Here is a 225209-nt window from a genome sequence, read left to right on the forward strand (position 1 = left end):
AAGGCGGAGCGCATCAGCATCACGCACTGCCCCACCAGCGCACTGCGGCTGATGCCGTCGTCGGTGGTGGCCAGTTCCCAGTCGCGCAGCGAGCGGATGGCCAGCACCAGTTCGCCGACCTGGTTGTCGATGAGGGCCACGCGTTCTTCGCAGGCGGCAGCATCGACGGTGGGCGCGGCAACTTGCCGCTTGAGCATCAGCAGTGCCATGCGAATCACCGAGACCGGCGCCGCCATGTCGTGCCTCAGGGCGGGCAGGGCCCGGGTCAGGAGTTCGTGGCGCACGCCGGCGGCGATCCAGCTGCGCGCGCTGGGTGAGGACTTCATCGCGCGTCGGCCACGGTGGTCGGGTTCATCGGCACGGTCACGGTGGGTACTTCCTGAAACAAGGGGGAAATACAAGTATCGTGCCCGCCCTCGGCAATAGGCGTAGGAGCGCGCCTACTAAGGCCGCTGAACCCCAAACCTTTGGCGTTGGCAGCCGAGGCTCAGGGCTTGCCGAGGTAGGTGCGCACGTCCTTCACCTCCACGCCGGCCGCGGCAATGGCCGAGCGCAGCTGGGCCTCAGTCACGCCCAGCGTCTGGGTCCAGTAGCGCACTTCGTGCAGCTCGTTCACGTTGATGCGGGAGGCATCCTGCGGCCCGCGCTTGCTCAGGTCATCGGCCATGGTGTTTTCCTTTTGTAGAAGGCACCACAGTGCGGCCTGCGCGCGGCACTGACTGGAGGACGCTGGCGCGCCTGCTTGCAGGAGAAGACCGAGCGGCGCCCTCCTCTTCATCCCACCATGTCACCTAGACACGTCACTCGCCAAGCGACAGCGTTCCTGCAGCACGCGCTTCAGCAGCTTGCCGTTGGCCGTGGTCGGCATCGCGTCGATCACCTCGATGCGCGCCGGGCGCTTGTAAGGCGACAGGTGCTCCACCATGTGCGCACGCAGCGCCGCCTCGTCGAGCACGGCGCCCGGGTTCAGCTCGACGAAGGCGACGATCTGCTCGTTGCCGTCGGCCTCCGGCACGCCGACCACCGCGCACTGGTGCACGCCGTCGAAGCGGCCGATCACCGCCTCGATCTCCGCCGGGTACACGTTGAAGCCGGAGCGAATGATCATTTCCTTCAGCCGCCCGACCACGAACAGCGCGCCGTCGGCCTCGATCCGGCCCAGGTCGCCGGTGGCATACCAGCCGCCGGGGCGCATCACCAGCGCGGTGGCGGCGGGGTCGCGAAAGTAGCCCAGCATCAGGCCGGGGCCGCGCAGCCATATCTCGCCGGTGTCGCCCGTGTCGCCGGCTGCCACGTCGCTGCCTTCGAGCGACACGATGCGCGCCTCCCCGCCCGCCACCGCGTAGCCGGCCGAGGTGTCGGCGCGCGGCGCCTCTGTGCGCGTGAGGAACACCGAGCCCGCGTACTCCGACAGCCCGTAGCCGTAGTGCAGCGGCTGGCCGAAGAGTTGCTCCACACGCTGCTTGAGGCCAGGGTCGAGCGGCGCGGAGCCGGTGTACACGTAGCGCAGGTGCGCAAAGCGCGGCACGGCGTTCTCGGCCTCGATGTGCGCCAGCAAGCGCGCGTACATGGTCGGCGGGCCCAGCAGGTTCGACACCTGTTCGTGCGCCAGCGCGTGCAGCATGTCGGCCGGCGAAAAGCTCGCGCGCAGCACCAGCGCCGCACCGCCGGTGAGCGCGGCCATCAGCACGGTGCCGATGCCGAAGATGTGCGTCATCGGCAGGAAGGCGTAGGCACGGTCGCGCTCGCTCAGCGCGCGCACCTGCGCCGACACGCGACCGAAGTGCAGCAGCCCGCGGTGCGACACCATCACGCCCTTGGGTGTGCCCGACGTGCCGGAGGTGAAGATGATGGCGGCGGTGTCGGCCAGTGCGGCGTCGGGCTCGGTGCGCGCGTCGGCACGCACGGCCGAGTGCATCACGCCCGGCAGCGCAGCGGGTTGGGCATTGGCACGTTGCGCATGCTTTGCGGCGGCGTCGGACGCAGCTGTCGTGAAGCAGCACAGCCGCGCATCGGCCCGCTCGGCAATCGCGGCGACCTCGCCCGGCGACATGCGCGCGTTCACGCCGCACGACCACGCGCCCACGCGGCTGCAGGCCATCAGCAGCGCGATGTGCGCGGCGCAGTTCTCGGCCACCAGCACCACGCGGTCGGTAGTGCGCACGCCGGCGTCCAGCAGGTCTTGCGTGGCGGTATCGACCATGGCCTGCAGCGCGGCGTAGGTGGTCGTGCCCTCGGGCTGGAAAAGAAAAACGGTGTCGGCCGTGCGCGCGGCGCGGGCCTCCAGCAGGTGGTGAATCCGTTGCATTGCGGGTGCGCCCTATTCGGCCTCGATGCCCTTGGACGCCGTGGCCCACAGCTTGCGGTCCGACTGCCCCTTGCTCGCCAGCAGGTCGGCCGCGCCCGACCACACGTCATAGCCCTGCTCGCGCAGCCGGTGCGCGATGTCTTCGCGCGCCAGCATCTTCTGCGCCGCGGCGTTGATGCGCGCGGCCAGCGCCGGGTCCATGCGCGCCGGGCCGTACAGGCCGAACCAGCCGCCCACGTCGTAGCCGGGCACGCCCGACTCGATCATGGTCGGCACGTCGGGCAGCATGCGGTTGCGCTGGCGCGAGGTAACGGCCAGCGCGAGCACCTTGCCGGTCTGAATGAAGGGCTTGGACGTGGCGATGATGTCGAACATCATGGTCACGGTGCCGCCCATCACGTCGGCCAGCGCCGGGGCGCTGCCCTTGTAGGGCACGTGCGTCATTTGCACGCCGGTCATCTTCTCCAGCAGCGCGCCGCTCAGGTGGTTGGACGCGCCCACGCCCGCCGAGCCGTAGAACACCTTGCCCGGCCGCGCCTTCGCATAGGCCAGCAGCTCGGCCACGCTGTGCACCGGCACGTCGTTGTTGACGACCAGCACGTTGGTGTAGTCCACCAGCGGCGCAATGGGCGTGAGGTCTTTCATGGGGTCGAAGGCCATCTTGCGTTGCACGTTCGGGTTGATGGTGATGGTCGGGCTGGCGCCGAAGAACAGCATGGCGCCGTCGGGCGAGGCCTTGGCCACCGCGTCGCCACCCAGCGAGCCGCTGGCGCCGGGGCGGTTGTCCACGATCACCTGCGTGCCCAGCTCCTGGCTCAGCGCGGGTGCCAGCAGGCGCGCGGCACCGTCCACCGGGCCGCCCGCCGAATAGCCGACCACCAGCTTGATGAGCGGCGGCAAGGGCTGCTGCGCGAAGGCGCGGTGCGGCAAGGCGGTCAGCGCCGCGCCGCCCGCGAGCGCGGCCATCAGCTGGCGGCGCGAGAGGTCGAGGGAAGTCATGAGGGTTGTCTCCTGTTATGAATTTTTTGGCGTCTCTGATCGCTCAGGCCGGCAGGTCCAAAACCTGCCGCGCGAGGATGTTTCGCTGTATCTCGTTGGTGCCGCCGTAGATCATTGCGGCCGTGGAACCGATGAGCGGGGAGAGCACGTTGAAGGTCTGCCCGTCGAGCACCTGGTCGCCCGCCACCGCGCCCTGCTCTTCGCTGGCCTCGACCAGCAGCGCGCCAATGCGGTGAAAGGTTTCGCTGGCCCAGATCTTCAGCAGCGACACCGACGCCGGCAGTGGCTTGCCGGCCCGCACGATGTTGGCAAAGCCGGTGTAGGCGGCCGACAGGTCGAGTACATCGAGCCGCAACGCCGCAAAGCGCTGCGCGAACACCGGGTCCGCAAACAGGCGCCGCGCCTGCGCCAGCCGCGCGAGCTGGCCCAGCGCGTACTGCGACTGCTTGGGGCTGCCCAGGAAGATGCGCTCGAAGCCCAGCAGCGCCTTCGCAATGGTCCAGCCGCCGTGCAGCTGGCCCACCAGGTTGTCGGCCGGCACGCGCACGTTGTCGAAGAACACCTCGCAGAACTCGGGCTCGCCCGCCAGCGTGTGGATCGGGCGAATGGTGATGCCCGGCGTGCGCAGGTCGCACAGCAGAAAGCTGATGCCCTCCTGCTTGCGCGCGCTCTTGTCGGTTCGCACGAGCAGGAAGATGTGGTCGGCATCCTGCGCCAGCGTGGTCCAGATCTTCTGGCCGTTCACCACGAAGTGATCGCCCTGCGCATCGCGCCCCGGCAGCGCCTCGGTGCGCAGGCCCGCGAGGTCGGAGCCGGCGTTGGGCTCGGAGTAGCCCTGGCACCACACGTTCTCGCCACTGAGAATGCGCGGCAGAAAGCGCTGCTGCTGCGCTGGCGTGCCGTGCTGAATGAGCAGCGGGCCGATCATCACGATGCCCTGGTCGGGCGCGCGCGCCACGCCATACTGCTCCAGCTCTTCGATCCATGCGATGAGCTTGTCGGCCGGCAGCCCCATGCCGCCATGCGCCTGCGGCCAGGCGGGCGCGATCCAGCCCTGCGCCGACAGCGTGAGATACCACTCGCGCATTTCGCTCCAGCGCGCGCGGTGCGACAGGTAGCGCAGCGGCTGCGGATAGCGCTGCTGCAGAAAGGCGCGCACCATGCGGCGGAAATCGGCCTCGGGCATGGCGGCCCAGTCGGCGGTGCGCGGGAACTCGCCTTGCCAAGTGACCACTGCCGTGGTGGTCTCGGCCCCGCCGGTCAGCACGGCATGGCGGCGCTGGTGCGTGCTGACGTTGCCCAGCCAGGCCGACAGGCACAGCACGCGCTTGTAGAACAGGCTCAGGTCGCACTCCTGCGTGTAGCCGATGGCGCCGTGCAGCTGCACCGCCGTGCGCGAGGCCTGCAGTGCGGCGGCGGTGCAGCGCGCGTTCACGCGGCTGGCCTCGGCGTCGAGCCGTTCCGCCGACAGCCCCTGCGCGGCCAGCGCGAGCACCTCGTTGAGCGTGGCCTGCGCCACCTCGAGGTGAATGAACATGTCGACGCAGCGGTGCTGCAGCGCCTGGAAGCTCCCGATGGGCTTGCCGAACTGCGTGCGCGTGCGCAGGTAGGCCAGCGTTTGCGCCAGCATGGCCTGCCCCGCGCCCAGCAGCTCGGCGGACTGAAGGATCTGGCCGGCAGCGAGCGCGTGGCGCAGCGCGTCCTGCGCGGCCGGGCCTTCGGCCAGTACCGCGCCGGCCGGCAGTGCGACCTGCTCGAAGCGAAGGTTCGAGGCCTGGCTGCCATCGACCAGCGGCACGAGTGTTTCGCTCACGCCGCCGGTGCCGCGCGGCACCCACAGCAGCACCGCATCGTCTTGCCCGCGCGCCGACACCAGCCAGCCGCTGGCCGCAGCGCCGGGCAGCACCATGAGCTTTTCGCCCTGCAGCAGCACGCCGCCGACCTCGCCCGGTCGCCCGTTCCATGGCTCGCAGCCGCAGGCCAGCGGCACCGCGCTCAGGTCGCCCGCGCTTTCCTGCCACGCCAGCGCGGGCAGGCTGCGCCCTGCCACCAGCTCGGCCAGCAGGTCGCGTGCGGCCGGTGTGTCCAGCTTGGCGAGAAGCAAAGCGCTGAGGCCGGCCACGGCCAGCAGCGGCTCGGGTGCCACATGCTCGCCCGCGGCGCGCAGGATTTCGGCGGCGCCGTCCAGGCCCAGCGCCAGGCCGCCTGCCGCTTCAGGGGTCAGCATGCCGGGCCAGCCGAGCTCGGCGATGCGGCGCCACCCTTCGGGCTCGTCGACTGCTTCGGTGACCTGGTGTTCCATGCGGCTGCGCCGCCGGGCGATGGCGCGGCTGCGCGTGAAGTAATCGAGCGCTGCTTCGCGCATTGCCGCGAGTGAATCGGAGTCCATCTGTAGGGTTGCCTCGTTGCGTTGCAAAGACGAACCGCAGCGTGCCCCAAGACCCCGCAAGCGGGCATTTGCATTTGCCGAAGGGAGGGTTTCGCAATCAGAGAACCTGCCCGCGCAAGGCAGGGCTAGATTCGCTGCCATGACCAAGATCAAGAAATCGCTGCATACCGAGCTGGGCCACAGCACGCCCGACAAGATCACCGTGCGCGGGCGCGACCTGCCCTCGGAAATTCTCGGCCACCTGAACCTGGGCGACATGGCCTTCCTGGAGCTCACCGGGCGCATCCCGACGCCGCAGGAATCTGTCACCTTCAACGCCATCGTCGTCACGCTGGTGGAGCATGGCGTCACGCCCAGCGCACTGGCCGCGCGCCTTACCTATGCCGGCGCGCCCGAGGCGCTGCAAGCCGCTGTGGCAGCTGGTCTTTGCGGGTTGGGCTCGGTGTTCGTCGGCAGCACCGAAGGCGCGGCCAAGATGCTCTACGAGGCCATTCCCTTCGGCGAGAAGCCCGTGCGCCCGCTGGCCGACATGGCCACGGACATCGTGGCCGACCACCGCGCGCGCAAGCAGATCGTGCCGGGGCTGGGCCATCCGCTGCACAAACCGATCGACCCGCGCACGCCGCGCCTGTTCCAGATTGCGGCGGAGAACGGCCTGTCTGGCCACTACGTCGCGCTGATGCAGGCGGTGCAGGCCGAGGCCGAGCGCGTGTCGGGCAAGTCGCTGCCAATCAACGCGACGGGTGCCATCGGCGCCATTGCGGCGGAGTTCGGTTTTCCGTGGAAGATCATTCGCGGCTTTGGCGTGATGGCGCGCGCCATCGGGCTGGTGGGCCACATCCTGGAGGAGATCGACGACCCGATGGCCATCGAGATCTGGCAGCGCGTGGAAAAAGAGGCCGGCGGCCCGCGCCAGGACTGAACGACAGGCCCCCATGAACAACGCCAACGACAAGAACTTTCCCGACATCCGCGACGCGGTGCGCGACCTTTGCGCGCAGTTTCCCGATGCCTACTTCCGCAAGATCGACGAGGCGCGCGGCTACCCCGCCGAGTTTGTCGACGCCCTCACCAAAGCCGGCTGGATGGCCGCGCTGATTCCGCAGGAATACGGTGGCTCCGGCCTGGGCCTGTCCGAGGCCTCGGTGATCATGGAAGAAATCAACCGCTGCGGCGGCAACTCCGGCGCCTGCCACGGCCAGATGTACAACATGGGCACGCTGCTGCGCCATGGCAGCGAGGCACAGAAGCTCGCCTACCTGCCGAAGATCGCCAAGGGCGAACTGCGCCTGCAGTCGATGGGCGTCACCGAGCCCACCACCGGCACCGACACCACAAAGATCAAGACCACGGCGGTGAAGAAGGGCGACCGCTACGTCATCAACGGGCAGAAGGTGTGGATCTCGCGCATCCAGCATTCGGACCTGATGATCTTGCTGGCGCGCACCACGCCGCTGGCGGACGTGAAGAAGAAGACCGAAGGCATGTCGATCTTCATCGTCGACCTGCGCGAGGCCATAGGCCACGGCATGACGGTGCGGCCCATTCTGAACATGGTGAACCACGAGACCAACGAGCTGTTCTTCGAGAACCTCGAAATTCCGGTGGAGAACCTCATCGGCGAGGAAGGCCAGGGCTTCAAGTACATCCTGGACGGGCTCAACGCGGAGCGCACCTTGATTGCCGCCGAATGCATCGGCGACGGCTACTGGTTCATCGACCGCGTGACGGCCTACACCAAGGAGCGTGTGGTGTTCGGGCGTCCCATCGGGCAGAACCAGGGCGTGCAGTTTCCGATTGCCGAGGCGTTCATCGAGACAGAGGCGGCCAACCTGATGCGCTACGAGGCCTGCCGTCTGTTCGACGCGCGCCAGCCCTGCGGCGCGCAGGCCAACATGGCCAAGTACCTTGCGGCCAAGGCAAGCTGGGAGGCGGCCAATGCATGCCTGCAGTTCCATGGCGGCTTCGGCTTTGCGTGCGAATACGACATCGAGCGCAAGTTCCGCGAAACGCGCCTCTACCAGGTGGCGCCGATTTCGACCAACCTCATCCTGAGCTACGTGGCCGAACACATGCTGGGCCTGCCAAGGTCGTTCTGAAAGCGAACCACACCATGAACGAATCCAGAACCCTCGCAGACTTTGCCGCCGGGCTGCAGTTCGAACACATTCCCGCCCCCGTGCTGCGCCGCGCCGAAGACCTGATGCTCGACTGGCTGGGCTCGGTGCTGGCGGCCCGCACGGCGCGGCCCATTCGCAGCATCGAGCGCTTCGCGCAGACGATGGGGCCGGCCGAAGGGCCGAGCGAAATACTCACCTCGCGCCGCACCAGCTCGCCGCTGTTCGCGGCCATGGTCAATGCAGCGGCCTCGCACTTCGTGGAGCAGGACGACGTGCACAACGGCTCGGTGTTCCACCCCGCGGCCGTGGTCATCGCGCCCGCGCTGGCCGTGGCGCAAAGCATCGGCGCGAGCGGTGCGCAGTTGCTGACGGCGGTGGTCGCGGGCTACGAGGTGGGCATTCGCGTGGGCGAGTTTCTGGGCCGCTCGCACTACAAGACCTTTCACACGACCGCGACGGCGGGCACGCTCGCAGCCGCTGCGGCAGTCGGCCGCCTGCTGAACCTCACGCCGCAGCAGATGCTGCATGCCTTCGGTTCGGCCGGCACGCAGTCGGCCGGTGTGTGGGAGTTCTTGCGCGATGCGGCGGACTCCAAGCAGCTGCATTGCGCGCATGCGGCCACCAGCGGTTTGATGTCGGCGTACCTCGCGCAGGACGGCTTCACGGGCGCGCAGCAGATCCTGGAAGGCGCGCAGGGTCTGGGGGTGGGCATGTCGAGTGACGCTGACCCGGCGAAGCTCACCGACGGCCTGGGCACGCGCTGGACGCTGGCCGAAACTTCGTTCAAATACCACGCGTCGTGTCGCCATACCCACCCCGCCGCAGATGCGCTGCTGCAGGTGATGACGCAGCACAAGCTCAAGCCCGCCGACGTGTCGCGCGTGACCACGCATGTGCACCAGGGCGCCATCGATGTGCTGGGGCGTGTGAACGTGCCGGCCACGGTGCACCAGGGCAAGTTTTCGATGGGCACGGTGCTGGGCCTGATGGCCGTGCACGGCCGCGCGGGGCTGGGCGAATTCGACCGCGACTTTCTGGCGCCGGAGGTCTCGGCCTTTCGGGAGAAGGTGTCGATGGCGCTCGACGAAGAGGTCGACACGGCCTACCCCGCGCGCTGGATCGGCAAGGTCAGCGTGCACACCGCCGACGGCCGCACGCTGCAGGGCCGTGTGGACGAGCCCAAGGGTGATCCGGGCAACAGCCTGAGCCGGGCGGAGATCGAGGACAAGATGCAGCGCCTGGCGCACTACGGCGAAGGCGTGACAAGCGACGAGGCCAAGGCTCTGTGCGAACGCGTGTGGCAACTTGAAGCCACGCCGCGTGTGGGGCGCTGGTTGGGCTGAAGGGCTTCAGGCGAAGAGCCGGCCCTGATGGGGCGAACGCGCATCGAGCCCCGCGGTGCACACCAGGTCCCAGAAGCCGGCCGGCGAGCTGGACACCACCGGCACCTGCAGCCGCGCTTCCACTTCGCGCACCGCATCGAGCGTGACCAGCCCGCCGCAGGAGATCAGCACGCCTTGCGCGCCGGGTTGCGCGTCGAACACTTTCACGCACAGGTCGACCAGCACCTGCGTCGGCACCTCGCCGACGGCCTGTACGTTGCTGATCGACAGGCCTTCGAGTGCCAGCGGCTCGATGTCGTTCTGCTCCAGGTACTTGCGCAGATGCACGTTGACCTCGTCGATGTAGGCCGTGGCCACCGCGACGCGCCGTACCTTCAGATGGCCCAGCCCTCCGACGATGGCGTTGCTCATGGTCGTGCAGGGCAGGCCGGTGGCCTGCGCCATTTCCACCTCGAGCTGCCGGTTGAACGCAGTGCCGCGAAAGAAACTCAGCGAGGTGCCCATGAGGGAGATGGCGCTCACGCCCTCGTTCTTGAGCGCGACGGCTTTCTCGACGACCGTGTCAATCACATCGAGGTAGCCGCGCGTGGAGATTTCGCCCAGGGCGAGGCCCCGCGCGCTGAAGCGGATGCGTTCGCCGTAGAGCAATGGGCCGTCCACCGGCACCGCTCCGGCGGCGGGTGGAACGATCAGGCCCAGATGGGGGGTTGGCATTCAACTCCCCTCCACCACGATGCGCTGCTCGGTGATGATGCGTTTCCATCGCGTCGTTTCGTCGGCCATGTCCTTGCCCAGTTGGGCCGGCGTGGCGTACGCGCGCAGCGTGCCCTGCGCGGTCGCCGCGGCACCGGTCTCGGGGGTGTCGAGCACGGTCTTCACCGCGGCCGAGAGCCTGGCGACGATGTCGTCGGGCGTGCCCGCCGGCGCCAGCACGAAGATGCGCGGCGCCACATCGAAGCCCGGCAGCGCGTCGGCCAGCGGCGGCACGTTGTCCACGCCCTCCAGCTTGGCGGTGTTCATCAACGCCAGCGCGCGCAGCTTGCCCGCCTTGGCCTGCGCCATGCCGGCCGTGGCACTCACCACGCCGATGGGAATCTGCCCGCCGATGACGTCGGGCACGATCTGCGCGGCGCCACGGTACGGCACGTGCACCACGGTGCTGCCCGTGCCCTGCTTGAGCATCTCGAAGCCCAGGTGCTGCACCGTGCCCACGCCGGAGGTGGCGTACGAATAGCGCGACGGATGCGCCTGGATTTCCTTGACCAGCTCGGCCGGCGTCCTGGCGGGAAAGTCGTTGCCCGTGACGATCATCAGCGGCGAGACGAAGGCGCCCGCCACCGGCCGGAAGCTGGTGAGCGGGTCGATGCCGATCTTGGGCTGCAGCAGCTTGGCGATGAGCAAGGCGCTGTCGCCCATCATCAGCGTGTAGCCGTCGGGCACCGACTTGGCGACGAACTCGGCCGCAATGAGGCCGGTGGCGCCGGTGCGGTTTTCCACCAGCACCTGCTGACCCAGCACGGCCGACAGGCGCACGCCAAGCAGCCGCGCCACCGCGTCGACCCCGCCGCCGGCGGAATAGCCGACCACCAGGCGAATGGGCTTGTCGGGGTACTTCTGGGCCCAGGCCATGGGCGCGGCGAGCAGGCCCACTGCCACTGCCACGGCCACGGCGGCGCGCAATGCATGCCGGCGCGCCGGGCGAAGGAGTTGTGTGGTTGTCATCGTGTCTCCGTTGTCTTTTTTCGGGTGTCGCCGGCCGTCTGCGCGGCCTGGTCGTGAAGGAAAGTCTTGCCGATTCAGGCGGACCGTGACCAGGGCCTCAGGCCTTGCCCTTGCCGTGCGAGGTCGGCAGCCTGGCAAGCTCGCGCACGCGCTCGGCATTGGGCGCGAAGCCCAGGCCCGGCGTCTCGGGCAGCGTGAGCCAGCCCTGGTCGGGCACCGGCAGGCCGTCGAAGATCTGCTTGAGCATCTGCACCGCCACGTAGTGGTACTCCACCAGCCCGCCGTTCGATACGCCGGCGTGCAGGTGCATGTTGTGGAACGGCCAGGCACCGCCGTTGTCGATGGGCACGTTGAAGGCCTGCGCCATGCCGGCGATCTTCAGGCACTGCGAGTAGCCGCCCGAGATGGTCACGTTGGGCTGCAGCACATCGGCCGCCTGGTTCACCAGCAGGTCGCGAAAGCGGAAGGCCAGGCCTTCGTTCTGGCCGCAGGCCAGCGGAATGCGCGTGCGCGCGCGCAGCTGGGCCATCTGGCGCACGTCGTTCTGCGTGAGCGGCTCCTCGAAGAAACTGATGCCGTAGGGCTCGATGCGCTGCGCGAGCTCGGTGGCGTGGAACAGGTCGAGGCCGCAGTTGGCGTCGACGTAGAGCTTCACGTCGGGCCCGACCGCCTCGCGCACGGCGGCCACGCGGCGCACGTCTTCGGCAATGACCTCGTCGAGCGGGCGCGGTTCGTCGCGGCGCGCGAGCGCGTGGTTGCCCACCGTCATCTTCAGGCGCTGGAAGCCCTGCGACACCCACAGCTTTGCCGCGGCGGCGAGCTGGTCGCGCTCGAAGAAGCCGAAGCCGAAGGTGGCGTACACCGGCACCTTGCTGCGCGCGCCGCCCAGCAGGCGCCACAGCGGCTGTCCCAGCGCCTTGGCTTTCAGGTCCCACAGCGCGATGTCGAGCGCGGCGATGGTGTGGCTCGCGTAGCCGGTCTGGCCGCGCGGTGAGAGCAGCCAATAGAGCTTGTCCCACAGGCGCTCGGTGGCCATCGGGTCCTCGCCGATGAGCGCGGGGCCGGCCACCTCGCGCACGGCGGCGGCAATGATCTCTTCTTCGGTGATGGCCGTCATGCCGTGGCCCACGAGGCCGGTGTCGGTCTCGATCTCGGTGAGGCACAGCGACAGCGAGGTCTGCTTGTTGAGGCCGACCACGTCGATGGTGACGGGAATGTTCAGCGGCGTGGCGCTGACGCGAACAATCTTCAAGGCTGTCTCCTTTGGTTTGCACGGATCTTTGCGCGCGGGCCGCGGGAGAACAATTCGTTTTTTGCGAGTTCGAGCCTTCGTGAGCCGCGAAGCCTCGAAGCCTGCGCGCTCAGTCGGGCCGGCCCAGGTGCTCCAGCACCGAGCGCGCGGCCACGGTCAGCTCCTGCTGCCGGCGCACGCACAGCAAGTGGCGGCGCAGCGCCCAGGGCGCGTCCAGCTTCAGACAGCGCAGCTTCAGTATCTGCAGCTGCGGCAGGATGGCCGCGTAAGGCAGCACGCCGATGCCGATGCCCTGCTCCACCATGCGGCACACCATGTCGAAGCTGCCCACCTGCATGCGCACCTTCAGCGGCACCTGCGCCTCCAGCGCGGCGGCCAGCAGCACGCGATGCAGCGCAGTGCCTTCGCGCACCACGATGTGGTCGTAGCGCAGCACCTCTTCCACGCCGATGCGCTTGCGCCGCGCCAGCGGGTGGTCGCGCGCAATGACCACGGCCAGCTCGTCGGTGCGGTAGGGCAGGCATTCGAGGCCTTCGGCGGGCGTCTGGCCCTCGATGACGCCGATGTCGGCCAGGCCCGCCTGCACGGCCTTCACCACCTCGGTGCTGGCGCGCTCCTGCAGGTCGATCTTCAGCACCGGATGCATGCGCAGGAAGGAGCCGATCTGCGCGGGCAGAAACTGCGCGATGGTCGACGCGTTGGCCGTGATGCTCACCACGCCGGCCACGCCGTTCTGAAAATCGTCGAGCTCCGCGCCCAGCCGGTCCATGGCCGAGAGCACGGAGCGCGCATGCAGCAGCAGCCCGTGGCCGGCCGAGGTGAGCGTGACGCCGCGCGCATGGCGCACCAGCAGCGGCAAGCGCGCGCGGGCTTCGAGGTCGGACATGCGCTTGCTGGCCGCGGCCAGCGCAATGTGGCAGCGCTTGGCACCCTCGCTGATGCTGCCGTGGTCGGCCACGGCGACGAACAGGCGCAGCGACTTCAGGTCGGCGGACATGGCGTGCGCGCCCTCAGGGCGCAACCAGGTGGTCGAACAGCTCCCGCGCCGAAGCAGGCAACTGCTCGCGGTTGCGCGCAATGAGCTTGAGTTCGCGCTCCGCCCAGGGGTCGCTGAGCGCCACGGTCGAGATGCGCATCGCCATCGACAAACGCTGCGCCGACGACGCCGGCAACACACCCACCCCCACGCCCGCCTCGATCATCAGACAGATGGCCTCGAAACTGCTGACCTGAATGCGCGGGTTGAAGCCCCGGCCCGCCAGCTCCGCGCGGCGCTGCAAAAAGCGATGGATGGCGCTGCCATGGTGCAGGCCCACGTGCTGTTCGTCGAGCGTGTCGGCAAAGGCCACGGCCGGTGCGCCCGCCAGGTGGTGCGCCATGGGCACCACTAAAACCAGTTGGTTGCTGCCGAAGGCCCGCGCATCGAAGTCACCGGTGTGCACATCGCCGGCCAGGATGCCGATGTCGGCCTCGCCGTCGGCCACCGCGCGCACGATTTCTTCGCTCAGGTATTCGCGCAGGTCCACCTGCACGGCGGGGTGCTGCGTGAGAAAGCCCGCGAGCTTCTGCGGCAGGTACTCGGTGATCGACGTGGTGTTGGCGAACACCCGCACATGGCCCTTGATGCCCTTGCCGAAGTCCTGCATGTCGCAGCGCAGATGCTCCATCTGCTGCATCACGCGCTTTGCGTGATACAGCACCGCCTGCCCCGCGGCCGTGAGGGTCACGCCCTGGGCACTGCGGTGCAGCAGCTTGCCGCCCACGGCTTCTTCCATCTGCTTGATGCGGGTGGACGCGGCGGCCAGCGAAATGCAGGCCTTCTCGGCGCCGCGCGTGAGGCTGCGCGCATCCGCCACGTAGACGAACAGTTTCAGGTCGAACAGGTCGAAATGCAGGTTCACCGGGCGTGGGCGCAAGGAAGCGAGGGAACGCGCATTGTCCGGCCAACGGCGGCCGAAACGCCCCTGTTGGGGTTAGTCCCCGGGGGCTGGCTCAGACCGGGTCCCAGCTGAACACGTCCGCCGAGCGGTCGAGCGAGAAGAAGCTGGCACGCATCGCGGGCATGGCGTGCTCGGCAATGCTCTGCGGCGTCCAGCCCTCGGCGCGATGCACGGAACGCACCGGACGCGGCTGGCTGATGAGCGAAATTTCGTTGTTGCGCACCGAGAAGATCTGCCCGTTCACCGCGCCCGCCGCATCGCTGGCAAGGTACACCGCCAGCGGCGCGACCTTGGCGGGCGTCATCTGCTTGATCTTGTCGACGCGGGCGCGCTGCTCGTCGGTATCGGTGGGAATGGCGCCGATCATGCGGCTCCAGGCAAAGGGCGCAATGCAGTTGGAGCGCACGCTGAATTTCTGCATGTCCAGCGCAATGGACTTCGACAGCGCCACGATGCCCAGCTTGGCCGCCGCGTAGTTGGCCTGGCCGAAGTTGCCGATGAGCCCCGAGGTCGAGGTCATGTGCACCAGCGCACCGGAGTTCTGTTCCTTGAAGTGCGTGGCGGCCGCGCGGCTCACGTAGTAGGAGCCGTACAGGTGCACCTTGAGCACCGAGTCCCACTCGTCGACCGACATCTTGTGGAAGAAGCGGTCGCGCAGGATGCCCGCGTTGTTGACCACCGCGTCGATGCGCCCGAAGCTGTCGAGCGCGCACTGCACGATGTGCGCGGCGCTGGCCGCATCGGCCACGTTGTCGGTGTTGGGCACGGCCTGCCCGCCGGCCGCGCGAATCTCTTCGACCACCTGCTGCGCGGGGCCGGCGCTGCCGCCACCGCCGCCGTCGAGCGCCGCGCCGATGTCGTTGACCACCACCTTCGCGCCATGGGCCGCCATCGCCAATGCGATGTCCCGCCCGATGCCGCCGCCCGCGCCCGTGACGACGACCACTTTTCCTTCAACCATGTCTGTGCTCCGAATGTTCATTCGGCCGCGGGTTCGCGGGTGAAATTCAGAATGCCACAGGGCGGGTGGGAGCGGGTTTGGGGTTTCCGAAGAGGGGCTTAAGGCAGGCGGCCTTACGGCCTCACACGCGCCAAAATTTCTCGCCAGAGCACCAATGGATTGGCGGCGGCATACCCCGACTCCTGTGCATCGTTGCACGCGATGATGATCCAGCGCCCGTCCTGGGCCTTGGCGAAATCCACTACAAGGAACGGTACTTTCAGGCGCGAAGCAGCCTCTTGCGCCAAGGCCAGTCCTGCGCGGGCATCCGCCAATTCGTAGGAAGCAACTTGATGCCAATAGCGGCCCCACCCGACGCAGTCGCCGTTCCACCAGAACGATCGGTACTCCACGGAAGGTTGTACCTTGCCCGGCACATACCCGGCGACCGGCACCAGAGGAATGAACTCCCTGATCACTGGTTTCTGCCAATGAAGAATCGCGTCGTCGCGATACTTGCTCGCTGCAACTTCGTAGTGCGCCCGGCTTTGGATGACGGCAAGATCGGGGTTGTGCTTGCTGGTCTGCCTTGCGCCCTTCATGAAGACCGGCCATGCGAACGATGCTTCTATCTCCGAGGCATCAGGCAACGCGTCGAAGACAACCGTTCGCGGCGTGAACTCCTCGATAACGGGATACCACTTGTCGAGCTCGCTGGCGAGCGCGTGCTCCTGGGGTGCATTCACCGGCCGCAGTCCCATAGCGACGTTCTCGGCAAACACAGTGGGGTAGTCGTCGATTGGACCGATGCGAAGAACGCACGGCTCTTCGGCGTCCAGCCGATACGGGTGTTCGCAGGCGAAATTCAGCTCGAAATTAAAGTCATAGCTGGCAACGCCAACGGGCTGGCTGACGACCAGTAGTTTCCGTTCGAGCCGAGCAATATTCATGGCATCCGCTACCCAAAGTTCGCCGGCTCAGCCCAGCCTACTGCCGCGCCGTGCGAATGTTCCCCGGCAGCGTCTGCGGCCAGCTCGTGCGGAACGGGTTGATGTCCAGCCCGCCGCGCCGCGTGTAGCGCGCGTACACCGCCAGCTTCACCGGTTTGCACAGGCGCCAGATGTCCGTGAACATGCGCTCGGCGCACGGCTCGTGGAACTCGTTGTGGTTGCGAAAGCTCACGATGTACGCCAGCAGCCCGGCCTGGTCGATGGGCGGGCCGCTGTAGCGGATCTGCACGCTGCCCCAGTCGGGCTGGCCGGTGACGAGGCAGTTGCTCTTCAGCAGCCGGCTGGTGAGGGTTTCGTTCACATGCACCTGCGTGGTGTCGCTGCTCAGCAGCTGCGGCGCGGGCTGGTAGTGGGTGCACTCGATGTCCAGGCGGTCGAGGTCGAGGCCGTCGAGTTCGTGCACCGGCTCGCGGTCGAACATGTCGGGCGCCAGCAGCGTCACGCCGATGCCGCCCGAGCGGTCGCTGCCGCGCCAGGCGGCTTCGGCCAGGTCGGTGCGCAGGCGCTCGCGCACCTCTTCCACGCTTGCGAAGGGGCTGTTGTTGAAGCTGTTGAGGTAGAGCTTGAAGCTCTTGCTCTCGATGATGTTGGGCGTCTCGCACGGAATGGTGAAGTGCGCAATGGCCAGTTGCGGCTTGCCGCGCAGGTTGAGCCAGCTGACCTCGAAGGCGGTCCAGAGGTCGGCGCCGAAGAAGGGCAAGGCGTCGGGTTTGATGCCCATGGCCTCGCGCTGCGTGGCGCGCGCAATGGGGAACAGCAGCGTGGGGTCGTAGCGGTCGGCGTAGGCCGAGGCGCGGCCCAGTTGCGACTGCGCGGGCGTGTTCGGGTTGCTGGGGCTGCTGTTGTCGTGGGGGTTTGTGCTCATGGCTTGGCGTGTGTGGCGTCCGCCGCGTGCGCGAACGGAGCAATGTGTTGGGCGAGGATGGTGCACACCTCGGGTGGCAGGTCGTGCCCCATGCCGGGCACGGCGACGAAGCGCGCGCCCGGAATGCGCCGGGCCGTGTCCTCGCCGCAGGCCATGGGCACCAGCGCATCGGCGTCGCCGTGCAGCACCAGCGTGGGCGACTGGATGCGCGGCAGCACCTCGGGGCGATCGGCGTCGGCGCCAATGGCCAGCATCTGGCGCATCAGGCCGGCCGGGTGGTAGGCGCGCCGCATGCTGAAGGTGAGGCGCTCGGCCAGTTCCTGGTCGGTCTGCGGGTAGGCCGGGCTCTGGATGAGCCGCAGCAGCCGAATGCTGTGCGCGACCAGTTCGGCCTCGCCGCGGCCCAGCGGGCGGCGCATGAGCATGGTGGCCACTTGGCGGCGCGGGCCGGGCAGGCCGCGCGCGCCGCTGGAACTCATGATGCTCACGAGGCTGGCGGTGCGTTGCGGCGCGGTGGCCGCCAGGCGCTGGGCGATCATGCCGCCCATGGAGGCTCCGACGATGTGGGCCTTCTGTATGCCCAGCGCGTCGAGCACGCCGAGCGAATCGAGCGTCATGTCCTGCAGCGTGTAGGCCGATCGCACCTTCAGGCCCAGGCGGTGGCGAATGGTCTGCCACACCACGTTGCCGGTGCCGGCGTGGTCGAAGCCCTGGCTCAGGCCGATGTCGCGGTTGTCGTGGCGCACCACCCGAAAGCCCGCCTCCACCAGCTGCTGCACGAAGCCCGCGGGCCACGCCACCAGCTGCATGCCCAGGCCCATGATGAGCAGGATGACCGGGCGGCCTTGCCCGCCGGTGTCGTCGACTTCGATCTGCAGCCCGTTGGCGGTGACTTTCATTGCTGCCCTATTTGAATTCGCGCTCGCGCAGCCACTTGGTTGCCACCCATTTTTCGCCCGCCAGCACCGGCGCGCCGCCGTGCAGCGTGCGGGTGGCGGGGTCGGGCCGGTCGTAGCTGAAGAACACGCCGGTGCCGCGCACCGGTGCCACCTCCAGCCCCACGTCGGGGAAGGTGGTGGCGCCGCCGCCCTCGGGCTCCTGCAGGTACATGACCAGCGTGGCGACGCGCTGGCCGCCGCGCTTCAAGATGGTGGGCGTGCCGGGCTCGCCGGGGTCGAAGTAGTCGTAGTGCGGGCGGTACTGCGCGCCGGGGGCGTAGCGCAGGATCTGCAGGCCTTCGCCGAATTCGAGCGGCCAGCGCAGCAGCTTGGCAATGCGCTGCTCCAGGCGCGCGACGATCTCGTTCTCTCCGCGCTCGAAGAACATGCCGTCGCTGGTGCGGTCGACATTGAGCACCTCTCCGCCGGTGCGGGTCTCCACGGTGAGCGAGCGGGCCAGGCGAACGCGCGCGGCGGCAATCAGGCTTTCGCATTCCTCGCCCGAGAGCAGGTTGCCGAACACGATGACGCGCGGGTGCCGCATGGTGTGCAGCACCTGCACGCGGCGGTCGCCGGCGTCCAGATAGAGCGGCGCGCCGTCGAGGTCAGGGCCGGGCATCTCGGTGCGGGCCGGCGCCAGCACTGCTTCGACATCGGGAAAGCCGGCTTCCAGCTGGGCCAGGGCCACGTCGGCGGCAGCATCGTGCCAGCCGGCTGCGCGCATCGACACGCGCAGCGCTGGCACCGAGTGCCCGGCCGCGAGCTGGGCCACCAGCCATTCGCGAAGTTCCGGACTGATCGGTTGGGACATCAGACTTTTCTCCTGAATACCAACCTCTCGGGGGTCGACACCTGCGCGTCGAAACCATAACCCTCGAGGTCGAATTTTTCCAGTGCCTTGGGGGTGGCCGCCTTGTGCAGCACCGCCCAGCGGGCCAGCAGGCCGCGGGCCCGCTTGGCGTAGAAGCTGACGATCTTGTACCTGTCGCCCTTCCACTCTTCGAACACGCATTCGACCACACGGGCTTTCAGCACCTTCTTGTCGACCGACTTGAAGTACTCCTGCGAGGCCACGTTGACCACCACCGGCGTGCGGTCGGCCGCCAGGCGCTCGTTCAGATGCTCCGCAATGCGTGCGCCCCAGAAGGCGTACAGGTCCTTGCCGTGGCGGTTGGCCAGCTGCGTGCCCATTTCCAGGCGGTAGGGCTGCAGCAGGTCGAGCGGGCGCAGCAGACCGTACAGGCCGCTGAGGATGCACACATGGTCTTGTGCCCAGGCCAGTTGCGCCTTGGTGAGGGTGCGGGCGTCGAGGCCGCCGTAGACGTCGCCGTCGAAGGCGAAGGCAGCCTGGCGGGCGTTCTTGTCGGTGCTCTTGCTCGACCAGGCCTCGTAGCGGGCCACGTTCAGGGCCGAGAGCTTGTCCGAGAGGTGCATGAGCTCGGCGATCTGCTGTGGCGACTTCTCGCGCAGCAGCTTGATGAGCTCGACCGAGGGGCCGCGCGGGGACTCGAAATGCGGCTGGGTGGCGGGAGTGTCGGCGGGGAGCGGGGTGTCGTAGTCGAGCGACTTCGCAGGGGAGAGCAGGAACAGCATGCCGGAATTATGAGTGGCCGCCGTGACGCACAGCGACGCCGGTAAAATGCCCGCCAATCCCACCCTGTCACCAACGGCACCCGAGGGTGCCGTTTTGCATTCCCCATGAGCGAACCCATCACCCCCCCAGCCCAACCCGGCCTCGACAGCCTGTCGAAATCGTTCGAACCCGCCGCCATCGAGGCGCATTGGGGCCCGGAATGGGAAAAGCGCGGCTATGCCAAGGCGGGCTTTCGCGGCACGCAGCAACCCAGGGACGGCGCCGAGTCGTTCGCCATTCAGCTGCCGCCGCCCAATGTGACGGGCACGCTGCACATGGGCCATGCGTTCAACCACACGATCATGGACAGCTTCACGCGCTACCACCGCATGAAGGGCGACAACACGCTGTGGCTGCCGGGCACCGACCATGCCGGCATCGCCACGCAGATCGTGGTGGAGCGCCAGCTGCAGGAGCAGAAGGTCAGCCGCCACGACCTGGGCCGCAAGAACTTCGTGGCACGCGTGTGGGAATGGAAGGAGAAGTCGGGCAACACCATCACCGAGCAGATGCGCCGCATGGGCGACACGGTGGACTGGAGCCGCGAATATTTCACGATGGACGAGGACCTGTCGGCGGTCGTCACGCAGACCTTCGTGACGCTGTACGAAGAAGGCCTGATCTACCGTGGCAAGCGCCTGGGCAACTGGGACCCGGTGCTCAAGACCTCGGTGAGCGACCTCGAAGTGGAAAGCGAAGAGGAAGACGGCTCGCTCTGGCACATCGCTTACCCGCTGGAAGACGGCAGCGGCACGCTGACCGTGGCCACCACCCGGCCTGAAACCATGCTCGGCGACACGGCCGTGATGGTTCACCCGGAAGACGAACGCTACAAGCACCTGATCGGCCAGCGCGTGCGCCTGCCGCTGGTGGACAAGCTGATTCCGATCATTGCGGACGACTACGTCGACAAGGAGTTCGGCACCGGCGTGGTGAAGGTCACGCCGGCCCACGACTACAACGACTACGCGGTCGGCCAGCGCCACAAGCTCGAAGTGATCGGCATCCTCACGCTGGACGCCACCATCAACGACAACGCCCCTGAAAAATACCGCGGCATGGACCGCTTCGTGGCGCGCAAGGCCATCGTGGCCGACCTGGACGCGCTGGGCCTGCTGGTCGAGGTGAAGAAGCACAAGCTGATGGTGCCGCGCTGCGCACGCTCGGGCGCCATCGTGGAGCCCATGCTCACCGACCAGTGGTACGTGGCCATGACGCGCCCCGGCGCCGACGGCCAGTCGATCGCGCAGAAGGCCATCGACGTGGTGAAGTCGGGCGAGGTGCGCTTCGTGCCCGAGAACTGGGTCAACACCTACAACCACTGGATGGAAAACATCCAGGACTGGACCATCTCGCGCCAGCTCTGGTGGGGCCACCAGATTCCGGCCTGGTACGACGAAGACGGCAAGGTGTACGTGGCCGAGAACGAGGCCGACGCACAAGCCAAGGCGCCGGGCAAGACGCTGCGGCGCGACGAGGACGTGCTCGACACCTGGTACTCCGCCGCGCTGGTGCCCTTCTCTTCGCTGGGCTGGCCCGAGAAGACCAAGGACCTGGAGCTGTACCTGCCCTCCAGCGTGCTGGTGACCGGCTACGACATCATCTTCTTCTGGGTCGCCCGGATGATCATGATGACCAAGCACTTCACAGGCAAGGTGCCGTTCAAGGACGTGTACATCCATGGCGTGGTGCGCGATGCGCAGGGCAAGAAGATGAGCAAGTCCGAAGGCAACGTGCTCGACCCGGTCGATCTGATCGACGGTATCGCGCTGCCCGAACTGCTCGACAAGCGCAGCCAGGGCCTGCGCAAGCCCGAGACGGCGCCCGCGGTTCGCAAGAACACGCAGAAGGAGTTTCCGGACGGCATTCCGGCCTTCGGTGCCGATGCGCTGCGCTTCACCTTTGCGTCGCTGGCGTCGCTGGGCCGCAGCATCAACTTCGACAGCAAGCGCTGCGAGGGCTACCGCAACTTCTGCAACAAGCTGTGGAACGCCACGCGCTTCGTGCTGATGAACTGCGAAGGCCAGGACTGCGGCCTGCTGGAACACACCAAGGAAGACTGCAAGGTCGGCGGCCCGGCGCACGGCTACCTGAAGTTCAGCCGCGCCGACTACTGGATCGTGTCGCAGCTGCAGCGCGTGGAAGCCGAAGTGGTCAAGGGCTTCGATGAATACCGCCTGGACAACGTGGCCAACGCCATCTACCAGTTCGCCTGGGACGAGTTCTGCGACTGGTACCTGGAAATTGCCAAGGTGCAGATCCAGACCGGCGACGAATCGCAAAAGCGCGCCACGCGCCGCACGCTGATTCGCACGCTCGAAACGCTGCTGCGCCTGGCGCATCCGGTGATTCCGTTCATCACGGAAGCGCTGTGGCAGAACGTGTCGAAGGTGGCGGGCCGCGAAGGCGCGTCGATCATGGTGGCCGCCTATCCGCAGAGCCAACCCGAGAAGATCGACGAGAAGGCCGAAGCGCACGTGGCGCGGCTCAAGAGCCTGGTCGACGCCTGCCGCACGCTGCGCGGCGAGATGAACGTGTCGCCCGCGATGCGCCTGCCGCTGTATGCGGTGGCCGACGACGCCGAAGGCGCGGCCTTTCTGCGCGAGTCGGCGCCGGTGCTGCAGGCGCTGGCCAAGCTCAAGGAAGTGAAGGTCTTCGACGACGAGGCCTCGTGGCAGGCCGCGGCCGAAGCGGCACCCGTGGCGGTGGTGGGCGCAACGCGCCTGTGCCTGCACATGGAAATCGACAAGGCCGCAGAGAAGCTGCGCATCGGCAAGGAAATTGCCCGCATCGAGGGCGAAGTTGCCAAGGTGCACGGCAAGCTGGGCAACGAGGCCTTCGTGGCCAAGGCCCCGCCGGCGGTGATTGACCAGGAGCGCAAGCGCCTGGCCGACTTCAGCGCCACGCTGGAACGACTGCGCGACCAGCTTGTGCGCCTTGGCTGACAGACGCCCGAAATCGCAGGCGTTTAGGATGCTGGTTCGGCAATTGCTTGCCGTTTCAGCACCGTGATTTTCCTTCTTCCAACCAACTGAAGCCGAACCTGCCCATGTCCACACCATCGACGCGTATCCGCAAGGCTGTATTTCCCGTGGCGGGCTTTGGCACCCGCTTTCTGCCGGCCACCAAGGCACAGCCCAAGGAAATGCTGCCGGTGGTCGACAAGCCGCTGATTCAGTACGCCGTGGAAGAGGCCTACGCCGCGGGCATCCGCGACATGATCTTCGTGACCGGCCGCAACAAGCGCGCCATCGAAGACCACTACGACACCGCCTACGAGCTGGAAAGCCAGCTCGAGGCCAGCGGCAAGACCGCCCTGCTGAACATCGCGCGCTCGGTCATGCCCGACGACATGACCTGCTCCTACGTGCGCCAGCCGCGCATGCTGGGCCTGGGCCACGCCGTGCTGTGCGCCGAACACCTGGTGGGCAACGAGCCCTTCGCCGTGCTGCTGGCGGACGACCTGATGGTCGGCCCCAAGGGTGGTGAGCCGGTGCTGGCGCAAATGACCGCCGCCTTCGGCCGCCTCGGCGCGTCGTTGCTGGCGGTGCAGGAAGTGCCGCTGGAACACGTGAAGCGCTACGGCATCGTGGCCGGCGACACCATCGAAGAGGGCCTGGTGAAGGTCAGCCACATGGTCGAGAAGCCCAAGCCCGAAGACGCACCCTCGCGCCTGGGCGTGGCGGGCCGCTACATCCTCACGCCGGGCGTGTTCGCCGAAATTCGCAACCAGCCCAAGGGCGCGGGCGGCGAGATCCAGCTGACCGACGGCATCGCGGCGCTGATGAAGAAGGAGTCGGTCTACGCGTATGCGTACAAGGGCATCCGCTACGACTGCGGCAGCAAGGAAGGCTTCTTGCAGGCGTCGGTGGAACTGGCGCTGGCGCACCCCGAGGTGGGCGCGGAATTCCGTGAATACCTCAAGAGCCTGAAGCTGTAATTGCTTCGCGAGGACACCTCCAACGACAAGGGCCGCAACAGCGGCCCTTTTTCTTTGTCGGCTTGTGGGTTGCCTCGGTTGTCAGCGGCGCTTCAGCACGTGAATGAAGTCGCTGCCCACGGTTTCCTGGCCCATCAGCTCGTTGCCGGTCTGGCGGGCGAAAGCCTGAAAGTCGCGGACCGACCCCGGGTCGGTCGACACCACCTTCAGCAACTGGCCGCTCACCATTTCGTTGAGCGATTTCTTCGCCTTCAGGATCGGCAGCGGGCAGTTCAGGCCGCGCGTGTCGAGCTCGCGGTCAACTTGCACGCGACGGCTCCTCGGGCGGCAGCGAGAGGCCGCGGCGGCGCTCTTCGTTCTCCGACGCCGTGAAGAACACGGGCTCATGCCCGCGCGTGCGCAGCCAGTCGGCCAGCGCGTAGCCCGTGCCGGCAGGCCAGCACTTCAGGTCGGGCAGGTCGTACAGGCGGTAGTCGACCAGCTCGGGCGAGAGCTTCACCTCGCCATCGGCCACCACGTGGTACGCGATGATGATCTGGTTCATGCGCTGGAAGTCATAAGCGCCCACCAGCTTGGTGGCGCTCACGTCGAGGTTGGTTTCTTCCTTCACCTCGCGCGTGATGCCCTCCTCGGGCGTCTCGCCGGCTTCCATGAAGCCGGTGATCAGCGCATACATGCGGGGACCCCAGGCGGCATTGCGCGCCAGCAGCACCTGCCCTCGGTATTCGACGATGCCCGCGAGCACCGGCGTGGGGTTGTTCCAATGGGTGTGGCCGCAGTTGGGGCAACGCAGGCGCTCCTTGAGGCCGCCGTCTTCCATCAACGCGATCCATTCGAGCGGGGTGGCGCAGACCTGGCAGAACTTGGGATGGGGCATGGGGGTCTCTCTCTTCTTTTTGTTGGTCGCCTGCGCGCCACTCTTGCGGGGCGCGGCGGCGTCTTGTTGTCTGTTTATGCGGGGAACACGCCGGTCGACAGGTAGCGGTCGCCGCGGTCGCACACCACGAACACGATGGTGGCGTTCTCCACCGTCTTGGCCACTTCCAGCGCGGCCCACAAAGCACCGGCCGCCGAGATGCCGCCGAAGATGCCTTCTTCGCGCGCCAGGCGCCGGCACATTTCCTCGGCGTCGTCCTGGGTGACGCTGATTTCCTGGTCGACGCGGCTAGGGTCGAAGATCTTCGGCATGTACTCGGCGGGCCATTTGCGTATGCCCGGAATGCGCGAGCCCTCGGCCGGCTGCGCACCGATGATGCGCACGGCGGGGTTCTTCTCCTTCAGGAAGCGCGACACGCCGGTGATGGTGCCGGTGGTGCCCATGGCGCTCACGAAGTGCGTGATCTTGCCCTTGGTGTCGGCCCAGATCTCGGGGCCGGTGGTCTCGTAGTGAATGCGCGGGTTGTCGGGGTTGGCGAACTGGTCGAGCACGCGGCCCTTGCCCTGCGTGACCATCTGCTCGGCCAGGTCGCGCGCGTATTCCATGCCGCCACTCTTGGGCGTGAGCACCAGTTCGGCGCCGAAAGCCTTCATGGTCTGGGCGCGTTCCACGGAGAGGTCCTCCGGCATGATGAGCACCATGCGGTAGCCCTTGATGGCTGCGGCCATGGCGAGGGCGATGCCGGTGTTGCCGGAGGTGGCTTCGATGAGCGTGTCGCCGGGCTTGATCTCGCCGCGCTCTTCGGCGCGCTTGATCATCGAGAGGGCCGGCCGGTCTTTCACCGAACCTGCCGGATTGTTGCCTTCGAGCTTGCCGAGAATCACGTTGCCGCGCTTGGCGTTTTCTGCGGCATGGATGCGTTGCAGGGCGACCAGAGGGGTCTTGCCGATGGCATCTTCAATCGTCGGATAATTCATGCAGCCACTGTGCCATAATTTTGGGCTTGCTTCAGAACCCTGCCCGGGTGGTGAAATTGGTAGACGCAGGGGACTCAAAATCCCCCACCGAAAGGTGTGCCGGTTCGATTCCGGCCCCGGGCACCACATGCCAGTCTCATGGCGTATCGCCAAGACTCAGAACCCGCTCGCTTCATAGGCGCAGCGGGTTTTTCTTTGTCTCAAGCGGCATCAAGTCATACCATCCCATATCGGCACTTTGTCGGCACTTCTGTCGGTACTGGCAGAAATGCCGGCATCGAAGTACCGACACATCAAAGGGACTGGAATGGCGTTGACAGACACGTTTGTGAAGCAGGTGAAGCACAAAGGCTCCGCGGCCGGCGAGCGCTACGCGGACGGCGGCGGGATGTATCTCCGAGTGAAAGAGTCGGGTAAGTACTGGCGCCTCGACTACCGCATCAACGGCACGCCCCAGACGCTGGCCCTCGGTGTCTATCCCGAGGTGTCGCTGGCAAAAGCCCGGCAACGGCGCGAGAAGGCACGTGAACAACTGGCCGACGGCCTCAATCCCGGCGTGGCCAAGCGTGAGGAGAAGGCAGCCAAGATCACCGCCGCGGGCAACACGTTCGAAGCGGTCGCGCGCGACTGGCTGGTTAAGACAGCCAGCAAGCGTGGCCCCAGCACCCACGGCAAGATCGAAACCTGGCTCACCAAAGACGTGTTCCCCTTCATTGGACGCGACCCCGTGGCGGACCTCAAGGCCAAGGACATACTGGACAAGGTGGCGAGGCGTATGGAGGCCCGCGGCGCCAACGAAAGCGCCCATCGCGTCGTGCAGGTTTGCTCGCAGGTGCTGCGCTTCGCCGTGGCCACAGGGCTCGTCGACCGCGACGTGACGGTCGACCTCCGCGGCGCCCTGGCGTCGGTCGAGAAGACCCACTACGCCGCCATCACCGAAACCAAGGGCGTGGGACAGCTCATGCGTGCAATCCGCAGCTACACCGGGCACCCGGCCACCATCGCCGCACTGAAGCTCTCGCCGCTGGTGTTTCTGCGGCCCGGCGAGTTGCGGACAGCCGAGTGGGCAGAGATAGACCTCGACGCCGCCGAGTGGCGTATCCCGGCTTCCAAGATGAAGATGAAGGTGGAGCACCTGGTGCCGCTTTCCGTCCAAGCGATCGCGGTCTTCAGGGAGATGCATCCGCTCACTGGGCACGGCCGCTATGTATTGCCCAGCATCCGCACCGGCGAGCGCCCGATGAGCGAGAACACGGTCAACGCCGCGCTGCGCGGCATGGGCTATGGCTCGGAGGTGATGACTGGTCACGGGTTCCGCGCGACGGCGCGCACGATCATGGATGAGGTGCTGGGCGAACGGCCCGACCTGATCGAGCACCAACTGGCGCACACCGTGAAAGATCCGAACGGCCGGGCCTACAACCGCACCGCTCACCTACCGGCGCGCCGCGAAATGATGCAGCGCTGGGCCGACTACCTGGACAAGCTGGCCGCGGGCGCCGAGATCCTGCAGTTCAAGGCGGCGTGAGTGTCTTCAGCCTGCTGGCCGCTGCTCATTCGTCAGGTCATTCTCGGCACGGCATCGCTGATCGGCTCGCTTCAATTCCGCCGGCGCGGCCGCCAAGCCACGTAGCGTCGGTTCACTGATGCCCCAGCGGTTGATGACGAGCGGGACCTCGTAGCGATCGTGCCACCGCTGGCCCACGACGCGCTCTATGCAGAACTGGGTTCGCAAGTACTTTGATCGCATGATGTCTTCGCGGGTCGCACCAGGAGCCGCTACAGATGCACACAACAGACAAAGACCCACGAAAGAGGATTGCATCGCAGCAGCGTACCTGATGGGCGCAGAAGTGAGCCGGTCTCCGTCGACGTTGTTCCGTTTGAAACGCGGAAACCTCGGCCGCCTGGCGCTGGGGGTCTGTGAAAGGTACCGGTCCAACCGGCAGGGGGTGAACGAATGCTTCACCCTGGCGCATCCGGTATCGTCCTTCCATGCCACTTCAGACCCTCAAGCGAGCAATGCTGCAGGAAGACCGCGACCTGTTCGACACGCTGCGGGCGAAGCACTGGCCAACGGTCTGCGCCCAGATGCTCGCTGAGCCGCCCGCGGGGGATTTGCCGCGTCTCTTCCGAAGTCGCTGGGTTGAATTTGGGGAGCGCATCCGCGTATGCACTGCCGATGACAAACTGCTGACGAAAGCGCTCAGGGCCTGGCTGCCGATATACGACGGCCATGGGCTGACGCTGTACCGAGGCGAGAGCGCAGCACGCTACGAGGCCGGCCGGCTGGGCTTTAACTGGACGACAAAGCGGGCAACAGCCGAGATTTTCGGGAGTGGCTGGAATGCGTTGCATCCAGGGGGCGGATGCCTCCTTTGTTGCGACGTGCCAGCCGGCGCCATCATCTCAGCGCCCGACAGCCACAGTCGATGGCTCGGCGAGGACGAATACGTCGTGGAACCGGCGATGCTGGAGGGTGTGGTGGTCATCGCCGAGTACCCAAGATCTGGGCAGCAGTAGCGCGCAGCCCACACTGAACAGAGCACAGGCCTTTGGCCGCGGCGACCACCACGACGACTCCAGCATCCATGCGGGTCTGCGGGCCATCAAGATGGGTTCGACCACCAGGTGGCGCCCGAACCGGGCAGCACCCCACGCCGACATCCACCATTGGCGGATGTTGATTTTCTCGACCCCGAATGTAGGCGGCCCAACACCATGCTCCAGCATCGGTAAGGTCAGCAGTACGCACGAGGCATACTGCGGGCCGCTGGAGGGCGACGACATGAAAAACGAACTGGGTACGGCGGGCGCGACCGTGGGTGCGATTGCGCTCGTGCTTTTGTTTGGCGGGCTGGCGCTGGCGATCTACCCAGGGTGGGCAGCGATCGGATGCTGGGCAGCGAAAGTTGAAGCGCCTGCGTGGATTCAGGCCGTGGGCTCCATTCTTGCGATCATGTTCGCAGTCGCCATAGCAGCATGGCAAACGGCGCAATCCAGGTCGCTCATCGCAGCCGAGCACCAACGAAAGGCGCTCGTGATGCTTGAGGCGATCCGAACTTTCGTCGATCTTTATGCTCGCGAAATTCAGGCGATAGCCGCAATGATCGACGGAAATCTGGCAGTTCAATCGGCATACCTGCTCCGCATCGACCCTGATGCGCAGTTCATGACCACCGAGCGTTCTGCACAATCAATCCCGCTACACGATCTCCCCGATGTCAAAGCGGTACGCCTCGTTGTCGAGCTGATGAACCATATCCGGACCGATCGCAACGCCATCGCCAACTTGAAGCTCGCGCTCGAAGCCGGCGATCTTGCCAGAGCGCCCGGTCTGTATTCGCTCAAGGGGCACGTCGACGCAGCGATGCGCCTATTGCAAAAGACAGACGCGGCAATTGAGCGTGTCACGGCGGGCTAAGTCGCGCCCGCCGACGCTCAATGATCAAACCGGGATTTTCCCGGTTTCACTGCGTACCGTGCTGCGTACCGGCGCCTTGCGTACCGAGCCCCGGCTCAAGTCACTCTCTTCGGCGTGATTTAGGAGCGCCGACCTCCGAGCCTTTAAGACCAAGACCCGCCGTCACCGATCCTCGGGAGCGGCAATCTGCTGGAGTCGTTGATTCGGTGAATGTCACCCGTTCCTAACAGGGCTACTTGCACCGTCGATTGTTCGGAAGCTGTTTGGACGGTGATGAACAAGGCACAGCGTGGCAGCTGGGTCAGCGATGAGGACTACTCCGAGGCAGATGGTTTTTGCTTCTGCGCCGCAACGAACCGCACTTCAAAGTCGTTGAGCATGGCTTGGAGCTGTGTTGATTCTGTTGCCCCGGGGTCGATGCCTCCACCATCCAATATGCCCTTGATCAGGTAGCACTCCGTCTCCGAGCGGATCACGCCGCGCTTGAGAATCTGCAGGTACTTCTTCGAATAGCGCCGCCTGACCTCGCTCAAGCTGAACGTGCCAGCGGCGGTGAACTTGGCATCAGCAGCGGCTACCTGTTCGGGCGTCCATTCAGCGGTTGCTTCAACCGTGTCATTAACGGCCATCTGCAAGCCCTTCTTGGCATTGGCAAGAGAGGTTTGTTCGACCCTACGAAGAAAGGCCAAAGGTTGGTCATCTGGATTTTTGCTTCTATGTGTTTCTGGAATAAACCAGTCAACGTAGCACACAAAAAATGTCTTCAATCGTTCGTAGTCTTCAGTTGTAAGCTTGTTGGCCTGCATGATGGCGCCTCCTATTGGCATGTGCATTTGCCAGCAGGCACTGGCACGCCAAAATCGGCTATTGCAGAGGGAATGTAAATTAAAGGCCCAGCAAGGTTGGCGGGTGAAATTCCATTAATCATGTTTCTCGAGTCTCCTCCAGAGCTTTTAGCGCCACCGTTAACCTCGATCATCTGCTGCTCGCGGCCACGAATGCTGTTGTAACTGGAGGAAGACTTATCCAACACAGGCGCTTGAAATCCCTCGGCATTCAGTAACGGCTGCCCATAGCCGCGATTCTTCACATTGTTCGTCGGCGTGTCTGTGCCCGAAGTTCGTCCCGAGTAACACTGGCCCGTCAGAGGGTTCCATCGAGTGTATGTCTGGTACGTCTTTTCAGAGTCTTCCTTAAGTGCCTTGGTCGCGCGGTTGGCCAAATCTCTCTGCGCGTCCGCAGTTGGATTTGGAAGCCCGATAAGTGGTCCACCGGGTTGATCCCAGACCTCCGACTGCAATCCAAGCGAGTCTGTGAACATCAGCGGATTGCCATCTGCATAAATGCGCCTGTTGAGACCTCCGGCTAATCCGATCTTGTCGTTCTGCGTGTAGAAACCACCCGTTGGGGAGTATGTTCTGAAGCCGTTATAGAACAGGCCCGATTCTTCATCCGCATACTGCCCCGGATACCTCAGATTGAACTTCACCGCTGCGATGTCCGTGGTCCCTGGGTATGGTGTCACTTCCAAGTTCGCAAACCGATTCTTCGCCAGCGTTGGCTTGTCTTCCCCGAAAGCGCTGTAGCCCCATTGCCAGACAGCTTGCGCATTCGCGTTCGTCAGTCTCCTCGGCGTGTTCAGGTGGTCGCTGTGCATCGCATACGTGGCGCCGTCGATCACAGCCACGATCGGCATCGGCCCATTGGCCGTGGGCAGATAGATGTACTGCGCTTGGCCTACGCTCTGAGTGCCGCCGCTGCCCACTTCCGTGATCAACGTGCCCTGCTCGTCGTAGATATACGCATAGCCAAGTTGCTCGGCCTGCGTCGTGGCCGGACTCCACAGCTTTGTAAAGAACGCGATCAAACTCTGCATGAAGCCCGGGTTGCTCTCGTCCCCCTGTACTGGCGGGTACAACGGCTCTGTCTTAAACACCCGCTGCCCCAGCGCGTTGTGCGCATACCTCGTTGTCGGGCTGACATCGGTCGCGCCGGTCGTTGCCGTGGCGAGTCGACCCTCTGCGTCGTAGGTATAGCTGCGCAGGCCGTCAGTCAGCAGATCCCCGTTGGCGTTATAGCCGAAGGTGACGCTGGTGTTGTTAATGCCGTTGATGTTTTGGGTGAAACCAGCGAGCAGGTTGCTCCCAGCGCCCACCGAGTAATTGCGGCTGGTGCTCCGGCCGCCAAGCACACGCGTGGTGCTCAAGCGATTGCCGTTGGCGTCGTAGCTGAAGCCAGCGGTGGAGTCCGTGGCGTTGAAGCTTGCAATGCGACCTGCTGGGTTGTAGCCGACGGTCCATGTAACGTTGCCGTTGCCGATGGAGCCTTGCGTGGGGCCGGGCTGGTAAAGGTTCTGCGTGAGGCTCGTGATACGGCCGGCGGAGTCATAGACGTAGCTGCTGAAGTCTGTCGCCGTCATGCGACCTGCGGCGTCGTACACGCGGCTGGCTGCGATGGCAGGACTGGAGAACGCCCAAGTCCACGCCGTCGGCTGGCCCAGGGGATTCCAGGCAATCCCGGTGACGATCGGGTTGCCGTTCAGGCTCAATCCTGCTAAGCGGCCGGTGTTGTCGTAGGTGTGTGTGAGCACGCCACCGCCGTTGGGATAGCCGATGCCCGCCAGCGTGCCGTTGGGGTTGTAGCTGTAGCTCACCTGCTGCACGCTGCCGTTGGCCAGGGTCTGCCTTTTGAGGGTCACGCGGCCGAAGGCGTCGCGCGTGTACTCAGTGGTGCCGCTGCGGTCGATGACCTCCGACAGATAGCCCTTGCTGTTGGTAGTAAGGTCATAGCGCAGCGTGGTGGTCTTGCCGTCAGCGAAGACCAGGCTGATCGGCCGTCCGAGCAGGTCTCGGGTGATGGTCGTGGCGTGGCCGAGGGCGTCTGTGATCAGGCTGGGCAGGCCCAGGGCGTCGTACTGGGTGCTGGCGCCACCCATGTCGGCACTTGCCTCGATCGTCGCGTTGCCCTGGGCGTCGCGGGCGTAGGTGGTGGCCACGCCCTTGAAGTCTTTTGCTTCAGTGACGGCATCGAGAGCGTTGTACTTGAGGGTGGCGGTCGCGTTGAGGGCATTGGTCACAGCCTTGACGCGGCGCAGGCCGTCGAGGCCGTACTGGGTGCTTTGGTTCAAGCCGTTGGTCTGGGTGATCAGTTCGCCGTTGGCGTCGTAGCCGAAGGAGCTTGTCTGATTCGGGCCTTCGGTCTTGGCGACGAGACGGTTGTCGTTGTTGATGGTGCGCGCCGTGTTCCAAGCAACGTTGCCGGCGCTGTCCTTGATCTGCTCCGCGGTGCGGTTTCCCATGCCGTCGAGGGTGTAGGTGCCGGACTCGCCGCGGTTATTGCTCCAGCCTGTGAGGCGATGGGCGGCGTCGTAGTCATAGGTCAGGCCGAGGCCGTTGGGCTGGGTGATGGTCTCGACTGCGCCGAAGGGCTTATAGGTGAGTGTGGTGGTCTGGCCCCCGACGGTCTGGGTCAGCAGGCGATCGCGTGGGTCATACGTATAGGTGGTGACCATGCCATTGGGGGCGGTGGTGCTGACCACGCGGTTGGCGTTGTCGTAGGTGTGGCCGGTGACATGGCCCAGGGCATTGGTCGATGTGAGGACGTTGCCTCGCGGGTCGTAGGTGTAGCTGGTGACTGCGCCGTTGGGTTCGGTTGCGGTTGCCACCAACTGCGACGTGTTGTAGGTCCACTGCCAGAGCTGGGCTTTTCCGGTCGTGGTGTCATTAACAGTCTTGGTCAGGACATTGCCGACAGCGTTATAGGTGTAGGCGGTGGTGCGGTCAGCTTCGGTGACCAGTGCCGGCAACGCGAAGGTCGAGTGCCATTGAGTCGTGACTGTCTTGGCTTCGGGCGCGCCTGCGGCGTAGATCACGGTGGTCGGCAAGCGACGGGCAACGTCCCAGGTGGTGGTGGTTACCGCACCCTTGAAGTCGGTCTCCGACGTGATCAGGCCGTTGGCGTCTTGCGCACGGCTGGCAGCGTCGCTCTCGCCCTGGGCCGAGGGTAGTGAGCTTCCAGTGACAGCGAGTTTGCCCAGCGTCATGCCGTAGTTGTACTTGCGAATCCTGCCCAGCGGATCGATCACCGTGGCAGAGCCCGCCGAGGGATAGCTGACTTGGTAGCTGTCGACCGAGCCTGCCAATTGCGTGCTGATCGCGCGGCCCGTGCTGTCGTAGGCAAACGTGCCCCAGCGAACACCAGCCTCGTCGAAAATGCCAGTAAGTGCTTGAGGGAAGGAGGTGTTCTCGTATACGAAGCTGCGGCCCTTGCCGTCGGGATAAAGGACTGAGACCAGACGGCCCGTGCTGTCGTACCCATAGGCGATGATGCGCGAATCGGGAGTCTTGACGGTGTTCAGCTGGCCTGCGCCGTTGTACCCGAAGGCGAGAGCGCGGCCGAAGTTGTTCGTAACACTAGCAAGCTGACCAGCGCCGTTGTAGGTGTAGGTAGTGATCCAGCCATTGCGATCCTTCTGCGTCAGCAACTTGCCAGATTCGTCGAAGCTGAGCGTGATGTTGTCGTCTGCGCGGTAGTAAGTCCAGCCTCCCGAGGAAAGTTGGGTCAGCGTGTCAGCGCTGTTGCTGGCGCTCCAGACGCTTGCGCCTGAAGCCCTACCGAAGGTTCGCTCATAGCCTTCACCTGTGGTGATGGCTGCAGTGACGGGAGACGTGCTGGGTGTGGCGACCAGTTTGGCGCTAAAGCTGTGAGACCAAACTTTGCCCAACGAATTGCCAATCCGGGTCGAATCGCTTGCCCAAGTACTGCGATAGGTACGCGTGAAGGACAAGGCACCGGGGCCAGAATCAGACCAGTCAGTTTCGGACCGATATTTTTCTGCCCTCGCGGGAAGAATTGGAGCGCCTACTTGTGCGCCGTCAGCCCCCCGCTTGCATGAAGGCGGTTCTGGCGGCGTTGGGTACGTAACTGCCACACAAGCGGTTCCAGCCTGATTTGTTCCAAACCCATCGTTGCATCTGCATCCGACGTAGTTGTTAACCATCTCGTCAACCGGGTGGCTATTTGGTATGCATTGGTTGATTAATGCTTCATTATAGAAGTCAAGGGGCGTGGGATTAGGCCCTGGAGATGTTTGTCTTATTGAGCAAACCGCGCCAACGGGAGGCAAATCGGTCACGGAAAGTAGAGCAAAGGCGCTTGGCGCTAGCTGGCTGTTGAGGTACGCAACCATTTCGTCGCAAACAGCAGGGGCACTTGAAAAAAAGGCCCAGGGGCGAGGCAGTGAAACGTTGTAGTAGTGATTTACGTACTCGAGCGCGCGAGCGCCGACTGTTGAAAAAACCAAGGAAGCCGCAAAAGCAACCTTCAATATCGTTTGACCGCCGCACTGCAATAGATTTTTGAATCCCAGCATTTCGCCTCCTCGTTTTTTTCACATGCGTGAATATTTGCGACTCACGCTCCATGACTTGTCACGCCTTGAATTTCTTGAACGGTCAACCCCTCAGTTGAACCGGCCTGCCATGCAGCGCACTCAATGCAAGTTGTTTCAGGTTAGCCGCGCGGGTACGCGCATTCAAGGACAATTTGACCAGCGGAGGCAACCGAGGAAATGTTGAACATGAAAGTACGCACCAGTCGCGCTTTTGCGTTGTTACTCCACGACAAGGGCGCTCCTTGCAAAAACGAGTTTTTGCTCGTGGCCTGATCGTGGCGCTCACCGAAGCCGTTATCCCTCTGCATTCGGCGTCACATCCGACGAATGGCACTGGCACCAAATTAAAACGATGGCGGCTTTGGCTTGCAAGCACCCGACTGACAACCCCATGCGCAGCAGCGTCGAAGGAAGCCCAGTCGGGTATTGAATGTCCTGGCGACAGAGATGCGCGCCGGCTCGGGATTTGGTCGCGCGGCCGGCGACCTGAACACCCGCGCCCTCGACGATCTCAGCGGGCGCGGCTGTGGTGGGCGCGCTGGCTGAGCTGATGGCCTAGCCTCCTCGTCCGAACTGCAACACCACCCCTGCGGTGGCCAAGCCGACCATGCGCAGCTCGCGCAGCGTGAGGTCCAGGCAGGTATCGCCAACCTCGAGCTTGCCTCCGCCCCCGGGCACGAACGTCATCGAGACGGCGCGATCCTCGGCCGCGGGCGGCACCGCCTCAAAAACACCAGCGACCACCCGTCTGACCCGGCCGTCCTCGATCATCCGCTTCACGTGGTCGTCGACGATGGCATAGGTCAGGCCCAGCGTCTCCATGAGCACCTGACGCGTGGCGACCTTGTTGCTCTCGCCCAAATCAACAATGGTCTGGTAGATCAACGGTCCGACGCCGCGGCGCACCGGAGGCTTGGCGGCGGTGGGCGTTGGGCCGGACTTCGCGCCCAGTTCGGAGCCGGTGGGCAATGTGCTGCCGAGCCAGCCAGCAGCGACCGTGATTTGCTCGGGTGCGTCGACTTTCATGGGGTGCTCCATCAATGCTGGGTTTTGCAGGGCGTCAACTACAGGTGATTGCAGGTTTTCTTGCATTGCAGATTCAGGCTTTCCTGGGTTTTTCCGGTGCGCCGTCGCGACCGCTTCCGGCGTAACCAACGCTGTAACCATGGCTGCTGTAACCAGCGTTGCACGCCGGCGTGCATCGTTTTGCGACCGGAAATTTTCCGGTCGCAAAGCACCTTGGCCAACCATCGCGACGGGCAGCGTCTGGGGGGGTGCATTGAAGCGTTGCATTCGGATTGCATTCCGGCCTGTGAGCCCCGTTGGCGTGTTAAGGCCCCGTTAACCAGCGCCTTGTTAACCATTCACTTTGGTGGATACCGCTTGGATACCGCCGCTTTGGATACCGGCAGGCCGACCCCACCGAGCCCTCGGCCTGCGGAGGCGCTCAGGAAGGGCTGCACACCTTCGATGTCTCTGCGCGAATCTCAGCGAGGATCGCGGCCACCTCGTTGTCGTGCGCCCGGAAGCCGACGTATGCGGTCATGCCTTGGAGCGCCTGCGCAGCAGCATCTGGAGACGCGAACCTCAGCGAGGGCTCCAACTTTCGCGGGTCTTCGATCTCACCGCCATCCGCGTAGCCCACGACGCTTTGCCCAGGGCGCGCGGCAAGAGCCGCAGCGTAGGACCCGGGCGCCGGCGCGGCCGACAGGTTTGAGCGGCGCACGCCGGGCAGCGACATCATTGCGGTGCACGCATCGGCGCCCGCGTTGAACGCCGCGTTCCGGTTGGCGTAGTCCGGCGGCGCCGGTGAGGGCGGCGCCACGGCTGGCGCAGGAGCGGGCGTTGCAACAGCCGCGGCACCAGGCACGGCCGGCTTTTGAAATAGCGGCGTGCTGGAGGCAGCCGCGCCGAGGGCCGGCGGCTGCGCCGGTGGAGGCGGCGCCTTGAACGATTCGACCGTGCCCACCGTGCCGGCGGGGGCTTGGCCGCTGATCGCGATGCCGCCCGACACGTTGCCGACCGAGTACGAATTGCCCACACGGGTGACTGCGCCCGGCTGGTCATCGATCAAGCCACCATCGGCGCGCGCGATGCGGCCAATATTCTCGCGCGCCTGGTTCGTGGGGGCGTGCGTGGCATCGACCAGCGCCTGCAGGTTGTGTTTGCCGACGGCCGCCGCAGTGTCGGCCGGCAGCATAAATTCGTCCTTGGATGCCCGAATCGGCACTGAGTCGCTGGTGGGCGTGCCGGACCCACGGATCGCACCGCCGTGCTCAATGTCCTTCGCCTTGGCGTGCGATCGCGGCATGGTGCCTAGGATCAGGGCGGCGCCGGCGCGCGGCGCGCGCGGGGCCGGCGGCTGCGCAGGATGGCGAACAGCCCCTCCATCAGCAAGCTGTTGAATCTCGGCCGCTTGGTGCGCGCGAGAACGCCGGGGAAAGGGTCGCCAGCATTTGCGCGGCGGGGCATCGAGTGGCGTTCAGCCTCTGTTGGTTGAAAAATCAGGCTTGGCCGATGGCCGGGCGGTGTTGGGAAAGGACCTCGGCTTCGATGGCGAACATCACGCAGGTGAGGTGGAGCAGCGCCTCGACTGCCTGAGGGCGGCGCGGACGCAATCGCTCGCCGCCGGGCGCGGTGCTGAGCGCGGTCATACCGGCAACTTCTCTCGCTGGTCACCGGCCAGCGCGCTGGTCTTCTTCGACGCCTTGCCCACAACCCGCTGGGTTTCCGCTGGGTTATCCGAAGTCAGTGCGGCACCGGTGCCTGAGGCTTGTCCCGCGGGACAGACAGGGGACGCCACAGGAACAGCAGCACGTAGTACCGGCGACACATCCACGTCGTTGCTGGCGACGCTCACCAGGTCATCGAGGTCCGCGCAAAACTCCTCGCAGATGACGGCGGTCGCGGTCGCGTAGTCCATCTCGTAGCTCAGGTCCGCGTGCTCGCTGTCGGACTGCGTGCACAGCCACTCACCGAGGTGGTTGATACGCCGCCCCAAGGCCAGGATGCGCCGCTTGAGCGTCAGCACCACGCGCACTGCATCGGTGTGCTGCCGCCGCATCGCGGCCAGCGTGTCCGCATCGGATGCGGACATCTCGCGGACAAGCCCCAGGCCCTCGGCGATGTGTCGCACCTGCAGCGGGTGCACGTCGAGCGTGTAGCCGCCCAGAGAACTGGAGTCCTCGAGGCGGACCAGGCCGCTCTCCAGACGCTCGATCTTCAGTTGGGGAAATTCGGTGTTCATGCCGAAACTCCTGCGCGCCGAATGGCTGTAGCGAAGCGGCGAGGGGAGTTGTAGACGACAGCCTTGGCCGCCACCAGGTCGCAGTACTCGGTCACGCAAGCGGCTTCCATCTCCGGCCAGGCGGGAGACTGCTTCTCGATGAAGCCAAGGCCCCTCTCGTGCGAGTGATCGCGGTAGGCCGTGCGGAGATCTTCTAGGCGCGCACGGGGGGCGCTCTCGGCCTCGTGGTGCTCGACAGCCTTCAAGCCGATCTGAGCCAGCGCAGTCATTGCGGCAGTCGATTCAATGATTCGCTTGTTGGCCATGTTCTTCTTTCTTCTATGGGTTGGTACTACTGCAGTGGTGTGCAGAAACTGCAGTTGGTCTGGTGCATTTGCCTGGTCGCTCATGCATGCTCTAAGGCCTTGTCACGATTGGTGATTCGAGCTTTCGGCGGCCCGGTGATCGGTGCAGTTTCTGCAGTGGGCACAAGACCCCTGACTGCAGAAACGGCAGCGTCAAAACTGGCTATCGATGCAGTTTCTGCAGCGTCACGGTGCAGTTTCTGCAGCGCCCTTTTTTTTCTTGCTTCCAGCTTTTCCGGTGCCATCGGCGCAGGAGCCGACGCCTGTTCAATAACGCGCCCGGCATCGCGAACGGTGGTGAAGGCCTCCCAATCTCGGGATGCCTTCTCCGCTGCGATGTGCTTCTTTGGCTGGTCGAAAACTTGCACGTCAGTGAACCGGTACAAGTTGCAGACCTTCGAGCCATGCTCTACGCCAACGGTGCGGCGTGTGGCTCGGAGGAAGCCTGCGGCCTCTAGCTGGCGCAAGGCCTTCGCGAGCGTCGTAGAACTCGTCCAGCCCCGATGTTTGAGCTGGGAGAGCGCTGCGCTGATGTCGCCGTTGTTGAAGCTCATCAGCGTGGCGCGCATGTCGCCCCACAGCGCCTTCGCGGAATAGTGCAAGGCGCGCCAGGCCGGGCTGTTGGCAATCGCCAGCGGCGTCCGGTAGTGCTGCTCTACCGGCTCAAGCGGCTTCTTGTTCTTCCTGCTCATCGCGAGCCTAGCAGGCCACCCACACCACTGCGTAGTCGCCCGAGCGCGTGATGCGCGTTTTACCGCTCGACTTCACGAAGCCATCGGCGACGAGTTCGATGCGGCGCGGGCGCTGGGTGTTCGCCGGCATCGGCATGCGGCGCTGCATCTCTTCGTCGGTGGCGCCGTTAGGGCCGCAAGAGGCCAGGAACGCGAGCACCTCGCCGCGCTTGGTGTGGGCCATCGGTGCAATGCGCTCGGCGGCGCGTCGGCTGGTGGCCGAGTGACGTTGATACGGCGGTGCCGGATCTCCGAAGAGGTCGGGGATGTGGCAGTGGATGCCGTGGAGCGCTTCCATGCGGCTGCGCTTGGCGCTAAACTGGCGACTCAGTTTGATTCGCTTTGAGGCCGTGTCGGGGGCAACCGTCACGGCTTTCTTCTTTGTGGCGTCCATCAGTGTCGCCTCAGGCCAGCGACAGCGCGGCGCGCTTCTCGATGAAGGCCTCAACCGACTCGCGATCCCACACAGTCAGGCCGTCAGTGATCCTGATCGGCTTTGGAAAATCGCTGTTCGGATCCGCCGCCCATCTCCAAATTGTTGCCGCAGAGACCGGCAAGAGGCCGGGCCTGCCCTTGGTTGTCGCAATGTCTGCGACCCGCATAAATTGCTTTGCCATCGATAACACTCCAGAAGTTGACGCCGTGTTTTGGCGTTGGAGTGGATGCTCTTGTTTGCAGTGAAACTTGCCAATGTGTGCGCGCCTTAGCGCGCCTTAGCGCGCCTTAGCCCGCCGCGGCGCGCTTTAACGCGCGCGCGCATAGCGGTGATAGCACCGCCATGCACGTCGACCTCGAGACGTGGACGCGCGAGGCCGGCGTCATCAAGGCCGAAAGGCCGAGGCCAAGGACGCAGGGCATTCCTGGGCTACCGTGCGCCGGGCCGCCGATGCGCTCTCGGTCTACCGAAAGAAAGGCGGCATGGATACCGGCTGGTGCTGAAGCCTTCCTGGAGGTGCTCATAAAACACCAAAGGTGCTCACAAAAAAGGATGCACACCTTCGGGAAAAGTTGAGCACTTTCGATGATGTCGAGGCGGCCGTACCCTGACCGTGGCACCATGCATGCTGGCGCTGACGGGCGCCACGTTTTTGCCTCGGCTAGGTCGACGGACCGAAGAGCGGGAGTCCTTCACCCGCTTGCCGAAGCTCCCCTTGAAGGGCGCCGCGAAGGGGTGCACGTGAAGATCATTGTTGAGATCGAAGGCCAGGAGGCAATCCCGGTGCGCGCCATTCCGTTGGCAACAGACCGGGAGTCGATGCGTCCCGAGGAAATCGCCGATGTGCTAGCTGAACAAGACGAGCGTAGCCCAGCGTTTGGAAGACTAGCGCCCGCAGCTGAAGCCGATTCAACTGCTTTGTCAGCCTCGGAGCCTGGGCAAATTGAGCCAACAACCGACGGCGAATTTTCATCTGCAACGTGGTGGGGTGGATATCTCGAGGCCGCGTACTGGTGGGACCAACCAAGTATTACGCCGCTTGAGGCAGCGCTGTTGCTCTGCGGCCTCGACCCACATGTCGAGTCGAAGGATAGTGCTGAGAAGCTGGCTACCCCAGGTGAACCCTCGGGCCGCGATTTCAAGATGATGCTTCGGAGCTTTGAAGGCGCTGAGATAGCCGGACAGTTGCGGACGATGAGGAAATGGCTGGGCATCGCCATGGAGCAAGGACTCAAGCGTCACAGCTGGTTAGCCGAATGGGTCGCTGCACGGCAACCGGCGCTGCCCGAACAGGAAGCCGAGGGGAATGCTGCACCCCAGTCGGTAAAAGCGAATATTGACGGCGCTGAGACCTTGCGCGAAACCGACCAAGCCACAGCGCAAGCCTCACCTCGCGTAGCCGCATCTCAGGAGCGCCTCGACGCGCATTCCGCAGTGGCGGTGCATTCGACCAAAAAGCCGAGAAGCGACATCATCAACGCCGTAATTGCGGAGGCCGAGGCTAGTTGCGGGCAAGACGCTACGGTGGCCACGAAGTGGCTCACGATGATTAAATTGACCGAAAATAGAGGAAAGCCCTTCTTGGAGCTCCTTGCCGGCAGCATTCGGTACAAGGACAACATGGGCCAAGTGCGCTCATTCGGCCAAAAGAATCTTGCGGACCGGTTGCGACGCAGCCGTCGGAAGACTATTGCACCGCAAGCATAGATACCTCCGCAGCCGCATGCCAATTCCGGTCCAAATCGCTCCGCCAGAACGCGGTAGTCCTCCAAAGTGCGCACCGAGGAAGCTTTGGCAAGCGAACGTGGTTACAGCGCAGCGTTGGCACGGCGGCAGCATGTGCGGCCACGGGCGATGGCACCTCAACAGCATGACCAGGGCGCAGAACCTGATGCATTCAGCCTGTTCGTGAACACGTGCAGTGCGGGCCTCAAGCGAATCAGCAAGCAAGCTGCGGCGAATCATCCGTTGGTAATGTGCAACCGCGGCATGGCTCATTTTGGAGGACTTTCGGCCTACTACACTGCACTCGGCGCAGGAGGCAAAAACTCGGTCGGTTATTGCCAAAAACCCAGTGGGTTTCTCAGCCGGAACGGCTCAGTGTGACCGAGTCTGTGCACAAGGCGGTTCGGTTGAATGTCGACTGGGTGGCGGCAAAGGCCGGCTATCGAGCTGGCCAACCCGCAACTGAGCGCCGTGCACGAGGTATTGCATGCGCGCGCTCGCCAAGCGCATGTAGAGCGCATATGTGGGCGCTCGCCGCGGTGAGTAACGCAAAGACGGGTGTCAAGGTTTCCAGGAAGGTGGTTTCCACAGGGTTGCCACGCAAACACGCCAACAATCTTAAAGTCTTCGAGGCTAATGCTGGGGCACGAATGGCGGCCATAGTGTTGCCCCCGACGGCATCGTCTGGGTGTGGGAGCAGTTTGTGCTCGGCAATTCACAGGCATCGCTACGCAGGTCGAGCAGCTGCTCGTGTGTACTGGCGTACGGCAGTTGCGGTACGCCTTCAACGGGTATGGGCGCTGCTTGAGCGTGAAGAGACTTTGATCAGGATGTAAATTTGCGCACTGGAGGCGAGACCGACATCGCGAAAAAGCTCTAACCGTCTCTAGCTGATCAGACGAAGTGGTTGGTCACTGGCAGCTGAACCGATTGAGCCATTACATGACTTCGAACAGGTGCTTTGCGCGTCCTCTAACCTCCCAAACTTCACAAAAATCAATCTGCCCCGCTGTTTCTAGATAGACTTCCGTCGCCTTGCCAGGTAGCAATCGAATGGTACGAACTTCCGTTCTTACTCGTTCAGGAAGATCTAAGTATGGATCCTCTTTAGTTGGGACCCTTCGGATTCCCTGTTTCGTACATGACACTTTCATATCGGTCACGACCAAAGCGCTGAAGTTTTGAATCTTCACTATGACCGCTTGGCCATCTTGATTGAAAGTGGCATTCAACTTCTGCGCCTCGTCCGTCGGAAGGAGGCGGTTTAACTGCGGCGATGAGGTCTGCGCTTGCGTTGCAAGAACACAAGCTTGCAAAAGCAAGCCGACAGTGCAGGTACGCACTAGGTGCGCACGGATCTTCGCGACAGTAGTTGAGTGGCGACTTACCCTGAAAAAATGCTTTCGCCTCGGAAAAGGAACACCTGTAGGTTCATCGGTGTGGTGACAGGACGGCAACGCCGTTTGCTGCGAAATCTCGTTCATCTTGAGCTCCGTTTTCGTACTGATGCCCGGTGCAATGACTGCCTCGTCAACTGATCGCGCCTAAGTCGCGCATTTTGTTTGTTTAGAGCGCAGGCTCTCACTTGCGAACTTGCATCGTCTCCGGATTGACTTGCACCGAAACTGGGCAATCGAAGCCACCGCCTCGTACATTGATCGAAAATTCGAACCCAGCGTAGGTTCGGTACGAGCAGCGTGCCAAGTCGTTGCCGGCAGAGCTTATGTCCGTTCGGAAGGCATCTTCGAACCCTTCCCCTTGGCGTTGCCCTTTGCCTTGCGCTTCCCGCACTCCTTGCTGGAAACCATCCATAGCACTACCCGCTCCGCCAAGCCCTCCCGCTTGGGTCGGCCAGGATGCCCCAATCAACAGCACGAATAGGACTGCACGGCCGCAGTGAGTAGCTACGTGCAAGTGGCTGGATGCATTGCTGACTTTCATACCGCCTTCATCTACGTTTTTCGTAGAGAAATTGTATCTGTATTCTTCGAATATCGAAGAATGTCTCCGCGTGCCTCTCGTGCTCCAAAGTCAATCTTTGGTGCCCGCCTGCGTGAAGCCCGAGAGCGGCTCGCCCTTCCCCAGGATCGGCTGGGGGTCATGATCGGGTTGGACGAGTCCAGTAGCAGTGCGCGGATGAGTCGCTACGAAACCGGCATTCATGAGCCTCCAATTGCGACTGCCAGACAGCTGGCGCTTGCTCTCGATGTGCCACTCGCTTACCTCTATTGCGACGACGATGTTCTTGCTCAAATCGTCTTGAAGGTGAGCGCGATGTCGGGGGAGGCTCGCCGCGAACTGTTGCTCTCTCTTTGAGCGCCTTCCTCAGCGGTTTGGCTCCTGTCAATTGAGCGCAGATATCCCTGCGTCGAAACGGTGGCTGTAGGGAATAAAGTCGAAGATTCGCCTCACTGCCTGGGCAGCGCTACATTTTTTCCTCCTTCAGCCGAGCGCACTTTGCGGCTTTGGGTCCGTGAGGGGCGGATCATTCCGCCGCCGCTCAAGATCGGGCGCACCTACTACATCGACCAAGACCCGCAACACGTTGCTGAGATCGCAGCCTCCGAACGGCTTGTGAATCGGCTCAGACGAACGTAGCCGGCAGGCCCGGCGCGCGACCTCAGCGGCCGTAGCTGAGCGCGCACGCGCGCTCTAGTTGGAAGGCTTAGTGCCTTCCTTGCCGGTATACGGGTTCGTGTTGCCCTTCGGCGATCAGTTGTCCGACTTCGTGCCGTTCGGGTTGGTCGCATGGCTGGGGGCAACGTAGGTGCCGTTGCTCTTCGTGTAGCCGCTGGTCGAATGGCTTCCACCTGACGAGGCGGAACTGTATGAGTGGGCGCTGCTGTAGTCGTTCGAGCTATGGCGCGCATCCTAGTGCGCGGCGAGGAGCTGTCGGCTCCAGGTTTATTTCCGACTTCGCTTCCGCTCTGAAGTGCTGATGTTGCGATCGATCCAGGCCGTGCCGGACGAGACCGCATCCGCGCTTGTTCTATGGCGGCCGATGCTAAGCGCATCGCGCACCGTGCCGCTCGGAGGGATGGCCTTGCACACCCAGCCTTCTGCGGCTCCCCAGAACGAGTGATGCCAGCGGATGTAAAGCGTCCAGCCGCGGTGCTCGTGCCGCACGACCGATGCAGAGCTGAGAGAGCGAACCGCCATGGCAACAGCTTACCGCCCTGAAGCGCGCCGGCCGCATCAATGGCATCTGCTATTGGTGACACGGCAGCCCGGCGGATGAGCCACTGCCGACCGTAAGCACGGCGGCAGAAAGGTGGCCTAGTGATTGCTGCTTTTCGTGTTTAAACGGGCGTTCAGCAGGCGCCGATTAATCCGGCGTGGTGGGGGTGCTGGTGGAGGTTCAGCACTCGCGATTTGCTCCTCCAGCAATCTAATCAAGACCGCGTGAAGGGGGGCCATATCCCCTTGATCGGCCGCTCGAAGCGCAACCACATAGTCGTCTCGGTCCCTGCTAATCAACTCGGGCAATATTCTGGTTCCGGGGAGCAAGACACCGAGCTTCAGACACAGGACAAAGTAACAGGCCGCGCGCGCCGTCCGACCATTTCCATTGATAAACGGGTGAATGTGGTTGAGGCGCCAGAGCACATATGCAGCAAGTGCAACCGGGTCCGCGTTCTCCCAGTCTCGATTCACGCTGTTTACGAAGTCATCCATCAACGCGCCCACCAAATAGGCGGGAGGCGGGGTATGTTTGCCTACGGTGACTTCACACGGGCGAAACTCACCCGCGTTCGTGTGTAGACACACAATCGCGTGATAGTTCAACGCTTTGATGACGTGGGTTGACAGGAAGGTCTTGCGAACCTCTATACCTGCCGTGACTGCCGAGCGAAGAAACTCGTACTGGCGCTCGTTGTTCGAGATCTGCAGTTCCTGATAGACCGGATGATTTTCCGTCCCACCGGCTATCAGGTGCAGTATCACTTCGAGGTAAGGCTGCCGCCTTGTTCAAGGATGGATCGACGAACCTGCTCTTTTGTCATGTTCGAGTCTCGACCCATTGAGCCAAAGACAAATGAGATCTTTTGCTCAAGAATCTCCTGAGGATTGAGCTTTTTGGAGGCCGACCGAGCAGCTTCGAGTAGCTTCGGATCTGTCCTCAGACTCAAAATGTTGTCGATCATCATGATGCGCTCCTGTTACAGACTCGGGGCAAGTCCAACTCCTAAATTATATTGTGCATTGCAGCACTCCTGCTCGGCGCAACTGCACTTTAGCTGGAGAAAGCGGCCATTTCGTGGGTATATTCCCTCATCAGATGTGGGACGCCGCCAACAAGTTCACGGCCCAATATTGTTACATTTTGACCAACTGAGCGTGGTTTCCGCGCGAAAAGGTACCCAAAAAGAATGCGGTTCCCAGCGAGGTGCAAGCAGACTTCGACGCAACAAATCGCATCAACAGTAGTGAAGTGAGCCACTGAGACTGGCCCACCGGAGAATGACGAACTGATGCGCCAGGCAAAGACAGGGGTAGAGCCACACAAACGATCTGCCGTGTCGCCGATCGGAAGCTGTCCATCAGGGAGACCGGCACGCGGCATCTCCGCAACACGTGGGACGCTTTGACATTTGTCGGTACCTTTGTCGGTACTTGCAGACTCACAATTCCAAAAACCCAGCATTTATGCGGCCTGCAGCCCGATCTGCGATTCCGGCCCCGGCACCACATTTGGCTCTCCCCCAGGCTTCGCGCACTTCGTGTCGCTTCGCCTTCCCCCTTCCGGGGGCGATACCTGCGGACCGGCGGAGCCGGTTCCGCGGTATCTCTGGAAGGGAGCCAGCCTTTCCTTCGTCAGGCTTGCTCTATCGGGCCGATTCGGCCGATCGGGCTGATTCGGCCGATCAGGCCTGTGTGCACCGTCGGATACGCCAGGCGCACGCGCAATTCGCGCTTCAGCCTCGTGTTGTCCAGCAGGCGCGACTCCCCCATGAAACTCAACAGCTGCACCGGCAACTGCCGCTCGGCCTCGCCGCGCGCCACGCGTGGCGGGCGTGGCATGCCGTACAGGTCGGCGGCCAGGTCGATGTAGTCGCCCATGCGCAGCTCGGTGTCGTCCGAGGCATGCACGATGCGCTGCGGCTTGCCGCGGAACAGCGCCGCCACGCAGGCGCGCGCCAGGTCGTCGGCGTGGATGTGGTTGGTGTACACGTCGTCCTCGCGCCGCAGCACCGGCGTGCCACGCTCCAGGCGAGCACGCGGCGTGCCGTTCTCGCGGTCGGGCGCGTAGATGCCCGGAATGCGCAGGATGCTCGCGCGCACGCCCGCGCTGCGGCCCAGCCAACGCACGGCGCGCTCGGCGTCCACGCGGCGGTGGGCGCGCGGAGTGTCGGGCCGCACGCCACGGGTTTCGCTCACCCTGGCCCCCTCGCAGTTGCCATACACGCCGCTGGTCGAGCCGTAGACGAAGCTCGAGGGCACCGAGCGCAGCCGCAAGGCACGCGCCAGCGCGGTGGTGCGCTGGTCGCGCCACCAGGCGGTGCCGCCGTCGCGTGCCGGGGGCGCCAGGTGCAGCACCCGCGTGGCGATGCCCGCCAGTCGGCGCAGGGTGGCTGCATCGTCCAGGTTGCCTACCAGGGGGCGGATGCCCGCGCTGCGCAGCCCCTCGACCCGGTCGGCCGACGACGTGAGCGCCACCAGCTGCATGCGCCCGCGCAGGTCGCGTGCCACGCGCTGGCCGACGTCACCGCAACCGACGATCAGAAGGCGCTCGCGGCGGAACCGCGCCGGCAGGGCGCCGGAGGGGCTATTGATTGAAGGCAAAATCTTGGTTCCTGTCCGAATTCAGTTGATCCCGGCACTGCACGCAGGCCGGGACGAGTTTTTACCCCCAGAAGAATACCGATGACCGCTACAGCGCCGCACGACGCGGGCTTTTCCATCACCGTCGAACCCAGCGGCCGCCATTTCGTGGTCCACGGCGACGAAACCATCCTCGCGGCCGGCATCCGGCAAGGCATCGGCCTGCCCTATGGCTGCAAGGACGGAGCCTGCGGCTCCTGCAAGTGCCGCAAGCTCTCGGGCGAGGTCACCCTGGGCCCGCACCAGAGCAAGGCCCTGAGCGCCGAAGAGCAGCTTGCCGGCTTCGTGCTGACCTGCTGCGCCCACGCCACAAGCGACGTGGTGCTGGAGTCGCGCCAGGTCACCGAGGCCGGGGCCATGCCGATCCGCAAGATGCCGGTGCGGGTGCAGGGCCTCACGCGCCTGTCGCACGACGTGATGATGGTGCGCCTGCAACTGCCGGCCGGCGAGCCGCTGCAGTTTCATGCGGGGCAGTACGTGGAGTTCATCCTGCGCGACGGCGCGCGCCGCAGCTATTCGATGGCCAACGCGCCGCACACCCTGGGCGTGCCGGGCACGGGCATCGAGCTGCACCTGCGCCACCTGCCCGGCGGCAAGTTCACCGACCATGTGTTCGGCACGATGAAGGAGAAGGAAATTCTTCGCATCGAAGGCCCGTTCGGCAGCTTCTTCCTGCGCGAGGACTCCGACAAGCCAATGGTTCTGCTGGCCTCCGGCACGGGCTTCGCACCAATCAAGGCGCTGCTGGAGCACATGCAGTTCAAGGCCATCGCGCGGCCCGTGACGCTCTACTGGGGCGGGCGCCGCCCGGAAGACCTGTACATGGACGCCTGGCTGCGCGAACAGATGGCGCACATGCCCCACCTGCGCTACGTGCCCGTCATTTCCAATGCCACGCCGCAGGACAACTGGACCGGGCGCACCGGCTTCGTCCATCAGGCCGTGCTGGAAGACTTTGCCGACCTGTCGGGCCACCAGGTGTATGCCTGCGGCGCCCCCATCGTGGTCGACTCGGCCAAGCGCGACTACATGGCGCTGGCGGGCCTGCCCGAAGAAGAGTTCTTTGCCGACGCTTTCACCACGGAAGCCGACAAGGCCGTTCCCTGAATTTCCCGAGACCCTGCCAACAACAATGAAGACGAGACACTTTCTCCTGACCCTGCTTGCCAGCGCCACCGCCCTCATGGGCAGCGGCCATGCCGTCGCCCAGCAACAGCGCCCCATTCGCCTGGTGGTGCCCTACGCGGCGGGCGGCCCGATCGACAACACCGCGCGCATCCTGGCCGAGCGCGTGAAGGACACGCTGGGCCCGGTCATCATCGACAACAAGCCCGGCGCGGGCGGCAACATCGGTGCCGACATCGTGGCCAAGGCGCCCGCCGACGGCCTGACGATCGGCATTGCGGCCACCGCCACCAACGCGGTGAACCCCTGGCTGTACAGCAAGATCCCGTTCAACGCCGCGACCGACTTCGCACCCATCACGCAGATGGTGCGCGTGCCCAACGTGCTGGTGATGAACGCCGACACGGCCAGGCGCCTGAACATCAACACCGTGGCCGACCTCATCCGCTATGCCAAGGCCAACCCCGCCAAGCTCAACTACGGCAGCGGCGGCAACGGCAGCGCCGGGCACCTGGCGGGCGAGCTGTTCAAGAAGGAAGCGGGCATCTTCGCGCTGCACATTCCGTACAACGGCGGCAGCCCGGCGCAGCTGGCGCTGATCTCGGGCCAGGTCGACTTCAACTTCGACAACCTTGCCACGGCCGCGCCGAACATACGCTCGGGCAAGCTGAAGGCCATTGCCGTCACCACGCTGCAGCGCAGCAGCGCCCTGCCCGACGTGCCGCCCATCGCGGACACGCTCAAAGGCTTCTCGATCGACACATGGTGGGGCCTGGTGGCACCGGCCGGCACGCCGCACGACGTGGTCGTGAAGCTCAACCAGGCGTTCGTGGCCGCGCTGAACGCGCCGGAAACGAAGACCCGCTTCGCCGGCCTGCTGGCGGAGCCGGTGGCCAGCTCGCCGGAGCAGTTCGGTGCGTTCATGAAGAGCGAGCTCTCCAAGTACGAAGCGGTGGTCAAGTCCACCGGCGCTAAGGTCGACTGACTATTCGCCCAGGTAGGCGGCGCGCACGCGCGGGTCGCTCAGCAGGGCCTTGGCTTCACCGTTCATGGTGATCAGGCCCGACTCCATCACGTAGCCGCGATCGGCCAGCTGCAGCGCGCGGTTGGCGTTCTGCTCCACCAGCAGGATGGTCACGCCCTGCGACGCCACGGTCTGCACCACCTCGAAGATCTTGTCGCACATGATGGGTGACAGGCCCATGGTGGGCTCGTCCAGCAGTAGCACCTTGGGGCGCGCCATCAGCGCGCGGCCCATGGCCAGCATCTGCTGCTCGCCGCCCGACATGGTGCCGGCCAGCTGGTCCTTGCGCTCGCGCAGGCGCGGGAACGTGACGAACACGCGCTCCATGTCCTTGGCAATCTCGGCCTTGTCCTTGCGGATGTAGGCGCCGATCTGCAGGTTCTCGGTGATGGTCATGCGCGTGAACACGCCACGGCCTTCCGGCACCATCACCAGGCCCTCGCCCACCAGGTCCCAGGCGCCGCGGCCCTTGATGCTGCGGCCCATGAACTCGATGTGGCCCGCCCCGGCCGGCAGCGTGCCGGTGATGGCCTTCATGGTGGTGGTCTTGCCAGCGCCGTTGGAGCCGATCAGCGAGACCAGCTCGCCCTCGCGCACCTCGAAGTCCACGCCCTTCACGGCCTGGATGCCGCCGTAGCCCACCTTCAGGCCGCTGACTTTCAACAGCGTCTTGCCGGTCGCCTTGGCCTGCGCGGCGTTCGACATGGTTTCTTGTTCGCTCATGGTTGCGGTGCTCATGTCAGTGGCCTCCGGTGCCGAGGTAAGCCTCGATCACCTTCTCGTTCTTCTGCACGTCCGAGGGCGTGCCTTCGGCAATCTGCTTGCCGTAGTCCAGCACGGTGACGCGGTCGCACAGGCCCATGATGAGCTTGACGTCGTGTTCGATGATCAGGATGGTGCGGTTGTCGCGGCGGATGCGGTCGATCAGCTCTCGCAACGCGACCTTCTCGGTCAGATTCATGCCCGCGGCGGGCTCGTCCAGCGCAATGAGCTGCGGGTCGGTCGCCAGAGCGCGCGCAATTTCCAGGCGGCGCTGGTCGCCGTACGACAGCGTGCGCGCCTTGTAGTCGGCGAACTTGCCGATGCCCACGTAGTCGAGCAGTTCGTGCGCGCGATCGGCAATGGCTTTTTCTTCGGCCTTGAAGCTGCCGGTGCGCAGCATGGCGCCGAATACGCCCGAGCTCGTGCGAATGTGCCGCCCGACCATCACGTTTTCGAGCGCCGTCATTTCGGCGAACAGGCGAATGTTCTGGAAGGTGCGCGCAATGCCGGCCTTGGCCACTTCGTGCACGGCCGTCGGCTGGTAGGGCTTGCCGGCCAGCTCGAAGGTGCCGCTGTCGGGCGTGTAAAGGCCGGTGATCACGTTGAAGAACGTGGTCTTGCCCGCGCCGTTGGGGCCAATCAGTCCGTAGACCTGGCCGCGCTTGATGGTGATGCCCACGTCGGAGAGCGCCTGCAAGCCGCCAAAGCGCTTGGAGATGCCGCGCACGTCGAGGATGGTGTCCGTTGTCGTCGTCATGTGGATGGGTCCTTCGGCGTTCACGGATTGATCGACATGGGACGCGAAGCGGCACCCGGCAACTGGTCGGCCGGCGTGTCGATGCCCGGCGCATGTGTTTGCAGCGAGCCGGGGGCCACGGCCGCGTGGGCCGGATCGACGGGCACGCCGCCTTTCTTGGTCAGCGTCTTGCCGTGCTCCGGTGACGGCCACAGGCCGCGCGGGCGCACCAGCATGATGATGATCATGGCCAGCGCAATGAAGAGCTGGCGCAGGATGGACGAGTCGAGACGACCGCCGGTGAGCGACTGCAGCGGGCCGGCCACGTAGCGCAGCACTTCGGGCAGCGCGGCCAGCAGCACCGCACCCAGAATGACGCCGGGCAGGTGGCCGATGCCGCCGAGCACGACCATCGCGACAATCATCACCGACTCCATCAGGCTGAAGGACTCGGGCGACACGAAGCCCTGGAAGGCCGCGAACATCGACCCCGACACGCCGCCAAAGCTCGCGCCCATACCGAATGCCAGCAGCTTCATGTTGCGGGTGTTGATACCCATGGCCTTGGCCGCGATTTCGTCTTCGCGAATGGCCATCCAGGCGCGCCCGATGCGCGACTTCTGCAGGCGGTGCGAAATGATCACGGTGGCGATCACCAGCGCCAGGAACAGGTAGTAGTACAGCGACACCGAAGACACCGTGAAGCCGTCGAACTTCCATGCCTTGCCCAGGTCCAGGCCCCAGAACTTGATGGAGTCGATGGCCGTGATGCCCTTCGGACCGTTGGTGATGTTGACGGGCTGGTCCAGGTTGTTCAGGAACACGCGAATGATTTCGCCGAACCCGAGCGTCACGATGGCCAGGTAGTCGCCGCGCAGCTTGAGCGTGGGCGCGCCGAGCAGCACGCCCAGACAGCCCGCCACCACCAGCGCCAGCGGCACCACGATCAGCAGCGACGTGTGCAGCCCGTTCGGGAACATCTGCGCGAACCAGGGGAAGGTTTCGGTCAGGTGCGACGAGCCCATCAGCGCATAGAGGTAGGCCCCCACCGCGAAGAAGGCCACGTAGCCCAGGTCGAGCAGACCGGCATAGCCGACCACGATGTTCAGGCCCAGGGCCAGCAGCACGTAGAGCAGTGCGATGTCGGCGATGCGCACCCAGGCATTGCCCTGCAGTTGCAGCAGCAGCGGCAGCGCGAGCACGGCGATTGCGCCAATGACGTAGAGAGCGAGGTTCTTGCTGTTCTTCATGATTCGCTGCTCCTTAGGCGCGGTCCGCCACGCGTTCGCCGAGCAGGCCCGACGGTCGCAGGGTGAGCATGACGATCAGCACGATGAACGCGAAGATGTCGCTGTAGTTGGAGCCCAGCACGCCACCGGTGATGGTGCCGATGTAGCCCGAGCCGATGGCCTCGATGAGCCCCAGCAGGATGCCGCCGACCACCGCGCCGGCCAGGTTGCCGATGCCGCCGAACACGGCCGCCGTGAAGGCCTTCAGGCCGGGCAGGAAGCCCATCGCGTGTTGCGCGATGCCGTAGTTCGACGCATACATCACACCGGCAATGGCCGCGAGCACGGCGCCGATGATGAAGGTGGCCGAGATCACCATGTCGGGGCGAATGCCCATCAGCGCGGCAACGCGCGGGTTCTCCGCCGTGGCGCGCATCGCGCGGCCGAGCTTGGTGTAGTTCACCAGCCACATGAGCACCACCAGCGAGAACGCCGTGACGCTCAGGATCATCACCTGCGTGGGCGAAATCACCGCGCCGGCCACATGAATGGGGTCGGTGGGCAGCAGGTTGGGGTAGGCCTTGTTGGTCGGCTTCCAGATGATCATGGCCAGCGTCTGCAGCAGGATCGACATGCCGATGGCGGTGATGAGCGGCGCGAGCTTGGGGCTGTTGCGCAGCGGCCGGTAGGCCACCTTCTCGATCACGAAATTCAGGGTTGCCGCAACGATGCAGGCAATGATCAGCGCAATGATCAGAACGATCCAGCCCGGTGTGTTGGGCATGCCTTCCTTCATGAGCCCGATGATGGTCCAGCTCGTCAGAGCCCCCACCATCAATACCTCTCCGTGTGCAAAGTTGATCAGGTTGATGATGCCGTACACCATGGTGTAGCCCAAGGCTATCAAGGCATACATGCTGCCGAGAACCAGACCGTTGATGATCTGCTGCAGCAAAATGTCCATATCGCGTTTTCCTATGTGTTGCACCGTTTGCGGGGGTGCCATTCATCCACCGAGGCACCGGTTTGGCGCCCTTGGCATGACAAGCAAAAAACCAGCCAACATGTGTCGCTGGCGGATTAGTGGGCGGGATTGTAGTCATGGCCCGGCGCCGATTTGGTGCGCGTTGACCGGGGTTTACCCGCTCAGCCCATGCTGTATGGGCGTGGGGTCATGCACGCTTTGCGGGCATGTTGCAAGTCAGTATCAGTCGTTGCCTTGCGCGTTCAGCTTGCGCAGTTCGCGCAGCTTCTCGCCGATGCGAATCTCGAGTCCGCGGTCCACGGGTTCATAGAAAACCTGGCCTTCCAGCCCGTCGGGAAGGTAGCGCTCGCCGGCGGCGAAACCGCCCTCCTCGTCGTGCGCATAGCGGTAGCCCTTGCCGTAGTCGAGCTCCTTCATGAGCTTGGTGGGTGCGTTGCGCAGGTGCATCGGCACCGGGCGCGTGCTGTCCTTCTTGATCAGCGCGCGCACCGCGTTGTAGGCCTTGTAGACGGCGTTCGACTTGGGCGCGATCGCCAGGTACACCACGCATTCGGCCAGCGCCAATTCCCCTTCAGGGGTACCCAGCCGCTCATAGACCTCGGCGGCATCGAGCGCCAGGCGCAGCGCACGCGGGTCGGCCAGGCCGATGTCTTCGCTGGCCATGCGCACCAGCCGGCGCGCCATGTAGCGCGGGTCGGCGCCGCCGTCGAGCATGCGAACGAACCAATAGAGCGCGGCGTCGGGGTCGCTGCCGCGCACCGACTTGTGCAGCGCGCTGATGGTGTCGTAGAACTGCTCACCGCCCTTGTCGTAGCGGCGCATGCGCTCACCTAGCACACGCAGCAGCCACTCGTCGGCGATGTTGTCCAGCTTCTCGGCGTGCGCGGCAACGGCGAGGGTTTCGAGCGTGTTGAGCAGGCGGCGCGCATCGCCGTCGGCATAGGCCACGAGGCGGTCGACCGCCGGGGCCTCGATGCCGGGCACGGCCTGGATGACCTGTGCGCGCACCACGATCTGCTTGAGGTCGTCTTCGTTGAGCGACTGCAACACATACACCGCGGCGCGCGACAGCAACGCGGAGTTGACTTCGAACGACGGGTTCTCGGTGGTTGCGCCGATGAAGGTGAACAGGCCCGATTCCACGTGCGGCAGAAAGGCGTCCTGCTGGCTCTTGTTGAAGCGGTGCACCTCGTCCACGAAGACGATGGTGCGCCGCTGCTCCAGGCCGTCGCGCGCAGAGGTGGCGCGATCGACCGCTTCGCGGATGTCCTTCACGCCGCCGAGCACCGCGCTGATGCTGAGGAACTGCGCGTCGAACGAGTCGGCCATGAGCCGCGCAATCGTCGTCTTGCCGGTGCCCGGCGGCCCCCAGAGGATGCAGGAATGCGGCTGCCCCGACTCGAAGGCGATGCGCAGCGACATGCCCGGGCCCAGCAGATGCTGCTGGCCGATCACTTCGCCCAGCGTCTTGGGGCGCAGGCGTTCGGCGAGGGGTTGGTGGGCGGTAGAGGCCAAACGGACGGGTCGGTTGCTTTGGGGTTGCGCTCTTCGACTATTGCTTCACGACATCGGCGCCGGCGGGCGCCTTGAATTCGAACACGCTCGCCGGCATCGACGGGTTCACTTCGACCTTGCTGAACTTGAGCACCGAGCGCTGGCCGAAGCTGTCGAGAATTTCGAGCGCCGCCAGCGCGTCGCCCTGGAAGCCGACCTGCACGCTTTGCAATTGGCCGTCCTTGTTCTTCGGCGTGGCCTTGACCCACTGCAGCCCGTCGCGCTCGGGCGCGGCGTCCAGCGTGAAATCGGCCTGCAGGGCGCGCAGATCGGGCGCCGCGGCAATCAGCGCGGCAGGCGTGGAGCCCAGCGCCTGCGCCTGCGTGCGCTGCGTGACCTGGTTCAGGTCGGCGTCGTACAGCCACAGCGTCTTGCCGTCGGCCACGATGCTTTGCGCAAAGGGCTTCTGGTAGTCGAACTTGAACTTGCCGGGGCGCTGAAATTCGAAGGTGCCGGTCGAGGTCTTGGTGCGGCCGGGCTGCCCTTCGCGCGACGGGGCAGTCACGGTCTGGGTGAAGTCGGCGCGGCCCGACTTGACGGTCTTCACGAAGGTTTCGAGGCTTTCAAGCCCGCCGGCCCACGCGTTGGCGGAGCACAGGAGGCTGATCAATAGCCAATGACGCAATTTCAATTTGAATTCCTCTGAATAGCTGTAGCAATTGACTTCGACCCTAACCGCCGCGAATTGCGGCAGGTGTAGGTCTGGATGAAGATTTGCAATGCCGAGTGGCGCTTTTGCAAATTGCCTTTCAGCACGTAACCGAATTCGCAAAAGCCCCGGAGTCAATTACTCCGACGCGCGCGCCGGCACCAGAATTTCGCGCTGGCCGCTGCCGCTCATGGCGCTGACCAGGCCGGCCTTTTCCATGTCCTCGACCAGCCGCGCGGCGCGGTTGTAGCCGATCTTCAGGTGGCGCTGCACCAGCGAGATGCTGGCCTTGCGGTTCTTCAGCACGACCTCCACGGCCTGGTCGTACATCGGGTCTTTTTCGGCATCGCCGCTGCCGAGCATGTCGCCGTCACCGTCGCCGTCGACCGTGCCACCTTCGAGCACGCCTTCGATGTAGTCGGGCTCGCCCTGGCTCTTCAGGTAGGCCACCACGCGGTGTACTTCCTCGTCGCTCACGAAGGCGCCGTGCACGCGAATCGGCAGGCCCGTGCCGCTGGCCATGTAGAGCATGTCGCCCATGCCCAGCAGCGCCTCGGCGCCCATTTGATCCAGGATGGTGCGGCTGTCGATCTTCGAGCCCACTGAAAACGCGATGCGGGTCGGAATGTTGGCCTTGATGAGGCCGGTGATCACATCGACGCTGGGCCGCTGCGTGGCAAGAATCAGGTGGATGCCGGCAGCGCGCGCCTTCTGCGCGAGGCGGGCGATGAGCTCTTCGATCTTCTTGCCGACCACCATCATCAGGTCGGCCAGCTCGTCGATGACCACCACGATGTGCGGCTCGCGCTTGAGCGGCTCCGGGTCGTCGGGCGTGAGGCTGAAGGGGTTGTAGATGAACTCCTCGCGCGCCTTGGCTTCGTCGATCTTGGTGTTGTAGCCGGCCAGGTTGCGCACGCCGAGCTTGCTCATGAGCTTGTAGCGTCGCTCCATTTCGCCCACGCACCAGTTCAGGCCGTGCGCGGCCTGGCGCATGTCGGTGACCACGGGCGCCAGCAAATGCGGAATGCCTTCGTAGACCGACATTTCAAGCATCTTCGGGTCGATCATGAGCAGGCGAACGTCGCGTGCCTCGGCCTTGTAGAGCAGCGACAGAATCATCGCGTTGATGCCCACCGACTTGCCCGAGCCGGTGGTACCGGCCACCAGCACGTGCGGCATCTTGGCGAGGTCGGCCACCACGGGGTTGCCGATGATGTCCTTGCCGAGGCCCATGGTGAGCATCGACTTGGCTTCGTTGTAGATCTGCGAGCCCAGGATTTCGCTGAGCTTGATCGACTGGCGCTTGGCGTTCGGCAGTTCGAGCGCCATGTAGTTCTTGCCCGGGATGGTCTCGACCACACGGATCGACACCAGCGAGAGCGAGCGCGCCAGGTCCTTGGCCAGGCCCAGGATCTGCGAGCCCTTGACGCCGGTGGCGGGCTCGATCTCGTAGCGAGTGATCACGGGGCCGGGCGAGGCCAGCACCACGCGCACCTCGACGCCGAAGTCCTTGAGCTTCTTCTCGATCATGCGCGAGGTCATCTCGAGCGTGTCGGAGGACACCGTTTCCTGGCGCACCTGCGCGGCGTCGAGCAGGTCGACCTGCGGCAACTTGCTGTCCGGCAGCTCCTTGAAGAGCGGTTTCTGGCGCTCCTTGACGACGCGGTCGCTCTTGGGCACCTCGGTCATCGCGGGTTCGATCTGCACCGGCGGGGACGGGGCGCGGCGCTTCGGGGGCGGATCGAAGGCCGCCTCTTCCTCTTCGTCGTCGAAGCTCGGCTCCTGCGGGCTTGTGTCGCCGAACGTGGCCTCCTTGGCGGCGCGCGTCTTTTTTGCGCGCGGCGCGGGCACCGGCTCTTCGTCGCCGGCGCGCTCGCGGGCGGCCTGCTTGCCCAGGGCGATGTCTGCGGCCATTTCGCGCTTTTCGCGGCGCGACTCGAACAACGAATAGGCACGCGCACCGATGCGCTCGGCAATCAGGCTCCACGAGAAGCGGAACACCAGCGCCGAACCGATCACGCCACCGGCAATGGCCATCAGCGCCGAGCCGGTGAAGCCCATCCAGCGCACGCTGGACGGCCCCACGAGCACACCCAGCGCACCACCGCCGGAACCCGGCAGATGGCCTTCGAGGCGGTACAGGCGCGACCATTCGAGCACGGCGCTCGCGCACAGCAGCAGCACAAGGCCGAACCAGAACGCGACGCGGCTGCGGTTGAAGCGCCCGCGCGGGGCCTGCTCGACCGCCGGCGCGTGTTCACCGCCGCGCAGCCAGCCGGCCAGCGACGAGAGCCAGGCGCGCAGCCCGGCGGCCAGGCACCACCAGACGGAGTAACCCGCAAGAAAATAGCTGCCATCGGCAAGCCAGGCGCCGATGCGGCCGCCCCAGTTCTTGATTTCGCCACCCGTGCCGGAGGTCGACCAGGCGGCATCCGAAGGTGTGAAGCTCAGCATGGCGAGCAGCCAGAACAACAACGCTGCGAATCCTGCGATCAGTGTGATTTCGTGGGCGAAGCGCATGGCGCGAGCGCGCACAGGTTGGCCCTCGGCGGCAGAAGAAGATTGAAGCGTATTGAGCGAATAGGTCATGAAAAACACGGCAACCGGCCCAGTAAAACAGGGGCCGGAGGCACGAACACTACAACAAAAGGCCGGGGCCGCCAGCGGCGGGGCCCGACCCGCAGGCTCAGGCGAGGGACAGGAGCCGCTCCTTGACGATCATCGACCCGTCTTCCTGGGTCTGCACGAAACCGCGCTCTTCGAGGTCCTTCATCACGCGGCTCACCATTTCGCGCGAGGCGCCAACCATCTTGGCCAGATCCTGGCGCGAGATCTTGTCGCGCACCTTGAGGTTGCCGGCGCCGTCCTCGATGGCGAACTCGAGCAGCGAGCGGGCCACGCGACCATACACGTCCATCAGCGCCAGCGACTCGATCTTGCGGTCGGCGTGGCGCAGTCGCTGCACCAGGCCACGCATGATGTTGTAGGCCATGGAGGAGTTTTCGGGCAGGCATCGCGCGAAGGCGTCGCGGCCCAGCATGAGCACGTCGCACTGGATTTCGGTGCGCACGGTGGCCGAATGCGGCTCGTCGTCGATCAGGCTCATCTCGCCCAGGTAGTCACCGGGATGCAGCGTGGCCAGAATGACCTCGCGCCCGCGGCTGTCGGCGCTGGTGACACGCGCGCGGCCTGTCAGGATGATGTAGAGCGCGTCGGACTTCTTGCCCTGCTCGACAACCATTTCCCCACGCTTGAAGCGCTTCTTGATGATCGCGTCCGCGATGCTTGCAGACTGTGTGGCCGTCAGCGACGCGAACAAAGGAACGCGCCGAAGCAATTCGAGGTTGGACAGCATCGACATTTAACAATCCCTGAGACAGCGCACGGCGCAACCCGAAAGACGAGCCCATGGATTACTACAATCGCGCGCATTGAAAACACCGTTTACCCGGTGTTGAACCGGGCAGTGATACTCCATATATATCGCTACCACCCTGAAAATGTACACGCTGATGCAGCGTCCATCCTAGGTTTTCTACTCATGTCCGCACCCCAACACGCCAAGGTTTTGATTCTCGGCTCCGGCCCCGCCGGCTACACCGCCGCCGTCTACGCGGCCCGCGCAAACCTGAAGCCCCTGCTCATCACCGGCATCGCCCAGGGCGGCCAGCTGATGACCACCACCGAGGTCGACAACTGGCCGGCCGACGTCCACGGCGTGCAAGGCCCCGAGCTGATGCAGCGCTTTCTAGAGCACGCCGAGCGCTTCAACACGCAGATCGTGTTCGACCACATCAACAAGGTCGACCTGAGCAAGCGCCCCTTCACGCTGACCGGCGACAGCGCCACCTACACCTGCGATTCGCTGATCATTGCGACAGGCGCGTCGGCCAAGTACCTTGGCCTGGACTCCGAAGAAAAGTTCATGGGCCGCGGCGTCTCGGCCTGCGCCACCTGCGACGGATTCTTCTACCGCGAGCAGGAAGTCTGCGTGATCGGTGGCGGCAACACGGCCGTGGAAGAAGCGCTGTATCTGGCCAACATCGCCAACAAAGTCACCTTGGTACACCGCCGGGACAAGTTCCGCGCCGAGCCCATCCTCATCGACAAGGTGATGGAAAAAGTGGCCGAAGGCAAGATCGTGCTGAAGCTGCACAGCGAACTCGACCAGGTGCTGGGCGACAACACCGGCGTGATAGGCATCCGCGTGAAGAGCACGCAGACCGGCGCCACCGAGGACATCAACCTCAAGGGCTGCTTCATTGCCATCGGGCACCACCCCAACACCGACATCTTCCAGGGCCAGCTGGACATGAAGGACAACTACATCCTGACGCGCTCGGGCCTGCAAGGCTTTGCCACGATGACCAGCATTCCGGGCGTCTTCGCCGCCGGCGACGTGCAGGACAACGTGTACCGCCAGGCCATCACCAGCGCCGGCACGGGCTGCATGGCAGCGTTGGACGCACAGCGGTTTCTGGAGCAAGACGGCACGCTCTAGGCCAGCTCAGCCCGAAAGGGCTATAATCTGAGGCTTTGCCGAAATACGGCCACCCTTCAACGAGGGGCAGGTTGCGGCAAAGTCGGGGTACCGCCACCCGTTTCTGGCGAGGTCAAGCTGCAAAACACCCTGCGACTTTCCTGTTGCAAGCGGTGCCAGCTGTTCAAGAAAGAGTGTCCTCATGGCACGCGTATGCGACGTAACGGGCAAAGGCCCGATGGTCGGAAACAATGTTTCCCACGCCAACAACAAAACCAAGCGCCGGTTCCTGCCGAACCTGCAATATCGCCGTTTCTGGGTCGAAACAGAAAACCGCTGGGTTCGCCTGCGCGTTTCGAGCGCTGCCCTGCGCCTGATCGACAAGAACGGTATCGACGCCGTGCTCGCAGACCTGCGCGCACGCGGCCAAGCTTAAGGAGCTGAATCATGGCAACGAGCAAAGGCGGACGCGAAAAGATCAAGCTGGAATCCACTGCGGGTACCGGCCACTTCTACACGACCAGCAAGAACAAGAAGACGATGCCTGAAAAGATGTCGATCATGAAGTTCGACCCGAAGGCGCGCAAGCACGTCGAATACAAGGAAATCAAGCTGAAGTAATTCAGCCTCGGTTTCCCCCATCAAAAAACCCGCTGCTTACCCAGCGGGTTTTTTGTTGCCTGCCGTTTTTGTCGCTTCTGCTACTGAAAAGAAACAAAGGCGCCACAGGAATTCCAGGCGTAAAAAAGCCGGCCATCAAGGCCGGCTTTTCAGTGAGTGCCGGGCTCTCGCCGTGGGACTTTCGCGTCAGGCGCGCGCCGAACGCAGGCGGGTCGAGAAGTCGCGCAGACCGGCAATGCCGCTGGCTTCCGCACGGTGGCACCAGGCCGCCAGATCGGCCGCCAGTTGCTCGCGCGACTGCGAGGTGTTCAACCAGAGCTGGCGCAGCTCTTCGCGCATCGTCACCATCTTGTCGAGCACCGGGTGGGCAGCGCGGGCCTGCACAACATGCGTGCGGGCCGACGCAGGCACCTTGTCGTCGTCACGGTGAAGCCAGCGCTTGGCAGCCTTGAGCGCCGACAGGTCGCCGCCCTTGGTCTTCAGCGCTTCCAGCTCCAGGCTGGTGGCATGGCGCATTTCGCGCGCATAGCCAGCCATCACTTCATAGCGGTTGGCAATGACAGCCTCAAGCGTCTTCTCGTTGGCCACGGGCTGGATGTCGCCCATCTGCATCTTCGGCGGCACCTTCTTGACCTTGGCCCAGCCCAGCTTCTGGAACACCTGGATGTAGACCCAGCCAATGTCGAATTCGTACTTCTTGACCGAGAACTTGGCCGAGGTCGGGTACGTGTGGTGGTTGTTGTGCAGCTCTTCACCGCCAATGATCAGGCCCCAAGGCATGATGTTGCGGCTGGCGTCCTGCGCCTCGAAGTTGCGGTAGCCCCAGTAGTGGCCAATGCCGTTGATGATGCCGGCTGCAGTGATGGGAATCCACAGCATCTGCACCGCCCACACGGCCATGCCGAGCGTGCCGAACAGCGCCAGGTTGATCACCAGCATCAGGCCGACGCCCTGCCAGCTGTAACGCGTGTACAGGTTGCGCTCGATCCAGTCATCCGGCGTGCCGTGACCGTAGCGCTCCATCGTTTCCTTGTTCTTCGACTCCTTGCGGTACAGCTCGGCGCCGCGCCAGAGCACTTCGTCGATGCCCTTGACCTGCGGGCTGTGCGGGTCGTCGACGGTTTCGCACTTGGCGTGGTGCTTGCGGTGAATCGCCACCCATTCCTTGGTCACCATGCCGGTGCCAAGCCACAGCCAGAAGCGGAAAAAATGCGAAGGAATCGGGCCCAGGTCCATGGCCCGGTGCGTTTGCGTCCGGTGCAGGAAGATGGTGACCGCGGCGATCGTGATGTGCGTGGTAACGAGCGTGTACAACACGACTTGCCACCAAGCGAGGTCCCAGAGGCCGTGTCCGAGCCATTGGATGGCCGCGTCAAGAACGGCGGATTCAGGAAGCAACATTGAGTCAGGTACTCCATGGCCACACGAAGGTGCAGCCTTAAGGTAACCCGCGATTTTAAAGGGGCGAGCCTGAAACAGGCCCTTAAACCTTCAATAAAAGCGCAGATTAACCCTCATTTGGAGTAGCGCGCCTATTTGCGGTTCCACACTGCGGCAAAGAAACCGTCGGTGGAATGGCGGTGCGGCCACAGGCGCAGATAGCGCCGGCCGGTCTCCCCGCCAGCGCACAGCGCCTCGGAACCCTCCACTTTGAGGCCTTGCAGCAGTTCCGCGGCCTCAACCAGCTCGAAATCGGGGTTGGCGGCGCTGAAGGCTTCAGCAATGGCCTCGTTTTCCTCAGGCAGTACGCTGCACGTGGCGTAAACCAGACGCCCGCCCGATTTCACCAAGCGGGAAGCACTTTGCAGGATGGCTGTCTGCTTGACCGTCAGTTCCCCCACCGACTTGAGCGACTGGCGCCATTTCAGGTCCGGGTTGCGCCGCAGCGTGCCCAGACCCGAGCATGGCGCGTCCACCAGCACGCGGTCGATCTTGCCCGCCAGGCGCTTGATGCGGTCGTCGCGCTCGTGCGCAATGGCGGCCGGATGCACGTTCGACAGCTTGCTGCGCGCCAGCCGCGGCTTGAGCGCGTCGAGCCGGTGCGCCGACGTGTCGAACGCATACAAGCGCCCGGTGTTGCGCATCGTGGCGCCAATGGCGAGCGTCTTGCCGCCCGCGCCGGCGCAAAAATCGACGACCATTTCGCCACGCTTCGCGTCCAGCAGCAGTGCAAGCAGCTGCGAGCCTTCGTCCTGCACCTCGATGGCGCCGCGGGCAAAGGCGTCGAGCTTGGTCAGCGCCGGCTTGCCTTCGATGCGCAAGCCCCAGGGCGAAAACGGAGTTACTACAGATTTGATAGCAGCCTTCGCAAGCTCCGCCTTCACTTCCGCCCGCTTGTCGGTCAGCGCGTTGACGCGCAAATCGAGCGGTGCGGGCTGCTGCAAGCTTTCAACGAGCGGCCAGAAGCCGTCGCCCAGCTGTGCCTTGAGCGGCGCGACCAGCCATTCGGGCAGGTTGTGGCGATGGCGCTCGAGCAGGTCGTCCGGCTTGACGGCGTCGCAGTTGTCGAGCCAGCGCTTCTCGGTGTCGTTCAGTGCGCTCTTCAGGAAATCGCGTGGGCCGTGAAAGCCCAGGATCGCCATGCGGCGTTCCTTGGAACCGGAGCCCGAAGGCGAGAGGTGGTCGAACAGCAGCTTCTTGCGAAGCACGGTGTAGACGGTTTCGGCGAGCGTCGCACGCTCGCGCGGGCCGAACTCGCGGTGGTCGCGGAAAAAGCGCGAAACGACCTGGTCGGCCGGGTGATCGAATTTCAGGACAAGGCCGACCAGATCGGCGGTGGCCTCCAACAGGGCTTTGGGGTGCATCCCCCCATTGTCTCAGCCAGCCGACCCCCGGCGGCCGCCGCCCCTCAAAAGGCTATGCGACGCGCGCCCAGACCTCGCCGAAGGCGTGCCGTTCGATGTCCTGCACCGTGGGCGAATGGCCCGCCCACAGCACCAGCGCGGCGCCCGGCAGCGTGAGCGTCTGCTCCAGCTGGCGGCACATCTGCCAGCGGTCGTCGTCGTCCAGCCCCGGCAGGTCGACGAAGACGATATAGGCACGGCGCCAAGGAAACTCGCGCAGGGTCTTGCGCACCAGCCAGGCCCGCGAGGCGGGCAGGCAGCGCACGAGGTCGGCGCGCAACTCGCCCAGTTCGTAGTCGTTCAGGTCGTGCCGCGCAATCTGGCTGAAGAACGGCGTGCCGGTGATCTCCTCCCAGGCGCGTTCCTCCGCCTCCTCCGCTTCCTTGAGCCGGCCGCGCCACAGTTTAAGCGCCTCTTCGTCGTGCGGACCCGCGTCAGGGTCTTCCAGCGAACCGACCGCGCTGCGGGCGGCCCACCAGCGGCTGGCGGCGCCCGAGTCATGCAGCCGCTCGAGCACGGCAAGGCGGGCCTCGCGGTCGCTGGCGGGGAGCATCTGCGCCAGGCCGCGCAGCGCGCCCGGATGCTCCGGCGCGATCCGCAGGGCGCTTTCGTAGCGCACGCGCACCGGCGCGGCTGGATCGAGCCGCCGTTCGGAATCAGCCCACTCGACCATCTCGTCAGGCGTGTTGTGCTCGCCGCGGGCGGCCAGCGCCAGAATGCGCTCGCGGATGCGCGAGCGGTGCGCATGGTGCTGCTTCCAGTCGGCCGCATGGGCGCGGCGCCAGCGGTTGTCGAAGTACTCGATCCACTTCTTGCGGTCGTCCAGCAACTCGAGCGCAGAGCGTTGCGACCAATCGGGCAGCGCCGCCTTCTGCTGCAGCGCCTCGAGCCGGTCGCGCAACACGGGGTGGGTGTCGTCCAGGTCACTCACGCGGCGCAGGGCGTCGCGCAGGGCCTGGCGCGCGAATTCGTCGCTCGGCGGCGTGCGCACCCGCTTGCGCAGCGCCGAGAACGGGCCCGGCGGCTGCGGGTCGTGCTCGGCGCGGGACCAGTGCCAGGGCCAGAACTCGTTGGCGTACCAGTTGCCTTTGATGGCAATTTCGGTCAGTGCCGCGGCGGCCACCGACGTGCCGAGCAAACGGCCCGAGATGCGGTCGGCCTCGTACTCGTCCTGGCGGGCCAACGCGAAGGTCTTGGCGGCAAAGCGCGGGAAATACCAGCGGAAGAAGGCCTGCGAGAACACCGCCATCACGCCTTCGCTGCGCTGCAGGTTGGCATCGAGCTTGAGCCAGGACAGCCGCGTGCGGTAGATCCACGCGCTCAGCTTGCCGTGGTTGCCGCGCAGGTGACCGTACTCGTGCGCCAGCACCGACAGCAGGCGCCGCCGGTCGAGCATCATCAGCAACGGCAGCCCGATGCTCAGCGAATTGATGGCGCCGCCGAACAGGCCGAAGCGTGGCACCTGGCGAATGCTGGCATTGAATTCGTCGTCCAGGTAGACGTGGTGGACCGGCGGTCCCTTGATCTTGCCGCGAATGCGGTCCAGCGCCTCGAACAGCGCGGGCGCGTCCTCGCGCTGCAGTTCCACGCCCTCGGGCTCGTCAAAGCGAACCCAGAGCGCGCGCAGCGTGGCCCAGAGCAGGCCGCCGGCAAAAAGCAGCACCCAGCCGCGCGTGAAGCTGAAGCGCTCCGCCCGGATCGACGAAAGCACCCAGACAATCAGGCCCAGCGCAAGTCCAAGGCAGCCCAGCACCCACACATAGCCGAGCGCGGCAAAGGCCGCGACGCTGCGTCGATAGCGCGCACTGTCGTCCGCGCTGGCATGCTCGCTCAGCCGGACCAGGTGAACAAAATCAGCGCGATCCATCCGACTCCTGTCACATCAAGCCCGACCGTTTTTGAAAGAAGCCCATTGAACGACAACGACCTCCCGCCCCTGATCGAAACACCCCCCGGCCGCTACCGTCACTACAAGGGCGGCGAATACGAGGTGGTCGGCACCGTGCGCCACAGCGAGACGCTGGAGCCGATGACGCTGTACCGCGCCTTGTACGGCGCCCACGGACTCTGGGTCCGCCCGGCCGCCATGTTTGGCGAAAGCATCGAAATCGATGGCGTGCCGCAGCAACGCTTCACGCCGATCTGACCTGCTGGACGGGCGGCATACGCACGCCCATCCTCAACAGTTTGCTATCTTTTTATAGCAATGAAAGCGTCAACCGCAGCGGACGTCGCTCACGCGGTTGCGTGCATCCACATCGAGATTGAGCCGCCCGCCGTTCAGTTCGGTGGTGGCGGCTTCGCCGGGCTTCAGCACGCGCACGGTGCCTGCGCCTGCGCGCACACGGGCGGCGGCTTCCAGCTGGGGCGTCAGGGGCTGGCCCACGGCAAAGCGGGCACCGTCGGCGCTGCATTGAAAGACCGGTTCCGGCGGCGGCGCGGGTGCCGCGGGTGCCGGTGCGGGCGCCGGCGCGGCGCAGCCCGCCAACAGAATGGCGGCGCCAAAGGCGGTCCACAGCAACGATTGGGTCTTCACGTCAACACTCCCGAAAACCCGCGAATATAAACAACTTTAAGCTTTGTGACTCAATGTATCTTCAAGCCATCCAGCAATGGCACGCGGATACAACAGGTGCTCTTGCGCGAGCACCCGCGCGGCCAGCGTGGCGGCGGTGTCGTCCGGCAAAACCGGCACCACGGCCTGCGCCAGGATCGGCCCGTGGTCGAGTTCGGTGGTGACTTGGTGCACCGTGACGCCGGCCACCTTGCAGCCCGCGTCGATGGCGCGCTGGTGCGTGTGCAGCCCCGCAAAGGCCGGCAGCAGCGAGGGATGGATGTTCACCAGCCGCCCGGCGTAGCGGCCCACGAAGCCCGGCGTCAGGATCCGCATGAACCCGGCCAGCACCACCAGCGCCGGCGCGTGGGCGTCGACCCTCTGTGCCAGCGCCTCGTCGAAGGCCTCGCGGCTGGCAAAGTCCTTGTGCGGCACCACGTCCGTGGCAATGCCGTGCGACTGGGCCACCGCCAGTCCACCGGCCTCGGCCTTGTTGCTCACCACGGCGGCAATGCGGGCGCCGAAGCGTTCGGCCCAGCGCTCGCCCTCGGCGGCGCGCACGATGGCCGCCATGTTGGAGCCGCCGCCGGAAATCAGGATCACGATGTTCTTCATGGGAGGCGGGATTATCCGTGCCCGCTTCCTTGTCGCGGCGCGGACACCGTTTCACAGCACGACCGTGCTAAAACTCGAAGTTCCGGAGACACACCGCGTCTGCGGTGAACCGATCAACACAGCGAGGCACGCATGGATTTGAGCTTCACACCCGAAGAACAAAAGTTCCGCGAAGAAGTTCGCGCCTGGGTCAAGGAAAACCTCCCCACGGAGATTTCGCACAAGGTGCACAACGCGCTCGAACTGACGCGCGACGATCTGCAAGGCTGGGCCAAGATCCTCGGCAAGAAGGGCTGGCTGGGCTACGGCTGGCCGAAGGAATTCGGCGGCCCGGGCTGGACGGCCATTCAGCGCCACCTGTTCGAGGAAGAAACCGCTCTGGCCGGCGCGCCGCGCATCATCCCGTTCGGCCCCGTGATGGTGGCCCCGGTGATCATGGCCTTCGGCAATGCCGAGCAGCAAAAGCGCTTTCTCCCCGGCATCGCCAGCGGCGAAGTCTGGTGGAGCCAGGGCTACAGCGAACCCGGCTCGGGTTCCGACCTTGCCTCGGTGAAGACCAAGGCAGAGCGCCAGGGCGACAAATACATCGTCAACGGCCAGAAGACCTGGACCACGCTCGGCCAGTACGGCGACTGGATGTTCAACCTCGTGCGCACCAGCACCGAAGGCAAGCCGCAGACCGGCATCAGCTTCCTGCTGCTGGACATGAAGTCGCCCGGCGTCACGGTGCGCCCGATCAAGCTGCTCGACGGCGGCCATGAAGTGAACGAGGTGTTCTTCGACAACGTCGAAGTGCCGGCCGAGAACCTGATCGGCGAAGAGAACAAGGGCTGGACCTACGCCAAGCACCTGCTTTCGCACGAACGCACCAACATCGCCGACGTGAACCGCGCCAAGCGCGAGCTCGAGCGCCTGAAACGCATCGCCAAGAGCGAAGGCGTATATGAAGACCAGCGCTTCCGCGATGAGATCGCCAAGCTTGAAGTCGACATCGTCGCGCTCGAAATGATGGTGCTGCGCGTGCTCTCGGCCGCCACCTCCGGCAAGAACTCGCTGGACGTGGCCGGCTTGCTGAAGATTCGCGGCAGCGAAATCCAGCAGCGCTACGCCGAGCTGATGATGCTGGCCGGCGGCCCCTATTCGCTGCCGCTGATCCGCGAAGCGATGGAAGCCGGCTGGCAAGGCAACTTCCCGGGCGGCAACCCGGCGCTCGCGCCGCTGACGTCGACCTTCTTCAACATGCGCAAGACCACCATCTACGGTGGCTCCAACGAAGTGCAACGCAACATCGTCGCGCAGACGGTTCTGGGCTGAGCCCTTCGACCAAGCTCAGAACTAACGGAGATACACATGGACTTCAACTTTTCCGACGACCAGGAACAGCTGCGCGACGCCGTTCGCAAGTGGGTCGACAAGGGCTATGACTTCGAGCGCCGCCGCGGCATCGAGGCCAAGGGCGGCTTCTCGCGCGAGGCCTGGGACGAACTGGCCGAGCTCGGACTTGGCGGCCTGTACATCGGCGAGGACGACGGCGGCCTGGGCATGGGCCCGGTGGCCGGCATGGTCGTCATGGAAGAACTGGGCCGCGGCATCGTGCTGGAGCCCTTCGCCCAGACGCTGATCGCCGGCGCCGTGTTGAGCGGCTACGCCGGCACAGAGGTCAAGACCGCCTGGCTGCCGCGCATCGCGGGCGGCCAGGCCATCGTGGTGCTGGCCTACCAGGAACGCAAGGCGCGCTACCGCCTGGACGTGTGCGACGCCACGGCCGTGAAGTCGGGCGACGTTTACTCGCTGACCGGCGCCAAGAGCGTGGTGCCCGTGGGCGACGAAGCCGACGCCTTCATCGTGCCCGCCAAGGTGGACGGCAAGATCGCCCTCTTCCTGGTCGAGCGCAGCGCCAGCGGCGTGGAAGCACGCGGCTACAGCACGCAGGATGGCGCCCGGGCAGCCGAGGTTGTGTTCGACAAGGCTGACGCCACGCTCATCACCGCGGACGGCCTGGCCGCGCTGGAGCACGCGGTGGACGTGGGCATTGCCGCCACCTGCGCCGAAGCGGTGGGCGTGATGGACAAGACCGTTGCCCTGACCGTCGACTACATGAACCAGCGCAAGCAGTTCGGCGTGGTCATCTCCAGCTTCCAGGCGCTGCGCCACCGCGTCGCCGACATGAAGATGCAGCTGGAGCTTGCGCGCTCGATGAGCTACTACGCCACGCTCAAGCTCAACGCCCCGGCCGACGAACGCCGCCAGGCGCTGGCACGCGCCAAGTACCAGCTGGGCACGTCGATGCGCTATGTGGCGGCCAACTCGGTGCAGCTGCATGGCGGCATCGGGGTGACCGACGAGTACATCGGCAGCCATTACTTCCGCAAGCTCACGCAGATGGAACTGACTTTCGGCGACACCCTGCACCACCTGGGCGAAGTGTCGGCCCGCATGCAGGACACGGCGGGCGTCTTCGCCTGACACATTGTTCCCCTAGCATCCAGCGCCCGCCCGCTTTCACGCCGGCGGGCGTTTTCACGTGGACTCCAGCCCCCAGGAACGAAACATGCAATCCCGTCGTACCCTTCTTGCCATGGCCGTCATCGGGACAGCCGCCACCGCCATGCTGACCGCCTGCGCCACCTCTTCTCCCGCGCCGTCATATGCCGAACGCCCGCCCATCGTGTTCGTGCACGGCAACGGCGATTCGGCCGCGCTGTGGCAAACCACGGTCTGGCGTTTCGAGTCGAACGGCTGGCCGGCCGACCGGCTGTTTGCCTTCGACCAGCCCAACCCGCTGGCGCGCGACGACGACGCCGTGGCCCAGCCGGGGCGCAGCTCCACCGCCGAATCGGCCGCGTTCCTGAAGGCCGAGGTCGACAAGGTGCTCAAGGCCACCGGTGCCGGCAAGGTGGTGCTCATCGGCAACTCGCGCGGGGGCAACACCATTCGCAACTACGTGCAGAACGGCGGCGGCGCGGCCGTGGTGAGCCACGTGGTGCTGGGCGGCAACCCGGCGCACGGCATCTGGGCGGTGAAGGGCTTTCGCGAGAACAACGAGTTCTCGGGGCTGTCGGGCTTCATGCAGCAGCTCAATGCGCCGAAGGGCCCGAACGGTGACGAGGCCACGCCGGGCGTGAAGTGGATGACCCTGCGCTCCGACAACAACGACAAGTACGCCCAGCCCGACGGCGTGTGGATCGGCGCGCCGGGCAAGCCGACGAACATCGGCTTCGACGGGCCGGCGCTCAAGGGCGCGACCAACGTGGTGTTGCCGCGTGTGGACCACCGCGAAACCTCGTTCTCGCCGCCCGCGTTCGCGGCGACGTGGCAGTTTCTGACGGGCCAGGCGCCGCGCAGCACGGACGTTGCGGCGCAGGCGAACGTAGTGCTCGGTGGCCGCGTGATCGGCGCGGAAAACCAGGCGCTGAACGGCGCGACGGTGACCGTCTACGCCGTCGACCCGACCACCGGCGCGCGGCTAGGGAGCGCCGCTCTCACCCAGGCCATTGGTGCGGACGGCCGCTGGGGGCCCTTCAAGGCGCGCGGTGACACGGCCCATGAGTTCGTTCTGGCCACGCCCGGCAACGGCACCACGCACATCTACCGCAGCCCGTTCCCGCGCAGCAGCAACTTCGTGCATCTGCGGCCCGAGCGCATCACGCCGGCCGACAACGGGGCGAGCTCGGTGGTGGTATTCACGCGGCCGCGCGGGTATTTCGATGCACAGCGCGACACGATGCGCTTCGACGGCAAGAGCCCGCCGGCCGGCGTGCCGCCCAAGGGCGCGGGCGTGTCGACCTCGCGGCTGCGCCTGGAAGGCGGCGGCGCCCCGCGCGCGGTGACCGGCGAGTTCAACGGCGAACGCGTCACCGGCCTGACCTGGCCCGCCGCCACCGAGCACACGACCGTGCTCGAACTGACCTACTGAGGCGCCGCGCATGAACGACACCAACGCCCCCTTAGTGCTGCAGGCACGCGACGCGCGCGGCGTGGTCACGCTGACGCTGAACCGACCGGCCTCGTTCAATGCGCTGTCCGAAAGCATGCTGGGCGCGCTGGAGCAGACGCTGGGCGACATCGCCGCCGACGGCACCGTGCGCGCCGTGGTCATCGCCGCGGCGGGCAAGGCCTTCTGCGCGGGCCACGACCTGAAGGAAATGCGCGCCGAGCCCTCGCTGGGCTACTACCAAGGGCTGTTCGAGCGGTGCGGCGCGATGATGCTGTCGATACAAAAACTCGACGTGCCGGTCATCGCCCGGGTGCACGGCATCGCGACCGCGGCGGGCTGCCAGCTGGTGGCGGTGTGCGACCTGGCGGTGGCGTCGAGCGAGGCGCGGTTCGCGGTCAGCGGGGTCAACGTGGGGCTCTTCTGCGCCACGCCCAGCGTCACGCTGTCGCGCAACCTGGGGCGCAAGGAAGCCTTCGAGATGCTGGTGACCGGGGAATTCATCGGCGCCGAAGAAGCCCGTGAAAAGGGGCTGGTCAACCGCGTGGCGCTGCCTGATGCGCTGGACGCGGCGGTCGAATCGCTGGTGGCCAGCATCGTCGCCAAGCCGCGCCAGGCGCTGGCCCTGGGCAAGGCCTTGTTCTACCGCCAGCTCGAAACCGGCATCGAGGCCGCGCTGGCCGACGCCAGCCAGACCATGGCCTGCAACATGATGGACGAGAGCGCGCTGGAAGGCGTGCAGGCCTTCATCGAGAAGCGCCCGCCAACCTGGAAGCGCTGAAAACCCACCCGGCTAGACGTCGTGCAGCCGCGAGCTCTGCGGCAGGTGCGCCATCAAAAATTCCATCTGGTCGGCCAGGATGCGGCGGTTGCGCAGAATGAAGTCTTCCCACAGGCTGGGCACGTAGGGCGCGTACAGCAGCGGCATGTTGGCCTGCTCGGGCGTGCGGCTGCTCTTGCGGTGGTTGCACGGCTTGCACGCCGTGACCACGTTCATCCAGGTGTCGATGCCGCGCTGGGCAAACGGAATGATGTGCTCGCGGGTGAGCTCGTCTTCGTGGAAATGGCCGCCGCAATAGGCGCAGACATTGCGGTCGCGCGAGAACAGCTTGCTGTTGGTCAGCCCGGGCCGCTGGGTGAAGGGGTTGATGCGCGGAACACCCTTGGTGCCGATGATGCTGTTGATCGCAATCTGCGACTGCTCACCGGTGACCGCGTTGTGACCGCCACGGAAGACCGCCACTTGCGCGCCCACCTCCCAGCGAACTTCGTCCGCCGCATAGTGGATCACCGCCTGTTCCAGCGATATCCATGACTGGGGCAGCCCTTGGGCCGACAGCTTCAAGACCTTCACACACGCCTCCTCAAAAAAGTGAGAGAACACGGAAAGACCAGGGACACGGAGTGCATTGGAGACCCACGCCGGTCAACGCACTGCGTCACAATATACCGGCTTTGTGACAAATCGGCCTGATTCGCCCATTCGACGGGCGAAAGGCGCTATCAAAAAGATACTCCCGATGCAGGTTTTTCGCGGCTTTAGGCACCCGGGCGTGGCCCCTGGCTGCGCTCTCACCATTGGCAATTTCGACGGCGTGCACCGTGGCCACCAGGCCATGCTCGCGCTGTTGCAGACCGAGGCCCGCCAGCGCGGGCTGCCGAGCTGCGTGCTCACCTTCGAGCCCCATCCGCGCGACTACTTTGCCGCGCTGACCAAAAAGCCCGACCTAGCACCCGCGCGCATCGGCACGCTGCGCGACAAGCTCAGCGAGCTGGCGGCCTGCGGCGTGGCGCAGACCATCGTGCTGCCCTTCGACAACCGGCTGGCCTCCCAAGCACCCGAGGAATTCATCCAGAACGTGCTGGTCGACGGGCTGGGCGCGCGCTATGTGCTGGTGGGCGACGACTTCCGCTTCGGCGCCAAGCGGGCGGGCGACTACGCCATGCTCGACGCGGCGGGCGACGCCTGCGGTTTCGACGTAGCGCGCATGAACAGCTACGAAATATCGGACCCCCACGCGCGGCTTCGCCCCGCTGCCCCCCGAGGGGGTGCGCCCGTCTTGGGGCGGCCCGGCGACGGGCACGGCCTGCGCGTTTCCAGCTCCGCCGTGCGCGAGGCGCTGGCCGAAGGCCGCATGGCCGACGCCCAAACCCTGCTCGGCAGGCCGTACACCATCTCAGGCCACGTGGTCCACGGCCGCAAGCTCGGCCGCGCGCTGGGCGCCTCGGCGCCGGGGCTGGACGATGGCTTTCGCACCCTCAACCTGCGCTTCAAGCACTGGAAGCCGGCCGCCAACGGCATCTTCGCGGTGCTGGTCCACGGCCTGGCAGACCAGCCGCTGCCGGGCGTGGCCAATCTGGGCGTGCGCCCTTCTCTGGACGCCAACGACGTCAACGGCGGGCGGGTGTTGCTCGAAACCCATTGCCTGGAGTGGCCCTCCCATCTGGGGACCGAAGGGGCCTACGGTAAAATCGTGCGCGTGGAACTCCTGCACAAACTGCACGACGAATTGCGCTACACCAGCCTCGAGGCCCTCACTGCGGGCATCGCGAAGGATGGGCGCGACGCACGTGCGTTCTTTGCATCGACCCACGCAGAAACCCATCGCCAGACCACGCGCGATCGAATTTAGCCCTGCACGCACCGTGCTGCCGCCCTTCGACAAGCTCAGGGCGAACGGCTTTATCTTCCGCACCGACACGCTTCACAACGCAGTTCGGGCTGAGCCTGTCGGAGCCCCCTGTTTCGCCGTACCCACCATGTCTGACGCTGCATCCACTGCCTCCCCCAAAGATTACCGTTCCACGCTGAACCTGCCCGACACCCCGTTCCCGATGCGCGGCGACCTGCCCAAGCGCGAGCCGGGCTGGGTGAAGGAGTGGAACGACGAAGGCCGCTACCACCGCCTGCGCGACGCGCGCCACGGCGCGCCCAAGTTCATCCTGCACGACGGCCCGCCCTACGCCAACGGCCAGATCCACATGGGTCACGCGGTGAACAAGATCCTGAAGGACATGATCACCAAGGCGCGCCAGCTCGAAGGCTTCGACGCGCTCTACGTGCCGGGCTGGGACTGCCACGGCCTGCCGATCGAGAACGCCATCGAAAAGCAGTTCGGCCGCAACCTGAGCCGCGACGACATGCAGGCCAAGAGCCGTGCCTTCGCCACCGAACAGATCGCGCAGCAGATGTCCGACTTCCAGCGCCTGGGCGTGCTGGGCGAATGGGACCACCCGTACAAGACGATGGACTTCGCCAATGAGGCCGGCGAGCTGCGCGCGTTCAAGCGCGTGATCGAGCGCGGCTTTGTGTACCGCGGCCTGAAGCCGGTGTACTGGTGCTTCGACTGCGGCTCCTCGCTGGCCGAGTTCGAAATCGAATACGCCGACAAGAAGAGCCAGACCATCGACGTGGCCTTCAAGGCGCACGAGCGCGAGAAGGTGCTCAAGGCATTCGGCACCGACCACACGATCCTGGGAGACATCTTTGCGGTGATCTGGACCACCACCGCGTGGACCATCCCGGCCAACCAGGCGATCAACCTGAACCCCGAGATCGAGTACTCGCTGGTCGACACCGAGCGCGGCCTGCTGATCCTGGCCAACTCGCTGGTCGAGATGTGCATGACGCGCTATGCGCTCGACGGCAAGGTGCTGGCCACGGTCAAGGGCGAGGCACTGGGCGGGCTCGAATTCGAGCACCCGCTCTACGACGTGGACGCCGGCTACAAGCGCCTGTCGCCGGTGTACCTGGCCGACTACGCCACCGCCACCGACGGCACGGGCCTGGTTCACTCCTCGCCCGCCTACGGCGTGGACGACTTCAACTCCTGCATCGCCCACGGCGTGGCGTACGACGACATCCTGAACCCGGTGCAGGGCAACGGCAGCTACGCGCCCGACTTTCCGCTGTTCGGCGGCCAGAACATCTGGAAGGCGGTGCCGGTGATCATTGCCGCGCTGCGCGATGCCGGCCGCCTGCTGACCACCGAAACCATCACCCACAGCTACCCGCACTGCTGGCGCCACAAGACGCCGGTGATCTACCGCGCCGCGGCGCAGTGGTTCGTTCGCATGGACGAGGGCGAAGGCGTGTTCACCAAGGACAAGGCGCCCAAGACGCTGCGCCAGACCGCGCTCGACGCCATCGAGAAGACCCACTTCTACCCGGAGAACGGCAAGGCGCGCCTGCACGACATGATTGCCGGGCGTCCTGACTGGTGCATCAGCCGTCAGCGCAGCTGGGGCGTGCCGATTCCCTTCTTCCTGCACAAGGACTCGGGCGAGCTGCATCCGCGCACCATGGAAATCCTCGACCAGGCGGCCGACATCGTCGAGAAGGGCGGCATCGAGGCCTGGAGCCGCGTGACGACCGAAGAAATACTCGGCACCGAAGACGCGCCGAGCTACACCAAGAGCACCGACATCCTGGAGGTGTGGTTCGACTCGGGCTCGACCTTCTATCACGTGCTGCGCGGCACGCACCCCACGGTGCACCACGACGCCGGCCCCGAGGCCGACCTGTACCTGGAAGGCCATGACCAGCACCGCGGCTGGTTCCATTCGTCGCTGCTCATCGCCTGCATGCTGGAAGACCGCGCGCCGTACCGCGGCCTGCTCACGCACGGCTTCACCGTGGATGCCAAGGGCATCAAGATGAGCAAGTCGCTCAAGAACGGCATCGACCCGCAGGAAATCAGCAACAAGCTGGGCTCGGAAATCATCCGGCTGTGGGTGGCGGCAAGCGACTATTCGGGCGACATCGCGGGCGACGACAAGATCCTGGCGCGCGTGGTCGACGCCTACCGCCGCATCCGCAACACCCTGCGTTTTCTGATGGCGAACACGAGCGACTTCGACATCGCGAAAGACGCCGTGCCGCTCGACCAGCTGTTCGAAATCGACCGCTATGCGCTGGCGCGCGCCTCGCAGTTCCAGGCCGAGATCCTGGCGCACTACAAGGTGTACGAGTTCCATCCGGTGGTGGCCAAGCTGCAGATCTACTGCTCGGAAGACCTGGGCGGCTTCTACCTCGACATCCTGAAGGACCGCCTCTACACCACGGCCCCGGGCTCGCTGGCGCGCCGCAGTGCGCAAACGGCGCTGTGGCACATCTCGCAAGCCATGCTGCGCTGGATGGCGCCGTTTTTGAGCTTCACGGCCGAGGAGGCCTGGAAGTTCGTGGGCACGGGCCAACCGGGCGAATCGATCTTCACGCAGACCTACAGCGAGTTCGCCGCGCCCGACGAGGCGCTGCTGGCCAAGTGGGGCCGCATTCGCGAGATCCGCGACGCGGTGAACAAGGACATCGAGGCCGTGCGTGCCGACGGCAAGGTGGGCTCGTCGCTGCAGGCCAACCTGCAGGTGACGGCACCGGCCGACGACTTTGCGCTGCTCGACTCGCTGGGCGAAGACCTGAAGTTCGTCTTCATCACTTCGGCCATCGCGCTGGCAGCAGCCGAAGCCGGTGAGGCGCTGGCCACGGTGGTCACGCCCAGCGCCGCGCAGAAGTGCGAACGCTGCTGGCACTACCGCGACGACGTGGGCCACGACGCGGCCCATCCAACGATCTGCGGGCGTTGCACCAGCAACCTGTTCGGCGCCGGCGAATCGCGGAGCTTTGCCTGATGGCCGGCGCTCGCACCCTCTCCGCCTCGCGTTCGCGCGGTGCAAGCATCTGGCCCTGGCTGGGACTGGCGCTGATCATCCTGATCATCGACCAGTTCACCAAGACGCTGATCCTGGGCTACTACAAGCTCGGCGACGCGACCTACGTGACGAGCTTCTTCAACGTTGTGCGCGCGCACAACACGGGCGCGGCCTTTTCGTTCCTGGCGGACCACTCGGGCTGGCAGCGCTGGCTGTTCACGGGCATTGGCGTGGCGGCCGCGATCTTCATCGTGTGGATGCTGCGCTCGCATGCGGGGCAGAAGCTGTTCTCGTTTTCGATGGCCTGCATTCTGGGCGGCGCCATCGGCAACGTGATCGACCGGATGATGCACGGCTACGTGGTCGACTTCTTGTTCTTCCACGTGGGCAACTGGGGCTTTCCGGCCTTCAATGCTGCGGACAGCGCCATCACGCTGGGCGCCATCTGCCTGATCGTGGACGAGATACGGCGGGTTCGCCGGGGCAAGTAAGCACGTTTTCTTCAAGGGGCCCACGGGCCCCTTTCTCTTGGGGCCGCCCCACCCTTCGCCAGAACGCCCTTCGTCCTTCGCCAGTACACCAGCGCGCCAAGGGTTTGCCCCGCTTCCAGCCGATGTCATAACAAAGTCATACTGCCGCGGTCCAATGTAATCGATTACATAAATCCGACACACCACGCAGAGACCGCACGATGAGCATCCAAGCCGTAGCAGCCAAAGCCGGGGTTTCCGTTGCCACCGTGTCTCGGGCCTTCAACTTTCCCGACAAGGTGACGCCCGCCACGCGCGCGCTGGTGGAGCGCGTGGCCCGCGAGCTCAATTACCTGCCCAACGCCAGCGCACGCACCTTGCGCACCCAGCGCAGCCGCGTGCTCGGCGTGGTGCTGCCCACGCTGCTGAACCCGGCCTTTGCCGAATGCCTGCAAGGCATTGCGCGCGCGGCCATCGCGGGTGGCTACGCCATCATTCCCGTCACCACCGGCTACCGGCTCGACGAAGAAGAGCGCGCCGTGCACCTGCTGCTGGCCGGCAATGTCGACGGCCTGATCCTGGTGGTGTCGAACCCGTCGACCTCGGCCACCCTGCCCCGCCTGCAGGCCGCCGGCGTGCCGTATGTGCTGGCCTACAACCGCCACCCCGACCACCCCTGCGTGTCGGTCGACAGCGAAGGCGCCGTGGCCGATGCGGTGACGCGGCTGGTGCTCCTGGGGCACCGCCGCATTGCGATGGTCAGCGGCACGCTGGCCGCCTCGGACCGCGCGCAGCAGCGCTACCGCGGCTACCGCAAGGGCATGGCCGAAGCCGGGCTTGCCGCGCCTTCGCTCATCGAGGTGCCCTTTGTCGAAACCGCCGTCGATGCGCTCTCGCGCCAATTGAAGCTGCGCCAAAGGCCCACGGCCCTGGTCTGCTCTAACGACCTGCTGGCCATTCGCAGCATCCGCGCCGCGCACCTGAGCGGGCTGGTGGTGCCCGACGACCTGAGCGTGGTCGGCTTCGACGGCATTGCGCTGGGCGAAGACCTCACGCCCGCGCTGACCACCATCGCGCAGCCCAACAGCGACATCGGCCGCCACAGCGTCGAGCTGCTGATGCAGGCCATGGCCGGCGGCACCGCGCTGCGGGCCGATGCCAGCCTGCTGCTCCCCCATGCCTTCCGAGACGGCGAGTCGTGCGCAAGTGCGCGCGAAGACAACAACGCCGCGCTTTCTGACGTTTCAGGTCATTCCTGACCTCCCCACCCCTCGCTCCGTGACCTCACGACTTCATCCTCCAAGGAGTTCCCGCATGTCTTCCCGCTTTCACCGCATCGCCCGCCTTGGCCTGCTTGCCGCCGCGCTGGGCTCCACGCTCGCTGCCGGCAGCGCCATGGCGCAGTCCGCCATTTGCTACAACTGCCCGACCGAATGGGCCGACTGGGGCACCCAGTTGAAGGCCATCAAGGCCAAGACCGGCGTCACCGTGCCGCCCGACAACAAGAACTCCGGCCAGTCGCTCGCGCAGTTGACGGCCGAAAAAGCCAGCCCCGTGGCCGACGTGACCTACCTGGGCGTGACCTTCGCGGTGCAGGCCGCGAAGGACGGCCTGGTCGAGCCCTACAAGCCTGCTGCGTGGAAAGACATTCCCGACGGCCTGAAGGACCCGGCCGGCAACTGGTTCACCATTCACACGGGCACGCTCGGTTTCATGGTCAACGTCGACGCGCTCAAGGGCAAGCCGATTCCAAAGTCGTGGGCCGACCTGCTCAAGCCCGAATACAAGGGCCTGATCGGCTACCTCGACCCGGCCTCGGCCTTCGTGGGTTATGTGGGCGCGGTGGCGGTGAACGAGGCGCGCGGCGGCACGCTGGACAACTTCAAGCCGGCCATCGACTACTTCAAGGCACTGCAGCAGAACGAGCCCATCGTGCCGAAGCAAACGTCTTACGCGCGGGTGCTGTCGGGCGAAATCGCGATCCTGCTGGACTACGACTTCAACGCGTACCGCGCCAAGTACAAGGACAAGGCCAACGTGGCCTTCGTGATTCCGAGCGAAGGCACGCTGGCGGTGCCGTACGTGATGAGCCTGGTCGCCAAGGCCCCGCACGCGGCGGACGCGAAGAAGGTGCTCGACTTCACGCTGTCCGACGAAGGCCAGGCGATCTGGGCCAAGGCCTACCTTCGACCGGTGCGCGCGAGCGCCATGCCCAAGGACATCGAGGCTCAGTTCCTGCCTGCTAGTGAATACGGTCGCGCCAAGAGCGTGGACTACGGTCGGATGGCTGCGGCGCAGCGGGCGTTTTCCGATGCGTATTTGAAGGAAGTGCGTTAACTGACTGACGTTTGCTGTTCAGGACGCGCCCAGGAGGGCGGGGTGCCTTGCTCCGCGAATGTCCCCCGGGCTTCGCCCTCCTCCTTTATTTCGCTGCGCAAGGCACCCCACCCTCCTGAGCGTTATGCGGAGCGGTCGTTGATCAGCGGAGCACACAGAGCGCGTCCAAGTGCACAGGGCGTCGGGTGCTCCCCGCAGCGAAATAAAGGAGGAGGGGCGAAGCCCCGGGGGACATTCGCGGAGGGGAGCACCCGGCGGCCTGTGCACCCGCCCTGAACGTTCAACCGACGAAACCAACGACACAAAGAAGACAAGAGATGAAATCCGACAACGCCTGGAACCCCAGCTGGCGCCTGCTCGCCTGCGTGGCCCCTGCAGCCGTCTTCTTCGCGGCCTTCTGGCTGCTGCCGGTGGTGCGACTGCTCACGCTGCCCGCCGACAAAGGCTGGGCCACCTACTTCGCCGTGCTGACCGACACGCGCTACCTCACCAGCATGGCCAACACCGTCGCGCTCTCCGTCGCCGTGACGCTCGCCACCCTGGTGCTGGGCGCGGCCGTGGGCATCTACCTTGCGCGCCATGCCTTCGTCGGCAAACGCGTGCTGCTGTCGCTGCTCACGCTGCCCCTGTCGTTTCCGGGCGTGATCATCGGGTTCTTCGTCATCCTGCTCGGCGGCCGACAAGGCGTGATTGCCGACCTCAGCGACAGCCTGTTCGGCCAACGCATCACCTTCGCCTACGGCCTGCTCGGGCTGTTCTTGGCATACCTGTATTTTTCGCTGCCGCGCGCCATTGCCACCTACACCGCCGCGGCCGAATCGATGAACACGCAGCTCGAAGAAGCCGCGCGTTCGCTCGGAGCCTCCCGCCTGCGCGTGGCGCGCGACGTGTGGATGCCCGAGCTGGCGCCCACCACGCTGGCCTGCGGCGCCATTCTTTTCGCCACCTCCATGGGCGCCTTCGGCACCGCGTTCACGCTGGCCAGCAAGTTCGAGGTGATCCCCATCACCATCTACAACGAGTTCACCAACTACGCCAACTTCGCGCTCGCCGCGTCGCTGTCGATCTCGCTGGGCATCGTGACCTGGCTGGTGCTGTTCGTGGCGCGCCGCTTCGGCGCCAACCCCGTTGCACGCTGAGGGCACCGCACCATGCACAAGAACACCCACGCCAAGGCGCCCTTCCTGCTCGCGGTGACGGTCGTCGTGAGCCTGTTCATGATCTCCCCGATGCTGCTGTCGGTCATGGCGGGCCTGGTCAACAACTACAGCGTGGGCCTCAAGAGCGGCCTCACGCTGCGCTGGATCGGCGAGGTCTGGGAGAACTACGGCGGCACCGTCGGCTGGTCGATCGCGCTGGCCGTCACCTGCGTTGCGGGCACGCTGCTGCTGGGCGTGCCCTGCGCCTACGCGCTGGCGCGCAGCCGCTCACGCGCGGCGCGCATCTTCGAAGAGCTACTGACGCTGCCGGTCGCGGTGCCGGGGCTTGCGACGGCGCTTGCGCTGATCCTGGCCTACGGGCAGCTCACCGCGTTTCGCCAGAGCTTCGCGTTCATTCTGGTGGGCCACATGATCTTCACGCTGCCCTTCATGGTGCGCACCGTGAGCTCCGCCTTCCAGCGCGACGACCTGCTGGCGCTGGAGGAGGCAGCGCGCTCGCTGGGCGCGAACTTTCGCCAGCGTTTTTTGGGCATCCTGGTGCCGGCCGTGTTCCCGGCCATCGTGGCGGGCAGCCTGATGGTGTTCACGCTGTCGGTGGGGGAGTTCAACCTCACCTGGATGCTGCACACACCGCTCACGCGCACGCTGCCCGTGGGCCTGGCCGACAGCTATGCGTCGATGCGCATCGAGATCGGATCGGCCTACACGCTGGTCTTCTTCGCCGTCATTCTTCCGGTGCTGTGGGGCCTGCAGTACCTTGCCAACCTCATCCAGAAACGCCATGGAACTTGAACGCATTCCCGTCGACATCACGAACTGCGCAAAAACCTATGCCGACGGCACGCGCGGCCTGCAACCCACCGACCTGCGCGTGGAGGCCGGCGAGGTGCTGGCGCTGCTGGGCCCGTCGGGCTGCGGCAAGACAACGCTGCTGCGGCTGATTGCCGGGCTGGAAGCGCCCGACGCCGGCACGCGCATCGTGTTCGGCGACCAGGACGTCACGCAGCGCCCGGTGGAGCACCGCGGCGTGGGCATGGTGTTTCAGAGCTACGCGCTCTTTCCGCAGATGACGGTGGCCGCCAACATCGGCTACGGCCTGCGCATTCGCGGTGTGTCGCCCGCCGAAGAAAAGCGCAGCGTGGGCGAGCTGGTCGACCTGGTGCGACTGGGCGGCCTGGAAAACAAACGCCCGGCCGAGCTCTCCGGCGGGCAGCGCCAGCGCGTGGCCCTGGCGCGCGCGGTGGCCGTGCGCCCGCGCGTGCTGCTGCTCGACGAGCCGCTGGCCGCGCTGGACGCCAAGCTCAAGGAATCGCTGCGCGACGAGCTCGCCGAACTGCTGCGCCGCCTGCACATCACCGCCATCCACGTCACGCACGACCAGCAGGAAGCGCTGGCCATTGCAGACCGGCTGGCGGTGATGCGCGCCGGGCGCATCGTGCAGGTCGGCCGCGGTGAAGATCTGTACCGCACGCCGGCGCACCCCTTCGTCGCCGAGTTTTTGGGCCGGGTGAACCGGCTGGAGCGAGAGGCGAGCGCCATCGCCCAGGGCGTTGTCCGACTCGGTGGGTCGAGCATGCCCTGCCCGAGCCCGTGGCAAAGCCATGAGAAGCTGCTTGTGCGTCCAGAAGACATCGAGGTTGGCGCGCCGCAGCCGGACTGGGGCACAGCCACCGTCGAACGCCGCACCTTCCTCGGCGACCGCGTGCAGCTGCACCTGCGCATGCAGGACCAGCCCACGCTGGTGGCCGATGTGGGGCGTGACAACCCTTTCGGGCCGGGCGATGCGGTGGGCCTGCGCATTCACCCCGACCGCCTGATGACGTCGCAGGAAACCAGCGCATGACGACCACAACGAACAACAACACCATCCTGGTCCAGCTGACCGACCTGCACATTCGCGAACCAGGCCGCCTGGCGTACGGCCGCATCGACACCGCGCCCTACCTCGAACGCGCCGTGCAGTCGGTGCTGGCGCTGCGCCAGCAGCCCGACGCCGTGGTCGTCACCGGCGACCTGACCGACTTCGGCCGCGCCGCCGAGTATGAGCACCTGGCCCGCCTGCTCGCGCCGCTCACCATGCCGGTCTACCTGCTGCCCGGCAACCACGACGAGCGCGAGCAACTTCGCCGCAGCTTTCCCGACCATGCCTACCTGGGGAATGGGGGCGACGGTGCCGACACGCACGGCTTCATTCAGTACTCGGTGCGCGTCGGCCCGCTGCGCCTGCTTACGCTGGACACCTGCGTGCCCGGCGCCAGCCACGGCACGCTGTGCGACAAGCGCCTGGCCTGGCTCGAAGCCCAGCTCGACGCCTGCCGCCACGAGCCCGTGGTGGTAGCCATGCACCACCCGCCGTTCCGCACGCTGATCGGCCACATGGACGACATCGGCCTGCTGGAAGGCGCCGACGCGCTCGAAGCGCTCATTGCGCGCTACAGCAACGTCGAGCGCGTGATCTGCGGCCACCTGCACCGCGCGATCGACGTGCGCTTCGGCGGCACCATCGCCTCCACCTCCCCGGCGCAGGCGCACCAGGTCTGCCTGGACCTGGCAAGCGATGCGCCCTCGGCCTGGACGCTGGAGCCACCGGCCTTCAGGGTGCATGCCTGGTCGCCTTCGGGGGGTCGGCTGGTCACCCATCTGGCGGCCGCGGGCCGCTTTGAAGGGCCTTATCCTTTCCACGACAACGGGGCGCTCATCGACTGAAACGCCTACTTGTGGAAAATGGGGTCAAAACGAACCAAAACGAAAAGGATAGAACCCGACACCCATGAAGCATCTTCTGAATCTGCTGGCAGCCATTGCCTTGCTGGTGTGGGGCACGCAACTCGTGCGAACCGGCGTCCTTCGCGTGTTTGGTGCCAACCTGCGCAAGATCCTCGTGCAGAGCATGCGCAACCGCTTCACGGCCGCGCTGTCGGGCATTGGCGTGACCGCGCTGGTGCAGTCGAGCACCGCCACCTCGCTCATGACCTCGTCCTTCGTCGGGCAGGGCCTGGTCACGCTGCCGGCCGCGCTGGCGGTGATGCGGGGCGCCGACGTGGGCACCGCGCTGATATCCGTGCTGTTCTCGGCCGACCTCTCGTGGCTGTCGCCCATGTTCATCTTCGTGGGCGTGGTGTTGTTCATCACGCGCGCGGACACGGTGGCGGGCCGCGTGGGCCGGGTGCTGATCGGCCTGGGCCTGATGCTGCTGGCGCTGCAACTGGTGGTGGAAGCCACCGAGCCCCTGTTCTCCTCCCCCGCAGTGCGTGCGCTGCTGGGCTCGATCAACAGCGACGTTCTGCTGGAGATCACCATTGGCGCGGTGCTGGCCATCGTGGCCTATTCGAGCCTGGCGGTGGTGTTGCTGGTGGCGGCCATGGCCACCTCGAACGTGGTGCCGCTGGACGTGGCCCTGGGCCTGGTGCTGGGCGCCAACCTCGGCAGCGGCCTGCTGGCGGTGCTCACCACCGCCAAGGCGGCCGTCTCGGTGCGCCAGGTGACCGTGGGCAACCTGCTCTTCAAGGCGCTGGGCGTGGCGCTGGTAGCGCCCTTCATCGGCCTGTGGATTCGCTATGTGCAGCCAGAGCTACCGAACCAGACGCACGGCGTGGTGCTGTTCCACCTGGCGTTCAACGTGGTGATCAGCGTGGGCTTCATCGGCCTCACGCAGTGGGTGGCCAAACTGGTGACGCGCATGTTGCCGATGCCCCAGCAGGCCACCGGCACCAGCCGCCCGCACCACCTGGACCCCTCCGCGCTGTCCACACCGTCGCTGGCCATTTCGAACGCGGCGCGCGAGGCCCTGCACCAGGCCGACATCGTGGAGACCATGCTGATTGGCGTGCTCGACGTGATTCGCAACAACGACACCCGCCTGTCGCAGGAGCTGCGCCAGCTCGACGACACCGTGGACGAGCTGTACTCGGCCATCAAGTACTACATGACGCGCATCTCGCGCGAGGCGCTGGGCGAAGAGGAAAGCCGGCGCTGGACGGACATCATCAGCTTCACCATCAACATGGAGCAGATCGGCGACATCATCGAGCGCGTGATCATCGATGTGGAAGACAAGAAGATCAAACTGCAGCGCAACTTCTCCGAGGCCGGCATGGCCGAAATCGTCGAGCTGCACGGCCGCCTGGTGGCCAACCTGCGCCTGAGCATGAGCGTGTTTTTGAACGGCAACGTGCGCGATGCGCAGAAGCTGCTCGAAGAGAAGGCCCGCTTCCGCGACTTGGAGCGCGCCTACGCCACCACCCACCTGGACCGCCTGTCCGACCGGACCACGCTGAGCATGGAGACCAGCTCGCTGCACATCGATCTGATCAGCGACCTGAAGCGAATCAATTCGCACATCTGCTCGATCGCCTACCCGATCCTGGAGTCGGCAGGCGCGCTGGCACCCAGCCGTTTGAGAGAGTCGCGCCTGGGCAAGATCGAAGGATAAAAAAGCCCACGGCTGAAAGCGCAAAGCGCTGTCAGCCGCATGGCGGCCGAGCGAAGCAAAGGCCCGGCTGTTCCCCAAGCCCCTCTGGCCGCGCCGAGGAGCGCAGCGTTTCGCGGATCAGGGCCCACCCTTGTTTGAGCGCAGCGAGTTTGGGTGGGACCCCGCGAAACGCGAGCACCGCAGGTTGCCCGCAGCGAAGCGGAGGGACGCGGACAGTGGGGTCGCCTTTTCTTTGCTTACTTTCTTTTGGCGAAGCAAAAGAAAGTGAGTCGCCCGCCGGGGCGAGACCCGGCCCCGGAAAACAAACCCTACTTAGAAGCAGCCTCGAGCGCAGTGCCGGACGCAACCGGCTCTGCTTGCCTGCGCGCATACCGCTGCGCCAACACAGCACAAACCATCAGCTGCATCTGATGAAACAGCATCAAAGGCAGCACGATCGCCCCCACCGCATGCGAGGCGAACAAGACCTTCGCCATCGGAATCCCGCTGGCCAGGCTCTTCTTGGAGCCGCAGAAAACGATGGTGATTTCGTCCGCAATGTCAAAGCCGAACTTGCGTGCCATGAAGGTGGTCAGCGTCAACGCCAGCGCCAGCAGCACGGCGCACACCAGCAGCAACCCGAGCAGCGCGCTCATCGGAATCTGCTTCCAGAGCCCTTCGATCACCGCCGCGCTGAAGGCCGTGTACACCACCAGCAATATCGACCCCTGGTCCACAAACTTGAGCACCGCGGCACGCTTCTGCACCCACTTGCCGATGACCGGGCGCAGCAGGTGGCCCGCCACGAACGGCACCATCAGTTGCAGCAGGATCTTGCCGATGGAGTCGAACGACGAGCCGGCATTGCCGCCGTGCGGCAGCACCACCAGGTTCACCAGCACCGGCGTGATGAACACCCCCAGCAACGTGGAGGCCGAGGCACTGCAGATGGCCGCGGGCATGTTGCCGCGCGCCATGGCGGTGAAGGCAATGGCCGACTGCACCGTGGCTGGCAGCACACACAGAAACAGCACGCCGGTGTAGAGGTCGGGCGTCACCAGCGGTGACAGCACGGGCTTGAGCGCCAGCCCCAGCAGCGGAAACAGCACGAAGGTGCTCGCAAACACCAGCAGGTGCAGCCGCCAGTGCGTGATGCCCGCCATGATCGCCTCGCGCGAGAGTTTGGCCCCGTGCAGAAAGAACAGCAGGCCGATGGCGACCGTGGTCAGCCCTTCGAAGAAATGAGCCACCTGCCCGCTGGCGGGCAGCAGGCTGGCAAGGGTCACGACCGAGACGAGCGCGAGCGTGAAGTTGTCGGGGAGAAAGCGTGAACGGGCCATGCAGCGCATTGGACGCCGCTCGCATTCAAAAGAGAAATGGATTTATCGGATGGATATATGATTTCAACGCATGAATGTCACCCTGCGCCAGCTCCGCGTGTTTCGCTCGGTCGCCGAGGGCCGCAACTTCAGCCGTGCCGGCGACCAGGTCGGCCTGAGCCAGCCGGCCGTGAGCCGCTCCATCGGCGAGCTTGAGGCGCAGCTAGGCCTGAAGCTGCTCGACCGCACCACGCGAGAGGTGGTGCTGACCGAAGCCGGCCACTCGCTTGCAGCGCGGCTGGAGCGCGTGCTCGACGACCTCGACCAGACCCTGCAGGACGTGGCCGGCCTGGCCAACGCGCGCGGCGGCAAGGTGCGGGTGGCCAGCAGCCCGACGCTGTCGGCCAACCTCATGCCCGGCTGCATCGCCACCTGTGCCGAGCAGGCGCCAGGCATTCAGTTCTTGCTGCTCGACCGCATCCAGCAGGACGTGCTGGACAGCGTGCGTGGTGGCGAGGTCGATTTCGGCGTGGTCATCGAGCCCTCGGAGGCCGACGACCTGCATTGCGAGTCGATCCTCAACGACCCGTTCGTGCTGGTGCTGCAGCCGTCGCATCCGCTGGCACGCAAGAAGTCGGTGAACTGGAGCGCGCTGGACGGCCAGCCGCTGGTGCTGCTGGACCATGCATCGGGCAGCCGCCGCCTGATCGACCAGGCGCTGGAGCGCCACGGCGCGCACTGCGAGGTGAAACAGCAGCTCGGCCATCCGACCACTGTTTTCCGAATGGTGGAGGCGGGCATCGGCATCAGCGTGATGCCGGCCATGTCACTGCCGCCTGAGGGCCTGGCGAATTTGGTGGTACGACCGCTGGTGCCCCGCGTTCAGCGCGCCATCATGCTGATTCGCCGCAACAACCGCGCGCTGTCGCCGCTCGCGCAGCGGGTGTGGGGCCTGGTGCGGGAGACCGCCGCACTCAGTGCGGCAGCGGCTTCGGGCGCGGCGGCGCCGACATCTGCACCTTGAAGTGCAACTGGCGCTGCTGCACGCAGTAGTCGATCAGGTCCTCGACCTCGGTGGCCTTGTCGAACACCGCGTCGGCGCCGAGCAGGGCGCATTTGCGGCGCATGTCGGGTGTGGCGTAGTTGCTGAGCACCACCACCTTTTGCGACGGCCCGCGGTCGCGGCAGGCTTCGAGCACCCGAAAACCGGTGCCGTCCTTCAGGAACAGATCGATGATGGCCAGGTCCCACAGCCCCAGATTGCCCATGAGCCAATTCATGCCTTCGGCCTCGGATTCGGCCTGCCCTATGGGGTCGATGCGCGCGACTTCACGCAGGGTGCCCACCAGGTTCTCTCGAATGGTGGGGTTGTCTTCGACGATGAAGGTGCGAATGGTGGTCATCACGGCTTGAGCTTGAATGGTGCGCTGTTGCGCTTGGTTCCAAGGCTACAAAGTGCATCCTGCACAAGTCGAAGGCATGACACCCCAGCGCGGGTAGGACAAGACTGGCGCGCGCACCGCGGCCCAAGCCCTTCAGACCGTTCAGCGGCTCACAGCGTGAGGATCGTGCAGCCGGTGGTCTTGCGTGCTTCCAGGTCGCGGTGCGCCTGCTGAACGTCGGCCAGCGCATAGCGCTGGTCGATGGGGATCTTCACCGCGCCGCTCTGCACCACCGCGAACAGGTCGTCGGCCATGGCCTGCGTGCTCTCGCGCGTGGCCATGTGCGTGAACAGCGTGGGGCGCGTCACATACAACGAACCCTTGGATGCCAGCGTGCCCAGGTTGATCGGTGGCACCGGGCCCGAGCCGTTGCCGAACACCGCCAGAAGGCCGAACGGGCGCAGGCAGTCGATGGAGCCTTCGTAGGTGTCCTTGCCCACCGAGTCGTACACCACCTTCACGCCCTTGCCGCCGGTGATCTCCTTCACGCGCGCGGCAAAGTTCTCGGTGCTGTAGTTGATGACGTGCGCCGCGCCGTGCGCCAGCGCGAGCTTGCACTTGGCGTCGCTGCCGGCAGTGCCGATCAGCTGCAGGCCCAGCGCCTTGGCCCACTGGCAGGCAATGAGGCCCACGCCGCCCGCGGCTGCATGGAACAGGATGAAGTCGCCGGCCTGCAGGCCTTCGGCCGGCAGCGTCTTCTTCAGCAGGTACTGCGTGGTCAGGCCCTTGAGCATCATGGCCGCGCCGGTGTCGAAGGAGATGTCGTCGGGCAGCTTGCACACGCACTTGGCCGGCATCACGCGCAGCTCGCAGTAGGCGCCGGGCGGCGGGCTGGCATAGGCGGCGCGGTCGCCGGCCTTCAGGTGCGTCACGCCCTCGCCCACCGCCTCCACCACGCCCGAGGCTTCCATGCCCAGCTGCAGCGGCATCGCGAACGGATAAAGCCCGCTGCGCTGGTAGGTGTCGATGAAGTTCAGGCCCACCGCCTTGTGGCGGATGCGAATTTCACCGGGGCCGGGCTCGCCCACCTCCACCTCGACGATCTTCAGTTCTTCGGGGCCGCCATGGCGGTCGATGCGTACGGCTTTGCTGATCATCTTGCAGTCTCCAGGCACAGGAAAAAAGGTGAGGCGCATCCTGCCACGTCCGGGTGTCCCGTGGCGGCGCGGGACATCATTGCCCGGTAGAGTCGGCGGCCATGTCGACACCGCCACAGCACCTCGCCCGCCACGCGCCGCTCACCGCCCTCACCGTGCTCCTGCTGCTGGTTCCGCCGCTGCTGTGGGCCAGCAATGCCGTCGTCGGGCGCATGGTGCGCGAGCTGGTGTCGCCGATCACGCTGAACTTCGTGCGCTGGGTCATCGCCTTCGTCTTGTTGCTGCCGTTTGCCGCGCCCGTGCTGCGCCGCGACAGCCCGCTGTGGGCGCACTGGAAGCGCTATGCGCTGCTCGGGCTGCTGGGCATCGGCCTGTACAACGCGCTGCAGTACCTGGCGCTGCAGACCTCCACCCCCATCAACACCACGCTGGTCGGCTCCAGCCTGCCGCTGTGGATGCTGGCAGTGGGCACCCTGTTCTTTGGCGCGCGCGTGAATGCGCGCGAGATTGGCGGTGCGCTGCTGTCGATGGTGGGCGTGCTGCTGGTGCTGAGCCGCGGCGAATGGCAGCAGCTGCTTGGGCTGCGGCTGGTGCCGGGCGACCTGTACATGATTCTGGGCACCATCGCCTGGGCCTTCTACAGCTGGCTGCTCGCGCGCACGCAAGAGCCGAAAGCGGTGCGCCAGGACTGGGCCGCCTTTCTCATGGCGCAGCTGGTGTTCGGTGTCGCCTGGTCGGGCGCACTGGCCGCCGGCGAATGGACGCTGACCGACGCCCACATCGACCTGGGCTGGCCGCTGGTGGCGGCCATGCTGTTCATCGGCATCGGCCCCGCAGTGGTGGCCTACCGATGCTGGGGCACTGGCGTGCAGCGCGCGGGCCCGCAGGCAGCCAGCGTGTTCATGAACCTCACGCCGCTGTTCGCGGCGGTGCTGTCGGCCGCCTTCCTGCGCGAGCCGCCGCATTGGTACCACGGCGCGGCGTTTCTGCTGATCGTGGGCGGGATCGTGGTGGCCGCAAGGCGTTGAAACGACACTGAGGTGACGCCGGGCGGCAACGGGCGGCACGTGGCGTGCCGCCTGCAACACGCTCAGTAGGTGCCCGGGTAGGCCCCACCGTCGGCCAGCACGTTCTGCCCCGTCATGTAGCCCGCCTGCATGCTGCACAGGAACGCGCAGATGGCACCGAACTCCGCCGGCGTGCCGAAGCGCCTGGCCGGAATGTTCTTCTTGCGGGCTTCCCACACGGTGTCGAAGTCTTGCCCCAGCTTCTGCGCCGTGCCGGCCATGGTGCCCTTCAGGCGGTCGGTGTCGAACGAGCCCGGCAGCAGGTTGTTGATGGTCACGCCCTGCGCCGCAATGGGCGTGCGCGCCACGCCGGCCACGAAGCCGGTCAGCCCGCTGCGCGCGCCGTTCGACAGGCCCAGGATGTCGATGGGCGACTTCACCGAGCTCGACGTGATGTTCACGATGCGGCCAAAGCCGCGCTTGGCCATGCCGTCGACCGTGGCCTTGATGAGCTCGATGGGCGTGAGCATGTTGGCATCGACCGCCTTGATCCACGCCTCGCGGTCCCAGCTGCGAAAGTCGCCGGGCGGCGGGCCGCCGGCATTGGTGACCACGATGTCGAAGTCATGGCCCAGCGCGAACACGGCGGCGCGGCCGGCTTCGGTGGTGATGTCGGCGGCCACCTGCTTCACGAACGCGCCCGACGTGGCGGCGCCCGCCAGCGACTTGGCGGCCGCTGCCAGCGCGTCGGCGCCGCGCGCCACGATCACCACGTTCACGCCCTCGCGCACCAGCGCCTCGGCGCAACCGTAGCCCAGCCCCTTGCTCGCGCCGCACACCAGCGCGGTCTTGCCTGCAATACCCAGATCCATGTTGTTTCTCCAGTCAGTCTTGTTGCTTCTGCAAGGGACCTCAGCGGCCCTTGCGCGTGAAAACGAAGATGCCCGCAATGACGAGCACCGTGCCGGCCGCAATCCACGGCGTGAATGGCTCGTTGAGTATCACTACCCCCATGAGGATGGTCGACAGCGGCCCGATCATGCCGGTTTGCGCGGCCACCGCAGGGCCGATGCGCTCGATGGCCATCATCACCATGAGGACGGGCACCGCCGTGCACAGCGTGGCATTGAGTACCGACAGCCAGATGACCTGCGGCGCCACCTCGAAGGCCGCGCTCATCGGCCGCGTGAGCACGAACTGCAGGATGCACAGCAGGCAGGCCACGGTGGTCGCTAGGCCCACCAGCCGCAGCGAGCCCAGGCGCTTGACGAACTCGCCGCTGTACACCAGGTAGGCCGCATAGCTCACCGCGCTCAGGAACACCAGAAACGCGCCCCAGGCCGCCGCGCCGCCGCCCTTGCCGCCGCCACCGGTCCACAGCTCGTGGCCGAACACCAGCAGCACGCCGGCATAGCTCACGACCATGCCCAGCACCTGCGGACGCGTCGCGCGTCGGCGGTACAGCAGCCAGCCGAACAGCAGCACCAGCGTGGGGTTGAGATAAAGAATGAGCCGCTCGAAGCTGGCCGAGATGTACGCGAGCCCCGCAAAGTCGAGAAAGCTCGCGAGGTAGTAGCCCGAGAACCCCAGCCCGATCACGCCGAGCCAGTCGCGCCCGGTGAGCGCAGGCTTGCCGCGCCCCGCCCACCACGCCATGAGCGCGAACAGCGGCAGCGCGAACAGCATGCGCAGCATGATGAGCGTGATGGCGTCCACGCCATGGCGGTACGCCAGCTTGACGATGATGGCCTTGCCGCTGAACGCGATGGCGCCCAGCGTGGCAAGCACCAGGCCCGAGGCATAGCCTTTTCTGGGCGCTTCTTGGGAGGGGATGCCGACCGTTGCGGCTGTCTTGTTCATGCCCCGATCATCGCGGCAAGCGCCGGCCCCTGCGTCGGCGCATGCACGAGCCCCTGCGCCATCCGCTGTGACAACCGCTCGCTCAATACCCTGCGGCCACGCCGTCGCGGCGCGGGTCGCTCGCGGCCACGTAGCCTTCCACCGACGGGTTGCCGGCCAACCAGATGAACTGGCCCGCGCCAAAGTCCTGGTACGAGTCGTTGATCACTTCCAGGTGATGGCCCATGTCGCGCAGGCCCTGCACGGTGGCCGGGTTCATCGCGGCTTCCACGTTGATCTCCAGGCCCGCGTTGAAGCGCCAGCGCGGCGCATCGCAGGCGGCCTGCGGGTTCTGCTTGTAGTCGAGCATGCGCACCAGCGTCTGCATGTGGCCTTGCGGCTGCATGTTGCCGCCCATCACGCCAAAGCTCATCACCGGCTGGCCGTCCTTGGTGAGGAAGGCCGGAATGATGGTGTGGAACGGGCGCTTGCCCGGCGCCACCACGTTCGGACTGTCGGCCTTCAGACTGAAGCCATGGCCGCGGTTCTGCAGGCTGATGCCGAACTCGGGCTCCACGCAACCCGAGCCAAAGCCCATGTAGTTGCTCTGAATGAAGCTCACCATCATGCCGCTCTCGTCCGCGGCGGTCAGGTAGATGGTGCCGCCCTTCACCGGGTTGCCGGCCTTGAAGTCTTGCGCCTTCTTCACGTCGATGAGGCGCGCGCGCGAGGCCAGGTAGGCGTCGTCGAGCATCTGCTCGGTCGTCACTTCCATGGTCTTGCGCTCCGACACGTAGCGGTACACGTCGGCAAAGGCCAGCTTCATCGCTTCGATCTGCAAGTGCTGCGACTCGACCGAGTCCACCGGCAGCGAGGCAATGTCGAACTTCTCCAGAATGCCCAGCGCAATGAGCGCGGCAATGCCCTGGCCGTTGGGCGGAATCTCGTGCAGCGTGTGGCCGCGGTAGTCGCGCGAAATGGGCTTGACCCACTCGGGCTGGTAGGCCGCCAGGTCGGCCACCGTGAGCGCGCCGCCCTGCTCCGCGGAAAACCTGGCCAGCGCCTCGGCGATCTCGCCGGTGTAGTAGGCCTCGCCCTTGGTGCGGGCAATGGCCTTGAGCGCGCGCGCGGCCGCCGCAAAGCGGAACAGCTCGCCCACCTCCGGCGCACGGCCCCATGGCAGGAAGGCTTGCGCAAAGCCCGGCTGCGACTGCAGCACCGGCGTGGCGGCAGCCCACTTGCCCTGCACCACCGGTGGCACCAGGTAGCCGCGCTCGGCGATGTCGATGGCCGGCGCCATCAGGTCGGCGAACGGCAGCTTGCCGAAGCGCTCGCTCATCGCGACCCAACCGCGCACCGCGCCCGGCACCGTGACCGAATCGATGCCACGCATCGGCGGATTGGCGGCGTCGGCGCCGTACTTGGTCTTGAAGTACTCGGGCGTCCAGGCCTTGGGCGCCGGGCCCGAGGCGTTCAGGCCGTGCAGTTCCTTGCCGTCCCACAGGATGCAGAAGGCGTCGCTGCCCAGGCCGTTGCTCACCGGCTCCACCAGCGTCATCACGGCGGCCGTGGCAACGGCCGCGTCGACCGCGTTGCCGCCCTGCTGCAGGATGCGCAGGCCGGCCTGCGCGGCCAGTGGGTGCGAGGTCGACACCACGTTGCGAGCGAAGATGGGGATGCGCGTGGACAGGTAAGGGTTGTTGAAGTCGAAGTTCATGGGTGCGTGCTCTTCTTTATTCGTTGGTGATCTTGCGGTCGACGACGATCTTTTTCCACTTGGCAGCGTCGACGGCCACCATCTTCGCGAACTGCTCGGGCGTTCCCGGCGTGGCGGGCTCGATGCCCAGGCGCGCGAGTTTTTCCTTCACCTCGGGGTCGGCCAGCGCTTCGTTCGCGGCCTTGTTCACGCGCGCCACGATGTCCGCCGGCAGATTCTTCGGGCCGTAGAAGCCGAACCACGTGTTCGACTCGTAGCCCGGCAGCGTGTCGGCAATGGGCGGCAGCTCGGGTGCCAGCGGGCTGCGCTTGAGCGAGGTGACGCCCAGCGCGCGCAGGCGGCCGTCGCGCACGTGCGGCATGCCGGTGGGCAGCGAGTCGAACAGCACATCGACCTTGCCGCTGATCAGGTCGGGAATGGCCAGTGCCGTGCCTTTGTACGGAATGTGCGTGACGAACACGCCGGCCTGCGCCTTGAACAGCTCGGCCGTCAGTTGCACGATGGTGCCGTTGCCGCTCGATGCGTAGTTGAGCTTGCCGGGGTTCTTCTTGGCGTAGTCGATCCACTCGCGCACGGTCTTGGCGGGGGAGTTCACTGGCACCAGCATGATGCTGGCCGCGTCGCCCACGTGGGCGATGGGCGTGAAGTCGCGCACCGTGTCGTAAGGCAGCTTGTTGATGGCCGGGCCGATGGCATGCGTGCTGGTGGTGGCCAGCAGGAGGGTGTAGCCGTCGGGCGCGGCCTTGGCGGCCTGGTCGGAGCCGATGGCGCCGCCGGCGCCGGGCTTGTTGTCGACCACCAGCGTGGTGCCCAGCTTCTCGCTCATCTTCTGGCCGAGCGTGCGGGCAAAGAGGTCGGTGGCGCCGGCTGCCGGGAACGGCACGATCAGGCGAATGGGCTTGTTCGGGTAGCCCTGGGCCAGGCTGGCGGACGACGCGGCCACGCCCAGCGCAACGGCAAGCACCTGGAGGAAGTGGTTTCTTTTCATGGGCGGAATTCTGTAGCCTTGGAGGAAAACGGATGCTATTCAGCGGCGGCGCATCAAGCCAGATAATTCAGCTTATTCAACTATGAATTCTGTTTATGAGCCGCAACGCCACCGAAGAGATCTCGCTGCAGCAGCTGCGCGCCCTGGCGGCGGTGGCTGAAACGGGCAGCTTCACGCTGGCGGCCGAAGCCCTTCAACTGACCCAGCCGGCCATCAGCCACCTGGTCAAGCGCATGGAGGAAGAGCTGGCGCAGCCGCTGGTGGTGCGGGGGCGGCGCATTCGCATGACCAGCGCGGGTCAGATGATGGTCGACACGGCCGTGCGTGCGCTGCGCCTGATCGACGAATCGGTGGGCGCCTGTCGTTCGCAGTCGCAGTTGCGCGAGGGCCGTGTGGTGCTGGCGGTGGGCCACCTCACCGCGGGTGCGTTGTTGCCGCCGTTGCTCGGGCGCTTCTCGCAGCAGCATCCGACGCTGGCGACCACCTTGCTCGACAGCACGGCCGAGCAGATGATTTCGCGCGTGCTGTCGCAGGAGGCCGACCTGGGCTTCGGCTCGGACATCGGCCAGAAGCATTCGGAGCTGGCGACGGAGCCGTTGTTCTCCGAGCGCATGGCGCTGTTCGTGCGAAACGACCATCCGTTGGCGCAGCGCGTGGTGGTCGATGCGCGGCACCTGGAGTCGTTGCCCTTCATTCATGTGAACCCGGACGCGAATGTGTGGCGCGCGGTGAGCCGTCAGTTGTCGAGCATGGCCAATGTGTACCCGCGGGTGGTGCATCACGTGTCGATGTTGTCGACGGCGTTCGGTCTGGTGCAGGCGGGGGCGGGTGTGGCGCTGTTGCCGCGCTATGTCGAGGTGTTGATGCCGGCCAATCTGCGCGCTGTGGCTGTCACTCGGCCCGTACTGGAATATCCCGTGGTCGCTGTGCGGCTGGCCAAGCATCCGTTGAGTCCGGCGGCATTGGCTTTTCTCTCTATGGCACGCCAGCATATGAAGCCACCTCGTCCTGGGAAGCCTTAGTTTTTTGTTTGTGCGCCGCTGGTGTTCAGGGCGGCGCACACGCCGACGGGGTGCCTTGCTCCGCGAATGTCCCCCGGGCTTCGCCCTCCTCCTTTATTTCGCTGCGCAAGGCACCCCATCGGCGTGTGCGTTGGATAGAGCGAAGGTTGATCGTGCGATCACCCAGAGCGTGCCCTGGTGCACAGGGCGTCGGGTGCTCCCCGCAGCGAAATAAAGGAGGAGCGAAGCGGGGGACATTCGCGGAGGGGAGCACCCGGCGGCCTGTGCACACGCCCTGAAGCACCCCCGACCACCGCCCACCCCAAACAGCCCCAAAAAAAACGGCGCCCAAAGGCGCCGTTCTTACTCAAGGCCCGAAGGCAAAGATCACTCCTCGACGAAGGCTTCCTCGCGCTTGGCCTTGATCGCGGGCAATAGCACGATGACCAGCAGCAATGCAGCCGCAGCCAACAAGCTCGCCGAGATCGGACGCGTCACGAAAACGCTCCAGTCACCACGCGACAACAGCAACGACCGACGCAGGTTCTCTTCCATCATCGGGCCCAGGATGAAGCCCAGCAGCAAGGGAGCAGGTTCGCAACCAAGCTTGAAGAAGGTGTAACCCACCAGACCGAAGATGCCCACCATCCAGATGTCGAAGGTGTTGTTGTTTGTCGAGTACACGCCAATCGCGCAGAACAGAACGATGGCAGGGAACAGGTACTTGTACGGCACCGACAACAGCTTGATCCACATGCCGATCAACGGCAGATTCAGGATGATCAGCATCGCATTGCCGATCCACATCGAAGCGATCAGGCCCCAGAACAGCTCCGGGTTGCTGGTCATCACCTGCGGACCCGGCTGGATGTTGTGGATCGTCATCGCGCCCACCATCAACGCCATCACCGCGTTGGGCGGAATGCCCAGCGTCAGCAGCGGAATGAAGGAGGTCTGCGCGCCGGCGTTGTTGGCCGACTCGGGTGCCGCCACGCCGCGAATGTTGCCCTTGCCGAAGGGCACTTCGCCCGGCTTCAGCTTGGTCTTCTTCTCGATCGTGTAGGCCGCAAAAGCCGCCAGCAGCGCACCGCCACCAGGCAGGATGCCCAGCGCCGAACCCAATGCCGTGCCACGCAGAATGGCAGGCACCATGCGCTTGAAGTCTTCCTTGGTCGGGAACAGACCCGACACCTTGGCGGTGAACACTTCGCGTTCGTCGTCAGGCCGCGAAAGGTTGGCAATGATTTCGCCGTACCCGAACACGCCCATGGCGATGGCAACGAAGCCGATGCCGTCGGTCAGCTCGGGAATGTCGAAGCTGTAGCGCGCCACGCCAGAGTTGACGTCGGTGCCCACCAGGCCCAGCAGCAGGCCCAGCACGATCATCGCGATGGCCTTGAGCAGCGAGCCCGACGCCAGAACCACGGCGCCGATCAGGCCCAGGATCATCAGCGAGAAGTACTCGGCAGGGCCGAACTTGAAGGCCAGCTCGGTCAGCGGCGGTGCGAAGGCAGCCAAGATGAGCGTGCCCACGCAACCGGCAAAGAACGAGCCCAGGCCGGCCGCAGCGAGTGCCGGACCCGCGCGGCCCTTGCGTGCCATCTGGTAACCGTCGATCACGGTCACCACCGACGAAGACTCGCCCGGCAGGTTGACCAGAATGGCGGTGGTGGAGCCGCCGTACTGGGCGCCGTAGTAGATGCCGGCCAGCATGATGAGCGCCGACACGGGTGGCAGCGCGTACGTGGCGGGGAGCAGCATCGCGATGGTCGCGACCGGGCCAATGCCCGGCAGCACGCCAATCAGCGTGCCCAGAATGCAACCGACCAGGCAGTACAGCAGGTTGGTGAAGGTAAAGGCAACGCCAAAACCCATTGAGAGGTGTTCAACCAATTCCATGATGTGAGCAGCTTTCTTCTCAGCCAGTGATGAAGGTCGGCCAGACCTGAATCTGGAGCTTCAGTGCCCAGATGAAGGCCACATAGCTGCCCACGGCCAGAACGGTTGCGAGCGCGATGACCTTCTTCAGGTCGAACTCGGTGCCCGCAAGGCTCGAGATGATCGTCAGCGCGTAGATGGCGATGATCATTCCCATCGCCGGCACACCCAGGCTAGGCAGGCCGCCGAGCAGGACGCCGAACGCGAGATTGGCGCCCAGGATGAAAACGACCTGCTTCCAGGCCCACCTGCCGATTTTTTCCCCATCGGTGGTTTCAACGGTCAAGCCGGTGAACATGATCCCGAGGCCGATGACGGCCATCAGGATGCCGAGCATCAACGGGAAATAACCCGGACCCATTCGGGCACCCGAGCCCACGGTGTAGGTGGTGGCGCCCCATGCAAACGCCACACCCACCACCGTGAACATCAGACCCGAGAAAAAGTCTTTCTGACTTTTGATCTTCACGAACAGTCTCCTCGAACAATTTCGATGCGGGATTGTCGAGTCAGCTTCCGGTCAGCTGGATGTGGATTCCACTAACCAAAGGCCTAGGGATAACCCGAAAGGACTCAAAGGCCTGGTGCGCCGGGGACGGGCATTATTCCAGCGGCGGCGTCGCGCTCAGCACTTCCTCGATGGTCGTCACGCCTTCGGCCACGCGCAGCGCGCCGGCCAGCCGCAGCGGGCGCATGCCGTCGATCACGGCCTGGCGGCGCAGGCCCGACAGGTTGGGCTCCTTGGTCACGTTGCCCTTGAACGCCTCGCTGATGCTCAGCAGCTCGTACAGCCCCATGCGGCCCATGTAGCCGGTCATGCGGCAGTCGACACAGCCCACCGGCTTGTAGGCGCGCACAGAGCCGGTGATCTGCCAGGGCTTGACGAGGGTCTCGAGCTTTTCGCGGGTGATGCTGTCGTCGGGCTGCTTGCAGTTGGGGCACAGCGTGCGCACCAGCCGCTGCGCGAGCACGCCCAGCATCACGGCATTGATGAGGTACGACGGCACGCCCAGTTCCATCAGCCGCGTGATGGCGCTGGGCGCGTCGTTGGTGTGCAGCGTGCTGAACACCAGGTGGCCCGTGAGCGCGGCCTGCACCGCCATCTCGGCCGTGGCCAGGTCGCGAATTTCGCCGACCATGATGATGTCCGGGTCCTGGCGCATGAGCGCGCGCAGGCCCTCGGTAAAACCAAAGTCCAGCTGCGGCTGCACCTGCGTCTGGTTGAACGAGGGCTCGATCATTTCGATCGGGTCTTCCACCGTGCTCACGTTGACCTCTTCGGTCGCCACGCGCTTCAGCGTGGAGTACAGCGTGGTGGTCTTGCCCGAGCCCGTGGGCCCGGTCACCAGAATGATGCCGTTGGGCCGCGTCACCAGCTGCTCCCAGCGCTGCGCGTCGTGCTGCGCGAAGCCCAGCGCGTCGAGGTCTTTCACGGCGGTGTCGGGGTCGAAGATGCGCATGACCATCTTCTCGCCGAAGGCCGTGGGCAAGGTCGACAGGCGCATTTCGACTTCTTCGCCGCGCATGTTGCGGGTCTTGATGCGGCCGTCCAGCGGGCGGCGCTTTTCCACCACGTCCATGCGGCCCAGCAGCTTGATGCGCGCCACCATGGCGTTCATCACGCCCATGGGCATCTGGTAGGCCGGATGCAGGATGCCGTCGATGCGAAAGCGGATCACGCCCTGCTCGCGGCGCGGCTCCAGGTGGATGTCGCTGGCACGCTGGTCGAAGGCGTATTGCCACAGCCAGTCGACCACCTGCACCACGCTCTGGTCGTTGGCGTCGAGCTGCTTGTTGCTCTTGCCCAGTTCCACCAGCTGCTCGAAGCTCGCGCCACCGGTGTTGCCGCCGGCCTTCTGCGCCGCGCGCACCGACTTCGCGAGCGCAAAGAACTCGGCCGTGTAGCGCTGGATGTCCGCCGGGTTGGCCACCACGCGGCGCACCGTGCGCTTCGACTGGCGCTCGACCTCGGAGATCCAGTCGGTGAGAAAGGGCTCGGCCGTGGCCACCACCACCTCGTGCGGCAGCACCTGCACCGGCAGCACCTTGTGCCGCTCGGCATAGCCGGCGCTCATGGTGTCGGCCACCTTGCCCACATCGACCTTCAAGGGGTCGATGCGCAGGTACGTGAGGCCGGCGCGGCCCGCGAGCCATTGCGTGAGCATTTCCAAGTCGAGCGGCTTGCTGTCGCTCTCGCGCGTCATGGCCACGTTGGCCAGGCGCACCAGCGGAGCCTGCCGGCTCTCGGCCTGCGCGCAACGCGCGATGGTGCGCTTGGCTTCGGCCGGGGAGATCACGCCGTCGGTGGCGAGCCACTCGATCAGACGGCGCAGCTCCAGCGGCCCTTCATGGCGCGGCGCCGCACCGGGTGCGGCGGAAGTGGAAACGGAAGCAACAGGAACAGCGCTCATGAACCGGAAAGAATTAAGAAAATCAGGGCTTGGCCACCGTGGCGACAGGGATGTGCGCGCGCGTGCGGCTTGAGTCCGGCGAGTCTGGATGGTTTGCGCGCACTCGGCAAGCCCGCCGCGTGTCGTTCAGCTCGCGCTGGCGCCTGAAGGGGGCGGTTTCACAACGAAACCTGCATCGGCTTGAACACGCGCAACCACTTGGGCGCGGGCAGGTTCCAGCGCGTCTGAATGGTCTGTGCGCGCTCGGCCAGCAGCTCGCGCTTGGGCCGGCTGGCGGTGCGCTGCGCAAGCACCACGGTGTTGCCTTCGCGCGTCGGCTTGAAGGCCCATACGGCATTGGCACCGAACACGGCGGCAATTTTCTCCAGGCTGCGTTCGTAGCTCGACGAGCGGCCGAACAGGTTGACCGTCATGCAGCCGTCTTCGGTGAGCAGCGCACGGCAGTCGGCATAGAAGTCTTCACTGTCGAGCACGGGTGCGGCGGCCTCGTGGTCGTACAGGTCGACCTGCAACGCATCGACCGTTTCGTGCCACTCGGGCTTGCGGATTTCAGCGGCCGCGTCGGCAATCACCACGCGCAGCTTCGGGTCGTCGGCGGGCAGCTTGAACCAGCCGCGGCAGGCCGCCACCACCTGGGGGTTGAGCTCGACGGCGGTGGTGCGCATGCGCAAGATCTTGCGGCTGAACTTGGTGAGCGTGGCCGCGCCCAGGCCCAGTTGCATGGCGTGGCGGCTGGCCACGGTCTTGCCGTCGGCAAACAGCAGCCAGGCCATCATGCGTTGCACGTACTCCAGCTCGATCTCGAAAGGCGCGTCGATCTTCATCGAGCCCTGGACCCATTCGGTGCCCAGGTGCAGGTAGCGAATGTCGCCCCAGTCAGAGAAATTGACTTCGGGAAGGACCAGGGTTTGGGCGGGTGTTTTGCTCGATGCCATCAGAGGAGTGAGTGGGCGACTAGAACCTTGCGCCAGGCCGCGAGCTTGCGCTCGAAGCTCCACGACGCGTTGGCGGGGCTGGTGGATGGCAGCGAATGAACCGGCACCCCCAGGGTGCGGGTGTGGCGGGCGTGCTTGAAGCTCTCCCCGCCGTTGTGCGCGATGGCGGCCAGCCTGGGCAGGTGCAGGCCGGCAATGTCGTTCACCATGGGCGAGCGAATGGCCGAGTCGAGGCTGCCCTCGCGCTCGCAGGCGCCGTACACGTCCCAAACGCCCAGGCCGCGGTCGAGCAGCCATTGGCAGCGCGCCGGGTAGCTGTCGGGGCCCGAGGGCTGGGGAATGTCGGGCCACACGGCTTGCAGGATCTTCCAGAACTGGTTTTGGGGGTGTGCATAGTACTGCTGCCGTTCGAGCGACCTGACACCGGGGAAGCTGCCGAGAATGAGCACGGCCGTGTTTGGCGAGACGATGGGCGCGAGGCCGGTGAGCACGGCAGGGGGCGCGATAACGGGCACTGCGGGGGGAGTCATGGGCAGCATCGTGCCACTTTCGCACCCCCATGAAAAAACCCGCCGAAGCGGGTTCTTTCACGAGGGCCGAAGCAAGCTTATTGCTTCTTGGCGGCTGCGTTCTCGGCGGTGCCGGGGATCTTTTCACCGATGGCGGCGCCGGTGCTGCGCATGCCGTCAGCGGCCTTGTGGCCGGTGTTCTCGACAGCGTCACCGGTCTTCACGGCGGCGTTCTTGGTGGCGGTGGTGGCCTTCTTGGTGGTGCGCTTCGTGGCCTTCCAGGCCTTCTTGCTGCCGTTTTCGGTGGCGTTGGCGGCCTTCTTGGTGGTGCGCTTGGTGGCGTCCCATGCCTTTTCAGCGCCGTTTTCGGTGGCGTTCACGGCCTTCTTGGTCGTGCGCTTGGTGGCGTCGACAGCGTTGCTGCCGGCTTCCTTCATCTTTTCACCGGTGGTGGGCTCGGCCGACATGGGGGCTGCCGTGGCGGGTGCGGTGGTCTGCGCCACAGCCGACACGCCGATGGAAGCAAGGGCCATGGCAAGAACGACGGGCACGGTGCGAATGAAAGAGGTGGTCATGTAAAGGCTCCTGTTTGGATGAAATTTTGAAGTGACTGACTTGCCACTGGTCTAAGCAACGAACTTCCGGGCTGAAAGGATGACAGCAAATCCAAGGCATCCGCACACTCGGTTGCAGGTCGGGACATTGGCCTACGCCGGCTCAGGCAAGCCTGCCGACAAGGGCATCAGGTTTTTCAGCCGCGGCAGTGTTTCCAGCGCATTGCGGGTGGTGGCGACAGCCAGTTCCGCGCTGCCGATGCCCCGCAGCCCGGCCACCACATCGGCGATGCGCGGCAGCTCGCCGGGATAGTTGCGGCCCTGCGGCTGGCCGGCCTCGCGCTCGGCCTGCGTGCGGTAGAGCCAGTGCGGCTGGATGTCGGGCGCGTCGGTCTCCATCACGATGGCTTCGAGCGGCAAAGTGGTGGCCAGGCGCCGCAGCTGCAGGGCACGCTCGAAGGTCACGGCGCCGCCAAAGCCCAGCTTCAGCCCCAGCGCGATGCAGGCCCGCGCCTGCTGCTCGCTGCCGTTGAAGGCATGGGCAATGCCCTGCCATGGCTGGCCACCCGCGGTCTGGCGCAGGTGCTTGAGCACCTTGTCGACCGAGCGCCGCACATGAATGAGCACGGGTAACCCGTGCTTGCGTGCCAGTTGCAACTGAGTGTGAAAAAAGCGCTCCTGCTTCGGGCCATCGAGCCCCTGCACGAAGTAGTCGAGCCCGATCTCGCCGACCGCCACCAGGCGCGGATCGTCGCGTCGCGCGGTCAGTTCGGCGTCGAGCACATCGACGTCTTCGTCTTTCGCTTTGCCGGTGCACAGCGGATGAATGCCCAGCGCATAGGCATCGCCTTGCGCATGGGCCAGCTCGCGCACGGTCGAAAAATTGAACACGGCCACCGCGGGAATGACGCACATCGCCACGCCTCGCTCGGCGGCGCGGGCCCTTATGACGGGCATCTCGGCACCGAATTCGGGCGCGTCCAGGTGGCAGTGGGTATCGACGAAGGTAGCCATCGCGCGATGATGCCCGATGGGATGCGCCGCCAAGGAAAGCGTGCTACCGTGAACTCCTTCACGCGATAGATATTCTCTTTGCCGGAGGTGCTCCGATGCGCAGGCCCGCTTTCTACAGCCGTTCGCCCCGCACGCCGCCACCGGCCGCAGCGGATGCGGCCGATCAGGCGCAGGCGCATGCGCCAGCTTCGGCCCCCGCGGGCAGAGCAGGCAACGCCATGCAGCTCGCGCCACTCCAGTCATTCGATCCACGCAAGGGGCCCTTGAAAAAGCCCGGCTGGCAACCCGGGCGCCGCAGCTTCGCATTGCTCGTGCTGCTGTCGGCCGCGCTGGTCGGTGGCGCCCTCTGGGCACCACGCCCAGGCGCCAAGGCCCTCACCCAGAAAGACATCGACGCGGCCGTGCTGCGCACGCTGCAGACCAACACCCTGCCCTCGCCCGCGGCCAAGGCGGCAGACATCATTCGGCCTTCGGTGGTGCGCGTGGTGAGCTACGGTGAAGAAAAGAACACGCCCGAGGCCAGGACCCAGAAGCGCGGTCGCAACCTCGCCAAGGGCAAGCCGCCCGAGGCCCCCAACGACGGCGGCCCCACCGGTGAAGTGGAGCGCGGCGTGGGCACCGGCGTGGTGATCGTCGACAAGGGCTTGATCCTCACCAACCTGCATGTGGTGGCGGGCGCCGACAAGATCAGGGTCACCTTCTTCGACGGCCTGGAAGCCATCGCCACCGTCACCAGCGTGCAGCCCGAGAACGACCTCGCGGTGCTGCAGGCGCAGAAGGTGCCCGACGACCTGATTCCCGCCACCATGCGCTCCACCGCCGACCTGCGCCCCGGCGACCAGGTGGCCGCGGTGGGCTTTCCGTTCGGCATCGGGCCTTCGGTGTCGGCCGGTGTGGTGTCGGGACTGAAGCGCTCCTTTCGCTCGCCCGAGGGCAAGCAGGAGCTGGGCAACCTGATCCAGTTCGACGCCGCGGCCAACCCCGGCAATTCGGGCGGACCGCTGATCAACATGGACGGCGAGGTGCTGGGTATCGTCACCGCCATCCTGAACCCGACGCAGCAGCGCACCTTCATCGGCATCGCGTTCGCGGTGCCCATCGAGAACGCGGCCGCCGCCGCAGGATCGCCGCCGTTCTGATTCTTTCTTTCCCTCTCCGAAAGCCCATCGCATGAGCACAGAGAACGCACCGCCCCACATGCCAGCCACGCCTGTCACGCCCGCCGGCACCGCCGAACTGATGGAGCAGATCCTCTACGAGGTCAAGCGCGTGGTGGTGGGGCAAGACCGCTTTCTGGAACGCGTGATGGTCGCCATGCTCGCGGGCGGCCACCTGCTGGTGGAAGGCGTGCCGGGCCTGGCGAAGACCCTCACCATCAAGACGCTGGCCGACACCGTGCGCGGCCACTTCAAGCGCATTCAGTTCACGCCCGACCTGGTGCCGGCCGACCTGGTGGGCACGCGCATCTACAACCAGAAGACGGGCGAGTTCAGCACCTCGCTGGGCCCGGTGTTCGCCAACCTGCTGCTGGCCGACGAAATCAACCGCGCGCCGGCCAAGGTGCAGAGCGCGCTGCTCGAAGTGATGCAGGAGCGCCAGGTCACCATTGCCGGCGAAACGCACAAGGTGCCGCGCCCCTTTCTCGTGATGGCCACGCAGAACCCCATCGAGACCGAAGGCACCTACCCGCTGCCCGAGGCGCAGGTCGACCGCTTCATGATGAAGGTGCTGGTCGACTACCCGAGCGACGAAGAAGAATTCGTCATCGTGCAGCGCGTGATCGGCCCGCCGGTCGAGGCCTCGGCGGTCGCCACCACCGAGCAGCTTGCCGCCCTGCAGGCCGAAGCCCGGCGCGTGTACGTCGACCCTTCGCTCATCCAGTACGCGGTGAAGCTGGTGTCGGCCACGCGCACGCCCGAAAAGCACGGTCTGAAAGACCTGCGCCGCTTCATCACCTTCGGCGCCAGCCCGCGCGCGAGCATCAGCCTGACAGAAGGCGCGCGCGCCCTGGCCATGCTGCGCGGGCGCAGCTATGCACTGCCCGAAGACATGACCGCGCTGGTGCCCGACGTGCTGCGCCACCGCGTGACGCTGTCGTACGAAGGGCTGTCCGAAGGCCTGACGCCCGACGGCCTGATCGACAAGATCATGCGTGCGGTGCCTGCCCCTCCCAAGCCTCTTGAACATGAAAAGCTGGTGGCGTAAGGCCCCCGCGGCCGCCAACGACGAACGGCTTGCCGCCGAAGCGGCCGTGGCCGGTGGTACCGAACGCGCGCTGCGCCGGCTCGAATGGACCGTCATCCGCCGCCTCGACGGCCTGCTGCAGGGCGACTACCGCACGCTGATGCGCGGCGCCGGCCTCGACCTGGCCGACCTGCGTGAATACCAGCACCACGACGACGTGCGCCACATCGACTGGAACGTCACCGCCCGGCTGCAGACGCCCTATGTGCGCGTGTTCACAGAAGACCGCGAAATGGCCGCCTGGTTCGTGCTGGACCTGAGCCGCTCGGTCGACTTCGGCTCGGGCCTGAAGGCCAAGCGCGAGATTTCGGCCGGCTTCGTCGGCGTGCTGGCGCGCCTGCTCACGCGACACGGCAACCGGGTGGGCGCGCTGGTGTACGGCAACGACCTGGAGGCGGTGATTCCGCCGCGCAGCGGACGCCGCCACGTACTGCACCTGCTGCATGCAATGGAAAGGCGCGCCGACAAGGCCGAGGCCGCGCCCACGCAGAAGGGCATGACCCGGCTGGACGAACTGCTCAAGTCCGCCGCCAACCTGATGCCGCGGCGCTCCACCGTGTTCGTGGTGTCCGACTTTCTGAGCGAGCCCGGCTGGGAAAAGCCGCTGGGGCAGCTGGTGCAACGCCATGAAGTGATTGCGGTGCGCCTGTTCGACCCGCTGGAGCTGGAGCTGCCCGACCTGGGCCTGGTGCCTCTGAGCGACGCCGAGACCGGCGAGCAGCTTTGGGTCGACACCCACGACAGCGGTTTTCGCAAGCGCTTCGCGCGCCTGGCGTCCGAGCGCGAGAGCGCATTGCGCGCCACGCTGGCCAAGGCCGGCGTCGATGCGCTGGAGCTCTCGACCAGCGACGACCTGGTCGAGGCCATCGTTCGTTTTGCCGATCTGCGCAAGCGCCGCACGCGCATCGGCTCCGCAGGCGCGAAGGCAGTGGCAGCATGAACTTTCTCTGGCCTGAATTCCTCTGGCTGCTGGCGGCCTTGCCGCTGCTGGTGCTGCTCTACCTCTGGTTGATACGCCGCAAGAAGAAGATGTCGGTGCGCTACGCCAGCCTGTCGATCGTGCGCGAGGCGATGGGCCCGGGGCAGAGCCTGCGGCGGCACCTTCCGCCGTTGCTGTTTCTCTTTGCCATGGCCGCGATGCTGATCGCCGCGGCGCGGCCCATGGCCGTGGTGGTGCTGCCGTCCAATCAGCAGACCATCATTCTGGCGATGGACGTGTCGGGCAGCATGCGTGCGGCCGACGTGCTGCCCAACCGGCTGGTGGCCGCGCAGGAAGCGGCCAAGAGCTTCATCAAGGACCTGCCGCGCAGTGTGAAGGTGGGCATCGTCGCCTTCGCGGGCAGCGCGCAGGTGGCGCAGCTGCCGACCACCAACCATGAAGACCTGGTGACCGCCATCGACAGCTTTCAGCTGCAGCGCGCCACCGCCACGGGCAATGCCATCGTGGTGTCGCTGGCCACGCTGTTCCCCGACGCGGGCCTGGACGTGGAGCAGTTCAGCGCGCCCAGCCGCCAGCGCGGCGCGGCCATCGACTCGTCGGAGAAAAAGCTCAAGGACTTCACGCCCGTGGCGCCCGGCTCCTTCACCTCGGCCGCCATCATCATGCTGACCGACGGCCAGCGCACCACCGGTGTCGACCCGCTGGACGCCGCCAAGGCCGCCGCCGACCGCGGCGTGCGCATCTACACGGTGGGCGTGGGCACGGTCGACGGCGAAACCATCGGCTTCGAGGGGTGGTCGATGCGCGTGCGGCTGGACGAAGACACGCTCAAGGCCATCGCCAACAAGACCAGCGCCGAGTACTTCTACGCCGGCACCGCCGACGACCTGAAGAAGGTCTACAACACGCTCAGCTCCAAGCTCACCGTGGAGAAGAAGGAAACCGAAATTTCCGCGCTGTTCGCGCTGGGCGCGGCGGTGCTCACACTGCTGTCGGCGGGGCTGTCGCTGCTGTGGTTCAACCGGATTTTGTAGTGGCCTTGCGCGCCTGCGCTGAGCGCGGCGCGGCGGTCTTTGTCTTCGTGACCTCTGGCATCTTCACCGCCCCGATGCCCCCCAGAAACAGGTCGGCCACGATCGGCGCAATGGCCGCGTGGTCGAGCCGGCCGTTGGGCTTCATCCAGGTGAACATCCAGTTGATCATGCCGAACAGCAGCATGGTCAGCGGCTTGGCAAGGTCGTCGCTGGGCGCGCCGGGGCGCAGCGCCGACACGGCGCGCGCAAAGCCCGCGACCACCTCGCGCTCCTTGTCGAGCACGCGCTCGCGGTCGGCCTCTTCCAGAAAGCGCACGTCGTCGGTCAGCACGCGGTGCGCGTCCTGCGCGCCGGCGTACTCCTCCACGATGCGGTAGATGAAGCGGCGCAGCCGCTGCTCGTCGGTGTGCGTGGAAGCCTCTTCTTCGGCCACCAGCGCCGCCAGCTTGGACACGTGCGTCTCGGCGATGCTGATCAGCAGGCTGCTCTTGTCCTTGTAGTAGTGATAGAGCGTTGCCTTCGATAGCCCGCAGGCCTCGGCCACCTGGTTCATGGACGTGGCGGGGTAGCCGCTGCGCGCGAACAGCTGCGCGGCCTGCGCAAGGATCAGTTCACGCTGGTCGTCGTAACTGGCGGATCTTCCACGCGGCATCGGGTGTGTTTCCTGGTTGGAAGGTTGAAGGCAACGGGCGATCTTGCACGAAGCGCTGTCGTGTTCAGCCCGCTCAGCTCGCCGCGCCTGCGCCGCCTCGCTTGGTCGCGATGAGCGAGCGCACGTCCGCCTGCGGCAGGCGCGGCCGGTCGGCCTCCACCTGCGCGAGCGGCGCCACCTCGTGCAGGCTGGCCAGGCTGCGCACCGTGAGCGCCTGGTAGGTCTGCGTGCCTTCTAGCTTCCAGGCGATCTCGTCGTCGGTCAGCTCGCGCTTCACCTTCGCTGGAATGCCCGCCACCAGCGAGCGCGGCGGCACCTTCATGCCGGCCGGTACAAAGGCGCAGGCCGCCACGATCGCCTTCTCGCCGATCTCGGCCTCGTCCATCACCACCGCGTTCATGCCCACCAGCGCGTCGCGCCGCACGATGCAGCTGTGCAGGATGGCGCCGTGCCCGATGTGGCCGTTGACCTCCACCACCGTGTCGTTTTCGGGAAAGCCATGAATGCAGCAGTGGTCCTGCACATTGGCGCCCTCCTCCAGCACGATGCGCCCGAAGTCGCCACGCAGGCTGGCACAGGGGCCTACATAGCAATGCGGGCCGACGATGACATCGCCGATCAGCACCGCCGTGGGATGCACGTAAGCACTCGGGTGAACAACGGGAATCACGCCGTCGATGGCATAGCTGGGCATTCGGTCTCCTTGGTTTTCTTCATTGGCTTTTTCGCGGTTCTCTTTGCGGCTTTCCTTGCCGTTCAGGCCCAGCCCTAGGGTTTGCCCTGAATCCCCACCGCTTGTGCCGACATCGAGGTCGATCATAAAATCAACCGAACGGTCGGTCAATAGTGTTTGCACAGCGGCCGGCCCCCACGAAGGATGAAAGAGACACGCCATGACCGAGCCTTTGGTTCTCATCAGCAATGCCGGCGCGGTGCGCACGCTGAGCCTCAACCGCCCTGCGGCGCTGAACAGTTTCACCACGGAACTGCACGCCGAGCTGATGGCGGCGCTGGAGGCGGCGGCAACGGACGAAGGCGTGCGCTGCGTGGTGCTCACCGGCGCGGGCCGCGCCTTCTGCGCCGGTCAGGACCTGGCAGACCCTTCGGTCGCCCCCGACCCCACGCCCGGTGATGCGCCCAAGGACCTGGGCCATGTCATCTCCACTTACTACGCCCCGTTGGTCGCGCGTCTGCGTTCGATGCCGGTGCCCGTGGTCGCAGCGGTAAATGGTGTCGCGGCCGGTGCCGGTGCCAACCTGGCGTTGTGTTGCGACCTGGTGGTGGCCGGCCGTTCGGCCAGCTTCATTCAGGCCTTCACCAGGATCGGTCTGGTGCCTGACACCGGCGGCACCTGGTTGTTGCCACGGCTGGTGGGTTCGGCGCGCGCGTTGGGCATTGCGATGCTGGGCGACAAGTTGCCGGCGGAAGAAGCGGCGCGCATCGGTTTGATCTGGCAGTGCGTGGACGACGCGGCGCTTTCCGATACCGCGGCTGCGCTCGCACTGAAGCTGTCCGGCATGCCGACCCGAGCCTTGGTCGCCACGCGCCAGGCCATGGCCGATGCACAGGGCATGGACCTTCAAACGGCGCTCGACGAAGAAGCCCGGGTGCAGCGCGTCATGGGCAATGCGGACGACTACCGCGAAGGTGTCGAAGCCTTTCGTGCGAAGCGTGCGCCTGTGTTCAAGGACCGGTGAGATGACTCGGCTCTTGGTTGCTTGTTGCGGTGTGTCTTGTGAGCGTTGCTGTTCAGGGCGCGCCCGCGCCGACGGGGTGCCTTGCTCCGCGAATGTCCCCCGCTTCGCTCCTCCTTTATTTCGCTGCGCAAGGCACCCCATCGGCGCGAGCGTCATCAGAGCCGGGGTTGACCGGCGAGCACCCAGAGCGTGCCCTGGTGCACAGGGCGTCGGGTGCTCCCCGCAGCGAAACAAAGGAGGAGAGGCGGTAGCGCGAAGCCCCGGGGGACATTCGCGGAGGGGAGTACCCGGCGGCCTGTGCACGCGCCCTGAACAGCAGCGCCCTGAAAAACAGCGCCCCGAAACACCGCACCACTCCAAAGAACAACTGAACAGCAAGACATGACCGAAGCCCCCCGCACCCCTCAACAAACGGCCGAGTACGTCCGTGACGGCATGCTCGCCAACGACAACGCCACCAAGGGCCTGGGCATGCGCATCGTCGAGGTCGCCCCCGGCCAGGCCACGCTCCAGATGCAGGTTCGACGCGACATGCTCAACGGCCACGCCACCTGCCACGGCGGGTTCATGGCCACGCTCGCGGATTCGACCTTTGCCTTTGCCTGCAACTCCTACAACGAGCTGACCGTGGCCTCGGGCTTTTCCATCGACTTCATCGCCCCCGCGCGCGAAGGCGACCTGCTCACCGCGCGCTGCCATGAAGTTTCCAAGGCCGGGCGCACCGGCGTGTACGACACCGAAATCACCAACCAGCGCGGCGAGCGCATCGCCATGTTCCGCGGGCGCTCCTACACGGCCAAAGGCCGCCCCGCCGTTGCCACCGATGCCGCCTGAGGAGAACGAAGACATGACCGTCAAACACCCCGCCCCCGGCGACCTCGACCCCATCGAGACCGCCAGCCGCGACGAAATTACCGCGCTGCAACTCACCCGCCTGCGCGCCACCCTGCAACACGCCTACGACAACGTCGCGCACTACCGCAAAGCCTTCGACGCCAAGGGCGTGCAGCCCCACGACCTCAAGTCGCTGGCCGACCTGTCGAAGTTTCCGTTCACCGTGAAGAGCGACCTGCGCGACAACTACCCCTTCGGCATGTTCGCCGTGCCGCGCGAAAAGGTCGCGCGCATCCATGCGTCCTCAGGCACCACCGGCAAGCCCACCGTGGTCGGCTACACCCTGCAGGACATCGACACCTGGGCCGACCTGGTGGCGCGCTCCATCCGCGCGGCGGGCGGGCGGCCGGGCGACATGATTCATGTGTCCTACGGCTACGGCCTGTTCACCGGCGGACTGGGCGCGCACTACGGCGCCGAGCGCGCGGGCTGCACCGTCATTCCCATGTCGGGCGGACAGACCGAAAAGCAGGTGCAGCTGATTCAGGACTTCAAGCCCAACATCATCATGGTCACGCCCAGCTACATGCAGGTGATCATCGAGCAGTTCGAGCGCCAGGGCCTCAACGCCAAGGACAGCTCGCTGCAGATCGGCATCTTCGGCGCCGAGCCATGGACCGAGGCCATGCGCCGCGACATCGAGGCCAAGGCCGGCCTGGACGCGGTCGACATCTACGGCCTGAGCGAAGTGATGGGCCCCGGCGTGGCCAGCGAATGCGTAGAGAGCAAGGACGGCCCCGTCATCTGGGAAGACCACTTCTACCCCGAGATCATCGACCCCGAAACCGGCGAGCTGAAGGCCGACGGCGAAGAAGGCGAACTGGTCTTCACCTCGCTCAGCAAGCAAGCGATGCCCATCGTGCGCTACCGAACGCGCGACCTCACGCGCCTGCTGCCACCCACCTCGCGCGCGTTCCGCCGCATGGGCAAGATCGTCGGGCGCAGCGACGACATGATGATCATCCGCGGCGTGAACGTGTTTCCCACGCAGGTGGAAGAGATCGTGCTCGCGCACCAGGCGCTGTCGGGCCTGTATCAGGTGCACGTGAGCCGCGCCGACAAGCTCGACCAGGTCGAGGTGCACTGCGAGCTCAACCCCGGCGACGCCGCGTCGGCCGACCGCGCCGCCATCGGCGACTGGGTGCAGCACCGCGTGAAGACCCTCATCGGCATCTCCACGCGCGTGGTGGTGCATGCGCCCAACGAGATGGAACGCACCCAGACAGGCAAGGCACGCCGCGTGATCGACACGCGCCCGCGCTGAACCGCCCTCCCCCAACACCCCACCGACAAAGGACACGCACATGTACACCCAGGCCATGGACACCATGGGCAAGGACGCAGGCGACGGCAAGCAGAAAGCCGTGCGTTCGGCCACGGAAATGCAGCTCGAAGAACGCTTCGACGCCCACATCGACGCGGGCGATTTCATCGAGGCGAAAGACTGGATGCCAGAGCATTACCGCAAGACGCTGGTGCGGCAGATCAGCCAGCATGCGCACTCCGAAATTGTCGGCATGCTGCCTGAGGGCAACTGGATCAGCCGCGCACCCACGTTGAAACGCAAGGCCATCCTGCTGGCCAAGGTGCAGGACGAGGGCGGCCACGGCCTCTACCTGTACGCCGCCGCCGAAACGCTGGGCACCTCGCGCGACCAGATGTTCGACGCGCTGCACAGCGGCAAGGCCAAGTACAGCTCGATCTTCAACTACCCCACGCTGAGCTGGGCCGACATGGGCACCATCGGCTGGCTGGTGGACGGCGCGGCCATCATGAACCAGGTGCCGATCTGCCGTTGCTCTTACGCACCGTATGCGCGCGCCATGATCCGCATCTGCCGCGAGGAGAGCTTTCACCAGCGCCAGGGCTACGAGGCCCTGCTGACCATGATGACCCACGGCACCGCCGCGCAGAAGGCGATGGTGCAGGACGCGGTGAACCGTTGGTGGTGGCCCTCGATCATGATGTTCGGCCCGCCGGACGACCAGTCGCCCAACAGTGCGCAGTCGATGCGCTGGGGCATCAAGCGTTTCAGCAACGACGAGCTGCGCCAGAAGTTCATCGACGCCGCGGTGGAGCAGGCCGCGATTCTGGGCGTGACCTTGCCCGACCCCGACCTGAAGTGGAACGAAGAGCGCCAGGCGCATGACTTCGGCACGATCGACTGGAGCGAGTTCTGGCGCGTGATCGGCGGTGACGGCCCCTGCAACCGCGAGCGTCTGCAGGCCCGTGTGGACGCATGGGAAGACGGCGCATGGGTCCGCGAGGCCGCAATGGCCCACGCCAACAAACAACCTCTGAAGGAAGCAGCATGAGCACCGAGACCCAAGACATCAAGCAGGAGTGGCCGCTGTGGGAGGTGTTCGTTCGCAGCAAGGCGGGGCTGGACCACAAGCATTGCGGCAGTCTGCATGCGGCGGATTCGAAGATGGCGATTCAGATGGCGCGTGACGTGTACACGCGCCGTCAGGAGGGCAGCAGCATCTGGGTGGTGCGGTCCGAGCAAATCGTGGCGAGCGATCCGGGGGAGAAGGACATGTACTTCGATCCGGCGGAGGACAAGGTGTATCGGCATCCGACGTTCTACGCGTTGCCCAAGTCTGTGGATCACATGTAGCCCATGTTTCCGTTTGCGGTTTTTGTTGTTCGCGTTGGTTGTGAGCCGCTTTTTTCAGGGCGCGCTCACGCCGACGGGGTACCTTGCTCCGCGAATGTCCCCCGGCCTGCGGCCTCCTCCTTTATTTCGCTGCGCAAGGCACCCCATCGACGTGAGCGTTGTCAGGAGCGGTCGTTGATCGGCGGAGCACCCAGAGCGTGCCCAGGTGCACAGGGCGTCGGGTGCTCCCCGCAGCGAAATAAAGGAGGAGGGGCGAAGCCCCGGGGGACATTCGCGGAGGGGAGTACCCGGCGGCCTGTGCACGCGCCCTGAACAACAGCACCCAGAACACAACCCCGAAGAACAAAAGCGAGCCACCAAATGCAAGCCTCCATCGAACTGAACCGAACGCCCGCCGTGCAGTACCTGCTGCGCATCGGCGACACCTGCCTGGTGCTCGCGCAACGCCTGGGTGAGTGGTGTGGACATGCACCCGTGCTGGAAGAAGACATCGCCATGGCCAACATCGCGCTGGACCTGGTCGGCCAAGCGCGCGCCCTGCTGACCCACGCAGGCAAGCTGGAAGGTGAAGGTCGGGCACACGACGAAGACCAGCTGGCCTACCTGCGCGACGAACGCGACTACTTCAACCTCACCATCGCCGAACTGCCACGAGGCGACTTCGCCTTTGCCGTGGTGCGCAACACCATGGTCGCCACACTGCTCAAACAACTGTGGCAACGGCTGACCACGTCCAGCGACGCCGAAGTGGCCGCCATCGCCGGCAAGGCCGTGAAAGAAGCGCGCTACCACCAACAGCATTCCGCCGACTGGGTCGTGCGCCTGAGCGACGGCACCGACGAGTCGCGCCGCCGCACAGAGAAAGCACTCAAGCAACTGTGGCTCTACATGCCAGAGCTGTTCGAAAGCGACGCGGTGGAAACGCAAGCCAGCGCCAGCGGCCTCGGCCCCGCATGGAGCGAACTGCGCGAACCCTGGCTCGCCGAAATGCAGCAGGTACTCGACGCGGCCGGCCTCGCCATGCCCAAGGAAGCGGCCTTCCGCAGCACCGGCAAACAAGGCGTGCACAGCGAACACATGGGCTTCATCCTGGCCGAAATGCAGCACCTGCAACGCAGCTACCCCGGAGGCGTGTGGTGACCACGGCCCACGCCACGACGGCCTCTCGCATCGACGCGGCATGGGCCGTGCTGCACACCGTGCTCGACCCCGAAGTGCCGGCCGTGTCGGTCTGCGACCTGGGCATCGTGCGCGAGGTCATCGAGCACCACGACGGGCTGGAGATCGTGCTCACGCCCACCTACTCCGGCTGCCCCGCGACCGAAGCCATCGAGCACGACGTGCTGGCCGCCATCGAACAGGCCGGCCTGGGCCGCGCACGCGCCACGCTGCGCCGCGCGCCCGCCTGGAGCACCGACTGGATCAGCGACGAAGGCCGCGCCAAGCTCAAGGCCTACGGCATCGCGCCGCCGGCCCACCTCACGCCCGAAGCCGCCGCCAACACCGCTATGCCCATCAAGCTCTTCGGCCGCATCGCAGGCGAGCGCATTGCATGCCCGCGATGCGCGAGCGAGCGCACAGAACGCCTCTCGGCCTTCGGCTCCACCGCCTGCAAGGCGCTGTACCGCTGCATCGCCTGCCGCGAACCTTTCGAACACTTCAAGCCGATCTGAGGCACACCCACGATGAGCACCCTCTTCCACCCCCTGCGCGTGAAGGCCGTAGAGCCCGACACGTCCGAGGCCGTCATCGTCTCCTTCGACGTGCCCGGCGATCTGCAGCAGGTCTTCGGCTTCACGCAGGGCCAGTACCTCACGCTGCGCAAGGACATCGACGGCCAGGACCTGCGGCGCTCCTATTCCATCTGCGCCGGCATCGACGACGGCGAGCTGCGCGTGGGCGTGCGCAAAGTGCGCGGCGGCGTGTTCTCCAACTGGATCAACGCCCACCTGCAGCCCGGCGACGAGGTGCAGGTGATGGCGCCGCAAGGCCGCTTCTTCGTGCCGATCGAGCCGCAGGCCGCGCGCCACCATGTGGGCATCGCGGGCGGCAGCGGCATCACGCCCATTCTGTCGATCATGAAGACGGTGCTGGCGCGCGAGCCGCGCAGCCGCTTCACGCTGATCTACGGCAACCGGCAACTGCAGTCCACGATGTTCAAGGAAGAAATCGAGGACCTGAAGAACCGCTACATGACGCGCCTGGTGCTGCAGCACGTGTTCTCCGACGAGCACACCGACTCGCCACTGGGCTACGGCGTGATGAACCGCGAGAAGATCGGCGAGTTTCTTCAGGGCGTGGTGCCCGCGGCACGCATCGACCACGTCTACGTGTGCGGCCCGTTCCAGATGAACGACGAGGCCGAGGCGGCGTTGCTCGCGGCCGGCGTGCCCGAGGAGCGCATTCACATCGAGCGCTTTGGCGTGGCGCTGCCCTCGGCCACGTCAGCCAACCAGGTCGGCGCCGTGGTGCACGAGGCCCTGCCCGGCGACGCCAAGCAGTCGCGCATCACCATCGTGCGCGACGGCCTGCAGCGTGAAATCACCTTCACCGAAGGCCAGCCCAGCATCCTGGACGCGGCCTCGGCGGCCGGGCTCGAAGTGCCGTTCTCCTGCACGTCGGGCGTGTGCGGAACATGCCGCGCGAAATGCGTGGACGGGGAAGTCCGAATGGAAAGAAATTTCGCGCTCGACAAGAATGAAGTCGCCGCGGGTTTCGTCCTCACCTGCCAGGCACACCCCCTCACTGAACGCGTCACGCTGTCGTTCGACGAGCGCTGAGATACTTCAGACCTCAACATTATTTCAACCCGGAGACAAACCACCCATGAAATTCTTCAAGCCCCTGCTGATCGCCGCACTGTGCGCCACCGCCGCCGCGGCCTGGGCCGACGTCAATGTCGGCGTGACGGTCTCGGCCACCGGCCCGGCCGCCTCGCTCGGCATTCCAGAGAAGAACACCATCTCGCTGATGCCCAAGACTATTGCGGGCCAGAAGATCAACTACATCGTGCTGGACGACGCGTCGGACACCACGGCGGCCGTGGCCAACACGCGCAAGCTCATTGCGGAGAACAAGGTAGACATCGTGCTGGGCTCCACCACCACGCCCAACTCGCTGGCCATGATCGACGTGGTGAGCGAGGCCAAGACGCCGATGATTTCCATTGCCGCGTCGGCCCGCATCATCGAGCCGATGGACGCCAAGAAGAAGTGGGTGTTCAAGACGCCGCAGAACGACATCATGATGTCGCTGGCCATTGCCGAGCACATGGCCGCCAACGGCGTGAAGACGGTGGCGTTCATCGGTTTTTCCGACGCTTACGGTGAAGGCTGGTCCGAAGAGTTTGCCAAGGCCGCCGCGCTGAAGAAGATCACCGTGGTGGCCAACGAGCGCTACTCGCGCACCGACACCTCGGTGACCGGCCAGGCGCTGAAGATCATGGCCAGCAAGGCCGACGCTGTGCTGGTCGCGGGCTCGGGCACGCCGGCCGCGCTGCCGCAGAAAACGCTCAAGGAGCGCGGCTACGCCGGCAAGATGTACCAGACGCACGGCGTGGCCAATGCCGACTTCCTGCGCGTGGGCGGCAAGGACGTGGAAGGCACCTTCCTGCCCGCCGGCCCGGTGCTCGTGGCCGACCAGTTGCCCGCCAGCAACCCGGTGAAGAAGTCCGCGCTGGCCTACGTTGCCGCCTACGAAGCCGCCTACGGCAAGGGCACCGTGTCGACCTTCGGCGCGCACGCCTGGGACGCCGGCCTGCTGATGAGCTCGGCCGTGCCCGTGGCACTGAAGAAGGCACAGCCCGGCACGCCGGAGTTCCGTGCCGCGCTGCGTGACGCGCTGGAGCAGATCAAGGAAGTGGCCGGCGCGCATGGCGTGTTCAACACCACCGCCACCGATCACCTGGGCCTGGACCAGCGCGCGCGCGTGATGGTGAAGATCGAAAACAACGCCTGGAAATACCAGCCCTGATGTCTTTGCTCCCTCCCCCGCTGGGGGAGGGTTGGGGTGGGGGCACGACGGCACCCGATGAAGCACTGCGCCGAACAAGCGCCGCTTGCCCCCATCCCAACCTTCCCCCAGAGGGGGAAGGAGCAAGAGACAGCCTGACCCTGATTCGATAAACGGGCACCGCCCGAAAGTTTTCTTATGGATCTGCAGATCGCCCTGCTATTGGGGCAGGACGGCATCGTCAACGGTGCCGTCTACGGTTTGATGGCGCTCGCGCTGGTGCTGGTGTTTTCAGTCACGCGCGTCATCTTCATTCCCCAGGGCGAGTTCGTCGCCTTCGGGGCCCTCTCGATGGCGATGCTGCAGGCCGGCCGCGTGCCGGCCACGCTGTGGCTGCTGCTGGTGCTGGCCGTGGCCGTGCTGGTGGTGGAGTTCTGGCGCTGGAAGCGCGGTGCGGTGGTCGACTGGGCCTCGGCCATTGCATGGTGCGTGGTGCTGCCGGCGGCCGCCGCCGCACTGGTGCTGCTGCTCAAGCCCACCTCCATGACGGGCCAGACGCTCACCACGCTGATCCTCATCACGCCGCTGGGCCCGTTGCTCTACCGCCTGGCCTACCGGCCGCTGGCGGACGCCAACGTGCTGATGCTGCTGATCGTCTCGGTCGCGCTGCACGGTGTGCTGGTGGGCCTGGGTCTGCTGTTCTTCGGTGCCGAAGGTTCGCGCACCGCACCGTTTTCCGAAGCGCGCTTCGACATCGGCGGCATGGCCGTCAGCGGGCAATCGCTGGTGGTGGTGGGCGTCACGCTGCTGCTGGTGATTGCCATGTTCCTGTTCTTCGGCCGCTCGATGGTCGGCAAGGCGCTGCGTGCCACCGCCATCAACCGCGTGGGCGCACGGCTCTCAGGCATTCCGACGGAGCTGTCGGGTGACCTGAGCTTTGCGCTGGCGGCGCTCATCGGCGCCATCTCGGGCCTGCTGATCGCGCCCCTCACCACGGTGTATTACGACACCGGCTTTCTCATCGGCCTGAAGGGCTTCGTGGCCGCCATCGTCGGCGGCCTGGCCAGCTATCCGCTGGCGCTGGCCGGCGCGCTGCTGGTGGGCCAGTTGGAGGCCTTTGCCTCGTTCTGGGCCAGCCCGTTCAAGGAGGTGCTGGTGTTCACGCTGATCATTCCGGTGCTGTGGTGGCGCTCGCTCAACAGCCATCACGTGGAGGACGAAGAATGAGCGCGTCTTCCAACCCCGTGAGCCTTAACACACCGCCCGAAGGCAAGCCGCTGGTCACGCCGCGACAGCTCACGCTGGCGTGCGTGGTGCTGCTGGCGCTGGCCTGGGGCTTTCTGCCGGAGTTCACCGTGTCGGTGCTCAGCAACATCGGCCTGTATGCGCTGGTGGCCGCCGGGCTGGTCATGCTGACCGGCGTGGGCGGCATGACCTCGTTCGGCCAAGCCGCGTTCGTCGGCATGGGCGCGTATGCCACCGCGTGGATCTGCACCTCCCCGGCGGCCGCCGCCTGGCTGGGCGGCGCGGTCAGCCCTGCGCTGCTGCCGTGGGCCGGGCTGCTGCTGGGCCTGGTGTTCACCTTTGCGCTGGCCTGGGCGCTGGGCGCGGTCACGCTGAAGCTGCAGGGCCACTACCTGCCGCTGTGCACCATCGCCTGGGGCCTCAGCCTTTACTACCTGCTGGGCAACATGGACTTCCTGGGCGGGCAGACCGGCATCACCGGCGTGCCGCCGCTGGTGGTGTTCGGCGTGTCGCTGGCCACGCCGCGCATGCTGGGCGTGGTGATCTGGGCGGTGCTGCTGCTCGCGCTGTGGGCGCTGCACAACCTGCTCGACTCGCGCGAAGGCCGCGCCATTCGCGCGCTGAAGGGCGGGCGGCTCATGGCCGAGTCGATGGGCGTCGATACGGCGCGCCACCGCATCAAGCTGTTCGTGCTGGCCGCGTTGCTGGCGGCGGTGTCGGGCTGGCTCTATGCGCACCTGCAGCGCTTTGTGAACCCGACGCCCTTCAACCTGAACATCGGCATCGAGCTGCTGTTCATGGCCGTGGTCGGCGGCGCGGGGCACCTGTGGGGCGCGGTGCTGGGCGCCACGCTGATCACGCTGCTGAAGGAAAAGCTGCAAGACCTGCTGCCCATGCTGCTGGGCACCAGCGGCAACTTCGAGGTGATCGTGTTCGGCCTGCTGATGCTGTTTGTGCTGCAGCGCTTCTCCGACGGCCTGTGGCCCACGCTGGCGCGCCTCATGCGCCGCTGGGTGCGCGAAGACACCACGGCAAAGGCACCGAAAGCACCAGCATCGGCCGCCACGGCAACCCCCGTGCAACTGGCCCAGCGCACCCTGCCCGCCAGCGGCCAGGTGCTGCTGCAGGCCAGCGACGTGAGCAAGCGTTTCGGCGGCCTGGTCGCCAACAACGCCATCTCCATGACGCTGAAGGCCGGAGAAATCCATGCGCTGATCGGCCCGAACGGTGCCGGCAAGAGCACCTTCTTCAACATGATCTCGGGCGTGGACGACCCAAGCTCTGGCGAGGTGAAGCTCGCGGGCCAGCCGATGACCGCCAGGCCCTCGCGCGCCTTTGCCGCGCTGGGCCTGGGCCGCACCTTTCAGCATGTGCGCCTGCTCGGGCAGCGCAGCGTGGTCGAAAACGTGGCGCTCGGCGCGCACCTGCGCGCCAAGCGCGGCTGGCTTGCCGCCATGCTGCGGCTGGACCGCGCAGAAGAGGCCGCGCTGATGGCCGAAGCCCGCAGGCAGATCGAACGCTGCGGCCTGGGCGCGCAGGCCGATGCGCCTGCTGCCTCGCTCTCGCTGGGCCAGCAGCGCGTGGTGGAAATTGCCCGCGCGCTGGCGGGCCAGCCCTCGGTGCTGCTGCTGGACGAGCCCGCCGCCGGCCTGCGCCACCTGGAAAAGCGCGCGCTCTCGGTGCTGCTGAGCCAGCTGCGCGCGGAGGGCCTGGGCATTCTGGTGGTGGAGCACGACATGGAGTTCGTGATGAACCTGGCCGACCGCATCACGGTGCTGGAGTTCGGCACCGTCATCGCCACCGGCACCCCGGCCGAAGTGCAGGCCAACCCGCGCGTGCTGGAGGCCTACCTGGGCGGCGCCGACGACGAACTGCTGGAAGACGCACGATGAGCCACCCCCTGCTTCAACTCGATGACTTCTGCGTGGCCTACCGCACCGTGGAAGCGGTGCACAACGTGCGCCTGCTGGTGAACGAGGGCGAGATCGTCACCGTCATCGGCCCCAACGGCGCGGGCAAGACCACACTGCTGTGCGCGGCCATGGGCCTGCTGCCGTCCACCGGCCAGCTCTCGCTGAACGGCGAACGCATTGCGCGGCCCGGCGTGGAGACCATGGTGGCGCGCGGCGTGGCGCTGGTGCCAGAGCGGCGCGAGCTGTTCGGCGAAATGTCCGTCGAAGACAACCTGCTGCTCGGTGGCTTCTACCAGTGGCGCAAGGGCAAGCGCGACCAGCGCGCGCGCATGGAAGAGGTGTTCGAGATCTTCCCGCGCCTGCGCGAGCGCAAGCCGCAGATGGCCTCCACGCTGTCGGGCGGCGAACGCCAGATGCTGGCCATCGGCCGCGCGCTCATGGCGCGCCCGCGCCTGCTGATGCTCGACGAACCCTCGCTGGGCCTGGCCCCGCTGGTGGTGCGCGAGGTGCTGCGCGTGGTGTCGCAATTGAGGAGCCATGGCGTGTCGGTGCTGCTGGTCGAGCAGAACGCCCGCGCCGCGCTGCAGGTGGCCGACCGCGCCTATGTGCTGGAGATGGGCGCCGTGGCGCTCGAAGGCAAGGCACGCGACCTGCTGCACGACCAGCGGATCATCGATACGTACCTGGGTATCGGCAAGAAGGATTGACCCGGCTTGCGCTCCTGCCTTGCTCCCTGCCTTGCTCCCTCCCCTGTCGGGGGAGGGTTGGGGTGGGGGCACGACGGCACACGACCAAGCACTGCGCCGAACAAGCGCCGCTTGCCCCCATCCCAACCTTCCCCCAGAGGGGGAAGGAGCCATACACGAAGCCAAAGGACACGCTCATGACCACCCTTCAAAGCTACATCGCCGGCCGCTGGATCGGCCAGCAGGCCGCGCAGCAACTGCGCAGCGCCGTCAACGGCCAACCCGTGGCCAGCACGCACGCAGAAGCCATCGACTTTGCCGAGGCCCTGTCGTACGCGCGCCGCACCGGCATCCCCGCGCTGATGGCGCTCGACTTTCAGCAGCGCGCGGAGCGCCTGAAGGCGCTGGCCAAGTACCTGGCCGCGAACAAGGAGGCGCTCTACGCCGTGTCGGCCCACACGGGTGCCACGCGCGCGGACAGCTGGATCGACATCGAAGGCGGCGCGGGCACGCTGAGCGCCTATGCAGCCATCGGCAGCAACGAGCTGCCCTCGGGCAACCTGGTGCACGAAGGCCCGGCCTTTGCGCTGGGCAAGAAGGGCGGCTTTGCAGGCACGCACATCCTGGTGCCGCGCGGCGGCGTGGCGGTGCACATCGACGCCTTCAACTTTCCGGTGTGGGGCCTGCTCGAAAAGTTCGCGCCCAGCTTCCTGGCGGGCATGCCGTGCATCGGCAAGCCGGCCACGGCCACCAGCTACCTCACCGAGGCGCTGATGCGCCTCATCGTGCAGTCGGGCATCCTGCCGGCGGGCAGCCTGCAACTTGTGATCGGCAGCACGGGCGATTTGCTCGACCGGTTGGAAGGGCCCGATGTGGTCACCTTCACCGGCTCGGCCGACACCGCCGCCAAGCTGCGCGTCAACGCGAACCTGGTGCGCCAGTCGATCCCGTTCAACGCCGAGGCCGACTCGCTGAACTGCGCCATCCTGGCGCCGGACGTCACGCCCGACGACGAGGAGTTCGATCTCTTCGTGAAGGAAGTGGCGCGCGAGATGACCATCAAGGCCGGCCAGAAGTGCACCGCCATCCGCCGCGCCATCGTGCCGCGCCAGCACCTGGACGCGGTGGCCGAGCGCCTGCGCGCGCGGCTGGCCAAGACGGTGACTGGCGACCCGTCGCGCGAAGACGTGCGCATGGGCCCCCTCGCCTCGCGCGACCAGCAGGCCGACGTGGCCGAACGCGTGGCCCTGCTGCTGCAGGGCGCCGAGCTGGTGTACGGCGAGCGCGACGGCTTCTCGCCGGTGGGCGATGGCGTGGCCGAAGGCGCGTTCTTCGCGCCCACGCTGCTCTTGAGCCGCAAGCCGCTCGAACACGACGCCGCGCACGACGTGGAAGCCTTCGGCCCCGTCAGCACGCTCATGCCCTACGACGGCATCGACGAGGCGCTGGCGCTGGCCGCGCGCGGCCGTGGCAGCCTGGTGGGCACGCTGGTCACGCGCGACCCCGCCATTGCAGCCAAGGCCATTCCGGTGGCCGCTGCCTGGCATGGCCGCCTGCTGATACTCGAGCGAGAAGCCGCCGCTGAATCGACCGGCCACGGCTCGCCATTGCCGCAGCTCAAGCACGGCGGCCCGGGCCGCGCCGGTGGCGGTGAAGAGCTGGGCGGCCTGCGCGCCGTGAAGCACTACCTGCAACGCGCCGCGCTGCAGGGCTCGCCCACCATGCTGGCCGCCGTCACCGGCGAACACGTGCGCGGCGCGGCCGTGCGCGAGAGCGATGTGCACCCCTTTCGCCGTTACTTCGAGGAGCTGCAAATCGGCGACTCGCTGCTCACGCACCGCCGCACCGTGGGCGAGGCCGATATCGTGGCCTTCGGCGGCATCTCGGGCGACTATTTCTACATGCACTTCGACGAGGTGGCGGCCAAGGAGTCGCCCTTCGGCAAGCGCATTGCGCACGGCTACTTCGTGCTGTCCGCGGCGGCCGGCCTGTTCGTCTCCCCTGCTCCCGGCCCGGTGCTGGCCAACTACGGCCTGGACACGCTGCGCTTCGTCAAGCCCGTGGGCATCGGCGACACCATTCGTGCACGGCTGACCTGCAAGCGCAAGATCGACCGCAACAAGAAGGACGCCAGCGGCCAGGGCCAGGGCGTGGTGGCATGGGACGTGGAGGTGACCAACCAGCACGGCGAGCTGGTCGCCAGCTACGACATCCTGACGCTGGTGTCGAAGAAGCCGGACGCACCCGCGGCCTGATGCGCCAGCGGGCGGGCAAACCGCGTAGATTCGCCCGTCATGCTCTTCTGGTTCCAGGCCTTTCTGCTCGTCGCCGGTACGGCCGCGTTGCTCCATGTCTCGCGCGGCCCTTTGAGCCGGCCCGGCTCGCATGGCTTCTACCGCTTCTTCGCATGGGAGTGCATTCTGGTGCTGGCGGTGGTCAACCTGCCGATGTGGCACGACGACCGTTTCTCGCCGAAGCAGATCGTCTCCTCGGTCTTCTTCGTGCTGTCGATCTGGCTGCCGATTCATGCGGTGCGGCTGCTCAAGGCGCAGGGCAAGCCCACCGAGGCGCGCAGCGACGACCCGGCGCTGTACGGCTTCGAGAAAACCTCGTCGATCGTCTCCACGGGCGCCTTCCGCTACATCCGCCATCCGATGTACACCGCGCTGCTGCTGCTGGCGTGGGGCGCGTTTTTGAAGCAGTGCACCTGGCTCACGCTGGCGCTGGTGCTCGCGGCCACGGTGCTGCTGTTTGTGACGGCGCTGCGCGACGAGCAGGAGTGCATTGCGCACTTCGGTGACGACTACCGCGCCTACATGCGCGGCACGCGGCGCTTCATTCCCTTCTTGCTGTAACACGCGGGTCACACGCTACCTTGCGGGATGCTGACCCGCACGATCAGGTTCTGTTCACACGGGCCTCTTAGCATCCGCCCATGCTGCTCGCACGCGTCCGCCGATATGCCGAAGCACACCACACGGTGTGGTGCGTGCTTGGCATGCTGCTGATTCTTCTGCAGCCGTTCATTGCGGTGCACTTCCGCTGCGACGGTCTGGAAGACGAACCCATGCTGCGCGTGCGCAGCCTGAGCGACACCGCGCAGTTCGAGGCGGACGACCGCGCCGACCATCCGAGCGACCGCGAGACCACCGTGTTCGCGCAAGCACCCGCCAGCATCGACCAGCCCGACAGTTTCAGCTTTGCACTGGGGGGCCTGATGGCCATGGTGCTGGCGATGCTGCCGCTGGTGCTGGCCCTCGCGCGGCTGAAGGTGCCCATCGTGCGCTCGGTGCCCGAACATGTGCCGCCGCACGGCGGCGCCCCGCCCCCCGCGGCACCCTGGCGACGCTTGCCGCCCACTGCCGCCCCACCCTGCCCGACCTGAGAAGCGATTCGACGCCGCACGCGTCGCACCGCCTCGCCGAGCCGCGTCACGCCCCTGCACGAATCGCCGGGGCCTGACGCAAGCCGGCGCGGCCATCACTCCTCGTCGAAAGGCCAGACCATGTCCCGATTCTTCTGGTGCGCGTGCCGCACCGGGTGCCGCCGCGCGCCCGTCATCTTCTCGTGCTTGCAAGGAGCCACCGAATGAACGCGCTGAACCTTGCGCTGTTTCAGTGGCTCACCGCCGGTGCGCAGCCCACGCCGTGGGTGCTCTCCGTGGCGTCGGCTTTCGCGTTGTGGGGCAGCTGGCTGAGCGCGGGCGTCGTCGCGGTGGCGCTGTGGCGCCAGCCTGCCGACCGCGCCTACCTGTGCGTGGTGGCGGCTGCGGCCGGCCTCACGTCGCTGCTGGCGCATGCCATTGCCATGTCGCTGGACGTGCCACGGCCCTTCATGGCGGGCCTGGCGCCGGCCTACATCGCGCATGGCGGCCGCGGCTCGCTGCCCAGCACGCATGCCGCCGTCATGTTCATGGTGGCGCTGGCCTTCATGCTGCGGCCGCCGTTGCGCCGGCTGGCCCTGCCCCTGTTCGCACTGGCAGCCGTCACCGGATGGGCGCGGGTGTACGTGGGCGTTCATTTTCCGCTCGACATCGTCGCGGGCCTGCTGCTGGGCGCGGTGGTGGCCGGGGCGCTGACCCTCGGGCGGTGGCTTGTTCATTTCTTCTTGTCGCGGTCAGGCCGCGGCGCCGACACCGCTCAGGCGGCCCGTTCGCCATGGAGGCCCTCATGATTTCATCGACCACCGCCAGACATTCACGTGCCGGTGCCGGCATGGGCATCGACACCGGCGTCGCGCAAAACAAGGCACAGGCCGCCGCCCCCACCGACAGCCGCGTGTCGCTGGCTGCCGTGGCGCCGGATGCGCCCAGCGCGCCGGACGCAACGGCGCGCAGCCTCTCGTGCGTGATTCCCTGCTTCAACGAAGGCGCCAACCTGCGGCACCTGTTGCCGCGGCTCGAAGACATTCTGTGGCGCACCGGGCTGCGCTGGGAAATCATCGTGGTGGACGACGGCAGCACCGACGACACCGCCGCCGTGGCGCAGGCCTGGTGCGAGCTCTCGGGCTTTCGCTGCATCTCGCTGTCGCGCAACTTCGGCAAGGAGGCCGCGCTCACCGCGGGCCTGGCCGCCGCCACCGGCGACGCCGTGGTGCTGCTGGACGGCGACCTGCAGCACTCGCCCGACCTCATCCACAAAATGATTGCGCAGTGGAACGCGGGCGCCGAGGTGGTGTACGCGGTGCGTGAGCAGCGCAACGACGAAAGCCGCTTCAAGCAGCTGGGCAGCAAGCTCTTCTACAGCCTGGTCAACGCCTCCGACCGCTTTGCCGTGCCCAGGGACGCGGGCGACTTTCGCCTGATGGACCGCAAGGTGGTCGATGCGCTCATGAGCCTGCCGGAGCGCAGCCGCTTCATGAAGGGCCTGTATGCGTGGGTGGGCTTCAGGGCCGTGGCCATGCCGTACACGCCGGCGCCGCGTGCCGAAGGCGTGAGCTCGTTCAACGCACGGCGCCTGGTGCGCCTGGCCATCGACGGCCTCACCGCCTTCACCACCTGGCCGCTGCGCATGGTCAGCGTGGTGGGCTTGCTGTTTGCATTGCCGGCCTTTGCGTACGGCATCTTCGTGATCGTCGACCACCTGATGTTCGGCAATGCGGTGTCCGGCTGGACCACCATCGTGGTGAGCCTGATGTTCTTCATCGGCGTGCAGATGATCTCCACCGGCATCGTGGGCGAGTACATCGCGCGCATCTATGAAGAGGTAAAAGGCCGTCCGCTGTACGTGGTGCGCCGCGAGTACGGCACCGGCCTGGAGGCCCGCGAGCCATGAGGCGTCAAGCCCGCGCATGGTGGACCTCCCCTCAACCCCTGTGGCTCATTGCGGCGCTCTTCGCGTGGCTGCTGGCCACGGCATGGGTGCGTCCGCTGATGGCCCCCGACGAGGGCCGCTACGGCAGTGTTGCGCTGGCCATGCTGCGCTCCGGCGACTGGCTGGTGCCGCGGCTGAACGGCCTGCCCTTCTTCCACAAGCCGCCGCTGTTCTACTGGATCGGCGCGGCCGCCATGTCGGTGGCCGGCCCGGTCGAATGGGCGACGCGGCTGCCGTCCGTGCTGGGCGCGAGCGCGGCGGCGGCGGCGCTGTTTTTGTTTCTGCGGCGCTGGTCGACGGTGCGCGTGGCACTGCTGTCGACGGTGGTGCTGGTGACCACGCCCTTCTTTTTCATGGGTGCGCAGTTCGCCAACCTCGACATGTTGGTGGCCGGCTGCATTGCGTGCACCGTGCTGCTGGCGGCGGGCGCTGCATTGGCGCAGGAGCGCGACGAACCCTGGCGCGGCCTGCTGGCGGGCGCCTTCCTGTTCGCCGCGGCGGGGCTGCTGGCCAAGGGGCTCATCGGGCTGGTGCTGCCGGGAATGGTTGTTGCGATCTGGTGCGCCGTGACGCGCCGGCTCGCTGCGCTCAAGCTCGCGCTGTGGCTGCCCGGGTGGGCCGTGCTGCTGGTGGTGGCGGGCCCGTGGTTCGTGGCCATGCAGCTGCAGTACCCCGCGTTCTTCGACTACTTCGTGGTCACGCAGCACTTCAGGCGCTTCGCCTCGTCGGGCTTCAACAACCAGCATGGCTTCTGGTTCTATCTGCCGGTGCTCGCGGGGCTCACGCTGCCGTGGTTCGCCTGGGTGCTGGTGCCGCGCGGCAAGGACGAGGTTGCGCGCCCCCGGCTGTCCGATGTCGACTGGCTCATGGTGATCTGGCTCGCGGTGATCGTGGTGTTCTTCTCGCTGCCGCGCTCCAAGCTCGTGGGCTATGTGCTGCCTGCCCTGCCGCCGCTGGCCTACCTGATCGCGCAGCGCGTGCTGGCGGGGCGCAGCACCGAAGCGCTGCTGCCCAAGGTGCGCGCCACCGCGCTGGTGTCCGCCGCGGCGTGCCTGGCCTGCGTGGCGGCCGTTGCGATCTATGCGGTGCCGCCGGGCGCGCGGCTGCGTCTGCCGGCCGGCATGGCCGTTGCGCCGGGGGAGCGGGTGCTGATGCTCGACAGCTACCTCTACGAGATTCCCTTCTACTGGAACCTGCGCGAGCCGGTGCTGGTGTCGGACGACTGGCAGGCCGCGGCGCACGACACGCGCGACAACTGGCGCAAGGAAATCTTCGACGCCAGCCGCTTCGACCCCGCGCGCGCCACCGCCACGCTGCTGGACCGCGCGCACCTCGCGCCCACGCTGTGCGTGCCGCGCGCCACCTGGATCGTGGCGGCCAACACGGCGCACACCACCAACCCGTGGCTGGCTCGCGCGAAGCTGGTGGCGGTCAACCACGCCGTGGCCGCCTGGCGCTTTGCGGGCAGCGCGACCAGCGACCCGCATTGCCTGGATGCCGCGCCACCCATTCCGTCTGCCCCCGGCGCAGCCTCCGCGCCCACCGCACCGCACGTGGGCGCCAGCGGCAATGACTGAAGCCCACGACGCCAGCGCGCCGCCGGGCCGCCACATCTGCATCTGCGCGGACGACTTCGGCCTGAGCACCGGCGTGAACATCGCCGTTGTCGACCTGGCCCAGCGCGGCAAGATTTCCGCCACCAGCGGCATGGTGCGGCGCAGCGCCTGGCTGGCCGGTGCGCAGGCGCTGCGCCGCATTGCGCCGGCGCGGCTGGACGTGGGGCTGCACCTGGACCTGACGCGGCCCTTGCGGGTCGACGGGCCCGAGCCCGGCCTGGCGGGCCTGCTCGCGCAGACGTACACGCGCACGGTGTTCGCCGCGGGCCTGAAGGCCGACATCCGCGACCAGCTCACCCGCTTCGAAGACGCCATGGGGCGCGCGCCCGCCTTCATCGACGGCCACCGCCATGTGCACCAGTTCCCGGTGGTGCGCGACCTGCTGGTGGAAGAGGTGGCGCGGCGCTACCCGACAGCGCCACCCTGGCTGCGTGGCACCGCCCCCGCTGCGCGCCAGGGCCCCGACCGCTGGAAGGCCAGCCTCATTTACGCGCTGGGCGGCGCGCGGCTGGCCGCCGCGGCGGCGCGGCACGGCATTCCCACCAGCAGGCACCTGCTGGGCGTGTACGACTTCTCGGGCGACGCGCACGGCTACGCGCAGCGCCTGGCCGGCTGGCTCGCGGCCTGCACCACCGGCGACGTGCTCATGTGCCACCCGGCCGCGGGCATCCTGCCCAGCGATCCGCACGGTGCCGCGCGGCTGCGCGAGTACGCCGTGCTGCGCGACTTGGCTTTGCCCCTGCCGGGCCTGCCAGGCGGCCTGTGGCTGTCGCCGCTCTCGGCGCTGTTCAGGCGGGGCCCGCTGGCGCCGGCCTGGTCCGGGAGGCCGGTCGCGTAACATCCGCGCCACCCTTCCCCCGGTCCCGCAGTCCCCAGGCGCCCGTTTGCCGGCGCACCACCCCCATGCCCTCCCCGAAAAGCGCGGCCTTCCCCTCGCTCGCGCAAGCCGCCCTGCTGTTCGTGGCGCTGTTCCTCTGCGAGTTCGTCGTGGGCGCCGCGCTGCGCGATGCCAACGGCTGGCTGGGCCTGAACGGCATGCAGATCGGCGTGCTCTCTGCCGTGCTGGGCAATGGCTGCGTGTTCGCGGTGGTGATGCACTTTCAAAAGCTCACCTACCGCGAGCTTTTTCACCACGCGCCCTCCTCGCCCGGCAGCATGCTCATGCTGGTGGTGCCGCCAGTGCTGCTGCTGGTGCCGGCGCTGCTGCTCACACTCACCTCGGCCCTGCAGCTGCTGACGGCGGTGATTCCGCTGTCGGCATGGGAAGAGTCGTTCTTCAGCCGCATGGCCGACGGCAGCGTGGCGGCCGTGCTCGCGGTGTGCGTGATGGCGCCGCTGCTCGAGGAGATGCTGTTTCGCGGCATCGTGCTGCGCGGCTTCTTGCAGCGCTATCCGCGCTGGCAGGCCATCCTCATGTCGGCGCTGCTGTTTGGCGCGGCGCACATGAACATCTACCAGTTCGTGGTCGGCTTCGTCATGGGCACGGTGCTGGCCTGGCTGTACGAGCGCACCCGCTCGCTCATTCCGTGCATTGCGCTGCATGCCACCTACAACACCACCACCTTGCTGCTGGCCGACTGGCTGGAGGCGGCATCGGCCTCGCGCCTGCTGTGGGCCGTGGTGGCGGCCTTGGCGCTGGCCGTGTGCGGCGTGGTGGCGCTGCGGGCGATGCTGGTGCCGCGCGCAGTGCGGGGCAAATCGGCCTGAGCGGCCTGAGCCGGGCCTATGGCTTGGGCACCAGCGGCCGCGCATCGACCGCATCGCCATCGACGATGAAGTGCCCGCCCGCCACATGGTGCAGCGTGCGCAGCTCGTCGTGGCCGGTGAAGTTCCAGCGCCCGTTGGCAAACACGCGGCTGTCGGCCTGCGCGGCGATCACCTCGGCCAGGAACAGGTCGTAGCGCGTCTGAATGTGCGGCTCCGGCAGCAGCCGGCATTCGAGCCAGGCCGCGCAGCCCTCCAGCAGCGGCGCGTCGGTGGCGGTGCCCGCGAAGGTGTCGAGGCCGTAGGCGGCGAACTTGTCGTGGCCCGACTGCTCCACGATCTCGCGGCCCGAGCTGCTGCCCAGCGCCTCCGTCAGGTCGAGCTGCGCGCGCGTGGGCACCTGCAGCGCGAAGGTGCCGGCGCCTTCGAGCAGCACGCGCGTCCAGGTGCTCTTGTCGAGCACCACGGCCACCTTGGGCGGTGCAAAGTCAAGCGGCATGGCCCACGCAGCGGCCATGATGTTGCGCTGCCCGCCGTGCGCGGCGCTCACCAGCACCGTGGGGCCGTGGTTCAGCAGGCGGTAGGCCTTGTCGAGCGGAACGCTCTGGCGGTGCTGTGCATTGTTCATGGCGCGGTGCTTCAGGTTTCGGGTGCGTCCGCCGGCAACCGGCGCACGGCGACCGTGCGGATGCGCAGCGCATCGACTTCGGTCACCACGAAATCGTAGCCGTCGTGCACCCAGTGCGCGTCGCGCTGCGGCAGACCGCCAAAGCGCGCCAGCAGAAAGCCCGCCACCGACGTGTAGCTGTCGTCGTCGCTCACAAGCCCGTGCGTCTGCAGCGCCTGCTCCAGCAGGTGCAGGTCGGCGCTGCCTGAAACGGTCCAGGCGTCGGGCGCGGTCTGCAGAATTTCCAGCGTCTCGTCCTCGTCGGGGAACTCGCCGGCAATGGCTTCCAGCACATCGATGGGCGTGACCACGCCGGTGAGCGTGCCGTGCTCGTCGCTCACCAGCGCGAGCTGGCCGCGCGCACCGCGCAGCGTATCGATCAGGCGGATCACCGTGGTCGACTCGGGCACGTAGATGGGCGCGCGCAGGCCGCTGCTTTCGTTCATCTCGTCGATCTTTCCGTGGCGCAGCAAGTGGCCCAGCAGGTCCTTGGCGCGGCCCACGCCCACCACCTCGTCGAGCGAGCCGCGGCACACCGGAAAAATGCCGTGCGGCGTGTCGAGCAACTGCTCGCGCACCGCCTCGGGGTCGTCGTTCAGGTCGACCCACGAGATGTCGGCGCGCGGCGTCATCACCGAGCGCACCGTGCGCTCGGCCAGCGACAGCACGCCGCTCACCATGTTGCGCTCCGCCACCGCAAAGGCGGGCTGCGCGGCCAGGGCCGCGTCGGTCGCGGCGCCATCCGGCGCGGGCTCGCCGGGGGCGCGCCCGCCAAGCAGGCGAATGATCGACGCGGCCGTGCGGTCGCGCAGCGGGCGGCGCGCCTCGTGCTTCAGCGCATTGCGCTTGGCCCACTGGTTCAGCGTTTCGATCATCACGGAGAAGCCGATGGCGCCGTACAGGTAGCCCTTCGGAATGTGAAAGCCCAGGCCCTCGGCCACCAGGCTCAGGCCAATCATCAACAGAAAGCTCAGGCACAGCACCACCACCGTGGGGTGCGCGCTGACGAAGCGGGTGAGCGGCTTGGAGGCCCACAGCATGATGCCGATGGAGATGACCACCGCGGCCATCATCACCGGCAGGTGGTCGACCATGCCCACGGCGGTGATCACCGCGTCGAGCGAGAACACGGCGTCGAGCACCACGATCTGCGTCACCACCAGCCCGAAGCTGGCGTACGCCACGGAGCCGGTGGCCGTGTGCGTCACGCCCTCGAGCCGCTCATGCAGCTCCGACGTGGCCTTGAACAACAGGAAGAAGCCGCCCAGCAGCAAGATCAGGTCGCGGCCTGAAAAGCCCTGCCCGAACAGCGAAAACAGCGGCGTGGTGAGCGTGACCAGCCACGACACGATCGACAGCAGCGCCAGCCGCATGAACAGCGCCAGGCTCAGGCCGATGACGCGTGCCCTGTCGCGCTGGTGCGGCGGCAGCTTCTCCGCAAGGATCGCAATGAAGATGAGGTTGTCGATGCCCAGCACGATCTCCAGCACGACGAGCGTGAGAAGACCGACCCAGGCCGCGGGGTCGGTGAGCAGTTCGATCATGCTGCGAAAGAAGAAATCGCAGCGCGGCGCGCATGGAAACTGGTGCGGGCGCGGGGCCTGCGGAAGCACCTGCGGTGTGTGCTACAGAAGTGACGACCGGGGCAACTACTGGGGGGCTCTGAAGAAAATTTCACCAGCGCAGTTTATCGAAGGCCCCGCCAGCGCCTGAAAACCGCCGGGGCGGCTGGGGGTTCTTTCAACGAGCAAAACTGCAACGCGCGCGCTGCTTCAGCGGTAGGCGTCACACAGCGCCAGGTACTCGTCGCCCGAAATCTCCAGCGCCGTTGCGCGCCGCAGCACACGCGCCTTGGGCTTGGGCAGGTCGGTACGGATCTGGATCTGCTTGCTGATCGGAATGCCCACGTAGCTCTGGTTCACCCAGGTGTTCTCCGTGATGTTGCCCCACGGCAGCAGCATGCCGTTCTCCAGGGTCAGGCCCTGGTGGCCGATGACGAACGCGGGCTTGTCGATGTTGCGCAGCGTGTTGAAGCACTTGAAGGTCAGCCATGCCGTGAGCAGCGCAAAGCAGGCGGCAATGAGGATGCCGATGTTCTTGTCCTGCGCGCGGATGCACAGCACCGCCAGCACCACGGTCACCACCGCCCAGAGCACGGTGCCGCCGATGAGGCGCGAACGGGAATAGAACACGGGGCGGTCCTGGCGGGTCTTGTCTTGTTGAGCGGCGGAGCTGTAGATTTCCATTTTTCGGGTTCGCTGTGTGCGTCGGTTGGAGTGGGTGGAGTGGGTGGAGTGGGTGGAGTGATTGGGAAGGGAACGAAAAAACTCAGGCCACGGGCAGCCGCTGCATCAGGCACGCCATCAGCACCGGCTCGTTGTCGATCCTGGAGCGGTCGATCTTTCGGGTCTTGCCGTTGGCCACGATGACCAGGTGCTCGTCGACCTCCATGCCGTCCTCGTCGGACTGCGTGCGGATGGTGTCGATGCTCGACCACGCAATGAGCTGGCCCTTGTGCACCAGCCCTTCGGCCTGCAGGCCAAGCGCGCCGAACTTCACCGTTTCGCCGGCGTGCACGCGCCGCTCCACGTCGTGCGACATGGCCTCGCCGATGGCATCTTCCACTTCGGCGAGCAGCGCGGGCGCGTGGTCCCACAGGTCCAGCCGCAGGCGCAGCGTGCGGCCGTCGCGCGGGGTGAGCAGCACGTGGTTGCGGTTGTGGCGATGGCGAAAGCGCGTGATGTCTGCAAAGGCCAGCGTGCGTTCGCCGACCTGCAGGCCGCGCTCGCCCACGGTCAGTTGCTGCGGCGTGCGCAGCCATGCGAAGAAGTCGCTGCCCTTCCAGCAGATCAGGTAGATCGCGGCGGGAATGGCCAGAAAGAGCACAACGATCGCGCCCTTGTAGCGAATGAAGTCCGGCGTGATGAGGTACGGAAGGATGTACACCTTCACCGGCACCAGCATCATGGCGCAGAAGACATAGATGGCGGCAAGGCCTGCAAGAACGCAATAGAACGAATAGCGCGGAAAGATTCTGGCGTGGCGAATGGACATGAAGCGAGCCCAATGCAAACGACATGGGCAATAAGAAAACAACCCGGGCACCATACCAGCGCGATGCGTCTTTCATGAGGCTGCGCGTGTCGGTGAAAGCCTCTTTTTTCGAGTGAGACGAAGCCTTCATACGAAGTGCTTAGCCAGGAAGATTTAAGTTTCAACGCGCATCGGTTCGACCTCTTCTAAAGCATTCATTGCAAGTTTGAAACGAGGGCGCGATGCGCGGCCGTGCGCGAACGCGGCGTATCCCGATGTGGTGCTGCGCTCTCGCTACACTGAAGACGCGCTGCAGGTGTACGAGGTCGACCACCCCGACACGCAGCAGCTCAAGCGCCAGCAGCTGAAGGCCTGCGGCGTGGCCACTTCCGCCTCGGTGCATTTCGTCGAGTCCAACCTGGCCGCGTTGCGCTCCATCGCGTCGTGCAAGGCGGCCAAAAGCGAGCTGGTCTTCACCTACATCGACGAGGCCGCGGCCGCGCTCGCGCTCGCCCCCGCGCTGAAGGCTCTGCTGCAGGGCACAGGCCTGCTGCTGCAGGAAGATCTGAACGGGCACCAGGCCATTGCGCGCTACGACCCGGCGGAGCGCAACGGCCTGCGCTCCGCGGGCGCCGCGCACATGGCGCATGCTGTCAGCTTCCGGTCCGCCAGCACCTGATAGCTTGCGGCGACAACAACGACAGGCCTTGTCATGAACGCCGCCACCCCGCAGACCCCACTCACCAGCACTGCAGCACGCCGCCCGGGCATCGCCGACCTTGTGGCGGGCGTGTCCATTGCCGGCCTGCTGCTGCCCGAAGCAGTGGCCTATTCGGGCATTGCGGGCCTGCCGCCGCAGGCCGGGGTGATCGCGCTGTTCGCGGGCTTGCTGGTCTACGGGTTCTTCGGCAGCAGCCGCTTCGCGATCGTCTCGGCCACCTCGTCGTCGGCCGCCGTGCTGTTCGCGGCCGCCACGTCGATGCCGGGCGTCGACCTGCCCACGCGGCTTGCGCTGGGCGCGGGCATCGTGGGGCTGGCCGGGGCGTTCTTCGTCATCGCGGGCATCCTGAAGCTGGGCGCGGTGTCCAGCCTGATCGCCAAGCCGGTGCTGCGCGGCTTTGCGCTGGGCCTGGCGCTGACGATCGTGGTCAAGCAGTTGCCCAAGGTGCTTGCAGTGCAGCCGGCGCACAGCGATTTCTTTCGCCTGGTTGCCGGGCTCTTCGGTGAATGGCGGCACTGGAACCTGGCCGGCGCGGCCATGGCCCTGGTGGCGCTGGCGCTGCTGCGCGGGCTCTCGCGCTGGCGCGCGGTGCCGGCCGCGCTGCTGGTGATCATGGGCGGCATCGCGCTGGACGTGAGCGGGCTGTGCCATGCGTGGGGCGTGGCGGCGGTGGGGCCGATCTCGCTCGACTTCTCGCACCCCGGCGTGCCGCCACTCGACCGCGCGCAGTGGCAGAACCTGGGCGGGCTGGCCTTTGCGATGGCGCTCATCCTCTATGCGGAGTCGTACGGGTCGATTCGCACCTTTGCGATGCGCCATGGCGACAACGTGTCGGCCAACCGCGACCTGCTGGCGCTGGGTGGTGCCAACCTGCTGTCGGCGCTGTTCCAGGGCATGCCGGTGGGCGCGGGCTACTCGGCCACATCGGCCAATGAATCGGCCGGCGCGCAGAGCCGCGCGGCGGGCATCGTGGCCGGGCTCGTCGTGCTGGTGGCGGTGCTCACGCTGCTGCCATGGATCGCGCACACCCCTGAGCCGCTGCTGGCCGCCATCGTGATCAACGCGGTCAGCCATTCGCTGAACCCCTCCGCGCTGCGGCCCTACTTTCAGTGGCGGCGCGACCGGTTGGTGGCGCTGGTGGCGGTGGCCGCCGTGCTGCTGCTGGGCGTGCTCGACGGCCTGCTGGTGGCCATCGGCGTGAGCCTGCTGCTGCTGTTGCGCGGCTTCTCGCGCACCACGGTGAGCTGGCTCGGCCGCCTGGGGCAGAGCCACGACTATGTAGACACCGCGCGCCACCCCGAGGCCGTGGTGCCGCCACGCACGCTCATCGCGCGGCCGGAGGTGCCGCTGTTCTTCGGCAATGCCGATGCGGTGTTTGCGTCGATCCGTGCGCGAGTCGATGCCACGCCGGGCCTGCAACGCATGGTGCTGAGCCTGGAGGAGTCACCCGACCTGGACGCGACCAGCATCGAGGCGCTGTGCGACTTTGCGGCCTATGTGCGCGGGCGCGGCGCGCGGCTGTCGCTGGCGCGCGTGAAGGACGACGTGCGCGACCTGCTGGCCAAGGTGAACTCGCCCGACCTGCACGCGCAGGTGTATGCGCCGTGGAGCGTGGACGATGCGGTGCAGCCCCAGGCTGCGCAGCCGCTCAGCGCGGCGCCGCCTGCCGCCTGAACTCGCTTGGGCTGCGGGCGCTTCGGCGCGCGTTGTCAGCCCGCCAGAAAGTCGGGCTGGCGGAACTTCTTCTCCAGAAACTGCCCGTTGGCCACCAGCGCGGCCGCGTCGCTGGAGGCCACGTTGGCGACGATCTCCCGCAGCTTGGCGTCGAGCAGGCCCAGTTGTTCGCCGAGCAGCTGGCGCGCGGTCTTGCCGTCTTTCACCGCATGCGTGATGCGAAAGGCCGGCGGCAGCGCGACGTAGTTGGCCAGCGTCTCGGGCAGGTAGCGCAGCACGGTCTCGCGCACGGTGAACAGGTCGTCGCCGTTCGATCCGGCACCCACCAGGCGCGGCAGCACCTCGCCCACCGAGCCGCGCACGTTGTCCAGGCTCTTGCGCATGTCGTCGCTGAGGTGCGGCTGCGCCTGCGCAACCACGCGGTCCAGGCGCTCCAGCGTCTGTTCCACGCTCAGGCTGTCCTCGATGCGGCGCTCCAGCTCGGGCGCCTTGCGGCCCATGAGCCAGCCCGCGACATACAGGCCGGCGGTAATCAACAGCCAACCGCGGTCGATGACGTCGGCGAACAGCAGCGCCGGCCCCAGCAGCGCCAGCGCGCAGCCGAGGATGTTGCCGTTGCCGTAGAGAAACAGCAGCGCGCGCAGCTTGAGCGACCGCTGCGGCTTCACTGGTAGCCCCGGATTTCCTTGAACACCTGCCCCAGTTGCAGCTTGCGGCCGTCGAACTCGCGCCCGCCCGAGAGCTGCGCAATCTGCTGCATCTCGCTCACGTTGGCCTCGCCGAACAGGATGGGAAATATGCGCGCGGGCAGGCCGCCGGCCGCATAGCGATTGCGAAACTCGTGCGGCTTCAGGCCCGAGTTGTTCTCGCCGTCGGTCAGCAGCACGATGCTCACGAAGCGGTCGGGCTCGCGTTGCTGTTCCTGGCGCGCCAGGTCTTCGGCCGCCGCCAGCGCGGAGTAGATGGCCGTGCCGCCGTCGGCCTTCATGGCATCGGCCTGCTGGCGCAGTGCGTCGCGCGCGGCCTCGATGTGTTCGGCGTCGAAGCGCACCCACACCGGCGGCTGCACCTGCGTGGCGAAGGTGATGAGCACCACGCGCTCGCGGCTCTGGAAGGCGGTGTAGCGGGCGCTGGCGGTGGCGGCAGTAGTGGTGTCGCCGCTGGAGGTGCCGGCACCCGACAGCAGCTTGAGCGCCTCGCGCATCGACGCCAGCCGCTGGCCCGCCATCGAGCCGCTGAGGTCGAGCACGAAGATCGAGGTGGCGGGCTTGCGCCATTGCGCCTGGTAGGTGCCGAGCACCGCGTCGATCACCTCCAGCCGGTTGGGAAAGCCCAGCTCCACCGCAGCCGTGGTCGGCAAGGCGGCCGTGGCCGCGACTTCGGGGTTGGCGGGGCGCAGGAAGGCGGCCGACAACGCATCGCGCTGGAACGGCGCGGCCTTCAGCGTGCTCACCAGTTGCGTGTAGGCCTCGCGCTTGTCGGCGTTGAGCAGCATCAGCGGGTAGTCGGCCGAGATCATGCCGTCGCGCGGGTAGATCAGCGTGAGCTGGTCGGCCTTGGGCAGCTTCTCGTTGGCGCGCAGGATCACGGCCTCGTAATTGACCATGGCGTCGATGGCGGACGGGTCTTTCACATACGCGTCGGCCAGCCAGCCCGAGCTGCCGGCGGTGAGCTTCTGGCCGGAGAGAAAGGCCTTGAGGGTCTTCTCGTCCACGTCCTGCGCGCTCAGGTCTTCGGTCTTGCCGGCCAGTGCGGAGGCCACGGCGAACAGCGCGCTCATGCCGGTGTTGGAGCTGGTGGCGTTGGTCATGCCGTAGCGCAGCTGGCCGGCACCCGCCGCCTTGGCAATCTCGGCCCAGCCCGGTGGGCGCTGGGTCCAGCCGAGCTGCGCGGCCTTGGCGTTCTTCACGCCGAGTGCAATGCGCGAATAAAAGAGCTTGTCGCGCGCCAGCGGCTTGGTCTGCAATGCCAGCGCGGGATAGGCACCGTTGGGCGGCAGGATGGCGTCGAAGCGCTCGCCGGCGTTGATGCGCTCGACGATGTCCAGCGTGCCTGCGTACGAAAACTTCACCTCCACGCCCGCCGCCTTTGCGGCATCGACGATGGGGCCTTCGAGGTCTTTCAGCTCCGAGCCCGCGAGGATGGTGAAGGCCGAGGCCGCTGAAGGCACTGGCGCCGCGGAAGCACCGGCCTGCACATCGCTTTTGCCGCAGGCCGCAAGGCCCAGCGACAGAACCGTGACAACCGCCAGCGCCCCCCGGCGCAACAACCAGCCCAGGCTCACAGCGCGACCTCGCCGCGCGGCGACTGCAGCGCCTCGGTCGTGTCCTGGCGGCGCACGCGGTCGAGGTAGGTGCGGCTCTTGGCCACCTCGTTCGTCAGCGTGTCCACCGTGGTCTGCATGGAGTCGAGTGCGCGGCTCTTGAAGTCGGCGATGGTGTCCATCGTCTGGTAGATGTTGGCAAAGGCCTGCTGCAGCTTGGCAATTTCGATGGTGCTGGAGGCCGCCTGCTGGTGGATGGCGCTGCTCTGGTCGCGCAGCATCTCGCTGGTGCTGGCGATCAGGTTGCCGGTGGTGGCGTTGAGCGCGCCGATCTGGTCGAGCACCAGCTTCTGGTTGGACAGCGCCTGCGCCACGATCACCGCGGTGCGCAGCGCGGCCACGGTGGTGGTGGTGGCGCGGTCCACGCCCTTCATGAGCTCCAGGTTGTTCTTGCGGATCATGTCCAGCGCCAGGTAGCCCTGAATGTTCACCGCCAGTTGCGTGAGCAGGTCGGTGACCTTCTGGCGCGAATAGAACAGCATTTCCTCGCGGATCACGCGGGCCTTCTCGGGGTCGGTGGCGTCCAACGTGCGCGCGCGGGCGTCGAGCTGGCCGTCAAGCGCCTTGCCGATGTGCACGTACTTCTCCAGCCGCTCCATCAGCGTCCAGAGGTTGACCTTTTCCTGCTCGATGGCGGTGTTGTCGCGCAGCAGCTCGTCCTTGCCGCGCTTGAGCGATTCGATGATGGCGTTCAGGTGCGACTGCGACGACTGGTAGCGGTCGAAGTACGCCAGCAGCTTGTTGCCCAGCGGAATGATGCCCAGCAGCTTGCGCGCGGAGAACAGGTCGCCCTGCCTGGAGGGGTCGAGGTCTTCCACTTGGCGGCGCAGGTCGACCAGCGACTGGCCGATCTGCGCGCCCTTGTCGAACAGGCCGTTGCGCAGCGAGCCCACCGGGCGCTCCAGCATGCGGTTGGACACCGACGCCGAGGCCTCGATGTCCTTGCTGCCCATGGAGTGGATGCGCTCCACGGCTTCCTTGAACTGCGGGTGCTGGCTGTCGTGCGCGGTGATGTCGTCGATGAAGCGCGCCACCTGCGCGTCGAGCTCGGCCACGTCCTCGGGCTTCAGGCGCACCTTGCCGCTGGCCGACTCGACCGGCACCGGCGCGACAGCCGCGGGCGGCTCGAGCGTGAAGGCCTGGGGCGGCTGGAGGTCGATGGGGGCAACAGTGGTGATGGTCGTTGCGGTGGTTGCGGTGACAGGCGCGTTCATGCAGGCGTTCCTTGGTTGTTCACTTGAAGCGGGCTTCGATGCCCGTGGTCATTCGTTCGAGCCACTCGAAGCTCGGCGGGTCGATCACGTCGACGAGCACATCGGGCACCTTCACGCCGCGCGCGGCCCAGGTCTCGGGGCCCTTGGTGTCGCCGCCGGTGCGGTAGCCGTATTCGTGCGCCAGCGCGCGCAGGGCGGGGTCGTTCTCCAGCGCCACGCCCAGGCGCGCGCCGGCGGGCGTGTAGGGCACCAGCACATGCTTCGAATAGACGGTGGGCTTGGGGTAGAGCAGCACCATGTCGCTCTTCAACCGATCGGGGTTCTTCAGCCAGAACTCGACCATCTGCGACTCGTAGGCCACCAGCAGCGGCGCCTTGCCCATGCCCAGCGCCAGGTAGTCCTCGAACGGGCCGGCCGAGGACTGCTCCTGAAAGCCCTGGCGCAAGAACAGCGGCGCCACCACCGGCAGCACGCGGTCCACGTCCTCCTGGCTCTGCACGATCTGCTGGCTGTTGGCCAGGTAGCTCGCCAGCGCCAGGTACATGGCGGCCGAGTTGGAGGTGCGCACGTCGGTCGAATTGATGAGCAGCGACTTGCTGGTGGCAAATGCGCCGCTGGCCTTGAGCTCCTTCCAGCGCGTGCCCTTCTCGATCATGGCCATCAGGCCCGGCAGGTCGACCACGTAGTAGAAGTCGCCCTGCTTCGCGGCGATGCCGTTGGCCACCAGAATCTCCGCAATCGGCCGCCAGCTGGCCAGCACGATGGGCGTGTAGAACGGGGTGAAGACGTTGGGTGCCTTGGCCAGCGCCTTGAGCTGCGCCGCCGCGGGCGCGCCAGAGGGAAAGCCGAAGTCGAACTTGCTGGCGTCGTAGCGGCTGGCAATGGCGCGCGAGCCGGCCTTCTCGACCATGACGGTGATGCCCTGCGCGGCCAGTGCCTGCTGCACGCGCGGGTCGGCGAAGAAGGTTTCTTTCTCGGAGCCGATCAGGCCGCGCAGCGTGACCTGCTTTTGCTGCTCGGTGCGTGCCGCCGCGGCGGTGGCCGACTCATCGTGCAGCCGGGTGTTCGAATACCAGACGCCGGACACGACTGCGGCCAGCAGGACCACGGCCAATGCCGGCGCGATCAGTTTCCGAATTTCCAAATCTCATGCTCCTCTGACCCTCTGTGGTGGGGCTGAGAAACATCCTACGTACGCAATATGACAGGACTGTCACACAGCGGTCGCAATCTCCTCTGTGACTTTCAAAAACTTCTCGATATCGGCCGGCGAGTTGCAGTGCAGCGGTGACACGCGCACGGTGCCCGCCAGCCCGAAGGACTCGAGCATGCGTTTCGAATACAGGCTGGTGGCCACGCGCTCGTACACCGTCACGCCGCGCTTGCCGTACTCCACCACCGCCTGCGTGCAGTCGATGTGCGCGAAGCCGATGCCCAAAATCAGGTCGCGCTTTGTCAGGTCTTCGTGGTCGAGAAACACTTCCACGCCGCGCATCTCGCGCATGCCCGTGGCGTTGGCGTTGCCGTCCAGCAGCAGGGCCAGCAGCGCGCGCTCGTGCAGTTCGATGTGCGTGATGCCCGCCACGAACAGCGCGCGCCGTTCTGTAGCGTCGGTGAAGTTGGCACCGAGCCAGCACACGTAGTCCACGATTTCGGTGAGCACCGCGAACTGCCACGGCGCCGAGCTGCCCAGGTCCCAGTAGTCGGGCTTCTTGGCGGCCAGCTTGTGGTGCGGCAGCAGGGCCGCGCGGTCGGACACCCACGTCAGGCCCGAGCCCCGGCAGCCGAAGAACTTGTAGGGCGCCAGGTTGATGCCGTCCACCGGCGTCTTCTGCAGGTCGATGAGGCCATGCGGCGCATGCTGCACGGCGTCCACCACGATGTACAGGTCGGGCTTGATGGCGCGCGCGCGGCGCACGATTTCTTCCATGTCGAGCTTGGCGCCCGAGATGTTCGAGGCGTAGATCACGTTGAGCAGGCAGGTGTTCTTGTCCACCAGCCGCACGATTTCTTCCACGTCCACGCCGCCGGTGACGGGGTTGCTTTTGGCCACGCGCAGTTCGCGGCCCAGGCGCTGGGCGTAGAGGCTCATCGCGTCGAAGGCCGAGGGGTGTTCGAGCACGGTGGTGACCATGTTCGTGCCCGGCACGTTCTCGGCCACGGCGCGCACCATGTCGAACATCGCGCCTGACGCCGTGAGCGAGGCGTACACGCTGCCGCCGGTGGCATTGAGGATGGTGCGCAGGTCGGCACAGCCTTTGGCCTGAATGTCCTGCAGCTCGACGGCCGTGGCGTGGATGCGCTCGGCGTTGTCGGGAATGGCGTCGACCTGCGCAAAGCGCTCGACCGCCGCCTTCAGCCGGAACGAGCCGCCGGCGTTGTCGAAGTACAGGCGCTCGCGGCCGTGGTGGTCATGGTCGACCTGCAGAAAGCGCGCCTTCACCTCGCGCATCAGCGCGTCTGAAAAAACCTGGCCGCGTTCGAGGGTGGGAAGCTGGAGGTCCATCGCTCAGACGCCCTTGTTGTTCGGGTTCTTGTAGATCTCGCGCACCGCGTCCGACATCGGGAAGTTCAGGTTCGCGTTCTTCGGCGGAATGGGCGAGAGGAACCACTTGGTGTAGAGCTGCTCGATGGCGCCCGACTTCATGAGGCCGGTAACGGTCTCGTCGACCAGCGCCTTGAACTGCGGGTCGTCCTTGCGCAGCATGATGCCGTAGGGCTCCTGGCGCAGCGACTCTTTCAGCAGCTTGTATTCACCGGGGTTGGTGGCGCTGGCGACCATGCCGGCGAGCTGCACATCGTCGAGCACATAGGCATCGGCACGGCCGGTGGACAGCAGCAGGAAGCCGTCGGAGGTGTCCTTGCCGGCGATCTCGTTCACCTCGATGGCGCCGCTCTTGCGTGCGCCGCGCAGCAGCTGAATAGACGTGCTGCCCGAGACAGTGGCCACGTTCTTGCCGTTGAGGTCGGCCAGCGAGTTGATGCCCGAGGCCTTCTTCACCGCGGCGGTGATGTTGGTCACGAAATGGCTGGGCGCGAAGTCGACCTGCGCCTGGCGCTGCGTGGTGTTGGTGGTGGTGGCGCAGTCGAGGTCGACGGTGCCGTTCTGCAGCAGCGGAATGCGGTTGGTCGAGTTCAGCATGGTGTAGCGCACCTCGAGCTTGGCAAGGCCGAGCTTGGCCTTCACCGCATCCACGATCTTCAGGCAGATGTCGTTGGTGAAGCCGATGGGCGCGCTGTCGGCGCTGAGCTTGTACGAGAACGGAATCTGGCTGTCGCGCGCGCCAATCTGGATGGTGCCGCTCTCCTTGATCTTCTGCAGCGTGCCGCTGTCCTGGGCGCTCGCGGCGCCGCAGGCAAACGCGAGGGTGAGGCCGAGAGAGAGCGCACGGGCGAGGGGCAGTTGCCGGAAGTTCATGGTGGTTCCTGGAAGGGTCGATGAAGAGCTGAGGAGCGCAAGGCCTGCTTGGACCTTGGGCGCATCTTCGGCCTGTCGATGAATTTCCAAAAGCGATTTTTTGTGATCGAATTGCATGAATAAAAGCGATCTTTCAGGCCCTGTTTCAACGTCCCAATCAGCGCCCGCACCGCAATGACCTTCAAGCAACTCGAAGCCCTGTACTGGATCGGCCGGCTCGGCGGCTTCGCGCAGGCGGCCAGCCAGCTCAACACCTCGCAGTCGGCCATTTCCAAGCGGGTGCACGAGCTGGAGTTGCTGTTCGAGACCGCGCTGTTCGACCGCAGCCAACGCACCGCGCGCCTCACCGAGAAGGGCGAAGAGATGTTCGTGCTCGCGCAGAAGCTGCTGGCGCAGCGCGACGCGGCCGTGGAGCAGTTCGGCAAGCCCGGCGTGGTGGAGCGGCGCATTCGCATCGGCGTGACCGAGCTCACCGCCATGACCTGGCTGCCTCGGCTGGTGGGGCTCATTCAGCGGCACTACCCCAAGGTGATCCTGGAGCCCGACGTGGACGACAGCCTGCAGCTGCGCGACAAGCTGCTGGCCGACGAGCTCGACCTGGTCATCGTGCCCGACACCTTCGCCGAGTCGCGCCTGCCGCACACCGTCATCGGCCAGGTGCGCAGCGCATGGATGTGCAAGCCGGGCGTGGTGCCGCAGAACGGCACCGTGCGGCTGCACGAGCTGGCACGCCACCGCATGCTGGTGCAGGGCAACAGCTCGGGCACCGGCCGCGCCTACGACGCGTGGATGAAGGAGCAAGGCGTGCAGCCGGCCAACGTGATCGTGGTGAGCAACCTGGTGGCGCTGACGGGGCTCACGGTGTCGGGGCTCGGCGTGAGCTACCTGCCGCGCGAATGCCTGGCGCCGCTGGTGGCCGCGGGCATGCTGGCGGTGGTCGACGTGACGCCCGCCCTGCCCGTGGTGCGGTACGTGGCCATGCACAAGGGCGAGCACCGCAGCGCGCTGACGTCATCCATCGTGATGCTGGCGCAGGAGTGCTGCGACTTCACGCGGATGTTTCAGGCGCAGGGGGAAGACGAGGCAGAACGGGCCTGAAGGCCTGGGGCGCCCGTGGCGCGCCTGCGCGCCTCAGAGCGAAACGAACGCAGCGCCCAGCAGCGCCACGGCCCCCACCACCGACGCCACCGCGCCCACCATGTTGCCCAGGTACACCAGCTTGCCCAGCCCGTGCGCGCCGTCGGACGACAGCCCGCGCTGCCCCGACAGGGCCGCCAGCGGCGTCGACACGCAGAAGCCGTAGGCCGAAACGGTCAATGCCACCGCAATCAGCCACATCACCCAGGCCGGCACCGCGAGCGACGACAGCACGGCCGCGGTCGCCAGCATCAGCGTGGCGCCGATGGGCAGGCTCAGGTGCGCCACGCGCCAGGAGTTGACGATGTGCGCCGCCGCACCGCGCCGGATCGCCTTGGCATAAGGCGCGCCCAGCAGCAGGCCGAACAACAGAACGATGGCGCCATGGAAGACGAGGTGACGCGCGGCAGTGTGCATGGGCAGGAAGGTACGTGGGAGGGACCCGCATCCTAGCGGCCAGTGAACTCAAGGTGACGGCGCCATGACGACCCGCGCATGCTGCGCCGGCGTCGATAGCAAATTCATCGCCCGCCAGTCAATCTATCCAGAAATAAACGCAAAGCGCCTACCGAAAGCGCTTGGTGAACTCGCGCACAACGCCAATCACCGTGGCCGACCCCAGCAGCTTGATGGGGTAGCGCGTGTTCAGCGGCTTCAGATACAGGTCGCCGCCGTCGCGAATGAGCTGCTTGAAGGTGGTTTCGTTGGCGCTGTTCAGCGCAATCACGTAGTCGCCCGGCACGGCCGCCATTTCGGGCTCGACGATGATCAGCGAGCCTTCGGGGAAGGAGTCGCCGCTCTCGCTCGCCATGCTGTCGCCGTGCACGCGCAGCGCATAGGTGTGCTGCTTGACCGGCACCGTGACGGGCACGGTCTCGAACTTGCCCTTGGGCTTGAAGTTGTCGATGACGGTGTAGTTGCCCGCCTCGACCTCCGACACCAGCGGCACTTCAGCGCGCATGTCGAAGCCCGGGCTGATGTTGGTGCCACCGGAGACCAGTTCGGCCAGCGAGACACCCAGCAGTTCGGCCACGCGGGGCTGGTTGCTTCGCTTGGGTGCGGTGCCGCCTGGCTTTTCCCATTGTTGTACGGCACCACGGCTCACTCCGATGGCGTCAGCAAACTGCTGCTCGCTCATCCCGAGACGTTTGCGACCTTCGCGAATAAGTTGATGAATGCTCACAGCCGGGAGGCTATGCCTTCGTCGAGATAGAAATTCAATCGACGATAGCGATTCTGGCTACCGAGCAATCGCACGAGAAACACGCAGGTCAGCGCCTCAGTCGCCGGCGTTCACCGTTGACACCGGATGCAGTTGCCGCAGCGCCCGCGACAACCCCAGGGCGCGTTCGCGCGCGCCAGGCTCACCTCGGGACATGGCTTCGAGCGCCTTCTCGTACTCGTCTGTGAGCTGCTTCCACAGTGCAAAGTCGGCGCCCAGGCCGTCTGATTCCTTGTCCATCGGTTGCTCCTGTCGCGTGGCATCCGCCCGATCACATTGCCGAAGTGTGACGGATTTTCTATCGTCCCGTTAGTACTTTTGGAAGCTTAATCCGCGTTCTTCGTCCAAGTGAGTAGCAACCCATACGTGAAGATGGGCTTGCGAGCGGGCACGGCCGCAAGGCACCTTGGTCAGGCACCGCGGGTCAGCATGCGGCCCGCGCGCGCCAGCACCCGGGCCTGCGCCTCGCCGCCCCGGTAGGCCAGCACGCCGTTCACGAACACCCGCTCCACGCCCTGGCTCACGCCGTGCGGCTGGTCGTAGGTGGCGGTGTCTCCGATGGTCTCGGGGTCGAACACCACCACATCGGCCATGGCACCTGCGCGCAGCAGGCCACGCTCCGCAATGTGCAGGTTGCGCGCGGTCATGCCGGTCATCTTGTGCACCGCCTGCTCCAGCGTGAACAGGCGGCGCTGGCGCCAGTAGCGCGCGAACACCCGCGGGAACGCACCCCACAGCCGTGGATGCGGGTGGCGGTCGTGCGGCAGGCCGTCGCTGCCGATCATGGTGAGCGGGTGCGCAATGACGCGCTCCACGTCTTCTTCCTGCATCTGGAAGTAGCAGGCGCCGCCGGGCTTGAGCTTCAGGCAGGCCTCTTGTTCGGTGGTGCCCCACTCGCGCGCGATGTCCGACAGCAGCCGGCCCGTCATCTCCGGGTGCGGGTCGGACCAGGTCAGCAGCACGTCGATCACGCCGTCGACCAGGTCCTCGCGCAGCACGGTGGAGCCGGCCACGTAGGGGTAGACGTCCATGGCAATCTTCTGGCGCTGCGCCAGCGCTTCTATCAGCGGCAGCGTTTCCTTGGTGCGGCCCCAATTGGCGGGGCCGGCGCACTTGTGGTGCGAAATGATGAGCGGCACACCCGCGTTGAAAGCCGAGTCGCCGGCCTCGTGCAGTGCCTCGACGATCTGCTGCATTTCACTGCGCAGGTGCGTGGCGTACACGCCGCCGTGGCGGGCCACCACGCGCGCCAGCGCCGTCACCTCTTCAGCGGGCGCGGCAAAGGCTTCTTCGTAGAACAGGCCCGAGGACATGCCGTGCGCCCCGTCGGCCATGCAGCTGTCGAGCAAGGCCTCCATGCGCGCGAGTTCTTCTGCGCTGGCCGGACGGTCGAGCGCCTGCATGGTGGCAAAGCGCAGCGTGGTGTGGCCGATGAGCGCGGCCACGTTCAGCGCGGGCTGCGCGGCATCGACCGCGGCACGGTACTCGGCCATGGTCGCGTGCTGGAACGACTCGGCGCCCAGCAGCGTGAGCGGCGGCTTCGACTGCGGCGTGCGGTACGGCGCAAGCGAAATGCCGCAGTTGCCCGTCACCACCGTGGTGATGCCCTGCGACACCTTGGGCAGGCACAGCGGGTCGCGCAGCACGATGGCGTCGTCGTGCGTGTGCGCGTCGATGAAGCCCGGCGCAATGACCTTGGCGCGGCAGTCGATCACCTCGATGTCGGCCAGCGTCAGCCCGTCGGGCAAGCGCCCGCGCAGGCCTTCGCCTAGCGCGACGATGCGGTCGCCCTGCAGCAGCACGTCGCCGGGCCACGAAGGGCCACCGGAGCCGTCGACCACCAGGCCGGCTTCGAGCAGGATGGCTTTGCTTGCGGTCGCGCTCACGGTGCGGCTCCCTTGCTGCTGTTGTTGATGCCGCCGCCGTCCCAGCTCTGCAGCGGGTGGGTGGTGGCGTCGATGCCGTGGCGCTGAAACGCCTCGCGTGCGCGCTGCAGGCGCTGCACCGCGGGCTCGCCACGGCGCTGGGCCACCAGCACGGTGAGGATCTCGATGGCGGTCAGGTGCGTCAGGTAGGCGTCGATGCCCACGTGCATCACCGCGTCGTCGGGCACGGAAAGGCCCAGCAGAAAGTCGGCCTTGGCCGCCAGCGCCGTGCCCGGCCGCGTGAGCGCGACCACCTTGGCGCCCTGCCCGCGCGCGATGTCCACCGCGTCGAGCAGCGAGGGCATGCCGCCCACGTGCGAGATGGCGATCACCACGCCGCCCGGGCGCTGCGCCGCGCCGGCCACCTGCTGCAGGTGGTAGTCGGCCCAGGCGTTGGCCGACAGGCCCAGGCGAAAGAGCCGCGCCTGCAGGTCGTTGGCCATGAACCACGAAGTGGCGCCCGCGCCGTACAGGTCCACATGCGGCGCCGCGGCGATGGCCGCCACGGCGCCTTCGAGCACCTGCATGTCGAGCTGCCCGCGCACACCCGAGACAGACGCCGCCGCGCTGCGCGCGATCTTGCTCACCACTTCGTCGGCCGCGTCCTCGATGTTCACGCGGCGGTGCAGCGGCGAACCGCCAAGCGCGAGTGCCTGCGCCAGCGCCAGCTTGAACTCGCGCAGCCCGGCAAAGCCCAGGTCGCGGCAGGTGCGCATGATGGTGGGCACCGAGCTGCGCGAGCGCTCGGCCAGCTGCTCGAAGCTTTCTTCGAGCACGCGGTCGGGGTCTTCGAGGATCAGGTCGAGAATCGCGCGCCGCGTGGCCGGGGCGCTGCTGCGGATCTGGCCGATCTTCTGAAGCAATGAAGGGGTCATCGGTGCGTGCTCAGAAATGCATGGCGACGGCGTCGCTCACGCGGTAGTCGTTCTCGACCACGGGCATCCAGTGCCATTTGTCGAAGGTGGTGCAAGGGTGCGAAATGCCCAGGCCGATGCGCTCGCCCACCTGGGGAGCCCCGGCCTCCTCGCTCGCCTCCCAGCGCAGGTAGGCGTGCTGGTCGTTCAGCGCGGTGATCTTCCAGCCGGCGGGCACCTCTTGCGGCTGCAGCGCGCCGCGCACCGCGCGCGCGATGGGCACGGGCAGCGACAGGTCGAAGGAGATGTCGCGCTTGCCCACGGCAAGAATCGCCAGGCCCGGCTCGGGGCGCGATTGCACGGTGGCCCACACCTCCATCGCCGGCACCAGGCTCTGGCCGCATTCACAGCCCAGGCGCTCGTCGACCGCGCTCACCATGCGCTTGTAGAAGCCATGGTCGTGCGTCACGTAGCAGCCCGAACGCAGCAGGCCGCGCACACGCGCACCCAGCGCGGGCTTCAGTCGCCCGGCCACCAGGTCGAAGATGGCCGAGCCGCCGGCGGACACCAGCACCTCGTCGGTCTCGAACAGCGCCTGCGTGTCGCAATGGCGGGCCACGGCTTCCACGCGGTCCATCAGCGTGTTTGCATACGCCGTGTCGGGCTCGCTGGCACCGGTGGCGCCCTGGCCTTCGTAGGTCTCGATGCCCACCAGCTTCACGGCGTCGCTGGCACGCAGCCGCGTGGCCAGCGCCACGGCCTGTTCATGCGTGCGGCAACCGGTGCGCGCGCCTTCCACGCCAATCTCGATCATCACTTCGAAGGGCACACTCGCGGGATGGCGGGTGGCCCAGTCTTCGATCAGCGCAAGCTGCGCCAGCGAGTCGACCAGGAACACGATGCGCAGACCGGCCGTGGCGCTCAGCAGCATCTGAATGCCGGCCAGGTCTTCGTCGCTCACCACCTGATTGGCGATGAGCGTGCGGCGCGCGCCCGCCGCCACGCCCACCGCCAGTTGCGTCACGGTGGCAAAGGTCAGGCCCCAGGCGCCGGCGTCCAGCTGGCGCTGGAACAGTTGCGGCGACATGGTCGTCTTGCCGTGCGGCGCCAGGTCGATGCCCCACTCGCGCACGCGCGCCTGCATCCAGGCCAGGTTGTGTTCCAGCGCCTCGCGCTTGAGCACGGCCAGCGGCAGCGGCAGGTCGCCGGCCAGCACGTTCCAGCCGGCGGCGCCCACCTCGCTGCGGCGGCGCGGCGCCTGGGTGCGCGGGTAGCCCTTGAAGCGGTCGCTGAGGATCGGGTCGGTGAAGTCGTTGATACCGGCGAAATCGGTGGTGGCGGCAGCTGTGTCGGTCATGGTCATGCGGCGATGTTGGAGAGCAGTTCTTTTCTGATGCAGGCGCTGTAGTGTCCCGCTGAAATTTCGTCGAGCGGCGGCACGGTCTGCGCACAGGCTTCGATGGCGTGCGGGCAGCGCGTGCGAAACACGCAGCCCGAAGGCGGCGAGATGGGGCTGGGAATGTCGCCCTTCAGCGCGATGCGCTCGGTCGCCACCTCGGGGTCGGGCTTCGGGCTCGCGGCCAGCAGCGCCTGCGTGTAGGGGTGCGAGGGGCGCGCGAACAGTTCGTCGGTGCTGGCCACTTCCATCACCTTGCCCAGGTACAGCACCACCACGCGGTCGCACAGGTACTCGACCACGTCCAGGTCGTGCGAGATGAACAGCATCGTCAGGCCCAGCCGCTCGCGCAGGTCGGCCAGCAGGTTGATGACCTGCGACTGAATCGACACGTCGAGCGCGGACAGCGGCTCGTCGGCCACGATGAATTCGGGCTCCACCGCGAGTGCGCGCGCCACGCCGATGCGCTGCCGCTGCCCGCCCGAGAACTCGTGCGGAAAGCGGCTCGCATGCTCGGCGCGAAGGCCCACAGTTTCGAGCAGCTCGGCAATGCGCTTGTTTCGCGCAGCCGCGCCCTTGTGCAGGCCGTGCGTGGACAGCGCCTCGCCCAGGATCGCGCTGATGCGCATCTTCGGGTTCAGGCTGGCGTACGGGTCCTGAAAAATGATCTGCAGCTTGCTGCGCAGCTTGCGCATGCGTTCGCCAGAGAGCGCGCCGATGTCTTCGCCGCGGTACAGCACCTGCCCGCTGGTGCGTTCGATCAACCGCAGCACGGTGCGCCCGATGGTGCTTTTGCCCGAGCCCGATTCGCCGACCAGGCCCAGCGTTTCTCCGGGCTGAATGACGAACGACACGTCGTCGACCGCGCGCACCGGGCGGTCGCTGCTGCCGAAGTATTTCTTGAGGGCGCGGACTTCGATGAGAGGGGCGACGGTGGTCATCGTGGGTGTGGGGTATGGGCTCCCTCCCCTTCCGGGGGAGGGTTGGGGTGGGGGCACGACGGCACTGGATGAAGCACTGCGCCGAACGAACGCCGCTTGCCCTCATCCCGGCCTTCCCCCGGAAGGGGAAGGAGCCACACGCCAGGCAGTGCGGTTCTCATGCGACCCTCACCAAAGGCTGCGCCGGCTGCACGCGAATGCAGCGGGCCTGGCGGCCCTGGCGGATGTCGATGAGCGGCGGCATCGCTTCCTTGCAAGCCGCCAGCGCCAGGTCGCAACGCGGCTCGAAGGCACAACCCGGCGGCGGTGCCAGCGGGCTCGACACCTGGCCGCGAATGGCGAACAGGCGCCTGGGCTTGGGTTGCCCCGGCAAACGCGCCTTGCCCGGCAGGCAGGCCAACAGGCCTTGCGTGTACGGATGCTCGGGCTGCGCGAACAGCGGGCGCACCGGCGCGCTCTCGACCACGCGGCCCGCGTAGAGCACCACCACATCGTCGGCATGGTGCGCAACCACGCCCAGGTTGTGGGTGATGAACAAAATGCTCATGCCGGTTTCGGCCTGCAGCCGGCGCATGAGTTCCAGAATCTGTGCCTGGATGGTGACGTCGAGCGCGGTGGTCGGTTCGTCGGCAATCAGCAGGGTCGGGTCGCAGGCCATGGCCAGCGCAATCATCACGCGCTGGCGCATGCCGCCCGACAGTTGGTGCGGGTACTCGTGAATGCGTTGCGCGGCGGCCGGAATTTCGACCAGCTCGAGCATGCGCAGTGCGTGGGCCATGGCGGCCTTGCGGTCGAGCCTTTTGTGCAGGCGCACGCTTTCGGCAATCTGTTCGCCGATGGTGAACACGGGGTTCAGGCTGGTCATCGGCTCCTGAAAAATCATGGACAGCTGGTTGCCGCGCAGCGAGCGCATCTCGCGTTCGCCGATCTGCAGCAGGTCGACTGCTTTGCCTTCGCGCGTGACGAAAGATGCAGAGCCGCTGACCTGCGCGTTCGCGGTCTTGGGCAGCAGGCGCATGAGCGTGAGGCTGGTCACCGACTTGCCCGAACCCGATTCGCCGACCAGGGCGGTGGTCTTGCCGGGTTGAATGGAAAAGCTCACGTCTGCCACCGAGCGGATCAAACCGTCTTCGGTAGGGAAGCTGGTGCTCAGGTTGTTGACCGTGAGGCGCGGCGGGCTGGAAGGGTTGTTCATCCTCGGGGCTCCGGCTCGCGTGTTGACGCGGGCTGCTTGCTGTTTGTTGCGCTGTTGTTCAGGGCGCGTGCACAGGCCACCGGGTACTCCCCTCCGCGAATGTCCCCCGGCCTGCGGGCTACCGCACCTCCTCCTTTGTTTCGCTGCGGGGAGCACCCGATGCCCTGTGCACCAGGGCACGCTCTGTGTGCTCGCCGATCAACCCTGGCTCTGAAAACGCTCACGCCGATGGGGTGCCTTGCGCAGCGAAATAAAGGAGGAGCGAAGCGGGGGACATTCGCGGAGCAAGGTACCCCGTCGGCATGAGCGCGCCCTGAAGGGCTCCCTGACCAGCGCACTGAACCAAGCACGCAGTGCAAACAAGTCATGACGTCTTCTTCAGCTTCGGGTCGAGCAAGTCACGCACACCGTCACCCAGCAACTGCAAGGACAGTGCAGTGAAGATGATCGCAAGCCCCGGGAACAACACGACCCAGAACGCCTGATGCGCGTACTGCTGACTGCCCGCCACCATCGTGCCCCAGGTCGGAATATCGGGCGGCACACCGACGCCGAGAAACGACAACCCCGCCTCCGCCAGGATCGCGTACGCAAAGATGAAAGACACCTGCACCAGGATCGGCGACATCAGGTTCGGCAAGATGTGCCGCCACAGAATGCGCGAGGTTCGCACCCCCAGCGCGCGCACGGCTTCGACGAACAACAGCTCACGCACCACCAACGTCGAAGCCCGCACCACCCGCGCGACACGCGGCGTATAGACCAGCACCAGCGCCAGCACCGTGTTCAACAACGACGGCCCCAGGATCGCCACCAGCGCGATGGCCAGCAGAATGTCGGGGAAGGACATCATCGCGTCGACCACGCGCATCAGCGGCGTGTCGAGCCGGCGGAAAAAGCCGGCCATCAGGCCCAGCACCGTGCCGGCGACGACCGACCCCAGCGCAGTAAGCGCCGCAATAGCCAGCGAATAACGCGCGCCGTGCACGATGCGCGAATACATGTCGCGGCCCAGTTCGTCCGTGCCCAGCAGGTGCTCCGCGCTCGGCGCCTTCAGGCGGTCGAGCACGGCCGTGTCGTTGGGGTCCATGGAGGCGAACAGCGGTGCGCCGATGGCCAGAATGGCGATCACCAGCAACACCAGTGCGGAAACCATCACGATGCGGCGATGCATCAGTTGGCGGAGCATTCGGGGCATGCGCATCGCTCAGACCTTCACGCGGGGATCGACCACGGCGTACAGCAGGTCGATCGAAAAATTGATGAGCACATAGATCGCGGCAATCACGAGCAACGCGCCCTGAATGACCGGGTAGTCGCGCCGCAGCACCGCACTCACCACCAGGTTGCCCACGCCCGGCAGGCCGAACACCGTCTCGGTGATGACGGCGCCACCGATCATCAACGCGACCGTGAGGCCGATCACCGTGACGATGGGCACCAGCGCATTGCGCAGCGCATGCTTGAGAACGACCTTGCTTTCGCTCAGGCCCTTGGAGCGCGCGGTGCGCACATAGTCTTCGCCGAGCACGTCGAGCATCGAGGCGCGGGTGAAGCGAATGATGAGCGCGGAATTCAACAGGCCCAGCACCGCGGCCGGCAGCACCAGCGCATGCAGCCGCTCGGCCAATGCCGCGTCGGGCGCGCCGTAACCTGACACCGGAAACCAGCCGAAGGACACCGCAAAGATCTGGATCAGCACGATGCCCAGCCAGAAGCTCGGAATGCTCGCACCCAGCATCGCAACGCCGGTGAACAGCTGGTCGACCACCCGGCCGCGAAACACCGCCGACACGATGCCGCACGGCACGCCGATGAGCGCCGCAATGGCCACGGCCATCAGCGCGAGCAAGGTGGTGGGCTCGGCCCGCTCCCACAGCGCCTGCGTCACCGGGCGTTGAAGAAAGATCGACGTGCCCAGGTTGCCCTGCAGCACTTCGCGCAGCCAGTAACCGAACTGCACGGGCAGAGGCTTGTCCAGGCCGTACTCCTTCTGCACGCGCGCGATGTCGGCGGCGGTGGCCTGGTCGCCCAGCAGCACCGAAATCGGGTCGCCCGACGCGGCGCGCGTGAGCACGAAGACGATCACCGCCACCAGGGCGAGCACGACGAGCATGCCGGCGAGGCGGGATGCGAGGTAGCGAAACATACGGCTGGCTCCGAAGCGGGCTGGCTGAAAGGCGTCGAAGAAAAAACGTCGAAGGAAAGTTGCTTACTTGATCTTCGCGTTCCAGAAGAACGGCCAGGTCGCGGGCTGGTAGTTGTCCAGCGCCGGGCTCTTGGCCGACAGGCCGTTGAACTTGCCCACGTTGATGTACGGCACCTCGTCGTAGACCACCTGCTGCACCTTGCCCCACAGCGCGCCGCGTTTGGCGGGGTCGCTCTCCAAGTTGAAGGCCTGCAGCGTGGCCTTCTTGGCGGGCGTGTCCCACCAGCCGGGTGCGCCGTCGCCCAGTTGCGGGGGCGAGAGCATGGGTTCGGGGAACTGGCCCGAATGGGTGACGTAGATGTCCCACAGCTTGGCGTCGTTGCGGCGCTGCACCAGCGTGGCCCAGTCGACCACGTTCAGGTCGACCTTGAAGCCGGCGCGCTTCAACTGCTCGGCCATCAGCAGCGCCATGTTGTAGTGAAAGTCGTACTGCCGGCTGGTGAGCACGCGAATGGGCTCGCCCTTGTAGCCGGCCTTGGCCGCGGCCTCCTTCGCCTTGGTGGCGTTGCGCTGGTTGTACAGGTCGGCGCCGGCCGTCGAGTAGAACGGCGAGCCCTTCGGAAAGTGGTTGCCCTCGGCCACGAAGAAGCGCGTGTCGCCGAAGCCGGCCGCAAGCATCTCGCCTTCGCCCAGCGCCATTTGAATCGCCTGGCGCAACGGCTGGTTGGCGGCCACGCCTTCCTTGGTGTTGAGCACCAGGTACGGGAAGCCGAACGACGGCGTCATGATCGGCACCGTCTTGCCGCCCGACTTCTCCAGGCGCGGCAAGGCCTCCACCGGCAGCAGGTCGGCAAAGTCGTACTGGCCGGCCAGCGCGCCTTCGACGCGCGTGCTGGCGTTGGGCACGGGCACGAAGCGCAGCTCTTCAATGGCCGCTTCGCGCTTGCCGCCGTAGCCGCTGGCGGGCTCCTTGCGCGCGCTGTACTTGTCGAAGCGCGTGAGCAGCACGAACTGGTCGGGGCGGCGCTCCTTGAACTTGTAGGGGCCGGTGCCCACGAAGTCTTTCAGCGGCGAGGCGATGGACTCCTTGGCCATGATGGCGGCCATGCCGCTGGGCAGCGCAAGCTGCGACAGCAGCGGCGCATAGGGCTCCTTCAGCACCACCTCGATGGCCAGCGGGCCCTTGGCCTTGAGGCTGTCGATTTCCTTGCCCACGGCCTTGCCGCGCGGCGACTGGTCCATCCAGCGCTGCAGGCTGGCGACCACGTCGTCGGCCGTGAGCTCGCGCCCGCTGTGCAGCATCACGCCCTTGCGCAGGGTGATGGCGTAGGTCTTGCCGTCAGGCGAGATCTTGGGCATGCCTTCGGCCAGCATCGGCACCACGTTCCACTTGGCGTCGAAGGTGTAGAGCGTCTCGTACACGTGCTGCATGATGGTTCCGACCAGGTCGGCGGTGGAGGCCATCGGGTCGAGCGTTTGCGGTTCGGCCACCATCGCCAGCGTGGCGAAGTTGCGCGGGCCCTGCGCATGGGCGCTCTGGTGCGGCAACGCGGCGCACAGCATCGCGAGCAAGGAAGCGCCCAGCAGGGTGCGCTTGGACAGCAAAGGCACCGAAAGGCGCTGGAGGGGGCCGACGTGGGGCATGGAGACTCCTTCTTGGGGCGGGCACTGTGTGGGATAGCGCAAAGTGAAAGAAACTTTCTTTCCGGCCCGGACTTTGAAGCACTATCCATGCCAAATCATCCGTGTTAACCCTGGTTCAGGGGTTATTCTGAAATAGATTTTCATATCAGAGGGATACTGGCGCCTCGCCCCGTCATCCCTTTTTCACCCCCCTCAGGAGTCCTCCCATGCCCCTCGAATACCTCGGCGCCCCGCCCCTTGCCTCCGACCGCCAGGTGCGCCCCTTCTCCCCGGCCGTGCGCGCCGGCGACTTCGTCTACGTGTCGGGCCAGGTGCCCGTGAACAAGGAAGGCGAGATCGTGGTGGGCGGCATCGAGGCGCAGACGCGCCAAGTCATGGAAAACCTGAAGACCGTGCTCGCGCTGGCCGGCGCCACGCTGGACGACGTGTGCAAGAGCACGGTGTGGCTGCAGGACGCGCGCGACTTCGGCGCCTTCAACCGCATCTACATGGGCTACTTCGGCGAGAACAAGCCGGCGCGCTCGACCACCGAGGCGCGCCTGATGGTGGACGCCAAGATAGAGATCGACGTCGTCGCCTACAAACCGAAAGCCTAAGCCAGCAGCTCGGTCTTGCGCTGGATGATGCGCGAGACCAGGCCGTATTCCACGGCCTCCTGCGCCGACAGCCAGCGGTCGCGCTCGATGTCGGCCAGCACCACCTCCAGCGGCTTGCCGGTTTCGCGCGCGATCTCGTGCGCGATGCGCAGGCGGGCCTTGATGATTTCCTGCGCCTGAATTGCGATGTCGGTCGCCTGCCCGCCCGCGCCGCCGCTGGGCTGGTGGATCAAAAAGCGCGTGTTGGGCAGGCACACGCGGCGCTCGCGCGGCGCCGCCAGAAACAGGTGCGTGGCCGCGCTGCCCACCCAGCCGGTGCCGATCATGTTCACCGGCGCGCTGATGAAGCGCACGATGTCGTGAATGGCATCGCCCGACTCCAGGTGCCCGCCCGGCGAGCTCACGAGGATGTCGATGGGCTTGTCGGCACTGTCGGCGTCCAGCGCGATGAGCCGGCGCGTGACGTCGGCGGCCACCGCGTCGGTGATGCTGCCGAAGATGAGCAGCGTGCGCGACTTGAACGCCTTTTCTTCCAGGTACGAGTTGCGCGGCTCGCCGGTGGCGGCCGGCTTGGTGTCGTCGTCGGATTCCATCGAGAACATGGGATGCATGAAGAGAGCTCCAGTGGTTGAACTGACTTGACGAACAAGCCCACAGTTTCGTGACATTGCGCGCCGTGGCAAGCTGCGGCGATGCTCGACGAACACTATCTCTCGCAATTTCCGGTGCTGCGTGAGCGGCTGGTGCGCGCGGCGGCGCGCCTGCTGGGCGGCAGGGCGCAGGCTGAAGACGTGGTGCAGGACACCTACCTGCGCGCGCTGGAAGCCGGCGACATGCCCGCGCCCGATTCCACGCAGGCGTGGCTCACCACGGTGATGCAGAACCTGGCGGTCGACCGGCTGCGGCGCGATGGCTGGATGCAGCGGTGGGTGCGCGATGCAGCGGAAGACGCCATTGAAACGGGGTCGTGCTCCGCCGAAGACGAAGCGGCGCTGGCCGAATCCACGCAGAACGCACTGCGGCTGCTGGCGACACGGCTGTCACCCGCGGATGGCGCGGCCGTGCTGTTGCGCGAAGTGTTCGAAGTCAGCTTCAAGGAGCTGGCTGAAGCGAGCGGCAAGACGGAAGCGGCGTGCCGGCAGCAACTGCACCGCGCGTTGCTGCGTTTGCGTCAGGACACGGGCAATGACGATCGCGTTTCGGACACGGTCTTCCACGTGTACCGGCAGGCACTGAGCGACTGCAATGCACGCACGCTGTTCGCGATGCTGCGGCAGCCGCCGACGCGCGCGGCGGCGGTGTCGGCTTCTGCCATGGCCCCCGGCTCAGGGGCGCCGCGCGTGGTCTGCCAGGTGATGCAGATCGGCGGACGGCTCGGGCTGGTGCTGACGCTGGGCGAAAAGGTGCTCTGCGTGCTGCCGCTGGATGCGTCGCCAATGCACGAAGAACAGGAAACGGCCCTGTCGGCGTATTAGCTCCTTCCCCCTCTGGGGGAAGGTTGGGATGGGGGCACGCGCGGCCTTCAAGGCTGCATGGCGTTGTAGGCCGCGCGCCCCCACCCCGGCCCTCCCCCTGGAGGGGAGGGAGAAAGACCCAACCTCAGCCGGCCAATCGGCCTGCCACCAACTGCAGCACCCGGTCACACCGCTTCGCCAGGTCCTGGTCATGCGTGACCATCACAAACGCCGTGCCATGGCGCTTGGCCAGGTCGAGCATCAGCGCGAACACGTTGTCCGCGGTGCCGCGGTCCAGGTTGCCTGTGGGCTCGTCGGCCAGCACGCAGGCCGGTTGGGTGACCAGCGCGCGCGCAATCGCCACGCGCTGGCGCTCGCCGCCCGACAGCTCGGCCGGTCGGTGGTGCAGCCGCTCACCCAGCCCCACGCTCTGCAGAATCTTCGACGCCGACTGCGCGGCCGTCGCGGGGTCCATGCGCCGGATCTTCAGCGGCATGGCCACGTTGTCGAGCGCGCTGAACTCGGGCAGCAAATGATGGAACTGATAGACGAAGCCCAGGTGCTGGTTGCGCAAGCGCCCCTGCTCCGCCGCGTCGGCATGCGCAATGTCCTTGCCCAGCAGCTCGACCTTGCCCGCCGTGGGCGCGTCGAGCCCGCCCATCAGGTGCAGCAGCGTGCTCTTGCCAGAGCCGGATGAGCCGACGATGGCCAGCGTTTCGCCGGCATGCACGTCAAGGTCCACACCGTGCAGCACGGTCAGGTCGAGCCGGCCTTCGTGGAACCTCTTGGTCAGTCCACGGGCTTTCAGAACGACTTCACTCATAGCGCAGGGCCTCGGCCGGGTTCACTCGGCTGGCGCGCCAGCTCGGGTACAGCGTGGCCACGAAGGACAACACCAAAGAAATGATGGCAATAGGCAAGATGTCGCTCTGCTGCGGATCGCTCGGCATCTTGCTGATCAGGTAGATGTCCTTCGGCAAGAAGCTCGCATGGAACAGCTGCTCCAGGAAGGGCACGATCACGTCGATGTTGTAGGCAATGCCCAGCCCCAGCAGCAGCCCGGCCAGCGTGCCGATGACGCCCACCATCGCGCCCTGCACCACGAAGATGCCCATGATGCTGCGCGGCGAGCTGCCCAGCGTGCGCAGGATGGCGATGTCGGCGCGCTTGTCCGTCACCGTCATCACCAGCGTGGACACCAGGTTGAACGCGGCCACGGCCACGATCAGCGTGAGGATGATGAACATCATGCGTTTCTCGACCTGCACGGCCGCAAACCAGGTCTTGTTCTGCCGCGTCCAGTCGCGAATGAGGAACTCGCCCGGCAGGCTCACGGCCAGCTGGTCGGCCACCTCGCGCGCCTGGTTCAGGTCTTTCAGCTTCAGGCGGATGCCAGTGGGCCCTTCGAGGCGAAACACCTTGGCCGCGTCCTGCTCGTGCACCATGGCCAGGGCCGAGTCGTACTCGTAGTGGCCCGAATCAAATGTGCCGACCACGGTGAACTGCTTCAGCCGCGGCACCACGCCCGCCGGCGTGACCTGACCGCCCGGGGCCACCAGCGTGACCTGGTCGCCCGGCTGCACGAACAGCGAGCGCGCCAGCTCGACGCCCAGCACGATGCCGAACTCGCCCGGCACCAGCTTGTCGAAGGTGCCCTTGGACGCAATGCCGTTGATGTCGGTCACCTCGGGTTCGAGCTTGGGCTCGATGCCGCGCACGATGGTGCCCTTCATGTCCTCGCCGCGCGCAATGAGCGCCTGCGTGCTGATGAAGGGCGCCGCGCCGATCACCTCGGGGTTCTTGCGCGCCGCGGCCATGATCTCCTCGAGGCTTTGCAGCGCCTGCCCGTCGCGCGAGAAAATTTCGATGTGCGACACCACGCCCAGCATGCGGTCGCGCACCTCTTTCTGGAAGCCGTTCATCACGCTGAGCACAATGATCAGCGCCGCCACGCCCAGCGCGATGCCAAGCATCGAGACACCGGAGATGAAGGAGATGAAGCCGTTGCGCCGCGTCGCCCGCCCTGCGCGCGTGTAGCGCCAGCCGAGCTGCAGTTCATAGGGGAGTCGCATCAAATTTCCTGCCGAGCCGCCTCAAGGGAAATTTGCCCACCCTCGGGGGGCAGCGAATACACGAAGTGAGGAGCAAGGGGGTAGGTCATACGTCGGAATTGTGGCATCCCGTGCGCCGCCGGGACTTCCCCCGGGGCTTCCCCTGGGGCTTCCCGGACAATAGGGGATGGCCGAAACCTCCCCACGTCACTTGTTGATCCCTTTCGCCGGCCGCGGTTCCCCGGCATGCCGCGCGGCGCTGCCCACCCTGCGGCTCCCAAACCTCGAAACCCTGCTGCTGCGCCTGACCCTCGCGGACACCGACACGCAGGACGAAAGCACCCGCTCTCCCCCGCACGAACGCGCACTGGCCCGCGCGCTGGGCCTGCCCACCACCGACGGCTGCATTCCGTGGGCCGCCCTCGAAGCGCGCCAGCTCGGCATTGCCGCGGCGCAAGATGCCGAAGGCTGGGGCGTGGTCACGCTGTGCAACTGGCAGGTGGGCATCGACGACGTGGCGCTGGGCGACCCGTCGGCCATCGAGATCGACGCGGCCGAGTCGGCCGCGCTGCTGGCCGTGGCCCGCCCCTTCTTCGAGGAAGACGGCATTGCGCTGCACGCCTCGCCCGTGCCCGGCCGCTGGCTGGCGCGCGCGCGCATCTTCGACGGGCTGGCCACCGCCTCCATCGACCGCGCGGTGGGCTACCCCATTTCGCAGTGGTCGCCGCTGGCCGATGCCGCCCGGCCGCTGCGCCGGCTGCAGAACGAAATGCAGATGCTGCTGTACACAGAGCGCGTGAACGACGACCGCGCCGCACGCGGCGTGCCGCCCATCAACTCGTTCTGGCTCAGCGGCACCGGCGCTTTGAAAGAAGCCCCGCAGGCCACCGGCCCCGTGCCCGAAGTGAGCGACGCGCTGCGCGTGGCCTCCCTGCGCGACGACGGCACCGGCTGGGCGCAGGCCTGGCAGGCGCTGGACGCCGGGGCTGTCGCCTCGCTGCTGGCCGACTACACGCGCGGTGCCGACGTGGCGCTCACGCTAAGCGGCGACCGCTCAGCGCAGCGCTACACCGTGCAGCCGCGCGGCCTGGCCCGCTGGGCCAAAAGCCTGTTCGACCGCAAGCGCGCGTCTGCCGTGCTGGAGTCGCTGTGAAAATCATCGCCCGCGAGATTCCGCCACGCACCGTGTGGGCCCTGGAACAGGCCGGCGTGCACCCGCTGCTGGCGCGCCTTTTTGCCGCGCGCGGTGTGCGCGCCAAGGAAGAACTCGACGACGGCCTGGCCCGCCTGCTGCCGCCCGACACCCTGCTGGGCACGCAGGCCGCGGCCGTGCTGCTGGCCGACGCCATGGCACAAGACAAGCGCCTGTGCATCGTGGCCGACTACGACTGCGACGGCGCCACCGCCTGCGCGGTCGGCGTGCGCGGCCTGCGCCTGCTGGGTGCAAAGAACGTGAGCTACCTCGTGCCCGACCGCGTGGTCGACGGCTACGGCCTCACGCCGCCCATTGCCGAGCGCGTGGCCGACAGCGGCGCCGACATGCTCATCACCGTGGACAACGGCATTGCCAGCGTCGACGGCGTGGCCGCCGCCAAGGCGCGCGGCCTGCAGGTGCTGGTGACCGACCACCACCTGCCCGGCCCCGAGCTGCCCCGCGCCGACGTGATGGTCAACCCCAACCAGCCCGGCTGTGCGTTCGAGAGCAAGAGCATTGCCGGCGTCGGCGTGATGTTCTATGTGCTGCTGGCGCTGCGCTCCGAGCTGCGCAAGCGCGGCGTGTTCGACACGGCCACGCAGCCCAAGCTCGACGCCCTGCTGCCGCTGGTGGCGCTGGGCACGGTGGCCGACGTGGTGAAGCTGGACGCCAACAACCGCCGGCTGGTGGCGCAGGGCCTGCGCCGCATTCGCGCCGGCTTCATGCCCGCGGGCGTGGCGGCACTTTTCAAGGCGGCGGGGCGCACCGCGGCGGTGGCCACCACCTTCGACTTCGGCTTTGCATTGGGCCCGCGCATCAACGCGGCCGGCCGGCTGGCCGACATGACGCTGGGCATCGAATGCCTGCTGACCGACGACGCGGGCCGCGCCGAAGAACTGGCGCGCATGCTCGACGGCATCAACCGCGAGCGGCGCGACATCGAGGGTGGCATGCGCGACCAGGCGCTGCTGCTGGCAGAGTCGCTGTTCGCCACCGACGACAGTGGTGACGGCATCGCAGCCCCGCCGGCCGCCATCAGCGTGTTCGACGCCAACTTTCACGAAGGCGTGGTGGGCATCGTGGCCTCGCGCATCAAGGACCGCTTTCACCGGCCCACCTTCGTCTTTGCCGCCAGCGGCGCACCGGGCAAGGAGCAGGAGCTCAAGGGCTCGGGCCGCTCGATTCCGGGCTTTCACCTGCGCGATGCGCTCGACCTGGTGGCCAAGCGCCACCCGGGCGTGCTGCTGCGCTTTGGCGGCCATGCCATGGCGGCCGGCTGCACCGTGGCGCGCGAGCACTTCGAGACCTTCGAGAAGGGCTTTGCGCAGGTCGCCGGCGAATGGCTGGCGGCCTCCGCGCTCACCCGGCAGATAGAAACCGACGGGCCCATCGCACGCGAGTACATGCGCATCGACCTGGTCGACACGCTGCACAAGGAGGTGTGGGGCCAGGGCTTTGCGCCGCCCACCTTCAGCGAAGAGGTGGAGGTGGTGTCGCAGCGGCTGGTGGGCGAAAAGCACCTGGCGCTCAAGCTCAAGCACCAGGGCCAGCCGATCGACGCCATCTGGTTCAGCCACACCGATCCCCTGCCGCCAAAGGTGAAGCTGGCGTTCCGCCTCGACGCCGACGAATGGCAGGGCGTGCGCCGCCTGCGCTTTCTGGTCGAAGGCGCGGAGTTCTGACAGCGCCCTCGTCTTCAGTTCAGTCGCCCTTTTCGTGGGCGCCAACCAACGGTTTCTGAGACGCAGCGCATAGAGCCAAGCAGCTTCGGCGATACGATCAGTTACCGCGCCTTTCAAAGGCGCCTTTGCCTTGAATCACACGGATGCCGACCCCACCCCGCCCTCGTTCCCTTGCCACCCCGGGCCGTCGCCCATGATCGACGCCGTGAGTTATGGGTTGCTGGCCGGCCTGATGGTGTGCGGCCTGGTGCTGCTGCTGGTGTTCGGCACGCTCATTCATGGCTGGTACGTGCTGGCCTGCGGCTTCGCGTTGCTGGCCTTTGCCGGGTTGAACAGCCTGGCTCCCACCAGTTTGCTGGCCCACTGGCCGGCCGCCGCGCTGGTGCTGTGGGCCCTGTGCCGCCTGCAGTTCGCACGACAGTTGCTGCGAATCAGGCATTTCGCGCCGCGCCTGGACCGGGCCGCGCTCGGCTTGCTGGTGGCGCTGGGCCTCACCGTGCTCTACGCCATGGTCGAGACCCGGCTCGCGTGGACGCTGCGCGCGGTGCAGGCCATGGTGGTGGCCTCCACCGTGCTGCTGGCGGTGGGCGCGCTGCTGGCGTGGCGCCGGTTGCCCGTGACGGTGGCGCTGTTCTGCGCGGGTGCGCTGCTGTTGCTGACCGGCATTTCGGTCACGCACCTGTCGATCTGGGCCGAGCAGCCGTTGGCGCCGGGCAGCCTCAACCTTGCGCAGGCCGCCGTGATTGCCGAGCTGGCTTTGCTCGCGCTGGCCGTGGCCGCGCGCATCCGCCAGGTGCTGCGCGCCGAGAAGGCGCTCGAACAACGCACGCAGGCACTGATGGGCGCCATGGGCACAGACGTGCTCACCGGCGCCACCAGCCGCGCGGGCCTGGAAAGCCGCGGCGCCGAATGGCTGCGCGAAGGCCGGCCCTTCTCTCTGATGATGGTCGACCTGAACGGCTTCAAGCGCGTGAACGAACGCCACGGCCGCGCGGGCGGCGACGCCGTACTGGCCGCCATTGCGCTGCGCCTGCGCCAGCAGGTGCGTGCCGACGACATGGTGGCGCGGCTGGGCGACGACGAGTTCGCGATTCTGCTGGCCGGCAACCCCGCGCGGCAGAAGCTCGCGGAAATGGCGATCCGCATCGAGACCGCGGGTGCCACGCCCGTGGCCTACGAAGGCCGCCTGCTCGCGGGCGGCGAACTCAGCATGGGCATTGCGTGCCACCCGGCCGACGGCGACACGCTGGCGCGCCTGATCGATTCGGCCGAGCGCGCGCTGCGCCATTGCAAGCGCCAGCGCATGGGGCCTTCCTACGCATTCGCGGGCGAGCAACCGGCCGGCACCGCGCAAGGCTGACGGACAGCGCCGCGCGATTCTCACGCGGCGTCGTACCTTCTTCTTACCTCGCATCACGCGAGTGACAGTGCATGATTCAGGCATGAGATTGCATGCCTTTTCACTGCCTGTTTTTTCAGCACATCGGAGCCGCACGCCTCCGCCTGGCTGACCGCGCGCGGCCTGCATGGCCCCGCGCATTCATCTCTCTCTTGCATCCATTGCCTCGCGCATTGCCCTGCACATCGCATGCGGGGCGCGCCATCCATTCACAGAGTCACAAGGAGGACGTTTTTCCATGCGCCGTTTTGAACTGATCGAAGGAACCGCCAGCAAATTCTGGGAAGTGGAGCAGTCGGACACCGACCTCAACATCCGCTGGGGCCGCATCGGCACCGCGGGCCAGAGCCAGACCAAGTCGTTCGCCGATGCCGCCAAGGCCACCACCGCGATGACCAAGCTGGCGGCCGAGAAGTCCGGCAAGGGCTACAGCGAAGTGGGCGTGGCAGAAGGTGCCGCCATCGGCAAGACGGAGGCCAAGCCGAAGGCCGAGGCCACCGCCGAGAAGACGCCAACCCCTTCCACCGCGGCCGCCGCTGCCACCGATTCCACGCCGAAGGCCACCGCAGCCAGCAGTGCCACGGCGCACGTCGCCACCACCAGCGAAGCGCCCGCCGAAAGCATCGACAGCCAGGCCGACCGCGTCTTCGAAGCCGTGCGCGCGCTGATCGAAGCCGGCACCCTCACCGCCAAGGACACCCTCACCGCCGGCGGCCTCAAGCGCCAGCACGGCGTGAGCGAGCAAGGTGCGGCGCTGGCCTTCAAGCAGCTGAAGGCCACGGGCCTGATCGACGGCTGGGGCGCCAGTTGCACGCCGGCAAAAAACGCGCAAGCCCTCGCCAAGGAACTCGCGAAAGAGATCGGCACTTCGGCCCCGGTGTCGGCCCCCTCCGAGCCCCACGCGCCCGCCAGCGCCGACACCCCGCCCTGGCTTGCAGCCGGCACGCCCGTGCGCCTGTCCGGCGACATGCTGCGTGAAGCCTTCCCCTCGCGCCGCTTTCCGCCCAAGCCCTTCACCGAGCCGGTGAGCGTGGGCGCGGCCTGGCTGCCGGTGCGCCGCAAGCTCGACCTGAACATCGACCTGACCGCCACCGACGCGGCACTGCGCGACGCCAGCCAGCGCATGATCGACCGCGCCACACAGCCCCTGCCAGAGCCCGACGCCGAGGCCGACACCGTGCTGCTGGCACTCGCGCTGAGCACCGGCAACCACCACAGCAACACCGACTTCAGCGCCGTGCTGGTGACCTACCTGGTGGCGCAATACGGACTGCCCGGCACCGTCGACCTGCTGCTGGCCGCGCAGCACATCCAGATGCAGTCGAGCTACGACCGCGCGGCAAGCAAGCACCGCTACAGCTTCAGCACCACCGTGACCGGCCCGGTGGGCAGCACGTATTACGGCCCGATGGGCGAAGGCGAAAAGGCGGTGCGCGCGCACCTGTCGCTGGCCACGCCCGAGGTCTGGCAAGACTGCCGCGACCGCATCGAGGCCGGCCTGCCCGCGGTGCACGCCAGCCGCCAGCCCACGCTGGCGTTGCTGCTGCCCGATGCGCCCGAGCTCTCCAACGCGCTGGTGCATGCGCTGGCCGCCACCAAGAGCGCACCCGAAACGACGCACTGGCTGCAACTGACCGCCACCGACCCCGACGCCATCGCGCTGGCCGCCAAGGTGCGGCTGAGCTACTCCTCCGGCTTCTGGGGCAGCGGCCCCATGACCAGCACCGTGGTGCAGGAGCGCGGCGTCGATGCGGTGAGCGTGCTGGAGCGCGGCGCGGCCACCGACGACGCAGGCGACGCGCTCGCCTGCATCGGCACGCCCGAGGCGGTGCAGGCGCTGGCCCGCGCGGCGAGCAGTTCGAAGGGTGCGCTGGCGCGGCTGGCGCTGGCCGTCGACCGCTGGCCGATGGCGGCCATTCCGGCGCTGTCGCGGCTGGTGGCGGCCGGCGGCAAGGACGCCAACCTCGTCACGCCCAGCCTCACGCGCCTGCTGCGCGCGCACGGCGACGCGCTGCCCGCGCTGCGGCCGTGGCTCGATGCCGGCGCGCAGGCGGTGATCGACCGGCAACTCGCGCTGCTGGCCGGCCCCGCCGAAGTGGCCGACGCCAGCGAACTGCCCGGCGTGCTGGCCGCCCCGCCCTGGCTGGCCAAGGTGCAGAAGAAGGCGACGGCGGCGCTGGTGCTGGAGCCGCTCGCGCTGGCCCCGGTGGAGCAATGGCCCGAAGGCGAACGCGAGAAGGCGATGCGCCTGAACTCGTGGGAGATCAGCCGGCACGCCGACGCACGCAAAGACGTCGGCAAGCTGCTCGACGAACTGGGCTTCGACACCGACAAGAAACCCCTGGTGCCTTTTGCCAAGTCGGCCGCCGCCGCCGTTGCCGCCGGCAACGCCGATGCGCTGATTGCCGAGTGGCGCGCCATGGTGGCCGAGCGCAAGAAGGAGCGCTACTACTGGTTCACCTTCCGTGGCAGCTACAGCGCGCTGCTGCCGGCCGCCGTGGGCGTGCCGTTCTGGAATGCCGTGGCCGCCGAGGCCGAGAGCGACGACATCGGCCTGGTGCTGGCCACCCACGGCCTGGCCGTGCTGCCCGGCCTGGCGGCCATGGTGCGCTCCAAGCCGACCGAGAACCTGAAGCACGCGCTGAACTTCGGCGCAAGCGAACTGGCGCTGCCCGCCGCGCGCGCCTTCGCCAAGCTCAAGACGCTGCGCGTCGAAGGCCGCGAATGGCTGCTGAAGTACCCCGAGCACACCGCCTGCGGCCTCGTTGCGCCCGCGCTGGGCAAGGCCGGCGAGGCACGCGACTGCGCGGGCGCCGCGTTGCGCCTGCTGCTGGCCAACGGCCATGAGGCGCTGCTGCTCGACGTGGCCGGCCGCTACGGCAAGCCCGAAGTGGTCGACGCGCTGCGCGCGGTGCTCGACGAGAGTCCGCTCGACCGCTTCCCCACCAAGCGCGCCAAGCTGCCCGAGTTCTGGCAGCCGCGCGGCTGGCGCCGGCCCACGCTGAAGAACGGCAAGGCCCTGCCCGACGACGCGCTGGAGCACCTCGGCCAGATGCTGACCTTTCCGACCAACGAGGAAATCTACGGCGGCATCGCCGTGGCGAAAGACACCTGCGACGCCGACTCGCTGGCCGAGTTCGCATGGGACGCCTTCACCGCATGGCTGGAGGCCGGCGGCCCCAGCAAAGAGGGCTGGGCGCTCACCGCGCTGGGCTTCTTCGGCAACGACGACACCGCGCGCAAGCTCACGCCCTTCATCCGTGCCTGGCCCGGCGAGTCGGCCCATGCGCGCGCCGTGACCGGGCTGGACGTGCTGGCCGCCATCGGCAGCGACGTGGCGCTCATGCTGCTCAACGGCATTGCGCAGAAGGTCAAGTTCAAGGGCCTGCAGGACAAGGCGCGCGAGAAGATCGGCGCCATTGCCGAGGCGCGCGGCCTGAGCACCGAAGAGCTCGAAGATCGGCTCGCGCCCGACCTGGGCCTGGACGAGCAAGGCACCATGCGGCTGGACTTTGGCCCGCGCGCGTTCAAGGTGGGCTTCGACGAAACGCTCAAGCCCTATGTGCGCGAAACGGTGGACGGTGTGGACGGCGCGCGCCTGCCCGACCTGCCCAAGCCCAAGAAGACCGACGACGCCGAGCTCAGCAAGGAAGCGGTCGAGCGCTTCAAGCTGCTGAAGAAAGACGCGCGCACCATCGCCAGCCAGCAACTGCTGCGCCTGGAAGTGGCCATGTGCGCGCGCCGGCGCTGGACGCCCGAGGTGTTTCGCATGTTCCTGGCCGACCATCCGCTGGTGCGCCACATCGTGCAGCGGCTGATCTGGGGCGTGTACGAGGTGCAAGGCGAAACCAGCTACGGCGGCACGCTGAAGGCCTGCTTCCGCGTGGCCGAGGACGGCAGCTGCACCACGGCAGAAGACGATGCGTTCGACTTGCCCGAGGGCGCGAACATTCGCATTGGCGTGCCGCATGCGCTGGAGCTGCCGGCCGCCGATGCCGCCGCCTTCGGCCAGGTGTTTGCCGACTACGAGCTGCTGCAGCCCTTCGCGCAGATCGGGCGCGACGTCTACACGCTGACCGACGAAGAAATGAAGAGCCTGAAGCTGGAGCGCTGGAAGGACGTGAAGGTGCCCACCGGCCGCGTGCTGGGCCTGGCCAACAAGGGCTGGCGCCGCGGGCAGGCGCAGGACGGCGGTTGCATCTGGTACTTCAGCAAGCCGCTGGGCACCGAGCGCGTGATCGAGCTGAGCCTGGACCCCGGCATCATCGTCGGCATGGTCGACGAGTACCCCGAGCAGACGCTGGGCCAGGTGCAGGTCGGCAAGCCCTCGGGCTGGGGCGACATGCAGGACGCAGAAACCCTGAACAAGCTCGATGCGATTTCCGCCAGCGAACTGATACGCGACATGGAAGGCCTGCGGGCCTGATCGACACAATGGCCACATCCAACAAAACCAAGGACACCGGCGCCGCGCCGCAGACACTGCAGCGCCCGCCGGCAGAAATTCTGTATGCCGCGCAACTCTCGCGGCTGCAGGCGCAAGACACCGACCCGCGCCCGCCCGGCTGGGCGCTGGGCCTGAAGGCTGCGCGCTCGTTCATTCTGGGCGACGCGGCGCACGACATCGCGCCCAAGATCGTCGCGCCCGTGGCCAGCATCGAACGCATGCTGGTCACGCTGGCCACCGGCCGCGGGCTGATGCTGGTGGGCGAGCCGGGCACGGCCAAGTCGATGCTGTCGGAGCTGCTGGCCACGGCCATATCGGGCATCTCGACGCTCACCATCCAGGGTGGCGCGTCGATCACCGAAGACCAGATCAAGTACGGCTGGAACTACGCGCTGCTCATCAACGAAGGCCCGAGCCCGCGCGCCATGGTGCCGGCGCCGCTCTACCTGGGCATGCAGCGCGGCCAGGTGGTGCGTTTTGAAGAAATCACGCGTGCCCCGCTGGAGGTGCAGGACTGCCTGCTGGGCATGCTGTCGGACCGCGTGATGGCGGTGCCCGAGCTGGCGGGCGAGCACGGCATGCTCTATGCGCGCGAAGGCTTCAACATCATCGCCACCGCCAACACGCGCGACCGCGGCGTGAACGAAATGAGCGCGGCGCTCAAGCGGCGCTTCGACTTCGAAACCGTGTTCCCCATTCTCGACTTCGACCGCGAACTGGCGCTGGTGCAGGAGTCTTCAGCGCGGCTGCTCGCGCAGAGCGGCATTCCCAAGACCGTGCCCGCGCCGGTGCTGGAGCTGCTGGTGTCGACCTTTCGCGACCTGCGCGGCGCGCCGGGCAAGGCAGAAAAAGGCAACGGCGGCGGCAACGACGCGGCCATGGACAAGCTCACCGCCGTGATGTCCACCGCCGAAGCCGTGAACGTGGCGCATGCAGTGGGCGTGCGCGCCTGGTTCCTGGAGCAGCGCGAAGGCTCGCCCGCCGACCTGGTCGACTGCATCGCCGGCACCGTGGTTAAGGACAACGCCGACGACCGCGCCAAGCTGCGCCGCTACTTCGAGCAGAAGGCGGCCAAGCGCAACGGCGCGCACTGGCGTGCGTACTACGAAGCACGCCACCGCCTGCCCTGACCGCGCGACGATGACACAGCAGCAGCCCCATCTTCAGCCTCACATCGTCGGCGTGCGCCACCACAGCCCCGCCTGCGCGCGACTGGTGGCCGAGCGCATCCGCACGCTGCGCCCCGCCCATGTGCTGATCGAAGGCCCGGCCGATTTCAACGAACGGCTCGGCGAGCTCTACCTGCCGCACCGGCTGCCGGTGGCGATCTACAGCTACCTGTCGAGCGACCACGCGCACCACGGCTCATGGTCGCCCTTTGCCGAGCATTCGCCCGAGTGGCAGGCGCTGGTGGTGGCGCGCGAGGTGGGGGCCACCGTGCGCTTCATCGACCTGCCGGCCTGGCACGGCGCGTTCTCGCGCATGGAGAACCGCTACGCCGACGTGGCCGATCACGAGCACGAGGAGCGCGCCGAGGCCTACGAACGCGCGCTGACCGAAACGCTCTCGGTGCAAGGCCGCGACGCGCTGTGGGACCACCTGTTCGAGGATGGCTGCGACGCAGGCGAACTGGCGCGGCGCCTGTCGACCTACTTCGACAACCTGCGCGGTGAAGACCGCGGCTCGCAAGGCAACCAGGCGCGCGAAGAAATGATGGCGCGATGGATCGCATGGGCGATGGCGCAACCGGTGGACCCTGCCGACCCTGCCCGCGCGCAGGCGCTGGTGGTGTGCGGCGGCTACCACGCGCCGGCCCTCGCGCGTCTCTGGGCAGGCATGCCGACTGAATTGCCGGCCACGCCGCAGCCTTCGCTCGAACCGGCCGAGGGCGATGAAGACCCAGGCACGCGCAATGCCGATGCGCCGCTGCGCTTCGGCTCCTACCTCGTGCCCTACACCTTCAAGCGACTGGACGCCTTCGCAGGCTATGCGTCGGGCATGCCCTCGCCGGCCTACTACCAGTGGGTGTGGGAGCTCGGCCCCGACGGCGCGGCGCACCGCGCGCTGCAGCATGTGATGCAGCGCCTGCGCGACAAGAAGCTGCCCGCCTCCACCGCCGACCTGATGGCCGTGCACCTGCGCGCGCAAGGCCTCGCGCGGCTGCGCGGCCATGAGAAGCCGCTGCGCTCCGACTGGCTCGACGCACTGGCCGGCGCGCTGGTGAAAGACGCGCTCGACGCACCCCTGCCCTGGACCTACCGCGGCGCCATGCGCCCCGGCACCGACCCCGTGCTGGTGCAGGCCATGGATGTGCTGGCCGGCGACACCGTCGGCCGCCTCGCGCCCGGCACGCCGCAGCCGCCGCTGGTGGCCGCGGTGCAGGCCGAGCTGGCGGCGCACGGCATCGTGCTGCGCGGCCAGATCAAGCTCGACTTGCTGGCCGACGCCGACCGCGCAAAGAGCCGCGTGCTGCACCGGCTGTCGATCCTTCGCCTGCCCGGCGTGCGCCGCACGCAAGGGCCCAAGCTTGCGATGTCGGGCGAGCGTACGGAGCTGTGGCAGCTGGGCGAACCGCTGGAACAACAGGCCGCGCTGATCGAGGCCGGCGCCTGGGGCGCGAGCCTGCACGACGCGGCGCGCGCCCGGCTGGAAGACGACCTGCGCCAGGCGCAGGGCCAGATCGGCCCGCTGGCCGACGGGCTCAACCAGGCGGCATGGGCGGGGCTGTCGGCGCTCAGCGATTCGCTGCTGCGCGAGCTGCAGGGCGCCATTGCCAACGAGGCGCGCTTCGAGGCGCTGGGCCCAGCCCTGTCGGTGCTGCACACGCTGCTGCGCCACGGGCAAACACTGGGCATGGCCGACGCGCCGGTGCTGCGCGTGGTGATTGCAGCGGGGTTCGACCGCGCGCTATGGTTGCTGGAGCCGCCCGCGGCGGTGGCGCCGGCCGACATGCAGGCGCACCTGGAGGGCCACCTGGCGCTGCGCCGGATCGTGGCCGATGTGCTGGCGCATGCGCAGGACCATGCGCAGGACCATGCGCACCTTGGGCAGTCCGATCAGGCGCCTTCGCTGCTCGACGTTGAGCCCGCCCGCGCGCTCGCCGTGTGGCAGCGCAAGGCCGCCGATGCCAGCGCGGCGCCCGTGAGCCGCGGCGCCGCGCTCGGCGCCACGCTGAGCCTGGCCGGCCGCGTGGCAGATGGAGATGCAGATGCGCACACACACCAAGCAGGCGTGAACGAAGCCATGCAGCTGCTGCACGCGCTGCCCGCGCCCGTGCTCGGCGACGCGCTCAGCGGCCTGCTGGCGCTGGCGCGCGAGGTGCTGGCGTGCGAGCCCGCCTTTGTCGCCGGCATGGACCGCACCGTGCAGGCGCTGGACAACGCCGACTTCGTGCGCGCCATGCCCAGCCTGCGCGCCGCCTTTGCATGGCTGCCGCCGCAGGAACGCGGGCTGCTGGCCGACCAGGTGCTCACGCTGCACGACGCCGCGCACCTGTCGCGTCGCACCCTCACCGCGCCGCGCAGCGGCGAGGCCGCGCCCGAGCAACTGGCCGAAGCCCGCCGCGTGGAAGACGCCGTGCTCGCCCGCCTGGCGGCCTGGGGCGTGACGCTGCAAGACACACAAGGAGCGCCCCGCGCATGAGCCTCGACATTCCCGATCCGCTGCAACGCTGGCGCCTGCTGCTGGGCGACCCGGCCGAAGCGGCCTGCGGCAGCCTGAGCGCCGAGGCGCAGGCCGCCGATGCCGCGCTCGACTGGCTGTATGGGCGCGACAGCGACCGCGCAAGCCGCGGCGAACGCAGCGCCGGCCTGGGCCCGTCGGCGCTCAGCACGCCGGACTGGATCAACACCATCCACACGCTGTTTCCGAAAGAAGTCATCGAGCGGCTGGAGCAGGACGCGGTCGAGCGCTACGGCATCGACGAGGTGGTGACCAACCTGGCAGTGCTGGAGCGCATCGAGCCTTCGGAGTCGCTGCTGCGCGCGGTGCTGCACACCAAGCACCTGATGAACCCCGAGGTGCTGGCCGCCGCGCGCAAGCTGGTGGCCGAGGTGGTGCGCCGCATCATGGAAAAGCTCGCGACCGAAGTGCGCCAGGCCTTCAGCGGCAGCCGCGACCGGCGCCGCCGCTCGCGCATGAAGGTGGCGCGCAACTTCGACTTCAAGCAGACGCTGGCGGCCAACCTGCACCGCTGGGACTCGGAGCGCCGCAAGCTCTATGTGGAGCGGCCGGTGTTCATCAGCCGCACCAAGCGGCATGCCGAGCCGTGGGACATCGTCTTGCTGATCGACCAGAGCGGCTCGATGGTCGACTCTGTCATCCACAGCGCCGTGATGGCCGCCTGCCTGTGGCAACTGCCCGGCATGCGCACGCGGCTGGTGGCGTTCGACACGGCGGTGGTCGACCTGACGGACGATGTGTCCGACCCGGTCGAGCTGCTCATGAAGGTGCAACTGGGCGGCGGCACCGACATTGCCAAGGCGGTGGGCTATGCGCAGTCGCTCATCGCCAATCCGTCGAAGAGCATCGTGGTGCTGGTGAGCGACTTCTATGAAGGTGGCAGCCCGCACGAACTGGTGCGCCGCGTGAAGGCGCTGGTCGAGTCCGGCGCCAAGGTGCTGGGCCTGGCCGCGCTCGACTCGCAGGCCGAGCCCAACTACGACCGCGAAATGGCCGCGCGCCTGGTGCGCGAGGGCGCGCAGATCGGCGCCATGACGCCGGGCCAGCTCGCGGGCTGGCTGGCCGAGAAGGTGCAGGCATGAGCGCCGCCGTCGCAGTGCGCCCCGACCTGCTCGAGCTGACGCCCGAAGCCCTCACCGCGCTGGCCAACGCGGGCTTCGTGAAGCGCGCGCAGAAGGACGTGGCCGCCGGCCTGCTGCCCAGGCTGGAAGCCACCGCGGACGGCACGGTGACCGCGAGCTTCGACGACGGCGTGCGCACCAGCCTGCCGCCAGGGCGCACGCTGCGCGATGCGCAGTGCAGTTGCCCCGCGAGCGGCATGTGCAGGCACCGGGTGATGCTGGTGCTGGCTTACCAGGCGCAGGCGGCGGCATTGGCGCCGTCAGGGTCGGCGTCGGCTTCATCGGACGGTGCGCCGCCTTCGGCAACAGACGCACCCGCCGAAACCGACGCCGCCTGGAGCCCCGCGCAGTTCGACGACGCCGCGCTGGCGGCCAGCCTTGCGCCGTCCGTGCTCGAACAGGCAGGCAAGCTGGCCCTGGCACGCCCTGTGGTCGGCGTGCAGGCCTGGCGCAGCGCCAGCGCGCCGCCGGTGGCGCGGCTGCCGATGTGCAGCGTGCGCTTCTTCTCGCGCAGTTCGCTGGTGCATGCGCGCTGCGACTGCAAGCAGGGCAGCGGCTGCGCGCATGTGGCCATCGCCGTGTGGGCGTTCCGCCAGGCCGGCCCGCTGGCGCCGGGCTCGGCGGAAGCGATGGTCGAGGTGCTGCCGCCCGCATCGGCCGGCGCGGACAACGCAGCATCGCCCGCACAGCAGTTGCTGATGCAGAACGACGCCGCACGCGCCTTTCGCGCGCAGATCGACACCCTGCTGCTCTCGCTGTGGCTCGACGGTTCCAGCCAGCCGCTGATGGCGCTGGCCGCGCGCTTCGAGGCCGTGCGCGCGCAGGCCCGTGCGCTGGGATGGAACTGGGTCGACGACGTGCTCGACGAGCTGTGGCAGCTGCTGCAGGCCCAGCAGGCGCGCAGCAGCCGCTTCGAGCCGCTGCGCCTGGTGCGCGTGCTGGCCGAGCTGTGGGCGCGGCTGCAGGCCGCGGCGCATGCCGAGCAGCCAAAGCCTTCGGAGCGGCCCGCGCTGCTGGCGAGCCAGATCCTCGGGCTCGGCGTGAAGGGCGAGGTTGCGCTCGACCACCTGCGGCTGGTGTCGCTGGGCGCGCAGCTCTGGTCGGACGACACGGAAGAAGGCGCCAGCGTGCTGTTCGCCGACCCCGACACGCAGAACGTGACCGTGCTGGAACGCCAGTGGTCGCGCGCGGCCGATGCGGCGGCCGGCGGCACGGCGCAGGCGCTGATGAACCGGCGCGTGGCGGGCTTTCCGCTGCGGCAGTTGGCCAGCGGCCAGGTCATCACCAAGACCGCGACGCGACGCGCCAACGGGCTGGTCGACATCGCGGCCGGCGCGCGGCAAACGGGCGTGCTGCCGCTGTCGCCCATCTCATGGAACGACCTGGTCGCGCCGCTGCGGCAAGACAGCGTGGCCGCGCTGGTGGCCCATCTGCGCGAGGCGCCGCCGGATTTCGTGCGGCCGCGGCAGGCGGCGAGCGGCGCGTCGGCGGGGGCATCGGGGCAATTGCATGTGGTCGCGTTCGAGCGCTTGGCGGTGGTGTCGTGCCACTGGGACGCGGCGGCGCAGGTGCTGCATGCGGCGCTGGCGCAGGCGCCTGCGCAAGAGGCTGATGAAGCCGATGAGAACGAGGCGGGCCCGCCGCCAGAGCAACTGCACCTGGCGCTGCCGCACCGCGCGGTGGCGCCGGGCGCGGTCGATGCGCTGGCCCGCAGCCTGTCCGGCGAATACGGCGCGCTGCGTGCCGTGGCGGGCACGGTGCACCTGCAAGGCGGCGTGGCGGTCATGCAGCCGCTGAGCCTGCTCACGGCACAACGCGCCGTGGTGCTGCAGGTCGAGGCGGTGGCGCCACAGCCGCTGAGCCTGAACAGCGACAGCGACGACGTGCCCGCGCTGAATGCGCTGGCCGGTGAAACGCTGGAACTGCTCGCCCTGTGGCTGCGCCAGGGCCTGCGGCACCAGGGCGGCGGCGCGCTGTCGCGGGCAGAGGCGCAGGTGCAGCGGCTGAAGCAGGCGGGGCTGGACCGCGGTGCGGGGCTGCTGGGGGCCGTGCTGGAGAACCTGCGGTCGGCGCAACGGCCTGCGCTGGTGGCGCAGTTGGCGATGCTGGGGTTGCTGATGCAGGGGGTGGTGCAGGGTGGTGCAGGCGGCGTGACAAACCCAGCCGCATGAAAAAAGCCCCCGAGTCATGACTGACTTGGGGGCTGTCTGTTTGGTGCCGCTTGTCGGAATCGAACTGACGACCTTCCGCTTACAAGGCGGGTGCTCTACCAACTGAGCTAAAGCGGCTGAAATTCCAGAGCGTGATTCTAGTGGGCTCGGCCGGGGTGTCCGGTCGCGCCTACTTGACGCGCTTGAGCGATGGCCGCGCGCCGCCGCTGGCCGGCGGACGCGGTGGTTCGTCGACCGGATCGGCGAGCGCGCCGGCGTCGACGACGGTTTCGTCGCCGTCTTCACCGGTCACCAAGTGCATGACCTTGCCGGCATCGCCTTCGGTGCCGCGCGAGGCGTCACGCAAGGGCATGCGCGCCGGGCCTTGCGGCGACGGCGCGGCCGCCGGGGCGTCGCCGCCCAGATGGTCCGCGGGAACCGACGGTGCCGGCGCGGGAAACGCCATGCCCTGCCCGTTCTCGCGTGCATAGATGGCAATCACACGCCCCACCGGCACGCTGATTTCACGCGCCGAACCCGCAAAGCGGGCCTTGAACTCGATGAAGTCGTTGCCCAGCTTGAGCGAACTGGTCGCGTCGAAGCTGATGTTGAGCACGATTTCACCGTTCTTCACGTACTCGCGCGGCACCTGGACGGTGTCGTCGACCTGCACCGCGACATAGGGCGTGAACCCGTTGTCGGTGCACCATTCATACAGCGCCCGAATGAGGTACGGGCGGGTGGAAGACGACTCGAGCGCGTTGATCATGAAAGACTGCGAAAAGCGAAGAAAGCAGGCACGAAGCTTACTTACTTTCGCATGACCTTTTCGGAAGGCGTCAGTGCTTCGATGTAAGCCGGGCGCGAGAAGATGCGCTCGGCGTACTTCAACAGCGGTGCCGCGTTCTTGCTCAGGTCGATGCCGTAGTAGTCCAGGCGCCAGAGCAGCGGCGCAATAGCCACGTCGAGCATGGAGAAGTTGTCGCCCAGCATGTACTTGTTCTTGAGGAACACGGGTGCCAGCTGCGTGAGGCGGTCGCGGATGTGCGCGCGGGCCTTTTCAATGGCCTTCTCGTTGCCCTTGGTGGTGCGGTTTTCCAGCATGGCCACGTGCACGAACAGTTCCTTCTCGAAGTTGAGCAGGAACAGGCGCACGCGGGCGCGGTCGACCGGGTCGCCGGGCATCAGCTGGGGATGCGGAAAGCGCTCGTCGATGTACTCGTTGATGATGTTCGACTCGTACAGGATCAGGTCGCGTTCGACCAGGATGGGCACCTGGCCGTACGGATTCATCACGCTGATGTCTTCGGGCTTGTTGTAGAGATCGACGTCGCGAATCTCGAAGTCCATGCCCTTTTCGAACAACACGAAACGGCAACGGTGGGAAAAGGGGCAGGTCGTTCCTGAATACAAGACCATCATGGCGAGAGACTCCTAAAAATCAAAAAGAGTGGGTTGCGTTGGCAACCCACTCTGTGGGACCGCATACCCCAAGGGTATCCGGTCGGCGTGGACGGAACTACTTGACGTCTTTCCAGTACGAGGCGTTAAGTCGCCACACAAAAACCACCGACACGGCCAGAAACAGCAGCACCCACACGCCGATGCGGATGCGGGTGTTCTGTGCCGGCTCGGCCATCCATTGCATGTAACTCACCAGGTCGCCGACCGCATTGTCGTACTGCACGGAAGTCAGGGTGCCGGGAGTGACTTGCTCCCAGCCCTTGAACACTTCGGTTTCGTGGCCGTGCTGTTCGATCTTGGTGTAGACCGGACGGCGTTCGCCTTGGAGTTCCCACAGCGGGTTGGGCATGGCGACATTGGGGTAAGCAAGGTTGTTCCAGCCGGTGGCTTTGGTGTCGTCGCGGTAGTAAGTGCGCAGATACGTGTAGAGGTAATCGGCGCCGGTGCCGCCGTGGCCGGCACGCGAGCGGGCCACCAGCGTGAGGTCGGGCGGCGTGGTGCCGAACCATTCCTTGGCCTGGCGCGCGTCGATGTTGGCCTTCATGGTTTCGCCGACCTTGTCGGTCGTGAACAGAAGGTTGTCCTTGATCTGCTGCTCGGTAATGCCGAGGTCCTGCAGGCGGTTGTAGCGCATGAACGCGGCAGAGTGGCAGCTCAGGCAGTAGTTGACGAACAGCTTGGCGCCGTTCTGCAGCGAGGCGACGTCATTGGTCTTGTTGGGCGCCTTGTCCCAGGCAATGCCCTCTGATTCGGCGGATGCCGCCGCGGAAAAGGTCAGGCCCAGTGCGAGACCCAGGACCGCGAGCCAGCCGGAAATGCTTTTCTTCATCGTGTGTTCTCTCAGCTCTCTTGGGGCAGCGTGTCTTGTCTCAATGGGCGGGTCAATGCGCGGCAAAGACCACGCGCTCGGGCACGGGCTTGAAATCGCCCTTGCGGCTCCACCACGGCATCAGCAGGAAGAAGCCGAAGTAGAACAGCGTGCCGATCTGCGAGATGGTCTGCGCAATGTCGAGCGCAAACGAGCCGATCACCAGGTTGCCCCAGACGCCCGGCGGCTGAATGCCCAGGTAGCCCAGCACCAGGAAGAACAGCACGAACACGCCGTACACATACTTGTGCCAGCCCGGACGGTAGCGAATCGACTTGACTTCGCTGTGGTCGAGCCACGGCAGGAAGAACAGGATGATGACCGAGCCGCCCATCACCACCACGCCCCAGAACTTGGCGTCGAAGGTCTTGAGCAGCAAGATGGCCACGGCCGCAACCACGACGGCGGCAATCTTCAGGCCCATGCCCGACTTGCCCTTGACGAAGTTCCAGATGGCGGCCGCGCCGATGATCAGCGCGAACACGTTCACCATGTCGTCGGTGGTGGCGCGCAGCATCGAATAGAACGGCGTGAAGTACCACACCGGGGCGATGTGGTTGGGCGTTTTCAGCGAATCGGCCGGAATGAAGTTGTTGTATTCCAGGAAGTACCCGCCGGCTTCAGGCGCGAAGAAGATCACCGCCGAGAAGATCGTGAGAAACACCACCACGCCGAAGATGTCGTGCACCGTGTAGTACGGGTGCGACGGAATGCCGTCGACCGGGTGGCCGTCGGGGCCGCGGTTGGCCTTGATCTCGATGCCGTCGGGGTTGTTCGAACCCACTTCGTGCAGCGCGATCAGGTGGGCCACCACCAGGCCCAGCAGCACCAGCGGCACGGCAATCACGTGGAAGCTGAAGAAGCGGTTCAGCGTGGCGTCGCTCACCACGTAGTCACCACGAATCAGCAGGGCCAGGTCGGGGCCGATGAACGGAATGGCCGCGAACAGGTTCACGATGACCTGGGCGCCCCAATACGACATCTGGCCCCAGGGCAGCAGGTAGCCCATGAAAGCCTCGGCCATCAGGCACAGGAAAATCGCGCAGCCGAACACCCAGATCAGCTCGCGCGGCTTGCGGTAGCTGCCGTACATGAGGCCGCGGAACATGTGCAGATACACCACGATGAAGAACGCCGAGGCGCCCGTCGAGTGGATGTACCGAATGAGCCAGCCCCACGGCACGTCGCGCATGATGTACTCGACCGACGCGAACGCTTGTGCGGCATCGGGCTTGTAGTGCATCACCAGGAAGATGCCGGTGACGATCTGGATCACCAGCACCAGCATGGCCAGCGAGCCGAAGATGTACCAGAAGTTGAAGTTCTTCGGCGCGTAGTACTTGCCCCACTGGTCGTTCCAGAGCTTGGTCAGCGGGAAGCGGTTGTCGACCCAGTTGAGCAGCTTGGCGCCCGCGGGCGCATTGGGGGAAATGTCGTGGTATTCAGCCATGTTCTTTTACTGCCTCAGGCCTTCTTGGAGTCTTCACCGATCAGGAGCTTGGTGTCCGACAGGTACATGTGCGGGGGCACCGGCAGGTTGTCGGGCGCGGGCTTGTTCTTGAAGACTCGGCCGGCCAGATCGAACGTGGAACCGTGGCAAGGGCAGAGAAAGCCGCCTTCCCAGTCGGCGGGCAGCGAGGGCTGCGGGCCGGCCTGAAAGCGGTCGGAGGGCGAGCAGCCCAGGTGGGTGCAGATGCCGACCACCACCAGCACGTCGGGCTTGATCGAGCGGTGCTCGTTCTGCGCGTACTTGGGCGTGAATTCGTCGGGGTGACGCTTGGAGAGCGGGTCGGCCAGCTGGCCGTCGAGCTTGGGGAGTTCGGCCAGCTGCGCGGGGGTGCGCTTGAGGATCCACACCGGCTTGCCGCGCCATTCGACGGTCATTTTCTCGCCGACCTTGAGGGCCGAGATGTCGACTTCGACCGCGGCACCCGCGGCCTTGGCCTTCTCCGAAGGCTGAAAGGTGCTCACAAACGGAATGGCGGTGGCCACGCCACCTGCTACGCCGGCACAGCTGGATGCGATCAACCACGTCCGCTTGCTGGTGTCGATCCGGGGCGAGCCGGAGGTCATGTCACTCATGGGGATCCTCTTGTCTTCTTCGCTGGAGCAGGGCCAACCTTAACCGTAGCAAGGTCAACCAAGGATTGTAGCGGGGCGCTCCAGTGCTTTTCAACAGGCGATAACCCGCTGAAGTGGCGCGCAGCAGCGCTTTGCGGGCTTTTGCGCATTGACTTGCGGCCCTCGCGCCGGCATGACGCGAGGGCGAAGGACGCCGACTTCAGTTCAGCAGGCCGTGCTGCGTTGCCTCGTGAACCGCCTGGGTCCGAGACTTCACCGAGAGCTTGCGATAAATGCTCTTGGCGTGAAATTCGACCGTGTTGATCGACAGAAACACCGCCTCCGCAATCTCGCGGTTGCTCCAGCCTTGCGCAATGAGCCGCAGCACCTTCAGCTCGCGCGGCGACAGCGGCCCGGGCGCCGGCCGGTCGCCTGTGGGGGCTGACGGCCGCGTCATCACGGGTGCGATGGTGATCGGCCTGGCCGACGCCGCAATCATGCCCAGCAGACGGCGCGCCACACGCGAGTCCATCGGCGCGCCACCGCGTTCGATGGAACGCAGCAAGAACGCGAGCTCGGCGTCGTCCGCTTCGGTCAGCAGGTAGCCGGCGGCGCCGGCGGAGATGGCGGCGTCCACCAGCTCGTGGTCGTCGGCTGCCGACATGGCCACGCTGTCGGCGCCCGGATAGGCCTGGCGCACATGCTTGATGAGCGACACGCCGTCGTTCTGCGGCAGGCGCATGTCGACCAGCACCAGGTCGTAGGGCAAAGCGGCCAGCAGGTTCATGGCCTCGGCGCGCGTGGAGGCGATCACCACGCGGCGACCGGGCGCAAGCTCGCTCAGGATGCGACGCATGCGCTCGCCCATGGCGAAGTCCTGCTCGACGACCAGCGCGCCATGGAAGGCGCCGCCGTAAGAAACTTTGACGGCCCCGGCTGCCAGCATCGGCATCGAGGGCGAGGAATGACAAACAACACTCATGGCAACAACTCCCGAAACTGGAATGTTCACTTTCGTATAAGACGTTGCAGGAACGGTGCCCGGGCATAAACACTTGAAATTGCAGCCCGCTGGTCAGGCCGGGTTCATTGATTTCATTGGGGAATGTGGCGCTACCGAGTAAAATCGCAGACTTCGGAAAGCGGTGGTCCGGGCCTGTTTTGCGTCACTGTTACGAGCGATGCGGCGAAACACGTTACGTAGCACCGCGAAACGCGCGCTAGGAGTCTGCGCGGCAGGGCGTGACGATCGCGCAGAGGCTTGATAGATTTGGGCTCATGCCCATCAGCTACCTGCCCTACGAGCCGCAGCAGCAAAGACTGCTTCCCGACGCCCTGCAAGACTGGCTGCCCGAAGGGCACCTGGCGTACTTCATCAGCGACAGCGTCGACAGCCTGGAGCTGAGCGCGTTCCATGCGCGCTACGCCAAGGGCGGGCCGCGCAACCAGCCGTTCCACCCGGCCATGATGGTCAAGGTGCTGATCTACGGCTACGCCACCGGCACCTTCAGCTCGCGCAAGCTGGCGGCCAAGCTGCACGAAGACGTGGCCCTGCGGGTGCTGGCCGCGGAGAACTACCCGGCGCACCGAACGCTCTCGGACTTCCGGGCGCTGCATCTACAAGAGCTGGCCGCGTTGTTCGTGCAGGTGGTGCACCTGGCGCGCGAGTGCGGACTGGTCAAGCTGGGCACGGTGGCGGTGGACGGCACCAAGCTCAAGGCCAACGCCAGCCGCCACAAGGCCATGAGCTATGACCGGATGGTCAAGACCGAGGGCGAACTGAATGCGCAGATCGACGGGCTGCTCAACCGTGCCCGTGCCGCCGACGATCTGGAGAAGAACGAGCCTGACCTGGACATCCCCGGGGAGATCAAGCGCCGCGAGGACCGGCTCAAGGCGATCACCCAGGCCAAGCTGCGCCTGGAGCAGCGCCAGCAAGAGGCCGATGCGGCGCGTGGCCGCAGCAAGGACGACGAACGCAAACCCCGCGACAAGAACGGCAAGCCCAAGGGCGGGCGCTACAAGCGCGACTTCGGCGTGCCCAAGGACAGCGCCCAGGAGAGCTTCACGGACAGCGACAGCCGCATCATGAAACGCTCGGACGGGGGCTACGACTACGGCTACAACGCCCACACGGCGGTGGATGAGACTGCACAGATCGTGGTGGCGGCAGAGTTGAGCGACAACGCCGCCGACAGCGACCGGCTACCCGTTCTGCTGGCGGCGATGAAGGCCAACCTGGGCCAAGACGCTGTGCAGGTGCTGGCGGATGCGGGCTTCCGCTCGGAAGCGGTGTTCGCGCAACTCCAGGACAGCCCGAGCGAGCTGATCGTGGCGTTGGGCCTAGAGGGCAAGCAGGCGTTGGAGGTCGATGCGCAGAAGTACCCGCACACCGCTGAGATGGATACCAGGCTGAAGACCCCCCAAGGCCAGGCGGCCTACCGCAAGAGAAAGTGGATCGTGGAGGCGCCCAACGGGTGGATCAAGAGCGTGCTGGGCTTCAGGCAGTTCAGCTTGCGCGGGCTGCACAAGGTCCAGGCCGAGTTCAAGCTCGTGTGTCTGGCGCTGAACCTGCGAAGAATGTGCGCCTTGATGCCCAGATGAGAGCGCCAGAGCGCCGTTGGGGCATGTCCTGAGGCTTGCGACAGGCTGAGTTCAGCGGCTTACGCAATTCGCTACGCACTCAGCAGGTTGTGCCAGCGCTCTCGGGCTGTTCGCAAAGTGCAATGGCGCAAGCACAGCAACTCAAAAAATTCTGCCGCGCAGACTCCTAGCCTCACAGCTCGCCGCTCCCTGAACAAGGGCGTGGTTAATTGACGGCTTACGAACGCATTGCAGGTATCAGCCCGCGCACCGCGCGCAAGTGGCTCAAGCGCTTTCTGTAAGGCGCCGTGCAGGGCTTGCACGATCGCAGCTCTCGCCCGGCCCGCACGCGCACGAACCTGGACGCCGCCCTGCGCGAGCGCATCGAGCAGTTGCGCCGCTCGCGCATGCCCATGCGCCGCATCGCCCCCATCGTCGGGCACAGCGTGTCCACCGTCAGTCGCCTGCTCGCGCGCCTCGGGCTGTCCAGCCTGAAGGCGCTCGACCCCATTGCGCCAATCGTTCGCTACGGGCGAGAGGCGCCCGGCGAGCTGCTGCATATCGACACAAAGAAGCTCGGGCGCATCGTGCAGCCCAGCTACCGAGTGACAGGCGATCGTCGCGATGCCACGCGAGGCGCAGGCTGGGAGTTTGCTCACGTGAGCATCGACGATCACGCGAGAGCGGGCTTCGTGCAGATGCACGACGATGAGCGCAAGGGCCCGGTCGTCGCGTTCCTGCAGGCCGCCGGGGCTCACTACGCGGCCTTGGGCGTGACCATCAAGCGCCTGATCACCGACAACGGATCAGCCTATCGCTCACAGTTGTTCGTTAGTCTTACTATGTCACAAATGAAATAATGCGATCCTCTCGTCTTCGCTCCGGAGGATTGATGAATGCAGTCGAGCGCTTCGATAGCTACCTGAAGCACCTGAGCGCAGGCTTGGGTCACGCGGACCGGCACTCGGGCCTTCGCGGTTACTGCACGGGCCTGATGCTTCCGCTGTCGCGCAAGAGCATCGAGCCCATGGCCGCGCGAGTGGATCCGATGCACGCCAGCGCCCGGCACCAGTCACTGCACCACTTCGTGGCCAAAGCCGAGTGGTCTGACACCCAGATGTTGCGGCGCGTGTGTCAATGGGTGATGCCCAAGATGGACTTCAGCCAGGGCGGCTGGTGGATCATCGATGACACTGGGTTTCCGAAGAAGGGTCGCCACTCGGTAGGTGTCACGCGCCAGTACTGCGGGATGCTTGGCAAGCAGGACAACTGCCAGGTAGCGGTGAGCATCTCGCTTGCAAGCAAGCAGGGCAGCCTGCCCGTCGCCTGGCAGTTGTACCTGCCCGAGGACTGGGCTGCGGATCCTGAACGCCGCGCCAAAGCCAGCGTTCCCGAAGAGGTTCGCTTCGCCACGAAGACGCAGATCGCGCTGCAGCAGTTGCGTACGCTGTTGGATGAAGGCGCACCGCGCCATTGCGTGCTGGCAGATGCCGGCTACGGCGTGGACAACACTTTCCGCCAGGCGCTCAGCGACATGGGCCTGCTCTACGCAGTAGGTATCACATCTGCCGTCGCGGTCTGGCCGCCTGGCGTTCAGCCGCTGCCGCCCAAGCCTTACAGCGGCATGGGCCGACTGCCAGTGATGCCCAGGCGCACTGCGGCGCTGCAGCCCATGAGCGTCAAGGCATTGGCGCAGTCCCTGCCAAACCGAGCGTTCCAGATCATTCGCTGGCGCAAGGGAACCAACGACACATCGAGTGGGCGCTTCGCGGCCGTGCGGGTGCGCCACGCCGGCGGCAATACGGGCAAGGCACGCCTGCGCCCCGAGCAGTGGCTGCTCATCGAGTGGCCAGCAAGCGACGCTGAGCCGAGCAAGTACTTCCTGTCCACCCTGCCAGAAGACACGCTGATCAACGACTTGGTCGACGTCGCCCATCAGCGCTGGCGCATCGAGCGCGACTACCAGGATCTGAAGCAGGACTTCGGCTTGGGGCACTACGAGGGGCGAGGCTGGCGAGGGTTCCATCACCACGCCGCCTTGAGCATCGCGGCCTACGGGTTCCTGATGGCCGAACGTCTCACTGCCGATAAGTCTGTCGGCGGTAAAAAAAACTTCATCGAACGCCAGGTGCTTTCCCTTCCCAAGGATTACAGCCCCCGCGGCAGTCCTGCGCGCGCAGCGTCACGTGGGGACGTCGATCACGAGTCTGCGCCAGCGGCTGAGCTACCAGCTGATCGCACGTCTCGGGCAGTGCCCTTGCTGCGGCAGGGTAGCGCAAGACTACTTTTGTGACACAGTAAGACTAGTTGCAGAGATACTCGCTTAAGCAACCTGAGCTTGCGCCCATGCGTTCTGGCCTAATGCTTTCAGTGTCTTGGAACTCGCCGCCATCGATTGGGACAAGCTCTTGTCGGGCCGCCACTCACCGATGTTTACCTGCTCAGCTTGGCATGCCGTAACGGCAGGCGACGTGTTATCCTCAATCAGAGGATTTCTCTGGCCGCAGTACCTTCAGCACGGCCCGAAAGCCTCGGTGTTCTTTCTCCCAAGCATCGTAACAAAATGCAACGCAAAGGCTTCATCCTCGCCGGTGGTATCAGCACTCGACTGCACCCGGCCGCGTTCGAGATGAGCAGCAGCAACTGCCCGTCTAAGACAAGCCTATGATCTATTCCCCCTGAACATCTTGATGCTCGGCTGCTTTCGCGAAATCTTTATCAGTACCCCGCAAGACACGCCATGCTTTCAGCAACTGCTGGGTGATGGCAGCCCGGGGGGCATGGACCTGCCATATGCGTCGCAGCCCAGTCCCGGCGGCTTGGCGCAGGCCTTCATCATCGGCCACAACATTTTCTATGGTCACGATTTCGAGCAACTGCTGAGCCATGCCGATGAAAGCAACGCTGGCGCCACGGTGTTCGTGTATCACGTGGAAGGCCCCAAGCGTTACGGTGTGGTGGTGTTCGATGCCGCCGGCAAGGTCACAGCATCGAGGACAAGCCGCTCGAACCCAAGAGCAGCTATGCAGTGACCGGACTCTATTTCTACGGCAAGCAGGTAGTCGAGATCGCGAAGGCGGTCGAGCCGAGCGACCGCGGCGAGTTGGAGATCACGGCCGTCAACCAAGCGTATTGTGACCGTGACCAGCTAAATGTGAAGATCATGGCGCGCGGCTATGAATGGCTGGACACCGGCACGCACGAGGGCCTGCTCGAGGCGGGCTAGTTAATTGCCACCCTCGAACACCGCCAGGGTCTGGAGATCGCGTGTCCCGACGAAATCGCAAGGCGCCGAAGTTTATTGATCGAGAACAGTTGGCAAGGCTGGCGATTCCATTAACGAAGAACGGCTATGCTCAATATCTTGCTCCACTGCTCACGAAAGAGGTCGGCTCATGAAGGCTACGGCGACCGATGTCCCGGAAGTGATGATGATCGAGCCGAAGGTATGTGGCGATCGGCGCTGATTCTTTTTTCGAGAGCTTCAATCAACGTGTGTTTGAAAAGCTGACCGGCCTTAATACGCAATTCGTCCAGGAAAACCATTCTCGTTCAAGTAAGGGCGTTTTACGCAGACTTCGTTACCAGATTAAGCAACCGCAAGGGAAACTGGTGCAGGTGGTCCGCGGGTCGGTATTTGATGCGGCGGTAGACATCCGAAAGTCATCTTCCTTTTTTGGTCAGTGGGTCGAGGTCGAATCGAGTGAAGAAAACCAGAAACAGCTTTAAACGCCGCCACGATTTGCACATGGATTCGTGGCGCTCAGTCCAGACGCAGATTTTTTGTACAAAAATGACGACTACTACTCTTCAGTCGGTGATGGTCCATCGCCTGGGACGAGGAGGCCGTTGGTATGGTGTGGCCGGATCTGGGGATGGCTCCAAAGCTTTCGGGCAAGGACCAGCAAGGAGCAAACTTGTCTCAAGCGGAGGTATTTTCTTGAAGTACTTGGAAAGCGGGACTGATCAATGATGCGAACGAGAATCTGCTTTGCAGCAGGGCGCTATCTTTTGTCCGCGCTGCTGAGTTGGGGTGGTTGTGCGGTTCATGCGGCCAATGTGGACGATCCGCTGTTGACGTTGCCAACGGCTACAGCCGTGCTCAGTGCCCTTTCACCGCCGACCAGCCTTGAGCGTCTGGAGAGCGGCAATGAACTGCTGCTGGAGTCTCCGGACATTGTGCGCAGCGGGGTCGTCAAGGTTCGAATGATGAGCGCAATGCCTCGCACGGACGCCATGTGGTTGCTCAACTTGTCGCCTCCAGCGATGCCGGCCTCACCGCTTCCTTATTTGCCTTCAGGAAAAAAGACTGCGGCTGAGTCGACTGTTGACAAGCCGAAAATCTCAAAACCCTCTGGTGCCCTGCTCGCGAGCTTTCGTTTTAAGACAGACCAACCGCCGGAAGAGATCGTCGAGATCAATCTCGACACGACCCAAACGTTGCTGCTTGTGGCTCGCGCGGGGGGGCGTTATTTCGGGGTCAAGCGTGAGGTGAAAGTCGGCTATCCGGAGGGATCCAGGAAGGACAAACCGTGAACGCAAGAACCCAATTCCAGACCTTTGACGATTACCTGATCAATGCCGGCATCTTGAGTCCAGCTGCACGACAACAGGTGCAGACGCTGAGCAGCGGCCGCCCGGAATCCTTACTGGGTTTGTTGCGACGCACCGGAATGGTCCCCGAGGATCAACTCGTCGGCGCTCTTGCGCGGTACACGGGTTGGCCAATGCTCTCTGGCGCGGAACTGATGCCTTTGGACGGCGCTATCCGCGATGGGTTGGAGCAGTTGGCTCTGAATGTGCAATGGAGCAGGCGCAACGGAGTCGCCATCTGGATCGACGACGGTCAATTGGTCTGCGCAACGGCGGATGTGCCTGCGCGGTCGCTCACCGAAACGCTCAATCTCAAAGCACGTGAAAATCGGCTCGGGGTTTCAATGCGGCTGGCACGGGTTGCAGACCTCGAGAACGTGCTCGGGCAGATCGATCACGAGCCACAGCGAGCGGCCGTCCACGCCGGTGACATTGCCCACTTGCGGGAACTGGCAGAGGAGGGACCGATCGTCGAACTCGTCAACAGCTTGTTGAGCCAAGCTCTGACGCGACGCGCTTCCGACCTTCACATCGAGCCGGGTGAGTATCAGTTCGAAGTTCGTGTACGAGTCGATGGCGTGATGCGTGAGCTCCAGCGACTGCCACTGGATCGATTCGACGCAACAGTCTGCCGTATCAAGATACTCTCGCAACTCGACATTGCCGAGCGGCGTTTGCCGCAGGATGGCCGGATGACTGCTCGCATCCATGGCGAAAGCTTCGATATTCGGGTGTCCGTACTGCCTGGCGTTCGGGGCGAATCGGTGGTCATGCGGCTCCTGCGCCAAGATCGTCAAACCTACCAATTGTCCGACTTGGGCATGATCGAAGATCACGCGGAGATGTTTCGGCGCTGGACCGGCGAGCCGAACGGAATCGTGTTAGTAACAGGCCCGACCGGCTCTGGCAAAACGACAACCCTCTACACGGCGCTTGACCTCGGCAACGACGGTCTCAAAAAGATCATCACGATCGAGGATCCGGTCGAATACAAACTGGCCGGCATCACCCAGCTTCAGGTCAACGCCGACATCGGATACAACTTCGCCGCCGCGCTGAGATCAATCCTGCGGCATGACCCGGACGTCATCCTGATCGGCGAGATTCGCGACCGTGAAACGGCGGCCATTGCGGTGCAGTCTGCGCTGACAGGTCACTTGGTCTTTTCAACCCTTCACACAAACAGTGGCGCCGGTGCTGTGTCGCGTCTGGTGGACATGGGCGTCGAGCCTTTCCTGCTTGCGTCCAGCTTGCGCGGCATTATGGCCCAACGGTTGGTTCGCAGACTGTGTCCGCATTGCAGTCGTCCTGTCGGCCTCGCGGAACTCCAGCAATCCGCATTGCTCGAAAGCGAAATGAAAACCTTGTCGCAAATGCATGGCGGAGCCGACTTCGGCGCGCCGGCGCTGAAGGAAGCGGTAGGTTGCGACGCCTGCTTGCACACAGGCTATCTGGGCCGCATTGCGGTTTATGAGCTGTTCGATGTGACAGAAGAAATTCGAGAAGGAATTCTTTCTGGCACAAGCGAATCGAGTCTGATCGCTTCGCTTCGTGCCCGCGGAATCCGATCGATGGCGCAAGACGGCTATCTGAAGGTCTGGCGAGGCATCTCGACTGTCGCCGAAGTACTGGCCGTCGGATGACGTCCGTCTCGCCATGATTTCTTTTCAGTACAAAGGTGTGGACAACCAAGGCAAGCGGGTGTCCGGATCGCTGCAGTCGGACGGACAAGCGGCTGCGCTTTCGAGCTTGAGCGCCCGGGGTTACCAAGTATTCGAATTGACGCAGGCCCGCGGAGGGAAAGGTAATTCCGATCCTGCTAAGTCGCCGTCAGCAGGCTCGTTCGGGGCAAGTTGGAGGCAGCTTTTCGGCGGCAAGGAAAAAATCGCACAAGCCGAAACGCTGTTGAGCATTGACGAATTGGCCACCCTGCTCGACGCAGGAGTGCCGCTGGCGGATGCGGTCGAAAATATCGCCCGGGGGTATGTTGGGCATCCGCTTGGAAATGCGCTCGATTCGGTGTATGCCGGATTGCGCTCTGGTGCCTCGTTCGCGCGTGCGCTGGACCAGTCGAGCTTCGACATGCCGGCCTATGTCTATGAACTGGTTCGGGCTGGCGAAGAGACTGGCAAGCTGGGCCAGTCATTGCGTTCTGCGGCAGAGCAAATGGAAGCCGACGCGAAGTTTCGTCGCGAGGCGCGAAATGCGCTGACCTATCCGTTCTTGCTGATCATCAGTGGGTTGGTCGCGACTCTCGTTGTCTTCGTTTTCGTGGTGCCGAAATTTGCCAATATATTGAGCAATCCGAAAGCCGATCTCCCGCTGATTTCGCAGTGGGTTCTTCAGTCCGGACTATGGCTGGTGAGCAACAAGCTCTTCGCCACTGGCATCGCTCTGGCCTTCGTCTTCTCGGCAGTGACGCTCTGGTTGCAACCCGGGACCCGCACCCGTCTGTGGGAAGCGGCAAGCCGCGCGCCGGTTCTCGGCAACTGGATCTTGCACGTTGAGCTTGCGCGATGGGGTGGCATGTTGGCCGTGCTCCTGGGAAATCACGTTCCGCTGTTGGAGGCGTTGGGCCATTCGCGCAACTCGCTGACCGGTCAGCAATGGCGTCACAAGGCCGATCTGGTGCTGGTTGACGTACGCGCCGGCAAGTCTTTGGCCGACGCCATGCAATCACATCATTTTGTGGATGCAGTCGGCATCAACCTGATTCGGGTCGGCGAGCGGTCCGGTGCACTCCCGAAAACGGTCGCTGCGCTTGCCACAATGCATCGAAACAGCAGCGAACAGAGCCTCAAACAATTTCTGGTCTTGCTGGAACCTCTGACGATCCTTATGGTCTCAGTTTTGCTCGGGGGGATAATGATTTCTGTGATGCTGGCCATCACAAGTCTTACCAACGTCATCTGAGGCGTCGTCTTGCGGGCTGCCATTCGCGCTGCCCCCTGTTCTACCAACGAATCTGTTTTGTTTCATGAAACTACACGCCCTTGCCTTTCGCCATCTTTCCGCCCCGGGCTCGACCAAGTTCGGGAGGAGCGCGGGTTTTACGCTCCTCGAGATGCTTGTAGTGATGGTGATCATCGGGCTGCTGGCAGGGTTGGTTGGACCTCGCATTTTTGGCAAGGTTGACTCCAGCAAGGTCAAAACCGCTCAGACGCAAATCAAAATGCTGGAGAGCGCAATCAGCATCATGCGACTGGACATCGGCAACGTGCCGGACGGCGATCGGGCATTGCGTTGGCTGACCCAGCCGCCTACGGACGACGACGCGGCCAAGTCGCTTTGGAAAGGTCCATACATCGAAGGCACCGTGCCACTCGATCCGTGGAACGGCGTGTACGTCATCAAGGTACCAGGCAACGACGGAAAGGCTGCCTCGGTCATTTCGTACGGTTCCGACGGCAAACCTGGCGGTGAAGGATTGGCCGCCGACATTGGCAACTGAAGAACGAGGGTCCCGGTTGTTTGCGATGCGTCGCTTTCCCAATGAATTCCTGCAGGGTTGGCGAACCCGAAGTGGTGGGTTCACCTTGATTGAAATGATGGCCGTCATGGTATTGATCGCGCTGCTCTCGGCCGTCGTGCTTCCATCCTTTCAAAGGTGGTTCGACGGGCTGGATTCACGCGTGCAGGCAACCGAGTTGGCGTCCCGCCTGCAGCGCCTCTATTCGCGCACGGCGTTGTTGGGACAGGGCTTCGTGCTCACGAAAAAATCTGCTGGCGAGCCGCTCGCAGACCGCAACGCCGCATTCTTGCTGCCCAGTGGTTGGTCGATGGCCGACGACACTGCGATCGTTTTCTCCGGCGCGGGAGTGTGCGCGCCAGCGGTGCTCAAACTTCGCTCGTCCGCGTCGCAGGTAACGTTGCGCGTTGCCGAGGCCACCTGCGAAGTTTCTATCGAACGCGGCGGTTGAGCGTGAAGCCGCAGAAGCTTCAATACGGGTTCAGTTTGCTGGAAGTCATTGCAGCCCTCGTCATCCTAAGCTTCGGCGCGGCAGCAGCTTTTACTTGGTTGACGCAGACGGTCAATACGATGGCGAGGTTGCGCGTTCAGGAGCGTGAGCAGCTGGTGCGTATCGAAGTCATCGAATACATGCGAGCGCTCAACCCTTCAGCGCGACCCGAGGGCGCGGTGCAGATGATGGGATACGATTTTTCGTGGACGAGCCGGCCGCTTCGGGAAACAGTGCCCGCGTTGGGAGATTCACGTGCCCCCGGCATTTATGAGGTGTCTCTGTATGAGGTAACGACCCATGTCGTATTGTTGGCTACCATGAGCAAGCCATTTGACATCACGATGGCGGTCCCGGGGTTCAAACAGGTCGGAACGCCGCGCGGGTCTAACCCGCTCGATTTTTAAGCGCGGAATGTCGACATCACGTTTCAAGCGCTCTTCGTATGAGCAACAGCGCGGTTTTACGCTGATCGAACTACTGGTCACCATCGTGATCCTGGGTTTCGTTGTGAGCGTGATGTCCAGCGCTTTCGGGCAGGTGGGCCAGATTTTGCGTGTCGCAACCGACAGTGGGAACAACTTCCAGCAACGCTGGCTTCAAACCACTGCGATGAACGACGTGGTGTCGAATCTTGTTCTGGACGCCAATGAGAACGCATGGCTCATCGGCACACCCGAACAGTTTCAGGGCTTGACCCTCGGCTCGCCGCTTGCGCCCCACGGCACGCCGCAGCGGGTCGAACTTCTGTTCAAGTCCCGGACCAACGATGTTGGCGTGGTCGTCACCGATTTGTTCGTGACACAGTTGATCCTTCCGCTGAATCCGACTCAGCAGAAGGCTCCGGGAGCCTTCGCCAGCCCGACCACGACGGGGGCGGAAACGACTTCTCAGCCGGTACGCTGGGCGCAGTGGCCTGGCAAGTTGGCACTGAGCTACATCGATCGTGCCGGCCGCGAGCACGCGAACTGGCCGCCCGCAGACGTTGTGCGAAAAGAATTACCAAGTGAAATTCTCGTTCGACCGGTTGGCGAAGACAAAGTGCTAGTGCGCAGCGCTGTGTTCGAAGGGCCGCTGTATCGGCCCGAAGACAAGGCAGCCCTACGCGATTTTCTCGGGATGACCCGATGAAAAGACCAGCGAACCGGCGCAGCGGTTTTGCATTGGCGGCCGTGTTGTGGTTGTTGGCGGGTTTGACGGTGATCGTCGCAGCCATAAGCGATGTCGCGCAAACGTCGGCCGAACGCGTTGCGCAGTTGCGCGAGCGGGTCGATTTCATGCAGAGCGCTTATTCCACCCGAGGCCATGTGTTGTATTGGCTGTCTGGGACAGGTACGGGAGTGAACAGCTTCAATGATGGCGTGCAGGGCGTCCGTGCGGACGGTACTCAATACACGGCAACGGCTGGCTCTACGGTGGGAGTGCAAGACATCGGCGGGCTGATTGCGCTCAACGCGCCGAATCGGCCGGTGCTCGCAAAATTGCTCGCCGATTGTGGTGTTGACAGGGTGGACATTGATTCACTCCTGGACGCACTCGAGGATTACATCGACCCCGATGATTTTCCACGCGTCAATGGCGCCGAAAACGAGCTGTATGCTGCCAAGTCAATTCCACCACCCAGGAACGCGCCATTGCTGTCGGTTCAGGAGCTTTGGTCGGTTTACGGCTGGGCGGCGCAGCGACCCACGCTGACATCCCACGGCTGTACAGAGTCGCTTACCGCTGAGTCTTCTATCGGTCGGATGCTCAACTTGGCAACTGCAACACGGCAGGCGCTGCAGGCTGGCGGTGTCCCCGACCAACTACTTGACACAGCCATCAGTCGCCGCTCCGATCCGGCTGCCCTTTTAAGCTCTTTGGGTATCCTGAGCGATTCGCTCGGTCGCGAAAACCCCTTCGGTGCGAACGCAACAGCGCCGGTGCAGCGCACGGTGCGCGTCACCCATCGTCAGGTCGACGGGCAATGGCAGCTGGATTACACGCTTCGGCTGACACCAGAGCTCGAAGGGCGGCCATGGCAGATCGTGGAGCCCCATTTGCATTCGACGATGCCTGCTGTCGCTGCAACCCCGTCCCGGTCTGCATCGACGCCAGCGGCAGAGCCTGCAGCCCCTGCTTTGCCCTGGCCGGCCAAACCACCTGCGGCACAATCCAACGATGTTTCGACCCTGCTATCTTTTTAATCCCGACGGGCGCGATCAGTTGCTCTATCGTGGTGCGGCATTTCGCCTGCCGCAGAGCCTCCTGGGTGTCGTGCTGGCGTTGCCGAGGGAGTTGTGCATCTACCTTCGACTCGACGCGACCGGCATTCCCTTGCTGCGTCTGCAGGCATTCGTCCGGCTGCAATTGCTGAGTCAATCGCCGATACGCGAACCAGGTGTCTTCGTTGCGCGCCAAGGCAATCTGCTGCATGTCTGGTTGTGGGAATCGAAATGGCGTGCCGAATTTGCCGCTAGACACAAGCTGCCCGCGAGCCGCATCTCGACTGTGCCAAGTGGGTTGCTGGTCACACCGCCCTCCCAGGACGGCGCCATCTTTGTGCGCACACTGGGCGCTCAAGGCGTGGAAGCACAGCTCTGGCAAAGTCGCGCATTGGTGCACGACGGTTGGTTCGAAGCGGCGCCTGCGGAGCTGGAGTGGAACCTGTGGCGCGATGAGGTGGGCCAACAAGAAGGAGTCCAATGGCCATCGGAGTTGCCGCGCACGCAGGAAATCATCGGGTCGAAGCGTGCATGGGCGCGTAACCTTTTTCGGGATCGCGGCGGACTTCCTGTTTCGACCGGCTTGTTTTGGCCTGGTGTTCTGAGCGCGGCAACGCTCGCGACCGCCGGTTACGTGGCGTGGCTGTATGGCCAGATGGATTACTTTGAAAAGACCGTGGCGGACAGCCGCAGCGGACAGTCCGATCTGGAATCGGCATTGAAACCGATTCAGCATGCGCGAGAGCAGGCCCTCAGTGGACAACGCTGGATCCTGCAAGCCCAGCAACTGACCGCGGGTTCGATTCGCCCCGCGCTCATTGAGCAGATAGGCCGCACGGTCACCGCGCAGGGCGCAGTCGTGCGTGAGCTAGAGGTCCAGGGGGGAAAAGTGCGAGTGACATTAGTCCCGGCGGTTGGCGAATTGGCGCTGACGCCCATGGTTGAAGCGTTGTCTCAGATCAGCGAATTCGAAGATGTGCGATTTGTCGACGGTGCCGGCACCGACGGCTTTCGTTTTGAGTGGCGTCTCCGCGATGCCAGAGCCGCAAACGGAGGCCGCTCATGATGAGCGGCAATCTGCGTTGGCTCATCTGGGCCGCCGTGTTGGTGGGTATATGGACGCAGTTGCTCGATTGGCGCGATGGCTTGGTCCCGCTCAAGAGTGAAGCCCTTACCGCGCAAACGCGAGAAGTCAGAGAACAAGCGGCACTCAAAGACTCCAATTGGGCCGCAGAAGCCGTACGCGCCAACGAAATCCGGCTGCGCTGGCTCGACCGGTTTCAACTGGCCGAAAGCGCCGGGCTGTTGCGGGTCAAGGCGCTGGAAGCGGTTAAAGCCATCTGCGTCGACGTCAAGGTGGGCTGCCAGATCTCTGCGGTCGGCGAAAACGAATCGGCGGCGGCGCGTCCCGGCGCTCCGGTGGACAACAAAGCAGCCGCCAATGCCCAACTCGCCGGTGTCAGCGTCGTTCGCGTGAAAACGACTTTCAGATTCGAGCCGAAACCCTTCATGGAGCTGCTGCGAGCGCTGGGCGAAAACGACAATTTGTATGCAATCGAGCGTGTTGCCGTGACGGGGCCGTCGGCCGAGATACTCATCAAGGTCTACGGAATCGATACGACAGTCGCCAGCTTGCTTCGCGCCGGCAATGGGAGCATCAAATGAAGCAGCAACGCACGTTGTGGCTCTTGGTGGCAAGCGCTGCTACCGCATTGCTGGTGTTCGGCGGCTGGCTCGGCGCACGGCAGGCAGGCGAAATCCTGCAGGCGGATTCTGCACGTCGTCAACAACCGGTGGCCCCTGCCGAAGCGCTGGTCTTGCCACTGCCGCCCGCATTCCATACCGATGCGATCGGGCCGCGTGAATCTCCGCGCCAGGCGAATGAAGGTGGTAGCGAAACGGCCACTCCCACCGGAGAGCCGCCACCGGGGGGCTATCCGGTCGACGTGGCCGTCGAAATGTGGGAGGCCTGGCTAAAACAACCTCGTAAAATTGGCGACCGCGCGTTGACTGCCGAAGCATGGGTTGTCACTGGCGTCGTCGTTCGCGCGAATGTTCAAGAGGTCATCGTTCAGCGCGGTAACGACCCGAAACCTCAATTTCGCCGAGTTGGCGATACCCTGCCCGGCGGTGCCCGCATCGTCTGGGTCCGGCCGAATGCCATTGGCCTGATCACGCCCCAGCGTGAACGTATCTCTCTGCCCGTGCGGCCCTAGCGGATGAATCGAATTCAAACTTTCCCCATTTTCAATCTCCGAATCGTTGCAGCAGCTTGCGCTGTGTTTATCGCAGGCTGCAGTGCGCCGCCCTTGCAGACCACGCCACTTGAATTTCAGCGGGCCGACCAGACGCGTCGTGAGGGGCTGCTCGGTTCGGCGCCTGCAGCGTTGCCGACCGAAACGCCCATCGTCGCCACGCCCAAAGTGCCCCCCATGATCGATGGCAATATGCGCAATACCGCACCGACGCCAGTGGGGCAGGGTGAAGTGGGCAATATTTCTGTGAGCCTTGAGCAAATGCCGCTTCCCAGCTTCATTGCTGCGGTGTATGGCGGCATTCTCAAGCTCAACTACTCGGTCGATACGGCCGTGGCTGCGCGAACCGAACTCATTACCTTCCGCACCCCGCGTCCATTGACCGCCGCAAAACTCGCTGAGCTGAGCAACATACTTCTCAAGAGTTACGGCATCACGGTCCAGGATTTTGGTGGCGTTTTGCGCATGGTCCCTGCCACCGCAACGTCGGCCATCCTCCCTGAAATTCGCAGAGGCAGGGCCCAGCCGACAGTCCCGCAGTCGTTACGGCCGATTTTTCAATACATTGAATTTGAAGCCATCCGTGCGCAATCGGTCCTGCCGAGCCTGAAAAGGATGCTGGGCGATCGCGTTCAGCTGCAAGAAGACAACTTTAACGGCTTGCTTATCAGCGGGCAGTCAGACGCAGTTCAAACCGCGTTGGAACTGATCCAGGTGTTCGACCAGCCCAGCATGAAAGGCCAGCGCAGCCTTCGTATCACGCCGCGCTTCTGGGGCGCCGAAGAGTTCGCCCGCCGCTTGACCGAAATCTTGCGCGCCGAGGGATATGCGGCGGCGAATCAGGTCGACTCCACGGCGCCGATCATCGTGCTCCCGATGCCATCTATCAACGGCGTGATCGCCTTTGCGCAGACAGATGCCATCCTGGAGCACCTTCAATCCTGGGCACGAGAACTCGATCAGCTCAGTCAGGTGCAACAGGGCGGGAGCATGTTCACCTATCCCGTCAAAAACGCAGATGCCTCAGACCTGGCCAAATCGCTGAATGAGCTGATCGGTGGTGGGGGCGGTGGCGGCGCCGCTCCGACCGGTGCCGCGGGTGCAACCGCTGCTGCTGGCGCGCCCGGCACTGCGGGAGGCCAGGCCTCACGAAGCACTCGACGGGGTGTCGTGGTGAACAACGCCACCAACACACTGATTTTCCAGGGCGGCACGCAAGACGAATACCGCCAATGGCTGGGCTTGCTGACCGAACTGGACAAGCCCGTGCGCTCGGCCCTCATCGACGTCGTTGTGGCGGAGGTCAGCCTCAATGACACGAACAACCTCGGTTTCGCATGGCAACTCGACCAGTTGTCCAGCCAATCGGGTGTGCGCCTCACCAGGACTGTCTACAACACCGGTGTGAGTGGTTCGGGGCTGACGATCAACGCATTGCTGGGTGGTAATCCGCTGCGCACCTTGGCCATCAATGCGCTCGCGAGCAACACCGCGTCGCGCGTCATTTCCAGTCCGAAGGTCATGACACGCAATGGCGAAACCGCAACCATTTCTGTCGGACAAGACGTGCCGATTGTTTCGTCCCAGGCGATCTCGCCGTCTCAATCGATCATTGGCGGCAGCAGCACCGTGGTGCCCCAGTCGGTCCAGTATCGCAACACCGGCACCATCCTGACCGTGAAGCCAGTCATTCACGCGGGCGACCGCATTGATCTGGACATCACGCAAGAAGTGAGCAGCGCCATCCCGACGACGACCGGCGTCACCACCTCCCCCACGATCAGCAACCGCCGCATCGACACCAAGCTGTCGCTGCGCGATGGCGCGACCGTGATGCTCGGCGGCCTCATCGGCGAAACCAATACCGCGAGCGACAGCGGTGTTCCGCTTCTCAAAGACATTCCCGTCCTAGGCAGTGTTTTCAAGTCGAGCACCAAGAGCAGCGACCGAATCGAGCTGATCGTGCTGATCACGCCTTACATCATCAGCGACAGTTTCGATGCCGAAAACGCCACCAATGCGTTCCAGGGCAGCATGAGCGAATGGATGCGCAAGGTGCGGCCGCGAGTCGGTCCCCGGCCACCCAGCGGTGTCAACCAGCCGGATGATGGCGCGATAGAAGCGGCACCTGTGGCCGGCGCTGTGCCGGCAAAGCGTGCTGCGATGAGCGGTGCCAATGCGACATCGCCGGTGGCCGGAAGCACCCGCGAAGCGGGGGGCCAGCGAATGATCAATCTATCGAATGCACAACCTGGTGCCGCGAGCACCGATGCGATGCCTCCAGGCGCCAGCGCGGTCGCGCCCGTGGTTGCGCCTTCGGACGCCCTGCCTCCGACAGGTCCGGCGGGCAGCGCCATGACGCCCGCAGCCCGCGCACCCGCCAACCTCCCCGCCACCGTGAACGGGTTCAGAGTGCCTCAGGGCGCGCGTGCCGTCGAAGGCGACGAGGCACAGCAGATCTTGAAATCGTTGGGTCGCTGAAGCGCCGACGCGATGCGGAGGTGAGTCGCCCACAGCGACGGTGAGTCACTGCTGGGCGGGCTAACTGCTACTTTGCCTCGGCGCCTTGTACCGATACGGCAACGCGACGATTGGGCGCCAAGCACTTGATGAGTACAGCGCGTTCCGTTTGGCGGCACTGCACCACCGCCGCGCTTTCACCACGGCCTGAGGCAAAGATGCGATCGCTCGGCAAACCTGTCGACATCAAATAAGCGCGAACTGTGCTGGCGCGTGCTATGGACAGTTGCTGGTTGTAGGCTGCCGAGCCCAGGCGGTCCGTGTGACCGACCAGGTTCACGCGCTCGATTCTGGCGCGTGCCAGCGAGGCGGCCAGCCCGTCCAATTGCCTCTTGCCATCCGGTAGCAAATCCGCGACACCGGAACGGTCGAATGCAAACAGCGCGTCGGTCGCCAGCTGAATTTGCCGGGGGACGGGCTTCTCGGCCATCACTGCCGCGGTTGCGACCGGCGGCGCCGCGGCAACTTTGACGTTCAACATATCCGCACAGGCGCCGGGCTTCCAGTAGAAGCTCTGCGCCCTTAACGACGTGTCATAGATCACCTTGTACTGGCACACCATGACGGCACCGCTTGATCGGAAGTTCAGCACGTAGTCCCACTCACGTGCGCCGATCCCTTCGTTGAAATGTGGCGCACCGAGCAAGTCGTACAGCTGGGGCTTCGTCAGACCGGGCCCGACATCGCGCAGGTTGTCCAAATTGGGAAACGTGCCTTCGGGACGCCAACTGTTGTCCTCGATGGACGGGAAGACCACTTGGGTGGCGCTCTTCCCGTCGTCGGCAAGTCCGTTGCTCACATAGGTCGAGCAGCCTTGCAACGCCAGCAGTGCCGCTGCGCAGACTGCAAGGGCCGGAATACGGCGATGAATGATGTTGGTCATGTGTCGGGTTTTATTTTGCAGGGAGCTTGCTGTTACCACTGGAATCCGGCGCCGGCGGCAACGCCGACCTGGCCCCGAGAACCGGCCGAACCTCCGAGCTTGACAACCCATTTACCGTTGTCCGTCAGGCGAGACACGCCAATGGAGATTGCAGTCTGGCCGTCGTAGTAGCCCACGCCAGCAGCAACTAGGCTCCTGCCGGGAGTAAAGGCCTGTGGCATGCTGGCCATCGCCATGCTTGCTGCGGTGCCCGCCGCTGCATCTTTCGCAATACCTTGCATGTCGCCGCGCAACTGGTTCACGCGCTGGTCGGTGTAGTTATACGCATTGGCCGCGCTGGCGTTCAACTGGTTCACATTGGTCGCGTCCGTGCCCGCCGTGCCTGGTGCCACGTTGGTGATCTGGCGCTCTCCACCAGCCGTGCCCACAGACACCACATTGGCGCGGCCATCGTCACGAGAGTTGTTGCCGAGCGCGACGGAATTGGTGCCTGTGCTCACCGCACCACTTCCTACCGTCGTCGAGTTCAGGCCCAACGCCTTCGGCGCCACGTAGGTGGTCGGGTTGCCAGTCACCCACTTGTTGCTGGCGCCGTTGAGCTGGTTGACATTTACCGCGTCGCTGCCGTTCGTGCCTTCGGCCACGTTGCTGATAGTGGTCGGGCCATTGCCACCCGGGTTCAGCGTGATGCTGCTGTAGTTGACAGTGTTGTCTGCGTTGGTGCTGTACAGCACAGCGCCCTCGGGATTGGTGCCCGGTATGCCTTGCGGCCCCGTCGGACCCGTCGGCCCTGTGGCCCCATTGTTCCCGTTGGAGCCCGAAGGGCCTTGCGGACCCGTAGGGCCGACTGGCCCCGCAGGGCCGGGTCCACCCGGACCAACGTTGAGGCCATCGATGCGTGAATTGATGCCCACGGCCACCGAATACAGCTGGCTGCCGTTGATGGCATCGGTGCTTACCGCGCTGATCGCACCGGGCGCCACATTCACGATCTGGCGCTCGAAACCTGCGCGGCCCACGCTCACGACGCCGCTGGCCGTACCTGCAAAGCCGCCGTAGCTGAATGGACCGATTACAGCAACGTTTCGCTGAATGGCCGCTTTGTCCAGCGAGCCATTGCCCAAAGCCAGGTTGCCAGTATCGGCCCCGGTGATGCCGATATCCTCCGCCCCGGCCGTGTTGACGGTGTTGGCTTTTGCGCCAGCACCCAATGCCACGCTACCCGTCAACGAGGCGGCGGCGCCGTTGCCAACGGCTACCGACGAAATGCCGTTGGCAACCGCGTTAGGCCCAACGGCAATGCTCTCCGCGCCGGTCGCCCCAGAAGTGGCCAGCATCTGATTGCCGACTGCCACGGAGTTGCTGTTGAAGTATTGCTGCGCGGAGGCGTTTCCCGCGCAAACCAGAGCGGCGGCCGAGATGATCGCCAGGGCGAACACGCCGGCGGCGCTTTTCTCGTCCTTGGCGGTGTCGGTTTCGGAGGCTGCCACGCAAGCGCCCCGCGAGTCGTTCCAGAGAAAGCGATATGACTTGTTCATGACGTGAATGACCCACTTGAGTTGCAAAAAAAGGGCATTCCCACACGAAATTGACAATGCCCAGGCAAAAGTACCGATGGAAGAGAAGGCGGCGCGTCAACACACAAATTGTCGCGCGCTGGCAACGGGTGCAGGGTATCGCCAGAGGTGGTGCTGACCACCGCCTGACGTTGAAATCGCGCGGGCTCCCGGCGAAGCCACTGCGGTGGTTCGAAGATCGACGCACTTGCATCGCCCCGAACAGGCCTGACGAAAATCAGAAAAAAAAAGGGGCCGAAGCCCCTTTTTTCTTTCTTAGCCTCGCCTTTCGGCGAGTTTCCGATGACTCGAATTAACGGCCCAGGCCGTTGATCGCGTCTTGCGATGCTGGCTGTGCATCCACGGTCGGTGCGCGGCCGTTGTTCGGCGACGCAGCGGCTTCGAAGTCCACGCCTTGAGCATCAGACACGTTCAGCACCGTGTTGTTCAGTGCAATGTAGCTCTGAACACGCAGGGTCGTGCCAGTGGTGGAAACGATGCGGACGCGATCGCCCACACCGGCCACACCACCACCCACCACTGCTGCACCACCGGTCGCTGCGTACCCGGTCGCATTCGCGCCGAACGGGTTGCTGGTTGCGGCTGCGGTCTTCATCAGCGCTTCAAGTGCCTGGTTGCTGTAGTTAGCAACAGCGCGCGGTGCCAGATCTGGCAGGCGGCCGAAGGCGCCGTAGGTGCCGTCTGCGTAGATCATCTGGGCGTACAGGTCGGCCGTTGCCGTTTCGCTGTTGTTGATGATACGAACAGAGCTGGCCGGGCCGGTCGTGCCGAACTTGGCGAAGCTGGCGTAGTTACGCACGTCGATGCGAATGCCACCACCGACCACATAGGTCGCTGGGCAAGAGTTGTTTTGCTCTTGGAAGCGCGTGGTTGCCGTGGCAGCCAAACCGTCAGGTGCCTTCTCAAGCACTTGCACAGCAGCGAACGAAGCGGTCGGGATCACCGAGGTGCCGTCCACGCCGTAGCAAACGAACAGAGGCGTACCTGCAGCGAATGCCGTCGTGTAGGTTGCGTTGGCAACGCCTGCAGCCGAAGGGACAGCACCAGTAGCGTAGCCGCCGTCAGCGCAAGCAGCATTGCTCAGCCACAGCCTGCCGGTCGCAGCAAAGGAGCCGGTTGCCGAGACGAGGAAGTCCTTCAGTTCGACAGGGCCCGCGTTGGTATTGGCTGTAGCCGTAACAACAGCAGGCACCGAACCGTAAACGTTAGCCAGGTTGGCGTCGTAGCCGCTGGCGCCGGCCGTGTAGGCAACCTGACCCAGCGTGACCGTCTTGCCCGTAGCCGTCACGTTTGGCGTGGCGGCAGCGCTGATGTACTTGAACAGTTTGCCCAACGCCGAGTAATCCTGCACAGCCACCGGCACCGAAGGAGTGCCCGTGACCTTCAGGTTGGTCGGGAAGTTGGCAACCGGGCCTGCATTCTGCGCGCCTGGGAACAGGTGTTCCGAAGCTGGGTTGTCGTTCAGTGGCGACGTAGCGGTGTACGTCGGATCGCTGATGTTGGGGTACTGAACCACAGCGCCGTTCATGCTCTTGATAGCCACGTCGCAGTCGACGACTGCGCCAGCGACCGTGAACAGGCCGCTAAGCTTGATCAGGTCAGCAACGTTGGGCTGAACAGCCGCGGCCGTTGGTGCGGCGCCTGCAGCAGCCCAGGTGCCTGCTGCATTGAAGACCACGCGAGCGTTGTTCTCACCGGGGCCGTTCGGCACGCGGAACGTAGCCTTGATGGTCGATGGGTCGATCAGGACGGCGCTAGCGGTCGAAATCACCAGACCTGCGTTGTTGACGAGCGCGACGTTACCGTTGCCTGCGCCAGCTGCGGTCAGCGGGAAACCAGCACCAGCCGGTGGGTTCCAGGTGCCGCCATTCGTCAGCTTGAGCTGGATCTGGAAAAACGTGTCTTGGGTCGGGTTGCGAACCGGGCCGGAGAACGTGTAGCTCACTTGAGGAGCGACGATCTGCTGCGCGTCCGTAACGATCACTTCACGAGCGATGGTCGTGGAGTTGGTCTGGAACTGACCGGCTTGGACTGCGCCACCGACAAGCACTGCTGCCAGAGCGGCTACCGCTACTGCGACTTTGGTTGGTTTCATTAGATAACCTTGAACATAAAAAGTTAGTTGGAACCAGCATGCTTATGGTTACAGAGTTTCCATTTGCTAGCCAGAATCTCCCAGCAGGTACGGAACTTTCCCGTTCCCGCTTGGCGAGTCGATTATAGGCAAGCGTTTTGACATGCAGCACCAGCCGTTACACGTTTTTCAGAGCACGCAGATTGACTGTCTCCCAAACACCACATCGACTCTCCTCAGGGGAACACCTGTGACTAGGTAGAATTGGTGCTTTTTTATCGAACAGGCTACGTCGATGGCAATGCTTAACAACGCGGCACTGATGAGCCCTGCGCGCCTGGTATGGCCGGGCTCATGGGTCGGTCATATCCCCTTCGCGTCGTGGGTCGTCGGCGCTCTGCGGCCACGCATTCTGGTGGAGCTTGGCACGCACACGGGCAACTCCTACAACGGCCTCTGTCAGGCGGCCTTGGAACAAGCTGTCGACACGCGTGCGTTTGCCGTCGATACATGGGAGGGCGACAAGCATGCTGGTGCCTACGACGACAGCATTTTTTCGAAACTAAAGGCTTATCACGAGCCTTTATATGGTCAATTTTCGACAATGCTCCGAATGACGTTCGATGAGGCATTGAACCGGTTTGAAGATGGCACCGTTGATTTGCTGCATATAGACGGGTTGCATACTTATGAAGCGGTGCGACACGATTTCGAATCATGGCTGCCAAAGTTGTCAGGTCGGGGGGTGGTTCTATTTCACGATACCGAGGTCTACCGCGAAGATTTTGGCGTGCACCGGCTTTGGTCTGAGCTTTCTTTGCAATACCCGAGTTTCAATTTCAAGCATTCCAATGGATTGGGTGTCTTGCTGGTGGGAAGTGAAGTGCCGCGTGAGATCGCCGCGCTTGCCGAGCGCGCAGAACCGGGCCATGAGTGGCGCTTCGCATGCAAACTGTTTCGTACGTTGGGCGAGCGTTTGGAGCGGCAATCCCAAATGAACGAGCTTCAGCTCCAGATCGACGGGCGCGACACCGAGCTTGCGTCGGCTCGGGAAGTGGTCGCCCACCTTGACGGCGACATTCGAGAACTGCGCTCAGAAATTTCGCGTCGCGATGACCGCATCGAGGAGCTCGATGCATTCCAGCAACGGATGGCAGCCGACAGGCTGGCTGAAACAACCGATTTGCGTGTTGCGATCAGCCAGGCAGGTGCGCATATTGAAAGTCGTGAGCTTGCTTTCCAAAATGTTGAGACGGCCTTGCGTGAACAGGCGGCTGCCTTGCGACAGCGCGAACTGCAGCTCACGGCGCAGCTGGATGAGCTAGGCCGCACAAATCAGCAACGACTTTCAGAGAGTGCAGGTTTGAGAGCGCAGCTGGAGGCCATTATGGCGAGCACATCCTGGCGCGTGACCGCGCCGCTGCGCGCCCTCGGCGCCATGATCAAGCGGGACCGTCCTCGTTGATACGCGCCGCACCTTTCACCCGACAGATCGATTTATGAGCACGGACGACTTGAGGCGCGCAACGCACACAGAACTGGAGCCAGTTGACGTGATCGATGCGCGCGATGCGTTGGTATCGCTGATCCTTGCAACGCGTGCCTCATCGCCTGTCATCCAGACCGCGCCGGTCATCCAGACTGTGACGATCGTCGATCCCGCGCTGCAGCACCAAGTCGATCAGTTGGCGCACGAACTCCGTCTTTTGCGCGCCAGTGCGTCATGGCGGATGACATCACCGATGCGCCGCGTGCTAGGGCGCATGCCGCGCTTGCGGGGCGCTCTGCGCCGTGCAGCCAAATTGTTGAATTGGATGCGGAAGGGGCAACTCGGCGCGCAGTGGAGTGCCCGCCGTCTGCAAATCGAACGGCCGCTCACCCAGGACAGGATCGAAGCTGCGCCGGCAGCGGCGCTAGCACCACCTCACCCCCATGAGGTTGCGCGCGACCTCCGTTTGGACGCCAGTCTGGCCATTCCCCTGACCTGGGCCGTGCCTGCGACGTCTGCGCAGCCTCGCATCGCTGCGATGGTGCATCTGTATTACGAAGAATTGGCACAGGAGTTTCGAAACTATCTTGAAGGCATTCCTGAAGGAGTCGATCTTTTCATTTCGACTTGCAGTGAGTTCAAGGCTCATCTGATTCGCACCTGTTTCGAAGGCTGGAACAAAGGGTCGGTCGAGGTCCGCGTGGTGCCCAATCGCGGGCGCGACGTGGCGCCGAAATTGCTGGCGTTCAAGGACGTCTATGAGCGGTATGAGTACGTATTGCACTTGCATGGCAAGCGGTCGCACCATGCGACGGTTTTAGCGCCTTGGCGGCAGTTCATGCTTGAAAGTCTGGTCGGCGACGGCAGCTCCGCGTGCAGCATCTTGGCTGTGATGGACGCGCAACCGCGCGTCGGACTCATCGCCGCGCAGCATTTCGAACCACTACGGCATTGGCTGAACTGGGGCGACAATTTTGACAAAAGCGAGGCGCTGGCGAGGCGGATGGGTTTCAGCATCAATGCGAGCGACCCGCTTGATTTTCCGTCGGGCTCCATGTTCTGGGCTAGGTCGAAGGCCCTTGCGCCGCTGCTCGCGCTGGATCTGAAGATCGAAGAATTCGACGTCGAGGGAGGGCAAAAAGACGCTACGTTGGCACATGCCATCGAACGGCTTGTTTTTCTCGCCTGCGAGCATGCTGGATACGACTGGCTGAAGGTCGCTCGGCCTGAGTTCTACGGCAGTACACCGCGCATCGAGAGCGCAGCCACCCCGCAGGCGCTGTCGTCATGGGTCGAGCGAAACTGTTTCAAGCTGCTCGATCCTCGGGGTGAACGGCCGCGCGGCGCGATGCCGACACCTCTCAGTAAACCGACACCAGACTTGGTGCGATCGATCCAGCGACGGGCTTTGGGACTTTTATCGACGGCCATGCCGCGGTTCAGCGCTGTGAGCGTTGGCATCGTCACTTACAACAATCCAGTCCCGGAGGTGCGTCGAGCCGTGGAAGCGGCGCAGAAGGCACTTGCAACGTTCGGCGAAAACGGAAGCGTTCTGGTTCTCGACAACGGCGCGTCGAGTGCAAGTGCTTTGCCCCACGACGGGACAGTGCAGTCCGTGCCGACGGCTGGAAACGTCGGGTTCGGCGCGGCGCACAACCGCCTGATGGCACTGGCGTTCGCTGGAGGTGCCACGCACTATGTTGCGGTGAACCCCGATGGGTTGCTTCATCACAAGGCGATCGTTGCGCTCATGCACATGATGAATGCGTGTGGTGATCGCGCGTTGGTGGAGGCGATTCAATTTCCACGGGAGCACCCGAAGCCGTACGATGCCTTCAGCTTCGACACGCCATGGGTCTCTGGCGGGTGTCTAGCTATTTCAAGGCAAGGGTTCGAGGTGCTGGGTGGTTTCGATGAGGGATTTTTCATGTATTGCGAGGATGTGGACCTCTCGTGGCGCGCAAAAGCTGCGGGATTTGTGCTCAAAACATGCCCAAGCGCGTTGTTCTTGCATTCGGTCACCAACCGCAAGACGAGTCGCGCAACACTTGCAATGATTCATGAATCCGGGCTCAGATTAGCGCGCAAATGGGATGCTCCGAACGCTTTTGACGCCTGGATTCTGGGCGAGATGCAGGCCCAGAATTTTGCAATTCCCTCCGACACGCCGGAACTCGTCCCTTCCGACTGGCGCAGTGTTGCGGATTTCGGGCACCATTTTGTTTTTGCGCCGCCACGCTGGACCTCTGATGATTGATTCCCAGATTGACTGCATCGTCCGCATTCACGATAGCAGCCGCATCCTCGAACTGGAGCGAGCCATTTTTTCCTTGGTTGGACAACACCATCGGCCACTGAGGATCATTCTGGCAACCCAACGCTTTTCGACCCACGATATGGCCAAGATCAGCGAGATCGTCGCCCCGATGCTCGAGGGACAGGATGCGCCAGAGTTGCATATCGTGAATTGGGAAGCGGCGACCCCACGCGATTCACGTACCGAGTTGCTGAATCTCGGTTTGAATGCTGCGACCGGGCGCTATGTCGCATTTCTCGACTATGACGATACCTTATTTCCAGAAGCTTATGCACTGTTGCTCGCGCGCTTGCGTGCAAGCGAAGCTGCCATTGCATTTGCCACTGTTCGAACAGTCAAAGCTGATGTCTACGATGATTTTGTGCGTGTATCGGATCACGTTGAAGCCCCGTTTTCAGGGAAGGGACTTCTGGATTTGTTCAAATCCAATTTCTGTCCGATTCATTCATACCTGATCGACCGAAAAAAAATACCTCCGGCCTTACTGCAATTCGATACCACGCTGGTTTGGGAGGAGGACTACGATTTGCTTCTTCGTATCTGCGCATATGCGCGTTCAGATTTTGAAGCTTTGCCGCATGTTATCGGCGATTATTTCTTCAAGACAGACAATAGCAATTCCATTTGGTCGGACAGCACGCTATCGGAGGGCAAACTTGCGACCTATGAAAAAGTGTCGGCCAATATTGAAGTCCGCCGCCGAACTACGTGCATCAGCGGCGAGGTTCAGAAGATTTTGTTTGACGCAACTCCCCGAAACCAACTTACGATCCGCGAATTCTTGGACGAATATTCGCAATAAGTTCCTACTCAACGCTGTATGTCTATTGATAGCGAAAATTATTTCGTGCGCCGCCTCGCAGCCAGAAAAATAGGAGAGCAAGAGACCAAAACCGCGTCTGCGCCGGTTGCTTTAACGGTGGGGCGGTTCACCTATGGCGCTGAGAATTTGATCCTCCGGCAATGGGGCGAAGCGGCGACTTTGACAATAGGCAGTTTTTGCTCTCTCGCTTCTGAGATCACAGTTTTTCTAGGCGGAAATCATCGGACCGACTGGATTACGACATTTCCATTCGGGCATATTTTCACCGCTGAATTTGACGGGCTAGGTATTCCTGGCCACCCCGCGACACGCGGTAACGTGTCCATCGGTCACGATGTCTGGATTGGGCATGGTTGCACCATCATGTCGGGCGTCATTATCGGCGACGGCGCCGTCGTTGCTGCAAATTCACACGTCGTCAAAAATGTAGCGTCATACGAAATTGTGGGTGGAAATCCCGCTCGGCATATTCAGTTTCGCTTTGATCCCAATGTTCGTGACATTTTGTCCAAGCTGCGCTGGTGGGATTGGTCTGCGGAGACAATCAAATCTAGAACATGGCAACTCTGCGAAGTCCCTGACTTAGATCGTCTTTCATGCTGGCTAGAGGAGCAGCAGATGTCAAGCAATGACGCACCTCAATGATGGAGGTGCTCTTTACTAGAACGAATAATCGCTCTCATTGTGACGCAGGTCGGCCTTGAGCATTATCTAGCACAGCTTTTCAAGCGTGTGTTGAATTCCACCGTCCTCTGACCCTGAACAGGGTGCAGATAAAAACCTGGGCTGGTTTATGCTGCAAGTCCTTACGCGTTTGCCAAGCTTGATGGCGCTGTTGCACAACCCGGATTCAGGCAGAGTTTCCCTTCACCCTAGGCGGAGCTATGCTACGCGTACAGTTTGATCTTGCCCCCGAAAAGACGTACCCCTTGCTGAGCGTTTCAATTCAAGCAAGGAGAACGTAAATGACGAAGACGAAGAGAGCGCGCTACACGCTGGAGTTCAAGCAAGAGGCGGCGCGGTTGGTCGAAGGGTGGCCAGAACTGTTAGGGGGGTGCGGATAAAAACATGGACCGGTTTATGCCGCAAGTCCAATGCTCACCCGGTACTCGATAAGGCTCAGTGAGCCAAGGGAGATCTTGATCCGCTTCTCGTTGTACCAGCGGATGTACGAGTCGACCGCTTCGATGAATTGCTCAATGGAGGCGTTCTTCCAGTCCCGAGGATAAAACATCTCGTTCTTCAGCCGACCGAAGAAGCCTTCACAAGCTGCGTTGTCAGGTGAACATGCCTTGCGAGACATCGAGCGGGTGAACTTCGCGTCGCTCATTCTTGCGCGTAGTTCGTACTTCTACCATCGGGCACGCGCGGCGGTGGGCGACAAGTACCTGGAGGTGCGGCAATCCATCACCGACATCTTTGAGTCGAACCACCGCTGCTATGGTTACCGCAGGCTGCAAGCTTCGCTCATCAGGCATGATGTCGCGATCTCCGAGAAGGTCGTGCAGCGGTTGATGAAGCAGGAAAGCTTGGTTGTTTCAAAGCCCAGAAAGCGCAGGTATGCGTCATATCTTGGCGAGATCAGTCCAGCGCCCGAGAACCTCATCAATCGCGACTTCCAGGCCGCAGTCCCCAACGAGAAATAGCTCACGGACATCACGGAGTTCCAGATCCCGGCTGGCAAGGTATACCTCTCGCCCATCATCGACTGCTTCGATGGAATGGTCGTCAGCTGGACCATTGGGACCAGTCAGGACGCCGAGTTGGTCAACACGATGCTGGATGCAGCCATCGAAACAGTGGCCGAAACTACTGACCGGCCCGTGGTTCACTCCGATCGGGGCGACCACTACCGCTGGCCAGGTTCGCTATCAAGAATGAGCGACGCGAAGTTCACCCGCTCGATGTCTCGCAAGGCATGTTCACCTGACAACGCAGCTTGTGAAGGCTTCTTCGGTCGGCTGAAGAACGAGATGTTTTATCCTCGGGACTGGAAGAACGCCTCCATTGAGCAATTCATCGAAGCGGTCGACTCGTACATCCGCTGGTACAACGAGAAGCGGATCAAGATCTCCCTTGGCTCACTGAGCCTTATCGAGTACCGAGTGAGCCTTGGACTTGCGGCATAAACCGGTCCATGTTTTTGTCCGCACCCCCCGCTGATCTCGATTGCACCGGCGCTAACAGGCTGTTCATCCGGTGGGATTCCTCTGTGACTCTGAAGCGTGGTAACTCCAGTTTCCCAGACCCATTCGGGTGAACAACCTATTGAGACATCACAGCTAGGCTTGACCTTGCCCCTGGAATCCGTACCCCATAGCTGAGCTCATGAATTGGCTTGCCTTGGTTGATTGGCATGCCAGTCCTGCTCGAACTGCATCGGGCTGACGTAGGCCAGCGTCGAGTGCAATCGAGCGCGGTTGTACCAGAGCAGCCATGCAATGGTTTCATCCTTCGCCTCACGCCTGGTCTTCAAGCGCTGGCCGTGCAGCCACTCCACCTTCAAGGAGCCGAACAGTGTCTCGCTGCAGGCGTTGTCCCGGGAGTTGCCCTTGCGGCTCATCGAACTGGTAATGCCGTATTCGGCGAGTGCCGCCCTGAAGTCATGACTGGCGTATTGACTGCCCCTGTCGCTATGGAAGATCAACCTTGCCTGCTTGGCAGGATGACGCTTGAACCACGCCATGCGCAGCGCGTCGATCACGATGTCTCGCGTCCTGTCCTCGCGCAGCGACCAGCCCACCACTTGACGGCTGAACAGGTCGATCACCACCGCCAGGAACAGCCAGCCCTCGTCTGTCGCGATGTAGGTGATGTCGCCCACCTAGACCTGGTCAGGCTCGCTCTCGGTGAACTCGCGGTTCAGCACGTTGGGCGAGATCGGCAGGTCGTGGCGACTGTCTGTGGTGACCTTGAAGCGGCGCTTGCCTCGGGCGCGGATGCCATGCAGCTGCATGAGCTTTTGAACTCGCTACTTGCGCACTCTGACTTCTCGGGCCAGCAACTCTTTCCAGATACGCGGCCAGCCGTAGCTGCCCCTCGTCTGGGCGTGGATGGCCTTGATGTGCACCAGCAAGGCATCGTCACTCAGGTGGCGCCGCTGGGCACCGCAGGCCCTGCGAGCCAAGTGCTCGTGGCACCCCGCCATGCTGATTCGCAGCACCCGGCATTGCGCCGAGATCGGCCACACCCGGCGGTGGCGTTGAACAAAGGCGTAGTTCACCGCTGCGCTTTCGCGAAGTACGCCGTCGCTTTTTCCAGGATGTCGCGCTCCATCTTTACCCGGGCCAGCTCGGCACGCAGCCGGCTGATCTCCATCTGCTCAGCGCTCACGGGCTTGCTGTCAGCGCCGGTGAGCTTGCCTTCGCGTTGCGCCTTGCCCCAGTTGAACAAGGTCTGTTCGACAACGCCCAATGTGCGCGCCGCCGCCGCGATGCTCTAGCCACCGTCGACCAGCCTCACCGCCTCCTGCTTGAATTCGAGCGTGTAGCGCGCCCTCGTCGTCTTCGTCGTTTCCGTTCTCCTTGCTTGAATTAAAACACTCAGCAAGGGGTACGTTTTGCAGGGGCAAGGTCAGCTTCAGCAAACCTGCCGTGCAGCTGCGAACCGGATGCATACTTGCCGCTCCTCCAACACAAGAGCTCAAGCAGCCGTCCGAATCATGAGCATCCTCAGTGAATTCAAGGAATTTGCCGTCAAGGGCAATGTGATCGACCTCGCGGTGGGCGTGATCATTGGTGCCGCGTTCGGCAAGATCGTCGACTCGCTCGTGGCCGACATCATCATGCCCATCGTGGGCCTGGTGTTCGGCCGGCTCGACTTCTCCAACCTCTATGTGGTGCTGGGCACGGCGCCACCCGGCGTGGCCAACACGCTGGCGGACCTGAAGAAGGCTGGCGTGCCGGTGCTGGCCTATGGCAACTTCATCACCATTGCGGTCAACTTCGTGATTCTGGCTTTCATCATCTTCATGATGGTCAAGCAGATCAACCGCCTCAAGCGCAAGGACGAGGCCGTGCCGGCCGCCGCCCCCGCCACGCCCGAAGACGTGGTGCTGCTGCGCGAGATTCGCGACAGCCTCAAGCAACGCGGCTGAGCGTTTCTTGTCGGCGCTGTTCAGGCGCCTTTCAAGCTGTCTTCAGGCGCCTTTCAGCGCCCTGGCCATGCGCAGCGCCTCCACCAAGCTGGCCGCATCGGCCACGCCCCGGCCCGCAATGTCGAACGCGGTGCCGTGGTCGGGGCTGGTGCGCACCAGCGGCAGCCCCAGCGTGACGTTCACGCCCTTGTCCACGCCCAGGTACTTGACCGGAATGAGCCCCTGGTCGTGGTACATGGCCACCACCACGTCGAACTCTCCGCTGGACGCCACGCCGTGCTTGGCGCGCGCGCGCATGAAGACGGTGTCGGGCGCGTAGGGGCCGCTGGCGTCGATGCCTTCGGCGCGCGCGGCCTCGATGGCCGGCGCAATGATGTCGCGCTCCTCGGAGCCGAAGAGCCCGCCCTCCCCCGCATGCGGGTTGAGCCCCGCCACGCCGATGCGCGGCACGCGGCCCAGCGCATGGGTCAGCGCGCGGTGAGTGATGCGCAGCGTCTGGAGCACGCCCTCGAAGTGCACGGCCTCGATGGCATGGCGCAGCGACATGTGGATGCTGACGAGCACGGTGCGCAGCTCGTCGTTGGCCAGCATCATGCGCACCGGCACGTCGGCCACGCTGCGCCCCAGGTGGGCGGCGGCCTCGGCCTGCAGCAGCTCGGTGTGGCCGGGGTACGGAAAGCCCGCGGCCGACAGCGCCTCCTTGTGCAGCGGCGCGGTCACGATGGCGGCAATTTCTCCGCGCAACGCGGCGCGCGCAGCCCACACCACGCAGTCGCCCGCCACGCGGCCGGCCTCGGCGCTGACCTGGCCTTGTTCGATGTGCGAGGGCGGCGCAATCACCTGCAGCACGGGGATGCAGCCCGGTGGCACGGTGGCGGCCTGGGCGACGGTGTCGATCTGCAGCACGGGCCAGGCCAGCCGGCCGGGGGCGGCCAAGGCCTGCGAGGCCTGCCGCATGGTGCCCACGTCGCCCGCAACGAAGGCGCCCCGCGTGGCGTCGGGTGCGTCGCGGAAGGCCTTGGCGATGATCTCGGGGCTGATGCCGGCGGGGTCGCCCAGGGTGATGGCAATGGCCTCATTCATGGCTGTCATGGTGCTCATGCCGGGTTGTCGATATCGATGAACTCATGCACCAACCCCAGCTGCGCCGCCACATGCGCGGCCACGGCCTGCGCGCCGTAGCGCTCGGTGGCGTGGTGCCCGCAGGCCAGGTAGGCCACGCCCATCTCGCGCGCGTAGTGGGCCTGCGGCTCGGAGATTTCGCCGGTGATGAAGGCGTCGGCGCCGGCCGCGATGGCGGCCTCGAAGTAGCCCTGCGCGCCGCCCGTGCACCACGCGATGTTCTTGAGGGGGCGCTGCGCGGTGTCGACGAGGGTGACCGGCCTTTTCAGCACGGCTTCGACGTGCGTGGCCAGTGCCTGCGCATCGGCAAAGGCTTCGCCATCGGCCCGCGTTCCCACAAAGCCCAACTCTTGTTCGCCGAAGCGCCCGCCCGCGCCCGCATGGGCCACGAGCCCCAGTTGCAGGCCCAGTTGCGCGTTGTTGCCCAGCTCGGGGTGCGCGTCCAGCGGCAGGTGGTAGGCGAACAGGTTGACGTCGGCGCCCAGCAGCAGGCCCAGGCGCTGCTTCATCCAGCCGGTGATGCAGCCGCTCTGGCCGCGCCAGAACAGGCCGTGGTGCACGAAGATGGCGTCGGCCTCGGCGTGGATGGCCGCCTCTATCAGCGCGCGGCTGGCCGTGACGCCCGAGACGATCTTGCGCACCGTGGTGCGCCCTTCGACCTGCAGGCCGTTGGGTCCGTAGTCCTTGAAGCGGGCGGGGGCCAGCAGCAGGTCGAATGCGTGCAGCAGTTCATGGCGGGTGGTGCTCATCGCGACATTGTCGCGCCGGCCCTGGCTGCGCCTTCACGCGCCGCGTGGGCCTCGGGCGCCAGGCCGTCTCGCATCGCAGGGCCGCCCACCGCGCGTAACAGCCCCATTTCGACCGCCCGGCGCGGTTTCCGGACTTTGCGCTTGAGGGACAATTGGCAACATTGCTGCGCCTCCTTGCAGCCTTCAAACGTCTTTTTCACCAATCTTTCATGAAACGCACCTGGCTGCTCTTTGCCCAAGCCGTGACCGTGTTGCTCGCGGCCTACTTCGTCGTTGCGACGCTCAAGCCCGAGTGGCTCAACAAGCGTGCGACATCGCTGGGCGGTGTGGTGTCGATCGTCGAGGCGCCCGCCGGTGCCCCCGCGCTGCCGTCGCCCGGCATGCCGGGCAGCCTGAGCGTGCCGGCCAAGAAGGCCTCGCCGGCGGTGGTGAGCATCAACACCAGCAAGGCCGCGCAGCGCCATCCGCGCAGCAACGATCCGTGGTTTCGCTTCTTCTTCGGCGACCAGGACGACCAGCCCCAGGTGGGCCTGGGCAGCGGCGTGATCGTGAGCCCCGACGGCTACATCCTCACCAACAACCACGTGGTGGAGGGCGCCGACGAGATCGAGGTGACGCTCAACGACAGCCGCCATGCGCGCGGCAAGGTGATCGGCACCGACCCCGACACCGACCTGGCGGTGCTGAAGATCGAGCTCGACAAGCTGCCGGTGATTGTTCTGGGCGACTCCGACGCGCTGCAGGTGGGCGACCAGGTGCTGGCCATCGGCAACCCCTTTGGCGTGGGCCAGACGGTGACCAGCGGCATTGTGTCGGCGCTGGGGCGCAACCAGCTGGGCATCAACAACTTCGAGAACTTCATCCAGACCGACGCGGCCATCAACCCGGGCAACTCGGGTGGCGCGCTGATCGACGTGAACGGCAACCTGCAGGGCATCAATACCGCGATCTATTCGCGCTCGGGCGGCAGCATGGGCATTGGCTTTGCCATTCCGGTGTCGATGGCCAAGATCGTGCTGGAAGGGATCGTGAAGGAGGGCCAGGTGCGCCGCGGCTGGATCGGCGTGGAGCCGAGCGACCTGTCGCCGGAGCTGGCCGAGACTTTTGGCGTGAAGGCTGACGCGGGCGTGATCATCACCGGCGTGCTGCAGAACGGCCCGGCCGCCAAGGCCGGCATTCGCCCGGGTGACGTGATCACCGCGGTGGGCGAGAAGAAGACCGACAACGTGCAGGCGCTGCTGACCGCGGTGGCCGGCCTGAAGCCGGGCAGCACCGCAAGGTTCGCGCTGCAGCGGGGCAGCGACAAGATGGAGTTGGATGTGATGCCGGGGCTGCGGCCTAAAAGCCCGGTGCGGCAGGCGCCAACCCAACCTGAATAGGTTCGGCGGTCAGGGGGGTTCGCCTGCGGCGAGCCCCGGCGCGGGATCAGCTGGAGGCTGAGTCGGCGCTTTCTTCTTCGTCTTCCGACTTCTTGGCCGAGCTGGCGAAGTACTTGGCACCCAGAATGCCGACCTCGTACAGCACGCACATGGGCACGGCCAGTGCCAGCTGCGACACCACGTCGGGCGGCGTCAGCACGGCGGCCACGACGAACGCGACCACGATGAAGTAGCCGCGGAAGGACTTCAGCTTCTCGATGGTCACCATGTTGAAGCGCACCAGCAGCATCACCACGATCGGCACCTGGAACGCCACGCCGAAGGCGATGTACAGCGACAAAATGGCCTCGACGTAAGACGAAATGTCGGGCGTGGCCTGCACCGCCGCGGGCGCGAAGCGCTGAATGAAGCTGAACATCTTGTCCAGCACGAACAGCTGCACGAAGGCAATGCCGGCATAGGCCAGCAGGCTGCCGAAGAAGATCAGCGGCAGCGCAAACTTCTTCTCATGGCTGTAGAGCCCGGGCGCCACGAACATCCACGCCTGGTACATGAGCCAGGGCAGCGCCAGCAGCACGGCGGCCATCATCAGCACCTTCAGCGGCACGAAGAACGGCGAGAACACGCCAATGGCGATGAGCTTGGCGTCGTGCGGCATGTGCGCCTTGATCGGCATCGCAATGATGTCGATCAGCCCGCCCGGGCCCGGCCAGATGGACAGCAGAATGCCCGCGATCACCAGGCCATACACGCAGTAGAGCAGGCGGTCGCGCAGCTCGACCAGGTGAGCCACGAACGGCTGTTCGGTGCCCGCCAGCTCGTCTTCTTTGTCGTTGTTCTTGGTGTCGGAATCGGCCATGGGGAAAGAAGATAGCGTGACGTCGGCCGGCGTACGGCGCGCGAAACACGCGAGTGTGAAACGCGAGTGGAAGACGCGAAGGTGTACGCGAGTTGTACGCGGTAGTGGGGTGCGCTAGGTGATCTTGTTGATCGTGTGCGGGCGGAACCGCGCCACGCGGGCCGCACCCGACAGCGCCTTGGTGCGCACGCCGTTGCGCGACTTGTACCACTGCGGTGTGGCGCCCTGCTTCAGGCGCCAGTTCTTGCGCGGGTGCCTGTATTCGGGCGGCGGCGGTGGCTCGGGTTCGGCCAGCGCCGAAAGCGTTTCGCCGGAGGAACCGCTGAATTGCTTCTCGAAGTCGCTCGCCCCCGTGTGGATGCTGTGCTCCACGTCGCGGGCCGCATCCTCCACGGTGGTCTTCATCTTGCGGAGCTCGTCGAGCTCCATGGAGCGGTTGACTTCGGACTTGACGTCGTTCACGTAGCGCTGCGCCTTGCCCAGCAAGGTGCCCACGGTGCGCGCCACGCGCGGCAGCTTTTCAGGCCCGATGACGATCAGCGCCACCACGCCGATCAGCGCCAGCTTCTCGATACCGAGGTCGAACACGTGCGGTCCGCGCTCAGGACTTCTGACGCGCTTCGACGTCGATGGTCGACTTGTCGCTGTTGGCCGGCTGGCCGGTCACTTGCTGGGCCGGGCCCGAGGTGCCGGCGGGCGCGTCGGCGCTGCCGTCTTTCATGCCGTCCTTGAAGCCCTTGACGGCGCCGCCAAGGTCGGAGCCCATGTTGCGAAGCTTCTTGGTGCCGAAGATCATGACCACGACGAGCAGCACGATCAGCCAGTGCCAGATGGAAAAAGAACCCATGGAGAACTCCTAAGAATGTGTCCGATTTTAAACGGGCGAAATGTGACAGTTTGGCTTAAGCGTGCTCAGCCGCGAAGCCATGGACGGGGACCGCCCATGACATGGACATGGAGATGGTGAACCTCCTGCCCACCCTCGTTGCCCGTATTGATGACGACCCGAAAGCCGCCCTCCGGATAAGGCTTGCAGCCCTGCTCCAGCGCCAGCCTGGGAGCCAGCGTCATGATCTTGCCCATGAGCGCCGAATCTTCGGGCGTGAGCTGTGCCATGGAGGCGATGTGCTTTTTGGGCACCATCATGAAATGCACCGGCGCCCAGGGCGCGATGTCATGAAAAGCGAACAGGTCGTCGTCTTCGTAGACCTTGCGCGACGGGATCTTGCCTTCGATGATTTTGCAGAAGACGCAGTTCGGGTCAGATGACATCTTTGGGTTCCATGGGGCGGCTGTCGTTCATGCGGATCATGCCTTTCACGATCCGGTACAGGAACCACAGCGAGATCAGGCTCCAGGCAATCCAGCCCGGAATGAAGAACAGCAGCCAGAGCCACGAAGTCACGATGTACAGCAGCCCCGCCCACAGCACCGAGCGAATGCGCCAGCTGAAGTGAGAGGCCTGCCAGGTGCCGGCCGCGTCGTCGCGCTTCACGAAGTCGATCACCAGCGCCAGCAGGAGCAGCAGCACGGAGGCCTGCGCGCCCGGCACCACGGCACCGATGGCCACGATCAGGTGCAGCACATAGCTCACCCAGCCCCAGGTCTTGAGGGAGTCGTCGGGTTCGACGTTCACGATGTCGTTGGCCATGGCGGATGTCCTTTCAATCGTTGGATGAATCAGCTTCGCTCGCCTCGCGGGCGTGCACCTTGCGCAGCGCCTTTTCCTCGATGCCGCTGGTGCCTTCGCGGCGCTCCAGCTCCGCGGTGACGTCGGCCGGGGAGAAACCGTAGTGCGCCAGCGCCACCATGGTGTGGAACCACAGGTCGGCCACTTCGTTCACTATTTTCGAGCGGTCGCCGCCGTGGTCGGCGTCCTTGGCGGCCATCACGACCTCGGTGGCTTCCTCGCCGATCTTCTTCAGAAAGGCGTCGGGGCCCTTGTGCAGCAGGCGCGCCACGTAGCTTTTTTCGGGGTCGCCGCCCTGCGCGGGCAGGCGGCTTTCGATGACCGCGGCCAGGCGTGCGAGGGCGTCGGAGGCGTTGTGTGTCACGGGGGTCACGAGGGTCGTCATTTGTAGATCGACTCCGGGTCTTTCAAGACCGGCTCGACCACGGTCCACTGGCCCTTGTCGTACTTGCTGAAGAAGCAGCTGTGGCGCCCGGTGTGGCAGGCAATGCCGGGCGCGTGGCCCAGCTGGGTGACCTTGAGCAGCACCACGTCGTTGTCGCAATCGAGCCGGATCTCGTGCACGGTCTGCACATGGCCCGACTCTTCGCCCTTGAACCAGAGCTTGTTGCGCGAGCGGCTGAAATACACCGCGCGGCCCAGCTCGGCGGTCTTTTCGAGCGCCTCGCGGTTCATCCAGGCGAACATCAACACGTCGTTGCTGCCCTGCTCCTGCGCGATGACCGGCACCAGGCCGTTCGCGTCCCATTTCACTTCATCGAGCCAATTCATGGCGGTATTGTCGGGGATAGAAAAAGACCCTTGAGAGGCGTTCGAACGCCTCTGCACCTGCGCTCACTGGTCGATGCGCACCGGGATACCCCGGGCGGCCATGCGGGCCTTGGCCTCGCCCACGGTGTGCTCGCCGTAGTGAAAGATGCTGGCGGCCAGCACCGCGTCGGCGCCGCCGGTCTGGATGCCGTCGGCCAGGTCGTCCAGGCTGCCCACGCCGCCCGACGCGATCACCGGCACGTTGATGGCATTGCTCACCGCGCGGGTCAGCTCCAGGTCGAAGCCGCTCTTGGTGCCGTCGCGGTCCATGCTGGTCAGCAGGATCTCTCCGGCGCCGCGGCGCGCCATTTCGGTGGCCCACTCGACCACGTCCAGCCCGGTGTTCTTGCGCCCGCCGTGGCTGTACACGTCCCAGCCCGCGCCGCGCGTGGCGGCGTCTTCGGGGCTGCGGCGCTTGGCGTCGATGGCGACCACGATGCACTGCGAGCCGTACTTCTGCGAGGCGTCGTCGATCACGCGCGGGTCGGCAATGGCGGCCGAGTTGAAGCTGGTCTTGTCGGCGCCCGCGTTGAGCAGCCGGCGCACGTCGGCCACGGTGCGCACGCCGCCGCCCACGGTCAGCGGAATGAACACCTGCGAGGCCACGGCTTCGATGATCGGCAGGATCAGGTCGCGCCCGTCGCTGGTGGCGGTGATGTCCAGAAAGGTGAGCTCGTCGGCGCCCTGCGCGTTGTAGCGCGCCGCAATTTCGACCGGGTCGCCCGCGTCGCGCAGTTCGAGAAAGTTGACACCCTTGACGACACGGCCGCCGGTGACGTCGAGGCAGGGAATGATGCGTTTGGCAAGCATGGGGTGGACCAGGGAAAGAACCAGGAAAAGAACCAGGGAAGAACCGGATGACTCAGAGCACGCGAAGCTGTTGCCAGCCCTGCCATTGGGCGCCGGGCGCAAGCAGCACCGGCTCGTCGATGCGGGCGGCCTCCACGCACAGCATGTGGCGAAAACCATCGGCGGGCATGTCGGCGAGTTTCGCACCGAGCACCGCGCCGGGGTTCCAGACCACGGTTTCGCTACAGCTGGCGCTTTGCGAAATTTCGAGCTTGCCGCCGGGCTGCACCAGCCGCAGCGGCTGCGCGGGAGCCGAATACACGCTGTCGAACTCTGCATCGAAATGCAACGCCGCCGCGGTTTCCACATGCCGGTCGTCGCGCAGCGAATCCCATCGGTTGGCACCCTGCAGGCCTTCGAGCCGCACATTGGCGATGTCGTCCACGCGCAGGTAGGTGTGCAGCGCCGCGGTGAAGGTCCAGGGCGCGGTGTCTGTATTGCGCAGCGTGAGCGACGTGCGCAACTGGCCGGCGGACAGGGTGGCCTCCAGCCGCGCCTCAAAAGCGTGCGGCCAGAGCTTGCGGGTGGCCTCGGCGTCGCGCAACACCAGGCGCAGTGTGTGCGGCGTGTCCGCCGCCTCGTGCACCCAAGGCAGATTGCGCATGAATCCATGCTTGGGCAACATGCCGCGCTGGTTGAATTGGGGGCAGCAAATGGGCACGCCGCCGCGAATGGCGGTCTGGCCGTCGAACACCGCCGAAGGGCTCAGGTAGAGCCTTTCCACCCCGTCGGCCGCTGTCCAGGAGAGCGTTTGCGCACCGTGCAGCGCGACCGTGAGGGTGCTGCCGTCGGCACCCGTGGCACGCAGTGCGGGCTGGCCGCGAAACTCGATCGGGGTGATTTCCATGGCGAGAATTGTAGGCAGCGCCCGCGGCGTGGCACGGAATTGGCATCGGGGGCCATTGCGTGTCCGGGGCCTTCTTGGATACCCTGTGACCGCTTGCGGTGAACACAGCATGCAAGCCGGTCCCGTGCACTCCAAAAATCACACTCACACAGACAAGGGGATACGCATGAAGAAGAAGCTGCCGATGGCCGCCTGGATCCTGATCGCCATGGTGCTGGGCATCATCGTGGGCTACATGATCTTCACGAGCTTTCCCGACAAGAAAGCCGCGAAAGAGATCGCGGACTATGTCTCCATTGTTTCGGACGTGTTCCTGCGCCTCATCAAGATGCTGATCGGCCCGCTGGTGTTCTCCACGCTGGTGGTGGGCATTGCGCACATGGGCGACGCCAAGTCGGTCGGCCGCGTGTTCGGCAAGGCCATTGGCTGGTTTCTGACGGCCTCGCTGGTGTCGCTGGTGATCGGCCTGATCATGGCCAACCTGCTCAAGCCCGGCGAAAACCTGGGCCTGCCGCTGCCCGACATCGGCGCCTCTGCCAACCTGGCCACCTCCAAGTTCACGCTGAAAGACTTTGTGAGCCACACGGTGCCCAAGTCGTTCGTGGAGGCGATGGCCAACAACGAGATTCTGCAGATCGTGGTGTTCTCGATGTTCTTCGGCGTGGCGCTGGCCTCGCTGGGCGACAAGGCCAAGACGCTGGTGGCGGCCATCGAGGAGCTCTCGCACGCCATGCTCAAGATCACGGGCTACGTGATGAAGCTCGCGCCGCTCGCGGTGCTGGCCGCCATGGCCGCCACGGTGGCGGTCAACGGCCTGAGCATCCTGCTGAAATTTGCCGTGTTCATGGGCGACTTCTACCTCGGCCTCTTCTTGCTGTGGAGCGTGCTGGTGCTGGCGGGCTTCGTGTTTTTGGGGCCGCGCGTGTTCAAGCTGCTGGTGCTTATCAAGGAAGCTTTTCTGCTGTCCTTTGCCACTGCCAGTTCGGAGGCCGCGTATCCGAAGATCCTGCAGGCGCTCGACCGTTTCGGCGTGAAGCGCAAGATTTCCAGCTTCGTGATGCCGATGGGCTACTCGTTCAATCTGGACGGCTCGATGATGTACTGCACCTTTGCCGTGCTGTTCATCGCGCAGGCCTACAACATCCACATGCCGATCAGCACGCAGGTCACGATGCTGCTGATCCTGATGCTCACCTCCAAGGGCATGGCCGGCGTGCCGCGCGCCTCGCTGGTGGTGATTGCCGCCACGCTGAACCACTTCGACATTCCCGAGGCCGGCCTGCTGCTGATTCTGGGCGTGGACACCTTCCTGGACATGGGCCGCTCGGCCACCAATGCGGTGGGCAACTCCATTGCCACCGCGGTGGTCGCCAAGTGGGAGGGCGAGTTGCTCTCCGAGGGCGACGCGGAGATCAACGCGCGGGCCATCGACGAGGAAGCCAACGCCACCCTCGCCCACCCGGCGCACGCGGCGCACGCGTGAAAGGCCACGCCATGAAGCGCATCGGCACGCTGCCATCCGCTTTTGCGGCACTGCTGGCGGCCTTCGCCTGCATGCTGGTGGTTCCAGCGCAGGCACAGGCGCAGGAACTCACCGGCACGCTGGCCAAGGCACGCACCACCGGCACCATCACGCTGGGCTACCGCGAGTCGTCGGTGCCGTTCTCTTACCTCAATGCGCGCAAGGAGCCGATCGGCTATTCGATCGAACTCTGCCGCTCGCTGGTGACGTCCATCGAGGACGCGGTGAACAAGAGCCTTGCCATCAAGTGGGTGCCGGTAACGTCCGACTCGCGCATCGATGCGGTCGCCAGCGGCAAGGTCGACCTGGAGTGCGGCTCCACCACCAGCAACCTCGAGCGCCAGAAGCGCGTGGCCTTCTCGCCGACCATGTTCGTCTCGGGCACCAAGGTGCTGGTGAAGAAGGGCTCGCCGATCAAGTCGTTCCGCGACCTGGCCGGCAAGAAGGTGGCCGTGACGGCCGGCACCACCAACGAGAAAACGCTGCGCGAGCTGTCGGAGAAGTTCAAGCTCGCCATCAACCTGGTGGTGACGCCCGACCATGCGGAGTCGTTCGGGCTGGTGAAGAGCGGCCAGGCCGACGCCTTTGCCACCGACGACGTGCTGCTGTACGGCTTGATCGCCCAGGACGCGGCCAAGGCGAGCTACGAGGTGGTCGGCGACTTTCTCTCCTACGACCCCTACGGAATCATGTACCGCAAGGACGACGCGCAGCTCAACAAGGTGGTCGTCGACGCCTTCCAGGTGCTGGCCGAAGACGGCGAGATGGAGCGGCAGTACAAGCGCTGGTTCCTGCGCAAGCTGCCCACCGGGGAGAGCATCGACCTGCCGATGAGCGCGCAGCTGGAGACGATCATCCAGACGATGTCGGTGAAGGCGGAGTAGGCCGAGTAGACAGGGTGGGCAGAGCGGGCCGCAGGGCCCTTGCCGCCACCCGACGCGTTTTGTTGCTCAGCGGCCCGTCAGGCGCGCCCAGTCCAATGACGCCAGCAGGCCCAGGGAGGGCCTCACACGGAGCGTCATGTGTTTCTATGTTCAGGCCGCGGTGGTGCTGTTGTCGGCCATTGTGCTGGGCGGCTTGATTCTGGCCGTGCTGGCCATCCATCAGTCGCCTGAAGACGACTGAGAGCGCCTGCCCTCAGGCGCCCAGTTCGTCCGCGCGGGCTTGCGCCGCGGCAAAGTCGAGGTCGCCCGAATAAATGGCGCGCCCGCAGATCACGCCTTCGATGCCTTCGGACTCAACCGCGCAGAGGTGGTCGATGTCGAGCATGTTCGACAGGCCACCCGAGGCAATCACCGGAATGCTCAGCGCACGGGCCAGCTTGACGGTGGCCTCGATGTTGATGCCCGAGAGCATGCCGTCGCGGCCAATGTCGGTGTAGATGATCGACTCGACGCCGTAGTCCTCGAACTTCTTGCCCAGGTCGGCCACCTCGTGGCCCGTGAGCTTGCTCCAGCCGTCGGTGGCGACCTTGCCGTCCTTGGCGTCCAGGCCCACGATGATGTGGCCGCCGAAGGCGCTGCAGGCGTCCTTCAGGAAGCCCGGGTTCTTGACCGCGGCGGTGCCGATGATCACGTAGCGCAGGCCGTCGTCGATGTAGCGCTCGATGGTGTCGAGGTCGCGAATGCCGCCACCAAGCTGCACCGGAATGTCGTCGCCGACTTCCTGCAGGATCGCCTTGATGGCCGCGTGGTTCTGCGGCTTGCCGGCGAAGGCGCCGTTCAGGTCGACCAGGTGCAGGCGGCGCGCGCCGGCCGTGACCCACTTGCGGGCCATGGCGGCAGGGTCTTCGCTGAAGACGGTGGACTGGTCCATGTCGCCCTGTTTGAGGCGAACGCAGTGGCCGTCCTTGAGATCAATGGCGGGAATGAGGAGCATGGAAGTGACGCGAGTGTGCGGAGCCCGGGCTGAGAAAGATTCCGCCCGGTCGGTGAAATGGGTTCAGGGATTCCAGTGGAGGAAGTTGCGGTACAGCTGCAAACCGTGGTCCGCACTCTTCTCTGGGTGGAACTGGGTGGCAAAAATGTTATCGCGTGCAATGGCTGCGGTAAAGCTCCCGCCGTAATCTGCTTCGCCCACGCTGTGCTTCGGGTCGACCGGGGAGGCGTAGAAGCTGTGCACAAAATAGAAGTAGCTCTGGTCGGGCACGCCCGCCCACACGGGGTGGGGCTGGGCCTGGCGCACCTGGTTCCAGCCCATCTGCGGCACCTTGAAGCGGCTGCCGTCGGGCTGCAGGCGACCGGCCAGGTCGAACTTGACGACCTCGCCCGGAATGAGGCCCAGGCCGTCGGTCGGGCCTTCGTGGCTGCGCGACAGCATCATCTGCATGCCCACGCACACGCCGAACAGCGGCTTGCTGGCCGCTGCTTCGAGCACCGATTCCTGCAGGCCGGAGTCGCGCAGTTCGCGCATGCAGTCGGGCATGGCGCCTTGCCCCGGCAGCACCACGCGGGTGGCCTTGCGCACCACGTCGGGGTCGGAGGTGACGAACACCTCCACGCCGACCTGGTCGGCCGCATGGCGCACGGCCTGCGCCACGGAGTGCAGGTTGCCCATGCCGTAGTCGACAACGGCAACGGTGTTTGCTGCTACAGATTTCATAGCTTTTGGCCGGCGCGCTTCAGAGCGAACCCTTGGTCGACGGAATCACCCCGACCGAGCGCGGGTCGAGCTCGAGCGCGCCGCGCATCGCACGCGCGAAGGCCTTGAACACCGTTTCGCACTGGTGGTGCGCATTGATGCCCTTGAGGTTGTCGATGTGCAGCGTGACGAACGCGTGGTTCACGAAGCCCTGAAAGAACTCGTAGGTGAGCTGGCTGTCGAAGGTGCCGATCATTCCGCTGGTGAACGGAACATGCATCACCAGGCCCGGGCGGCCCGAGAAGTCGATGACCACGCGGCTCAGGGCTTCGTCGAGCGGCACGTAGGCATGGCCGTAGCGGCGAATGCCCTTCTTGTCGCCAATGGCCTTGGCCACGGCCTGGCCGAGGGTGATGCCCACGTCTTCCACCGTGTGGTGGCCGTCGATGTGCAGGTCGCCCTGGCAGTCGATGTCGAGGTCGATGAGCCCGTGACGGGCAATCTGGTCGAGCATGTGGTCGAAGAAACCGATGCCAGTCGACAGCTTGGCCTTGCCGGTGCCGTCCAGGTTGACGCTGACGGTGATCTTGGTTTCCGCGGTGTTGCGGGTGACGGACGCGATGCGGTCGCCGCTGTCCTGAGGGGTGGGGGTGGTCATAGTGAGGCTTCGAGCGCCGCGAGCATGCGCGCATTTTCGTCGGCCGTTCCGACGGTGAGGCGCAGGCAGTTCGCGAGCAGTTCGTGCATTTTAGAAACGTTCTTCACCAGCACCCCGCGCGCCTTCATGCCCTCGAAGGTCTTGGTGGCATCGGGCACACGCAGCAACACCATGTTGGCGTCGCTGGGCCACGTCTTCACGCCGGGCAGACGGCCCAGGCCCATCATGAGGCGCTCGCGCTCCTCGCGGATCTGGCGGGCCTGCGCCTCGAACACGTCGGCATGTTCCAGCGCGAACAGCGCGCACTCGCAGTTGAGCACGCTGATGTTGTACGGCGGGCGCACCTTGTCGATTTCGGCAACGAGCGCGGCCGGGCCCATCAGGTAACCCAGGCGAATGCCGGCCAGGCCGAACTTGCTGAGCGTGCGCATCAGCAGCACGTGGCCGTGTTTTGCCAGGCGGTCGATGTAGCTCCTGGCGGCAAAGGGCTGGTAGGCCTCGTCCATCACCACCAGGCCGCCCTGCGCGCCCTGGGCCAGCACGATCTTTTCGATGACGGCGTCGTCCCAGAGGTTGGCGGTCGGGTTGTTCGGATAGGCCAGGTAGACGATGGCGGGCTTCTCGCGCGCGATGGTGGCCAGCATGGCGGCCTCGTCCAGCTCGAAGTCGGCCGTGAGCGGCACGCCCACGAAGCGCAGGCCCTGCAGCTGGGCGCTCATGGCGTACATCACGAAGCCGGGCAGCGGCGCCAGCACGGTGGCACCAGGCTGGTCGCAGGCAATGTCGAGCAGGGAAATAAGTTCGTCGGAGCCGTTGCCCAGCATCAGGGCAAAGCCTTCGGGCATTTGCGCGTGCGCGGCCAGCGCGCGTTGCAGCTCGGCGCCGCGCTCGCCCGGGTAGCGGTTGAGCGCCAACGCGCCCAGCCGCGCACCCAGCTCGGCCTGCAGCGCGGGCGGCAGGCCGAAGGGGTTTTCCATGGCATCGAGCTTGATGAAGCCGCTCGCGTCCTGCACCGCGTAGGCATGCATGGCCCGCACGTCGTTGCGGATGCGGTCGATCGGGAGGCGGGCAGATTCAGGAGCGGTCATCGGGTGCAGCGGTAGCTGTTTTTCAAAGCGCCGGCCATGACCAGTTGCACGGGCATGTCGGCTTCATAACTCTCGGCGTTGCGGGTCAGCTCGCCCTGGTAGAGCGAGCGCGCCATGGCGGGTTCGAGGCGGCGGCCCTCGACGCAGAACACGGGCTTGTGCCCGTCGCGCTGCGACGATTCAACGCCTTCGCGCAGGCCTTCGAGCACGCCGACCAGGTAGTAGCTGGCGTAGGCCTTGCCGTCTTTTTCGGCGGCCTCGAGCGTGCGCAGCTCGCGGATGCTCATGGCCTGGGCACCCGCGGCCGCGGCCAGGGCGAGCAGCAGGATGGCGACGCGCTTCAGGGCGGTCATTTTCGGTAGCGCGGTGGTGGCGCGTAGGCACCGTCGGCACCATCGGCCGGGAAGGCGCTGGGCCGCGACGGGGCGGCGTCACGGCGCTGGCGGCGCGGTGCGTCGCGCTCTTCCAGTTCGAACAGCGCGGCACCAATCACACCGATGTTGCGCACGTCGCCGGCTTCGCTGTTGGCGGCGTAGGCACGGCCGGGCGCGGCAAAGCGAAAGGCGGCCACCTCGTTCTGGCTCTTGCGAAAGCCCTCGATGGTGAGTGCCTGCAGCGGGCGCAGCACGTAGCCGCCGCTGCGCAGGCTGCCGGGCTTGCCGTTGAGCACATCGAGCCCGTCGACGGTGGCAATCACCTCGTAGCTGCGCTCGCTCAGGTTGCGAAAGCGCAGCGTGTAGCGCGCGCCTTCGACGCCGGCCAGGCGGAACATGTCGTCGGGGCCCGCGCCACGGCGCGCGCGCTGCAGCGGCAAAGCACGGCCTTCTTCGTCGAGCACCGACCATTCGACGTCACCGTCGGCCAGCATCATGCTCAGGCGCCGCTCGGGGTTGGCACCCACGGCGCGGCGCACGGCGGAGGCTTCGTTGTAGCCGAGCGAAGCCACGTCGTCGGGCTGGGCGGACAGGCGCTTGGTGACGACCGCGCGGGTCTTCGACTCAAGGCCTTCGCCCCACTGGGTGCCGAGCTGCGGCGCGGGAGCGGCCGGCGCGGCGCTGGCCGTGGCACTGCGGGCCGGCTCGTCGCGCAGAACCTGCTGCGGCATCTGGGTGCAGGCCGCCAGCAATGCGGCGCCAGCGACGAGGCCGGTGGCGAACCTGAAAAGACGCGAACGGTACAGACGATCAATCATCTTGCTTGCTCCCCCCGGAGGCTTGTTGTGGAAGCTCAGATCTTACGCAGCCGCATTCGGGCGGCCTCGGCGTGCGCCTGCAGGCCCTCGCCTTCGGCCAGCGTCACGGCAATGGGGCCCAGTACCTGGGCGCCGGCCTCGCTCACCTCGATCAGGCTGGAGCGCTTCTGAAAGTCGTACACACCCAGCGGGCTGGAGAAGCGCGCCGTGCCGCTAGTGGGCAGCACGTGGTTGGGGCCGGCGCAGTAGTCGCCCAGGCTCTCGCTGGTGAAGGCGCCCAGGAAGATCGCGCCGGCATGGCGCAACAGCGGCTCCCAGCGGTGCGGTTCGCTGCTGCTCACTTCAAGGTGTTCGGGGGCGATGCGGTTGCTGATCTCGCAGGCCTCTTCCATGCTCCTGGTGTGGATCAGCGCGCCACGGCCGTTGAGCGAGGCAGCGATGATTTCCGCGCGCGGCATGGTGGGCAGCAGGCGGTCGATTTCGGCCTGCACGCGATCGATGTAGGCCGCGTCGGGGCACAGCAGGATGCTCTGGGCCAGCTCGTCGTGCTCGGCCTGGCTGAACAGGTCCATGGCCACCCAGTCGGGCGGCGCGGTGCCGTCGGCCAGCACCAGAATTTCGCTCGGGCCCGCGATCATGTCGATGCCCACGGTGCCGAACACGCGGCGCTTGGCGGCGGCCACATAGGCGTTGCCGGGGCCGGTGATCTTGTCGACGGCCGGCACGGTGGCCGTGCCGTAGGCCAGCGCGGCCACGGCCTGCGCGCCGCCGATGGTGAAGGCGCGCGTGACGCCCGCAACGTAGGCGGCGGCCAGCACCAGCACGTTGCGCTCGCCCCTGGTAGCCGACTGCCCGCCCGCGCCGCCGGTGGCCACGCTGCCCTTCACGGGCGTCGGCACCACCATGATGATTTCGCCGACGCCGGCCACGTGGGCCGGAATGGCGTTCATCAGCAGGCTCGACGGATAGGCCGCCTTGCCGCCGGGCACGTAGATGCCGACGCGGTCGAGCGGCGTGACC

The 225209-nt window shown here is 65.5% G+C and carries 207 protein-coding genes, 2 tRNA genes and 6 pseudogenes (2 of these 215 only partly in view); 98 read left to right on the forward strand and 117 right to left on the reverse strand.

Translation table 11 applies throughout. From position 1 onward, the window contains the following. The 5 genes from VLK31_RS02620 to VLK31_RS02640 form a co-directional block, all read right to left on the reverse strand. A protein-coding gene (locus VLK31_RS02620; RefSeq protein ID WP_409166811.1) for a hypothetical protein crosses the window boundary here: on the reverse strand, window positions 1-326 show its beginning. The gene continues 355 nt to the left of window position 1, outside the view; the window shows 326 of its 681 coding nt (coding positions 1-326); its start codon is at window positions 324-326; its stop codon lies off the left edge, out of view. A gap of 161 nt (window positions 327-487) precedes the next feature. Continuing rightward, the gene (locus tag VLK31_RS02625; RefSeq protein ID WP_409166812.1) at window positions 488-667 is read right to left on the reverse strand and encodes a DUF3606 domain-containing protein; all 180 of its coding nucleotides are present in this window, start codon (window positions 665-667) and stop codon (window positions 488-490) included. A 120-nt stretch (window positions 668-787) separates the two neighbouring features. Beyond that, complete coding sequence (locus VLK31_RS02630) at window positions 788-2308, reverse strand: class I adenylate-forming enzyme family protein (RefSeq protein ID WP_409166813.1); 1521 nt, start codon at window positions 2306-2308, stop codon at window positions 788-790. A 12-nt stretch (window positions 2309-2320) separates the two neighbouring features. Further along, window positions 2321-3307 carry a Bug family tripartite tricarboxylate transporter substrate binding protein gene (locus VLK31_RS02635; protein WP_409166814.1) on the reverse strand — a complete coding sequence of 329 codons (987 nt, stop codon included), beginning with the start codon at window positions 3305-3307 and terminating at the stop codon, window positions 2321-2323. A gap of 43 nt (window positions 3308-3350) precedes the next feature. Further along, the gene (locus tag VLK31_RS02640) at window positions 3351-5696 is read right to left on the reverse strand and encodes an acyl-CoA dehydrogenase (protein ID WP_409166815.1); all 2346 of its coding nucleotides are present in this window, start codon (window positions 5694-5696) and stop codon (window positions 3351-3353) included. A gap of 139 nt (window positions 5697-5835) precedes the next feature. Between VLK31_RS02640 and VLK31_RS02645 the strand changes: the two genes are divergently transcribed. From VLK31_RS02645 to VLK31_RS02655, 3 genes are read left to right on the forward strand one after another with little or no spacing between them, the layout of a single operon-like run. Next, complete coding sequence (locus VLK31_RS02645; protein ID WP_409166816.1) at window positions 5836-6618, forward strand: citryl-CoA lyase; 783 nt, start codon at window positions 5836-5838, stop codon at window positions 6616-6618. A gap of 13 nt (window positions 6619-6631) precedes the next feature. Continuing rightward, entirely contained in the window at window positions 6632-7795 is a 1164-nt protein-coding gene (locus tag VLK31_RS02650) for an acyl-CoA dehydrogenase family protein (RefSeq protein WP_409166817.1), read from the forward strand. 14 nt (window positions 7796-7809) lie between these two features. Then, entirely contained in the window at window positions 7810-9159 is a 1350-nt protein-coding gene (locus tag VLK31_RS02655) for an MmgE/PrpD family protein (protein WP_409166818.1), read from the forward strand. A 6-nt stretch (window positions 9160-9165) separates the two neighbouring features. Here VLK31_RS02655 and VLK31_RS02660 read toward each other — a convergent pair whose 3' ends face one another. The 11 genes from VLK31_RS02660 to yaaA all read right to left on the reverse strand — a co-directional run bounded on the left by VLK31_RS02660 (window position 9166) and on the right by yaaA (window position 19419). Further along, on the reverse strand, window positions 9166-9873 hold the full coding sequence (locus tag VLK31_RS02660; protein ID WP_409166819.1) for an arylmalonate decarboxylase: 708 nt from the start codon (window positions 9871-9873) through the stop codon (window positions 9166-9168). Continuing rightward, window positions 9874-10881, reverse strand: coding sequence for a Bug family tripartite tricarboxylate transporter substrate binding protein (locus VLK31_RS02665; protein WP_409166820.1), 1008 nt, complete (start codon window positions 10879-10881; stop codon window positions 9874-9876). A 97-nt stretch (window positions 10882-10978) separates the two neighbouring features. After that, window positions 10979-12133 carry a mandelate racemase/muconate lactonizing enzyme family protein gene (locus tag VLK31_RS02670; RefSeq protein ID WP_409166821.1) on the reverse strand — a complete coding sequence of 385 codons (1155 nt, stop codon included), beginning with the start codon at window positions 12131-12133 and terminating at the stop codon, window positions 10979-10981. A 109-nt stretch (window positions 12134-12242) separates the two neighbouring features. Then, complete coding sequence (locus VLK31_RS02675) at window positions 12243-13130, reverse strand: LysR family transcriptional regulator (protein ID WP_409166822.1); 888 nt, start codon at window positions 13128-13130, stop codon at window positions 12243-12245. Window positions 13131-13143: 13 nt separating this feature from the next. Further along, the gene (locus VLK31_RS02680; protein WP_409166823.1) at window positions 13144-14034 is read right to left on the reverse strand and encodes a LysR family transcriptional regulator; all 891 of its coding nucleotides are present in this window, start codon (window positions 14032-14034) and stop codon (window positions 13144-13146) included. Between the two features lie 91 nt (window positions 14035-14125). Next, window positions 14126-15034 (reverse strand): SDR family NAD(P)-dependent oxidoreductase, encoded by a 909-nt coding sequence (locus tag VLK31_RS02685; protein WP_409166824.1) that lies wholly within the window; start codon window positions 15032-15034, stop codon window positions 14126-14128. A 113-nt stretch (window positions 15035-15147) separates the two neighbouring features. Further along, window positions 15148-15963, reverse strand: coding sequence for an ATP-grasp domain-containing protein (locus VLK31_RS02690; RefSeq protein WP_409166825.1), 816 nt, complete (start codon window positions 15961-15963; stop codon window positions 15148-15150). A gap of 37 nt (window positions 15964-16000) precedes the next feature. Next, window positions 16001-16888 (reverse strand): NADPH-dependent 7-cyano-7-deazaguanine reductase QueF, encoded by an 888-nt coding sequence (queF, locus tag VLK31_RS02695; protein ID WP_409166826.1) that lies wholly within the window; start codon window positions 16886-16888, stop codon window positions 16001-16003. Next, on the reverse strand, window positions 16885-17787 hold the full coding sequence (locus tag VLK31_RS02700; RefSeq protein WP_409166827.1) for an alpha/beta hydrolase: 903 nt from the start codon (window positions 17785-17787) through the stop codon (window positions 16885-16887). The genes queF and VLK31_RS02700 overlap by 4 nt, the downstream gene beginning before the upstream one ends. Before the next feature lie 7 nt (window positions 17788-17794). Next, window positions 17795-18637, reverse strand: coding sequence for a 2OG-Fe(II) oxygenase (locus tag VLK31_RS02705; RefSeq protein ID WP_409166828.1), 843 nt, complete (start codon window positions 18635-18637; stop codon window positions 17795-17797). Continuing rightward, window positions 18637-19419: a peroxide stress protein YaaA gene (gene yaaA / locus VLK31_RS02710; RefSeq protein ID WP_409166829.1), complete on the reverse strand. Its 783-nt coding sequence runs from the start codon at window positions 19417-19419 to the stop codon at window positions 18637-18639. The genes VLK31_RS02705 and yaaA overlap by 1 nt, the downstream gene beginning before the upstream one ends. A gap of 105 nt (window positions 19420-19524) precedes the next feature. On the opposite strand from yaaA, the gene VLK31_RS02715 reads away from it, so the two are divergent. Next, window positions 19525-22404, forward strand: a complete 2880-nt coding sequence (locus VLK31_RS02715; protein ID WP_409166830.1) for a valine--tRNA ligase — start codon at window positions 19525-19527, stop codon at window positions 22402-22404. A 104-nt stretch (window positions 22405-22508) separates the two neighbouring features. Further along, complete coding sequence (gene galU, locus VLK31_RS02720) at window positions 22509-23399, forward strand: UTP--glucose-1-phosphate uridylyltransferase GalU (RefSeq protein ID WP_409166831.1); 891 nt, start codon at window positions 22509-22511, stop codon at window positions 23397-23399. Window positions 23400-23480: 81 nt separating this feature from the next. Here the strand turns inward: galU and VLK31_RS02725 are convergent, their stop codons facing one another. The 3 genes from VLK31_RS02725 to cysM all read right to left on the reverse strand — a co-directional run bounded on the left by VLK31_RS02725 (window position 23481) and on the right by cysM (window position 25253). After that, a complete protein-coding gene (locus tag VLK31_RS02725; protein WP_409166832.1) occupies window positions 23481-23708 on the reverse strand; it encodes a sulfurtransferase TusA family protein in 228 nt (75 codons plus the stop codon). Beyond that, entirely contained in the window at window positions 23698-24276 is a 579-nt protein-coding gene (locus VLK31_RS02730) for an NUDIX domain-containing protein (protein WP_409166833.1), read from the reverse strand. Before VLK31_RS02730 ends, VLK31_RS02725 begins: the two co-directional genes overlap by 11 nt. 74 nt (window positions 24277-24350) lie before the next feature. Then, a complete protein-coding gene (gene cysM, locus VLK31_RS02735) occupies window positions 24351-25253 on the reverse strand; it encodes a cysteine synthase CysM (RefSeq protein WP_409166834.1) in 903 nt (300 codons plus the stop codon). A 41-nt stretch (window positions 25254-25294) separates the two neighbouring features. On the opposite strand from cysM, the gene VLK31_RS02740 reads away from it, so the two are divergent. From VLK31_RS02740 to VLK31_RS02755, 4 genes are all read left to right on the forward strand, one after another. Further along, a tRNA-Leu gene (locus VLK31_RS02740) sits at window positions 25295-25379 on the forward strand. Between the two features lie 181 nt (window positions 25380-25560). After that, window positions 25561-26781 (forward strand): tyrosine-type recombinase/integrase, encoded by a 1221-nt coding sequence (locus VLK31_RS02745; protein WP_409166835.1) that lies wholly within the window; start codon window positions 25561-25563, stop codon window positions 26779-26781. A 494-nt stretch (window positions 26782-27275) separates the two neighbouring features. Continuing rightward, the gene (locus tag VLK31_RS02750; protein WP_409166836.1) at window positions 27276-27776 is read left to right on the forward strand and encodes a hypothetical protein; all 501 of its coding nucleotides are present in this window, start codon (window positions 27276-27278) and stop codon (window positions 27774-27776) included. A gap of 265 nt (window positions 27777-28041) precedes the next feature. Further along, window positions 28042-28677 (forward strand): hypothetical protein, encoded by a 636-nt coding sequence (locus VLK31_RS02755; RefSeq protein WP_409166837.1) that lies wholly within the window; start codon window positions 28042-28044, stop codon window positions 28675-28677. A 314-nt stretch (window positions 28678-28991) separates the two neighbouring features. Here VLK31_RS02755 and VLK31_RS02760 read toward each other — a convergent pair whose 3' ends face one another. From VLK31_RS02760 to VLK31_RS02805, 10 genes are all read right to left on the reverse strand, one after another. Then, on the reverse strand, window positions 28992-29483 hold the full coding sequence (locus tag VLK31_RS02760; RefSeq protein ID WP_409166838.1) for a hypothetical protein: 492 nt from the start codon (window positions 29481-29483) through the stop codon (window positions 28992-28994). Between the two features lie 11 nt (window positions 29484-29494). Continuing rightward, a complete protein-coding gene (locus tag VLK31_RS02765) occupies window positions 29495-34048 on the reverse strand; it encodes an RHS repeat-associated core domain-containing protein (protein WP_409166839.1) in 4554 nt (1517 codons plus the stop codon). Window positions 34049-34624: 576 nt separating this feature from the next. Beyond that, complete coding sequence (locus VLK31_RS02770) at window positions 34625-35362, reverse strand: hypothetical protein (RefSeq protein ID WP_409166840.1); 738 nt, start codon at window positions 35360-35362, stop codon at window positions 34625-34627. Window positions 35363-35516: 154 nt separating this feature from the next. Beyond that, window positions 35517-36380 (reverse strand): hypothetical protein, encoded by an 864-nt coding sequence (locus tag VLK31_RS02775; protein WP_409166841.1) that lies wholly within the window; start codon window positions 36378-36380, stop codon window positions 35517-35519. A gap of 193 nt (window positions 36381-36573) precedes the next feature. Next, window positions 36574-36723: a hypothetical protein gene (locus VLK31_RS02780; RefSeq protein WP_409166842.1), complete on the reverse strand. Its 150-nt coding sequence runs from the start codon at window positions 36721-36723 to the stop codon at window positions 36574-36576. Next, on the reverse strand, window positions 36720-37316 hold the full coding sequence (locus tag VLK31_RS02785) for a hypothetical protein (RefSeq protein ID WP_409166843.1): 597 nt from the start codon (window positions 37314-37316) through the stop codon (window positions 36720-36722). The genes VLK31_RS02780 and VLK31_RS02785 overlap by 4 nt, the downstream gene beginning before the upstream one ends. Then, window positions 37313-37705, reverse strand: coding sequence for a hypothetical protein (locus tag VLK31_RS02790; RefSeq protein ID WP_409166844.1), 393 nt, complete (start codon window positions 37703-37705; stop codon window positions 37313-37315). Before VLK31_RS02790 ends, VLK31_RS02785 begins: the two co-directional genes overlap by 4 nt. Next, window positions 37702-38352, reverse strand: a complete 651-nt coding sequence (locus VLK31_RS02795) for a hypothetical protein (RefSeq protein ID WP_409166845.1) — start codon at window positions 38350-38352, stop codon at window positions 37702-37704. The genes VLK31_RS02790 and VLK31_RS02795 overlap by 4 nt, the downstream gene beginning before the upstream one ends. 7 nt (window positions 38353-38359) lie before the next feature. Next, window positions 38360-38785: a hypothetical protein gene (locus tag VLK31_RS02800; protein ID WP_409166846.1), complete on the reverse strand. Its 426-nt coding sequence runs from the start codon at window positions 38783-38785 to the stop codon at window positions 38360-38362. A gap of 10 nt (window positions 38786-38795) precedes the next feature. Further along, complete coding sequence (locus VLK31_RS02805; protein WP_409166847.1) at window positions 38796-39008, reverse strand: helix-turn-helix transcriptional regulator; 213 nt, start codon at window positions 39006-39008, stop codon at window positions 38796-38798. A 560-nt stretch (window positions 39009-39568) separates the two neighbouring features. Between VLK31_RS02805 and VLK31_RS02810 the strand changes: the two genes are divergently transcribed. Further along, window positions 39569-40534: a hypothetical protein gene (locus VLK31_RS02810; protein ID WP_409166848.1), complete on the forward strand. Its 966-nt coding sequence runs from the start codon at window positions 39569-39571 to the stop codon at window positions 40532-40534. Window positions 40535-41490: 956 nt separating this feature from the next. Here the strand turns inward: VLK31_RS02810 and VLK31_RS02815 are convergent. Continuing rightward, on the reverse strand, window positions 41491-42036 hold the full coding sequence (locus VLK31_RS02815) for a hypothetical protein (protein WP_409166849.1): 546 nt from the start codon (window positions 42034-42036) through the stop codon (window positions 41491-41493). Between the two features lie 517 nt (window positions 42037-42553). On the opposite strand from VLK31_RS02815, the gene VLK31_RS02820 reads away from it, so the two are divergent. Together VLK31_RS02820 and VLK31_RS02825 are read left to right on the forward strand one after the other, a co-directional pair. Continuing rightward, the gene (locus VLK31_RS02820; RefSeq protein WP_409167352.1) at window positions 42554-42868 is read left to right on the forward strand and encodes a helix-turn-helix domain-containing protein; all 315 of its coding nucleotides are present in this window, start codon (window positions 42554-42556) and stop codon (window positions 42866-42868) included. A 60-nt stretch (window positions 42869-42928) separates the two neighbouring features. Next, window positions 42929-43150 (forward strand): excisionase, encoded by a 222-nt coding sequence (locus tag VLK31_RS02825; RefSeq protein ID WP_409166850.1) that lies wholly within the window; start codon window positions 42929-42931, stop codon window positions 43148-43150. 678 nt (window positions 43151-43828) lie between these two features. On the opposite strand, the gene VLK31_RS02830 is transcribed toward VLK31_RS02825, so the two are convergent. The 3 genes from VLK31_RS02830 to VLK31_RS02840 form a co-directional block, all read right to left on the reverse strand. Further along, a complete protein-coding gene (locus VLK31_RS02830) occupies window positions 43829-44497 on the reverse strand; it encodes a Fic family protein (RefSeq protein ID WP_409166851.1) in 669 nt (222 codons plus the stop codon). Next, complete coding sequence (locus VLK31_RS02835) at window positions 44494-44700, reverse strand: hypothetical protein (protein WP_409166852.1); 207 nt, start codon at window positions 44698-44700, stop codon at window positions 44494-44496. The genes VLK31_RS02830 and VLK31_RS02835 overlap by 4 nt, the downstream gene beginning before the upstream one ends. Window positions 44701-45367: 667 nt before the next feature. Further along, the gene (locus VLK31_RS02840; RefSeq protein ID WP_409166853.1) at window positions 45368-46336 is read right to left on the reverse strand and encodes an NAD-dependent epimerase/dehydratase family protein; all 969 of its coding nucleotides are present in this window, start codon (window positions 46334-46336) and stop codon (window positions 45368-45370) included. 81 nt (window positions 46337-46417) lie between these two features. Here VLK31_RS02840 and VLK31_RS02845 point away from each other — a divergent pair, with 81 nt between their 5' ends. Beyond that, complete coding sequence (locus VLK31_RS02845; RefSeq protein WP_409166854.1) at window positions 46418-47482, forward strand: CDP-6-deoxy-delta-3,4-glucoseen reductase; 1065 nt, start codon at window positions 46418-46420, stop codon at window positions 47480-47482. Window positions 47483-47507: 25 nt separating this feature from the next. Continuing rightward, window positions 47508-48485, forward strand: coding sequence for a Bug family tripartite tricarboxylate transporter substrate binding protein (locus VLK31_RS02850; RefSeq protein WP_409166855.1), 978 nt, complete (start codon window positions 47508-47510; stop codon window positions 48483-48485). Here VLK31_RS02850 and VLK31_RS02855 read toward each other — a convergent pair whose 3' ends face one another. The 8 genes from VLK31_RS02855 to VLK31_RS02890 all read right to left on the reverse strand — a co-directional run bounded on the left by VLK31_RS02855 (window position 48486) and on the right by VLK31_RS02890 (window position 57800). After that, the gene (locus VLK31_RS02855; protein ID WP_409167353.1) at window positions 48486-49229 is read right to left on the reverse strand and encodes an ABC transporter ATP-binding protein; all 744 of its coding nucleotides are present in this window, start codon (window positions 49227-49229) and stop codon (window positions 48486-48488) included. It lies immediately after the preceding gene. A gap of 34 nt (window positions 49230-49263) precedes the next feature. Then, window positions 49264-50043, reverse strand: a complete 780-nt coding sequence (locus tag VLK31_RS02860) for an ABC transporter ATP-binding protein (protein WP_409166856.1) — start codon at window positions 50041-50043, stop codon at window positions 49264-49266. A 20-nt stretch (window positions 50044-50063) separates the two neighbouring features. Next, on the reverse strand, window positions 50064-51272 hold the full coding sequence (locus tag VLK31_RS02865) for a branched-chain amino acid ABC transporter permease (RefSeq protein ID WP_409166857.1): 1209 nt from the start codon (window positions 51270-51272) through the stop codon (window positions 50064-50066). Between the two features lie 13 nt (window positions 51273-51285). After that, on the reverse strand, window positions 51286-52215 hold the full coding sequence (locus VLK31_RS02870) for a branched-chain amino acid ABC transporter permease (RefSeq protein ID WP_409166858.1): 930 nt from the start codon (window positions 52213-52215) through the stop codon (window positions 51286-51288). A gap of 243 nt (window positions 52216-52458) precedes the next feature. Then, entirely contained in the window at window positions 52459-53751 is a 1293-nt protein-coding gene (locus VLK31_RS02875; protein ID WP_409166859.1) for a replication-associated recombination protein A, read from the reverse strand. Window positions 53752-53788: 37 nt separating this feature from the next. Continuing rightward, window positions 53789-54421, reverse strand: coding sequence for an outer membrane lipoprotein chaperone LolA (lolA, locus tag VLK31_RS02880; RefSeq protein ID WP_409166860.1), 633 nt, complete (start codon window positions 54419-54421; stop codon window positions 53789-53791). 156 nt (window positions 54422-54577) lie between these two features. After that, window positions 54578-57028, reverse strand: coding sequence for a DNA translocase FtsK (locus VLK31_RS02885; RefSeq protein WP_409166861.1), 2451 nt, complete (start codon window positions 57026-57028; stop codon window positions 54578-54580). Between the two features lie 97 nt (window positions 57029-57125). After that, window positions 57126-57800: a Crp/Fnr family transcriptional regulator gene (locus tag VLK31_RS02890; protein ID WP_409166862.1), complete on the reverse strand. Its 675-nt coding sequence runs from the start codon at window positions 57798-57800 to the stop codon at window positions 57126-57128. A gap of 180 nt (window positions 57801-57980) precedes the next feature. Here VLK31_RS02890 and trxB point away from each other — a divergent pair, with 180 nt between their 5' ends. The 3 genes from trxB (at window position 57981) to rpmG (ending at window position 59540) form a co-directional block, all read left to right on the forward strand. Beyond that, a complete protein-coding gene (gene trxB / locus VLK31_RS02895) occupies window positions 57981-58940 on the forward strand; it encodes a thioredoxin-disulfide reductase (protein WP_409166863.1) in 960 nt (319 codons plus the stop codon). Between the two features lie 181 nt (window positions 58941-59121). Beyond that, a complete protein-coding gene (gene rpmB, locus VLK31_RS02900; RefSeq protein ID WP_007830293.1) occupies window positions 59122-59355 on the forward strand; it encodes a 50S ribosomal protein L28 in 234 nt (77 codons plus the stop codon). Window positions 59356-59366: 11 nt separating this feature from the next. Further along, the gene (gene rpmG, locus VLK31_RS02905) at window positions 59367-59540 is read left to right on the forward strand and encodes a 50S ribosomal protein L33 (protein WP_007830291.1); all 174 of its coding nucleotides are present in this window, start codon (window positions 59367-59369) and stop codon (window positions 59538-59540) included. Between the two features lie 186 nt (window positions 59541-59726). Here rpmG and VLK31_RS02910 read toward each other — a convergent pair whose 3' ends face one another. The 3 genes from VLK31_RS02910 to VLK31_RS02920 all read right to left on the reverse strand — a co-directional run bounded on the left by VLK31_RS02910 (window position 59727) and on the right by VLK31_RS02920 (window position 64250). Beyond that, on the reverse strand, window positions 59727-60941 hold the full coding sequence (locus VLK31_RS02910) for a fatty acid desaturase (protein WP_409166864.1): 1215 nt from the start codon (window positions 60939-60941) through the stop codon (window positions 59727-59729). Between the two features lie 131 nt (window positions 60942-61072). After that, a complete protein-coding gene (locus VLK31_RS02915; protein ID WP_409166865.1) occupies window positions 61073-62344 on the reverse strand; it encodes an RsmB/NOP family class I SAM-dependent RNA methyltransferase in 1272 nt (423 codons plus the stop codon). Between the two features lie 52 nt (window positions 62345-62396). Next, on the reverse strand, window positions 62397-64250 hold the full coding sequence (locus VLK31_RS02920; protein ID WP_409166866.1) for a M48 family metalloprotease: 1854 nt from the start codon (window positions 64248-64250) through the stop codon (window positions 62397-62399). A gap of 45 nt (window positions 64251-64295) precedes the next feature. On the opposite strand from VLK31_RS02920, the gene VLK31_RS02925 reads away from it, so the two are divergent. Continuing rightward, window positions 64296-64529 (forward strand): DUF1653 domain-containing protein, encoded by a 234-nt coding sequence (locus tag VLK31_RS02925; protein WP_409166867.1) that lies wholly within the window; start codon window positions 64296-64298, stop codon window positions 64527-64529. A gap of 69 nt (window positions 64530-64598) precedes the next feature. Here VLK31_RS02925 and VLK31_RS02930 read toward each other — a convergent pair whose 3' ends face one another. Together VLK31_RS02930 and purN are read right to left on the reverse strand one after the other, a co-directional pair. Next, window positions 64599-64919 carry an I78 family peptidase inhibitor gene (locus tag VLK31_RS02930; RefSeq protein ID WP_409166868.1) on the reverse strand — a complete coding sequence of 107 codons (321 nt, stop codon included), beginning with the start codon at window positions 64917-64919 and terminating at the stop codon, window positions 64599-64601. A 36-nt stretch (window positions 64920-64955) separates the two neighbouring features. After that, window positions 64956-65552: a phosphoribosylglycinamide formyltransferase gene (gene purN, locus VLK31_RS02935; RefSeq protein ID WP_409166869.1), complete on the reverse strand. Its 597-nt coding sequence runs from the start codon at window positions 65550-65552 to the stop codon at window positions 64956-64958. A 132-nt stretch (window positions 65553-65684) separates the two neighbouring features. Between purN and VLK31_RS02940 the strand changes: the two genes are divergently transcribed. From VLK31_RS02940 to VLK31_RS02955, 4 genes are all read left to right on the forward strand, one after another. Next, on the forward strand, window positions 65685-66866 hold the full coding sequence (locus VLK31_RS02940; RefSeq protein ID WP_409166870.1) for an acyl-CoA dehydrogenase family protein: 1182 nt from the start codon (window positions 65685-65687) through the stop codon (window positions 66864-66866). Between the two features lie 36 nt (window positions 66867-66902). Beyond that, window positions 66903-68018: an acyl-CoA dehydrogenase family protein gene (locus VLK31_RS02945; protein ID WP_409166871.1), complete on the forward strand. Its 1116-nt coding sequence runs from the start codon at window positions 66903-66905 to the stop codon at window positions 68016-68018. A gap of 85 nt (window positions 68019-68103) precedes the next feature. Next, window positions 68104-69468: an alpha/beta fold hydrolase gene (locus VLK31_RS02950; protein ID WP_409166872.1), complete on the forward strand. Its 1365-nt coding sequence runs from the start codon at window positions 68104-68106 to the stop codon at window positions 69466-69468. Between the two features lie 10 nt (window positions 69469-69478). Beyond that, on the forward strand, window positions 69479-70267 hold the full coding sequence (locus VLK31_RS02955; RefSeq protein ID WP_409166873.1) for an enoyl-CoA hydratase: 789 nt from the start codon (window positions 69479-69481) through the stop codon (window positions 70265-70267). A gap of 12 nt (window positions 70268-70279) precedes the next feature. Here the strand turns inward: VLK31_RS02955 and VLK31_RS02960 are convergent, their stop codons facing one another. After that, window positions 70280-70840: an HNH endonuclease gene (locus tag VLK31_RS02960; protein WP_409166874.1), complete on the reverse strand. Its 561-nt coding sequence runs from the start codon at window positions 70838-70840 to the stop codon at window positions 70280-70282. A 166-nt stretch (window positions 70841-71006) separates the two neighbouring features. On the opposite strand from VLK31_RS02960, the gene VLK31_RS02965 reads away from it, so the two are divergent. The 10 genes from VLK31_RS02965 (at window position 71007) to VLK31_RS03010 (ending at window position 83534) form a co-directional block, all read left to right on the forward strand. Beyond that, on the forward strand, window positions 71007-72119 hold the full coding sequence (locus VLK31_RS02965) for a bifunctional riboflavin kinase/FMN adenylyltransferase (protein WP_409166875.1): 1113 nt from the start codon (window positions 71007-71009) through the stop codon (window positions 72117-72119). A 127-nt stretch (window positions 72120-72246) separates the two neighbouring features. Beyond that, entirely contained in the window at window positions 72247-75114 is a 2868-nt protein-coding gene (ileS, locus tag VLK31_RS02970) for an isoleucine--tRNA ligase (RefSeq protein ID WP_409166876.1), read from the forward strand. Then, window positions 75114-75626: a signal peptidase II gene (gene lspA, locus VLK31_RS02975; protein WP_409166877.1), complete on the forward strand. Its 513-nt coding sequence runs from the start codon at window positions 75114-75116 to the stop codon at window positions 75624-75626. The genes ileS and lspA overlap by 1 nt, the downstream gene beginning before the upstream one ends. A gap of 200 nt (window positions 75627-75826) precedes the next feature. Next, window positions 75827-76864 carry a LacI family DNA-binding transcriptional regulator gene (locus tag VLK31_RS02980; protein ID WP_409166878.1) on the forward strand — a complete coding sequence of 346 codons (1038 nt, stop codon included), beginning with the start codon at window positions 75827-75829 and terminating at the stop codon, window positions 76862-76864. Between the two features lie 55 nt (window positions 76865-76919). Then, a complete protein-coding gene (locus VLK31_RS02985; protein ID WP_409166879.1) occupies window positions 76920-77942 on the forward strand; it encodes an ABC transporter substrate-binding protein in 1023 nt (340 codons plus the stop codon). Window positions 77943-78259: 317 nt separating this feature from the next. After that, window positions 78260-79081 (forward strand): ABC transporter permease, encoded by an 822-nt coding sequence (locus VLK31_RS02990; protein WP_409166880.1) that lies wholly within the window; start codon window positions 78260-78262, stop codon window positions 79079-79081. A gap of 12 nt (window positions 79082-79093) precedes the next feature. Beyond that, window positions 79094-79894: an ABC transporter permease gene (locus VLK31_RS02995; protein WP_409166881.1), complete on the forward strand. Its 801-nt coding sequence runs from the start codon at window positions 79094-79096 to the stop codon at window positions 79892-79894. Then, window positions 79884-80945 carry an ABC transporter ATP-binding protein gene (locus VLK31_RS03000; protein ID WP_409166882.1) on the forward strand — a complete coding sequence of 354 codons (1062 nt, stop codon included), beginning with the start codon at window positions 79884-79886 and terminating at the stop codon, window positions 80943-80945. Before VLK31_RS02995 ends, VLK31_RS03000 begins: the two co-directional genes overlap by 11 nt. After that, on the forward strand, window positions 80942-81808 hold the full coding sequence (locus VLK31_RS03005) for a phosphodiesterase (protein ID WP_409166883.1): 867 nt from the start codon (window positions 80942-80944) through the stop codon (window positions 81806-81808). Before VLK31_RS03000 ends, VLK31_RS03005 begins: the two co-directional genes overlap by 4 nt. A 64-nt stretch (window positions 81809-81872) precedes the next feature. After that, entirely contained in the window at window positions 81873-83534 is a 1662-nt protein-coding gene (locus VLK31_RS03010) for a Na/Pi cotransporter family protein (RefSeq protein ID WP_409166884.1), read from the forward strand. A 308-nt stretch (window positions 83535-83842) separates the two neighbouring features. Here the strand turns inward: VLK31_RS03010 and VLK31_RS03015 are convergent, their stop codons facing one another. Continuing rightward, complete coding sequence (locus VLK31_RS03015; RefSeq protein ID WP_409166885.1) at window positions 83843-84853, reverse strand: bile acid:sodium symporter family protein; 1011 nt, start codon at window positions 84851-84853, stop codon at window positions 83843-83845. Window positions 84854-84923: 70 nt separating this feature from the next. On the opposite strand from VLK31_RS03015, the gene VLK31_RS03020 reads away from it, so the two are divergent. Further along, window positions 84924-85856, forward strand: a complete 933-nt coding sequence (locus VLK31_RS03020; RefSeq protein WP_409166886.1) for a LysR family transcriptional regulator — start codon at window positions 84924-84926, stop codon at window positions 85854-85856. Here VLK31_RS03020 and VLK31_RS03025 read toward each other — a convergent pair. Both VLK31_RS03025 and VLK31_RS03030 read right to left on the reverse strand, forming a co-directional pair. Further along, window positions 85807-86235 (reverse strand): response regulator, encoded by a 429-nt coding sequence (locus tag VLK31_RS03025; RefSeq protein WP_409167354.1) that lies wholly within the window; start codon window positions 86233-86235, stop codon window positions 85807-85809. The genes VLK31_RS03020 and VLK31_RS03025 overlap by 50 nt on opposite strands. Before the next feature lie 149 nt (window positions 86236-86384). Beyond that, entirely contained in the window at window positions 86385-87371 is a 987-nt protein-coding gene (locus VLK31_RS03030; RefSeq protein WP_409166887.1) for a quinone oxidoreductase family protein, read from the reverse strand. A 101-nt stretch (window positions 87372-87472) separates the two neighbouring features. Between VLK31_RS03030 and VLK31_RS03035 the strand changes: the two genes are divergently transcribed. After that, a complete protein-coding gene (locus VLK31_RS03035) occupies window positions 87473-88399 on the forward strand; it encodes a DMT family transporter (RefSeq protein ID WP_409166888.1) in 927 nt (308 codons plus the stop codon). A gap of 62 nt (window positions 88400-88461) precedes the next feature. Here VLK31_RS03035 and VLK31_RS03040 read toward each other — a convergent pair whose 3' ends face one another. From VLK31_RS03040 to VLK31_RS03055, 4 genes are all read right to left on the reverse strand, one after another. After that, the gene (locus VLK31_RS03040; RefSeq protein WP_409166889.1) at window positions 88462-89250 is read right to left on the reverse strand and encodes an SDR family oxidoreductase; all 789 of its coding nucleotides are present in this window, start codon (window positions 89248-89250) and stop codon (window positions 88462-88464) included. Between the two features lie 40 nt (window positions 89251-89290). Continuing rightward, window positions 89291-90238 carry a DMT family transporter gene (locus VLK31_RS03045; protein WP_409166890.1) on the reverse strand — a complete coding sequence of 316 codons (948 nt, stop codon included), beginning with the start codon at window positions 90236-90238 and terminating at the stop codon, window positions 89291-89293. Window positions 90239-90320: 82 nt separating this feature from the next. Further along, on the reverse strand, window positions 90321-91934 hold the full coding sequence (locus VLK31_RS03050; protein WP_409166891.1) for a gamma-glutamyltransferase family protein: 1614 nt from the start codon (window positions 91932-91934) through the stop codon (window positions 90321-90323). Window positions 91935-91950: 16 nt separating this feature from the next. After that, a complete protein-coding gene (locus VLK31_RS03055; protein WP_409166892.1) occupies window positions 91951-92922 on the reverse strand; it encodes a Bug family tripartite tricarboxylate transporter substrate binding protein in 972 nt (323 codons plus the stop codon). Window positions 92923-93017: 95 nt separating this feature from the next. Between VLK31_RS03055 and VLK31_RS03060 the strand changes: the two genes are divergently transcribed. Further along, window positions 93018-93944, forward strand: a complete 927-nt coding sequence (locus VLK31_RS03060; RefSeq protein WP_409166893.1) for a LysR family transcriptional regulator — start codon at window positions 93018-93020, stop codon at window positions 93942-93944. Between the two features lie 366 nt (window positions 93945-94310). On the opposite strand, the gene VLK31_RS03065 is transcribed toward VLK31_RS03060, so the two are convergent. The 7 genes from VLK31_RS03065 to VLK31_RS03095 all read right to left on the reverse strand — a co-directional run bounded on the left by VLK31_RS03065 (window position 94311) and on the right by VLK31_RS03095 (window position 101284). Further along, complete coding sequence (locus VLK31_RS03065) at window positions 94311-95822, reverse strand: tripartite tricarboxylate transporter permease (RefSeq protein WP_409166894.1); 1512 nt, start codon at window positions 95820-95822, stop codon at window positions 94311-94313. 19 nt (window positions 95823-95841) lie between these two features. Next, the gene (locus tag VLK31_RS03070; protein ID WP_409166895.1) at window positions 95842-96330 is read right to left on the reverse strand and encodes a tripartite tricarboxylate transporter TctB family protein; all 489 of its coding nucleotides are present in this window, start codon (window positions 96328-96330) and stop codon (window positions 95842-95844) included. Window positions 96331-96463: 133 nt separating this feature from the next. Continuing rightward, complete coding sequence (locus VLK31_RS03075; protein WP_409166896.1) at window positions 96464-98272, reverse strand: GspE/PulE family protein; 1809 nt, start codon at window positions 98270-98272, stop codon at window positions 96464-96466. 158 nt (window positions 98273-98430) lie between these two features. After that, complete coding sequence (locus VLK31_RS03080) at window positions 98431-99207, reverse strand: spermidine synthase (protein WP_409166897.1); 777 nt, start codon at window positions 99205-99207, stop codon at window positions 98431-98433. Beyond that, window positions 99207-99746 (reverse strand): DNA-deoxyinosine glycosylase, encoded by a 540-nt coding sequence (locus VLK31_RS03085; protein WP_409166898.1) that lies wholly within the window; start codon window positions 99744-99746, stop codon window positions 99207-99209. Before VLK31_RS03085 ends, VLK31_RS03080 begins: the two co-directional genes overlap by 1 nt. Window positions 99747-99814: 68 nt before the next feature. Beyond that, window positions 99815-100291, reverse strand: a complete 477-nt coding sequence (locus VLK31_RS03090; protein ID WP_409166899.1) for a hypothetical protein — start codon at window positions 100289-100291, stop codon at window positions 99815-99817. Window positions 100292-100423: 132 nt separating this feature from the next. Continuing rightward, window positions 100424-101284 carry a TatD family hydrolase gene (locus VLK31_RS03095; RefSeq protein WP_409166900.1) on the reverse strand — a complete coding sequence of 287 codons (861 nt, stop codon included), beginning with the start codon at window positions 101282-101284 and terminating at the stop codon, window positions 100424-100426. 95 nt (window positions 101285-101379) lie between these two features. Between VLK31_RS03095 and VLK31_RS03100 the strand changes: the two genes are divergently transcribed. From VLK31_RS03100 to VLK31_RS03115, 4 genes are read left to right on the forward strand one after another with little or no spacing between them, the layout of a single operon-like run. Further along, window positions 101380-102423 carry a S1C family serine protease gene (locus tag VLK31_RS03100; RefSeq protein WP_409166901.1) on the forward strand — a complete coding sequence of 348 codons (1044 nt, stop codon included), beginning with the start codon at window positions 101380-101382 and terminating at the stop codon, window positions 102421-102423. 31 nt (window positions 102424-102454) lie between these two features. Beyond that, window positions 102455-103489: an AAA family ATPase gene (locus VLK31_RS03105; protein WP_409166902.1), complete on the forward strand. Its 1035-nt coding sequence runs from the start codon at window positions 102455-102457 to the stop codon at window positions 103487-103489. Further along, complete coding sequence (locus VLK31_RS03110; RefSeq protein ID WP_409166903.1) at window positions 103470-104468, forward strand: DUF58 domain-containing protein; 999 nt, start codon at window positions 103470-103472, stop codon at window positions 104466-104468. Before VLK31_RS03105 ends, VLK31_RS03110 begins: the two co-directional genes overlap by 20 nt. After that, window positions 104465-105502, forward strand: a complete 1038-nt coding sequence (locus tag VLK31_RS03115; protein ID WP_409166904.1) for a VWA domain-containing protein — start codon at window positions 104465-104467, stop codon at window positions 105500-105502. Before VLK31_RS03110 ends, VLK31_RS03115 begins: the two co-directional genes overlap by 4 nt. Here the strand turns inward: VLK31_RS03115 and VLK31_RS03120 are convergent. Together VLK31_RS03120 and VLK31_RS03125 are read right to left on the reverse strand one after the other, a co-directional pair. Beyond that, window positions 105486-106154: a TetR/AcrR family transcriptional regulator gene (locus tag VLK31_RS03120; protein ID WP_409166905.1), complete on the reverse strand. Its 669-nt coding sequence runs from the start codon at window positions 106152-106154 to the stop codon at window positions 105486-105488. The two genes, VLK31_RS03115 and VLK31_RS03120, sit on opposite strands and share 17 nt — an antisense overlap. Before the next feature lie 73 nt (window positions 106155-106227). Then, entirely contained in the window at window positions 106228-106848 is a 621-nt protein-coding gene (locus VLK31_RS03125) for a phenylacetic acid degradation protein PaaY (protein WP_409166906.1), read from the reverse strand. A gap of 199 nt (window positions 106849-107047) precedes the next feature. On the opposite strand from VLK31_RS03125, the gene VLK31_RS03130 reads away from it, so the two are divergent. The 20 genes from VLK31_RS03130 (at window position 107048) to VLK31_RS03225 (ending at window position 127792) form a co-directional block, all read left to right on the forward strand. Then, the gene (locus tag VLK31_RS03130) at window positions 107048-107851 is read left to right on the forward strand and encodes an enoyl-CoA hydratase-related protein (RefSeq protein ID WP_409166907.1); all 804 of its coding nucleotides are present in this window, start codon (window positions 107048-107050) and stop codon (window positions 107849-107851) included. A gap of 381 nt (window positions 107852-108232) precedes the next feature. Next, window positions 108233-108685 (forward strand): hydroxyphenylacetyl-CoA thioesterase PaaI, encoded by a 453-nt coding sequence (paaI, locus tag VLK31_RS03135; RefSeq protein ID WP_409166908.1) that lies wholly within the window; start codon window positions 108233-108235, stop codon window positions 108683-108685. 13 nt (window positions 108686-108698) lie between these two features. Continuing rightward, the gene (paaK, locus tag VLK31_RS03140; RefSeq protein WP_409166909.1) at window positions 108699-110009 is read left to right on the forward strand and encodes a phenylacetate--CoA ligase PaaK; all 1311 of its coding nucleotides are present in this window, start codon (window positions 108699-108701) and stop codon (window positions 110007-110009) included. A 40-nt stretch (window positions 110010-110049) separates the two neighbouring features. Beyond that, a complete protein-coding gene (gene paaA / locus VLK31_RS03145) occupies window positions 110050-111060 on the forward strand; it encodes a 1,2-phenylacetyl-CoA epoxidase subunit PaaA (RefSeq protein ID WP_409166910.1) in 1011 nt (336 codons plus the stop codon). Then, window positions 111057-111362 (forward strand): 1,2-phenylacetyl-CoA epoxidase subunit PaaB, encoded by a 306-nt coding sequence (gene paaB, locus VLK31_RS03150; RefSeq protein WP_409166911.1) that lies wholly within the window; start codon window positions 111057-111059, stop codon window positions 111360-111362. The genes paaA and paaB overlap by 4 nt, the downstream gene beginning before the upstream one ends. Before the next feature lie 360 nt (window positions 111363-111722). Next, on the forward strand, window positions 111723-112502 hold the full coding sequence (paaC, locus tag VLK31_RS03155) for a 1,2-phenylacetyl-CoA epoxidase subunit PaaC (RefSeq protein WP_409166912.1): 780 nt from the start codon (window positions 111723-111725) through the stop codon (window positions 112500-112502). Continuing rightward, the gene (paaD, locus tag VLK31_RS03160) at window positions 112499-113035 is read left to right on the forward strand and encodes a 1,2-phenylacetyl-CoA epoxidase subunit PaaD (protein WP_409166913.1); all 537 of its coding nucleotides are present in this window, start codon (window positions 112499-112501) and stop codon (window positions 113033-113035) included. Before paaC ends, paaD begins: the two co-directional genes overlap by 4 nt. 12 nt (window positions 113036-113047) lie before the next feature. Continuing rightward, the gene (gene paaE / locus VLK31_RS03165) at window positions 113048-114142 is read left to right on the forward strand and encodes a 1,2-phenylacetyl-CoA epoxidase subunit PaaE (RefSeq protein WP_409166914.1); all 1095 of its coding nucleotides are present in this window, start codon (window positions 113048-113050) and stop codon (window positions 114140-114142) included. 46 nt (window positions 114143-114188) lie between these two features. Continuing rightward, window positions 114189-115334, forward strand: a complete 1146-nt coding sequence (locus VLK31_RS03170; RefSeq protein WP_409166915.1) for an ABC transporter substrate-binding protein — start codon at window positions 114189-114191, stop codon at window positions 115332-115334. Between the two features lie 177 nt (window positions 115335-115511). Then, entirely contained in the window at window positions 115512-116540 is a 1029-nt protein-coding gene (locus VLK31_RS03175; RefSeq protein ID WP_409166916.1) for a branched-chain amino acid ABC transporter permease, read from the forward strand. Continuing rightward, window positions 116537-118450 (forward strand): ABC transporter permease subunit, encoded by a 1914-nt coding sequence (locus VLK31_RS03180; RefSeq protein WP_409166917.1) that lies wholly within the window; start codon window positions 116537-116539, stop codon window positions 118448-118450. Before VLK31_RS03175 ends, VLK31_RS03180 begins: the two co-directional genes overlap by 4 nt. Next, window positions 118447-119178, forward strand: coding sequence for an ABC transporter ATP-binding protein (locus VLK31_RS03185; RefSeq protein ID WP_409166918.1), 732 nt, complete (start codon window positions 118447-118449; stop codon window positions 119176-119178). Before VLK31_RS03180 ends, VLK31_RS03185 begins: the two co-directional genes overlap by 4 nt. A gap of 176 nt (window positions 119179-119354) precedes the next feature. Next, window positions 119355-121412, forward strand: coding sequence for a phenylacetic acid degradation bifunctional protein PaaZ (gene paaZ, locus VLK31_RS03190; RefSeq protein WP_409166919.1), 2058 nt, complete (start codon window positions 119355-119357; stop codon window positions 121410-121412). A gap of 39 nt (window positions 121413-121451) precedes the next feature. Continuing rightward, window positions 121452-122012, forward strand: a complete 561-nt coding sequence (locus VLK31_RS03195; RefSeq protein ID WP_409166920.1) for a methyltransferase family protein — start codon at window positions 121452-121454, stop codon at window positions 122010-122012. Window positions 122013-122092: 80 nt separating this feature from the next. Beyond that, the gene (locus tag VLK31_RS03200; protein WP_409166921.1) at window positions 122093-122542 is read left to right on the forward strand and encodes a hypothetical protein; all 450 of its coding nucleotides are present in this window, start codon (window positions 122093-122095) and stop codon (window positions 122540-122542) included. A gap of 203 nt (window positions 122543-122745) precedes the next feature. Further along, window positions 122746-123330, forward strand: coding sequence for a phosphatase PAP2 family protein (locus tag VLK31_RS03205; protein ID WP_409166922.1), 585 nt, complete (start codon window positions 122746-122748; stop codon window positions 123328-123330). Beyond that, a complete protein-coding gene (locus tag VLK31_RS03210) occupies window positions 123327-124430 on the forward strand; it encodes a glycosyltransferase family 2 protein (protein ID WP_409166923.1) in 1104 nt (367 codons plus the stop codon). The genes VLK31_RS03205 and VLK31_RS03210 overlap by 4 nt, the downstream gene beginning before the upstream one ends. Beyond that, entirely contained in the window at window positions 124427-126046 is a 1620-nt protein-coding gene (locus VLK31_RS03215; protein ID WP_409166924.1) for an ArnT family glycosyltransferase, read from the forward strand. Before VLK31_RS03210 ends, VLK31_RS03215 begins: the two co-directional genes overlap by 4 nt. Further along, a complete protein-coding gene (locus tag VLK31_RS03220) occupies window positions 126039-126923 on the forward strand; it encodes a ChbG/HpnK family deacetylase (protein WP_409166925.1) in 885 nt (294 codons plus the stop codon). The genes VLK31_RS03215 and VLK31_RS03220 overlap by 8 nt, the downstream gene beginning before the upstream one ends. Before the next feature lie 65 nt (window positions 126924-126988). Beyond that, window positions 126989-127792: a lysostaphin resistance A-like protein gene (locus tag VLK31_RS03225; RefSeq protein ID WP_409166926.1), complete on the forward strand. Its 804-nt coding sequence runs from the start codon at window positions 126989-126991 to the stop codon at window positions 127790-127792. Window positions 127793-127808: 16 nt separating this feature from the next. On the opposite strand, the gene VLK31_RS03230 is transcribed toward VLK31_RS03225, so the two are convergent. The 4 genes from VLK31_RS03230 to VLK31_RS03245 form a co-directional block, all read right to left on the reverse strand. After that, window positions 127809-128417, reverse strand: coding sequence for a flavin reductase family protein (locus VLK31_RS03230; RefSeq protein WP_409166927.1), 609 nt, complete (start codon window positions 128415-128417; stop codon window positions 127809-127811). An 11-nt stretch (window positions 128418-128428) separates the two neighbouring features. Beyond that, window positions 128429-129997 (reverse strand): TerC family protein, encoded by a 1569-nt coding sequence (locus VLK31_RS03235; protein WP_409167355.1) that lies wholly within the window; start codon window positions 129995-129997, stop codon window positions 128429-128431. A 231-nt stretch (window positions 129998-130228) separates the two neighbouring features. Further along, the gene (locus VLK31_RS03240) at window positions 130229-130702 is read right to left on the reverse strand and encodes a hypothetical protein (RefSeq protein ID WP_409166928.1); all 474 of its coding nucleotides are present in this window, start codon (window positions 130700-130702) and stop codon (window positions 130229-130231) included. Window positions 130703-130784: 82 nt separating this feature from the next. After that, window positions 130785-131510, reverse strand: a complete 726-nt coding sequence (locus VLK31_RS03245; RefSeq protein WP_409166929.1) for a hypothetical protein — start codon at window positions 131508-131510, stop codon at window positions 130785-130787. A gap of 256 nt (window positions 131511-131766) precedes the next feature. Between VLK31_RS03245 and VLK31_RS03250 the strand changes: the two genes are divergently transcribed. After that, on the forward strand, window positions 131767-132168 hold the full coding sequence (locus VLK31_RS03250; protein WP_409166930.1) for a class I SAM-dependent methyltransferase: 402 nt from the start codon (window positions 131767-131769) through the stop codon (window positions 132166-132168). Between the two features lie 33 nt (window positions 132169-132201). After that, window positions 132202-133884, forward strand: coding sequence for a SulP family inorganic anion transporter (locus VLK31_RS03255; protein WP_409166931.1), 1683 nt, complete (start codon window positions 132202-132204; stop codon window positions 133882-133884). A gap of 35 nt (window positions 133885-133919) precedes the next feature. On the opposite strand, the gene VLK31_RS03260 is transcribed toward VLK31_RS03255, so the two are convergent. From VLK31_RS03260 to VLK31_RS03285, 6 genes are all read right to left on the reverse strand, one after another. After that, complete coding sequence (locus tag VLK31_RS03260; protein ID WP_409166932.1) at window positions 133920-134552, reverse strand: hypothetical protein; 633 nt, start codon at window positions 134550-134552, stop codon at window positions 133920-133922. Further along, complete coding sequence (locus VLK31_RS03265) at window positions 134549-136168, reverse strand: substrate-binding domain-containing protein (RefSeq protein WP_409166933.1); 1620 nt, start codon at window positions 136166-136168, stop codon at window positions 134549-134551. Before VLK31_RS03265 ends, VLK31_RS03260 begins: the two co-directional genes overlap by 4 nt. Beyond that, window positions 136165-137421, reverse strand: coding sequence for a toxic anion resistance protein (locus tag VLK31_RS03270; RefSeq protein WP_409166934.1), 1257 nt, complete (start codon window positions 137419-137421; stop codon window positions 136165-136167). The genes VLK31_RS03265 and VLK31_RS03270 overlap by 4 nt, the downstream gene beginning before the upstream one ends. A 19-nt stretch (window positions 137422-137440) precedes the next feature. Beyond that, window positions 137441-138565: a hypothetical protein gene (locus VLK31_RS03275; RefSeq protein WP_409166935.1), complete on the reverse strand. Its 1125-nt coding sequence runs from the start codon at window positions 138563-138565 to the stop codon at window positions 137441-137443. 69 nt (window positions 138566-138634) lie between these two features. After that, the gene (locus VLK31_RS03280; RefSeq protein WP_409166936.1) at window positions 138635-139927 is read right to left on the reverse strand and encodes an aminotransferase class V-fold PLP-dependent enzyme; all 1293 of its coding nucleotides are present in this window, start codon (window positions 139925-139927) and stop codon (window positions 138635-138637) included. A gap of 3 nt (window positions 139928-139930) precedes the next feature. After that, window positions 139931-140839, reverse strand: coding sequence for a transporter substrate-binding domain-containing protein (locus VLK31_RS03285; RefSeq protein WP_409166937.1), 909 nt, complete (start codon window positions 140837-140839; stop codon window positions 139931-139933). Window positions 140840-141013: 174 nt separating this feature from the next. Here VLK31_RS03285 and VLK31_RS03290 point away from each other — a divergent pair, with 174 nt between their 5' ends. Next, window positions 141014-141937 carry a LysR family transcriptional regulator gene (locus VLK31_RS03290; protein ID WP_409166938.1) on the forward strand — a complete coding sequence of 308 codons (924 nt, stop codon included), beginning with the start codon at window positions 141014-141016 and terminating at the stop codon, window positions 141935-141937. Between the two features lie 33 nt (window positions 141938-141970). Here the strand turns inward: VLK31_RS03290 and VLK31_RS03295 are convergent, their stop codons facing one another. The 11 genes from VLK31_RS03295 to VLK31_RS03345 all read right to left on the reverse strand — a co-directional run bounded on the left by VLK31_RS03295 (window position 141971) and on the right by VLK31_RS03345 (window position 153302). After that, window positions 141971-142393, reverse strand: coding sequence for a hypothetical protein (locus tag VLK31_RS03295; protein WP_409166939.1), 423 nt, complete (start codon window positions 142391-142393; stop codon window positions 141971-141973). 148 nt (window positions 142394-142541) lie between these two features. Further along, window positions 142542-143159, reverse strand: coding sequence for a LexA family protein (locus VLK31_RS03300; RefSeq protein WP_409166940.1), 618 nt, complete (start codon window positions 143157-143159; stop codon window positions 142542-142544). Window positions 143160-143255: 96 nt separating this feature from the next. Next, window positions 143256-143438 carry a hypothetical protein gene (locus VLK31_RS03305; protein WP_409166941.1) on the reverse strand — a complete coding sequence of 61 codons (183 nt, stop codon included), beginning with the start codon at window positions 143436-143438 and terminating at the stop codon, window positions 143256-143258. A 170-nt stretch (window positions 143439-143608) separates the two neighbouring features. Continuing rightward, window positions 143609-145084, reverse strand: coding sequence for an N-acyl-D-amino-acid deacylase family protein (locus tag VLK31_RS03310; protein ID WP_409166942.1), 1476 nt, complete (start codon window positions 145082-145084; stop codon window positions 143609-143611). Continuing rightward, window positions 145081-145998: a MurR/RpiR family transcriptional regulator gene (locus VLK31_RS03315; RefSeq protein ID WP_409166943.1), complete on the reverse strand. Its 918-nt coding sequence runs from the start codon at window positions 145996-145998 to the stop codon at window positions 145081-145083. Before VLK31_RS03315 ends, VLK31_RS03310 begins: the two co-directional genes overlap by 4 nt. 10 nt (window positions 145999-146008) lie before the next feature. Next, window positions 146009-147334, reverse strand: a complete 1326-nt coding sequence (locus VLK31_RS03320; protein WP_409166944.1) for an amino acid deaminase — start codon at window positions 147332-147334, stop codon at window positions 146009-146011. A 2-nt stretch (window positions 147335-147336) separates the two neighbouring features. Continuing rightward, window positions 147337-148314 (reverse strand): ABC transporter ATP-binding protein, encoded by a 978-nt coding sequence (locus VLK31_RS03325; RefSeq protein WP_409166945.1) that lies wholly within the window; start codon window positions 148312-148314, stop codon window positions 147337-147339. A 157-nt stretch (window positions 148315-148471) separates the two neighbouring features. Continuing rightward, on the reverse strand, window positions 148472-149509 hold the full coding sequence (locus VLK31_RS03330) for an ABC transporter ATP-binding protein (protein WP_409166946.1): 1038 nt from the start codon (window positions 149507-149509) through the stop codon (window positions 148472-148474). 364 nt (window positions 149510-149873) lie between these two features. Beyond that, the gene (locus VLK31_RS03335; protein ID WP_409166947.1) at window positions 149874-150713 is read right to left on the reverse strand and encodes an ABC transporter permease; all 840 of its coding nucleotides are present in this window, start codon (window positions 150711-150713) and stop codon (window positions 149874-149876) included. A gap of 3 nt (window positions 150714-150716) precedes the next feature. Beyond that, window positions 150717-151658: an ABC transporter permease gene (locus VLK31_RS03340; RefSeq protein ID WP_409166948.1), complete on the reverse strand. Its 942-nt coding sequence runs from the start codon at window positions 151656-151658 to the stop codon at window positions 150717-150719. Between the two features lie 63 nt (window positions 151659-151721). Continuing rightward, window positions 151722-153302, reverse strand: coding sequence for an ABC transporter substrate-binding protein (locus tag VLK31_RS03345; RefSeq protein WP_409166949.1), 1581 nt, complete (start codon window positions 153300-153302; stop codon window positions 151722-151724). 206 nt (window positions 153303-153508) lie between these two features. Between VLK31_RS03345 and VLK31_RS03350 the strand changes: the two genes are divergently transcribed. Beyond that, on the forward strand, window positions 153509-153898 hold the full coding sequence (locus VLK31_RS03350) for a RidA family protein (RefSeq protein WP_409166950.1): 390 nt from the start codon (window positions 153509-153511) through the stop codon (window positions 153896-153898). On the opposite strand, the gene VLK31_RS03355 is transcribed toward VLK31_RS03350, so the two are convergent. Continuing rightward, window positions 153895-154509 carry an ATP-dependent Clp protease proteolytic subunit gene (locus VLK31_RS03355; protein ID WP_409166951.1) on the reverse strand — a complete coding sequence of 205 codons (615 nt, stop codon included), beginning with the start codon at window positions 154507-154509 and terminating at the stop codon, window positions 153895-153897. The genes VLK31_RS03350 and VLK31_RS03355 overlap by 4 nt on opposite strands. A gap of 81 nt (window positions 154510-154590) precedes the next feature. On the opposite strand from VLK31_RS03355, the gene VLK31_RS03360 reads away from it, so the two are divergent. Then, on the forward strand, window positions 154591-155373 hold the full coding sequence (locus VLK31_RS03360; RefSeq protein ID WP_409166952.1) for a sigma-70 family RNA polymerase sigma factor: 783 nt from the start codon (window positions 154591-154593) through the stop codon (window positions 155371-155373). Between the two features lie 124 nt (window positions 155374-155497). Here VLK31_RS03360 and lolD read toward each other — a convergent pair whose 3' ends face one another. Both lolD and VLK31_RS03370 read right to left on the reverse strand, forming a co-directional pair. After that, entirely contained in the window at window positions 155498-156175 is a 678-nt protein-coding gene (gene lolD / locus VLK31_RS03365; protein ID WP_409166953.1) for a lipoprotein-releasing ABC transporter ATP-binding protein LolD, read from the reverse strand. Further along, a complete protein-coding gene (locus VLK31_RS03370; protein ID WP_409166954.1) occupies window positions 156168-157424 on the reverse strand; it encodes a lipoprotein-releasing ABC transporter permease subunit in 1257 nt (418 codons plus the stop codon). Before VLK31_RS03370 ends, lolD begins: the two co-directional genes overlap by 8 nt. 166 nt (window positions 157425-157590) lie before the next feature. Here VLK31_RS03370 and VLK31_RS03375 point away from each other — a divergent pair, with 166 nt between their 5' ends. The 8 genes from VLK31_RS03375 to VLK31_RS03410 all read left to right on the forward strand — a co-directional run bounded on the left by VLK31_RS03375 (window position 157591) and on the right by VLK31_RS03410 (window position 173099). Then, window positions 157591-158556, forward strand: a complete 966-nt coding sequence (locus VLK31_RS03375; protein WP_409166955.1) for a hypothetical protein — start codon at window positions 157591-157593, stop codon at window positions 158554-158556. After that, the gene (gene recJ, locus VLK31_RS03380; protein ID WP_409166956.1) at window positions 158553-160280 is read left to right on the forward strand and encodes a single-stranded-DNA-specific exonuclease RecJ; all 1728 of its coding nucleotides are present in this window, start codon (window positions 158553-158555) and stop codon (window positions 160278-160280) included. The genes VLK31_RS03375 and recJ overlap by 4 nt, the downstream gene beginning before the upstream one ends. Before the next feature lie 130 nt (window positions 160281-160410). After that, on the forward strand, window positions 160411-161640 hold the full coding sequence (locus VLK31_RS03385; RefSeq protein WP_409166957.1) for a diguanylate cyclase domain-containing protein: 1230 nt from the start codon (window positions 160411-160413) through the stop codon (window positions 161638-161640). Window positions 161641-161917: 277 nt separating this feature from the next. Then, window positions 161918-166105 (forward strand): WGR and DUF4132 domain-containing protein, encoded by a 4188-nt coding sequence (locus VLK31_RS03390; protein WP_409166958.1) that lies wholly within the window; start codon window positions 161918-161920, stop codon window positions 166103-166105. A gap of 8 nt (window positions 166106-166113) precedes the next feature. Further along, window positions 166114-167256, forward strand: a complete 1143-nt coding sequence (locus VLK31_RS03395) for an ATP-binding protein (protein WP_409166959.1) — start codon at window positions 166114-166116, stop codon at window positions 167254-167256. A 10-nt stretch (window positions 167257-167266) separates the two neighbouring features. Continuing rightward, on the forward strand, window positions 167267-169768 hold the full coding sequence (locus VLK31_RS03400) for a DUF5682 family protein (protein ID WP_409166960.1): 2502 nt from the start codon (window positions 167267-167269) through the stop codon (window positions 169766-169768). Beyond that, window positions 169765-170889 carry a VWA domain-containing protein gene (locus VLK31_RS03405; RefSeq protein WP_409166961.1) on the forward strand — a complete coding sequence of 375 codons (1125 nt, stop codon included), beginning with the start codon at window positions 169765-169767 and terminating at the stop codon, window positions 170887-170889. Before VLK31_RS03400 ends, VLK31_RS03405 begins: the two co-directional genes overlap by 4 nt. Further along, window positions 170886-173099 (forward strand): SWIM zinc finger family protein, encoded by a 2214-nt coding sequence (locus tag VLK31_RS03410; RefSeq protein WP_409166962.1) that lies wholly within the window; start codon window positions 170886-170888, stop codon window positions 173097-173099. Before VLK31_RS03405 ends, VLK31_RS03410 begins: the two co-directional genes overlap by 4 nt. Window positions 173100-173140: 41 nt before the next feature. On the opposite strand, the gene VLK31_RS03415 is transcribed toward VLK31_RS03410, so the two are convergent. The 7 genes from VLK31_RS03415 to VLK31_RS03445 form a co-directional block, all read right to left on the reverse strand. Next, a tRNA-Thr gene (locus VLK31_RS03415) sits at window positions 173141-173216 on the reverse strand. Between the two features lie 52 nt (window positions 173217-173268). Beyond that, complete coding sequence (locus VLK31_RS03420) at window positions 173269-173847, reverse strand: ClpXP protease specificity-enhancing factor (protein WP_409166963.1); 579 nt, start codon at window positions 173845-173847, stop codon at window positions 173269-173271. A gap of 41 nt (window positions 173848-173888) precedes the next feature. Beyond that, window positions 173889-174500 (reverse strand): glutathione S-transferase N-terminal domain-containing protein, encoded by a 612-nt coding sequence (locus tag VLK31_RS03425; RefSeq protein ID WP_409166964.1) that lies wholly within the window; start codon window positions 174498-174500, stop codon window positions 173889-173891. 97 nt (window positions 174501-174597) lie between these two features. After that, window positions 174598-175371, reverse strand: coding sequence for a cytochrome c1 (locus VLK31_RS03430; RefSeq protein ID WP_409166965.1), 774 nt, complete (start codon window positions 175369-175371; stop codon window positions 174598-174600). A gap of 52 nt (window positions 175372-175423) precedes the next feature. Continuing rightward, window positions 175424-176860 (reverse strand): cytochrome b, encoded by a 1437-nt coding sequence (locus tag VLK31_RS03435; RefSeq protein WP_409166966.1) that lies wholly within the window; start codon window positions 176858-176860, stop codon window positions 175424-175426. Between the two features lie 14 nt (window positions 176861-176874). Beyond that, the gene (gene petA / locus VLK31_RS03440; protein ID WP_409166967.1) at window positions 176875-177492 is read right to left on the reverse strand and encodes a ubiquinol-cytochrome c reductase iron-sulfur subunit; all 618 of its coding nucleotides are present in this window, start codon (window positions 177490-177492) and stop codon (window positions 176875-176877) included. Window positions 177493-177691: 199 nt separating this feature from the next. After that, a complete protein-coding gene (locus VLK31_RS03445; protein WP_409166968.1) occupies window positions 177692-178453 on the reverse strand; it encodes a LuxR C-terminal-related transcriptional regulator in 762 nt (253 codons plus the stop codon). A gap of 296 nt (window positions 178454-178749) precedes the next feature. Between VLK31_RS03445 and VLK31_RS03450 the strand changes: the two genes are divergently transcribed. From VLK31_RS03450 to VLK31_RS03530, 17 genes and pseudogenes are all read left to right on the forward strand, one after another. Beyond that, window positions 178750-180075: an IS1182 family transposase gene (locus VLK31_RS03450; RefSeq protein WP_409166969.1), complete on the forward strand. Its 1326-nt coding sequence runs from the start codon at window positions 178750-178752 to the stop codon at window positions 180073-180075. 230 nt (window positions 180076-180305) lie between these two features. After that, window positions 180306-180884 (forward strand): annotated as a pseudogene (locus VLK31_RS03455) (helix-turn-helix domain-containing protein); the annotation flags it as partial. A gap of 62 nt (window positions 180885-180946) precedes the next feature. Continuing rightward, entirely contained in the window at window positions 180947-182347 is a 1401-nt protein-coding gene (locus tag VLK31_RS03460; RefSeq protein ID WP_409166970.1) for an IS701 family transposase, read from the forward strand. A 270-nt stretch (window positions 182348-182617) separates the two neighbouring features. Continuing rightward, window positions 182618-183453: pseudogene (locus VLK31_RS03465) on the forward strand (sugar phosphate nucleotidyltransferase). Then, window positions 183450-183998: pseudogene (gene rfbC, locus VLK31_RS03470) on the forward strand (dTDP-4-dehydrorhamnose 3,5-epimerase). Before VLK31_RS03465 ends, rfbC begins: the two co-directional pseudogenes overlap by 4 nt. Before the next feature lie 25 nt (window positions 183999-184023). Then, entirely contained in the window at window positions 184024-184590 is a 567-nt protein-coding gene (locus VLK31_RS03475; RefSeq protein ID WP_409166971.1) for a hypothetical protein, read from the forward strand. Continuing rightward, a complete protein-coding gene (locus VLK31_RS03480) occupies window positions 184587-186290 on the forward strand; it encodes a GspE/PulE family protein (RefSeq protein ID WP_409166972.1) in 1704 nt (567 codons plus the stop codon). The genes VLK31_RS03475 and VLK31_RS03480 overlap by 4 nt, the downstream gene beginning before the upstream one ends. Before the next feature lie 13 nt (window positions 186291-186303). Further along, window positions 186304-187560, forward strand: a complete 1257-nt coding sequence (locus VLK31_RS03485) for a type II secretion system F family protein (RefSeq protein WP_409166973.1) — start codon at window positions 186304-186306, stop codon at window positions 187558-187560. A gap of 64 nt (window positions 187561-187624) precedes the next feature. Beyond that, a complete protein-coding gene (gene gspG / locus VLK31_RS03490; RefSeq protein ID WP_409166974.1) occupies window positions 187625-188098 on the forward strand; it encodes a type II secretion system major pseudopilin GspG in 474 nt (157 codons plus the stop codon). Window positions 188099-188123: 25 nt separating this feature from the next. Continuing rightward, window positions 188124-188567: a Tfp pilus assembly protein FimT/FimU gene (locus tag VLK31_RS03495; protein WP_409166975.1), complete on the forward strand. Its 444-nt coding sequence runs from the start codon at window positions 188124-188126 to the stop codon at window positions 188565-188567. A 2-nt stretch (window positions 188568-188569) separates the two neighbouring features. Then, on the forward strand, window positions 188570-189013 hold the full coding sequence (locus VLK31_RS03500; RefSeq protein WP_409166976.1) for a type II secretion system protein: 444 nt from the start codon (window positions 188570-188572) through the stop codon (window positions 189011-189013). A 7-nt stretch (window positions 189014-189020) separates the two neighbouring features. Then, on the forward strand, window positions 189021-189737 hold the full coding sequence (locus tag VLK31_RS03505) for a type II secretion system protein (protein ID WP_409166977.1): 717 nt from the start codon (window positions 189021-189023) through the stop codon (window positions 189735-189737). After that, complete coding sequence (locus VLK31_RS03510; RefSeq protein WP_409166978.1) at window positions 189734-190792, forward strand: hypothetical protein; 1059 nt, start codon at window positions 189734-189736, stop codon at window positions 190790-190792. Before VLK31_RS03505 ends, VLK31_RS03510 begins: the two co-directional genes overlap by 4 nt. Beyond that, the gene (locus tag VLK31_RS03515; protein WP_409166979.1) at window positions 190767-191876 is read left to right on the forward strand and encodes a hypothetical protein; all 1110 of its coding nucleotides are present in this window, start codon (window positions 190767-190769) and stop codon (window positions 191874-191876) included. The genes VLK31_RS03510 and VLK31_RS03515 overlap by 26 nt, the downstream gene beginning before the upstream one ends. Next, window positions 191873-192475 (forward strand): hypothetical protein, encoded by a 603-nt coding sequence (locus VLK31_RS03520; protein ID WP_409166980.1) that lies wholly within the window; start codon window positions 191873-191875, stop codon window positions 192473-192475. Before VLK31_RS03515 ends, VLK31_RS03520 begins: the two co-directional genes overlap by 4 nt. After that, a complete protein-coding gene (locus VLK31_RS03525) occupies window positions 192472-193026 on the forward strand; it encodes a hypothetical protein (RefSeq protein ID WP_409166981.1) in 555 nt (184 codons plus the stop codon). The genes VLK31_RS03520 and VLK31_RS03525 overlap by 4 nt, the downstream gene beginning before the upstream one ends. 93 nt (window positions 193027-193119) lie before the next feature. Further along, entirely contained in the window at window positions 193120-195546 is a 2427-nt protein-coding gene (locus VLK31_RS03530; protein ID WP_409166982.1) for a secretin N-terminal domain-containing protein, read from the forward strand. Window positions 195547-195613: 67 nt separating this feature from the next. Here VLK31_RS03530 and VLK31_RS03535 read toward each other — a convergent pair whose 3' ends face one another. The 3 genes from VLK31_RS03535 to VLK31_RS03545 form a co-directional block, all read right to left on the reverse strand. After that, window positions 195614-196468: an OmpA family protein gene (locus VLK31_RS03535; RefSeq protein WP_409166983.1), complete on the reverse strand. Its 855-nt coding sequence runs from the start codon at window positions 196466-196468 to the stop codon at window positions 195614-195616. A gap of 32 nt (window positions 196469-196500) precedes the next feature. After that, entirely contained in the window at window positions 196501-198006 is a 1506-nt protein-coding gene (locus VLK31_RS03540; RefSeq protein WP_409166984.1) for a YadA-like family protein, read from the reverse strand. A gap of 331 nt (window positions 198007-198337) precedes the next feature. Next, a complete protein-coding gene (locus VLK31_RS03545) occupies window positions 198338-200140 on the reverse strand; it encodes a hypothetical protein (protein WP_409166985.1) in 1803 nt (600 codons plus the stop codon). Between the two features lie 274 nt (window positions 200141-200414). Between VLK31_RS03545 and VLK31_RS03550 the strand changes: the two genes are divergently transcribed. Genes VLK31_RS03550 through VLK31_RS03565 form a run of 4 tightly spaced genes read left to right on the forward strand, consistent with a single transcriptional unit; the run spans window position 200415 to window position 205393 of the window. Beyond that, a complete protein-coding gene (locus VLK31_RS03550) occupies window positions 200415-201584 on the forward strand; it encodes a class I SAM-dependent methyltransferase (RefSeq protein WP_409166986.1) in 1170 nt (389 codons plus the stop codon). Window positions 201585-201618: 34 nt separating this feature from the next. Then, window positions 201619-203865: a rhamnan synthesis F family protein gene (locus tag VLK31_RS03555; protein ID WP_409166987.1), complete on the forward strand. Its 2247-nt coding sequence runs from the start codon at window positions 201619-201621 to the stop codon at window positions 203863-203865. Continuing rightward, the gene (locus VLK31_RS03560) at window positions 203858-204727 is read left to right on the forward strand and encodes a glycosyltransferase family 2 protein (RefSeq protein WP_409166988.1); all 870 of its coding nucleotides are present in this window, start codon (window positions 203858-203860) and stop codon (window positions 204725-204727) included. The genes VLK31_RS03555 and VLK31_RS03560 overlap by 8 nt, the downstream gene beginning before the upstream one ends. Window positions 204728-204745: 18 nt before the next feature. After that, complete coding sequence (locus VLK31_RS03565; RefSeq protein ID WP_409166989.1) at window positions 204746-205393, forward strand: CatB-related O-acetyltransferase; 648 nt, start codon at window positions 204746-204748, stop codon at window positions 205391-205393. Window positions 205394-205826: 433 nt separating this feature from the next. Here VLK31_RS03565 and VLK31_RS03570 read toward each other — a convergent pair. Further along, window positions 205827-206081 (reverse strand): annotated as a pseudogene (locus VLK31_RS03570) (IS3 family transposase); the annotation flags it as partial. Here VLK31_RS03570 and VLK31_RS03575 point away from each other — a divergent pair. Then, a pseudogene (locus VLK31_RS03575) lies at window positions 206071-206877 on the forward strand (IS3 family transposase); the annotation flags it as partial. The pseudogenes VLK31_RS03570 and VLK31_RS03575 sit on opposite strands and share 11 nt — an antisense overlap. A gap of 197 nt (window positions 206878-207074) precedes the next feature. Here VLK31_RS03575 and VLK31_RS03580 read toward each other — a convergent pair. After that, window positions 207075-208183: pseudogene (locus VLK31_RS03580) on the reverse strand (IS3 family transposase). Window positions 208184-208409: 226 nt separating this feature from the next. On the opposite strand from VLK31_RS03580, the gene mscL reads away from it, so the two are divergent. Beyond that, window positions 208410-208844 carry a large conductance mechanosensitive channel protein MscL gene (mscL, locus tag VLK31_RS03585; RefSeq protein ID WP_409166990.1) on the forward strand — a complete coding sequence of 145 codons (435 nt, stop codon included), beginning with the start codon at window positions 208410-208412 and terminating at the stop codon, window positions 208842-208844. Between the two features lie 42 nt (window positions 208845-208886). On the opposite strand, the gene pdxA is transcribed toward mscL, so the two are convergent. Then, window positions 208887-209927 carry a 4-hydroxythreonine-4-phosphate dehydrogenase PdxA gene (gene pdxA / locus VLK31_RS03590; protein ID WP_409167356.1) on the reverse strand — a complete coding sequence of 347 codons (1041 nt, stop codon included), beginning with the start codon at window positions 209925-209927 and terminating at the stop codon, window positions 208887-208889. Between the two features lie 14 nt (window positions 209928-209941). After that, entirely contained in the window at window positions 209942-210715 is a 774-nt protein-coding gene (locus VLK31_RS03595; protein WP_409166991.1) for a Nif3-like dinuclear metal center hexameric protein, read from the reverse strand. Window positions 210716-210924: 209 nt separating this feature from the next. Here VLK31_RS03595 and VLK31_RS03600 point away from each other — a divergent pair, with 209 nt between their 5' ends. After that, the gene (locus tag VLK31_RS03600) at window positions 210925-212094 is read left to right on the forward strand and encodes a trypsin-like peptidase domain-containing protein (protein WP_409166992.1); all 1170 of its coding nucleotides are present in this window, start codon (window positions 210925-210927) and stop codon (window positions 212092-212094) included. A gap of 46 nt (window positions 212095-212140) precedes the next feature. On the opposite strand, the gene tatC is transcribed toward VLK31_RS03600, so the two are convergent. The 9 genes from tatC to VLK31_RS03645 all read right to left on the reverse strand — a co-directional run bounded on the left by tatC (window position 212141) and on the right by VLK31_RS03645 (window position 217149). Beyond that, window positions 212141-212953, reverse strand: coding sequence for a twin-arginine translocase subunit TatC (tatC, locus tag VLK31_RS03605; RefSeq protein ID WP_409166993.1), 813 nt, complete (start codon window positions 212951-212953; stop codon window positions 212141-212143). Window positions 212954-213067: 114 nt separating this feature from the next. Next, entirely contained in the window at window positions 213068-213541 is a 474-nt protein-coding gene (gene tatB, locus VLK31_RS03610; protein WP_409166994.1) for a Sec-independent protein translocase protein TatB, read from the reverse strand. A 13-nt stretch (window positions 213542-213554) separates the two neighbouring features. Beyond that, a complete protein-coding gene (tatA, locus tag VLK31_RS03615) occupies window positions 213555-213800 on the reverse strand; it encodes a Sec-independent protein translocase subunit TatA (RefSeq protein ID WP_409166995.1) in 246 nt (81 codons plus the stop codon). Window positions 213801-213865: 65 nt separating this feature from the next. Further along, window positions 213866-214225, reverse strand: coding sequence for a histidine triad nucleotide-binding protein (locus VLK31_RS03620; RefSeq protein WP_409166996.1), 360 nt, complete (start codon window positions 214223-214225; stop codon window positions 213866-213868). Continuing rightward, window positions 214215-214604, reverse strand: a complete 390-nt coding sequence (locus VLK31_RS03625) for a DUF4870 family protein (protein ID WP_409166997.1) — start codon at window positions 214602-214604, stop codon at window positions 214215-214217. Before VLK31_RS03625 ends, VLK31_RS03620 begins: the two co-directional genes overlap by 11 nt. A 13-nt stretch (window positions 214605-214617) precedes the next feature. Next, window positions 214618-215028, reverse strand: coding sequence for a phosphoribosyl-ATP diphosphatase (locus tag VLK31_RS03630; protein WP_409166998.1), 411 nt, complete (start codon window positions 215026-215028; stop codon window positions 214618-214620). Then, a complete protein-coding gene (gene hisI, locus VLK31_RS03635; RefSeq protein ID WP_409166999.1) occupies window positions 215025-215414 on the reverse strand; it encodes a phosphoribosyl-AMP cyclohydrolase in 390 nt (129 codons plus the stop codon). The genes VLK31_RS03630 and hisI overlap by 4 nt, the downstream gene beginning before the upstream one ends. A 63-nt stretch (window positions 215415-215477) precedes the next feature. After that, on the reverse strand, window positions 215478-216263 hold the full coding sequence (gene hisF / locus VLK31_RS03640; protein WP_409167000.1) for an imidazole glycerol phosphate synthase subunit HisF: 786 nt from the start codon (window positions 216261-216263) through the stop codon (window positions 215478-215480). Window positions 216264-216315: 52 nt separating this feature from the next. Beyond that, window positions 216316-217149 carry a D-hexose-6-phosphate mutarotase gene (locus VLK31_RS03645; RefSeq protein ID WP_409167001.1) on the reverse strand — a complete coding sequence of 278 codons (834 nt, stop codon included), beginning with the start codon at window positions 217147-217149 and terminating at the stop codon, window positions 216316-216318. 166 nt (window positions 217150-217315) lie between these two features. Between VLK31_RS03645 and VLK31_RS03650 the strand changes: the two genes are divergently transcribed. After that, the gene (locus VLK31_RS03650) at window positions 217316-218632 is read left to right on the forward strand and encodes a dicarboxylate/amino acid:cation symporter (protein ID WP_409167002.1); all 1317 of its coding nucleotides are present in this window, start codon (window positions 217316-217318) and stop codon (window positions 218630-218632) included. 71 nt (window positions 218633-218703) lie between these two features. Further along, window positions 218704-219555: an amino acid ABC transporter substrate-binding protein gene (locus VLK31_RS03655; protein ID WP_409167357.1), complete on the forward strand. Its 852-nt coding sequence runs from the start codon at window positions 218704-218706 to the stop codon at window positions 219553-219555. Between the two features lie 253 nt (window positions 219556-219808). Here the strand turns inward: VLK31_RS03655 and hisA are convergent, their stop codons facing one another. From hisA to hisD, 7 genes are all read right to left on the reverse strand, one after another. After that, a complete protein-coding gene (hisA, locus tag VLK31_RS03660) occupies window positions 219809-220549 on the reverse strand; it encodes a 1-(5-phosphoribosyl)-5-[(5-phosphoribosylamino)methylideneamino]imidazole-4-carboxamide isomerase (RefSeq protein WP_409167003.1) in 741 nt (246 codons plus the stop codon). Between the two features lie 63 nt (window positions 220550-220612). Next, a complete protein-coding gene (gene hisH, locus VLK31_RS03665; protein ID WP_409167004.1) occupies window positions 220613-221272 on the reverse strand; it encodes an imidazole glycerol phosphate synthase subunit HisH in 660 nt (219 codons plus the stop codon). A gap of 19 nt (window positions 221273-221291) precedes the next feature. Next, window positions 221292-221909 (reverse strand): imidazoleglycerol-phosphate dehydratase HisB, encoded by a 618-nt coding sequence (gene hisB / locus VLK31_RS03670; RefSeq protein WP_409167005.1) that lies wholly within the window; start codon window positions 221907-221909, stop codon window positions 221292-221294. Continuing rightward, window positions 221906-222997: a histidinol-phosphate transaminase gene (hisC, locus tag VLK31_RS03675; RefSeq protein ID WP_409167006.1), complete on the reverse strand. Its 1092-nt coding sequence runs from the start codon at window positions 222995-222997 to the stop codon at window positions 221906-221908. The genes hisB and hisC overlap by 4 nt, the downstream gene beginning before the upstream one ends. Further along, the gene (locus VLK31_RS03680; RefSeq protein ID WP_409167007.1) at window positions 222994-223350 is read right to left on the reverse strand and encodes a hypothetical protein; all 357 of its coding nucleotides are present in this window, start codon (window positions 223348-223350) and stop codon (window positions 222994-222996) included. The genes hisC and VLK31_RS03680 overlap by 4 nt, the downstream gene beginning before the upstream one ends. Beyond that, window positions 223347-224189, reverse strand: a complete 843-nt coding sequence (locus VLK31_RS03685; RefSeq protein WP_409167008.1) for a hypothetical protein — start codon at window positions 224187-224189, stop codon at window positions 223347-223349. The genes VLK31_RS03680 and VLK31_RS03685 overlap by 4 nt, the downstream gene beginning before the upstream one ends. 35 nt (window positions 224190-224224) lie before the next feature. Continuing rightward, window positions 224225-225209, reverse strand: partial view of a histidinol dehydrogenase gene (gene hisD, locus VLK31_RS03690; RefSeq protein WP_409167009.1) — the 3' portion only. It continues 386 nt past the right edge of the window; only the last 985 of its 1371 coding nucleotides appear in the window; its start codon lies beyond the right edge, outside the window — the gene reads right to left on this strand; it ends in the stop codon at window positions 224225-224227.

The organism is Variovorax sp. H27-G14, from assembly GCF_046156345.1.
Taxonomy (GTDB): Bacteria; Pseudomonadota; Gammaproteobacteria; order Burkholderiales; family Burkholderiaceae_C; genus Variovorax.

Bases quoted from the DNA above. Each gene is read 5' to 3' on its own strand.
- VLK31_RS02625 (WP_409166812.1), bottom strand. From the start codon at position 667: ATGGCCGATGACCTGAGCAAGCGCGGGCCGCAGGATGCCTCCCGCATC.
- VLK31_RS02630 (WP_409166813.1), bottom strand. From the start codon at position 2,308: ATGCAACGGATTCACCACCTGCTGGAGGCCCGCGCCGCGCGCACGGCC.
- VLK31_RS02635 (WP_409166814.1), bottom strand. From the start codon at position 3,307: ATGACTTCCCTCGACCTCTCGCGCCGCCAGCTGATGGCCGCGCTCGCG.
- VLK31_RS02640 (WP_409166815.1), bottom strand. From the start codon at position 5,696: ATGGACTCCGATTCACTCGCGGCAATGCGCGAAGCAGCGCTCGATTAC.
- VLK31_RS02645 (WP_409166816.1), top strand. From the start codon at position 5,836: ATGACCAAGATCAAGAAATCGCTGCATACCGAGCTGGGCCACAGCACG.
- VLK31_RS02650 (WP_409166817.1), top strand. From the start codon at position 6,632: ATGAACAACGCCAACGACAAGAACTTTCCCGACATCCGCGACGCGGTG.
- VLK31_RS02655 (WP_409166818.1), top strand. From the start codon at position 7,810: ATGAACGAATCCAGAACCCTCGCAGACTTTGCCGCCGGGCTGCAGTTC.
- VLK31_RS02660 (WP_409166819.1), bottom strand. From the start codon at position 9,873: ATGCCAACCCCCCATCTGGGCCTGATCGTTCCACCCGCCGCCGGAGCG.
- VLK31_RS02665 (WP_409166820.1), bottom strand. From the start codon at position 10,881: ATGACAACCACACAACTCCTTCGCCCGGCGCGCCGGCATGCATTGCGC.
- VLK31_RS02675 (WP_409166822.1), bottom strand. From the start codon at position 13,130: ATGTCCGCCGACCTGAAGTCGCTGCGCCTGTTCGTCGCCGTGGCCGAC.
- VLK31_RS02685 (WP_409166824.1), bottom strand. From the start codon at position 15,034: ATGGTTGAAGGAAAAGTGGTCGTCGTCACGGGCGCGGGCGGCGGCATC.
- VLK31_RS02690 (WP_409166825.1), bottom strand. From the start codon at position 15,963: ATGAATATTGCTCGGCTCGAACGGAAACTACTGGTCGTCAGCCAGCCC.
- queF (WP_409166826.1), bottom strand. From the start codon at position 16,888: ATGAGCACAAACCCCCACGACAACAGCAGCCCCAGCAACCCGAACACG.
- VLK31_RS02700 (WP_409166827.1), bottom strand. From the start codon at position 17,787: ATGAAAGTCACCGCCAACGGGCTGCAGATCGAAGTCGACGACACCGGC.
- VLK31_RS02705 (WP_409166828.1), bottom strand. From the start codon at position 18,637: ATGTCCCAACCGATCAGTCCGGAACTTCGCGAATGGCTGGTGGCCCAG.
- yaaA (WP_409166829.1), bottom strand. From the start codon at position 19,419: ATGCTGTTCCTGCTCTCCCCTGCGAAGTCGCTCGACTACGACACCCCG.
- VLK31_RS02715 (WP_409166830.1), top strand. From the start codon at position 19,525: ATGAGCGAACCCATCACCCCCCCAGCCCAACCCGGCCTCGACAGCCTG.
- galU (WP_409166831.1), top strand. From the start codon at position 22,509: ATGTCCACACCATCGACGCGTATCCGCAAGGCTGTATTTCCCGTGGCG.
- VLK31_RS02730 (WP_409166833.1), bottom strand. From the start codon at position 24,276: ATGCCCCATCCCAAGTTCTGCCAGGTCTGCGCCACCCCGCTCGAATGG.
- cysM (WP_409166834.1), bottom strand. From the start codon at position 25,253: ATGAATTATCCGACGATTGAAGATGCCATCGGCAAGACCCCTCTGGTC.
- VLK31_RS02745 (WP_409166835.1), top strand. From the start codon at position 25,561: ATGGCGTTGACAGACACGTTTGTGAAGCAGGTGAAGCACAAAGGCTCC.
- VLK31_RS02750 (WP_409166836.1), top strand. From the start codon at position 27,276: ATGCTGCAGGAAGACCGCGACCTGTTCGACACGCTGCGGGCGAAGCAC.
- VLK31_RS02755 (WP_409166837.1), top strand. From the start codon at position 28,042: ATGAAAAACGAACTGGGTACGGCGGGCGCGACCGTGGGTGCGATTGCG.
- VLK31_RS02760 (WP_409166838.1), bottom strand. From the start codon at position 29,483: ATGCAGGCCAACAAGCTTACAACTGAAGACTACGAACGATTGAAGACA.
- VLK31_RS02765 (WP_409166839.1), bottom strand. From the start codon at position 34,048: ATGCTGGGATTCAAAAATCTATTGCAGTGCGGCGGTCAAACGATATTG.
- VLK31_RS02770 (WP_409166840.1), bottom strand. From the start codon at position 35,362: ATGCAACGCTTCAATGCACCCCCCCAGACGCTGCCCGTCGCGATGGTT.
- VLK31_RS02775 (WP_409166841.1), bottom strand. From the start codon at position 36,380: ATGCCGCGATCGCACGCCAAGGCGAAGGACATTGAGCACGGCGGTGCG.
- VLK31_RS02780 (WP_409166842.1), bottom strand. From the start codon at position 36,723: ATGACCGCGCTCAGCACCGCGCCCGGCGGCGAGCGATTGCGTCCGCGC.
- VLK31_RS02785 (WP_409166843.1), bottom strand. From the start codon at position 37,316: ATGAACACCGAATTTCCCCAACTGAAGATCGAGCGTCTGGAGAGCGGC.
- VLK31_RS02790 (WP_409166844.1), bottom strand. From the start codon at position 37,705: ATGAGCGACCAGGCAAATGCACCAGACCAACTGCAGTTTCTGCACACC.
- VLK31_RS02795 (WP_409166845.1), bottom strand. From the start codon at position 38,352: ATGAGCAGGAAGAACAAGAAGCCGCTTGAGCCGGTAGAGCAGCACTAC.
- VLK31_RS02800 (WP_409166846.1), bottom strand. From the start codon at position 38,785: ATGGACGCCACAAAGAAGAAAGCCGTGACGGTTGCCCCCGACACGGCC.
- VLK31_RS02805 (WP_409166847.1), bottom strand. From the start codon at position 39,008: ATGGCAAAGCAATTTATGCGGGTCGCAGACATTGCGACAACCAAGGGC.
- VLK31_RS02815 (WP_409166849.1), bottom strand. From the start codon at position 42,036: ATGAACGAGATTTCGCAGCAAACGGCGTTGCCGTCCTGTCACCACACC.
- VLK31_RS02820 (WP_409167352.1), top strand. From the start codon at position 42,554: ATGTCTCCGCGTGCCTCTCGTGCTCCAAAGTCAATCTTTGGTGCCCGC.
- VLK31_RS02835 (WP_409166852.1), bottom strand. From the start codon at position 44,700: ATGATGATCGACAACATTTTGAGTCTGAGGACAGATCCGAAGCTACTC.
- VLK31_RS02845 (WP_409166854.1), top strand. From the start codon at position 46,418: ATGACCGCTACAGCGCCGCACGACGCGGGCTTTTCCATCACCGTCGAA.
- VLK31_RS02850 (WP_409166855.1), top strand. From the start codon at position 47,508: ATGAAGACGAGACACTTTCTCCTGACCCTGCTTGCCAGCGCCACCGCC.
- VLK31_RS02855 (WP_409167353.1), bottom strand. From the start codon at position 49,229: ATGTCGAACGCCGCGCAGGCCAAGGCGACCGGCAAGACGCTGTTGAAA.
- VLK31_RS02860 (WP_409166856.1), bottom strand. From the start codon at position 50,043: ATGACGACGACAACGGACACCATCCTCGACGTGCGCGGCATCTCCAAG.
- VLK31_RS02865 (WP_409166857.1), bottom strand. From the start codon at position 51,272: ATGAAGAACAGCAAGAACCTCGCTCTCTACGTCATTGGCGCAATCGCC.
- VLK31_RS02870 (WP_409166858.1), bottom strand. From the start codon at position 52,215: ATGGACATTTTGCTGCAGCAGATCATCAACGGTCTGGTTCTCGGCAGC.
- VLK31_RS02885 (WP_409166861.1), bottom strand. From the start codon at position 57,028: ATGACCTATTCGCTCAATACGCTTCAATCTTCTTCTGCCGCCGAGGGC.
- VLK31_RS02890 (WP_409166862.1), bottom strand. From the start codon at position 57,800: ATGTCGATGCTGTCCAACCTCGAATTGCTTCGGCGCGTTCCTTTGTTC.
- trxB (WP_409166863.1), top strand. From the start codon at position 57,981: ATGTCCGCACCCCAACACGCCAAGGTTTTGATTCTCGGCTCCGGCCCC.
- rpmB (WP_007830293.1), top strand. From the start codon at position 59,122: ATGGCACGCGTATGCGACGTAACGGGCAAAGGCCCGATGGTCGGAAAC.
- rpmG (WP_007830291.1), top strand. From the start codon at position 59,367: ATGGCAACGAGCAAAGGCGGACGCGAAAAGATCAAGCTGGAATCCACT.
- VLK31_RS02910 (WP_409166864.1), bottom strand. From the start codon at position 60,941: ATGTTGCTTCCTGAATCCGCCGTTCTTGACGCGGCCATCCAATGGCTC.
- VLK31_RS02915 (WP_409166865.1), bottom strand. From the start codon at position 62,344: ATGCACCCCAAAGCCCTGTTGGAGGCCACCGCCGATCTGGTCGGCCTT.
- VLK31_RS02920 (WP_409166866.1), bottom strand. From the start codon at position 64,250: ATGGATCGCGCTGATTTTGTTCACCTGGTCCGGCTGAGCGAGCATGCC.
- purN (WP_409166869.1), bottom strand. From the start codon at position 65,552: ATGAAGAACATCGTGATCCTGATTTCCGGCGGCGGCTCCAACATGGCG.
- VLK31_RS02940 (WP_409166870.1), top strand. From the start codon at position 65,685: ATGGATTTGAGCTTCACACCCGAAGAACAAAAGTTCCGCGAAGAAGTT.
- VLK31_RS02945 (WP_409166871.1), top strand. From the start codon at position 66,903: ATGGACTTCAACTTTTCCGACGACCAGGAACAGCTGCGCGACGCCGTT.
- VLK31_RS02950 (WP_409166872.1), top strand. From the start codon at position 68,104: ATGCAATCCCGTCGTACCCTTCTTGCCATGGCCGTCATCGGGACAGCC.
- VLK31_RS02955 (WP_409166873.1), top strand. From the start codon at position 69,479: ATGAACGACACCAACGCCCCCTTAGTGCTGCAGGCACGCGACGCGCGC.
- VLK31_RS02965 (WP_409166875.1), top strand. From the start codon at position 71,007: ATGCAGGTTTTTCGCGGCTTTAGGCACCCGGGCGTGGCCCCTGGCTGC.
- ileS (WP_409166876.1), top strand. From the start codon at position 72,247: ATGTCTGACGCTGCATCCACTGCCTCCCCCAAAGATTACCGTTCCACG.
- lspA (WP_409166877.1), top strand. From the start codon at position 75,114: ATGGCCGGCGCTCGCACCCTCTCCGCCTCGCGTTCGCGCGGTGCAAGC.
- VLK31_RS02980 (WP_409166878.1), top strand. From the start codon at position 75,827: ATGAGCATCCAAGCCGTAGCAGCCAAAGCCGGGGTTTCCGTTGCCACC.
- VLK31_RS02985 (WP_409166879.1), top strand. From the start codon at position 76,920: ATGTCTTCCCGCTTTCACCGCATCGCCCGCCTTGGCCTGCTTGCCGCC.
- VLK31_RS02990 (WP_409166880.1), top strand. From the start codon at position 78,260: ATGAAATCCGACAACGCCTGGAACCCCAGCTGGCGCCTGCTCGCCTGC.
- VLK31_RS02995 (WP_409166881.1), top strand. From the start codon at position 79,094: ATGCACAAGAACACCCACGCCAAGGCGCCCTTCCTGCTCGCGGTGACG.
- VLK31_RS03000 (WP_409166882.1), top strand. From the start codon at position 79,884: ATGGAACTTGAACGCATTCCCGTCGACATCACGAACTGCGCAAAAACC.
- VLK31_RS03005 (WP_409166883.1), top strand. From the start codon at position 80,942: ATGACGACCACAACGAACAACAACACCATCCTGGTCCAGCTGACCGAC.
- VLK31_RS03010 (WP_409166884.1), top strand. From the start codon at position 81,873: ATGAAGCATCTTCTGAATCTGCTGGCAGCCATTGCCTTGCTGGTGTGG.
- VLK31_RS03015 (WP_409166885.1), bottom strand. From the start codon at position 84,853: ATGGCCCGTTCACGCTTTCTCCCCGACAACTTCACGCTCGCGCTCGTC.
- VLK31_RS03020 (WP_409166886.1), top strand. From the start codon at position 84,924: ATGAATGTCACCCTGCGCCAGCTCCGCGTGTTTCGCTCGGTCGCCGAG.
- VLK31_RS03025 (WP_409167354.1), bottom strand. From the start codon at position 86,235: ATGACCACCATTCGCACCTTCATCGTCGAAGACAACCCCACCATTCGA.
- VLK31_RS03030 (WP_409166887.1), bottom strand. From the start codon at position 87,371: ATGATCAGCAAAGCCGTACGCATCGACCGCCATGGCGGCCCCGAAGAA.
- VLK31_RS03035 (WP_409166888.1), top strand. From the start codon at position 87,473: ATGTCGACACCGCCACAGCACCTCGCCCGCCACGCGCCGCTCACCGCC.
- VLK31_RS03040 (WP_409166889.1), bottom strand. From the start codon at position 89,250: ATGGATCTGGGTATTGCAGGCAAGACCGCGCTGGTGTGCGGCGCGAGC.
- VLK31_RS03045 (WP_409166890.1), bottom strand. From the start codon at position 90,238: ATGAACAAGACAGCCGCAACGGTCGGCATCCCCTCCCAAGAAGCGCCC.
- VLK31_RS03050 (WP_409166891.1), bottom strand. From the start codon at position 91,934: ATGAACTTCGACTTCAACAACCCTTACCTGTCCACGCGCATCCCCATC.
- VLK31_RS03055 (WP_409166892.1), bottom strand. From the start codon at position 92,922: ATGAAAAGAAACCACTTCCTCCAGGTGCTTGCCGTTGCGCTGGGCGTG.
- VLK31_RS03060 (WP_409166893.1), top strand. From the start codon at position 93,018: ATGAGCCGCAACGCCACCGAAGAGATCTCGCTGCAGCAGCTGCGCGCC.
- VLK31_RS03065 (WP_409166894.1), bottom strand. From the start codon at position 95,822: ATGGAATTGGTTGAACACCTCTCAATGGGTTTTGGCGTTGCCTTTACC.
- VLK31_RS03075 (WP_409166896.1), bottom strand. From the start codon at position 98,272: ATGAGCGCTGTTCCTGTTGCTTCCGTTTCCACTTCCGCCGCACCCGGT.
- VLK31_RS03080 (WP_409166897.1), bottom strand. From the start codon at position 99,207: ATGGCATCGAGCAAAACACCCGCCCAAACCCTGGTCCTTCCCGAAGTC.
- VLK31_RS03085 (WP_409166898.1), bottom strand. From the start codon at position 99,746: ATGCTGCCCATGACTCCCCCCGCAGTGCCCGTTATCGCGCCCCCTGCC.
- VLK31_RS03090 (WP_409166899.1), bottom strand. From the start codon at position 100,291: ATGACCACCTCTTTCATTCGCACCGTGCCCGTCGTTCTTGCCATGGCC.
- VLK31_RS03095 (WP_409166900.1), bottom strand. From the start codon at position 101,284: ATGGCTACCTTCGTCGATACCCACTGCCACCTGGACGCGCCCGAATTC.
- VLK31_RS03100 (WP_409166901.1), top strand. From the start codon at position 101,380: ATGCGCAGGCCCGCTTTCTACAGCCGTTCGCCCCGCACGCCGCCACCG.
- VLK31_RS03105 (WP_409166902.1), top strand. From the start codon at position 102,455: ATGAGCACAGAGAACGCACCGCCCCACATGCCAGCCACGCCTGTCACG.
- VLK31_RS03110 (WP_409166903.1), top strand. From the start codon at position 103,470: ATGAAAAGCTGGTGGCGTAAGGCCCCCGCGGCCGCCAACGACGAACGG.
- VLK31_RS03115 (WP_409166904.1), top strand. From the start codon at position 104,465: ATGAACTTTCTCTGGCCTGAATTCCTCTGGCTGCTGGCGGCCTTGCCG.
- VLK31_RS03120 (WP_409166905.1), bottom strand. From the start codon at position 106,154: ATGCCGCGTGGAAGATCCGCCAGTTACGACGACCAGCGTGAACTGATC.
- VLK31_RS03125 (WP_409166906.1), bottom strand. From the start codon at position 106,848: ATGCCCAGCTATGCCATCGACGGCGTGATTCCCGTTGTTCACCCGAGT.
- VLK31_RS03130 (WP_409166907.1), top strand. From the start codon at position 107,048: ATGACCGAGCCTTTGGTTCTCATCAGCAATGCCGGCGCGGTGCGCACG.
- paaI (WP_409166908.1), top strand. From the start codon at position 108,233: ATGACCGAAGCCCCCCGCACCCCTCAACAAACGGCCGAGTACGTCCGT.
- paaK (WP_409166909.1), top strand. From the start codon at position 108,699: ATGACCGTCAAACACCCCGCCCCCGGCGACCTCGACCCCATCGAGACC.
- paaA (WP_409166910.1), top strand. From the start codon at position 110,050: ATGTACACCCAGGCCATGGACACCATGGGCAAGGACGCAGGCGACGGC.
- paaB (WP_409166911.1), top strand. From the start codon at position 111,057: ATGAGCACCGAGACCCAAGACATCAAGCAGGAGTGGCCGCTGTGGGAG.
- paaC (WP_409166912.1), top strand. From the start codon at position 111,723: ATGCAAGCCTCCATCGAACTGAACCGAACGCCCGCCGTGCAGTACCTG.
- paaE (WP_409166914.1), top strand. From the start codon at position 113,048: ATGAGCACCCTCTTCCACCCCCTGCGCGTGAAGGCCGTAGAGCCCGAC.
- VLK31_RS03170 (WP_409166915.1), top strand. From the start codon at position 114,189: ATGAAATTCTTCAAGCCCCTGCTGATCGCCGCACTGTGCGCCACCGCC.
- VLK31_RS03175 (WP_409166916.1), top strand. From the start codon at position 115,512: ATGGATCTGCAGATCGCCCTGCTATTGGGGCAGGACGGCATCGTCAAC.
- VLK31_RS03180 (WP_409166917.1), top strand. From the start codon at position 116,537: ATGAGCGCGTCTTCCAACCCCGTGAGCCTTAACACACCGCCCGAAGGC.
- VLK31_RS03185 (WP_409166918.1), top strand. From the start codon at position 118,447: ATGAGCCACCCCCTGCTTCAACTCGATGACTTCTGCGTGGCCTACCGC.
- paaZ (WP_409166919.1), top strand. From the start codon at position 119,355: ATGACCACCCTTCAAAGCTACATCGCCGGCCGCTGGATCGGCCAGCAG.
- VLK31_RS03195 (WP_409166920.1), top strand. From the start codon at position 121,452: ATGCTCTTCTGGTTCCAGGCCTTTCTGCTCGTCGCCGGTACGGCCGCG.
- VLK31_RS03200 (WP_409166921.1), top strand. From the start codon at position 122,093: ATGCTGCTCGCACGCGTCCGCCGATATGCCGAAGCACACCACACGGTG.
- VLK31_RS03205 (WP_409166922.1), top strand. From the start codon at position 122,746: ATGAACGCGCTGAACCTTGCGCTGTTTCAGTGGCTCACCGCCGGTGCG.
- VLK31_RS03210 (WP_409166923.1), top strand. From the start codon at position 123,327: ATGATTTCATCGACCACCGCCAGACATTCACGTGCCGGTGCCGGCATG.
- VLK31_RS03215 (WP_409166924.1), top strand. From the start codon at position 124,427: ATGAGGCGTCAAGCCCGCGCATGGTGGACCTCCCCTCAACCCCTGTGG.
- VLK31_RS03220 (WP_409166925.1), top strand. From the start codon at position 126,039: ATGACTGAAGCCCACGACGCCAGCGCGCCGCCGGGCCGCCACATCTGC.
- VLK31_RS03225 (WP_409166926.1), top strand. From the start codon at position 126,989: ATGCCCTCCCCGAAAAGCGCGGCCTTCCCCTCGCTCGCGCAAGCCGCC.
- VLK31_RS03230 (WP_409166927.1), bottom strand. From the start codon at position 128,417: ATGAACAATGCACAGCACCGCCAGAGCGTTCCGCTCGACAAGGCCTAC.
- VLK31_RS03240 (WP_409166928.1), bottom strand. From the start codon at position 130,702: ATGGAAATCTACAGCTCCGCCGCTCAACAAGACAAGACCCGCCAGGAC.
- VLK31_RS03245 (WP_409166929.1), bottom strand. From the start codon at position 131,510: ATGTCCATTCGCCACGCCAGAATCTTTCCGCGCTATTCGTTCTATTGC.
- VLK31_RS03255 (WP_409166931.1), top strand. From the start codon at position 132,202: ATGAACGCCGCCACCCCGCAGACCCCACTCACCAGCACTGCAGCACGC.
- VLK31_RS03270 (WP_409166934.1), bottom strand. From the start codon at position 137,421: ATGAACGCGCCTGTCACCGCAACCACCGCAACGACCATCACCACTGTT.
- VLK31_RS03280 (WP_409166936.1), bottom strand. From the start codon at position 139,927: ATGGACCTCCAGCTTCCCACCCTCGAACGCGGCCAGGTTTTTTCAGAC.
- VLK31_RS03285 (WP_409166937.1), bottom strand. From the start codon at position 140,839: ATGAACTTCCGGCAACTGCCCCTCGCCCGTGCGCTCTCTCTCGGCCTC.
- VLK31_RS03290 (WP_409166938.1), top strand. From the start codon at position 141,014: ATGACCTTCAAGCAACTCGAAGCCCTGTACTGGATCGGCCGGCTCGGC.
- VLK31_RS03295 (WP_409166939.1), bottom strand. From the start codon at position 142,393: ATGCACACTGCCGCGCGTCACCTCGTCTTCCATGGCGCCATCGTTCTG.
- VLK31_RS03305 (WP_409166941.1), bottom strand. From the start codon at position 143,438: ATGGACAAGGAATCAGACGGCCTGGGCGCCGACTTTGCACTGTGGAAG.
- VLK31_RS03315 (WP_409166943.1), bottom strand. From the start codon at position 145,998: ATGACCCCTTCATTGCTTCAGAAGATCGGCCAGATCCGCAGCAGCGCC.
- VLK31_RS03320 (WP_409166944.1), bottom strand. From the start codon at position 147,334: ATGACCGACACAGCTGCCGCCACCACCGATTTCGCCGGTATCAACGAC.
- VLK31_RS03325 (WP_409166945.1), bottom strand. From the start codon at position 148,314: ATGACCACCGTCGCCCCTCTCATCGAAGTCCGCGCCCTCAAGAAATAC.
- VLK31_RS03330 (WP_409166946.1), bottom strand. From the start codon at position 149,509: ATGAACAACCCTTCCAGCCCGCCGCGCCTCACGGTCAACAACCTGAGC.
- VLK31_RS03335 (WP_409166947.1), bottom strand. From the start codon at position 150,713: ATGCGCATGCCCCGAATGCTCCGCCAACTGATGCATCGCCGCATCGTG.
- VLK31_RS03340 (WP_409166948.1), bottom strand. From the start codon at position 151,658: ATGTTTCGCTACCTCGCATCCCGCCTCGCCGGCATGCTCGTCGTGCTC.
- VLK31_RS03345 (WP_409166949.1), bottom strand. From the start codon at position 153,302: ATGCCCCACGTCGGCCCCCTCCAGCGCCTTTCGGTGCCTTTGCTGTCC.
- VLK31_RS03350 (WP_409166950.1), top strand. From the start codon at position 153,509: ATGCCCCTCGAATACCTCGGCGCCCCGCCCCTTGCCTCCGACCGCCAG.
- VLK31_RS03355 (WP_409166951.1), bottom strand. From the start codon at position 154,509: ATGCATCCCATGTTCTCGATGGAATCCGACGACGACACCAAGCCGGCC.
- VLK31_RS03360 (WP_409166952.1), top strand. From the start codon at position 154,591: ATGCTCGACGAACACTATCTCTCGCAATTTCCGGTGCTGCGTGAGCGG.
- lolD (WP_409166953.1), bottom strand. From the start codon at position 156,175: ATGAGTGAAGTCGTTCTGAAAGCCCGTGGACTGACCAAGAGGTTCCAC.
- VLK31_RS03370 (WP_409166954.1), bottom strand. From the start codon at position 157,424: ATGCGACTCCCCTATGAACTGCAGCTCGGCTGGCGCTACACGCGCGCA.
- VLK31_RS03375 (WP_409166955.1), top strand. From the start codon at position 157,591: ATGGCCGAAACCTCCCCACGTCACTTGTTGATCCCTTTCGCCGGCCGC.
- VLK31_RS03390 (WP_409166958.1), top strand. From the start codon at position 161,918: ATGCGCCGTTTTGAACTGATCGAAGGAACCGCCAGCAAATTCTGGGAA.
- VLK31_RS03395 (WP_409166959.1), top strand. From the start codon at position 166,114: ATGGCCACATCCAACAAAACCAAGGACACCGGCGCCGCGCCGCAGACA.
- VLK31_RS03400 (WP_409166960.1), top strand. From the start codon at position 167,267: ATGACACAGCAGCAGCCCCATCTTCAGCCTCACATCGTCGGCGTGCGC.
- VLK31_RS03405 (WP_409166961.1), top strand. From the start codon at position 169,765: ATGAGCCTCGACATTCCCGATCCGCTGCAACGCTGGCGCCTGCTGCTG.
- VLK31_RS03410 (WP_409166962.1), top strand. From the start codon at position 170,886: ATGAGCGCCGCCGTCGCAGTGCGCCCCGACCTGCTCGAGCTGACGCCC.
- VLK31_RS03420 (WP_409166963.1), bottom strand. From the start codon at position 173,847: ATGATCAACGCGCTCGAGTCGTCTTCCACCCGCCCGTACCTCATTCGG.
- VLK31_RS03425 (WP_409166964.1), bottom strand. From the start codon at position 174,500: ATGATGGTCTTGTATTCAGGAACGACCTGCCCCTTTTCCCACCGTTGC.
- VLK31_RS03430 (WP_409166965.1), bottom strand. From the start codon at position 175,371: ATGAAGAAAAGCATTTCCGGCTGGCTCGCGGTCCTGGGTCTCGCACTG.
- VLK31_RS03435 (WP_409166966.1), bottom strand. From the start codon at position 176,860: ATGGCTGAATACCACGACATTTCCCCCAATGCGCCCGCGGGCGCCAAG.
- petA (WP_409166967.1), bottom strand. From the start codon at position 177,492: ATGAGTGACATGACCTCCGGCTCGCCCCGGATCGACACCAGCAAGCGG.
- VLK31_RS03445 (WP_409166968.1), bottom strand. From the start codon at position 178,453: ATGAGTGTTGTTTGTCATTCCTCGCCCTCGATGCCGATGCTGGCAGCC.
- VLK31_RS03450 (WP_409166969.1), top strand. From the start codon at position 178,750: ATGCCCATCAGCTACCTGCCCTACGAGCCGCAGCAGCAAAGACTGCTT.
- VLK31_RS03460 (WP_409166970.1), top strand. From the start codon at position 180,947: ATGAATGCAGTCGAGCGCTTCGATAGCTACCTGAAGCACCTGAGCGCA.
- VLK31_RS03475 (WP_409166971.1), top strand. From the start codon at position 184,024: ATGATGCGAACGAGAATCTGCTTTGCAGCAGGGCGCTATCTTTTGTCC.
- VLK31_RS03485 (WP_409166973.1), top strand. From the start codon at position 186,304: ATGATTTCTTTTCAGTACAAAGGTGTGGACAACCAAGGCAAGCGGGTG.
- gspG (WP_409166974.1), top strand. From the start codon at position 187,625: ATGAAACTACACGCCCTTGCCTTTCGCCATCTTTCCGCCCCGGGCTCG.
- VLK31_RS03495 (WP_409166975.1), top strand. From the start codon at position 188,124: ATGCGTCGCTTTCCCAATGAATTCCTGCAGGGTTGGCGAACCCGAAGT.
- VLK31_RS03505 (WP_409166977.1), top strand. From the start codon at position 189,021: ATGTCGACATCACGTTTCAAGCGCTCTTCGTATGAGCAACAGCGCGGT.
- VLK31_RS03510 (WP_409166978.1), top strand. From the start codon at position 189,734: ATGAAAAGACCAGCGAACCGGCGCAGCGGTTTTGCATTGGCGGCCGTG.
- VLK31_RS03515 (WP_409166979.1), top strand. From the start codon at position 190,767: ATGTTTCGACCCTGCTATCTTTTTAATCCCGACGGGCGCGATCAGTTG.
- VLK31_RS03520 (WP_409166980.1), top strand. From the start codon at position 191,873: ATGATGAGCGGCAATCTGCGTTGGCTCATCTGGGCCGCCGTGTTGGTG.
- VLK31_RS03525 (WP_409166981.1), top strand. From the start codon at position 192,472: ATGAAGCAGCAACGCACGTTGTGGCTCTTGGTGGCAAGCGCTGCTACC.
- VLK31_RS03535 (WP_409166983.1), bottom strand. From the start codon at position 196,468: ATGACCAACATCATTCATCGCCGTATTCCGGCCCTTGCAGTCTGCGCA.
- VLK31_RS03540 (WP_409166984.1), bottom strand. From the start codon at position 198,006: ATGAACAAGTCATATCGCTTTCTCTGGAACGACTCGCGGGGCGCTTGC.
- VLK31_RS03545 (WP_409166985.1), bottom strand. From the start codon at position 200,140: ATGAAACCAACCAAAGTCGCAGTAGCGGTAGCCGCTCTGGCAGCAGTG.
- VLK31_RS03550 (WP_409166986.1), top strand. From the start codon at position 200,415: ATGGCAATGCTTAACAACGCGGCACTGATGAGCCCTGCGCGCCTGGTA.
- VLK31_RS03555 (WP_409166987.1), top strand. From the start codon at position 201,619: ATGAGCACGGACGACTTGAGGCGCGCAACGCACACAGAACTGGAGCCA.
- VLK31_RS03560 (WP_409166988.1), top strand. From the start codon at position 203,858: ATGATTGATTCCCAGATTGACTGCATCGTCCGCATTCACGATAGCAGC.
- VLK31_RS03565 (WP_409166989.1), top strand. From the start codon at position 204,746: ATGTCTATTGATAGCGAAAATTATTTCGTGCGCCGCCTCGCAGCCAGA.
- mscL (WP_409166990.1), top strand. From the start codon at position 208,410: ATGAGCATCCTCAGTGAATTCAAGGAATTTGCCGTCAAGGGCAATGTG.
- pdxA (WP_409167356.1), bottom strand. From the start codon at position 209,927: ATGAATGAGGCCATTGCCATCACCCTGGGCGACCCCGCCGGCATCAGC.
- VLK31_RS03595 (WP_409166991.1), bottom strand. From the start codon at position 210,715: ATGAGCACCACCCGCCATGAACTGCTGCACGCATTCGACCTGCTGCTG.
- VLK31_RS03600 (WP_409166992.1), top strand. From the start codon at position 210,925: ATGAAACGCACCTGGCTGCTCTTTGCCCAAGCCGTGACCGTGTTGCTC.
- tatC (WP_409166993.1), bottom strand. From the start codon at position 212,953: ATGGCCGATTCCGACACCAAGAACAACGACAAAGAAGACGAGCTGGCG.
- tatA (WP_409166995.1), bottom strand. From the start codon at position 213,800: ATGGGTTCTTTTTCCATCTGGCACTGGCTGATCGTGCTGCTCGTCGTG.
- VLK31_RS03620 (WP_409166996.1), bottom strand. From the start codon at position 214,225: ATGTCATCTGACCCGAACTGCGTCTTCTGCAAAATCATCGAAGGCAAG.
- VLK31_RS03625 (WP_409166997.1), bottom strand. From the start codon at position 214,604: ATGGCCAACGACATCGTGAACGTCGAACCCGACGACTCCCTCAAGACC.
- VLK31_RS03630 (WP_409166998.1), bottom strand. From the start codon at position 215,028: ATGACGACCCTCGTGACCCCCGTGACACACAACGCCTCCGACGCCCTC.
- hisI (WP_409166999.1), bottom strand. From the start codon at position 215,414: ATGAATTGGCTCGATGAAGTGAAATGGGACGCGAACGGCCTGGTGCCG.
- hisF (WP_409167000.1), bottom strand. From the start codon at position 216,263: ATGCTTGCCAAACGCATCATTCCCTGCCTCGACGTCACCGGCGGCCGT.
- VLK31_RS03645 (WP_409167001.1), bottom strand. From the start codon at position 217,149: ATGGAAATCACCCCGATCGAGTTTCGCGGCCAGCCCGCACTGCGTGCC.
- VLK31_RS03650 (WP_409167002.1), top strand. From the start codon at position 217,316: ATGAAGAAGAAGCTGCCGATGGCCGCCTGGATCCTGATCGCCATGGTG.
- VLK31_RS03655 (WP_409167357.1), top strand. From the start codon at position 218,704: ATGCTGGTGGTTCCAGCGCAGGCACAGGCGCAGGAACTCACCGGCACG.
- hisA (WP_409167003.1), bottom strand. From the start codon at position 220,549: ATGCTCCTCATTCCCGCCATTGATCTCAAGGACGGCCACTGCGTTCGC.
- hisH (WP_409167004.1), bottom strand. From the start codon at position 221,272: ATGAAATCTGTAGCAGCAAACACCGTTGCCGTTGTCGACTACGGCATG.
- hisB (WP_409167005.1), bottom strand. From the start codon at position 221,909: ATGACCACCCCCACCCCTCAGGACAGCGGCGACCGCATCGCGTCCGTC.
- hisC (WP_409167006.1), bottom strand. From the start codon at position 222,997: ATGACCGCTCCTGAATCTGCCCGCCTCCCGATCGACCGCATCCGCAAC.
- VLK31_RS03680 (WP_409167007.1), bottom strand. From the start codon at position 223,350: ATGACCGCCCTGAAGCGCGTCGCCATCCTGCTGCTCGCCCTGGCCGCG.
- VLK31_RS03685 (WP_409167008.1), bottom strand. From the start codon at position 224,189: ATGATTGATCGTCTGTACCGTTCGCGTCTTTTCAGGTTCGCCACCGGC.